This window comes from Kaistia adipata DSM 17808 (genome assembly GCF_000423225.1).
Taxonomy (GTDB): Bacteria; Pseudomonadota; Alphaproteobacteria; order Rhizobiales; family Kaistiaceae; genus Kaistia; species Kaistia adipata.
In genome coordinates this window covers 221,120-450,793 of sequence record NZ_AUHO01000006.1, presented here as the reverse complement: position 1 = coordinate 450,793, position 229,674 = coordinate 221,120, and the positions used below count along the sequence as shown (strand labels likewise).

The following is a 229,674-nucleotide window of genomic DNA, read 5'->3' as shown; positions in this document are numbered from 1 at the left end:
ACGCAGTCGGCGACATGGACGAAGTCGCGCAGCTGGCCGCCATCCTCGTAGTTCGGGTCGTGCGAGCGGAAGAGCGTCACCGCCTCACCGGCGGCGGCGGTCGGGTAGATCTTGTGGATCACCGAGCGCATGTCGTCCTTGTGCGCTTCGAACGGCCCGTAGACGTTGAAGAACTTCAGTCCGGCCCATTGCGGCGGAGTCGGGCGCTCGGCGCGGACGTCGGCGATGATGCGGCGGTCGACGGCGAGCTTGCTCCAGCCATAGGCGTTGAGCGGGCGCAGGCTCGCGAGATGATCCGGATCCTCGCTGTCGACGAAGCCGTCCTTGCCGTCGCCATAGGTCGCGGCCGACGATGCGTAGATGAGGCGGATCTCCCGTGCCGTCGACAGTGCGAAGAGATCCAGCGTCGCGCGGATGTTTCGCTCGACGATCAGGTCGACGTCCTGCTCGGTCGTGGCCGAGATCGCGCCCATGTGGACGATCGCCTCGACGCGGCGGTGGTGCTGTTCGAGCCAACCGAGCGTCGCCTCGGGACGAATGACGTCGTCGAGCAACACATCGGCGAGGTTGAGCCATTTGCGGCCGGCGCCGAACCAGTCGGCGACGACGACCCGCCAGCCGTCGCTGGCGAGCGCCCGCGCCATGTTGGAGCCGATGAAGCCGGCGCCGCCGGTCACCAGGATCGTGTCGCGGCCGTCTCTGCCCAATACGCTCATCCGTGCTTCCTCGATGCCGCGTCGGCGCGGTCCTGAACAGCTCTGCGCGATCTCGCGCTTTGGTCGGTTGGATAGCCCAAGTCAGGAGATGATGAAACCGTCCGCGCGGAAGCGACGATCAGCCGGCCTCGGCTCGCGCCACGGCCATGACACGCTCGACGGCGCCGAAGACGCGCTGGGCGTCGATCCCCTCGAGGCAGGCGAGTGTGCCGAGCGGGCACTCGCGCTTGAAGCAAGGCCGGCAGGAGAGCTCGATCGAGACGATCTCGGCGTTCGGGGCCGTCGGCGGCGTCATCTTTTCCGAACTCGATCCGTAGATCACGACGAGCGGGCGGTCGAGCGCGCCAGCGACATGCATCAGGCCCGAATCGTTGGAGACGACGGCGGCACAGGCGGCGAGCAGCGCTGCAGCCTCGATCAGGCTCGTCCGGCCTGAGATATCCTCGACCGGCACGCCGGCCAGCCGGGCGATCTCGGCGGAGATTGCCTTGTCTTTGGGGCCGCCGAAAAGGCGGACGGCATAGCCGGCCTCGGACGCCAGGCGGGCGAGGGCCGCGAATTTGGCAGCGGGCCATTGCTTCGCGGGACCATACTCGGCGCCCGGGCAGAGGCCGAGGACTGGGCGGTCAGTCGCAAGCCCGAACTTCGCCGCCAGCGCGCCGAGATCGAGATCCGGCTTCTGCAGTAGCGGGCGCGGCGACGCGGGCGGCGATCCGGCGGAGCCGGCGAGCGCGACGAACCGATCGATGGTGCGCGCCGACTTGCGATTGGAATCGGGCCGCGCGTCCGTGAGCAGGATGCTCCGTCCCTCGGCCGCGTAGCCGATGCGCTCGGGAATGCGCGCCGCGAACGAAGGAATGGCGGCCTTGAAGGCGCGCGGGAGGATGACGGCCGAACCGTAGCCAGCGGATTTGAGCGAGCGTCCGACCTTCCAACGGCCGGAGAGGCCGAATTCGCCATGGCCGAAGCCGAGAGGGATGGTATTGCGGACGCCTTCGATCAGGCTGGCGATCGGCAGCGAGGCAGGCGGTGCCAGCACGTCGACCGGCCTGCCCGGCCAGCGCCGGCGCAGCGCCGCGACCAGGCTTGCGGCCATGACCATGTCGCCGACCCAGGAGGGGCCGACGAGGAGAATGGGCGAGGTTGGATCGGTGGTGCGCATGTGGTGGCTCGGGGCCTTCATGGCCCCGGGCAGGACGGCCGTCAAGCGACATCAGCCGCGAGGCTCGGTGACGGGGAACTCCTGCGGCGCGTTGCCTGGAAGTTCCTGCGGTACCGGCTGGATGTCGGGCCGCGGTTGCGGCGAATCTGGATCGGGGATGTCCGGGTTGTCCGGCAACTCCTGCGGCGGGACCGGAGGAATGTCCGGGGGCGTGGGCGGTGGATCGGGCCGTGGCTGCGGGTCGTGGACGGGCCGGGCCGGCCCGGGTGGCCTGGGGTGCGGCGGCTGGCCTGGATCGGGCACGTCGGGCCCGGGAGACGATGCTTCCGGTTGGGACATGGGAACTCCTTTCACCGATCCAACGGGATGCGGCGGAAAGGAGTTCCGGCTTCAGGTGCCGTGGGACGTATTCGGTTCGGCCGGGCCTTCCGGAGGATCGTCCGCGATGTGGCGTCCTCCGAAAAGCAGTCGTTGGTAGACGAGCCCGATGCCGATCAGCACGGCGCCGAGGCCCATGAAAGAGAGGGCCCGCCACACGCCCTCGAGGTTCGACATGTCGAACAGAAAGACCTTGAGGACGGTCACGACGATCAGCAGGGCGGACGCAAGCCGCGCGGCGCGCTGCCGGAAGACGATGCCGAAAGCGAGCAGCAGGATGCCGAGCACCAGCCAGGCCGCCGAATAGGCATAAGATTCGGCAGAACCCACGGGATCCCACGAGAGATCGGGGGAGGTGGCGAACAGGAAGCGGATTTCCAAAGTCACCGCGGCGAAAGCGAGCGCCAGCGCCACCGACCCTGTCACCAGTTGCAGCCAGCGCGGCCGGGCGATCGGCATCGTCCACGCGACCAGTCCGCCCAGCACCGCCGAGAGCCCATAGGCGAGGATGATCTCGTTGAAGATCGGACCACCGGCGACCGCGTCGCCCGTGAAGAGCGGGTTGGCGACGACGCCGAGGCCGATCACGGCGTTGGCGAGGCCGATGAGGCGAGCCAGCATTCCGCCGATGCGGAACACAGGACTCGGCCGGCTCCGCGCCAGCCGGGTGAGCCCGAGCGCGAAGGCGAAGGCGGCGGCCGTGGTCAGGCCCTGCTCGCTGAGCGCCGTCGCCGGCGTCAGCAGGTCGCCGCCAAAGACGATCGCGCGGATCTCGAAGACGACGAGGAGCGCGGACAGGATCACCGACAGCGCCTCCGCCGCGTAGACCGCCCGATCGACCCGGACGCGGCGAAGCAGCATCGACGCCAGCGCGAATGCGGCGGCCGGGATGCCGTAGCCGAGCAGGATGGAGAGATACACGCCGGAACCGGTCCGCACGCTGAAGATGTACGGATCCCAGGCGATCCGGCCGAGCACGAGCAGCGCCAGCGCGGCGACGGCGTAGCGCAGCACGGCGATGGGGCGCCGGATCTGCACCCAGGCTGCGCCGAGGCCGGCGAGCGCCAGCGCCGTCGTCAGCATGCCACCCTCGAGCGCCATGGTGAGGGCGCAGGCCACGGAGGCGACGGCTCCGGCGGCGAAGACGCCGGTCGGAATCGTGTCGAGCACGGAGCCCGGCCGTTCGCGCTTCGCGTAGCGCTCGGTGAGGAAGGCATAGAGTGCGGCCAGCGCCACGGCGATGGCCGCGAAGCCGAGATTCGAGACGAAGCCGGCAATCCGGAGATAGGCGACGATCATCGCCGCCACGGGGCCAGCGGATGCTGCCGCGGCGTGGGCGGCGATCGTGAAGGGACCGGGCTCCGAACGCGCTTCCAATCGGCCGAGTGCCGTCGCGATCAGCGCCGCCGCGCCGAGCAGGGCGGCACTGCCGAAGGTTCGCACGGCGTCGGGCGTCGGAAAATAGGTCGCGAACGCGGTCGTGACATAGGTCGTCGGTTCGAGCGCCGCCTGTTGGGCCGCCGGCCAGAAGAACAGCAGCACGACCAGTTCGATCGCGGCTATCGGGGCCGCGAGCGCCACGGCATCATAGCGCCGGGCGAGCAGAAGCAGGACCGCGCCACCGGCGAGCGCCGCCGCGATGCTGGTCGTCGCGTAGTTTTCTGCGAGCGTTCCGAGCACGAACAGAGCGGCAAGGCCGGCCAGGACGGCCACGGCGAAGCCATCGGGGCGATCGCTCTGGTCCCCACGCTGGACATCGACCACCAGGAACAGCGCGGCAAGGATCAGGATGACGATCGCGTAGAGGCCGTTCCCGATCGCGCCGGCGTCGGTCGGCAGCATGACGACGCCCCAGAGGATCGCCGCGACGCTGGCCGCGATCGCCAGCCAGCGCCAGAGGCGTAGCCGGGCGAGAGCATAGGAGAACCCGGTCACGATGACGAGGTAGAGCATCAGCGCCGGAATGTTGGGCGTGTTCGATTCGATCAGCAGCGGCGTCGCATAGGCGCCGACCATGCCGAGACCGGCGAGCCAGGCGCCATGCAGCCCCGCGGCCACCATCGTCGCCATGCCGATCAGCCCAAGCAGCACGAAGGCGGCTGTCGAACCAATCATGCCGAACAGGGCATAGGCAGCGTACACGGTCGCGAACAGGCCGACCGTGCCGGCCGCGGTGAGGACTCCGGGGATGTTGGCGGCCGGGATGCGCGAGAAGGCGGTGACGCGATCGGAGCGGCGCAGCCATTCGCCCGCGCCCAGCAGCGCTACCGAGAACAGGGCGCCGAGCGCAATCCGAACGCCAGGGCCGAGCAGGCCGGCTTCGATCGAGAAGCGGACGAGGAAGATCGCCCCGAGCGCGAGGGCCAGGCCGCCGACCCAGACGGCCCAGCGGGCGCCCAGTCGCTGCTCGAGAGATTCGCGCGGACGGGCCGGCTGCGTTGGCGGGACGACAATCGCCTCTGGTTCAGGGGGAACCGCGACCTCTTCCGGCTCTGCGGGGACGAAGACTTCCGGTGGCGCCACGGATTCCGGGACTTCCGGTTCGACGCCGATCTCGGGCTGCTCCGCCGCGAGCGCGGCCGAATCGACCGGCGGAGGCGCCACGGCGCGCAGGGAACGCAGCTCCAGCGCATGCAGGCGCGATTCGAGCCCCCGGATGCGCCGCCGCGCGCCGAGCCCCATGATGAAGGCCGAAATCGCCAGGATGGGCAGGGCGATGAGGGCGAGAATCCCGAATGCGATCAATCCGTCCATGCGACTCTGTTAACACGTGCATGAGTTGTGCGCTGTGATGGAATTCGCATCGGGGCCGCCGTCGACCAAGGCTCGTCCGGCCCTGGGACGTCTCGCGCAGTTGCCGCAGCCGCGACTTAGCTATATCCCGCAGCCCTTGAGCAGAACATCAACGGGACGGTGAGCGCGTGAGCAGAGCCGAAGCGACGGCAGGCGAGGCAGGAACGATCTGGACGCGCCTCGCGGCGACGATCGAAAACGCGGTCGACCGAATCTCGCGGTCTTCGGCCGCGAGCCTCGCGCTGATTGCCGTCGTCGCGCTTCTTTCCTTCGCGCCGGGTCTTTCGACCTTGCCGCCGGTCGATCGCGACGAGCCACGTTTCGCGCAGGCGACGCACCAGATGGTCGAGACGGGCAACTATCTCGACATCCGCCTGCAGGAAGAGACGCGCTACAAGAAGCCGATCGGCATCTACTGGCTGCAGTCGCTCGGCGTCTGGCTCACCGGGACCGGTCCGGATGCGCCGATCGGCGTCTATCGCCTGCCGTCGATCCTCGGCGCCATTCTGGCGGCCTGCCTGACCTGGTGGGTCGCGATCGCCTTCGGACGGCCGCGCGTCGCGCTGCTGTCGGGTCTGCTAATGGCGGCGGCGCTGCTGCTCGGAATCGAGGCGCGCCTCGCCAAGACAGATGCGATGCTGCTCGCCACGATCCTCGCCGCGCATGGCGCGCTGGCGCGGGCCTGGCTTTCGACATCCACCGGGCGCGAGACCTGGCTCGCCGTGATCTTCTGGACGGCGCTCGGCGCCTCGATCCTGATCAAGGGGCCGCTCGGCCTCGCGGTCATTGCCTGTCCGATGATCCTGCTCTCCATCATTGGCGGGTCCTTCGGCTGGATCCGGCGGCTGGCGCCGCTGCCGGGCGTGATCTGGATGCTCCTGATCGTCGCGCCCTGGTTCGTTGCGATCGGCATCGCCAGCAAGGGCGCGTTCTTCGCAGAGGCCGTCGGCAAGGACCTGATCGGCAAGGTAGTGAGCGTGCAGGAATCGCACGGAGCGCCGCCCGGCGCCTATTTCCTGCTGCTGTTCTTCACCTTCTGGCCGGCCGCCGCCTATCTCAGCACCGGCATCACCTGGATCATGGACCGGCTGAAGCAGCCGATGATCCTCTATGCCTTCGTTTCGGTCGTGCCGTTCTGGCTGGTCATCGAGGCGACGCCGACCAAATTGCCGCACTATGTTCTTCCGCTCTATCCGCTGCTCGCCATTGCGACGGCCGCGGCGCTCGATGGCGGCGGCATCCGCCGGGATGGCTGGTTCGCGCGCTTCGCCGCCTCCGGCGCGGCGCTGATGCCGGCGGCGCTGGCGGTCGCGGCTATCGTCATCGCGATCCTGCTCGGCGAAAGCCCGTCTGTCGCCGGCATACTCATCCTGGTCGTCGCGGCCGGGATCGGCGTCGTCTCGGGCCGGCTCTTCGCGCATTCGCCGATCGCCAGCGCCGTCGTGGCGATCCTGGCGGCGATGATCACCTATCTCGGCATCTTCGGTTTCGTGCTGTCCAGCCTCCAACACGTCAGGATCAGTGAGAACCTCGCCTTGACCGGTCGCGCGGCGCTCGATTGTCCCGATCCGCGCTTCGCCAGCGCCGGCTATGGCGAGCCGAGCCTGGTGCTGCTTGCCGGCACCGACACGGTCCTTACGGATGGGGCAGGGGCCGCCGACTTTCTCGCGACGGGCTCCTGCCGCGCCGCCTTCGTCGAGAAGCGTCAATTGCAGCGATTCGCCGAACGCGCCGAGGACCTGGGCCTGAGCGCAAGAAGCGCCGGAACCGTGCGCGGCTACGCCATCAATGGCGGCCGCCTCGTCGAATTCCAGGTTCTGGTACCGCGCGGTGAGGCACCATGAGCGTCCGGATGTTTCGCCTGAAGCGCCGCCTGTCCTGGCCGCGCGAGAACTGCGCGGCGATCGCCGAGCGGGCGCGGCGCGTGCGGCAGCGTCCGACCACGCATGCGCCCGTCTTCCAGGTCTCGGATCTGGTCGCGCTGCTGGTCATCAGCGTCGCGCTGATCCTCATTGTCGGCTTCGCCTTCGACGCGGTCTCCGTCGAGAAGGCCCGCGCGCTGCCGCGCTTCATCCATGTCATCGGCGACTGGCTGTCCTATTTCGGCAAGTCGCAGTTCGAGCTGGTTCCAGCAGGCGTGGTCGTGCTCCTGCTGATCTGTGGCCGTTGGTCGATCGTGCCGGCGCGAGTGCGCACCGCGTGGGCGGAAGTCGGAGCGCTCGCCTTCTACATCTTCTGGGCGATCGCCGGCTCGGGCATCCTGGTCAACATCGTGAAGCAGATCATCGGCCGCGGCCGGCCGCCGACCTTTGACGAGTATGGCGCGTTCGTGCTGCATCCCTTCGAGTTCGTCCATCGCTTCCAGAGTTTTCCATCCGGCCACGCGACGACGGCCGGCGCTGTGATCGCGATCGGCTTCCTCGTGTTTCCGCGCTGGCGCCTCGTCTTTTTGCTGTTCGGCCTGTTCATGGCCGGCAGCCGTGTCGTCGTCGCCGCCCACTATCCGAGCGACGTTCTGGCCGGGCTGATCTTCGGCTATGCCTTCAGCCTCTGGTTGGCCGGACGATTTGCCGCCTCCGGCTGGGCCTTTGCACGCGGCTCGACCGGCTCTATAAGGGCACGCACTGCGGCGATCGAGGCGGCCACCGAGACGCCCGCCCGCATCGCGATCCTCTTCGCCGGACTGCTGGATGCACTGGCGGGACGGCGCATCTGGATCGCAGCGCTAAAATCCATCGGAGACGGTTCAGATGACGATGCCCGCTTCCAGCGAGACCGTCGTGGCAGTTCCTGACGCGGGCCCTCGCGTGCCTGCCCGGCGCGACGTGTCCGTCGTCATCCCGTGCAAGAACGAGGCCGAGAACCTGCCCGAACTGATCGCTGAGATCGCGGCCGCGCTCGACGGGCGCGACTTCGAGATCATCGTGGTCGATGACGGTTCGACCGATACGACGCCCTCCGTCGTGCAGAAGCTGATGCAGACCCGTCCGTGGCTTCGGCTGCTGCGGGACACGCGATCGAGCGGGCAGAGCGCCGCCGTTCGCACCGGCCTGCTGGCGGCGCGTGGCGACGTCGTGCTGACGATCGACGGCGACGGCCAGAACAATCCCGAGTTCATGCCGGCGATGCTGGACGCGCTCCAGAAGAGTGGTCCCGATACGGCCCTCGTGGCCGGCCAGCGCCTGAAACGCACGGATTCCGGCGCCAAGCGCCTGGCCTCACGTTTCGCCAATCGCCTGCGCGGCTCGATCCTGAAGGACGGCACGCGGGATTCCGGCTGCGGCCTCAAGGCCGTGCGGCGGCACGTCTTTCTGCTCTTTCCCTATTTCGACGGCTGGCACCGCTATCTGCCGGCGCTCGCGATCCGCGAGGGCTACAAGGTCGCGCATGTCGACGTGGTCGACCGCAACCGCCGTCACGGAACTTCGAAATACGGCATCATGGATCGCGCGCTCGTCGGTGCGTTGGATCTGTTCGGTGTCTGGTGGCTTATCAGGCGGCGGAAGAACATCCCGGCGCCGACGGAGGTGAATATCGATGGCCGGTAATCTCTTGGGCGCCATCGGCGACTGGCTGCACCACGTCTTCGTGGAGCAGTTCGACGTCTGGATCCTGCTTGGCTTCGTGGCGCAGGCCATGTTCACCATGCGCTTCGTCGTGCAGTGGATCGCCAGCGAGCGCGCCAAGCGCAGCGTCGTGCCCGCCGCGTTCTGGACCTTCTCGATCCTCGGCGGCGGACTGCTGCTGGTCTATGCGATCTACCGCAAGGACCCGGTCTTCATCGCCGGGCAGGCGGCAGGCCTGTTCATCTATTTCCGCAATGCGTGGTTCATCCTGCGCGAGCGGAAAGAGGCCCGGGAGAACGGCGCCGTCAGCTGAGATTGCTGACGCGCGCGAAGCTCGCTTCGAGGTCCGCGATCAGGTCGGCGGAATCCTCCAGGCCGATCTGCAGGCGGATGATGTGATCCTCTGCCGGCCAGGGGGCTGCCGTGCGGCGCGGGCGGCCGATGATGGCGAGGCTCTCGAAGCCGCCCCATGAATAGCCAAGGCCAAACAGGCGCAGGCCGTCGAGGAATGCCTTGACCTTGTCGAGGCTCCAGCCGTCCGGAATGACGCCGAAGAGACCGCTCGATCCGGTCATGTCGCGCTTCCAGATCGCATGGCTCGGATCGGAAGCAAGCCCCGGGTGCATGACGCGCTTCACCTCGGCCCGCGCCTCCAGCCAGCTTGCGATCTCAAGGCCGGACTGCATTTGCTTGTCGAGGCGCACGCCCATGGTGCGGATGCCGCGAAGCGTCAGGTAGATGTCGTCGGGGCCAACGCAGATGCCGAGCGTGCCGTGCGTCTCAATCAGCATCGGCCAGGCGCGCGCATTGGCAGCGATGGTCCCAATCATGACGTCGGAATGGCCGCAGAGATATTTGGTGCCGGCGATGATGGCGAGGTCGACGCCGTGTTCAAGCGGCTTGAAGAAGTAGGGCGTGGCCCAGGTGTTGTCGGCGAGCACCAAGGCGTCGCGCGCGTGGGCGACCTTGGCGATCGCCGGAATGTCGGACACCTCGAAGGTCAGCGAGCCCGGGCTTTCGAGATAGACCGCGCGGGTGTTCGGCTGGAACAGCTTGGCAATGTCGGCGCCGATATCCGGGGCGAAGAACGTCGTCTCGATACCCATGCGCTTCAGAACGGTGTTCGCCACCTGGCGGGCCGGGTCGTAGACGTTGTCGGCCATCAGCAGGTGGTCACCGGACCGCAGGACCGACAGGAGCGCGGTCGAGACGGCCGAGAGGCCCGATGGGCAGAGGACGCTGCCTTCGGCACCCTCCATCTCCGACATCGTCGCCTCGAGCGCCTCGATGGTCGGCGTTCCGCGCCGGCCATAGGTGTAGCGCTGCTGGCCGCTCAGGAGGTCGTCCGAGGTTTCAAACAGCACGGTCGACGCATGCACGACGGGCGGATTGACGAACGGGCCGGTGATGGCGTGGTCGCGGCCGCTGCGCACCAGGCGCGTCAGGGGCTTTTCACCGGCGTGGGCATTGTCATTCCGAGACATGGGAACTCCGAAGCGGGCAAAGTTGACGGGGGCCCGGAACAGCGTTCCGTGCAGGCGCACCAAGCCGAAACCTTTGCCGGAACAAGGGTCTGTCACTGGAACAGCGCCCCCTTGACCCGCTTGGCATAATGCCATGTGATGCATGGGTCAATTCAGGCTGGGACCAGCGAAGCGCCAGCACGGCCATGATGGCCGGCGGCCGACCCAAGACGAGAGGACAGTGAACGCGCTATCCAACTCGGTCGAGTGGAGTTCGCGAAGATCTCGAAAAGAGACGATGCTGCCACAGGCTGATACGACGGACATTCCAGGGGAAAAAAGGCTGCACGATGTACAGGACGATCGCATCTATACTGGCCGGCGCTGCCATGGCCGTGACGAGCTTTGCAAGCGCCGGGGCCGGGACGCTCGAAGACGTCAAAGCCAAGGGCTTTGTTCAGTGCGGCGCCAATGGCGGCAATCTGATCGGATTTGGCGCCACTGACGAGAATGGCGCATGGACGGGCATCGACGTCGACTTCTGTCGTGCCATCGCCGCAGCCATCTTCAATGACCCGACCAAGGTCAAGTTCACGCCGCTCAACGCCAAGGAGCGCTTCACGGCGCTGCAATCCGGCGAAGTCGACGTGCTCTCGCGCAACACCACCTGGACCATGTCGCGCGACAGCTCGCTCGGACTCCAGTTCGTCGGCGTCACCTATTATGACGGCCAGGGCTTCATGGTCCGCAAGTCGCTCGGCGTGTCGTCGGCGCTCGAACTCTCGGGCGCCAAGGTCTGCACCCAGACCGGCACCACCACCGAGCTGAACCTCGCCGACTTCTTCCGCTCCCACAACATGCCTTACGAGGTCGTGGCCTACGAGAAGAACGAGGAAGTGCTGCAGGCCTACGAGGCCGGCCGCTGCGACGCCTACACGACCGATGCTTCCGGCCTCTATGCCGAGCGCCTGAAGCTGACCGCGCCGGACGATCATATGATCCTGCCGGAGATCATCTCGAAGGAGCCGCTTGGCCCGGCCGTGCGCCAGGGCGACGACAAGTGGTTCACGCTGGTGAAGTGGACGCTGTTCGCGCTGCTGAACGCCGAGGAGCTCGGCCTGACCAAGGCGAACATCGACGAGAAGAAGACCTCGGACAATCCCGAGATCAAGCGCTTCCTCGGCATCGAGGGCGACTTCGGCCAGGCGATCGGCCTGTCGAGCGACTGGGCCTACAACGTGATCAAGCAGATGGGCAATTATGGCGAGATCTTCGACGCCAATATCGGCCCCTCGACCCAGCTCGGCATCGCCCGCGGCCTGAACAATCTCTGGTCGAAGGGCGGCATCCAGTACGCGCCGCCGATCCGCTGATTTCATGGCATCCAACCACGGGCGGCCCGGCCGCCCGTGGCATCGCCGCGTTTGACGGACGCCAAGATCCGGAACGCAGGCGGTGAGGGGAAGCTGGCCGGCAATGCCAAGGCCCGGCCGATCAAGGGGAAAATCGTTTGACCGACAGAGGCGCGGCGTCCGCAGGGGGACGCATGGCATCCCTCCTCAACAATCCGACGGTCCGGGGCATCGCATTTCAGATTGTCTTTGTTCTCGTCCTCGGATGGCTGGTCTGGGACATTATCGACAACACCGCCCGCAATCTTCAGAAGGCCAACATCGCGGCGGGCTACGGATTTCTCGATCGCACGGCCGGATTCGGCATCATCCAGCGGATGATCGACTACACCGAGGCCTCGTCCTATGGACGCGCGCTTCTGGTCGGCCTGCTGAACACGCTGGTCGTGGCCGGGCTCGGCATCGTCTTCGCCACAATTCTGGGCTTCATCGTCGGCGTCGCGCGGCTTTCCTCCAACTGGCTCATCTCGCGGACGGCGACGGCCTTCGTCGAGATCCTGCGCAACATCCCGCTGCTGCTGCAGCTGTTCTTCTGGTACTTCGTCGTCCTGCGCAATCTACCCGGCATGCGCGAGCGGATGACGCTGATCCACGGCATCGACCTCAACATCGGCGGGTTGCACGTGCCGAGGCTTGTGCCCGGCGAAGGGCTCTGGCTCGTCGCGGCCGCCATACCGGCGGCGATCGCAGCCACTGCTTTCGTGACGAACTGGGGCCACGAACGCCAGGACCGGACGGGAGATCGTCCTCCCATCGGCACGATCAACCTCGCGCTGATCATCGGCCTGCCGGTCGTCGCGTTCTTCATCGCAGGCCGGCCGCTCGGCGTCGACTTCCCCGTCTTCAACGAGACGGGGCCGCTGCTGCGGCGCGGCTTCCAGGCCGGAACCGGCCTGACGATCATCCCCGAGTTCATCGGCCTGCTGCTGGCGCTTTCGCTCTATACCGCGACCTACATCGCGGAGGTGGTCCGCTCCGGCATCCAAGCCGTCAGCAAGGGCCAGACCGAGGCGGCGCATTCGCTCGGGCTGCGTGCCGGTCCGACCCTGCGCCTGGTCGTGCTGCCGCAGGCGATGCGCATCATCATTCCCCCGCTGACCAACCAGTATCTGAACCTCACCAAGAACTCGTCGCTCGCCGTCGCGATCGCCTATCCGGATCTCGTGGCGGTCGGCGGGACGGTGCTGAACCAGACCGGTCAGGCGGTGGAGATCGTCAGCATCTGGATGCTGTTCTACCTGGGCCTCAGCGTCCTGACGTCTGCCGTCATGGGCTATTTCAACAAGCGCGCTGCGCTGATCGAGCGGTGAGGAGGGGCCATGAACGCACCAGCCAACAGCTTCGTCCGCAACGCCTTGATCGAACCGCAGGCGGCGCCCCGCAACACGGTCGGCATCACCGGATGGATGCGGCAAAACCTGTTCTCGTCGCCGCTCAACGGCGTCATGACGGTCCTGATCCTGGCGTTCATCGTCTGGATGGTGACGCCGTTCATCCGCTTCACGCTCGTCAACGCCGTCTGGGAGGGAGCCGATCGCAGCGCCTGCGCCACCGCGACGGGGGCATGCTGGGCCTATGTGAAGGCCTATCTGCCGCAGTTCGTCTACGGCCGGTATCCGGCCGCCGAGCGCTGGCGGGTGGACATCGTGTTCCTGCTGCTGGTCGTCGGGCTCGTCCCGATGCTGATCCCGCGCGTGCCGTACAAGCGGCTGAACGCGCTGTTCCTGATCGGCGTCTTTCCCATCGTCGCGTTCATCCTGCTGACGGGCGGCCATGTCCGGCTGGCGGGAAACCTGATCCCCTCCAGCCTGATGGCGCCGTCGCCGCTGCGCTTCGCCGTGCAGTACGCCATCATCGCCGCGCTGATCATCGGCGGGCTCGCGCTGTTCGCGAAGCTGGCCGAACGGCCGGTGAAGGGCTCCGGCACGACCGCGTCGATCATCCTTGGATATATCGCGGTGGTCCTGTTCCTGGTCAGTCTCGATTTCGGGCTCGTGCCGGTCGAGACCGCCAATTGGGGCGGCCTCCTCGTGACCCTCGTCGTCGCGATTACGGGCATGGTCGCGGCGCTGCCGCTCGGCATCCTGCTCGCCCTCGGGCGCCGCTCCAACATGCCGGTCGTCAAACTCGCTTCGACGATCTTCATCGAGGTCTGGCGCGGCGTGCCGCTGATCACCGTGCTGTTCATGGCTTCGGTGATGCTGCCGCTCTTCCTGCCGGACGGTGTCACGTTCGACAAGTTGTTGCGGGCCCTCATCGGCGTCGCGCTGTTCCAGGCCGCCTACATGGCGGAGACGATCCGCGGCGGCCTGCAGGCGATCCCCCGCGGCCAGTATGAAGGGGCGATGGCGCTCGGTCTCGGCTACTGGCAGATGATGCGCCAGATCGTCCTGCCGCAGGCCCTGCGGATCTCGATCCCCGGCATCGTCGGATCCTTCATCTCGCTGTTCAAGGACACGACGCTGGTGATCATCATCGGCCTCTATGACTTCCTCGGCCAGATCCAGGCATCCGCCAACGATGCGAAATGGGCATCGCCCGTCACCGGACTGACGGGCTATATTTTCGCAGCTATGGTGTTTTGGGCATTCTGCTTCGCGATGTCGCGCTATGCTGCCTTCACCGAACGACGGCTCGACAGGGGCCGCAGATAGAATTCAAGGGGAAAACACATGTCGGATCCCTCCGTCGCGACCATCGAGGCGCCGCACGTCCCGCCAACAAGCCTCACCGTGTCGTCGACCGATGTCGCCGTGCAGATGGTCGACGTCAACAAGTGGTACGGCGAGTTTCACGTCCTCCGCGACATCAACCTGACCGTCATGCGCGGCGAGCGGATCGTCATCTGCGGCCCGTCTGGTTCCGGGAAGTCGACCCTGATCCGCTGCATCAATCGGCTGGAGGAGCACCAGAAGGGCAAGATCGTCGTCGACGGCAAGGAACTCACCAACGATCTGCGCAAGATCGATGAAGTACGCCGCGAGGTCGGCATGGTGTTCCAGCACTTCAATCTGTTCCCGCACCTGACGATCCTCGAGAACTGCACGCTGGCGCCGATCAACGTCCGCAAGATGCCGAAGCGCGAGGCCGAGGAAATCGCGATGCACTATCTGAGCCGGGTGAAGATCCCGGAGCAGGCGAACAAATATCCGGGCCAGCTTTCCGGCGGCCAGCAGCAGCGCGTGGCGATCGCCCGCTCGCTCTGCATGAACCCGCGCGTGATGCTCTTCGACGAACCGACCTCGGCGCTCGATCCGGAGATGATCAAGGAAGTGCTCGACGTCATGGTCGGCCTGGCCATGGAGGGTATGACCATGATCTGCGTGACGCACGAAATGGGCTTCGCGCGCCAGGTCGCCAACCGGGTGATCTTCATGGATGGCGGCCAGATCATCGAGCAGAACGACCCGGTCAGCTTCTTCACCAATCCGCAGCATGAGCGGACGAAGCTCTTCCTGAGCCAGATCCTGCACTGAGCGGCTTTCATCCCGGCATAAGAAGAGCCCGGCAGGTGACTGCCGGGCTTTGTCGTTTCTATCAGCGACCCTGCAGGAGCGGGCCGATGTTGCGGATCGTCACGCGGCGGTTCTGCCGTTCCGGCGCTTCGGTCGGGATCTTCAGGTAGCGCTCGCCATAGCCCTGGCTGACGAGCGCGTCGCGCGGAATGTCGAAATAGTCCGCGAGGATGCCCGCGACCGCGGCGGCGCGCCGGTCGGAGAGTTCCAGATTGGCGAGGTCGGTTCCGACCGCGTCCGTATGGCCCTCGATCAGGAACACGGCATAGGGATCCCTGTCGACGACGCGACCGATCGCCCGGCCGATGGCCCGGAGCTTACGAACCTGGTCGTCGGGGACGCGGGCCGAGCCGAACTCGAAAGTGATGGTGTCGATGTCGACACGACGCACCATGTCGCGAACCCGCGGATCGCGGCGGATCTCGTTCATCGAGTACCCACGGTCGATCCGCTGCACCGGCGCCGCGCGGAACGTATCCTCGATCTGCCGCTCGGTCGCGCGGCCGCCGTCGATGAAGCGGCCGTTTGGCCGGTATGGACGGCCATCGCGATAGCCCGGCGGCGGCGGAACTTCACGATCGCCGAAGCCCGGGCCCTCGATGTAGATGTCGCGCTGCGGGGGAGCGTCGCGGTAGTCACGGTAGCGGCCATCGGGATTGTCGGGGCGCGGCGGACGGGCATCGGGACGCGGCCGCGATCCGTCCGGCCGGGCCTGCTCGCCACGCGGCGGGCGTGCCCCCGTTTCGGCTGGGCGGCGCTCCGGAGCCGGCTGTGCCTTGGGAGGCTGCGGCTTGGCGGGTTCCGTCTTCGGAGCCTCAGACTTGGGCGGCTGGGGCTTCGCCGGCTGCGCCTTCGGAGCCTCGCTCGGGCTGGGCTTGCGCTCCGGCGTGGGCTTCGCGTCGTCCGGCTTCTTGGCGCCGGCGGGCGGCTGATACGGCTTCGGTTGAACACCATCCTCGGCCGGCGACCGGGCAGGGCGGCTGTCGGTCGGGCCGGCCTTCGGCGCGGTAGGCGCAGCAGGCTTGGCGGACTGGGCTGGCGGAGCACCGGAATTGTCCTCCGCCGCGCGAAGGTTCTGCATGGCCTCCGAGACACCACGGCGAGCCGCGCGGACGTCGCCGCCGGTTTCCTCGGCCTGTTGCAGCGACTGCTGCGCCTGTTCGAGCAGTTCACGGGCCCGCTGGACACGGTCCTCCGCTGCCTGCGCCACGACGATCCGAGCCTCGGGCTGTCGCGCCTCGGCGAGCGCCACGTGGGCGCTTCCGAACAGGGTCGGGATGGCAACCGATGAAAGCAGAAGGAGCTGGGTGAGCTTCATGGTCTTCCTGCAGCTGGGCCTCAGCAGGCCATTGTCCGTGACGGATCCGGTAGGCGTCCGAATGCGCCTGTTGCATGCCGATCAAATGCGGCATCCGTGAGGGACATATGCCTTGAAGGCCGCTGAACGGCGGCTGAATGCGCTGTTCAGGCTCCAGCCCACAAGGCGTACTCTGTCGACGGACGGTGCCGCCGGCCGAGCGAGACATCTACTTGGGATCGGCTCGGGAGTACCAGCACGGCGGCCCGCTGGCGCGGCGGCTCCGGCTACTCCGCTGGTCCCGTCGCGACCGGTGCATCCTGCGCGCCACCCCATTCGGCCCAGGAGCCGTCATAGAGCGCGACATTGCGTGCGCCGATGGTCTCCAGGCCCAATGCCAGAATCGCGGCGGTCACGCCGGAGCCGCAACTGGTGACGATGGGCTTGTTCGGATCCACGCCAGCGGCCGCGAACGCTGCCTCTATCTCGGCATCGCTCCGAAGTCGGCCATCGGCGACGAGCGTACCCGACGGGACGTTGCGACTGCCGGGCATATGGCCCGAGCGCAGGCCCGGCCGTGGCTCCGGCGCCTCGCCACGGAAACGCTCGCCGGACCGGGCATCGACGACGGTCGCGCTGCCGGTGGCGACGATGTTCCTGACCTCGGCGATCGATCGCACGGCGGCGGCATTGAGCTTCGCCGCAAACATCTTCGGCGCGGGCTTCGGCTCACCGGATTCGACCGGCCGACCGTCGGCGATCCATTGCGGGAAACCGCCCTCCAGGATGCGGACGTCGGGTGCGCCCATGGTGCGGAACGTCCAGCGGACGCGCGGCGCGGAGAACAGGCCGGCGCCGTCATAGACGACAATCGTTTGCTTGTCCGAGATGCCGAGGGCGCCGACCGCGCGGGCGAACTCTTCCGGTGCCGGCAGCATGTGCGGCAGGCCGGAGCTGGTATCGGCGACCTTGTCGAGATTGAAGAAGACCGCGCCGGGGATGTGCGCCTTGCGGTATTCCGCCTCGGCGTCGCGGTTCTCCGTCGGCAGGTACCACGACCCGTCGATGATGGCGACGGCCGGATCATCCAGATGGACGGCGAGCCAATCGGTCGAAACGAAGGTGGTGGAACGGTCGGTCATGTCCGTCTCCGGTATGCGTATGCTGAATGCGGGATTTGGTTTCAGGCGAAGCGGATGCGCACGCGGCGATTCTGCTTGCCCTTGTTCTCGATCTTGGCGACGACCAGCGGCCCGATCTCGGCCGTCGACTGCACATGCGTGCCGCCGCAGGGCTGCAAATCGATGTTGCCGATGCGGACGAGACGGACGCGGCCGCTGCCCATCGGCGGCATGACGCTCATCGTCTTGACGAGACCGGGATTGGCCAGGAGCTCCTCATCGGAGATCCACTCCGTCGAAACGGCATGGTCCGCGACGGCAAGCGCATTCAGCCTCTCCTCGATCGCCTCCTTGGCGGGCACGGTGCCGTCGATGTCAAAGTCGAGATGGCCCTCCTCGGCGCCGATGCGACCGCCGGAGACGGGGAAGGGCAGGGCCACTGTCAGCAGATGAAGCCCGGTATGGATGCGCATGTGGCGATGGCGCGTCGCCCAGTCGAGATGCTGGATGACCGTTTCGCCGGGAACCGGCAGCGCCGATCCTTCGGCCGGCACATGCACGATCTCGCTCTTGCGGTCGCCATAGACGGTAGTCGCGATCTTGATCATCGAGCCGTCCGAGCGCTCGATCGTACCGATGTCGCCGGGCTGGCCGCCGCCCGTCGCATAAAACACGGTGCGGTCGAGGAGGATGCCGCCCCGCTCGTTGATGCCGACGACCTTGGCTTCAGCGGTCGAAAGATAGGGATCGTCGCGGAAGAGCAAGGTCGTCTCGGCCATGGTCACGCCTTTTCGTAAGGGATCTCGATCTCGGTCCGGCGTTCCAGCCAGCCAGGCACCGGAAGTCCTTTGTCGCGCAGGAACGCCGGATTGAACAGCTTCGATTGATAGCGCGTGCCGTAATCGCAAAGGATCGTCACGATCGTATGGCCGGGGCCCAGCTCCCTGGCGAGATGGATCGCTCCGGCGATGTTGATGCCCGACGAGCCACCGAGGCAGAGCCCCTCGTGTTCGGCGAGTTCGAAGACGACCTCGAGCGCCTCGGCATCGGTGATCTGATAGGCCCGATCGACGGGCGCGCCCTCGAGATTGGCCGTGATCCGGCCCTGGCCGATGCCCTCGGTGATGGAGGAGCCCTCCGCCTTGAGCACGCCGGTCGTGTAGTAGCTGAAGAGCGCGGCGCCGAGCGGATCGGCGAGCGCTATCTGGATATCGGGATTGCGCTCCTTCAGCGCGATCCCCACGCCGGCGAGCGTGCCGCCAGAGCCGACGGCGGAGACGAAACCGTCGACCTTGCCGTCCGTCTGTGACCAGATCTCCGGGCCCGTCGTGTCGATATGGGCCTGGCGATTGGCGACATTGTCGAACTGGTTGGCCCAGATCGCGCCGTTCGGTTCGGTCTTCGCCAGCTGCGCGGCGAGGCGACCGGAGAGCTTCACGTAGTTGTTCGGATCCCGATACGGGACGGCCGGAACCTCGATCAGCGTCGCGCCGGCAAGGCGCAAAGCATCCTTCTTCTCCTGCGACTGCGTCTCGGGAATGACGATGACCGTCTTGAAGCCTAGCGCGCTGGCGACAAGCGCGAGGCCGATGCCGGTGTTGCCCGCGGTGCCCTCGACGATCGTGCCGCCGGGTCGCAGCTGCCCCTTGGCGATCGCGTCCTGGATGATGAACAGGGCGGCGCGATCCTTGACCGACTGGCCCGGATTCATGAATTCGGCCTTGCCCAGAATCTCGCAGCCCGTTTCCTCGGAGGCGCGGCGCAGGCGGATCAGCGGCGTATTGCCGATGGCTTCGACGACGGAGGGAAAGACGGCCATGATTGCTTTCTGGGATGTGTGAAGAGGAGGCTAGCTGGCCCAGAGACTGGCTTCAAGGCACTCGCTTCGCAAAGCACCGTTCCACGTCGCTCCCATGTGGAGCGGAATAGAATTTCCTCGAAGTCACGTTCCCTGCAAAATCAGTCCAGATCGTCTGCCCGCATGTGCCCGAAGGCTGCGAGCGCGCGTTCGCGCGTGGCGGCGAGGTCGACGACCGGGGCGGGGTAGCCCGGCGCGCCTCCGGCCTTCCAGGGCGCATGGATCAGCTTGTCCGGAAGCGAGGCCAGCTCGGGCACATGGCGACGGACATAGCGACCGTCCGGATCGAACTTCTCTCCCTGCAGCACCGGATTGAAGATGCGGAAATAGGGCGCGGCGTCGGCGCCGGAACCCGCGACCCACTGCCAGCTGGCCGGATTGTTCGCTGGGTCGGCATCGACCAGCGTATCCCAGAACCAAGCTTCCCCAATCCGCCAGTCGACCAGCAGGTTCTTGACGAGGAACGACGCCACGATCATCCGGACGCGGTTGTGCATCCATCCGGTCTGCCAGAGTTCGCGCATGCCGGCGTCGATGATCGGAATGCCGGTACGGCCCTGCTGCCACGCCGAAAGCGCCACGTCGTCGACCGGCGGCCAGGGAAAAGCGTCGAAGCGCGGCTGGAAATTGCGGGTCGCAAGGTCGGGCTGGTGGAACAGCAGGTGCCACGAGAATTCGCGCCAGCCGATCTCCGAGCGGAACTTGTCGATGTCGGCGAGGTCGATCCCCGGGAGCTCGGGCGCGACGCGCTGCCAGAGCTGGAACGGGCTCACTTCGCCGAAGCGCAGATGCGGCGACAGGCGCGACGAGGCTTCCGCGGCGGGCTGGTCGCGCTCGGCGGCATAGCGCTGGAGACGGGAAGTGACGAACGTCGCGAGCCTTTCGTGAGCGCTGGCTTCGCCGGGGTGCCAGGTGTCACGCAGTCCCGCCGCCCAGTCCGGCTTGGTCGGCAGCAGCGACCAGTCGTCGAGCGCGTCCGAGGCGAGGCCGTCTATCGGCGGCGGCATGTCCGACGGCGCATTGAGCGGCGCACGCGGCGGGCCGAGCTCTCGGCAGGCCTTCCAGAACGGCGTGTAGACGCGGAACGGATCGCCGGCCTTGGTCCGCACGATCCAGGGTTCGAACAGCAGGTTGGCCTGGAAGCTTTCGACGCGAACGTCAGCCGCCTTGAGGCGGGCCTTGAGCGCGGCGTCGACGGCGCGCTCGCCGCCGCCGTAGCGCCGGTTCCAGAAGAGGCTTTCCGCGCCGGTTTCCGCGACAAGCGCGGGGATCACGTCCTCGGCCGGGCCATGGCGTAGGATCAGAACCTGTCCCTTGTCGGCAAGCGATTGCGACAGGGCCGCGAGCGAATGGTGCAGCCACCATCTTGCCGCGCCGCCGAGCGGCCGGATGCCCTCGCTGATCTGGTCGAGCGTATAGACGATGACGAGCGGAGCCCTGCGCTCGGCCGCGTCGCGGCAACCTGCGACAAGGGCAGGATTGTCGGCGAGGCGCAGGTCGTCGCGAAGCCAGACGAGGGCCGGTTTCGGCGCCATGAGCGCTTATTCGGCCGGGGCGAGGCGTGCCCGCGCCGGCACGATGCGCGCCCAGGCCGGGCGCTCGAACAGGAATCGGAAGCGTGTCCCACGCACGAGCCATTCCAGCACCAGCGGCGCGATGACGCCGGCGGCGGTGACGATCAGCGCGATCGTACCGAGATCCGAAATCAGGCCGGTCTTCAGCAATACTGCGCGGGTCGCCGCCATGGGCAGGAAGAAGGCGAGGTAGATGGCGATCGAGTGCTCGCCGCAATAGCGCAGCGGCGCCATCAGGTCCGCCTTGGAGAGCAGGGCCGAGAAGGCGATGACGGCGCAGGCGCCGAGAATGCCGAGGCCAAGCCCGATGAAGGGCAGTTCGGAATAGCCGTGGAAGACGGCGAGCCCGTTGACGAGGGCCCAGGCGAGCAGCCCGAGCGCGGCCGGGAGCGGACGGGCGATCACGGCGGCCGCCAGACGGAAGATCTGCGGCGCGAGTGCATAGCCCGCATAGAAATAGACGAAGCGCGCGGCGAACTCGTCCGGGATCACCCAACCCGTGTGGATCGGCGCGATCTCCAGCGCCGCCCCGACGAGCAGGACGATCCAGGCGGGGACGCGACGCAGCAGCTTGGCCACGGCGAAGAAGATCGGCAGCAGATAGATGAACCAGAGCGTTCCGAACGGTTCGACGAAGGCGAGCAGGAACTGGCCGAGCGCGCCGCCGACGCCCATTTCCGCCGCCATGCCGGGCGCCTTGAAGACGAACTGGATGACGAGCCAGAGCACGTAGAAATAGGCGAAGTGGACGATCTTCTTGTCGGCATAGCTGCGCCAGTCGCGATCGATGACGCGCGACAGGAACAGGCCGGAAATGAGGAAGAAGTCGGGCATCCGGAACGGCTTGGCGAAGGCGACGAGATAACCCATCCAGCTCTCCGCGCCGGCCGCCTTTTCGACGCCCAAGGTCGAATGCATCATCACCACCATGATGATGCAGAAGCCCTTGGCGTAGTCGACCCAGTCGATGCGCGCGCTCCCGGCCATCGTCTCCCGTTCCAGTCCCGTCGTGTCCGATCCTGCGCCGGCGGGCGCAGCAGTCTCATTCTCGGGGCGCGCGAGAGATTCCCGCGCGCCGTGCTCATGCCGGATTAGTTGAGGCCGCGCTGCGCCGCGCAGTTCTTCGCGACGGCGACTTCGATCAGCGCGATGCGCTCGCCGCGAACGCGGGCCATGAAATCGTCGTAGGAGGGATTGGGCGTCCGGATGCCGAGCAGGATGAACTGCAGCGTCGGGTTGCGACGCAGTTCGTCCCAGCTGTTGTTGCTGCTGGAGATCGGGACGTTGAGCGCCTGGATGCGCGAGGCGATCTCGTCGCAGGAGAGCTTGCGGAACTGGCCGGAATCGACGGGATCGATGCGCTCCGACTGGGCGACGGCGATGGACGCACTGGCCATGAGGCCAAGTCCGGCCAGAACGATCATCAGACTGCGCTTCATCATGCTCTCCTGTCGTCAATGCCGCGCTGCGGTTGCAGCGACTATAGACCGTCGCCGTCCGCATTGCATCGCGGCGATGCCGGCCAGACGGCGCTTCCCTGTCGCAGGGCCGGCAAACCCGTGAACATGGTTACTCAACCGCCCAGCGTGGCGGCCTCCGCTTCGGCGAGCGGCGCGGGACGCACGTTGCGCTCGAGGAGATCGACAGCGACACCCGAGACCGAGGATTCGAGCATGCCCTCGAGGACTTCGAGCACATGCAGCGCGAGGGCTCCCGAGGCCCGCGCCGGCCGGCCCTCCGCCAGCGCCCGGGCCAGTTCCGCGACGCCCAGCATGCGGTAGTTGGCTCGATCCGGCGCGTCGTAGGGCCAGTTAAGCCGGCCATGCAAGTCGGCAGCCGTCGACTGCTCCTGCCACGGCGCGCCACTGCGACTGAGTGAGACCGAGCCGCCAAACGTGTCGGGGTCGGGCAGGCGCAGCGATCCCTCCGTGCCGTGCAACTCGATCGGATGGTTGCCATGCCGGAAAACATCCCAGCTCATGACGGCGACGACGGTCGCGCCGGAGGCGAATTCGAGGAGCGCCGTGACGGTGGTCGGCGTGCCGACGGAAAACCGCGTGCCACAAGACGGTCCCGGCGCGGTGATCAGGCGTTCCGGCTCACCGGTGACGTTCATCGCCATGACGCGCCGGGCGGGGCCGAGCAGGTTGACCAGCATGGTGATGTAGTAGGGGCCCATGTCCAGCACCGGGCCGCCGCCGGGCTGGTAGTAGAATTGCGGGCTCGGGTGCCAGTGCTCCATGCCGCGCGTCATCATGAAGGCGGTGCCGGTGACGACCTTGCCGATCGCGCCTTCGTCCATCAGCCGCCGAGCCAGGCGGCCCGCCGCGCCGAGAAAGGTGTCGGGCGCCGAGCCGATTGATAGGCCGCGCCGGTCTGCTTCCTCGACCAGCTGCCGGCCGAGCGCCGCGGTTGCCGCCAGCGGCTTCTCGGTGAAGACATGCTTGCCGGCCGAAAGCGCCGCCATCGAGACGTCGAAATGCGCGTTGGGGACCGTGAGGTTCAGGACGAGATCTATGTCGTCGGCAGCGAGCAGCGCATTGATGGAGGTCGCTCGGATCCCGAACTCCTCGGCGCGCCGTTCGGCTGCCTCGATGGAAATGTCGGCACAGGCGCGGATCTCGACGCCGGGAAACAGTTCGGCGTTACGCAGATAGGTGCCCGCGATGTTGCCGCAGCCGATGACGCCGATTCCGAGCTTCGCCATTCCAATCCCCTCGTTGCGCGCATTTGTGCATATTTATGCATCGACATGCTTGACGATCCCCGGCAAAGCGGCAAGGCTCTTTGAGGAATTTCGCGTCGACGAGTGTTTCGCCTCGGACCAATCGCTTCGGAACAGCGCATCATGCCGCAGATCGGCTGCCAGACCTACACCTGGGAAATGCTCGGCGATGACTGGTTCGGCACTCCCGACGATCTGGTCGCGGCAATCGCGGCGGCCGGCTATGCCGGTATCGAGATCACCGATCACATGATCGGCGGCTATGCGGGACGGCCTGCGGAATTCGGGACGCTCCTCGCATCGCATGGCCTGGAGCTGGTGGCGTTCGCCTGCGCCAGCGACAGCGGCTACACCGAGCCCGGCCGCAGGGCGTCCGATCTCGCCATGATCGACCGCACGCTTGATTTCGTCGCGGCCTTTCCCGGCGCCACGCTGTCGCTCGGCAGCGCGACTGTCATGTCGCCCGGACCGCGTGAAGTGAAATTCGACGCGGCCGCGGATCTCTACAACGCCGCCGGCGAGCTCGGCCGCAGGGCCGGTGTTCCTGTCGCCGTGCATCCGAGCTCGCATCACGGCACGCTGCTCTTCGATCGCGCCGACTATGACGCGCTGTTTTCCCGGCTCGATCCCGACCTCGTCCGTTGGGTGCCCGATACGGGGCACATCCTGCGCGGCGGCATGGACATCCTCGATACGATCCGGACCTATCGCGACCGCATCCGCTACCTGCATCTGAAGGATGTCGACGCGAATGGCCGCTGGCGCATGCTGGACGAGGGCGTGTGTGACGTCCGCGCCGTGGTGGACGTCGTCGCGGCGAGCCCGAATTTCAACGGCTGGCTGGTGCTCGAGGAGGAGTCCGAGGAGGCCGCCGCCGACCCGGCCGCCGCCGTCCGGGCCAACCGGGAAACGCTCCGGGCGCTCGTCGCCTGAAACCACAAGAGGACATCCGATGATCAAGAAGGACGCACGCAGGCTGCGGGTCGGGGTTCTGGGCGCCGGCCCGATTGCCCAGTTTGCGCATCTCGAATCCTGCGTGAAGGCGCGCAACGCCGATCTCTATGCGATCTGCGACGCCGCGCCGGACCTGCTCGCCCGCATGGCGGCGACTTACGAGCCGAGCAAGGCCTACAGCGATTACCAGGCGATGCTGGACGACCCCGAGGTCGAGGCGGTGATCGTCGCGATCTCCGACAGCTTCCATGTCTCGATGGCGATCCGCGCGCTGGAGGCGGGCAAGCACGTGCTCTGCGAGAAGCCGCTCGGCACCTCGGTCGAGGAGGTCGAGGCGCTGAAGCAGGTGGTCGAACTGACCGGGCTGACGCTTCAGGTCGGCCACATGAAGCGCTTCGATCCCGGCATCGAGGCGGCGCGCGACTTCGTCCGCGACGAGATCGGCGAGTTGCTGGCGCTCAAGGCCTGGTATTGCGACAGCACCCACCGCTACACCATGACCGACGCCGTGCAGCCGCTGCCGATCACGAGCAAGCTGGCCATGAAGCCGAGCGGCGATCCGAAGGCGGATCTCCGGCGCTATTTCATGCTCGCCCACGGCAGCCATCTCGTCGATACCGCGCGCTTCCTCTGCGGCGAGATCACCGCGGTGCGGGCGCGCCTTTCCGAGCGCTTCGGCGCCTATAGCTGGTTCGTCGAGACGAGCTTCGCCAACGGCACGCTCGGCCATCTGGACCTCACCGTCGCGGTGCGCATGGACTGGTTCGAGGGATTCCAGCTCTATGGCGAGAACGGCAGCGTGATCGCGAAAACCTATAACCCCTGGTACTTCAAATCGAGCGACGTCGAGATCTTCTCCGAGAAGGATGCGAGCTATCGTCGGCCGCTCGGTGCCGACGGTCACTTCTTCCGTCGTCAGTTGGAAGGCTTCGCCGACACGATCCTCACCGGCGCGCCGCAGCGGGGCGCCGACATTCATGACGGCCTCGCCTCGGTGCGAGCCATGGCGGCGATCGCCGAGTCGGCGCGGACCGGCGAGACGATCAGCGTGCCCGACATGACGGGAGCGGTCTGATGCAGCTCGGCATCTTCGCCAAGACGTTTCCTGGTAGCGTTCCGTTAACCGTTTTGAGCGCGGTGAAGGCCGCCGGCTATGGCGTGGCGCAGTTCAACATGGCCTGCGCCGGATTGCCGGCCATGCCGGATGAAATCCCGGCCGACACCCTCGCGGCGATCCGCGCGGCGGTCGCCGAAACCGACGTCGCGATCACGGCGCTGTCGGGCACCTACAACATGATCCATCCCGACAAGGCCGTCCGGGAGACGGGCCTCAGGCGGCTCGGCGTCATGCTTGAGGCGGCGCGGGCGCTCGACGTGCCGCTGGTCACGCTCTGCACGGGTACGCGCGATCCCGTCGACCAGTGGGCGCACCATCCCGACAATGCGACGCCGGAGGCCTGGGCGGACCTCCTCACCGAGATGGAGAAGGCCGTCGCGCTGGCGGATAAGGCCGGCGTCGATCTCGGCATCGAGCCCGAGCAGGCGAATGTCGTCACCTCGGCCGAGGATGGCAGGCGGCTGGTGGCGGCGATCGGCTCGGAGCGGATCCGCTTCGTGCTCGATCCCGCCAACCTGTTCGAGATCACCGACCGCGACACGGCGCGCAGGGTCGTCGCCGATGCGGTCGAACGGCTCGCTGGCCGCATCGCCATGGCGCATGCCAAGGACCGCAAGGCCGATGGCAGCTTCGCCACCGCCGGCACCGGCGTCGTCGATTTCCCGGATTTCTTCGAGCGCCTGCGCCAGGCGGGCTTCGACGGCCCGGTGGTGACGCACGGCCTCTCCGCCGAGGAGGCGCCCGGCGTCGCCCGCTATCTCGCCGGATTGCTCGCGCCATGACGGAGTTGACCCTCCGCCGGGATGATGCCGAACTCCATGTTTTCGATAGTGGCACCGGTTTTCCGGTCGTGTTCCAGCACGGCCTCGGCGGCGATGGCGGGCAGGTCGCGGAGAACTTTCCGGATGATCCGGCGTTTCGCCGCCTCACCGTCGAGTGCCGCGCCCAGGGACGTTCGACGCCGGGCAGCATCCGACCGTTCTCGATCGCGATGTTCGCCGACGACGTCCTCGCCGCCTGCGACGCGCGCGGCATCGACCGCTTTATCGTCGGCGGCATCTCGATGGGCGCGGCGATCGCGCTGCGCATCGCCGCGCGCCATCCCGAACGGGTCGCCGGGCTGGTGCTGGCGCGGCCAGCCTGGCTGTTCGACGCGGGCCCGGGCAACATGCGGCCCTATGGCGAAGTAGCCACCCTGATGCGCGAGCTGCCGCGCGAAGAGGCCCGCGAAGCCTTTTCCCAATCCCCGACGGCTGAAACGCTCCGTCGCGACGCGCCCGACAATCTCGCCTCGCTGCTGAAATTCTTCGACCGGCCGGATCTTGCCGTCACCGCCGACCTGCTCGGCGCCATCGCCGCAGACGGGCCGGGCGTCACCGAGGCGGAGGCGGCGGCGCTGTCTGTGCCGACCCTCGTCATCGGCCACGGCGTCGACCACGCCCATCCGCTTGGCTTTGCACAGCGCCTCGCCGCGACCCTTCCGGGCGCGCGCCTCGTCGAGATCGCGCCGAAGGCGACCGACAAGCCGCGCCACATCACCGAATTCCGCTCCGCGCTGGAGAGCTTCCTGCGCGCTATCCTTCCGACCCGGGAGACCAACCCATGACTACCCCGAACCGGCCCGCCCGCGATTGGCTCGCAGCCTTGCCCCGCGATCGCATGCTCGGCGAATTCTCGCTCTGGTCCGCCGATCTCTGCAACATGGAGCGCGACATCGCGCGCACGGCGCCGCATGTCGATCTCTACCATATCGACGTCGCCGACGGCCGCTTCGCGCCGAGCTTCCTGTTCTTCCCGGATCAGGTCGCCCGCATCCGCGCCATCACCGATCGTCCGCTGCATGTGCACCTGATGGTCGAGGGTGACATCGTGCTGTCGCAGATCCGCCAGTTCGCGGAAGCCGGCGCCGACCTGATCTCGATCCATCCGGAGAACGGTCCGGTCGTCAAGGAGGCGCTGGCTCTGATTCGTGGGCTCGGCGTCGCCGCCGGCCTCGTGCTGCGGCTCGAGACGCCAGTCGAGATCCTGCGCCCGTGGCTCGGCCAGGTCGATTTCGTCACCCTGCTCGGCACGGCGATCGGCGTGAAGGGGCAGGGCCTCTCCGACGACGCCTGCCCGCGCCTGCTGGCCGTCCGCGCCCTGCTGCGCGAGGCCGGCCGCGAGGACGCCGTGCGGCTCGCCGCCGATGGCGGCATCCGCGACAACACGGTGCCGCGCCTTCGCGCCGCCGGCGCCGAGACGGTCGTGCTCGGCTCGCTCGCTTTCGGCGATCCCGACCTCGCCGCCCGCATGGAATGGCTGCACAACCTCCCGGCGCCGGACCTCGCGGCATGACGAAGACCGCGCTCGCGATCGACCTCGGCGGCACCGAGCTGCGCGCGGCGCTCGTGACCGAAAGGGGCGAGGTCGCCGGCTTCGCCGCCACCCCGACCGATGCGCGTGGCGGCCCGGAGGCGGTCATCGCGCAGATGATCGGGCTGGTGGAAAAGGTACGCAGCGCCGTGCCCGAGGCGCGGCCGCGCGGCCTCGGCGTCGGTGCGCCGGGCCCGCTCGATCCGGAAGCGGGCATCGTCGTCGATGCGCCGACGCTATCCGGCTGGCGGAACGTGCCGCTGGTCGCGCTCCTCCAGCAACGCCTGGGCCTCACGGTGAAGCTGGAGAACGACGCCAACGCGGCGGCGCTCGGCGAATGGCGGTTTGGAGCGGGGAGGGGCACCGCGTCGATGGTGTTCGTCACCGTCTCCACCGGCATTGGCGGCGGCGTCATCGTCGACGGCCGTCTGCTGCATGGCCGGCGCGGCCTCGCCGGCGAGATCGGCCACATGGCGATTTCGGATCGCCCCGTGCGCTGCGCCTGCGGCAGCACGGGCTGCTTCGAGGCGCTCGCCTCCGGCACGGCGCTGGCGCGCGAGGCGGCGGAGCGGGTGCGGTCGGGGACGGCTCCAGCCCTCGCGGCGCTCGCCGGCGATGCCCCGGTGACGGCGCGCCATGTCGGCGAGGCGGCGCGCGCCGGCGACGCCGATGCGCTCGCCCTGCTCGATGACGAGGCGCGTTGGCTCGGGGTCGGGCTCACCAATCTGCTTCATGTCTATTCGCCGGAGCGGCTGATCCTCGGCGGCGGCGTCGGCAGCCTGCTGCCGCTGATGCAGGGCACGATCGCCCAGACGATCCGCGAGCGCGCCATGCCGCCATTCCGCGACGTGCCCGTCGTCGCCGCCACCCTCGGCAGCCATGCCGGGCTCGTCGGCGCGGCGAGCCTCGTGCTCTAGGACCCGCCATGAGCATCGACGACTTTCCCCCTGAAGCCGACGCCGCCAGCGCCCTGCCGGCGCTCCGGCACAATCGCCTGCTGCAGTTCCTGCAGGAGCGCGGCCAGGCGACGGTTGCCGAGCTGGTGACACTGCTCGAGGTGTCTCGCGACACCATCCGGCGCGATCTCGTGCTGCTGGAGGCGCGCGGATTGCTGGTCCGCACCCATGGCGGAGCGGTGACGAAGGATCGGTTGGTACGCGTCGACACCACCATGGGTCTGCGCATGGACGAGCACGTCGATGCCAAGCGCCGGATCGGGCAGGCGGCGGCGGAGCTGATCCGTGACGACGAAACGCTGATCCTGAACGGTGGCTCGACCATAGCCTTCTTCGCGGCGGCCCTCGGGGCCCGTCGCAGCCTGACCATCGTCACCAACAACCTGCGTGTCCCGGCCGTACTCCCCGAGACGAGCGTGCAGTCGATCCACATCCTCGGCGGCGCCTACTGGCCGAACTTCCAGGTGACGATTGGCCCGGTCGGCTTCGCGGCGGTGGCCGGCATCCATGCCGACACGGCCGTGATCGGCTGCACCGGCGTCTCGGCCTCCGGCATCTCGATGACCAAGATGGACGAGGCGGCGCACACCGCCGGCATGATCGAGGTCGCAGCGCGAACGATCGTCGTCGCCGACCGGTCCAAGTTCGGCGTCACCGCCTTCGCCGGCGTCGCGCGTCTCGACGCCATCCAGTGCCTCGTCACCGACGCCCCGCCGCCGCCCGATCTCGCCGAGGCGCTGGAGAACGCCGGCGTGCAGGTGGTCGTCTGCGGGTGAGGGGAGCGTTCGTCGAGGCGTGGCAATTGGTGTTTGCCGCTCGACAATGGTTTTCCGCCCGCTGTCCCACACTCGCCGTCGTGTCACCCTCGCCGTCATCCCGGACGCAGCGAAGCGGAGATCCGGGATCCATCTATCCGTGCGCTCAGGCATGAGCGGTTCGCACCTGAAGTCGAGGGACCGCCGATTGCCGGGCCTCCCGACAACCTGCGGAAACGGATCCCGGCTCGGAGGCCGGGATGACGGCGAGGGTGGGAAGAGGCGGTGCGGAACGCGGCGCGGTGCCTCGACGGGGCGGTATCCGCCGTACCTGCGTCGACCTGGATTCCTGCTTTCGCAGGAATGACGGCGGAGGGCGTGAAAAGGGCATCCGCCTGCCCGTCATCAGGGCCTCACCCTCGCCGTCATTCCGGACGCAGCGAAGCGGAGATCCGGGATCCATCCAGCCACCGGTGCGCGCGTGGACGGTCGGGTATTGATATCCGACAGAATTTCCCGCCCGCTGCCAAGCACGCAGCACGATGCGGGGAGCGATCCCATCCATCGGTTGATTGCGCGTCGGATAAGCGGCACCTTGCGACGATTCTAATTTTTGAGTGATCGCAGCAGTGACGTCCTATGAGCCATGGAGCGCGACGCGCGCTTCCGAGATCATCGCCGCCCATGCCGGCCGCGAAGGCCCTACCTTGCCGATCCTGCATGCGATCCAGGAGGCGTTCGGCTTCGTGCCGGAGGCTGCCGTGCCCATGATCGCCGACGCGCTGAACCTTTCGCGCGCCGAGGTCCACGGTGTCGTGACCTTCTACCATGATTTCCGCCGCAAGCCGGGCGGCTGCCATGTGCTGAAGCTCTGCCGGGCCGAGGCCTGCCAGTCGATGGGCGGCGACGCGCTCGCGGCCCGCGCCGAGGCGGCGCTCGGCATCGCGATGGGCGAGACCACGGCCGATGGGCGCGTGACGCTGGAGCCGACCTATTGCCTCGGCCTCTGCGCCACGGCGCCGTCGGCGATGCTCGACGGCAAGCTGGCCGGACGCCTGAACGCGGCCCGCCTCGACCAGCTGCTGGCGGAGACGCAGCGATGAGCACGCGCCTCTACATTCCCGGCGACGCCGCGGCCATCGCGGTTGGCGCGGACGACGTCGCAGCCGACTTCGAGAAGGTGGCGCGGTCGAAGGGCCTGAAGTTCGACATCGTGCGCAACGGTTCGCGCGGCCTGTTCTGGCTGGAACCAATGGTGGAGGTCGAAACGGCTGAGGGGCGCGTGGCCTATGGCCCCGTCGCGGAAGGCGACGTGCCGGCTCTGCTCGACGCGATGCTCGCGGGCGATGCGCACGCCCTGTCGCTCGGTCCAACGGAAGAGATCCCGTGGCTGAAGCGGCAGACGCGGCTGACCTTCGCGCGCTGCGGCATCGTCGATCCACGTTCGCTCGACGACTATCGCGCCCACGGCGGCTTCAAGGGGCTGGAACGGGCGCTGGCGATCGGGCCGGAGGCTGTGATCGAGGAAGTGGTGCAGTCGGGCCTGCGCGGGCGCGGCGGCGCCGGCTTCCCGACCGGCATCAAGTGGCGCACCGTCGCCGCGACGGGGGCGGAGCAGAAATACATCGTCTGCAACGCCGACGAGGGTGACAGCGGAACCTTCGCGGATCGGATGATCCTGGAGGGCGACCCCTTCGCCATGATCGAGGGCATGGCGATCGCAGGCATCGCCGTCGGCGCGACGCGCGGCTATCTCTATATCCGCTCCGAATATCCGCATGCCGTCGCCATGATGGAAGAGGCGATCCGGACCGCCCGCCTGCGCGGCTATCTCGGCGAGGCCATCGCTGGGTCCGGCTACGGCTTCGACCTCGAGGTCCGGGTCGGCGCCGGCGCCTATGTCTGCGGCGAGGAAACGGCGCTGCTCGAAAGCCTGGAAGGCCGTCGCGGCATCGTGCGCGCGAAACCGCCGTTGCCGGCGCACAAGGGCCTGTTCGGCAAGCCGACCGTCGTCAACAACGCGATCTCGCTCGCCACCGTGCCATGGATCCTGGCCGAGGGCGCGGCGGCCTATCGCGATTTCGGCATGGGCCGGTCGCGCGGCACGATGCCGATCCAGATCGCCGGCAATGTGAAGCATGGCGGCCTCTACGAGACGGCGTTCGGCATCACGCTCGGCGAACTGGTGGATGACATCGGCGGCGGCACGGCGAGCGGCCGGCCGGTGCGCGCGGTGCAGGTCGGCGGACCGCTCGGGGCCTATTTCCCGCGCGCGCTGTTCGATACGCCGTTCGACTACGAGGCCTTCGCCGCGAAGGATGGCCTGATCGGCCATGGCGGCCTCGTCGTCTTCGACGACACGGTCGACATGGCGAAGCAGGCGCGTTTCGCCATGGAGTTCTGCGCGCTCGAATCCTGCGGCAAGTGCACGCCCTGCCGCATCGGGTCCACGCGAGGCGTCGAGACGGTCGACAAGATCATCCAGAACGAGGACCGCGCGAAGAACCTCGTCGTGCTGGAAGACCTCTGCCACACGATGAAATTCGGATCGCTCTGTGCACTCGGTGGCTTTACGCCCTATCCTGTCTTGAGTGCGCTCAACCATTTCCCCGAGGACTTTGGCGCTGCCGCGCCGGTCCGCGAAGACGCACGCTAGGAGACGGCCATGTCGCTCATCCACGAGATCGACTACGGCACGCCGCGCTCGACATCGGAAACGATGGTGACCCTCACCATCGACGGCGAGACGCTGACCGTGCCCGAGGGCACCTCGGTCATGCGCGCCGCGATGGAGATGGGGACCGAGATCCCGAAGCTCTGCGCCACCGACATGGTCGACGCCTATGGCTCGTGCCGGCTCTGCCTGGTCGAGATCGAGGGCAGGGCGGGAACGCCCGCCTCCTGCACGACGCCGGTGATGCCGGGCATGGTGGTGAAGACGCAGACCGAGCGGCTGAAGCGCCTGCGCAAGGGCGTGATGGAGCTTTATATCTCCGACCATCCGCTCGACTGCCTGACCTGCGCGGCGAATGGCGATTGCGAGCTGCAGGACATGGCCGGCGCGGTCGGCCTGCGCGACGTTCGCTACGGCCATGAGGGGCAGAACCACCCGAACCCCGGCCTCGACGAGTCGAACCCCTATTTCACCTACGACCCGTCGAAATGCATCGTCTGCTCGCGCTGCGTGCGCGCCTGCGAGGAAGTGCAGGGCACGTTCGCGCTGACGATCGCCGGCCGCGGCTTCGACAGTGTCGTCTCGCCCGGCATGGAAGAGAGCTTCCTCGGCTCCGAATGCGTCTCCTGCGGCGCCTGCGTACAGGCCTGCCCGACGGCGACGCTGACCGAGAAGTCCGTGATCTCTATCGGCCAGCCGGAGCATTCCGTCGTCACCACCTGCGCCTATTGCGGCGTCGGCTGCACGTTCAAGGCCGAGATGCGCGGCAACGAGCTGGTGCGCATGGTGCCGTGGAAGGATGGCAAGGCGAACCGCGGCCATTCCTGCGTCAAGGGCCGCTTCGCCTGGGGCTATGCCAGCCACAAGGAGCGCATCCTCAACCCGATGATCCGCGCCAGCATTTCCGAGCCGTGGCGCGAGGTGACGTGGGAAGAGGCGATCGCCCACACGGCGTCCGAGTTCAAGCGGATCCAGGCGAAATACGGCCGCCTCGCGGTCGGCGGCATCACGTCGTCGCGCTGCACCAACGAGGAGACCTTCCTCGTCCAGAAGCTGATCCGCGGCGGCTTCGGCAACAACAATGTCGATACCTGCGCCCGCGTCTGCCATTCGCCGACCGGCTATGGCCTGAGCCAGACCTACGGCACCTCGGCCGGCACGCAGGATTTTGATTCCGTCGAGCATTCCGACGTAATCCTGCTGATCGGCGCCAACCCGACCGACGCGCATCCGGTCTTCGGCTCGCGCATGAAGAAGCGGCTGCGCGAGGGCGCGAAGCTGATCGTCGTCGACCCGCGCCGCATCGACCTCGTGCGCACCCCGCATGTCGAGGCGGCGCATCACCTGCCGCTTCGCCCCGGCACCAATGTCGCCGTGCTGACCGCGATGGCGCATGTCGTCGTCACCGAGGGGCTCGCCGACGAGGCCTTCGTGCGCGAGCGCTGCGACTGGGACGAGTTCCAGGACTGGGCGACGTTCGTCGCCGATCCGCGCCACAGCCCGGAGGCGATCGAGGCGGTCACCGGCGTGCCGGCGGCCGAGCTCCGCGCCGCCGCGCGCCTCTACGCCACGGGCGGCAACGGCGCGATCTATTACGGCCTCGGAGTCACCGAGCACAGCCAGGGCTCGACCACTGTGATGGCGATCGCCAACCTCGCCATGGCGACGGGCAATATCGGCCGCCCCGGCGTCGGCGTGAACCCGCTCCGCGGCCAGAACAACGTGCAGGGCTCCTGCGACATGGGCTCGTTCCCGCACGAGTTCTCGGGCTATCGCCACGTCTCGGGCGACGAGACGCGGGCGCTGTTCGAGGCGCTCTGGGGCGTGCCGCTGGACAGCGAGCCGGGCCTGCGCATCCCCAACATGCTCGACGCCGCCGTCGATGGCCAGTTCAAGGGCCTCTACGTGCAGGGCGAGGACATATTGCAGTCCGACCCCGACACCCGCCACGTCGCGGCCGGCCTTGCCGCGATGGAATGCGTCGTCGTGCAGGACCTGTTCCTGAACGAGACGGCGAACTACGCGCATGTCTTTCTGCCGGGCTCGACCTTCCTGGAGAAGGACGGCACCTTCACCAATGCCGAGCGCCGCATCCAGCGCGTGCGCAAGGTGATGCCGTCGCGCTCGGGCAAGGCGGACTGGGAGATCACCATCGACCTCGCCAACGCGCTCGGGTTTCCGATGAACTACGCGCACCCGTCCGAGATCATGGACGAGATCGCGCAACTGACGCCGACCTTCACCGGCGTCTCCTATGCCAAGCTCGAGGCCGAGGGCTCGGTGCAGTGGCCCTGCAACGAGAAGGCGCCGCATGGCACGCCCGTCATGCATGTCGACGGCTTCGTGCGCGGCAAGGGCCGCTTCATGGTGACGGAATATGTGGCGACCGACGAGCGCACCGGCCCGCGCTTCCCGCTCCTCCTCACCACCGGCCGCATCCTGTCGCAGTACAATGTCGGCGCGCAGACGCGGCGCACCGAGAACGTCGTCTGGCACGAGGAAGACCGGCTCGAGATGCATCCGCACGATGCCGAGCAGCGCGGCATCCATGACGGCCAGTGGGTGAAGCTCGCCAGCCGCTCCGGCGAAACGAGCCTGCGCGCGCTGATCACCGAGCGCCTCGCGCCCGGCGTTGTCTACACGACCTTCCACCATCCCGGCACCCAGGCCAACGTCGTCACGACGGACTATTCCGACTGGGCCACCAACTGCCCGGAATACAAGGTGACGGCCGTGCAGGTCTCGGCGTCGAACGGCCCAACGGCCTGGCAGAAGGACTATGACGAACAGGCGCGCCACAGCCGGCGGATCGCGCCACATGTCGAGGCGGCGGAGTAGGGCGATGCAACCGCCCTTCCTTCGCGTGCCGAGGACGCTCTGGCGCGCGGACGGCGTCTCCGGGGGCGAGCGCGCCATTCCCGAGGAGGTCGCGGTCGCGCTGACCTATGACGGCGGCACCCAGGCCGTGATGATGGCGACGCCGGCCGACCTCGAGGACTTTGCCATCGGCTTCAGCCTGTCGGAGGGCATCGTCGCGGATCCGTCCGAGATCGAGCGGCTGGAGATCGTCGAGGCCGAGATCGGCGTCGAGCTGCGCATGTGGCTGGCGACGTCGCGCGCCGACGCGCTGGCAAGCCGCCGCCGCCATCTCGCCGGCCCTACCGGCTGCGGCCTCTGCGGCATCGAGAGCCTGACGGAAGCCATGCGCGGTGTTCCGATGGTTGCCGGGGGTGTCACCTTCTCAGAGGCGGACATCCGTGCTGCGCTCGACGGCTTGCCGCCCCTGCAGACGATGAACCGCGAGACGCGGGCCATACACGCCGCCGCCTTCGCCGTGCCGGGCGCGGGCGTCGTCGCGCTGCGCGAGGATGTCGGTCGCCACAATGCGCTCGACAAGCTCCGCGGAGCGCTGGCGCGAGCCGGCGCCGAGGCTTCCACCGGCATGGTGCTTTTGACCAGCCGCGTCTCCGTCGAGATGGTGCAGAAGACGGCGCAGCTCGGCGCGCCGCTGATCGTCGCCGTCTCGGCGCCGACCGCGCTCGCCGTCCGCACCGCCGAGGCGGCCGGAATCACGCTCGTCGCGATTGCGCGCGGCGACAGCTTCGAGATCTTCACCCATCCCCATCGCGTCACGCAGGATACGGTCGCCCATGTCGTCTGAGGGATCCGCCACTTCCGAAAAGCTCGTCTACATGGCGAACCAGATCGGCAAGTTCTTCGCCAGCCAGGGCGCCGACCAGGCGCCGGCCGCGATCGCCGAGCACCTCCGCAAGTTCTGGGATCCGAGGATGCGCGCCGGCATCCTCGCCCATCTCGAATCCGGCGGCGCCGACCTCGACCCGCTCGTCCGCCAGGCCGTCGAAAGCCTTCGCGCGACGACGGCGGCGCGATAGGCCGACCGAGCCGTCCGCTGCGCTCGTGCCTGTGTCGACATGGACTCCTGCTTTCGCAGGAATGACGGCGGAGGGGCGCGGGCGCATGAGCCAGCTCGTCATCGAGGTCGCAGTCGCCATTCTCCGAGCCAGACTCGCCGTCCTCCCGGACGCAGCGGAGCGGAGATCCGGGATCCAGTTCCGCAGCGTCGGCAGTCGCCCTGTCTCGCCTTCCGCCTGCCCATGCTTGGCTGGCGTGGACACCCCGAGGAATCCGGCTGAATGGACCCCGGATCAAGCCCGGGACGACGGCGAGGATGAGATGGCGAACACCCGTGTTTCAGGAACATGAACGACTATCCGCCACCGCGTGGGCCGGTGCCCGAAGCCCGCATCCGCCGTTTTCCCGGCTGAGCATCCGGCGCGAGTTATCCCCACGCCAAACCGGCAGGAACGCTGCATTTTGGGGGCTGCGGGCGCATCGGGGCGGAAAACTCGCGTTTTAGGACTTTGCAAGCCGACACAGGCTTTGCTATAGCCTCGCTCACAGCAGCGGCGACGCTGTTCCGCGATAGCTCAGTTGGTAGAGCAGGTGACTGTTAATCACCGGGTCGTTGGTTCGAGTCCAACTCGCGGAGCCAAATTCGATCAAGGGGTTAGATGGATAGCCGTCTGGCCCCTTGATTGTTTCCGAGCCTCGAGGGTGGGGTGACGGAAGGAACCGCGCACGCTGTTCCGCGATAGCTCAGTTGGTAGAGCAGGTGACTGTTAATCACCGGGTCGTTGGTTCGAGTCCAACTCGCGGAGCCAGATTTTGATCAAGGGGTCGGATGTCGCATCCGGCCCCTTGATTGCTTTCAGGCCTCGAATCCCGGCGAAGCCGCCAAGACACCCCGCCTTCCATTTTCGCGTCCTGCGAGCGATCCGTCGCCAATGATCAGCCTGCCTTATCGGAGGTTCGGCCCGCACGACGCGAACATAATATGAATTACAGCAGTGCGATGTCCTCTCGCCAAGCATCAGGGGGAAATGCGGGAGCCTTACGCGTAGTCATATGATGTTTGCGTTGACATACATTCTAGTGGCCGAAATAGTTGAGGTAATCCCTCATCGGGATCGAATGAGCCGGCGGCTCGGACGGGGAGGTCCGGCCCGCTGGCGGGCACATCAGCTTTCTGGGAGGATCCATGCTGAGACGCACGCTTCTTTGTTCCGCACTGTCGCTGGCCGCCGTCGCGGTCGCCACGCCTGTCCTGGCGCAGTCGGACTATCCCAACCGCCCGATCCAGATGATCGTGCCGTGGGGCGCCGGCGGCGGCACGGATGCGGTCGCCCGCATCATCGGCACGCTGTTGCAGCAGGAACTCGGCGTTCCGGTGAACGTCGTCAACCGCACCGGTGGCTCCGGCGTCGTCGGCCACAGCGCGATCGCGACGGCCAAGCCGGACGGCTACACGATCGGCGTCGTGACGATCGAGATCGACATGATGCACTGGCAGGGCCTGACGGACCTGACCTACAAGGACTTCGACTTCCTCGCCATGGTCAACGCCGATCCGGGCGGCGTGATGGTTTCGGTGGATTCGCCGTTCAAGACGCTGCCCGAGCTGCTGACCGCCATCAAGGAGAAGCCCGCCGGCAGCCTCAAGGCGTCGGGCACCGGGCAGGGCGGCATCTGGCATCTCGGCCTCGCCGGATGGATGATGTCGCACGGCCTGAAGCCGGACCAGGTGACCTGGGTGCCGAGCCAGGGCGCGGCGCCCGGCATCACCGACATGGTCGCCGGCGGCGTCGACCTCGTGCCGACCTCGCTGGCCGAGGGCCGCTCGATGATCGACGCCAAGCGGGTCCTGCCGCTCGGCTCGATGTCGCCGGAGCGGCAGGAGCTGTTCCCGGACGTTCCGACGCTCAAGGAAGCCGTCGAATCGGACTGGACGCTGGCGGTCTGGCGCACGGTCGCGGCGCCGAAGGGCATTCCCGAGGACGTCGCCACCAAGCTCGGCGCGGCGCTCGAGAAGGCCTACAACAGCGAAGAGTACAAGAAGTTCATGAATGAGCGCGGCTACGGCATGCGCTGGGCGGACGCCGTGGAGACGACCCGGATCGTTTCCGAGGACGACGCCACGCTCGGCAAGATCATGAAGGAAGCCGGCCTCGCCAAGTAGGCGGTCGACCAGCCTCCGATCTCATGCTAGCGGCGCGGCCCTCGGGCTTGTCCCCAGGGCCGCGCCTCCCGGTCTTGCACGGAACGGCCATGATCAAGCTCAGTGAACTTCATCTCGGGGTCCTGACCGCCCTTGGCGGCATTGCCCTCCTTCTCGCCTCGGCGCATTTCGTGCCGATGCCCGGCCAGGCCTATGGGGCCGGCACCATGCCCCGGCTGATCGGCTGGAGCGCCATCCTCCTCGGCGCCTTCATGGTCGCGACCAGCCTCCGGCACCTGCCTGACATGCTGAAGCCGCATCTGTCCGACTGGGTCTACAAGCCGCGGCTGGCGCTGGCGGCGCTCGCCGTCATCGCGACGATCGTCTCCTACATCGTCTTCGCCGACTGGCTCGGCTTCATCCCGGTCAGCTTCGTCAGCCTGTTCGTTCTGATGCTCGTGCTGCGCACCCGGCCGCTGACCGCGCTGTTCGCCAGCGCCGTGAGCACGCTCGTCGTCTACTACGGCTTTTCCCGCCTGCTCATGGTGCCGCTGCCGCGCAGCGAGTTCCTCTCATTCCTGGGGTGACGCATGCTGATCCTTGAACAGGCTGCGGCCCTCGTCTTTCAACCCTATGTCCTCGGCGTCATCCTGGCGTCAGCCGCGTTCGGCATGCTGGTCGGCGCCATTCCCGGCCTGACCGCGACCATGGCGACGGCGCTGCTGGTGCCGATGACCTTCTTCATGGATCCGGTGCCGGCGATCGCCTCCATCGTCACGGCCACGGCCATGGCGATCTTCGCCGGCGACATTCCGGCCGCGCTGCTGCGCATGCCAGGAACGCCGGCCAACGCCGCCTATGTCGAGGACGCCTACCGGATGACGCAGTCCGGCCGCAGCGACGAGGCGCTGGGCGCGGCCCTCGTCTTCTCGGCGATCGGCGGCCTCTTCGGCTCCTTCGTCCTGATGACGCTGGCCCCGGCGCTCGCCGAGGTCGCGCTCAAGTTCAGCTCGGAGGAGTATTTCTGGCTGGTCGTGCTCGGGCTCTCCTGCGCCGTGTTCGTCACGCCGGGTTCGCCGACGCGCGGGCTCATCTCGCTCCTGATCGGCCTGTTCGTGGCGACCATCGGCATCGAGAACCCGGCCGGCGAGGCGCGCTTCTCCTTCGGCAATCTGGAGCTCTTGGCGGGCGTGCAGTTCATCCCGGCGATGATCGGCCTGTTCGCGGTCTCCGAGGTGCTGCGCACCGTCACGGCCACGATCCCGCGCCAGAAGATCCCGCGTTCCGACGGGCACGGCATCTTCAAGACGCAGTGGCAGAACCTGAAGAAATACCCCGTCCAGACCGCGCGAGGCAGCATCACCGGAACCGCACTCGGCATCCTGCCCGGCGCCGGCGCCGACATCGCGGCGTGGATCTCCTACGCCATCTCCAAGCGCTTCTCCAAGCAGAAGGACAAGTTCGGCAAGGGCCATGTCGAGGGACTGGTCGAGGCCGGCGCGTCGAACAATTCGGCCGTCAGCGGGGCCTGGATCCCGGCGCTCGTGTTCGGCATTCCCGGCGATTCGATCACCGCGATCGTCATCGGCGTGCTCTACATCAAGGGCATCAACCCCGGTCCGACGATCTTCATCAACGACCCGCAGTCGATCTACGCCATCTTCATGGTGTTCATCCTCGCCAACCTGATCATGCTGCCGCTTGGCTGGCTCGCTATCCGCGGCGCGCGGCCACTGCTGTCGATCCCGCCCTCGACGCTGATGCCGATGATCCTGATCTTCTGCATCGTCGGCGCCTTCGCCATCAACAACTCGATGGCCGGCATCGTCATGATGCTGATCTTCGGCATCATCGGCTTCTTCATGGAGGAGAACGACATCCCGATCGCGCCCGCCATTCTCGGCATGGTGCTGGGGCCGATGCTGGAGCAGAATTTCATCACCTCGATGATCAAGGGCGACGGCAACTTCCTCCACTTCTTCGAGCGGCCGATCGCAGGCGGGCTGGGTGCCCTGACCATCCTGATCTGGCTCCTGCCGGTACTGATGCTGGTGCTGCGCCGGGGCAGGAAGACCCAGGCCATCGCCTGAACGGCTCCGGCCCGACCAGATCCGATCCCCGGCGGTCCCTCCGCCGGGGATTTTTCTTTGTGGCCTGTCGCCCGGCTGCCAGCCCCGCCCGTGGTTGCAATCGCCGGCGATCCGTCCAAATAAGGGGGAGGGGCCACCGGCCCGGACCATGGGAGACGACTGAGCGCATGCCATCCATCCGCTTCGGCAAGAAATCGATCTCGCTGCCGCGGAACCGCGCCGCGCGGGTCGCCGTCGGCGGTGGATTCCTGCTCGGCGGCACGCTCGGCTTCCTGCCCGTGCTCGGTTTCTGGATGGTGCCGATCGGCCTGATCGTCCTTTCCCACGATTTCCCCCGCGTGCGGCGCCTGCGCCGGCAGTCGGAAGTGGCGGTTCTGCGCCGCTGGGCCCGGTTCCGCGGCAAGGCGGCCGCCCCGGCCGAGTGAGCCGTGCTTGCGCTTCCGACCCATTCACTCTAGCGTGTGCCCGCGTCGGTTCCCCCGCTTTGGGCCCAAGGTCCAGGGGGATGAAATGGGAATTCGGTACGGAATGACCCTTCACGGGATTCCAAGTCCGAAGCTGCCCCCGCAACTGTAAGCGGCGAGCGACCTCGCGAAGGCCACTGGGAAACCGGGAAGGCGACGAGGAAGCAGCGACCCGCGAGCCAGGAGACCAGCCAGCGCCTCATACCAGTCAGCCGTCGGTGGGACGGCCAAGGAGACGCTATGACTCGCTCTGCCACGACATCCATTTCAGCCGGCAACACCCAGGCCAGCGCCCAGGCGCGCCTCGTTCCGGCGCTGTTCGCCATCGGCTTCGGACTGTTCCTGTTCATCGGCACCGGCTTCGCCGCGCCGAGCCTGATCCACAACGCGACGCACGACACCCGGCATTCGCTCGGTCTGCCCTGTCACTGACGCCGTAGGATCCAACATGTTCAAGACCATCATCGTCAGCGCCTTCGGCGCGGGCCTGGTCGTGGCTGCGACGCTCTCCGTCGTGCAGTCCGTCACCACCGAGCCGCTGCTCTTCCACGCCGAGACCTTCGAGGGCGCAGAGGCCCCGGCCCCTGCCGCCGCGCCGCACGAGCACGCTAATGGCGAGGCGCATGCGCACGACGCCGCGCCGGCCGAGGCCGCCGCTGCACCCGCCCATGAGCACGATCCGGACGAGTGGAGCCCGGCCGACGGTTTCGAGCGCACGGCCTACACCTTCCTCGCCAATCTTCTGATGGGCGTCGCCGTCTCGGCGATCCTGCTCGGCATGATGACCCTGCGCGGTGGCGCCATCAACGGGCGCACCGGCGTGCTCTGGGGCGTCGCCGGCTTCTTCGCCGCGGCCCTGCTGCCCTCCCTCGGACTGACGCCGGAGCTTCCCGGCACGCCGGCGGCCGAACTGGAGGCGCGGCAGCTCTGGTGGCTCGCGACGGCGGCGGCTTCGGCCATCGGCATCGCGCTGATCGTCTTCAGCCAGTCCTGGCTGCTCAAGGTCGCCGGCCTCGTCATCGGCGTCCTGCCGCATCTAGTTGGCGCGCCGGTGCCGCCATCCCTGGAAGCGGCCTATCCGGCCGTGCTGGCGGCCGAGTTCGCCACCGCCTCGCTCGTCGTCAGCGCGCTGCTCTGGGCCGGATCGGGCGTCGCCGCCGGCTGGCTCTATCAGCGCCTGTCGCGGGCGGCCTGAGACCGTGACCGCGCCCGCGCCCCGCACGGCGCTGATCCTCGGCGGCGCCCGCTCGGGCAAGAGCCGCTTCGCCGAGGCCATCGTCGCCAGGACGGGACTGCCGGCGGTCTACATCGCCACGGCCGAGATCCGTGATGACGAGATGGCGGAGCGCATCGCCCGCCATCGCGATCGGCGTGGACCGGACTGGACGACGGTGGAGGAGCCGCTGGCACTGCCGGACCGGCTGCTGACGCTCGCCGAGCCCGGCCAGGTCGTCCTCGTCGACTGCCTGACGCTCTGGCTCTCCAACCTGATGGAGGCGGAGCGTGACGTCGGGCTGGAGGCGGCGCGCCTCGCCGCCGTCCTCGCCGAAGCGCGCGGGCCGGTCGTCCTGGTCTCCAACGAGGTCGGCTCCGGCATCGTGCCGATGAACGCGCTCGCCCGCCGTTTCGCCGACGAACAGGGCCGCCTCAACCAGACGATCGCCGCCGCGGTCGAAACCGTCTTTCTCGTCGCCGCCGGCCTGCCGCTGCGGCTGAAACCCAATCCCGACACGGAGTTCGCCCTGTGAGCGCTCGCATTCCCGCCACCATCGTCACCGGCTTCCTCGGCGCCGGCAAGACGACGCTGATCCGCAACCTGATCGCCGGCGCCGAAGGCCGCCGCATCGCGCTGATCGTCAACGAGTTCGGCGACATGGGCTTCGACGGCTCGCTGCTGTCCGATTGCGGCATCGACGACTGCCAGCCCGACAGCATCGTCGAGCTCACCAATGGCTGCATCTGCTGCACGGTCGCCGACGACTTCCTGCCGACCATCGAGGCGCTGCTGGCGCGCGACAACCCGCCGGACCACATCGTCATCGAGACCTCGGGCTTGGCACTGCCGCAGCCGCTGCTGCGCGCCTTCACCTGGCCCTCGGTCCGCCACCGCGTCACCATCGACGGCGTCGTCACCGTGGTCGACGCCGAGGCGGTCGCCGCCGGCCGTTTCGCGCATGACGAAGACGCCGTCGCCGCCCAGCGCGCCGCAGACGACTCGCTCGATCACGAAGACCCGATCGAGGAACTGTTCGAGGACCAGCTTTCCTGCGCCGATCTCATCGTCTTCTCCAAGACGGATCTCGTCGATGCCGCCCAGCTCGAGCAGGTAGCCGAGATCGTCGCCCGCGACGCCCGCAAGGAAGCCCGGATCGTCCATGCGACGGTCGCCGGCCTGCCGGCCGGCATCCTGCTCGGCGTCGGCGCTGCGGCCGAGGAAGATGCCTTCGAGCGCAAGAGCCATCACGACCTCGAGGGCGAGGAGCACGACCACGACGATTTCGACTCGTTCGTCGTCGAGGCGTCCGAGCAGGCGTCGATCGACGCGCTGGCGAAGCGCGTGCGCGCCGCGATGGCGGAAGCCGGCGTGCTGCGCATCAAGGGCAGGGCGGCGGTCGCCGGCAAGGCGGCCCCGGCCGTCGTGCAGGCTGTCGGCCCGCGCGTCGACACCTATTTCGCGCCCGGCGGCAGCGCCGGTCGTCTCGTCGTGATCGGCGAGCGCGGGCTCGACCGCGCCGCCATCGCCGCGCACTTCGCGGACTGACGCCATGCATCTCGTCGCCGGCGAAATGGAGCGGATCGACGACGGCGGCAGCGCCGTCGATCTCGACCAGTCGCCCGGCGACGTCATCATCCTCTCGGCCGCCGACACGGAGCTCGCCGCCTTCGCGGCGGCGTATGCTTCCGCGCCGGAGGGACCGTCGCTGCGCCTCGCCAATCTGATGCAGCTGACGCACCCCTATTCGGTCGATCTCTATCTCGAGAAGACGGTCGGGCAGGCGAAGCTCGTCTTCATCCGCATGATGGGCGGCGTCGGCTACTGGCCGTACGGGCTGGAGGCGATCCGCGCGCTTTCTCGCGCCGGCGGACCCGAGATCGTCGTGGTGCCCGGCGAGGATCGCTGGGATCCGGCGCTCGAGGCCTACACGACCGTCGCCCCCGAGATCGCCCAAAAACTCTGGCGCTATTGCGCCGAGGGCGGCGCGATCAATGTCGGTCGGGCGCTGGCCTATCTCCGGCATGTCATCGGCGCCGGCGACGCGCCGCCGGAGCCGCAGGTGCTGCCCGAGGTCGGCTTCTACCGGCCGGGCGAGGGCGTCGTCACGGAGGCGCTGCGGCCCGAGGACGCCGATCGGCCCGTCGCGTTGCTCACCTTCTACCGTTCAGTCATTCCCGGCGGCTCGACCGAGCCGATCGACGCCATGGTCGAGGCGCTCGACCGGGAGGGGATTTCGACCGTCGCGATCTTCGCCTCCAGCCTCAAGAACGAGGCAGCGGCATCGTTCATCGAGCAGGCTTTCGAAGACCTTCGGCCCGCCATCGTCCTCAACGCCACCGCCTTCGCCATCTCGCGTCCCGGCCGTCCGCACGAGCCGACCGTGCTCGACCGCGCCGGCAGGCCGGTTCTGCAACTCGTCTTCGCCGGCACCAGCCGCGAGGCGTGGCTGGAATCGAGCCGGGGCCTCGGGCCGCGCGACCTGATCATGAACGTCGTCCTCCCCGAGGTGGACGGCCGAATTCTCACGCGCGCCGTTTCCTTCAAGGAAGAGCTCGCAGGCGGCGGCCCCGCCGACAGCCGCATCCTCGTCTATCGCGCCGACTGTGAACGCGTCGCTTTCGTCGCGGCGCAGGCGGCGAACTGGGTGCGGCTCGCGGCGAAGGAGCCCGCCGACCGCAACATCGCGCTCGTCCTTTCCAATTATCCCGACCGCGACGGCCGTCTCGCCAATGGCGTCGGCCTCGACACGCCGGAAAGCGCGGCGCGGATCGCGGCCGCCATGAAGTCGGCCGGCTATAGTCTCTCCGGCTTCCCGGAGACGGGCAGGGCGCTGATGGAACTTCTGCTCGCCGGCCCGACCAACGCGCTGGCGAAGCGGGCGGAGCTGAAGCAAGAACCCTCACCCAACCCTCTCCCGCAAGCGGGCGAGGGCTTTCTTCCTTCACCTCTCCCTGAGGGAGAGGTCGGCCCGAAGGGCCGGGTGAGGGTTTACGAACTATCCGAAGAGGGCTCGAACGCGACATCGGGTGTGGCGACCGGCGAGGGGATGTGGCCCTCTCCGGATCCTTCCCTAAACCCTCACCCGCCGGCTGCGCCGTCGACCTCTCCCTCAGGGAGAGGTGAAGGGGCGGCTGGCTCCCCAGCGGGGAGCCAGAGCATCGAAGGCGCCTCCCTTTCCCTCGCCGATTACCGCGCTTTTCACGATGGGCTGCCGTCATCCGTGCGCGACGGGCTCGCCGAACGCTGGGGCGCGCCGGAGGCCGATCCGTTCTTCGCCGAGGGCGCCTTCCGGCTCGCCATTCATCGCTTCGGCAACGTCGTCGTCGGCATCCAGCCGGCGCGCGGCTACGGCATCGATCCCAAGGCGACCTATCACGATCCCGACCTCGTGCCGCCGCACCACTATCTCGCGTTTCATGCGTGGCTCAGGACGCAATTCTACGTCGATGCCATCGTGCATGTCGGCAAGCACGGCAATCTCGAATGGCTTCCCGGCAAGGCGCTCGGCCTGTCGGATTCCTGTTGGCCGGAAGTCGTGCTCGGGCCGACGCCGCTGATCTATCCCTTCATCGTCAACGATCCCGGCGAGGGCGCGCAGGCGAAGCGCCGCGCCTCGGCAGTCGTCGTCGACCATCTCATGCCGGCGCTGTCACGCGCCGAGGCGCATGGCGCCTTCGCCGAGATCGAGACGCTGATCGACGAATACCATCTGGCGCTCGGCGCCGATCCGCGCCGGCGCGACCATCTCGAACGCGAGATCTTCGACCAGGCGGTGCGCCACGGCATCGACCGCGACCTTGGTATCGGCCGCGACGCCGATTCTGGCAGCGCGCTGCGCGCCATCGACGCGCATCTCTGCGAGATCAAGGAACTGCAGATCCGCGACGGGCTGCACATCTTCGGCAGCAGCCCGGTGGACGGGCACCGCCTCGACACGCTCGTCGCTATCGCCCGCGTGCCGCGCTCCGGCGGCCGCGCCGAAGATGCGTCGCTGCATCGCGCGCTCGCTGCCGATCTCGGTCTCGACAGCTTTGACCCGCTCGCCTGCGATCTCTCCGCCGACTGGGAGGGCGTTCGCCCCGGCGCGCTCGCCAGCCTGACCGACGCGCCCTGGCGCACGAATGGCGACACGGTCGAGCGGATCGAAATGCTGGCGAAGCGTTCGGTCGGGATTGTCCTTCTCCCTCCCCCTTGTGGGGAGGGCTGGGGAGGGGGAGCGCCGGGCCTGGGACTTCCGCTCGACAAGGCGCTCCATTCGGATGGGCTCCCCCCACTCCAACTCTCCCCCACAAGGGGGGAGAGAGCTCCGCTTGAGCCCGGCCCTGCCGCCGCGCCCGTCCTCGACTGGATCGCCCGCGAACTCGCGCCGGCGCTCGACCGCTGCGGGACGGAAGAGATCGCCGCCGTGCTGACGGCGCTCGATGGCCGATTTGTCGCGCCCGGCCCCTCCGGCGCGCCGTCGCGCGGCCGGCCGGACGTGCTGCCGACGGGCCGGAACTTCTATTCGGTCGACACCCGCGCCGTGCCGACCGCCTCCGCCTGGCGGATCGGCAAGGTGGCCGCCGAGGCGCTCGTGCTGCGCTACATGCAGGACGAGGGAGAGTGGCCGCGCTCCGTGGCGATATCCGCCTGGGGCACGGCCAACATGCGCACCGGCGGCGACGACATCGCGCAGGTGCTGGCGCTGATCGGCGCCGAACCGGTCTGGGAGGCCGGCACCGGCCGCGTCACCGGCTTTCGCATCCTGACCCTCTCCGAGCTGAAGCGGCCGCGCGTCGACGTCACTTTGCGCATCTCCGGCATGTTCCGCGACGCCTTCCCGGAACAGATCGACCTGATCGATTCCGCCATCCGCGCCGTCGCCGCACGCGAAGAGCCGGCCGATGCCAACCCGATCGCGGCCGCCCATGGCGCGGGCCAGGACCTCGCCCGCATCTTCGGCTCGAAGCCCGGTTCCTATGGCGCCGGCCTGCAGGCGATGATCGACGAGAGAGTCTGGGACACGCGCGGCGATCTTGCAGAGTCCTTCCTCGCCTGGTCGAGCTTCGCCTATGGCGGCGGCGCCGAGGGCGAGGCGGCGGGCGATCGCCTACGCGAACGGCTCGCTTCTGCCGACGCCGTCCTGCACAACCAGGACAATCGCGAGCACGACATCCTCGACAGCGACGACTACTACCAGTTCCAGGGCGGCTTGGCGGCGACGATCGAGACGCTGAAGGGCACGGCGCCCCGCCTCTATCACGGCGATCATTCCCGACCCGAGACGCCCGTCGTGCGGCCGCTGGCGGAGGAGATCGGCCGCGTCGTGCGCGGACGCGCCATCAACCCGAAATGGATCGCCGGCTGCATGCGGCACGGCTACAAGGGCGCCTTCGAGATGGCGGCGACGCTCGACTATCTCTTTGCCTTCGCCGCGACGACCCACGCCGTCGGCGACCACCATTTCGACGCCCTCTACGACGCCTATATGGTCGATGACGAGGTTCGCGACTTCATCGCCGACGTGAACGCCCCGGCGCTTGCCGAGATGGCGGACCGTTTTCTCGAAGCCATGGAGCGCGGCCTCTGGTCGCCGCGTGCCAACAGCGCCTATGAACGGCTGGCAGCGCTCGCCGCCCGCCGCGACGCCCGAAAGGAATTCGCATGACCGCCGAGATGACCGAAGACGAACTGAACGCCCGTCACGCGGAGAAGATGCGCAAGAAGAAGGTCGTGCGCGACAAGATCCTCGCCTCGAAGAACGTCGAGAAGGGGCTCGTCATCGTCCATACGGGCAAGGGCAAGGGCAAGTCGACCGCCGCCTTCGGCATGGCGTTTCGCTCGCTCGGCCACGGCCTGCCGGTCGGCGTCGTCCAGTTCGTCAAGGGGGCGATCGACACGGGCGAGCGCATGGCGCTGGAGCGCTTCGGCGACCTCGTCTCGATCAACCGGCTCGGCGAGGGCTTCACCTGGGAGACGCAGGACCGCCAGCGCGACATCGCCGCCGCCCGCCATGCCTGGGATACGGCGAAGGAGCTGATCAAGAGCGGCGCCTATCACCTGGTGCTGCTCGACGAGCTCAACATCGTGCTGCGCTACGACTATCTGCCGGTCGACGAGGTGGTCCAGTTCCTGACGACGGAGAAGCCGGCCGACGTGCATGTGGTCATCACCGGCCGCAACGCGCCCGAGGCGTTGATCGAGATCGCCGATCTCGTCACCGAGATGGAGCTGATCAAGCACCCGTTCCGCTCCGGCGTGAAGGCGCAGCAGGGCATCGAGTTCTGAGGCTTGCGAGCCGCGCAGCGGGATAAGGCGCCATGACCGCCGCCATCATGTTCCAGGGCACCGGCTCGAATGTCGGCAAGTCGGTGCTCGTCGCCGGACTGGCGCGACTCTACGCCCGGCGCGGCATCCGCGTCGCGCCGTTCAAGCCGCAGAACATGTCGAACAACGCCGCCGTCACGGTGGATGGCGGCGAGATCGGCCGCGCCCAGGCGCTGCAGGCGCGCGCCGCCGGCCTCGCGCCGAGCGTGCACATGAACCCGGTGCTGTTGAAGCCCGAGAGCGACACCGGTGCGCAGATCATCCTGCAGGGCCGCCGTTTCGGCACCATGCGGGCGCGCGAATATGGCAAGCGCAAGGGCGAGCTGCTGCCGAGCATCCTCGACAGTTTCGAGCGGCTGAAGCGCGAAGCTGACCTGATCCTCGTCGAAGGGGCCGGCAGCCCGGCCGAGATCAACCTGCGCGCTGGCGACATCGCCAATATGGGCTTCGCCGAGGCCGCCGATTTGCCGGTGATCCTGATCGGCGACATCGACCGCGGCGGCGTCATCGCCAGCCTCGTCGGAACGCGCGCCGTGCTGCCGCAGGCCGACCGGGAGCGGATCAAGGCCTTCCTCGTCAACAAGATGCGCGGCGATGCGAGCCTGTTCGACGCCGGCGTCGCCGCGATCCGCGCCGCGACCGGCTGGCCGTCGCTGGGCGTCGTGCCGTGGTTCGCTGAGGCGCACCGCCTGCCGGCAGAGGACATCCTCGATCTCGCCGGCGACGCGGCAAAGCCCGGCACGCTGACCATCGCCGTGCCGGTGCTGCCGCGCATGGCCAATTTCGACGACCTCGACCCGCTGACGCAGGAGCCCGGCGTCTCGGTCGTCCTCGTCCGCCCGGGCGAGCCTATCCCCGTCTCGGACGTGGTGCTGATCCCGGGCTCGAAATCGACCATCGCCGACCTCGCCTTCGTGCGCGAGCAGGGCTGGGACATAGACATTCTGGCGCACCGGCGGCGCGGAGGCAGGGTCATCGGCCTCTGCGGCGGCTACCAGATGCTGGGGCGGATCATCGCGGATCCCGAGGGGCTCGAAGGCCCGCCGGGCAGCGTGCCGGGCCTCGGCCTGCTCGATGTCGAGACGTTGCTCGCCCCCGACAAGACGACCGCGCCTTTCTCCGGCCGCGACGTGGAGACGGGCCTCGCCGTCTCGGGCTACGAAATCCATCTCGGCCGTACCGACGGGCCGGATCGCGCGCGTCCCTGGCTGGAGCGCGACGGCGCCGGCGAGGGCGCCATTTCAACGGATGGCCGCGTGCGCGGCAGCTATGTGCACGGCCTCTTCTCGGACGACGGATTCCGCCGCTCATTCCTGACGAAGATCGGCGCGCAACCCTCTGACCTGCAATACGAATCGGAAGTCGACCGTACGCTCGACCGGCTCGCCGATCACCTCGAGGCGCATGTCGAGACCGAGGCGATCCTCAGGTATGCAGGTATAGCCAGACGATAAGCGTCAGGATGGCGCCGCCTGCCGTCGCGACCTTGAGGATCTTGAGGGCGCGCCCGATGTCGCCCGGGCCTGCCTCGTGCCGTCCGGCGTCGTTCAGATAGGGATCGTCGACGACGCGCTCGCCATAGCGGCGCGGCCCGGCGAGCGCGATGCCGAGCGCGCCTGCCATGGCGGCTTCCGGCCAACCGGCATTAGGCGAGCGATGCTTTCGCGCGTCGTCCAGCATCACCATGAAGGATTGCTTGATCGTGCCGTCGACGAAGGGCGCCGCCATGGCGACGAGGAACCCGGCGAGCCGGCTGGCCGGCAGATTGACGAGATCGTCGAGCCGCGCCGCCGCCCAGCCGAACGCCTCGTGCCGGGCCGAGCGGTGGCCGATCATCGAATCCGCCGTGTTGAGCATCTTGTAGGCGAAGAGGCCAGGCAGGCCGAGCACGGCGAACCAGAACGCCGGCGCCACGACGCCGTCCGAAAAATTCTCGGCCGTCGATTCGATCGCGGCGCGGGTGATCCCAGCACGATCGAGGCTCTCCGGATCGCGGCCGACGATCATCGAAACCGCTTGGCGCGGGGCCGTCAGGTCCTCGCCGTGGAAGGCGTCTCGCACGCGCGCCACATGCTGGTAGAGGCTGCGGCTGGCGAGGAACACCGACGCAATGACGGGGATCAGCACGATCCCGTAGGGGATCCGGGCGAGCAGCCGTTCGATCAGCACGCCCGCGAACCAGGCGATGGCAACGATGGCGACCACCACGCCGACGCCGGCCAGCCGACGCAGGGCGGCGCCGGCCGTGTCTCGATTGAGCGTGCGATCCAGAAACCCGATCAGCGCGCCGAACCACGTCACCGGATGCGGCAGGCGGCGCCAAATCCAGTCGGGGTCGCCGACGAGTGCGTCGATGCCGATCGCGGCGATGAGCAGGAGCAGGCGGATGTCGAAGGGAAATTCGGTCATGCGGCGATGGCGGTCATGATTGCCCGAGGCGGGCGCGCTCGGCCGCCAGCGTGTCGATCGCCTCGGGAAGCGACGGCCCGGCGCAGATCGTCAGGCGTCCGGGTAGCGTGATGCGGCGGTCGGCGGGATAGAGCGCGTTGAGCGCTGGGTGGGCGAGCAGGGCGCTGCCCTGGTCGGCCGCGACGACCTGCGGGTCCGCCATGACCAGATAGTCCGGACGGCCGGTGACGAGTTTTTCCAGCGGCACGAACCCGCCAGTCTTGCCGGCGAGCCGGCCACCCATGTCGTCGAAGCCGACGAGGCGCATCAGTTCGGCGGTCAGCGTGTTCTGGCCGGTGACATAGCCGCGCCGCTGATAGACGGCGGCCGTCGGCCGGTCGGCAGGGGCCGCACTGGCAGCACGGCCGCGGGCCGCCTCGATCTGCGCGATCAGGTCCGCGCCGCGTTCGGGATGGCCGAGCAGGGCGGCGACGTCGCGAATCTGGGCGATCGAATCGTCGATCGTCTTCACCGTGTCTAGCTCGACCACCTTGTAGCCGAGCCGTTTCAGCAGCGAGCGCGTCTCGCGCTTGGTGAAACGGCCGGCGAAGACGAGGTCGGGCTGTCGGCGGAGGACGGTCTCGGCCGGGCCGGCGTCATGCGGATAGGCCTTCGCCCGCTCGGCCAGGTAGGAATAGGCGGGATCGGTGGCGTAGACCGAGAGCGCCGCGATCTGGCCGGGATCGGCGAGCGCGAGCAGCAGCTGATCCGCGCAGGCGTTGATCGAGACGATCCGCTGCGGCGGAGCCGAATCCTCGGCGGAAAGCGGGGCAAAGGTCGCCAGCATCATGGGCCCGGCCAGCGTCGCCGCCGCCAGAAAAGCTCCCAACCTGTTGACCCATGTGCGCATTCCCGCGCTCCCGCTTGCGGAGACCAGAGGTCTCGTCTACCGCTTCTGAAGCGAACGGCAAAGCCGCCTCGCGGGACCCGGTACACAAAGGTGACGGGTGCGATGACCAGATCGATCCAAACGAGGTCTGCCTGATGAAGTTTTCCGGACGGCGCCGGGGGCGCGCCGCTCTTTCCCTCCTCGCGTCCTTTCCCGTCATTTTGAGCGCAACCGCGCCGCGCGCGGAGCAGCTCGACGACATCGTCGTCACGGCCTATCGCGGCGCGACCGACATCGAGAAATCCGGCAGCGCGATCACGGTCATCCCGGGTGACAAGATCAACAACGCCTCGCCGGGGTCGCTGGCCGATGTGCTGCGCCAGGTGCCGGGCCTGACGGTGGTCCAGTCCGGCGGACCCGGCGGCACCACCGAGGTCAGCATTCGCGGCGCCGAAGCCGGTCACACGCTGGTGCTGATCGACGGCGTCCGGGTCAACGATCCCGCCAGCTCCCGCAACATCTTCGATTTCGCCGTCTTCTCGCCGACTGATATCGAGCGCATCGAGGTGCTGCGCGGCCCGCAGAGCGCGCTCTACGGTTCCGACGCGATGGGCGGCGTTGTCAACATCATCACCCGCAAGCGGACCGGAACCTTTTCCGCGACCGTCGGCGCCGAGGCCGGCAGCTACGGCACGGTGGCCGGCAACGCCGCGGCAGGTGGCAGCGTCGGCCCCGTCAGCCTCTCGGTCAGCGGCACGGCCTTCCATTCCGACGGCTTTTCGCGCGTCGGCGACCGCGACCATGGCGAGGCCGATTCGACGCGGAAATTCGCCGGCACCGCGCGCGGCAGCTATGAATCCGGCGAAGGGCAGGGCTTCAGCTTCGGCGTCACCGCCTATCGCCAGGAATCGGAGGTCGACAAGGGCTCCAAGCCGACCGACGACCTGCCCGGCTACGAGCGGGACCGCGACGTCGTCTCCGGCTTCGGCCGCTTCGACTTCGAGGCGTTCGACGGCAAGCTCGCCAACCAGATCAACTTCTTCGGCGCGGAGACGACGAGCGCCTATATGGAGGCGCTGCCGCGCACGACGGATTCCCGTGGCACGAACTACGGCGTCGAGTATCAGAGCACGCTCGACATGGACCAGGCGGGCACGCTGATCTGGGGTGCGCGCGCCGAGAAGGAGGCGGGTGTCCAGAGCGTCCACACCGCCACCACCGACAAGACGAGCTTCGACGACGAGCGCACGCTGCTGGCCCTGTTCGCGCTGCAGCAGTTCACCCTGTTCGACCGGCTGAACCTCTCCTTCGGCGGCCGCTATGACGAGGACGTCGACGGGCAGGGCTTCCTGACCGGGCGGGCGACGGCCGCCTACCTGATCGACCAGACCGGCACCAAGCTGCGCGGCAGCTTCGGCAACGCCGCCAAGCGGCCGACCATGTTCCAGCTCTTCGACGCGCAATACGGCAATCCGGATCTCGTCGACGAAGAGAGCTGGGGCGGCGATATCGGCATCGATCAGGAACTGTTGGACGGCCGGCTGATCTTCTCGGCCACCGGTTTCTACAACCGCTTCACCAATCTGATCGATTATTCGCTGGCGTTCTCGAAATACTTCAACGTCTCCAGCGCCGAGACGAGCGGCCTGGAATTCTCCGCCGAGGCGGTGCTCGTGCCCTCGGTGCTGAGGGCGACGGTCACCTACACCTATCTCGACGCGACCAATCTCGAAACCGACCTTCCGCTCGCGCGGCGGCCGGAGAACAGCGGCTCGGCCACGCTGACCTATACGGGCATCGAGAACTTCGAGTTCGGCGTAACGGCGCTCTTTGTCGGCGAGCGTTTCAACGACGCCAAGACGGCCGCGGCCGGCACGCCGCTCGAGGGCTACACCAAGATCGACCTGAACGCGTCCTACCGGCTCAATCCGCAGACGACGCTCTACGGCCGGATCGAAAACCTGACCGACGTCGTCTATGAGGACGCCTTCGGCTACAACAATGCGGGCCTTTCCGCCTATGCCGGATTGAGATGGACGCATTGACCGCAGCACGGCCGGACTTGTTGAAGCGAGGGGCGGCGAGCCGCCTCCTCGTGCCCGGCCTCGCTGCGCTCGTCGTCGTCCTGTTCCTGCTGTCGCTCGGCGTCGGCCCCGTCGTGCTGCCGCTCCGAGCCGTCATCGATGGCTTGTTCGGCACCGGCGACGAGGCGGCGCGGCTCATCGTTCGCGAGATCCGGCTGCCGCGCGCCATCCTGGCGGTGGCAATCGGCTTCTCGCTCGGGCTCGCCGGCGCGTCGCTGCAGGGGCTGCTGCGCAATCCGCTCGCGTCGCCCTCGCTGTTCGGCGCGCCGTCGGCCGCCGCCTTCGGCGCCGTGCTCGTCATCGCCTTCGGCGTGTTCGATGCGCTGTCCTATTTCCTGCCGATCGCCGCCATGCTCGGGGCGCTGCTCTCAGTAGGGTTGCTACTGCTCATCGCCGGGCCGCGCGCCAGCTTGCTGGTGATCATTCTTGCCGGCCTCGCCATTTCGAGCCTTGCTGGCGCCGCAACCTCTCTGGCCCTCAACCTCGCGCCAAATCCCTTCGCAGCGCTGGAGATCGCCTTCTGGCTGCTCGGCTCGCTGGAAGACCGCAGCATGCAGCACGTGATGATCGCGCTGCCGTTCATCGTCGCCGGCTCGGTGCTACTCTTCGTCGACGGCGCCGCCTTCCGGGCGCTGACGCTCGGCGAGGACGCCGCCGCGAGCCTCGGCATCCGCCTGAACCGAGTGCGCCTGCGCGTCGTCCTCGGCGTGGCGCTCGCGGTCGGCGGCGGCGTCGCGGTCGCTGGCACGATCGGCTTCGTCGGCCTGGTGGCGCCGCATCTGGTGCGGCCCTTCGTGCGGCACGATCCGGCCCGGCTGATGTGGCCTGCGGCGCTGGCTGGCGCGGCGCTGCTCACGGCGGCAGATATCCTCGTCCGCATCATCCCGGCGCAGAACGAGATCAAGGTCGGCGTCGTCACGGCGCTGATCGGTGCGCCGCTCTTCATCGTGCTGGTGTTCCGCCACCGCCGCGGCCTGACCGGGGAGGTGGGCTGATGGCGCCGCTCCTTCGCGCGGAAAAGGTCGGCGCGACGCTCGGCCGTCGCACCATCCTGGAGGGCGTCGATCTCGCCGTCGCGGCTGGCGAGCTGGTCGTGGTGATCGGTCCGAATGGCGCCGGCAAGACGACGCTGGTGCGGCGCCTCGCTGGCCTGCTGGACGGCGCCGGCGCGATCTATCTCGACGAACACCGAGTCGAGACGATTGCACCGCGTCTCCGCGCCAAGCGCGTCGGCTACCTGCCGCAGGGCCATGTCTTTCACTGGCCGCTCGCCGTCGCCGACGTCGTGGCGCTCGGCCGCATCCCGCATGCGAGCGGCGCCTCGGAGCTCGGCGAGAGCGACCGCGAGGCGGTGCTGCAAGCCTTGGAAGCGACCGGAACCCTGCCGCTCGCCGAACGCACCGTCACGACGCTTTCTGGCGGCGAGCGGGCCCGCGTCGCGCTGGCGCGCGTTCTGGCCGGTGCGCCGGACCTGATCCTGGCCGACGAGCCGGTCGCGGCGCTCGACGTCCGTTACCAGTTCGTCGTCCTCGACCTTTTGCGCGAGCGGGCGAGGGCGGGCGCCGCCGTCATCGCCGTGCTGCACGATCTTTCGCTCGCGGCGCGCTATGCCGACCGCGTCCTGCTGGTCGATGACGGCCGCATCGTGGCCGAAGGCGCGCCGACCGCCGTCATCACGCACGAGAACCTCGCCGCGACCTTCGGCATCCACGCCGAGATCGAGGCACGCGACGGTCATCTGGTGGTCACGCCGCTGGGCGCGAACTAGCGCGCTTCCGGGAGCGCGGCCGCGAGGCGATCGAACTGGTCGTCCGCCGGTAGGCCGAAGCGGATGCGGCCCGGCTGGTCGTCGAAGATTCGGGTCCAGACGCCCTGCCGCGCCAGGGATTCATGCAGGCTGACGGCATCGGGGGCGACGGCGAGCTGGAACAGATCGGTGCCGCCCGCGATCCCGAGCCCCGCCGCCGTGAGAATCCCGACCAGCCGCTCGCGCCCGCTGCGGAGCCGCGCGCGAGCGGTTGCCTGCCAGTCGGTGTCCGCCAGGGCCCGGCGACCGAGACGGATCGCCGTTCCCGAGACAGGCCAGTCGCCAACCAGTCGCCCAAGCCGCGCGATGACGTCCGCGTCGCCGAGGGCAAACCCGAGGCGGAGCCCGGCCAGTCCGTAGAACTTGCCGAACGAGCGCAGCACGACGATCGGCTCGCCCGCGAGATGGGGAAGGACGCTCCCCTCGGGCTCGAGATCGGCGAAGGCCTCGTCGACGACGAGCAGGCCGCCCACGGTCGCGAGCCGCGCGGCCATCGCGAGCAGCGCGCCCGGCGTAAGGCGCCGGCCGTCCGGATTGTTCGGATTGACGACGACGACGACCCGGCTATCGGCCGAAATGGCGTCCAGCGCTTTCGCGACGCGGACATCGCGGCCGCCGTCGCGCCACGCCTCGGCATGACCCGAATAGGTGGGGCCGAGGATGGTGACGGGGCCTGGTGGAGCCAGCAGGGGAAGCAGGCGGAGCGCCAGATCGGTGCCCGGCACCGCCGTGACGGCCACGTTCCGCTGCGCGCCATAGGCGTCGCGCGCCACCTCGGTCAGGGTCGCCAGCTCGGCGGGGTCCGGCAGGCGGTGAAGCTCGGTCTCCAGACCGTCGAGGACGGGATAGGGATGCGAGTTGATGCCGGTGGAGAGATCGAGCCAGCCGCCGACCGCCACTCCATGGCGCTCCGACGCTGCCGCAAGCGCGCCACCGTGACGGGGAAAGAGGATCGGATCATCCAACATGTCTGTCTTATCGGGCCACCCGCCCCGGGATGCAATCAACAGCCATCAGCGCCCGCGGCCGAAGGCCCGGGACGTTCCGCATTGTGCTGGGGGGAGGTGTTGAAGAACACCATTCAAGTCCTTGATTCCGATCGATCAATCCTGATTTGTGACCAGGAGGCGCCATGCGCCGGACTAAGAAGAGTGGAGGCCTCGCCCGGAATCGAACCGGGATGCAAGGATTTGCAGTCCTCTGCGTAACCATTCCGCCACGAGGCCCTCGGGTTGGGGATGTAGCGGTAAGGGCGGGGGTTAGGCAAGCGCTATTCCTCCGCATCCACGACTTAAGCACAGCCGCTGCCAAGATGCCGCGCCGCCCCTGGCCTCCTGCGGCGCCGCGCCCCGCCGGGACGGCTTGTCACCTCAACGAACCCCCGGTATTGGATGGCTCATTGCCACATGATGATGAAGGGTCCCGGATCATGGTCGATTACGCCAAGGCGCGAACCACGATGGTGGACTGCCAGATTCGCACCATCGACGTGACCGAGTACGACGTGCTCGACGCGTTCGGCGCGGTGCCGCGCGAGGCCTTCGTGCCCGAGCATCTGAAGCCGCTCGCCTATATCGATGAAGACATCCTGGTTTCCGCCGATGGCGCCGCGGCGCGCTACGTGATGGAAGCGGGCCCGCTGGCCAAGCTGATCCAGCTCGCCGAAGTGACCGCGACCGACCGCGTTCTCGATATCGGCGCCGCCACGGGCTATTCGTCGGCGCTGCTCGCCCGCCTCGCCGGATCGGTTGTCGCGCTCGAATCGGACGAGGCGCTGGCCGCGGCCGCCAAGGCCAACCTCGCCGGGCTCGGCATCGACAATGTCGAGGTCGTCGTCGGCCCGCTGACCGAAGGATGCCCCGCCAAGGCGCCCTTCGACGTCATTCTCATCCAGGGCGCCGTCGAGGTGATTCCGGAGGCGCTGCTGGCGCAGATCGGCGAGGGCGGTCGAATCATTGCCGTCATGGGCGCTCACGGCCTGTCCGATCGGGCGACCGTCTACACGCGTTCCGGCGGTTCCGTCAGCGGCCGGCCGGCCTTCAACACCCATGTCCGTCCGCTGCCCGGCTTCAGCCGGCCCAAGACCTTCGTTTTCTGATTTTCCTTTGATTTCAAGGAATTAGAGGAAACGCTCGTCAATCCGCCCGCAACGTCCCCTGTGACTTTCCGGTCGCACGGGACGCCTTAATGACCTCGATTGGCGGCGGCGCCATTTGACGGTCACCCCGCCTGGCGTAGATTGACGATGAATTGTCCGACGGTGGACGTCCGGTAGGGGGGCGTCGCCTCGCAACGCCGAGGTCTTGAACGTGGTGTTTTCCCGGGTCTATCTGGCAACCGTAGCTCTGGCTGCGGTTATCGTAGCTGCCCCCTCAGTCCAGGCTGATACCCTGACGTCTGCGCTGTCGCAGACCTACAACAACAATCCGACGCTGAACGCGATGCGCGCCCAGCTGCGCGCTACCGACGAAAACGTGCCGCAGGCCCTGTCGGGCTACCGTCCGGTGCTGACGGCGAACGCGTTCATCGGGCCGTCCTATACCCGTGGACGCACATCGCCCCTGTCGCCGGTCGCATCGTCGACGACATGGGGACGCGGCGTCGGCCTCACCATCGAACAGCCGCTGTTCCGCGGCTTTCGCACGCAGAACGCGGTGAAGCAGGCGGAATCGTCGGTTCTGGCCGGCCGCGAGCTCCTGCGCTCGACGGAACAGGACGTGCTGCTCGACGCGGTCGCGGCCTATACCAACGTCATCGAGCAGATGGGCATCGTCAGTCTGCGCCAGCAGAACATCGCCTTCCTGCAGGAACAACAGCGCGCGGCGGCCGACCGGCTGAAGGTCGGCGAGGGCACGCGCACCGACCTCGCCCAGACCGAGGCGGCGCTGAGCCAGGGCCAGACGGCCTATGACGTCGCGGTCGCGGACCTGAACTCCGCCAAGGCGACCTATCTCCAGATCATCGGCGTCGCGCCGAAGAACCTGTCGTCGCCGCCGGTCAATGTGCGCCTGCTGCCGAAGTCGCCGCAGGCGGCCGTTTCGGCCGGCCAGTCGCGCCATCCCGCGATCCGCGCGGCGAGCTACAATGTCGATACCGCCGCCTTCAACGTGAAGGTGATCGAGGGCCAGCTGCTGCCGACCGTGTCGCTGCAGGGCAACCTTGCGCATCAAGACGATTCGTCGGTGACCGGATCCTGGGGCAACTCCGCCTCGATCGTCGCCAATCTGAGCGTCCCGATCTACGAGGGTGGCGTCGTCTACTCGCAGACCCGCCAGGCCAAGGAAACGCTCGGCCAGCGCCGCATCGAACTCGATTCGGCCCGTGACCAGGTGCGCGCCGCCGCGGTGTCCGCCTATGGCCAGCTCGAGGCGGCGCGCGCGTCGATTACCTCGGCCCAGGAGCAGATCCGCGCCTCGCAGCTCGCGCTCGAAGGCGTCATCGAGGAGCAGAAGGTCGGCCAGCGCACGACGCTCGACGTGCTGAACCAGCAGCAGTCGCTGCTGCAGGCGCGCGAGACGCTGCTGCTCGCCCAGCGCGCGCAGGTGTTCGCCTCCTTCACGCTGCTGGCGACGGCCGGCGGCCTCTCGGCCGAGAATCTTGGCCTGGCCGTCCAGCGCTACGAGCCGAAGCAGCACTACCAGGCGGTCCGCGACAAGTGGATCGGCCTGCGCACGCCGGACGGTCGGTAAGCGAGCACCCGCCGGGGGAAAAGCGACCGACCTTGTTCCGGCCGGTCGCCGATTTCGCTAGCCTGACCGCCGAAATCGCATGCGTATCAAGGCGATTCGGTAATGTCTGCGGGGTGTGGGGTGGCGATGGCCAAGGTCAGTGCGGCGCAAGAGCCTTCGATGGAAGAGATTCTCGCCTCGATTCGCCGAATCATCTCCGAGGATGAGGCCGGCATCACGCCGATCAAGCCCGTGGAGCCCGAAGCGCCGGCCGCCAAGCTGCCGAGCGTTTCCGTTTCCGCCGCCGACATCGACGCGCTGTTCAGCGCCCGCGTCCAGGAAATTTCCGCCCTGGAGCCGAAGGTGCAGGCGCCCCCGCCGGTGATCGAGCCGGTGCGGCCCGAGCCGGTACGCAGCGAACAGCCCCGCATCGAGCCTGCGCGTTCGGAGGTAGCGCCGCCGCCAGCCGCTCCGGCCCTGGCGGAGCCGCGCATGCTGCGGGCTTCGCTGCCGCCGATCCCCGAACCGCGCCGCGCGACGTCCCCGGTCGAGAAGCCTGCGCCGCAGCGCAGCGTTGAAGATGCTGCGCCTGCCGCACCGCTGGTTTCGGCCGCGACGGACGCCGTGGTGAGCGCGGCCTTCGGCGATCTCGCCAACACGGTTCTCTCCAACAACGCGCGCACCATCGACGATCTCGTCCGCGAGATGTTGCGGCCGATGCTGAAGACTTGGCTCGACACCAACCTGCCGCCGCTGGTGGAGCGTCTGGTGCGCGAGGAAATCGAACGGCTCTCGCGCCGCCGCTGATCGCTCGGCTGGCAATCGCCGCCGCGCGACGCCATATCTCGGCCGACAATCGCGACGATGCCGCGCCGACCTGGGCCACTGTGTCAGGTGGCGCGGTTGACTCATTCCCGGCCATCCGATTTACAGCAGTTCACATTCCTCATCCGGAAACGGTCATGCTCGACAAGAATTACGACGCGGCCGCGGTCGAGCCGCGCATCTATGAAACTTGGGAAGGCAAGGGTGCCTTCAAGGCCGGCGCTGGCGCGAAGCCCGGCGCGGCGCCATTCTCGATCGTGATTCCGCCGCCGAACGTGACCGGCTCGCTGCATATGGGCCACGCGCTCAACAACACGCTGCAGGACGTTCTCGTCCGCTTCGAGCGCATGCGCGGCAAGGACGTTCTCTGGCAGGTCGGTCTCGACCATGCCGGCATCGCGACGCAGATGGTGGTCGAGCGGCAGATGGCCGAGCGCCAGGAGCCGAACCGCCGCGATATCGGCCGCGACGCCTTCGTCGAGAAGGTCTGGAAGTGGAAGGGCGAATCCGGTGGCACGATCATCGGTCAGCTGAAGCGCCTCGGCGCCTCGGCCGACTGGTCGCGCGAGCGCTTCACCATGGACGAGGGCCTGTCGAAGGCCGTCCTCAAGGTGTTCGTCGAGCTCTATCGCGGCGGCCTGATCTACAAGGACAAGCGCCTCGTCAACTGGGACCCGAAGCTCGAGACCGCGATCTCGGACCTCGAGGTTCTGCAGGTCGAGACCAAGGGCAAGCTGTATCACTTCCGCTATCCGATCGAGGGCAAGACCTTCGATCCGGACGACGCGACGACCTACATCACCGTCGCGACGACGCGACCGGAGACGATGCTGGGCGACACGGCCGTCGCGGTCCATCCGGAAGATGAGCGCTACCAGGCCTTCGTCGCCGCGGGGGCGCATGCGATCCTGCCGCTCGTCGGCCGGCGCATCCCGATCGTCGCCGACGAATACTCCGATCCCGAGAAGGGTTCCGGCGCGGTCAAGATCACGCCGGCGCACGACTTCAACGATTTCGAGGTCGGCAAGCGGCACACGTTGCCGATGATCTCGGTGCTCGACCGCCAGGCCAACATCACCATCGCCGGCAATGCCGAGTTCCTCGAGGGGCTGGCGACGACCGCCGCGCTCTCCGACACCATCACCGCGCTCGACGGCCTCGATCGCTTCGCCGCCCGCAACGCCGTCGTCGCGATGCTGGAGGAGCAGGGCTATCTCGCCGAGATCGAGGATCACGGCCACACCGTGCCGCATGGCGATCGCGGCGGCGTGCCGATCGAGCCGTTCCTGACCGAACAGTGGTATGTCGACGCGCATACGCTGGCGCAGCCGGCGATCGCCTCGGTGCGCGAAGGTCGGACCGACTTCGTCCCGAAGAACTGGGAAAAGACCTATTTCGAGTGGATGGAGAACATCCAGCCCTGGTGCATCTCGCGCCAGCTGTGGTGGGGTCATCAGATCCCGGCCTGGTACGGCCCGGACGGCAAGGTGTTCGTCGCCTATGACGAGGACGAGGCCGAGCAGCTCGCGGCGGAGCATTATGGCGCGGCGACGAAGCTGACGCGCGACGAGGACGTGCTCGACACGTGGTTCTCGTCGGCGCTGTGGCCGTTCTCGACGCTCGGCTGGCCCGACCGCACCAACGAGCTCGCGCGCTACTATCCGACCAGCGTGCTGATCACCGGTTTCGACATCATCTTCTTCTGGGTCGCCCGGATGATGATGATGGGCCTCTATTTCATGAAGGACGAGAACGGCACGCCGGTCGAGCCCTTCAAGGACGTCTACATCCACGCCCTCGTCCGTGACGAGAAGGGCGCCAAGATGTCGAAGTCGAAGGGCAACGTCATCGATCCGCTCAGCCTCATCGACGAGTACGGCGCCGACGCGCTGCGTTTCACGCTGACGGCCATGGCCGCGCAGGGCCGCGACATCAAGCTGGCGACGAGCCGCGTCGAGGGCTATCGCAACTTCGCGACCAAGCTCTGGAACGCCTCGCGCTTCGCCGAGATGAACGGCGCCACGCGCAACGGGGATTTCGACCCGACGACGGCCAAGGAGCGGCTCAACCGCTGGATCGTCACCGAGACGACGCGCACGGCGCGCGCCGTGACGGAGGCGCTGGAGGCCTATCGCTTCAACGATGCCGCCAACGCGCTCTACAGGTTCGTCTGGAACTCGTTCTGCGACTGGTATCTCGAGCTCGTGAAGCCGGTTCTGAACGGCGAGGACGAGGCCGCCAAGGCCGAGACCCGCGCCACGATCGGCTGGACGCTCGACCGCATCGTCACGCTGCTGCACCCCTTCATGCCCTTCATCACCGAAGAGCTGTGGGACCGCACCGCCGACGAGGGATCGAGCCGCGACAGCCTGCTGGTCCTGACCGACTGGCCGGTGCTCGATTTCGAGGACGAGGCCGCGGCCGCCGAGATCAACTGGCTCGTCGACCTGATCTCGTCAGTTCGGTCGGTGCGCTCGGAGATCAACGTGCCGCCCGGCGCCATGGTGCCGCTCGTCATCGTCGGCGCCTCGGCCGAGACCTCGGCGCGGCTCGCGACGCATGACACGCTGATCAAGCGCCTCGCGCGTGCTTCCGAGATCACGAGCGCCGACGCGCCGCCGAAGGGCGCCGTGCAGACGGTGCTCGGCGAGGCGACGATTGCCCTGCCGCTCGCCGGCGTCATCGACCTCGATGCCGAGCGCGCCCGCCTTGGCAAGGAGCTCGACAAGGCGGCGAAGGAAATCGGCAAGATCGAGGCCAAGCTCGGCAACGAGAACTTCGTCTCTCGCGCGCCGGAAGAGGTCATCGAGGAGCAGCGCGAGCGTCTTGCCGAGGCGCAGGAGCTGACGAGCAAGATCAAGGCCGCGCTCGAGCGCCTGAAGGACTGAGGCACGTCTTTTCCGACGGCTGGATTGAGGAGGGCCCGCGACATCGTCGCGGGCCCTTTTGTTTATTGGGCCACGTCATCAAGCGTAAGAGGAAGAGGGTGTCTCCTACACCTCTCCCCGAGGAGACCCTTGCAAAGTGCCAATCCCACGATGTTCAGATGCTGCGAGGATATGCTGATCAGGCCGTGCCGGCCTCCGCCGTCATCCCGGCGAAGGCCGGAAACCAGACGCACAGGCCCTCGGTCGATTGGGTGGACTAAGCTTTCTTGGCCTATGTTTATGGGCCCCGGCCTTCGCCGGGGCGACGGCCTTATTCTGAGAGGTCCCTAAGCTCTCCGGAGGTCTGACCGCGCCCGAGAGGTGAAGAAGGCCTGGGATCGAAGGCAAACGAAAAAGGCCCGCGACAGTGTCGCGGGCCTTTTGATTCTCGCTGATTGGGAAAGGCTCAGCCTTCCGAGCGGTCGCGCTTCTTGAAGCCGGGCTTGCCGCCCTTGAAACCGGGCTTGCCGCCTGGCTTGAAGCCGGGGCGGAACGGCTTCTTGCCGGCGCCTTCCGGACGCGGACCACGCTTGCCGCCGCCACCGGCCGGCGCGCCATCGGCCGGCTCGATGCGGATCTCTTCCTCGCCGCCGCGGCGCAGCGCCACCGTGAATCGCTCTGCCGCGTCGGCGGCGATCTCGAAGCGGGTGTCGCGCTCGAAGATCTTGATCGCGCCGATCTCGTTCTTGGTGACATGGCCGCGCCGGCAGATCAGCGGCAGCAGCCATTTCGGGTCGGCATTCTTCGAGTGCCCGACGCTCATGCGGAACCAGACCATGTCCTGCTGCGGCCGCTCGGGACGGTCGCCCGGACCGCCCTCCGGCCACTGGCCGTCGCGATCGCGCGGGGCGCGGGGGCCGCGCTCCCGCGGCGCGTCGCCGTAACGATCATTGCGCTCGCCGCGCTCATGGCGGCTGGGCTTGCCGTCACGCGGCGCGCGGCGGTCCTGCTGCGGGCCGGGATCGAACAGATCCTCGGGCGAGGGCAGGCGGGCGCGATGCATCCGGATCAGCGCCGCCGCGATCTCCTCGGCGGAGCGCTGGCCAACCAGCTCGCGGACCAGCACAGCATCTTCCTCGGATGCGGGCTCGACGCGCAGCAGCGCCTCGAGGAGCCGCTCCTGGTCCTTGGCGCGAACCTCGTCGGCGGACGGGGCTGCGGTCCAATAGGCGTCGACGCCGGCGGCGTTGATCAGGCGAAGCGCCTTGGCGCGATTCGTGTAGGGCACGAGCATGGCCGAGACGCCCTTGCGGCCGGCGCGGCCCGTACGGCCGGAACGGTGCAGCAGCACGGCGGGGCCGGTCGGCAGCTCGGCGTGGATGACGAGGCCGAGGTCGGGCAGGTCGAGGCCGCGGGCGGCGACGTCGGTGGCGACGCAGACGCGGGCACGGCCGTCACGCAGCGCCTGCAGCGCATGCATGCGCTCGGTCTGGCTGAGTTCGCCGGAAAGCGCCACCACCTGGAAGCCACGCTCCTGCAGGCCGGCATGGACGCGCTTCACCGATTCGCGCGTCGAGCAGAAGACGAGCGCCGCCGGCTGGTCATAGAAGCGCAGCACGTTGACGACGGCGAGGTCGATCTCGTTCGGCGCGACGCGGAACGCACGGTACTCGATGTCGCCATGCGGCTGGCTCTGGTCGATCGTGTCGATGCGCATGGCATCGCGCTGATACTGCTTGGCCAGGCGGACGATCTCGCGCGGCAGCGTTGCCGAGAACAGCAGCGTGCGGCGCTCCTGCGGGGCGGCGTCGAGGATGAGCTCGAGATCCTCGCGGAAACCGAGGTCGAGCATCTCGTCGGCCTCGTCGAGCACGACGACCTTGAGCTTGGAGATGTCGAGGCGGCCACGCTCGAGGTGATCGCGCAGGCGGCCGGGCGTGCCGACAACGATATGGGCGCCCATGTCGAGCGCGCGCGCCTCGCGGCGCACGTCCATGCCGCCGACGCAGGACGCGATCTTCACGCCGGTCGGACCGTAGAGCCAGGTGAGCTCGCGCTGGACCTGGAGAGCCAGTTCGCGGGTCGGCGCGATGACGAGCGCCAGCGGCTCGGTCGCCGGGCCGAACTGCTCTTCCATGCCGAGAAGCGTGGTCGAGAAGGCGAGGCCGTAAGCGACGGTCTTGCCGGAGCCGGTCTGGGCCGAGACGAGCAGGTCACGCTCGCCGACCTCGGGAGCGACGACGGCGGCCTGGACGGGGGTGAGCGAGTCATAGCCCTTGTCCGCGATGGCGCGGGCGAGGGCGGGATTCTGGACGAGTGATGCCATGGAGGGGCGAAGCCTGAAACTGGAGAAGCACTCCGGGTCGCGAACGGGTAGATCGCGAGCGGTGAATGGTTCATGCGGAATGCGAGTTGTGTCTCCCATACCCCGGACGCGAGCGATAGCCAAGGATTCTCTATGGTCCATGCCGTCGCACAGAGGTGATATGGCCAAAACGGCCTCCGGCGGCACCGTCGTCAGGCGATCGGCCTGGCCACAAAGCTGTGATCAACACGGCGCGGGGTCTTGGAGGGCGGTCTGGAAACCCCGCGTTAATCGTCTTGGGCGATGATTTGTTCATCATGTTGCACCGCGTTCAAAGTCCCTCATGACCACACGTCAGCGCAAGCATTCCAAACTTCGGTGGCTTATCCTCCCGCTCGGCTCGCTCGCCGTGATGGGGTACTTCGCCTATCATTCCTTCAATGGCGATTACGGTATCTGGTCGCGCGAGCGGATGGAGCGCGAGGCGATCACGCTCGAGAAGGAACTGGCGAGATTGAAGGGCGAGCGACAGGCCTTGGCGGCCCGCGCCCAGCTGCTACGGCCCGAAAGTCTCGATCCGGACATGATCGACGAGCGGGCGCGCGACAAGCTCAACCTCGCGCTCTCGGATGAATTGGTCATCTCCGTTGCTGCGGTGCAACAGACCCTCCAGCATTGAGAGCCGAAGAAAATCGCGATGAACCGGATTCTGGTTCATCGTGGTTTTTGGTAGTCAAGTCATGTAGTTGGCGCATGGCTCCGATGCTCCCCGCGCATCTTGGAATGCCTCTCGGCTTCGGATAACGTCCCGCGCATCAGTTTGGGAAACGCCCCGGAGAACAAGGCATGGCTGTAGCCAAAGCGAAAGTCGGCAGCAAATCCGCGCCGGCCGCCGGACGAAAGACTGCAGCGGTGAAATCGGCCAAGCCGACCGCCGCGGAGAATTTCTCCAAGGAACAGGAACTCTACGGCTATCGCGAGATGCTCCTGATCCGCCGCTTCGAGGAAAAGGCCGGCCAGATGTATGGCATGGGCCTGATCGGCGGCTTCTGCCACCTCTATATCGGACAGGAAGCGGTCGTCGTCGGCATGCAGATGGCGATCCGCACCGGTGAAGACCAGACCATCACCGGCTATCGCGATCACGGCCACATGCTCGTCGCGGGCATGGATGCAAATGGCGTGATGGCGGAACTCACGGGTCGTCGCGGCGGGTATTCCCGCGGCAAGGGCGGCTCGATGCACATGTTCTCCCGCGAGAAGCAGTTCTTCGGCGGCCACGGCATCGTCGGCGGCCAGGTCTCGCTCGGCACCGGCCTCGCCTTCGCCAACCGCTACCGCAAGAACGACAATGTCTGCCTGACCTATTTCGGCGACGGCGCGGCCAACCAGGGCCAGGTCTACGAGAGCTTCAACATGGCGCAGCTCTGGAAGCTGCCCGTGGTCTACATCATCGAGAACAACCGCTACGCCATGGGCACGTCCGTGTCGCGCTCCTCCGCGCAGACCGACTTCTCGCGTCGCGGCCTGTCCTTCGGCATTCCCGGTGAGAAGGTCGACGGCATGGATATCCGCGCCGTGAAGGCCGCCGGCGACAAGGCTGTCGCCTGGTGCCGCGCCGGCAAGGGTCCCTACATCCTCGAGATGGAAACCTACCGCTATCGCGGCCACTCCATGTCCGACCCGGCCAAGTACCGGTCGAAGGACGAAGTCCAGAAGATGCGCACCGAGCACGATCCGATCGAGCAGGTCCGCGCCCGTCTGATGGAGAAGGGCTGGGCCACCGAGGACGATCTCAAGAAGATCGACGCCGAGGTGCGCGAAGTCGTGAACAATGCGGCGGAATTCGCCCAGAACGATCCCGAGCCGGATGTGTCCGAGCTCTGGACGGACATTGTGAAGTAAGGCGGGAGACCACGATGCCGATCGATATTCTGATGCCGGCCCTCTCGCCGACCATGGAGGAGGGCACGCTCTCCAAATGGCTCAAGAAAGAAGGCGACCAGGTCAAGTCCGGTGACGTGATCGCCGAGATCGAGACCGACAAGGCGACGATGGAAGTCGAAGCCGTCGACGAGGGCACGATCGCCAAGCTTCTCGTGCCGGAAGGCACCGAGAACGTGAAGGTGAACACCAAGATCGCCGTGCTCGCTGCCGAAGGCGAGGACGCGTCGGCCGTGTCGAGCGCCCCGGCCGAGGCCCCGAAGGCGGAGGCTCCCAAGGCTGACGCGCCGGCCGCTGCCGAGAAGCCCGCGGAGGCCGCGCCCGCTCCGGTCGCCGCCGCGCCGATCGCCGTCCAGGTCGCCGCCGATCCCGACATTCCGGCCGGCACGACCTTCGTGTCAACCACGGTCCGCGAAGCACTGCGCGACGCAATGGCCGAGGAAATGCGCCGCGACGGCGACGTCTTCGTCATGGGCGAGGAAGTTGCCGAGTACCAGGGCGCCTACAAGGTCACGCAGGGTCTGCTGCAGGAGTTCGGCGCCGATCGCGTGATCGACACCCCGATCACCGAGCACGGCTTTGCCGGCCTCGCCACGGGCGCCGCGCTCGCCGGCCTGAAGCCGATTGTCGAGTTCATGACGTTCAACTTCGCCATGCAGGCGATCGACCAGATCATCAACTCCGCCGCCAAGACGCTCTACATGTCCGGTGGCCAGCTCGGCGCTCCGATGGTGTTCCGTGGCCCGAACGGCGCGGCAGCCCGCGTCGCGGCCCAGCACAGCCAGGACTTCTCGTCCTGGTACAGCCACATCCCGGGCCTCAAGGTCGTCGTTCCCTACACGGCGGCCGACGCCAAGGGCCTGCTCAAGGCCGCGATCCGCGATCCGAACCCGGTGATCTTCCTCGAGAACGAGATCCTCTACGGCCAGCATTTCGATGTGCCGCAGCTCGATGATTTCGTGCTCCCGATCGGCAAGGCCCGCATCCACAAGCCGGGCAAGGACGTGACGATCGTCTCGTTCGGCATCGGCATGACCTATGCGACCAAGGCCGTCGCGGAGCTGGCCGAGCAGGGCATCGACGCCGAGCTGATCGACCTGCGCACGCTGCGTCCGCTCGACATCGACACGGTCATCGAGTCGGTCAAGAAGACCGGCCGCTGCGTCACCGTCGAAGAGGGCTGGCCGCAGAACTCGATCGGTTCGCACATCGCGTCCGAGCTGATGGAAAAGGCGTTCGACTATCTCGACGCGCCGGTTCTCAAGGTGACGGGCAAGGACGTGCCGATGCCGTACGCCGCGAACCTCGAGAAGCTCGCTCTGCCGAACGTCGGCGAAGTGGTCGCGGCCGTCAAAGCCGTAACGTATCGGTGACGCCATGGCCGGACACAAACGCGAGCTTGAAATTCCGCCGGGCGCTCTCGCCTCGGATGATGCCGCGGAGGTGTTCCGCGCCTGGATCGTAGACCGGGGGCTGGACGTCAGCTTCCGGACGGCGTTCGATGATCCTGCGACCTGGGGTATCCTGCTCGCCGACATCGCACGTCAGGTTGCGCGTGGATTCGAAACGGACGGCGTCTGCTCGGAAGAGCAGGCGCTGGACGCGATCAAGTCCATGTTCGACGCCGAATGGGACCGTCCGAACGATCCGGGCACGCCAGAATCACGCCAATAGGTGCTTTATGCCGATCAATATCCTGATGCCCGCACTTTCGCCGACCATGGAAGAGGGCAACCTCGCCAAGTGGAACGTGAAAGAGGGCGACAAGGTCAAGGCTGGCGACGTGATCGCCGAGATCGAGACCGACAAGGCGACGATGGAAGTCGAATCCATCGATGAGGGCACGGTCGGCAAGATCGTGGTTCCCGAGGGATCGCAGGGCGTCAAGGTCAACGCGCTGATCGCCGTGCTGCTCGCCGAGGGCGAGGACAAGAGCGCGATCGGTTCGACCGAGGCCGCCGCACCGGCTCCCGCGGCGGCTGCCGCGCCCGAGGCGAAGCCGGCTCCGGCCGCTGCCGCTGCGGCCCCCGCGCCGGCAGCGCCCGCCCAGGCTCCCGCAGCCCAGGCTCCGGCGGCTGCACCGGCCGCCGCCGCCTCCGGCGACCGCGTCTTCGCGTCGCCGCTCGCGCGTCGTCTCGCCAAGGACGCCGGCATCGACATCGCCAAGGTGGCCGGTTCCGGCCCGCATGGCCGCATCGTGCAGGCCGACATCGAGGCTGCCAAGAAGGGCGGCGTCGCCAAGGCTGCTCCGGCAGCAGCACCCGCGGCCGCGCCGTCCGCTCCGGTTCATGCCGGCCCGACCGACGCGCAGACGCTCAAGCTGTTCGCCGAAGGCTCCTACGATCTCGTGCCGCATGACAACATGCGCAAGACGATCGCGCGCCGCCTGACGGAATCGAAGCAGAACGTCCCGCACTTCTACGTCACCGTCGATTGCGAGCTCGACGCGCTGCTGGCGCTGCGTGAGCAGATCAACGGCGCCGCGCCGAAGGATGCCGAGGGCAAGCCGGGCTACAAGGTCTCGGTCAACGACATGGTCATCAAGGCGATGGCCCTGGCGCTGAAGAAGGTGCCGGGCGCCAATGCGTCCTGGACCGATGGCGGCATGCTCGTCCACAAGGTGGTCGATGTCGGCGTCGCCGTCTCGATCCCGGGTGGCCTGATCACGCCGGTCGTCCGCAACGCCGAGACCAAGTCGCTCTCGGCCATCTCGAACGAGATGAAGGACCTCGCCAAGCGGGCGCGCGAGCGCAAGCTGAAGCCGGAGGAATACCAGGGCGGCACGACCTCCGTGTCGAACCTCGGCATGTTCGGCGTCAAGGACTTCGCGGCGATCATCAACCCGCCGCATGCGACGATCCTGGCCGTCGGCGCCGGCATCCAGCAGCCGGTCGTCCGCAACGGCGAGATCAAGATCGCGACCATCATGTCGGTCACGCTCTCGACCGACCACCGCGTCGTCGACGGCGCGCTCGGGGCCGAGCTCCTGCAGGCCTTCAAGGGCTACATCGAGAAGCCCATGGCGATGCTGGTCTAGCCAACACCGTCGTTCCGGCTCCCGTCTCTTCGCGAGGCGGGGGCCGCAAGACCATCAAAGCGCAGCGAGACGAACATGGCCGCACCCTACGACGTCATCATCATCGGCTCCGGCCCGGGCGGCTATGTCGCCGCCATCCGCGCCGCCCAGCTCGGCCTCAAGACCGCCGTGGTCGAGAAGAGTCATCTCGGCGGCATCTGCCTGAACTGGGGCTGCATCCCGACCAAGGCGCTGCTGCGCTCGGCCGAGGTCTACCACTATTTCGAGCACGCCAAGGACTACGGCCTGTCCGCCGAGAAGATCGGCTTCGACATGGCGGCCATCACCAAGCGTTCGCGCGGCGTTTCTGCCCAGCTGAACCAGGGTGTCGGCGGCCTCTTGAAGAAGAACAAGGTCGATGTGATCTGGGGTTCAGCCGAGATCACGGCCCCCGGCAAGCTCACCGTCAAGGCTTCCGAGAACCCGCCCAAGGGCGCGCTCGGCGGCGGCGACTACGAAGCCAAGAACATTATCGTCGCGACCGGCGCCCGGCCGCGCGCGCTGCCCGGCATCGAGCCGGACAAGAAGCAGATCTGGACCTATTTCGAGGCCATGGTGCCCGACAGCCTGCCGAAGTCGCTGCTCGTCATGGGCTCCGGCGCCATCGGAATCGAATTCGCCTCCTTCTACCGCACCATGGGTTCCGAGGTGACGGTGGTCGAGGTTCTGCCGCAGATCCTGCCCGTCGAGGACGAGGAAATCGCGGCGCATGCCCGCAAGCGCTTCGAGAAGCAGGGCATCAAGATCCTGACCGGCGCCAAGGTGACCAAGGTCGTCAAGGCGGCCAATTCGGTCACGGCGACGATCGAGACGGCCGACGGCAAGACGCAGGAGATCACCACCGAGAAGCTGATCTCGGCGGTCGGCGTCGTCGGCAACATCGAGGGCCTCGGCCTCGAGAAGCTCGGCGTCAAGACGGATCGCGGCTGCGTCGTCATCGACGGCATCGGCAAGACCAATGTTCCCGGCATCTGGGCGATCGGCGACGTCGCCGGCCCGCCGATGCTGGCGCACAAGGCAGAGCACGAGGGCGTCATCGCCGTCGAGGCGATCGCCGGCCAGCATCCGCACCTGATGGACAAGGCCAAGATCCCGGGCTGCACCTACTGCAACCCGCAGATCGCCTCGGTCGGTTTGACCGAGAAGAAGGCGAAGGAAGCCGGCTACGACGTGCGCGTCGGCAAGTTCCCCTTCATCGGCAACGGCAAGGCGATCGCGCTTGGCGAGCCGGAGGGTCTGGTCAAGACCGTGTTCGACAAGAAGACCGGCCAGCTGCTCGGCGCCCATCTCGTCGGCGCGGAAGTCACCGAGCTGATCCAGGGCTTCGTCATCGCCATGAACCTCGAGACGACAGAAGAAGAGCTGATCAACGCCGTGTTCCCGCATCCGACCCTGTCGGAGACGATGCACGAGAGCGTGCTCTCGGCCTACGGCCGCGCCATCCATATCTGAGGCTCGATGCCGCGAAGCTTGCGACCATGTGTCTACATCGTCGCAAGCCGCAGGCACGGTACGCTCTATATTGGCGTGACCAGCAACATCGCGGCGAGGGCGCAGCAGCATCGGGATGGATTGGTCGAGGGTTTCTCGAAGCGCTACGGCACCAAGACCCTGGTGTTCTTCGAGACGCACGACACGATGGAAGCCGCCATTCTTCGAGAGAAGCAGCTCAAGGAATGGAGGCGGGACTGGAAGATCCGCCTCATCGAGGAAAGTAACCCCGACTGGTCCGATCTCTATAGTTTGACGATGGAATGACGACATGCGCCGCCGTCATCCCGGCGAAGGCCGGGATCCATAAACACCGGCGGAGATGTCCTGCCATGGACCCCGGCCTTCGCCGGGGTGACGGGCGAGCTGGTTGATAGAATGCAGCGTTGGGCATGAGCCGAGCGCGCCACAGAGAGATCAGGACTCGGAAGACAAGTGCTCGGCATGGAAACGCAAGCGATCCTCATCTGGGTCGCCATCGGCCTGGTCGCCGGTTGGCTCGCCAGCATCGTCGTCGGTGGTGGCGGGCTGATCCGCAACATCATCACCGGCCTCGTTGGCGCCGTCGTCGGCGGCTTCCTGGTCAGCTACTTCAATATTCCGGTCGATCTCGGCTACGATTTCCTGAACCAGGTGGTCATCGCCGCCGCAGGCGCGGTCATCGTCGTCTGCCTGGCCCGCGTGATCGCATGACGGCCATGCGCGACACAAAGCTGGTGTTGCGCGCGGTCTTCGCCCATATGTTGCTTCAACAAGGCTGATCGGGGCTCATCATGAACGGTGTCGGCATTCTCGCGACGATCATCATCGGCATTCTGGCGGGCTGGATCGCCTCCCGCGTCATGGAACGACGGCACGGATTGATCATCAACCTGATTGTCGGCCTGGTCGGCGCCTGGGTCGGCGCGGCGCTCGCCGCCGCCTTCAACATTCACTTTGCAGGCTTCGTCGGCAGCCTGGTCGTCTCCACCGTCGGTGCGATCGTCCTGCTGTTCCTGCTCAGTCTCCTGCGCCGTTCGTAGGATAGATCGGAGTCATCATGGTCGTCGTTCTCGACACGCGTCCCGGCAAGGATCTCCGCCCGCGTCACCCTGAAAAGGCGAACCGCCCGGAGACGCCGCTGCTGCGCAAGCCGGAGTGGATCCGCGTTCGCGCGCCGGGCTCGCCGGTCTATCGCGAGACCCAGGACATCGTGAAGAAGAACGGCCTCGTCACCGTGTGCGAGGAGGCCGGTTGCCCGAACATCGGCGAGTGCTGGTCGAAGAAGCACGCGACGTTCATGATCATGGGCGACACCTGCACGCGCGCCTGTGCCTTCTGCAACGTCCGCACCGGCATGCCGGAGGCGCTCGATCGCGCCGAGCCGGAGAAGGTCGCGGAGGCCGTCGCCAAGCTCGGCCTCGAGCATGTCGTGATCACCTCGGTCGATCGTGACGATCTCGCCGATGGCGGCGCGCAGCACTTCGCCGACGTGATCTATGCGATCCGCCGCGCCGCGCCCGGCACGACGATCGAGATCCTGACGCCCGATTTCCTGCGCAAGCCCGGCGCGCTCGAGGTGGTCGTCGAGGCGCGCCCCGACGTGTTCAACCACAATCTCGAGACGGTGCCGTCCAAGTACCTGAAGGTCCGTCCCGGCGCCCGCTACTTCCATTCGCTCCGCCTGCTGCAGCGGGTGAAGGAGCTCGATCCCAACATGTTCACCAAGTCCGGCATCATGGTCGGCCTCGGCGAGGAGCGGAACGAGATCCTGCAGCTGATGGACGACCTGCGCGTCGCCGAGGTCGATTTCATGACCATCGGCCAGTACCTGCAGCCGAGCCGCAAGCACCATCCGGTGATCCGCTTCGTCACCCCGGACGAGTTCAAGTCGTTCGAGACGATCGCCTATGCCAAGGGCTTCCTGATGGTCTCGTCGAGCCCGCTGACGCGCTCGTCGCACCATGCTGGCGAGGACTTTGCACGGTTGCGCGCGGCGCGCCAGGCGCAGCACCAGGTCTGATCGCGATGCCGAGTTTCTCGACCGAGCACGAGGTCGGTCATTCGGCCGCGGAGATGTTCGATCTCGTCGCCGACGTGGAGAAGTATCCGCAGTTCGTGCCGCTGTGCGAACGGCTGGTGATCCGCGGCCGCAAGCCGGACGGCGGCCGCGAGATCCTAATCGCCGACATGACGGTCGCCTACAAGATCGTGCGCGAGACCTTCACCACCAAGGTCGTGCTCGACCGGGCGGCGGGCACCATCCGGGCGGAATATCTCGACGGCCCGTTCAAGCACCTCGACAATCTCTGGACCTTCAAGCCGATTGACGCAAAGCACAGCCTCATCGGCTTCTCGATCGACTACGAGTTCCGCTCGCGCACGCTGTCGGCCCTGATGGGCACCGTATTCGACAAGGCGTTCCGCAAGTTCTCCGACGCCTTCGAAAAGCGCGCCGACGCGATCTACGGCACGGTGGTGCTGCCGCCCGCCTAGGGATGGCGCGAAACGGGCTCGTCGCGGGCGTCTTTTTTTTGCGCACGGATCTAGCGCGGCTGGCGACCATGGGCCATGGCGGCGCTGCTGTAGCGCCGGCTTACCGTCACCACCGGCTGGTCGGCTTCCTCGCCGGCTGACTCGGCTCAGGTCAGCAGATAGGCCTTCGCCTCGGGCTGCTCGGGCAGGTCGGTCTCGCCCAGCATTTCCCGGAGCGTCGTCTCGATCGTCGTCGCCATGGCATCGAGCGCGAGATCGTTCGCCTCGGTGCCGAACGGCTCCTCGAGCTGGTCGCTGAGCGCCTCCAGCGCGTAGAAGGTGTAGGCGAGGAAGGCGACGATCAGCGGCGTCAGCACGCCGATCGAATCGACCAGCCCGAACGGCAACAGGAAGCAGTAGAGATAGATGGTCCTGTGCAGGATCACCGAATAGGTGAAGGGCAGCGGCGTGCCCGCCAGCCGCTCGCAGGCGCCGAGAACGTCCGAGAGGGCGTCGAGGTGCCGCTCCATCGCCGTGACCAGGATCGGGTCGATCCTTCCCGAGCGACGAAGCTCCGCGATCTGCTCGCCGATATGCAGCAGGATGAGAGCCGGCCGGAACCGTGCGGCGGCAAGCGTGCCGTCGACGAAATCGGCCGGCAGGGTTTTCCGCAGGTCGGGCAGGGCATCGGTGTCGCGCAGCTGATGGCGTAGCGCATGGGCGAAGGCGATCGTCGCATGGATGATCTCGCGCGCCGCAACGGAATCGTCCTGCAGCGTCAACGCCTGGCGGGCGAGCGAGCGCGCATGGATCAGCAGCGCGCCCCATTGCTTGCGAGCTTCCCAGAAGCGGTCGTAGCTGGCGCTGTTGCGGAAGCCGAGGAAGATCGCGATCGCAATGCCGATCAGCGAGAAGGGCACGAAGGTCAGCGTGACCTTGAAGGAGAAGAGTTCTCCGTGCAGCAGGGTCACGAGCGTCGCGAAGGCGGCGGTCAGCACAAGCTGCGGCAGGATGACCGGCAGCACGGATCCGCGCCACACCAGCATCATACCGAACCAGTTCGGCCGCTCGCGAACGATCATCGGCCTAGCCTTCCGTCGCCGCTTCCGTGAGCATGCGCAGCGCTTCGGCCACGGTGGCGAAACGGACTCCGGCGCGATCCCGATCGGCGAAGACATGGGCGGCATGGCGGGCAGGGGAGCCGCGCCGCATCAGGCCGAAGTGAACGAGCCCGACCGGCTTTTCCGCGCTGCCGCCGCCCGGGCCGGCGATGCCCGTGACCGCGATCGCGAGATCCGCGCCCGACTTCGCCAGGGCTCCGGCGGCCATGGCGAGCGCGACTTCCTGGCTGACCGCGCCGACACGCTTGATGAGATCCGCCGGCACGCCGATCATCTCGGTCTTGGCTTCGTTCGAATAGGTGACGAAGCCGCGATCGACGACGGCCGAGGAGCCGGCGATTTCGGTCAGCGTCCCGGCGATCAGGCCGCCTGTGCAGGATTCAGCCGTGGCGATCGTCAGCCTCTTCTCGATGCAGAGCGCGATCAGCGCGCGCGCCTGGCCTTCGAGCGGTCCGAGATCGGTCATGCTTCCTCCTCGAATGGCAGGCGCACCGTAGCGGACGCGATGGCCGCGATGCCTTCGCCACGGCCGACGAAGCCCATCTTCTCGTTCGTCGTCGCCTTGACGCCGACCCGGTCGGCGCCGATGCCGGCGATCTCGGCGATGCGCGCGCGCATGGCATCGCGATGCGGCCCGATCTTCGGCGCCTCGGCGATGATCGCGAGGTCGAGATTGACGATTACGCCGCCCCGCGCCTTGACCCGCTCGACCGCGAAGGCGAGGAAGCGGTCCGACGAGGCGCCGCGCCATTGCGGGTCGGAGGGCGGGAAGTGATCGCCGATATCTCCATCCGCAATGGCGCCGAGGACGGCGTCGGTCAGCGCATGCAGTCCGACGTCGGCGTCGGAATGGCCGGACAGCTTGCGGTCGTGCGGGATCGCGACGCCGCCCAGCCAGACATGGTCGCCGTCCGTGAAGGAGTGCACGTCATAGCCGGTGCCGACGCGGGTCTCTCCGGCGCGGAGAAGGGCTTCCTGGCGCAGCCGTCGATCGGCCATCTCGATATCCTCCGGCATGGTCAGCTTGATGTTGGCGCGCTCGCCGAGAACGATATGGACGGGAATGTCGGCCCACTCGGCGATGCCGGCGTCGTCGGTGAACGCCGTGCCCTTGTCGGCAGCGCTGCGATGCGCGGCCAGAATCGTGGAAAGGCGGAACGCCTGCGGCGTCTCGGCGGCGAAGAGGTTTTCGCGAGAAACCGTGTCGTCGACGCGGCCCGACGCATCCGCGCGCTTCAGTGTGTCGGTGACCGGCGAGGCGGCCAGCACCGCGTCGTTCTCGCCAAGCGCGTCGATGACCCGGTCGAGTAGCGCCGCCGACGCGAAGGGGCGCACGGCATCGTGGATCAACACATGTGTCACGCCGCGCTCCGCCAGCGCCTCCAATCCGTTGCGCACCGAAACCTGTCGCGTCGCGCCGCCCGCGACGACATCGAGCCGGGGCGCGAGATCGCCGACCGCCGATCGATAGAGTTCGGCATCGTCCGGATGGATCACCACCAGCACCCGATCGATCCCGGCATGATCGAGGAACAGCGCCGCCGTGCGCCGGAGAATGGCCTGACCTCCCACCTCGCGATACTGCTTCGGCACCTCGCCGCCGGCGCGCACCCCGCGGCCGGCTGCCACGATGAGGGCGGCGACATGGTTGGACTGCACACTGGTATTCATGGGTGAGGAAATCCGGCTGGTACGGCCTGAGCGTGCCGTCGTCATACGGTCGCATGGATCGGAGATTTCACACTGCAACGCAACAAGTCTCTTGCCGCACGCCCATTCGTGACTAATATGTGGGCATCAAAATCAATGCCTATTCGGTAGTCATATTGTCTGAAGCTCCAAATCCCGTTGCCCGCCTCGCTGCCCCTCTCGACATCGGCGGCGTGACGATTGCCAACCGGGTTCTGCTCGCGCCGATGTCCGGAGTGTCCGATCGGCCGTTCCGCCGTGTCGCGGCTTCGTTCGGCGCCGGGCTCGTCATTTCGGAGATGGTTGCGAGCGAGGAACTGGCCGGCGGTAACGCCGAGACCGCAATGCGCGCCGAAGCAACCGGCAACGGTCTGCATGTCGTGCAGTTGGCCGGCCGCGAGGCGCATTGGATGTCGGAAGGCGCCAAGGCCGCCGCCGATTCCGGCGCCGACATCATCGACATCAACATGGGTTGCCCCGCCAAGCGCGTGACGACGGGCTATTCCGGCTCGGCGCTGATGCGCGACCTCGACCACGCGCTGACGCTCGTCGACGCGACCGTCGCGGCGAGCCCGGTTCCGGTGACATTGAAGATGCGGCTCGGCTGGGACGACAAGACGATCAATGCGCCCGAGCTGGCGCGCCGCGCCGAAGCGGCCGGCGTTTCGATGATCACCGTGCATGGCCGCACGCGCTGCCAGTTCTACAAGGGCACGGCCGACTGGGCCGCCATCGCCGCCGTCAAGCAGGCGATCTCGATCCCGCTCATTGCCAACGGCGACTGCGTCAGCGTCGACAGCCTCGCGCCGATGCTTGCGGCCTCGGGCGCCGACGGCGTCATGGTCGGGCGGGGCGCCTATGGCCAACCCTGGCTGCCCGGCCATCTCGCCAGCTTCGCCGCGACCGGGACGATGCCCGAGGCACCGCGCGGCGACGCCCTGATCGATCTGGTCGTCGGGCATTTCGAGGAAATGATCGAGCTCTACGGGCCGATCCTCGGCGTGCGCAACGCGCGAAAACATCTGAGCTGGACGATCGAGGCGCTCGGCCCCGACGCCATGCCGGCCGAGGACCGCCTCGCCATCATGACCGAACAAGATCCCGCTCGGGTGATCCTGCTTCTGCGGCAGCACCTTGGAGAGGCTGAAATGAGGAGAGCCGCGTGAACCGGACGCTCGTCCAGAACGAAGCCATCGCGGCGGGGAGCGGCGGGTCGGCTTCGATTCTGCTCGACGCGCTGCCGCATCCGATCATCATGATCGACGGGGCGGGGCATGTCAGCGACGCCAACAGCGCCGCGCAGGATTTCTTCCAGGCCTCGATTGCCGTGCTGCGACGCCAGCCGATCGCTCATTTCGTTCCGTTCGGCAGCCCGCTTCTGGCGCTGATCGAGCAGGTCCGCAGCCGCGGCGCGGCCGTCAACGAATATCGCGTCGATGTCGGCACGCCGCGCAACGGCGCCGACCGCATCGTCGACATCTATGCCTCGCCCGTGCCGGAACGGCCCGATTCCGTCGTCGTCCTGCTCCAGGAAAAGACGATGGCCGAGAAGATCGACCGCCAGCTGACGCATCGCGGCGCGGCGCGCTCGGTGACGGGCCTCGCCGCCATGCTGGCGCACGAGATCAAGAACCCGCTCTCCGGCATCCGTGGCGCGGCGCAACTGCTCGAATCCTCCGTCGAAGACGATGACCGGGCGCTGACCCGCCTGATCTGCGACGAGACGGACCGGATCGTGAAGCTGGTCGACCGGATGGAAGTGTTCTCGGACGAGCGCCCCGTCGAGCGCGCGCCGGTCAACATCCATGTCGTTCTGGAGCATGTGAAGCGGCTGGCGCAGTCGGGTTTCGCCCGCAACATCCGCATCATCGAGGAGTATGACCCGTCGCTGCCGCCGGTCTATGCCAACCGCGACCAGCTGGTGCAGGTGTTCCTGAACCTCGTCAAGAACGCCGCCGAGGCGATCGGCAATGACGACAATGGCGAGATCCTGCTCTCGACGGCCTTCAAGCCCGGCATTCGCCTGTCGGTGCCCGGCTCCAACAACCGGGTGACCCTGCCGCTCGAATTCACTGTCCGCGACAACGGCGCCGGCGTGCCGGCGGACATGTTGCCCCACCTCTTCGACCCCTTCGTCACCACCAAGATCAATGGCTCGGGCCTCGGTCTGGCGCTCGTGGCCAAGATCATTGGGGATCATGGGGGTGTCATCGAGTGCGATTCCCAGCACAATCGCACGACCTTCCGCGTGTTGATGCCGGCATTCCCGGGTGACGCACCTGCAGACAAGGAGCACTGACATGGCGACCGGCACCATTCTCGTAGCGGACGACGACGCGGCCATCCGGACTGTCCTGAACCAGGCCCTTTCGCGTTCCGGCTACGAGGTGCGCCTGACCTCGAACGCCGCGACGCTCTGGCGCTGGGTGAGCCAGGGCGAGGGGGATCTCGTCATCACCGACGTCGTGATGCCGGACGAGAACGCCTTCGACCTGCTGCCGCGGATCAAGCGGTTGCGGCCCGAGCTGCCGGTCATCGTGATGAGCGCGCAGAACACGTTCATGACGGCGATCCGCGCTTCCGAGCGGGGCGCCTACGAATATCTGCCGAAGCCTTTCGACCTGAAGGAGCTGATCTCGATCGTCGGCCGGGCGCTGGCCGAACCGAAGCAGCGCGCCAAGGACGATCCGCTCGATGATGGCGGCGAGAACATTCCGCTCGTCGGCCGCTCGCCCGCCATGCAGGACATTTATCGCGTGCTGGCGCGGTTGATGCAGACCGACCTGACGGTGATGATCGCCGGCGAATCCGGCACCGGCAAGGAACTCGTCGCCCGCGCGCTGCATGACTATGGCAAGCGCCGCACCGGGCCTTTCGTCGCCATCAACATGGCCGCGATCCCGCGCGACCTGATCGAGAGCGAGTTGTTCGGCCACGAGAAGGGGGCGTTCACCGGCGCGCAGGCGCGCTCGGCAGGCCGGTTCGAGCAGGCCGAGGGCGGCACGCTGTTCCTCGACGAGATCGGCGACATGCCGATGGAGGCGCAGACCCGGCTGCTGCGCGTGCTGCAACAGGGCGAGTACACCACCGTTGGCGGCCGCACGCCGATCAAGACGGATGTCCGCATCGTCGCGGCCACCAACAAGGATCTCCGCATCCTGATCAACCAGGGCCTGTTCCGCGAGGACCTGTTCTTCCGCCTGAACGTCGTGCCGATCCGCCTGCCGGCGCTGCGCGAGCGCTCCGAGGATATTCCGGACCTCGTCCGCCATTTCTTCGCGCTCGGCGAGCGCGACGGCCTGCCGGTGAAGCAGATCGAGGTGGCGGCGCTCGAGCGGCTGAAGCGCTATCGCTGGCCGGGCAATGTGCGCGAACTCGAAAACCTGATCCGGCGGCTGGCGGCGCTCTATCCGCAGGACACGATCACCGAGAACATCATCGAGGCCGAACTCGAACAGCCGGCGGCGCCGCTCGCTTCCGAGGGGGGCGAGATGGAGGACACGCTGATGAGCTCGGTCGAGCGGCATCTCTCGACCTATTTCCACGGTTTCGGCGAGGGCCTGCCGCCGCCCGGCCTCTACCATCGCATCCTGCGCGACGTCGAATATCCGCTGATCAGCACGGCGCTCGCCGCGACGCGCGGCAACCAGATCAAGGCGGCCGAGCTGCTCGGCGTGAACCGCAACACGCTGCGGAAAAAGATCCGTGACCTTGACGTTCAGGTCATGCGCAACCCGCGCTGACGCGACGTAGGACGAACCGGCGCCTGTTGCCGGTTCGCCACATTGCTGTTGCAATTCGGTCCCAGGGTCCGCGCATGAGGGCTACTGAAGACCACCCGCGATTCTGGCGTGAAGCCGATTCCGAGGGGCTGGCGACATGATCGCTGCCACGGAAACCATCTCCGACGCGTCGCGTTCCGACGGCGACAGCCGCCGGCTACGCTTCACCGTGCGTACGGCCGGCTACATCACCGTCATCCTCGCGCTGACCTGCGCCTGCTTCAGCTTCTTCCTGCTGATGGGGCTGACGCCAATCCAGCCGACGGAGCAGGTCGTCTTCTGGGCGCTGGCCGTGAACGGCCTCCTGACCGGACTGCTGGTGCTGGAGCTGGCGCTCGAAGTCGCCATGCTGATCCGCGCCCGTCGGCGCGGACGCGCCGCCGCCCGGCTGCATATCCGCATCGTCGGCCTGTTCAGCATCGTCGCCGTCGTTCCCGCCATCCTGATCGCCGTGGTGGCCAGCATCACGCTGAACCGCGGCCTCGACCACTGGTTCTCCGAGCGCACGCGGGCGATCGTCGACACCTCGCTTTCGATCGCGCAGGCCTATGCCGAGGAGCATGCCAAGACGCTGAAGGTCGACATTCTCGGCCTGAAGTCGGATTTCGAGCGCGCGCAGACGCTGCTCGAGCAGAATCCAGACCGCTTCCAGGCCTTCATGAACTCGATCGCCGCGCTGCGCGGCATTCCCGGCGTCTTTCTCGTGAAGCCGGATGGCGGACTGATCGCGCAGGCGAACTTCCAGTTCTCGACCAATTACCTGCCGCCGCCGCCCGACGCCCTGTCGCGCGCGGCCAAGCCCGGATCCGAGCCGATCCTGATCGCCCCCGGCGCGACCAATGTCGTCGGCGCCCTGGCGCGGCTGGAGAACTATTCCGACGTCTATCTCTACATCACGCGCGAGATCGACCCCAAGGTCATCCGCTACATCGCCGAGACCACGGCGAGCGTGAACGAGTACAAGAGCCTGGAGGCCACCCGCCTTGGCGTGCAGATCGCCTTCGGCCTGCTGTATCTCGGCCTCGCGCTCGTCGTGCTGCTCTCCGCCATCTGGCTCGGCATCGGCTTCGCCAACCGCCTGGTCTCGCCAATCCGTCGCCTGATCGATGCCGCCGATGAGATCGGCCGCGGCAATCTCGAAGTGCGCGTGCCGTTCCGGAGCTCGGACGGCGATCTCGGCGCGCTCGGCGCCACCTTCAACACCATGGCCTCCGAGCTGCGCAGCCAGCGCCACGAGCTGGTGGCCGCGAGCGAGCAGATCGACAGCCGCCGCCGCTTCACCGAGGCGGTGCTCGCCGGCGTCAGCGCCGGCGTGGTCGGCACGGACGCGAATGGCGTCGTGACCATCGCCAATCGCGGCGCGCTCCGGCTTCTCGGCCTCGACCAGGAAGACACGCTGGGCCGTCCGGTGGTCGAGATCGTGCCGGAGCTGGAAAACGTCGTCACCGCCGCGCTCGGCGAGACCAACCGGACCGAGCATCGCGACCAGGTCTCGGTGGTCCGCGCCGGCCGCGAACGGACGATCAATGTCCGCGTCACGACCGAGGAATCCGATACCGCGGCGCATGGCTACGTCATCACGCTCGACGACATCACCGACCTCGTCACCGCGCAGCGCAGCGCCGCCTGGGCCGACATCGCGCGCCGCATCGCGCACGAGATCAAGAACCCGCTGACGCCGATCCAGCTTTCGGCCGAGCGGCTGAAGCGCCGCTTCGGCAAGGGCATCGTCGAGGGGCGCGAGGTCTTCGACCAGTGCACCGACACGATCATCCGCCAGGTCGGCGACATCGGCCGCATGGTCGATGAGTTCTCCTCCTTCGCGCGCATGCCGAAGCCGACCTTCGAGGAGCGGGACCTTGGCGAGGCGGTGCGCGAGGCGGTCTTCCTGATGGAGGTGGCCAATCCCGAGATCACCTTCGAGACCGAGCTGCCGCAGGAGCCGCTCGTCGGTCGCTATGACCCGCGCCTGATTTCGCAGGCCTTCACCAATCTGGTGAAGAACGCGACCGAGGCAATCGCGGCCGTGCCACCGGGAGATCCGATCGTTCCGAAGATCACGGTGCAGGCGAGGATCGAAGGCGACCGCAACATCGTCGAGATCATCGACACGGGCATCGGCCTGCCGCAGGAGAACCGGCATCGCCTGCTCGAGCCCTACATGACGACGCGCGAGAAGGGCACCGGGCTCGGCCTCGCGATCGTCTCCAAGATTATCGAAGAACATGGCGGACAGCTCGACCTGCTCGACTCGCCCGCCGTGGCCGCTGGGGGGCGGGGCGCCATGGTCCGAATCATCCTGCCGCGTCCGACGCCGCATGGTGGGGCAGGATCCGGCAGCGACCATCAAACCAATCCCGTAGACGCCTGACGAAGATAGAGATCATGCCGTCCGATATTTTGATCATCGATGATGAAGCTGACATCCGCGGGCTCGTCGCCGGAATTCTCGAGGACGAGGGCCACGGCACCCGTACCGCCGGCGATACCGACACCGCCCTCGCCGAGATCGAGAAGCGTCGACCGACGCTCATCTTCCTCGACATCTGGCTGACCGGCAGTCGCATCGACGGCCTGGCGCTGCTCGACATCATCAAGGCACAGCATCCCGACCTGCCGGTGGTGATGATCTCCGGCCACGGCAACATCGAGACGGCGGTCTCCGCCATCCGGCGCGGCGCCTATGACTATATCGAGAAGCCGTTCAAGGCGGACCGCCTGCTGCTGATCGCCGAGCGCGCGCTGGAGGCGTCGAAGCTGCGCCGTGAAGTGCGCGACCTGCGCGAGCGCGCCGGTGATGCCGGCCGCCTCGTCGGCTCGTCGATCGCCATCAGTCATCTGAAGCAGACCATCGAGCGCGTCGCGCCGACCAACAGCCGCATCATGATTTCCGGCCCGTCCGGCTCCGGCAAGGAACTGGTCGCCCGCGCGATCCACGAATCCTCGCTGCGGATGGACGGCCCGTTCGTCGTCCTCAACGCCGCCGCGATCACGCCCGACCGGATGGAGCAGGAGCTCTTCGGCGTCGAGAACGGCACCGGATCGGCTCGCGTCGTCGGCGCGCTCGAGGAGGCGCATGGCGGCACGCTCTATCTCGACGAGGTCGCGGACATGCCGAAGGAGACGCAGGGCAAGATCCTGCGCGTCCTGATCGAGCAGAGCTTCCAGCGCGTCAACGGCACCACCAAGGTCAAGGTCGACGTACGCATCATCTCGTCGACGGCGCGCGACCTGGAGCACGAGATCCAGGATGGCGGCTTCCGCGAGGACCTGTTCCATCGCCTGTCGGTCGTGCCGCTGCGCGTTCCGGCGCTCGCCGAGCGCCGCGACGACGTGCCGGAGCTGGTCAACCACTTCATCGAGCAGATCTCGCGCACCACGGGCCTGCCGGTCCGGACCGTGGGGTCGGACGCCATGGCCGTGCTGCAGGCGCATGACTGGCCGGGCAACATCCGCCAGCTGCGCAACAACATCGAGCGCCTGCTGATCCTGGCGCGCGGCGACGAGAGCCAGGCGATCTCGGCCGACATGCTGCCGCCGGAAATCGGCGAGATGCTGCCGACGACGCCGAACCGCGGCGGCGAGCACCTGATGTCACTGCCGCTGCGCGACGCGCGCGAGATCTTCGAGCGCGAATATCTGACGGCGCAGGTCAACCGCTTCGGCGGCAACATCTCGCGCACGGCGGAATTCGTCGGCATGGAGCGCTCGGCCCTGCATCGCAAGCTGAAATCACTCGGCGTCGGTTGACGGCCGGCCTCGCGGCATTGTCCGATGCGGGACGCCGCGATACGCGGCGCCCGCCTGATTCCCATCGCCCCGCAGGAACACCATGTCGCGCTTTGCCTATGTGAACGGCCTCTATCTTCGCCATGCCGAGGCGGTCGTCCATGTCGAGGATCGCGGCTATCAGTTCGCCGACGGCGTCTACGAGGTCTGCGAGATCCGCAACGGCCGGATGATCGACGAGAAGCTGCACATGGCGCGGCTGGAGCGATCGCTGAAGGAATTGCGCATCGCGCAGCCGATGAGCCTCACCGCCCTCGGCATCGTCATGCGGGAAGTCATCCGTCGCAACCGCGTGCGCGAGGGGCTGGTCTATCTCCAGATCACGCGCGGCGTCGCCCCGCGCAACCACCTGTTCCCAGCCGAAGGCACGCCGCCCTCGATCGTCGTCACCGCCAAGTCGGCGCCGAGCAGCGCCGGCGACCGCAAGGCCGAGAAGGGTGTTTCGGTGATCAGCGTTCCCGACAATCGCTGGGAGCGCGTCGACATCAAGACCGTCTCGCTGCTGCCGAACGTGCTCGCCAAGCAGGCGGCCCGGGATGCCGGCGCCTACGAGGCCTGGTTCGTCGATGCCAACGGCATGGTGACGGAGGGCTCGTCGACCAATGCCTGGATCGTCACCGCCGACGGCGTGCTCGTCACGCGGCCGGCGGAACACGGAATCCTGCGTGGCATCACGCGCACCGTCCTCTTCGAGGTCGCCAAGGCCGCCGGATACCGGATCGAGGAACGCGCTTTCAGCCTCGACGAGGTACACGCTGCGCGCGAGGCCTTCTTCACGGCCGCGACGGCCGTCGTCATGCCGGTCGTAGAGATCGACGGCAAGCCAATCGCCAATGGCGCGCCGGGAACGATCGCCGCCGAACTCCGGCGCCGCTTCCACGAATTTGCGTCGGAAGCGCCGCTCCGCGTGCGTGGATGATGGGCCGCCGATCATCAAGTCGTTGCATGGCGACGTATTTGTTGATGACGCGCGGCGATTCTGCGGGCAATGTAGGGGTGAGGTCGGCAGGTCAGTCGGCCCTCGGGACCCACGTCCCCAACAAGGTCAAGCGTGAGAGACAAGAATGGCAGAACGCGCCCAAAACCTCCAAGACACGTTTCTCAACCACGTTCGCAAGAGCAAGATCCCGCTGACGATCTTCCTGGTAAACGGCGTCAAGCTCCAGGGCATCGTCACCTGGTTCGACAATTTCTGCGTGTTGTTGCGGCGGGACGGCCATTCGCAGCTCGTCTACAAGCACGCCATCTCCACCATCATGCCGGGCGCTCCCGTTCAGCTCTTCGAGCCGGGCGAAGAGGGCGATCGGCCAGGAGCCTGATTGTCCGAGTTTCCTGATCTGCCGGAAGGGCCCGAGGGGTCCGAGGCATCCGATAGCTATATCGAAACCAAGCGTGCGCCCGTTCGGGCGCTCGTGCTCGTTCCCATTCGCCCGGCGCGGACCCGCCGCGCCGAAGGCGATCCGCGCGGCGCCGACCGGAGTTCGACGGCGCGGGTCGAGGAGGCGATCGGGCTGGCGCGCGCCATCGAACTCGACGTCGTCGAGGGCATTCCCGTTCCCTTGCCGATGTACAAGCCGGCGACCCTGTTCGGCAGCGGCAAGGTTCAGGAGCTGGCGGCGCGCATCAAGGCCGACGAGATCGAGCTCGCCATCGTCGACCACGCGCTAACGCCGGTCCAGCAGCAGAACCTCGAGAAGGAATGGGGCACCAAGGTCATCGACCGGACGGGCCTGATCCTCGAGATCTTCGGCGAGCGGGCGCAGACCCGCGAAGGCACGCTGCAGGTCGAGCTGGCGCATCTCAACTACCAGAAGAGCCGGCTGGTGCGCAGCTGGACCCATCTGGAGCGTCAGCGCGGCGGCTTCGGCTTCCTCGGCGGCCCCGGCGAGACGCAGATCGAGGCGGACCGGCGCGCCCTGCAGGAGCGGATCACCCGCATCGAGCACGAGCTCGAGACCGTCGTCCGAACCCGCCGGCTGCAGCGCGAGAGCCGGCGCAAGGTGCCGCACCCAATCGTGGCGCTTGTCGGCTACACCAATGCCGGCAAGTCGACGCTGTTCAACACGCTGACCAGCTCGGACATCTTCGCCAAGGACCTCCTGTTCGCGACGCTCGACCCGACGCTGCGCCGGCTCAAGCTGCCGCATGGAACCGAGGTCATCCTGTCGGATACGGTGGGCTTCATCTCCGACCTGCCGACCCACCTCGTCGCCGCCTTCCGCGCCACGCTGGAAGAGGTGATCGAGGCGACGCTGATCCTGCATGTCCGCGATATCGCGCATGAGGATAGCGAGGCGCAGGCCCGCGACGTCATGAACGTGCTCGAGCAGCTCGGCGTCGAGACGACCAAGACCGACCGGCTGATCGAGGTCTGGAACAAGATCGACCTGATGCCGGAAGACGCCCGCCCCGCGATGCGGCCGAGCCCCGACAAGGGCAAGCCGGCGATCGTGCCGATTTCGGCGCTGACGGGCGAGGGGATTCCGGCCCTGCTCGACCTCGTCGAGCAGCGGCTGAGCGAGGGGCGCCCGGTCTACACCGTCTCGCTCGCCGGCGATGCCCTGGCTCGGCTGCACCGCCTCTACGAGCTCGGCGAGGTACTCTCCCGCGTCGACGCGGAGGACGGCACGACGATCGCCAACATCCGCGTGCCCGACAAGCACGAGAGCGCCTTCCACCGCGAGTTTCCGCGGGCGAAGCTGTTGCCATCGGGCCAGAAGGCGGCGGCGACGGAGAGCAAGAAGGCCTGGGATCCGATGGACAAGGACTGACGGCGCGCCGTCGGTCCTTCCTCCGAGGTGGATCCGTCGTCCTACGTCGACTTGCCGGGCACCGTCTTGGCTTCAACCCAGAGTGCTTCCATCTCGTCGAGGCTCGCATCAGCCGGCGAACGGCCAGCCTCGGCGAGACGCGTCTCGATATGGCGGAAGCGCCGGATGACCTTCTCGTTCGTCCCGCGCAGCGCGGCGTCCGGATCGATGTCGACGTGCCGCGCCAGATTGGCGACCGCGAAAAGGAGATCACCGATCTCGTCGCGAACCCGGGCCGGCGAGACGTCATCGGCGTCGAGTTCCTGCTCAATCTCGCCGATCTCTTCCTTGATCTTGGCGAGGACGGCGCGCGGATCGTTCCAGTCGAATCCGACCGTGCTCGCCTTCTGCTGCAGCTTGACGGCCCGCGCCAGCGCGGTCATCCCGGCCGGCACGTCGTCGAGCAGCCCGGCAGGGCGGTCGCCCGCCTGACCGGCGGCGCGGCGCTTCTCGGCGCGGATGCGCTTCTCCTCGGCCTTGATCTTTTCCCAAAAACCCTTGGCGGCGCCGGCGCTGCGGGCCTCCTCGCTGCCGAAGACATGCGGATGCCGGCGGATCATCTTTGCCGTGATCGCCATGACGACGTCGCCGAACGCAAAGGCGCCGATCTCCTCCGCCATGCGGGCGTGATAGACGACCTGCAGCAGCAGATCGCCCAGCTCCTCCTCGAGATCGACCAGATCGCCGCGCTCGATGGCGTCGGCGACTTCGAAGGCTTCCTCGATCGTGTAGGGCGCGATGGACTGGAAGTCCTGGACCTTGTCCCAGGAGCAACCGGTCTCCGGATCGCGGAGCGCGGCCATGATCTCGATCAGGCGCTCAATGTCTCGGGACGGCTGCATGCCTCGGTCCTCGTCTCGTTGCCGCCGACCGATGCGGCGGCGCGGGCCCTTCATCGCAGGCGATGCCGCGCCGGGCAAGGGCAGGGCATCCAGCGATGCTGGCGTGCGGCATTCGAGCGCGAGGATCCGTCGCGCGGGCCGCCCGCCTGCCCAATCGCGGCATCGCCGCTACACTGGCTGGCATGATTCGACCCCGCTCCCGGCGCCGCAAGCCGTCCTCACTGATCTTCCTGCTGCTGCTCGTCGCGGGCCTGTTGCTGATCGGCTACCTGGACCAGCAGCTTCGTGAAATCCGGACCTCGGAAGGGTCCCGCATCGTGGTCCGCGATGGAGATTCGCTTGCCATCGACGGCGTCGACTTCCGTCTGGCGGGGATCGACGCTCCGGAGCTGCGCCAGGACTGCGAGGCAGCCGACGGTGCCAAATGGCCATGCGGCGAGGCGGCGCGGCGGGCGCTGCACTCGCTCGTGGCGCAGGGCGATCTGCGCTGCTCGCCCCATACGAACGATCGTTTCGGCCGCGTCGTCGCCACCTGCCGGATCGACGGAGTCGGCGATCTGGGGGCGGCCATGGTCCGCGACGGGCTCGCGGTCAACTATGGCGGACGTGGCCCAGGCGACTACGCAGCCGAGGAAGACGCGGCGCGGCGCAACAAGGAAGGGATATGGCGCGGCCGCTTCACGCCGCCTTCCGAATGGCGCGCCGCCCATCCGCGATAGGCGAGCGGCGGCCGCGGGCTCGTCGCGGCGACAAGGCATGTCCGCCAATGACGCGACAACCGCTCGAAAGGCGGAAGAGATCCAACAAAAGAAGTAGAAGTGTAAAATACAACCTACAGTTGTAGACAATAACCGCATCGGTTGTGTAGCCATATTATACACGCATGAGCATGCCAATCCAAGGATCATCTGGTCACCGATGGGAGCCGGACATGTGGAATGCCGATGCAAAGACCTTTGAAACTCAACCGGTCTCCGGACGCTCCGAGCGCCTGTCGGTCGCGCTGATCGACCGCCGCGTCCTGGATCGCGAGTGCCTGGCGCGCGGCCTGCAGGCCTGCAGGGCCGATCTCGACATCCTGCCCTTCAGCAGCGCCGAGGCCTGGCGCGCCGCCAAGGCGTTTCACGATGACGTGTCGATCATCCTGCTCAGCATCGGCGGGCAGCGCCCGGACGAGGCCTCCGTCGAGGCGGCGCTGCACGTCCTGACGCGTGACTTTCCCTCGATCCCGACCGTGATTCTCGCCGACAGCGATCAAGCCCTGAACGTGGTCCTGGCCCTCGATCGTGGCGCGCGCGGCTATATCCCGACGAGCGTGGGGCTGCAGGTCGCGGCAGAGGCCGTCAACCTGGCCCGGGCGGGCGGCCTCTTCATCCCGGCCAGCAGCCTGATGGCCTCGCGCGAGGACATCCTGGCGCTCGAAGCCGCCGGGCCTCCGGCCGACCCGCTGGCGGAACTGCTGTCGCCCCGTCAGGCCGCCGTCGCCGAGGCCATCCTCCGGGGCAAGGCCAACAAGATCATCGCCTATGAGCTCGACCTGCGCGAAAGCACGATCAAGGTGCATATCCGCTGCATCATGCAGAAGCTCGGCGCCCACAACCGCACCGAGGTCGCCTACAAGCTCAACCAGTTGATCCAGGCCGCATCGAGGCCGGGTCGATGGCGGGATGCCGCGCCCGAGCCGGCGATGCCGCTGGAGCCCGAGGACGCCGACGCTTCGCTTGCCACGGCTCATCCGCAGCCCGCCGCGCAGGGTCGCGTCGCCACGATGCCGTTGATCGCCTGCACCTGATCCGTCGCGTTTCGGAGCCTGTCCGTGATCCAATCTGCGTCGCCTGCCGGGCGACAGCAGGACGCCGGCCTGCACGGGCTCGCAGCCCTGCGGGTGCGCGCCCGGCTGATCGTCCTCGCTTCAGCCATCGGGCTTGCGATCGGCATCGTCGCCTATGCCACGCAGCCGCCGCGCTTCGTCGCCGAGGCCGTGGTCGCGCTCGACGTGCGGCGCATCCAGGCCATGCCGATCGATCAGGTCGTTGCGCCGCTGCCGCAGGAGAACCCGGTGGTGCGGACGGAGCTCGACATGATCACGTCGCGCGACATGGCGCAGCGGGTCATCGCCATGCTCTCCGACAAGACGGCCGCGGCCGTTGGCGAGCCTCCCTTCGACCTGCAGCGTCTCATCCCGCGGGCAACCCTTGTCCAGACGCTGCGGGGAGGCGTCAGCGCCCAGATCGGCCGGCTGCTCGGCCGCCCGCCGGCAACGCCTGTCGACCCCCACTCCCTGATCGAGGGCGCGCTGCGCAACAATCTGGCCGTGCTCAACGACGGTCGGTCCTACACGATCTACATCGCCTATGGCGCCTCGGATCCGGAGGTCGCCGCGCGGGTCGCCAATGCCTATGCGCTAGCCTATCTCGACTATCAGGACGATCTCCAGATCGAGGCGACGCGCCGCGTCAGCGATTGGCTGGAGGAAAGGCTGGCCACCCTCGGAGCCAAGCTGCAGCAGGCGGAGCAGAGCGTCGAGAAGTTCCGCTCGGCGTCCGGCCTGTTCGAGATCGAGGGAGGCACCATCGCCGCGCAACGCGTCAATGCGCTCAGCACCGAGCTGATGGCGGCCCGGGCGGCCTATGCGACCGCCGAGGCGCGGGAGCGGACGGCGACTCGGCTGGCATCGAAGCCGGACGGCCTCGACGGCTTCAGCGACGTGCTGGGGTCGCCGATCGTCCAGCAACTTCTGGTCAGCCAGTCCGAGCTCGAGCGCAAGCTGCAGGTCCTGACCGACACCGGCGCGTCGCGAAGCGCCGAGGTCCCGGTCCTCACTTCCGAGCTCAACACGGTTCGCCAGCAGATCGCTCGCGAGGTCGACAAGATTCTCGTCAGCCTGCGCAACGAGATCGATACCGCGCACCGTCGCGTGACCACGCTCGAGGTCCAGCTGGCCGCCGCCGAAGCCGACTATGGCGGATCCGACACCGCGCGGGTGAAGCTGGAGGGGCTCGTCCGCGAGGCCAACGCCGACCGCGCGGTCTTCGAAAGCCTGCTTGGACGCGCGAAGCAGATCGGCGACCGCAAGGAGCTGACCGATCCGGGAGTACGCCTGATCTCGAAGGCGGCGGTGCCGTTGCACGCTGCCAGCCCGCGCCTGCTTCCGGCGCTGCTGCTGGGTCTGATGGGCGGCGCGACCGGCGGCGTCGGCCTGGCCCTGATGCTGGGCCACTTCGATCAGCGCGTGCGTTCGAGCCAGGACCTGGAGATCGCGACGAACCTTCACGTCCTGGGCTCGATCCCGGTCCAGCGCGGCAGGCACCGGCGACGTCCGGCCGACGCGATCGTGCAAGCGCCCGACTCCCCCTTCCGAGAGGCCATCTCGACGCTGCAATGGATGCTGCAGCTGTCGCCATCGTTCCGTCGCGCGTCAGTTCTGATGCTGACATCGGCGGAATCGGGCGATGGCAAGACGACGCTGGCCCTCTCTCTGGCGCGATCCATCGCGACAACGGGCCGGTCGGTCGTATTGGTCACATTCGAGGCGGGACCAGACGTCGCCCCCCGACGAGCCCGCGCGGCGCGGGCCGACGAGGACGACGACGGGGGCGCGGCGGATGGCCGGAGCCGGTGGCCGTCCGGCGTCCGTCCGGTCGCCGACAGCCTCTCGCCGGCCCGGATCATCGGGCCACCGCTTGCCGGGCCGTGCCCAGCCGCGCTGACGGACCCATTGCAGTTCAGCGCGCTCGTGGCCGCCCTTCGGGAGCGCTTCAGCTTCGTGATCCTGGATGCGCCAACGCTTGCCGCCGGGTCGAGAACCCTGCAGATCGCCACAGAAGCCGACGCCATCCTCTTCGTCGCGCGCTGGGGCCACACCACCCGCCATGTCGCGTCCGCTTCCGTCCAGCGCCTCGCCTTCTGTGGCCTGCCGGTCGGGGCTGCCCTGCTCAACCAGGTCCCGCCGCAGGCGCATCGCCGCTTCGAGCCGCCATCGGCATCGCCTGCCGCGTCCGGCGGCTTCGGCGCTGGCCGGCCGAGGGGAGGGACAGACGCCGCGCCAGCGCGAAGATGGGAGGCGGCGATATGACGATGGCGCGCGCCGTCGCCATCCTGGTCCGGACGGGCCTGTGGCTCCGCACCGCCGCCATCCTCATCGCCGTCCTGCCGATGGCCGGCGCCGCCGCGCCCGTGGCCTATCGGCTTGGCGCTGGCGACACCTTGCAGGTCTCCGTCTTCGGCGAACCCGATCTCGGCGGCAAGTTCACGATCGGAGCTGACGGGGCCATCGGCTATCCACGCCTCGGCCGGGTAACGCTCCAGGGCATGTCGGCCGAGGAGGCGGCGGGGCGGCTCATGGCCGGGCTCGCCGGCCGGATCCCGGCCGGTCACACCGTCAGCGTCGATGTCATCGGCCACGCCCCGGTCTTCGTCACCGGGGACGTCCAGTCGCCCGGCCGCTACGAGTTCCGGCCGGACATGATCGTGCTCGAGCTGGTCGCTCTGGGCGGTGGCGTCCGCCGGCCGCCAACGCTCAACAGCAACGCGGCGCTTCAGCTTCTCACGCTGCGACAGGAACTGGCCGACCAGAAGCTGTTCCGCTGGGCGCAACGCGTCGAGCTCGCGCGCCTTCAGGCCGAGATGGCGGATCGCGCCTTCGATGCCGACGGCCTGATACAGTCCGGCGCGCCGGTCTCCCTCGTTGCCGCCGAGGGCGCTGTCCTCGGACGGCGCCGGGAAGGTCTCGCCGGCCAGATCGCGGCGCTGGTAGCGCAGGGGAAGGCGCTCGACGAGGAGATAACCAGCCTCGAGGCCAGCCTCCGCCTGCATGACGAGGAACTCGCGCTGATCGCACAGGACGTGGCGGCGACGCGACAGCTCGCGGACCAGGGGCTGACGGCGCAATCCCGCCTGCGCGAAAGCCAGAGGCAGCAGTCTGGACTGAAGCGGGACAAGCTCGAGGTGCAGAGCTTTCTGGCGCGGGCGCGCCACAACCGCATCGACATCGACCAGCGGATGTCGGCCCTGCGCGCCGTCCGGGCGGCGGAGGACGCGCTCGCCCTCCGGGCGCTCGAGCTCGCCATCGTCCGGACGGATCAGAAACTGGCCTCGCTCGCGGCCAGCATCGGCGCCGCCAGCGAGGAACTGGAGGCCAGCGACCTACGCCAGCTGCCCGCGACGAGCTTCACCATCGTCCGCCGGACGCCCTCGGGCACGCAGCAATTCCCGGTCCATGAACATGCCCGACTGCAGCCCGGCGACATTCTCGAGGTCGATCGCAAGCTCGACGCCATTCCCCCGCCGCAAGCTCGCTGAAAGGCCCTCTCAGAGGGAGGTCACGCCGATGAACCCGATTTCCAACGAAGACGAGATCCGCGAACCGCCCATCCGGGCGGGCGCGGACAGGGGCCTCGACATCGCCATGGTCATGGGCCGCATTTCGCGATCCTCCGGCGGCATCTTCGAGGCGGTGTCCGGGCTTGCCCCCGCCGTGGCTGCCCGACCGGGGCAGCGGGTCGGCGTCTACGGCCTCGACGATCCGCTCGCTTCGGCGGGCGTCCTGCAGGCACGCGGTGTCCCCGTCCACGCCTATCCAAGCCACGGCCCGCGTTCGTTCGGCTATGCGCCAGCCCTGGCTCGCGCGCTCCGATCGAGCCCGGCCGACCTTCTGCATGTGCATGGGCTCTGGATGTATCCATCGGTCGTCGCGCCGCGCTGGGCGGTTGCCCGACATCGCCCCTACATCGTGAGCCCGCACGGCCAGCTCGACCGCTGGGCGCTGGCCCATCGGGGCTGGAAGAAGCGCCTGGCCAGCCTCGCCTATGAGCGTCGCCACCTGCAGCATGCGGCCTGCCTGCACGCGCTCTGCCCGGCGGAGCTTGCGTCGATCCGCGCCGCCGGGCTCACCAATCCGGTCTGCGTCGTTCCGAACGGAGTGGATCTGCAGGAACATGACCGGGGCCAGCCGCCGCTCTGGCGTCCGCAGGTCGCGGCGGAGGCGACGATCCTGCTGTTTCTGGGTCGCCTCGCCCCGCAAAAGGGCATCCCGAACCTGTTGCACGGTCTGGCGCGAGCGCGGCAGGCCATCTCGCTCGCCCCCTGGCACCTGGTCGTCGCCGGCTGGGGCGAGGCCACCTATCGCTCCCAGCTGGAGCGCCTCGGCGCATCGCTCGGGCTCGGCGACATCGTTCATTTCGTCGGGCCGCAGTTCGGAGAACAGAAGCTGCGGACCCTGGCCGCCGCCGACGCGTTCGTCCTGCCGTCCCTGAGCGAGGGACTGCCGATCGCCGTGCTCGAGGCCTGGGCTGCGGGCCTGCCCGTGCTGATGACGCCGCAATGCAACCTGCAGGAGGGGTTCGCCGAGGCGGGCGCGATCCGCATCGAGGCGGACGCCGATGGCGTCGAGGCGGGGCTGAGGCGCCTGTTCGCCATGCCGCCGCAGGGCCGCCGCCAGGTCGGCGAACTCGCGCGCCGGTTCGTGGCGGACCGCTACAGCTGGGCCGGCGCGGCCGACGAGATGGAGGCCGTCTATCGCTGGGTACTCGGCGTCGGGGAACGCCCCCGCACGGTCCATCTCGCATGAGCACGGAAGCCGCGACGATGCGGGGTAGTGCCCCATGCCGGCGGAAGGAGCCGGCGCCACCTCGGATCGTCGTGATTCAGGACGGGTCGCGCCTGCGCTATGCCCTGCCGCTGGCCCTGCAGTCCGCCGGCATCCTGGCCAGGATGCACACCGACTTCTACGTGCGTCGCGGCTCTCCGCAGGCGGCGCTCGCCGCAATCCTGGCCAGCCTTCCGCGGGGGGCGGGTCAGCGCCTGGCCGGGCGTCGATGCCCGGAACTCGACGACGACAAGGTTTCGGCTCCCTCCTGGACCACCCTGGTGGAACGGCTCTGCGAGAGCCGCGCCACGCGCAGCGAGGAACGATATGTCGGACGATCCCGATCCCTGGCGCGCCACGTGCTGCGGCATGGCCTGGAGAATGTCGACGGCCTCGCCGGCTTCGTCCGCAACATCGATCCGCTGCTGTGCGAATGGGCCCGCTCGCGCAAGATCACGGTCATTCTCGACCAGATGATCGCCCCGATCGAGGTGGAGACGCGCGCCTCCAATCGACAGGCTGCGCTGTGGCCGGGATGGGAGAAAGCGATCGATCCCGTCGGTCCACTTCTGATGCGCGAAATCGAGCGGCGGAGCTGGGCCGCCGCCGATCACATCACCTGCGCATCCGACTATGTTCGCGACGGCCTGATCCTGGAGGGATCGGATCCCGAGCGCGTCTCGGTCCTGCCTTATCCGATCGACACCCGCCTGTTCACACATCGTGACCGCAGCCGCCGCGCCGGACCCGTTCGTATCGGTTTCGTCGGCACCGTATCGCTGCGCAAGGGCGCGCCCGCCTTCCTGAAGATCGCCCACGCCTTCGACCCGAAGGTCGCGGAGTTCATCATGGTCGGTCCCAGCCTGCTCGAACCAGGAACCCTGGAGCGTGAAAAGGGGGACGTCAGGCTCGCAGGCGCCGTGCCGGCGGCGGCCATTCCCGCTTGGCTGGAACGGTTCGACGTGTTCTTCTTTCCCTCGACCTGCGAGGGCTCGGCAGGGGCCGTCCTGGAAGCGATGGCAATGGGATTGCCGATCGTCACGACGCCCGAGAGCGGAACGCACGCCCGCAATGGAATCGAAGGCTTCGTGCATGGTTGCGAGGATCTCGACGGTATGGCGCGCTCGCTCGCGCGCCTGGTGGGCGATGGCGATCTCCGGGCCCGAATGGGATGGGCCGGGCGCCAGCGGGCCGAAACCATGACCATTTCGCAATATGGCGCCGCTTGGCGCGCCCTTCTTGAGCGCCAGCTCTGACCGGCGGGGCATAATCGATCAGTCGTCCGGCGGCTCTCGCCGTAACATCAGGAGCCCCGTCATCGCGAGCGCCAGCAGTCCGGGACGCCGCCGCGCCGCCATCGCATGCTCGACCGCGGCATGGAGATTGGCCGCGAAACGGCCGGGGCCCCACTCCGCGATGAGGCGTTGTCCGGCAGAGGCCATCGCCCCGGCCAGGACAGGATCCCCGGCGACGATCTGCATGAAGCGGGCGAGCTGCGCCGGGTCGCCCGGCTCGAAGGCAAAACCATTCCCCCCCGACTGAACCAGATCCTCCCGGCATCCGCACCGGTTCGACACGATCACCGGCAGGCCCGCGGCCATCGCCTCGTTGACGACGAGCCCCCATTGCTCGACGGCGCTCGCCAGAATGAACGCTCCCGCAAGGCCGTAGAAGTCCGGCAGCTCCGCATATTGACGAAAGCCTGGCAGGTGAACCTGTCCAGTCAAGCCGGCGCGACAGACCGCTTCCCGAAGCGCCGGCATCAGGCGACCATCGCCCAAGATGAGCAGATCCCAGGCCTCCGGTCCCGCCTTGGCCCGATAGACCCGATAGGCGTCGAGCACCACGAACAGGTTCTTCTTGGCGATCATCCGGCTCGACATCAGGAAGAAGGGCCGGCGGGGTAGGGCATGGCGCGCCCGCGTGGCGCCGGCATCCGCGCGCGCCCGTTCCGCACCGGCGGCAAAGTGATCGTTGGCGACAACGTCGTAGCCGTCGAACACCGCATCCTGCGACATCCCCAGTCTTGAGAGGTAGCGGCGGTGCGGCTTGCCCCCGACCAGCGCGGAGGCGAACAACGAGACGACCCGGCGCTTAATGCGCTCGCGCCACCCCCGCCGGACCGCGTCGGCCTCGGCGCTGTCGCACATCAGAATTGCCGGGATCCCGCGCAAGCCACACCAGAACAGCGCCGCGAGTGCCGCAGGATGCGACCAGCCGGCGATGGCCACGGCGTCGGGATGGGCGCGGTCCAGCGCCTGCGCGACCTTGGAAAACAGGCGCGGCATGGGTTCGGCGTCGATATCGGGGGAGACGACCAGCCGAGCAAGGTCCTCGCAGGGCTCGGCCGCCCAGGCATAGGTGCGATCGGTCGCGCTCATTTCGATGCCGATGACGGGCATCTTCTGCGCGGCCGCGCGCAAGCGCGCGACATGATAGGGGCCGAAACGCTGGAAGAGGATGGCAACCCGCGGATGGCTCGCCGCCGCGACGCCGTCCTGGCGGGGCAGGGTCTCCGTCATGGCGGCGCCCCGCGAGCCGCTTCGAGCGCGCCGTCAACGCCCCGGTCGCGAATCCGGGCCAGCGCCAAAGCCGGAACCAGGAACATCGCCATGTGAATCCACGCGGAGACAGGCCATTGCGTGTGGTGCGTCACGGCATGCATCGCTGGCGCGAGCGACAGTGCATACAAGATCTGACAGAGCGTGCTACCGGCCATGGCCGCGTCATAGAGCCCCCGCATGAGATAGGCGAGCAGGAAGAATTTGAGCGCGCCGAGGTAGGAGAACGAAGCGAAGGCATCGCTGAGCCCGGTCTCGGTCGTGCCGGGATGCGGGGCGTAGTCACGTGGGGTCTGTCCGTCCAGCGGCACGGTCAGCCCCTCCTTGAAGGCGGCCCCAAGCAGCTGAGCTGGGACATAGTTGAAGACCGTCATGTTCCAGTGGCTGAGACCGAAATCGAAGGCCTCCGAGCGCTGGACCGCCTCCATGCGGACAACCGCATTGCGGACCTCGTTGCCGCCTTCCGCGATCAGAACGTCGAAATTGGCGGCGACGTCAATCTTGAGCAGGGCGGACCACGGCGATGGATCCCGCGCCGTGGTGACGGAGCGGTAGTCGCCGATGCTGGTCAGAGCGAAGGCCGCGCCGAGGATGAAGACAAGGGAAAGCAGGCGAGGCGCGGCGCGGCGGCGCTGAAACCAGACCGCCAGCCCGATCAGGAGGACGAAATCGGCCGCCTCCGCGCGCCGGCCATGCACCAGGATCCGATCCGCGTAGAAGAAGAGGTCGAAGGCAAGGATGGCGATCGCCGGAAGACTGACCCGGCGCGCGCAGCAGAGCAGCGCAATGGCGAAACCATAGGGCACCAGGCGCGCGAAGAAGACATAGACCACGGGAAGGCCCGTATAGACTGAGTACTTGATCTCGTAGGGCAGGGCGGAGATCTTCATCCAGAAGAAGCCGCCGATCAGGGAGAGGCCGGCCGCCACGGCGAGCAGCTTCCCCTCGTCGAAGCGCCAGGGCTTCCTCTCCCGCACGCTGCCGCGCGGCATGTGCCATCCGAGCGCGCATGCGGCGACGCAGAGACTGGCGAATGCCGCCGTTCGCGCGACGGCGCCGGCGGGAAAAAAGGGGTCCTCCGCGAAGGCCGGAAGCTGCGGGACGATGAAGCCGAGGAAAGTCGCTCCCGCCAGGAACGGATAGTGATAGGCCCCCTCCGGGCGGCGAAGGCCGACGAGGACGACGCCGGCGGAGGCGAGGCCCAGGATCCAGATCAGCGCCGCCGTCATGATGTCGTTCTCGCCCGGGGCGGCAGTGGTTTCACGCGACGCGCTCCCGGATGGTCCGGAGAAAATTCTTCACCGAGGTCGGCAGATAGGTGCGAAGCCCCGCCCGCAAGCCGGACGGCAAACGCCAGTGCTCGAGATCAAGCGGCCGAGCGACCTCGGGCGGAGCGCGACGCAGACGGGCGATCAGGTTGCCATAATCCCTGCCGAGGCGATCGACGCCGAACCGCCTGCGCACCTGCTCCTGCCCGCCCTGCGACAGGCGCAGCCACAGCCGCCTGTCCGCGTCGAGCTGGCGGAGGGCGCGGGCGGCGGATTCGAGATCGCCGACTGGAAAGAGCAGGCCGCTGCCGCCCGCGTCGACCACCGTGTCCGTTACCCCGCGGATGCGCGAGACCACCGGCACGCAACCGGCCGCCATGGCCTCGACCGCCGTGATCATGAACCCTTCGAAGCGGGAGGGCGCAAGCAGCACGTCATGGTCCGCCAGCCGCTCCGCCACATGGTCAGGCGAGACGGCGCCAAGGAAACGGATGCGCTCCCCGAGATCGGATGACCGCTGCCGGAGCCGCGCGAGATCGGGCCCGTCCCCGGCGATGGCCAGGGTGAAGCTTCGCGGCAGGCGGCGCAGGATCTCGGGCAGCCACAACACGCCCTTGGCCTGGTCCTCGATCCGCCCGAGCGACACGATCCGCAGCGGCGCTTCCCGGTCCGGCAGGCATCGCGCGGGCGCCACGGGCACGTCCGTCGCGTTCGGAATCGTGTAGATCCGCGAGGGGGCAAATCCGTGCCGGGCTACCAGATCCTGCTCGATCCGCGGCGACACGCAGACGACGGCATGCACATGGTCGCGTATCGCGACGGCGGCGGCATAGGTGCCGGGCGTGATGTTGTGGACGATCAGGATGCGCAACAGCGAGCGGGGCAGGTAGCGCGCCAGATTGGTCTGCACCGGATCGGCGTGCGCGTTGAGAAAGACCCCCTCGAAACCGCCGGTCGCGAGAGCCTCCAGAAGGGAGCGCGCCTGGGCTCTCGCATCATCGTCGCGCGAACCGCAGGCGGCCCCGCTGGCGCGCTCGGCGTGCCAGTCCGGATCCGCGATGGCGTCGTGCGCCAGGGGACCTATGCCGAGCCAGCGGACCTCGATGCCTTGCGCCGCGAGGCCCGCGCGCAAATGCCGGAAGACGGAGTAGGTGCCGCCGCGATGCGGATAGGCAAAGAACGCGAACCTCACGACGGCTCCTCCGCTTCTTCGTCCGCGGGACATATCCAGGGCTAGGCTATGGCGAAGGGCTCCGCGGCGACAGCCAGCCATTCTGAGCTTTCCATCAGCCATCCGGCGGCCCCGCCTGGGCGCGCCCGCCGTCTCGGCAGTCAGGCAAGGACCGCCTTGCGAAGGACGAATGCCTCCGCGTAGCGGCCGGGCGACCTGCACTCCATGCCGCGCAGTCGCGCCAAGCCACGAAACGTCTCGGCATCGAACCAGTCCTTCGACCGCTGCGAAGCGAAATGTTCGGTCAGCAACGCGATTTTCCGATCCATCGCCGCATCGCCATAGGGGACATAGAGGTTCGGCCGACCGAGATCGCCGTCCCATTTCGGGATCTCGTATTCGAGGATCAACGGATCGCGAAAAGTGTTCCAGGTCAGGCGGGAAACCAGGCGGTGATCCTGGTGCGCGTCGTCGCGGCGATGGGTCAGGATGAGATCCGGCGATTGACTACGCTTCAACGCCTCCATCCAAGCCTTGATCGCCGCGCCCTGCTCGGGAAACAGGCCGTCCTGGAAATCCGCGGTGCCGATGTCGGCCGTGGCGGCGCCGGCGAGATAGCCGGCCGCGGATCGGCGCGCCTCCTGAGCGCGCTCCCCCGGCGCACTCAGGACCCGCCAGCAGATATCGAGGATGGCACCGCTCGCCAGCCAGCTGAGCAGGGCCCCGCCGGCGCCGATCTCGATATCGTCCGAATGGGCGCCAAGGCACAGCAGCGACAACCGTTCGCCGGGCCGAATGAGCGAGAACGGCTTCACGGGACAGATAGCGAGAGCGAGGGGGCCGGCCTGGCATCGCCGAGGCGCCAGGGCATCCGCCCCTGCTCGACCATGTCCTCCAGCATCTGGCGATCCTTCAGCGTGTCCATGGCGCGCCAGAACCCCTCGTGCCGATAGGCCATCAGGGCGCCGGCGGCGATCAGGCGCGAGAACGGCTGGAGGACCAGCTCCTCGCCCGCCTGGATGAAATCGAAGATCTCCGGCCGGAACAGAAAGAAGCCGCCATTGATCCAGAGATCGGGACGGTCGGAGGTGTGGATGCCCCGCACCACGCCGTTCTCGGCGATCTCCGCGAAGTGGAAACTGAGGGGCGGCCGCACCGCCAGGAAGCAGCCGAGCCGATCGCTGGCCCGGAACCGCGCGATCATGTCGCCGAGATCGACGTCGCTCAGTCCATCGCTATAGTTGGCAAGGAACATCTCTTCGTCGCGCACATGCTCCCGGACCGCCAGAAGACGCTCGCCGATATTGCGCCAGATGCCCGTGTCGATCAGGGCGACCCGCCAATCCTGCTCCGGCGCGCCGAGGATCTCGACCTTCGTCCCGAAGTCGGAGACGATGCAGTCGGCATAGGTCTGGGGCCGATAGTTCAGGAAGAACTCCTTGATCACATTGGCCTTGTAGCCCGTGCAAAGCACGAAGTCCGTGTGCCCGTACTGGCTATAGTAGTTCATCAGGTGCCAGAGGATCGGCTGGTGCCCGATCGGGATCATCGGCTTGGGCACGCTTTCCGGATATTCGCGTATTCGGGTTCCGAGCCCGCCGCAGAACAACACCACCTTCATGACGCCACCTCCCGCGGCCGCGCGAAGTCGCTCGGATCCACGATTTGCGGCCGGGGGATCGGGACGATGAAGCGGCCCCCCCAGTCCGCGATGTGGCCCATTTGCTCCATGATTTCGTCCTTGAGGTTCCACGGCAGGATCAGGACATAGTCCGGCCGCGCCTGATCGAGCGCCTCCGGCGGCAGGATCGGGATGTGCATTCCCGGCGTGTAGCGGCCGTGCTTGCGCGGGTTACGGTCGACCGTGAAATCGAGGAAGTCCCTGCCGATACCGCAATAGTTGAGCAGCGTGTTGCCCTTGCCCGGGGCCCCGTAGCCGCAGAGGCTGCTTCGCTGGTCCTTGAGCGCGATCAGCAGCGACAACAGCGCCCGCTTCGTCGCCCGGACCTGTTCACCGAAGCTGGCGAAGGTCTCGACCCGATCCAGCCCGATCGAGCGCTCGGCCGCCAGAAGAGCCGCAACCGCCGGTTGCCGCGACCGTGGCGACGCCGCATGCACCAGATGCACCCGGAGGGATCCGCCATGGGTCGCAAGCTCTTCAACGTCGACGAGACGCAGACAATGCCGCGCCGCGATCTGCTCGATCGCGAGCAGCGAGAAATAGGAGAAGTGCTCGTGATAGATCGTGTCGAACTGACCTTCGCCGATCAGCCGCGCGAGATGGGGAAACTCGAGCGTGATCTCGCCATTCGGCTTGAGCAGGATGACCAGGCCGGCGACGAAATCGTTGAGATCGGGGACCTGCGCCAGGACGTTGTTGCCGATGATCAGGTCGGCTCGCCTGCCTTCCGCCACCAGTCGTCGCGCCAGGCCGACGCCGAAGAACTCGACGCGGGTCTCGATGCCCCTGTCGATCGCCACCTCAGCCACATTCGCCGCGGGCTCGACCCCGAGCACCGGCACGCCGAACGGCAGGAAATGCTGCAGCAGATATCCGTCGTTGCTGGCAATCTCGACGACCTGGCTCTCGGGTCCGAGTTCGAGACGCGCCACGGTCGCCTCGCAATAGCGCTGCGCATGGGCAACCCAGCTCGACGAATAGGAGGAGAAATAGGCGTATTCGCGGAAGATCTCGTCCGGGGCGACATAGGCCTTGAGCTGGACCAGGAAGCAAAACTCGCAGGCCATGACGCGCAGGGGATAGTGAACCTCACCCTGATCGAGGCCCTCCGGCTCCACGAAGCTTTCGCACAGGGGCGACATGCCGAGATCGACGAAGACGTGGTCGAGCGCCGCCCCGCACAGCCGGCATCGATCGATCGAGGCTAGCTTGCCGCGACTACCTGTTCCGCCATGATAGGTCATCCCCGAGGCTCCCGTCCGTTTGCCAAGGGCGATCCTATGCAACCCGCACTCGGAACATAGAGAGAACAAGGTTGTACCCCGCCATACTTTGGACTGGGCCTCCAACCCAGCCTCCCTCTTTCGAAGGAGTTGCCGACCCGAACTCGGCTTTCCGGGAGCGATCGGGCTAGTTGCGGATCGCCGCAGGGTGGCGCTGACTTTTCCGACCATCGGCAGAAACACGGCGCGAGCCCGAAATGACCAGCATCGACGTCGCCATTCCGAACTACAATTATGGTCGATACCTGCGGGCATGCATCGAGAGCGTGCTGCGCCAGGACGTCCGGGCGTTGCGGGTCCTCATCATCGACAACGCGTCCACCGACGACAGCTGCGAGGTTGCCCAGCAGCTAGTGGCGGAAGACTCTCGCGTCGCCCTGATCCGCCATCCCAGCAACCTGGGGCACCACGCCTCGTTCAACGAGGCGATCGATTGGGCCGCTTCCGACGCGTTCATGATCCTGTGCGCCGATGATCTGCTGACGGAAGGTTCGTTGGCGCGGGCCCTGTCCGTGCTGCAGCACGAGCCCGCCGTCACATTCGCCTTCGGCGAACTGGCGCCGGGCCAGCCCGCGCCAGGAACGGGCAGATCCGGTACCGCCGAAGCGAACTGGCAGTTCATGCCGGCGACTGAACTTCTGGAGCATTGCTGCCGCAGCGGGTTGTTTCTCGTCCGCAGCTGTTCCGCGGTCGTGCGTACCGAAGCCCAAAAGCGCGCCGGCCACTACTGCACGGCCCTCGATCAGTCGGACGATTTCGAGCTGATCATGCGGCTAACGCTGCAGGGCGGCCTCGTTGCCCGAACCCGTCTGCCGCAACTGTTCATGCGCGACCACGAGGGGGAGCGTTCGGCCGTGGTGCGCCGCGAGCGGCGACTACAGATCCTCGCCTACGAGGCCGCCTTCGAGTGGTTCTTCAGCCATGAGGGCGCAGCTCACCCTCAAGCCCAGCGACTTGCCAGCCTGGCCGCTCGCGGCCTGCTCGGGCGAGCCTACTGGTCCGGCCTGAGCCACCTCTGTCGCGGCGACCTCCGCAACGCCGCCGGCCTGTTCGGCTATGTCGCCGCGCGCTCCTGGTCGGCGACCATGCTGCCGCCCTTCGACTATCTCCCGAACAGGCGGATCGCGACCGGACAGGACGACATTGTCAGCGGCGCGATACGGCGGCTCCTTCCGGCGCGTTGGGTCTAGGATCGGGAGGCCTCGGCATCGGGCAAGTCGCGCTCCGTGGCGACAGGAGCCAGCAGCCCATGATCCCGCAGGCTGCGCGCCGCCGAGGCAATGGCCGCAAACGAAAGATCGGCCCGCTCCGCGATATCGAGCAGCGAGTGGGTGCCATCGGCCAGGTTGAGTGTCCAGAGCAGGGTCAGATTGCTGGGCGCGCCGGCGCCTCCCTGCGTGGCGCGCGCAAACAATCCGTGCCGGGAAAGCATCGGCTCGCCATGCCGGACGAGACTGACGGGACGATGGTCCTGCTCGAGCACGTCGAGGATGCCGCAGATCATCCGGTAGGAGCTGGCGAGATGCTCCGGCCTTACGAAATCGAGGTCGTCGGCCGAGGTGTGGTATTCGGGAAACGTTCCGAACAGGCTGCGCTGGAAGAGCCCGACCGGCAGATTGAAGCCGGGCGAGCCATATTGCCGCTCGTCATAACCGACCGGCGAGAACGGAAGCACGGATGACGTGGCCGCCGCATGGCGCAGCACATGCGCCGCAGCCCGATCGACCAACGCATCGCCCCTCCGGCTTCGTTTGTAGGTCGGCCCGCCGCCGTCGCCGACGCAGGCGACCACGAGACCGTGCCGGATGCGGTCAACCCGCGCCTGGTTGCGCGCCAGCCAGGCGATCGCGCCGAGCGTCCCCGGCGCCCACAGGAAGCGGTAGCTGTACCGCGTGCGCCGCTGCGCCAGCTGGGCGGCCAGAATCGCCAGCAGCGCCGGTCCCGAGCAATTGTCGTTGGCGAGGGAGGGGTGGCAGATATGGCTGGAGAGGAGCACCTCGGACTCGGAGTCGCCGCGATGCAGATATTCGCCATAGCTCAGGCTACCATCGTCGTGGCTTGAATCGATCACCACGTCGTAGCGCCCGTCGGGCAGTGCCATCAGCGCGCGATGCGCCATGCAGAAGCCCCATCCTTCCTCGAAATAGCTCTTCCTGTAGGGAATGACGTCCGGCTGGTCGGGCAGGGTGAAGATGTGCCCACGAAGCGCCGCCAGATCCATGTTGGCGCGGACCGGCACGCTGTAGTTCATCACATGCAGATTGTTCACCCGAAAGTCGACCACCCGCTCGCCGGCCGCGTTGCGGATATAGGCGTCGCGGATCTTCCATTCTTTCGGGATCACCCAGTCGAACACCTGCGTGCCTGTCGGCACCTCGTGCACCGTCAGATCGATCCTTCGGCGCAGCACCTGCAAGCTTTCCCTCAGCCCGTCGCCGGCGAGGCTACGGCAGATCGGAAACAGGTCGCGCACCAGCGCGTGGATGTCATCGCCGATCGCCGCCGGCACCGCCTCGACCAAAGCCGTCGACTCGGTCGACCCGAAGCTGGCGACAACCGTATCCATCAGGATGCCGCCACGACCGAGGCCGGCGAGACCGGCGCCCGGCGGCGCAGGTCCCCGCCCACGACGCCCGCCGCCAGCAGCAGGCGGATCTGGGCGATGCGCTGGTAGCGCGGGCCGTCCACCGCCATCGGATCGTGTCCGGACGAACGATAGGCTGCCTGGAGCTCCGCCGCGCCGCGCCGCGCGTCCCATTGCGGCACGAATTCGGGCAGAATCTGCCGGATCTTCTCGAACGAGACGCGGTAGGACCGCTTGTCGGGCCCCGCGCCGTCCACGAGCTCGAGGCGGCATCCGGGCACGACCGCGGTCACGATCTCCGCCAGGTCCCGGACGCGGTAGTTCTCCATGGTTTGACCGACATTGAAGGCCTGGCCGCGAAGTCGCGCCTCGTCGGCAACGAGCCCGGCCAGGAACGCTCGGGCAATATCCTGCACATGCACCAGCGGCCGCCAGGGCGATCCGTCGGACTGAAGCCGGCACACCCCGCGAGTGACCGCGCCGGCGACGAGGTTGTTGAGCACGACATCGGTACGCAGGCGAGGGGAGACGCCATAGGCCGTCGCCGGCCGAAAGAAGACCGGACAGAAGCGGAGGTCCGCGAGCCGGCCGATGTCGCGCTCCGCCCTCGCCTTGGAGCGGCCATAGGCGGTCAAGGGGTTGAGCACCTCCGCCTCGGAGACAAGGTCGTCGCCGGAACGACCATAATTGCTGCAAGAGGAGGCGAACAGAAAGCGACGCACGCCCGCCATCTTGGCCAGCGTCGCGAGACGGACGCTGGCGAGATGGTTGATCTCGTAGGTCAAGTCCTCGCTCAGATCGCCCAGCGGATCATTCGAAAGGGCCGCGAGATGGATCACCGCGTCGAAGCCGCGCAGATCGTCCACGCCAAGGTCCCGGACGTCCCTCCGGATTTCCGGAACCGGGGCGATCGTCCCGCCGGGCGCGAAGGAGCAGTCGCTGTAGAAATCGGTGTCGCAGCCGGTCACAGCATGACCCGCCGCCAGCAGCATCGGCACCATCACCGTGCCGATATAGCCGCGATGCCCCGTAACAAGCACCTTCATGGCGATCCTCGTCGCGCCCGACCCGCGCGTCCGGCGCCGACCCAGAGGCGCGGCGGACTTCACGAGGGCAGGGCGAGTGCGACTGAGGCTAGGATCGTCGCCTTGCCAAGGCAGCCTGACTATTTGGCGAATCGGCTCATGCTTATTGCGCAGACGCGAAGCGAACCAGCTCGATCTCGGCGGACCGCGATCCATTAGGCGTAGTCACTCAGCCGCATGACGGAACCAACCAGGAACCACACCGAGGATACACTCCCAGGTTGCGTAAACTCATTTGTCAGCCCAACGGAGAAAGTCACCATGGACGACCTGCGGCGGAGGACACTCCGCGGCGGCCTTGCCAAGCTCCTCGGCCAGGGGCTGAGCGTCATCGCTCGGCTCGCCTTCATGGCGGTCCTCGCACGACTGCTCGATCCGAGCGAGTTCGGCCTCGTCGCCATGGCCACGGCCGTCACGGGCATGATGGCGATGCTCGCGTCCGCGGGGCTGTCGACCGCGGTGGTCCAGGCGCGGAGCATCTCCGACACGCAATTGTCGACGTTGTTCTGGATCAACATTCTGATCGGCGCATGGCTCGCGGCAGCCTGCGGCGTCCTGGCTCCCATCCTCGTTTCCTTCTACGGCGAGCCGCGCCTGTTCTGGCTGACCATCCTGCTCGCGCCCGGCTTCCTGCTGAGTGCCGCGAGCGTGCAGCAGCTGGCCATCCTGCAACGCTCCATGCGCTATGGCGCGTTGACGATCATCGAGTTCGTCGGGCAGCTGCTCGGCCTTCTCGCCGGCGTGGTCCTGGCCCTGGCCGGCTATCGCTACTGGGCCCTGGTGGGGGCAAACCTCTTCCTCCAGCTCGGGACCGCCATCGGCCTCTGGATGGCAACCGGCTGGCTGCCCCGATGGCGCTTCGCCTGGCGCGAGGTGATCCCGTTCCTGCGCGTCGGTGGCACCAACACGCTCAACACCATCGTCACCTATCTCGGATTCAACCTCGAGAAGATCCTGATCGGCCGCGTCTGGGGCGCCGAGGCGCTCGGCCACTATGGCCGCGCCTATCAGCTGATCTCGGTGCCGATCGACAATCTCAGCAACGCCGTCGGCAGCGTGGCGTTCTCTGCCCTTTCGCGGTTACAGGATGACCCCGAGCGACTGCGCGCCTATTTCCTCAAGGGCTATGCGCTTCTGGTCTCCCTGTCGCTGCCATTGACGCTGTTTCTCGGCCTCTTCGCCGAGCCGATCTTCCTCGTCCTGTTCGGACCGAAATGGCGGGAGGCAGCGGTCATCTTCCAAATCCTGACGCCCACCTTGCTCGTCTTCAGCCTGACCAATCCGTTCGGCTGGCTGTTGCTCGCGACCGGACGTCAGAACCGATCCTTCAGGATCGCGCTCGTCATGGCCGGTCTGGTCGTCGGCGCCTGCATCGCCGGTCTGCCCCATGGTCCGCGTGGCGTCGCCGCCGCCTATTCGGCCGCCATGATGCTGTGGTTCCTGCCCCATATCGTCTGGAGCGCCCATGGCGGTCCCGTCACGCCGCGCGACATCGTGCCGGCCATCCTCCGGCCGCTCGCCGCGTCCGGCGCCGCGCTTGCCGCAACGCTGCTGGTGGAGCGCCTGGCGGGCGCCCGTCCGGGCCCCATCGGGGAGCTGGTCCAAGGCGGCGGCGTCATGCTTCTGGTCTATGGGGGGATGATGTTCCTGGTGCTGGGGCAGGGGCGTTTCTATCTTGGGCTGATCCGGGGACTGCGGCAGGCCACGCCGATGACCTGACCGCCTCGCCAGCCGGCCTCTGGCCTCAATGCGCCCAAGGCCGCCCCAATGCCGGGGTCCGGTCAGGCGTTGCCCCGGCCCGCGCCAGCCAGTCGCGATAGGTAGCAGCGATACCCTCCCGCAGGCCGATCCGCGGTCGCCAACCCATGGTGAGGATCCGACTGATGTCCATCACCTTTCGCGGCGTGCCGTCCGGCCGCGAAGGATCCAGATCAATGGCGCCGCGATACCCCGTCAACTCCGCGACAAGCTCGGCCAGAGCGCGGATCGAGATCTCCCTGCCGCTGCCGACATTGATGAAGGGCGCCGCCTCATAGCGGCGGAGCAGCAGCACGCAGGCATCGGCGAGATCGTCGACATGCAGGAACTCCCGCGTCGGGGTGCCGGAGCCCCAGATGGCCACGCGGTCGAGCCTGTCCTCCTTCGCCAGGTGAAACCGGCGGACCAGCGCCGCCAGCACATGGGCGGATTCCGGGTCGTAATTGTCGCCGGGCCCGTAGAGATTGGGGGGAACGGCCGAGATGAACCGGCAGCCATGCTCGCGATGATAGCTCTCGGCCAGCTTCAGCCCGGCGATCTTGGCGACCGCATAGGGCTCGTTCGTCGGCTCGAGCGGCCCCGCCAATAGGGCTGCTTCGGCAATCGGCTGCGCCGCCGCGCGGGGATACATGCAGCTTGATCCCAGGAAGAGCAACTTCGCCACGCCGGCGCGGCGGGCGCCCTCGATGATGTTCGTCGCAATCGCCAGATTGTCGTAGAGAAAGCCGGCCGGATGCGAGGCATTCGCCTGGATGCCGCCGACCCGCGCCGCCGCGACGACGATGGCGTCCGGTTCCATCGCATCGATCCACGCCTCGGTCGGCGCCTGTCTCCGGAGGTCGAGTTCGTCGCGCGTGACGGTCAGCACGTCGCAGGGCTCGCGCTGCAGCCGCCGCACGATCGCGGATCCCACCATGCCGCGATGCCCGGCCACCCAGATCCGCTTGCCGGCCAGTGGAAACGTATCGTCCTCAGGCGCTGCGGTCATTTCGGCCAACCTCACGCAAGACGGTCCGAAGGTCCGACTGGACCATCTCGGCGACCAGCTCCGCAAAGGTGACGCGATGGCGCCATCCGAGCTGGGCCCTGGCCTTCGTCGGATCGCCATGCAGGCGTTCGACATCGGTCGGGCGGTAGTAGCGCGGATCGATGGCGATCAGCCGCGCGCCCGATCGCGCGTCCCATCCCACTTCCTCCGCCCCCCGGCCGGACCATTCGATCCCCCGCCCGACTTCTCCGAAGGCCCGCTCGACGAACTCCCGGACCGTGTGCGTCTCGCCCGTCGCGAGCACGAAGTCATCGGCTTCCGCATGCTGCACGATGCGCCACATGCCCTCGACGTAGTCGCGCGCATGGCCCCAGTCCCGTCGCGCCTCGAGATTGCCGAGATGGATCGTCTGCTGCAGGCCGAGCTCGATCGCCGCCACGCCCCGCGTGATCTTGCGGGTGACGAAGGTCTCGCCGCGCAGTGGGCTCTCGTGGTTGAAGAGAATGCCATTCGAGGCGTGCATCCCATACGCCTGCCGATAGTTCACCGTGATCCAGTAGGCGTAGAGCTTGGCCGCCGCGTAGGGGCTGCGCGGCGAAAAGGGCGTCCGCTCGCTCTGCAACCGATCGCCGCTGCCGCCGAAGAGTTCCGAGGTCGAGGCCTGGTAGAACCGGCAACGCTCCTCCAGCCCGGCGATGCGAACGGCCTCGAGCAGGCGCAGCGCGCCCAGCGCGTCGGCGTTCGCCGTGTATTCGGGGGTCTCGAAGCTGACCTGGACATGGCTCTGCGCCCCGAGATTGTAGATCTCGTCCGGCCGCACCTGATGAATGATGCGGCAGAGATTGGTGGCGTCGGTCAGTTCGCCGAAATGGAGATGCAGCCGCGGCTCGGCGCCGTGCGGATCCTCGTAGAGGTGGTCGATCCGCTGGGTATTGAAGGAGGAGGACCGCCGCTTCACGCCATGGACCTCATAGTCCTTGTCCAGCAGGAGTTCGGCGAGATAGGCCCCGTCCTGGCCGGTGACGCCGACAATCAGCGCTCGCTTCCTCGCCATGCTTCACCCATCGCTCTGATCAGCCTGCCGTCTGTTCTAGCGCGAGCAGGGTGAGGCGCCGTCCTGGCAAAAGGATCGATGATGCGGTCGAAGACTAGTTCATCCGAGGGGGCCGCCTGCTTCTCCCCCTCGCGCGATCGACCATTTGAGGCACTGGACTCCCGCTTTTCTCCGCCAGCACAGGCCCCCCCCTCGATCAGGGGAAGGGGCTGGCCGCTTTTGCGCCTTGCCGCGCATGGACAGCCACGGAAGGCTCGCCTGGCTCGCACGGAGGGAATTCATGCGCATCATCCTCGTAAACCGCTACTTCCATCCGGATGAGTCCGCGACCAGCCGCATGGTGTCGAGCCTGGCCTTCGGGCTGGCCGAGCGGGGCATGGCAGTGGAAATCCTCGCCAGCCAGCGGAAGCACGACGCCCCCGCGCCAGGGCTGCGTCGGGACGAGCGTCTCCACGGCGTTCGCATCCGCCGCCTGCCAGCGACCAGGTTTGGTCGCACCAGCCTCGCGGGGAGGGCGGCGGACTATGCCAGCTTCCAGGCCGCCGCCATGCTCTGGTGTCTCGCCCATCTCCGCCGCGACGACATCGTCGTCGCCTGCACCGATCCGCCGCTCCTGTCCGTCAGCATGGCCGCGGCCATCGCGATCCGGGGCGGCCGGCTCGTCAACTGGCTGCACGATGTCTTTCCCGAGGTCGCGGTCGAGCTGGGCGTGCTGCCGCGCGATGGCTACGCCGCCCGCATCACGCGGGCGCTTCGGAACTGGTCGCTGCGCCGCGCCGAGATCAACATCGCGCCCACAGCGGGCATGGCGGCGGGGCTCTCCCAGTCCGGACTGCAGTCCCACGCCGCGCTGACGATCCCCTATTGGTCGGAAGATGGGATCGAGCCTGTTTCGTCCGCCGACAATCCATTGCGGACGGAGTGGGGCCTGCGGGACGCCTTCGTCGTCGGCTATTCCGGCAATTTCGGTCGCGCGCACGAATTCAACACGCTGATCGATGCCGCGACGCACCTGCGCGCCGCCAGCGATATCCGATTCCTGCTGGTCGGCAACGGTTTCGGACGGGCCCGCCTTGAGGCGGAAGTCACGAGACGGGGACTGCAAAACGTCACCTTCCGGCCGCTGCAACCGCGAGAGAGACTGGCCGAAAGCCTGTCCGTGCCCGACCTGCATCTGATTTCGCTGTTGCCTCAGCTCGAGCCCTATGTCGTCCCGAGCAAGCTCTACGGCATCATGGCGGCGGGGCGGCCGGCGATCTTCATCGGAGCCGCGAAAGGCGAAGTGGCGACGGCACTGCGCGAGCATGGTTGCGGCGAGACCGTCCCCATCGGCGCCGGCGTGGAACTGGCGGCGCGCATCCTCGTCCTGCGCGATGACGCCTCCCGACGGAGGGAGATGGGCACCAAGGCGCGTCGCGCCTTCGAGATACGACACCGGCGCGCGCCGGCCATCGACAGGTGGGTCGAGCTCCTGGGGACGCTGGCGAGCCGGGCAGGGGCCCCTTCACAACAGAACGACAGGGTGCCCTATTCGGCGACTTCCGGCGATGCGTCGAACGACTGAGGTTCTTTTCGCGCTCGGCGTGCGAAGCCGGCCCGGACGAAGGTGGCATGCGCCCCGATTGGACCGAGCAGTCCCGCGATCATGATCCCGGCCGGCATATCGGCCAGCGCGCCGACAAGGCCGATGCCACCAAGCAGCGCCGCCAATGCGACCAGCAGGAGCACGGCGCCCATCGGCGAATAGCCCCGATCGATCAGGAGGTGATGCAGATGGCTGCGATCCGCCGCCATCGGGCTGCGACCCGCCAGCGGCCGACGCACCATGAGGCTCAGCGTATCGACGATCGGAATCGCCACGAGCCAGAGCAGGGCGGCAAAGAGCTCCGCCGACGGCGGGGCGACCTCCCCCGCGCTGGCCGACGACAGGCTGAGGATGAGGCCCGCGATCACGCAACCCAGCATCATGCTGCCGGCATCGCCCATGAACACCGACGCGCGCCGCCGCCACGGACTGCGCATGTTGAAGACGAGAAACCCGAACACGACAGCGAGCAGCAAGAGGCTCGCCTGCAGCACGAAGTGATGCTCGAGCAGCATCGCGACGATGGCGATGCCGGCGAGCGCCACGGCCGCCATGCCGCCGGCCAACCCGTCGAGCCCATCCGCCATGTTGAACGCATTGATGCAGCCCATCACGAACAGGAGCGTGAGCGGCAGGACGAACCAGTCGGGCATGGCGAAGACGGCACCGAATGTGGCCAGCATCGGCCCCCCATCTTCCTCCGCCCAGCCATAGCAGAGGGCGAGCGCCACCAGCGCCTGCGCCAGCAGCTTCGTCCAGGGGCGCAGGTCATAGCGATCGTCGAGAACGCCGACGCCAACCAGCAGGCAGAGCGCCGCGATCAGCCACCCTGCCTCGGCGATCGCCCAGGACGCATGGCTGGCCCAGCCGGCGAGCATGGTCGAATAGACCAGAAACATGGCCAGGCCACCGCTGACCGGCACCAGGCCCCTGTGCACCTTGCGCGCCGTCGGCTGGTCGACGAGGCCGAGAGCCGGGGCGAGGCGCCGAAGTGCCTCCACCATGGCCACGGAAAGCAGAAAGGCGACGGCAAGTGCCGGCATGTCGATCGGCATGGTTCGGTCCCCGCTTCTCGGGTCGCTGGGTGACCGCGAGGGGCATGGGATCGGGCGGGTTTCGCGGTTGCCGAACGATAGAGCGCGAGTGCGAGGTGGTATGATTCAGTAAAACTGGCGGGTCTCAAGCCGAGCCTAAGCCGATCGTGTCGTCGTCGTCGCCTTTTGGCGGAAGCGAGAAATCCGTCGAGCCGCGAAGCACCCGACTGGCGCCCTTGTGCAAAGACTTGCAGAGTTGACGCAAGGGGAAGTGCGGCGCCGAGTGGGCGCGTGTTGATATCCGCCGACAGGGGAGAAGCCACCATGCCGTTCGTCAACATCCGCATCGTCAAGGAAGTCATCGCAAGCGACCCGGAAGGCAAGAAGGCCGGGATCGCCGCCAAGGTCACCGACGCGATCAAGGAGGCGACAGGACTAAGCGACGAAGACGTCTGGGTGGTGTTCGAGGAGGTCAACGCGCGCGACTGGTATCTCGGCCCGACCAACGTCGAAACGCGGCGCAGGGAATAGAGGACGACCAGGGCGTGACGACGCGCCGCGAAGGCGCGCCGCCCCGGATTGGAGGCGTCAGACGCCGGTCGCCCGCGCCGCGTCGATCACGCGCTCGAACGCCGGCACTTCCTCGGGCGAAAGCGCACCGAACACCAGATGGCAGCGGAAGGTCTCGCCCGTCGCCAGGCGCAGGACATTGCCCTTCGCCTTTTCCGCGAGATAGCCATCCGCTTCGGCCGTCGCCGGCAGGACGAGGCCGAAGGCCTCCTGGTCGGCGTTCCGGACCATCCAGCGGATGGCGTGGCCGAGTTCGTCGGGCCGGTAGCTGATGAAATCCGCCGATCCGTCCTGCAGAACCTGCAGGGCGTGCGACCAGCCGGCGGGATCCGCGGCGACGTCCATGGCCATGACGAGCTCGGGCTCGACCTGCTGGGCGCCATCGAGGCGCTTGTGCAGGCCGGGATCGGCGAGCGCCGCCTTGCGCAGCCGCTTGTACTCCTCCGTGAGCGTCTCCTCGGGCGGCAGCAGCGAACGGATCCGATATCCGTTTGCCTCGTCGGCGACGGTATCGACGATCCGGCCATCCGGCACGTAGCGGAAGTTCACATGGGCGAGGTACATGAGATCCATCGGCGCCCCCATGAGGTTCCGGATCTCCATCTCCAGGTGGATGCGCGTGCTGCCGTCATGCAGACGGACGGTCGGGGTGGCCACGTAGTTGTGGGTGAAGGCGACTGCGTGCCGATAGCGGCCGGACAGCCCCATGAACGGGCCGTTCTCGTCCTCACCGATCAGCAGTTCGGCGCTGTGATAGGTGGCATTGGGCAGCTCGCCATGCGGCGGGTGGGTGTCGGCAGGGCTCGGATTGCCCATCGCCGTCGCGCCACAATGCAGAAAGAAGCCGCCATAGGTGCCGAGATAGGACTGCGTCGGCTCCGGCTCGTCGAACATGGAGCGCATCGTCAGCCGCCGGCCATGGAAGGTGGCGTCCCAGATCTGCTGTCCTTGGAACGGCAGGAGCTCCACGCTTCCCACGCCGTTGTCGATGCGCAGGCCGGCCACGCCGGTGCTGTAGCGAAACGTCGATGCCGTCAGGCCGGCATAGGACGCAAGCACCGTCTCAGCCCGCGTGAAATGCTCCGGCAGCAGCGTGATTTTCGCAATCTCAGATATCATGTCGAAATCCCCCGGCGCGATGATCGCGCCCTCCGGCCGAGGAGATTAGCGCCCCGCGCCGCGCTGTGAACCGTCTTCCGATGCCCTGCGGAGAAAACGCTGTGGGTCGCGCCGGCGCGCTGACGCACCGCATTCTTCTGGCAGGACCGATCCTCTACGATTTCGCCGCAACAGAGGGAACCGCCGGGCCGTGGCCGAAATCGTCAAGCGCACGTTCATCGAATTCAAGGATCAGATCGTCGAGAAGACCGAATGGGATGCCCGCGAGAACCCGCCAGAGGCGCGCGGCTGGACATCCTATTGCTTCTTCCTCGAGGGGCAGCACCGCGAGGATGTCGAAAGAGCGATCCGCGCCAAGATCAACCGCACCTTCGTGCAGGTCGTGCAATCGACCCAGCCAGCCGGCGTCTGGGTCCGCGGCGCCCGCTACGAGCTCGAGGCGGTGCTGGAAGCGATCGGTTCCGGCGCGCCCACGGCGACACGGTGATCGACGGGAACGCCCCACAGGTTCACGCAGAATTCGACGTTGCCCTATACAGATTTGACGCGACTTGATCGATACTCGACCAAAGCGGAGGAGTTGTCTTGTCAGAATCGAACATCCCACCTGAGGGGCCGGTGCCCGCAAGGGAGCCTCGGTTGCTCGGAATTTCGGGATCGTCGCGCTCGGGGATAATCGCCCCGCTTTCGGCGGCGCGCTGGCTTCTGATCCTGATCGCGGTCGCGGGCGTCTACTTCTTTCACAGCTTCCTGGTGCCGGTTCTCGCGGCGCTGGTGATCGCCTTCGCCGGCTGGCCGATCTACCGGCGAATCGTCGATTTCGTCGGCGGCAACCGCACGGCCGCGGCGACGCTGGCGCTGGTGCTGTTCACCCTCTTCCTGATCGCGCCGATCGCCATCGCCGCGACCTATGCCTTCGATGAGATTCGGCAGCTGCTCGGGTGGGCGATCCAGACCAATCGCTTCGGCGCGGACGTGCCTGCCTGGATGGCAGCCCTGCCGGGCATCGGCGAATGGGTGTCGAGCCGCTGGGCCGAATATGTCGGTCGTCCCGGGGCGATCGGCGAGATGATCTATGCCGTCTCCGGCGCCAATATCGGCAACATCTATCGCGCCGTGCTCGCCGCCGGCGGCGGCCTGTTCGGGCTGCTGCTGACGCTGGTCTTCATGCTGATCACGCTGTTCTTCGTCTTCCGCGACGGCGAGAATTTCGTCGCCAAGGTCGACCTGATCGGCGAGCGCATCGTGCCGATGCGCTGGGAACGCATTTCGCGCGTGGTGCCCGCCACCATCAGTTCCACCGTCACGGGCATGACGCTGATCGCGATCGGCGAGGGCATCGTCCTCGGCGTGGCCTACTGGATCGCCGGCGCACCGTCTCCGGTGACGCTCGGCGTGCTCACCGGCATGATGGCGCTCATTCCCGGCGGCGCGCCTCTGTCGATGACGCTCGTCTCGCTCTATCTCGTTGCCAGCGGCTCGATCTTCGCCGGTGTCGCGCTCTTCATCTGGGGCACGGTCGAGCTGTTCATCGTCGACAAGACGCTGCGGCCGAAGCTTGTCGGCGGCCCGATCAAGCTACCCTTCCTGCCGACCATCTTCGGCCTCGTCGGCGGCGTGAAGACGCTCGGCTTCCTCGGCCTGTTCATCGGCCCGGTGCTGATGGCACTGATCGTGGCCATCTGGCGCGAATGGATCCGCGACATCGAGGGCGAAGAACCGCCGCGCGCGGAGGCGCCCACGGCGATCGCCGCGCCGCCGGCGGCAACGCCCCGCATCGCGGAACCGTCGCCGCCGGGTGCTGCGACCTATCCGGCTGGCGAGGAGACAGCGCTCCGCGACCAGCCGAAGCGGGCCGTCTAGAGCTTGACCATCCGCAGCCGCAGCGCATTGACGATGACGCTGAACGACGACAGCGCCATCGCGGCGGCGGCGATCACCGGCGAGAGCAGCAGGCCCGTCGCCGGGTAGAGCACGCCGGCGGCGACCGGTATGCCGGCGGCGTTATAGACGAAGGCGAAGAACAGGTTCTGGCGGATGTTGCCCATGGTGGCGTGGCTGAGGGCGCGCGCCTGGGCGATTCCGGTCAGGTCTCCGCGCAGCAGCGTCACGCCGGCGCTCTCCATGGCGACATCGGTTCCGGTTCCCATGGCGATGCCGACATCGGCGGCGGCCAGGGCCGGCGCGTCGTTGACGCCGTCGCCAGCCATGCCGACGACCTTTCCATCGGCGCGGAAGGCGGCGACGATCTTGCCCTTGTCCTCCGGCAGCACGTCGGCCTTGACCTCGTCAATGCCAAGCTTGCGCGCCACGGCCTCGGCGGTGGTGCGATTGTCGCCCGTCAGCATGACGATGCGGATGCCCGCCTCGTGCAGGGCGCGGATCGCGTCCGGCGTCGTCGCCTTGATCGGGTCGGCGATCGCCAGAATGCCTGCCGCCCGCCGATCGATGGCCACCAGAATGGCCGTCGCGCCATCGCCGCGCAGGCGGTCCGCCTCGGCCTCGATCGCCGCCATGTCGATGCCGAGCTCCGAAAGGTAGCGCGCATTGCCCAGCGCGACGTCACGCCCGTCGATCCGGCCGATGACGCCCTTGCCGGTCGGCGAATCGAAGTCCTCGACGGTGGCGAGCTTCAGTCCGCGCTCGGCGGCCGCGTCGACGATGGCATCGGCCAGCGGATGCTCGCTCGCCTGTTCCAGGCTGGCGGAAAGACGCAGCAACTCGTCCGCGCCGAATCCGTTGACCGGCTGGATCGCCGTGACGCGCGGCTTGCCCTCTGTGAGGGTGCCGGTCTTGTCGACGACGAGCACGTCCATCTTCTCCATGCGCTCGAGCGCCTCGGCATTCTTGATCAGGATGCCGGTGCGCGCGGCGCGGCCGACGCCCACCATGATCGACATCGGCGTCGCAAGGCCGAGCGCACAGGGACAGGCGATGATCAGCACGCTCACCGCCGCGATCAGGCCATAGGCCATGGCGGGTGAGGGGCCCCATACCGCCCAGGCGATGAAGGCCGCGACCGCGACGAGCACGACCAGCGGCACGAACCAGGCCGACACCTGGTCGACGAGGCGCTGGATCGGCGCCCGCGAGCGCTGCGCCTCGGCCACCATCGCGACGATCTGGGCCAGCATCGAATCGGCGCCGATCTTCTCGGCCCGCATGATGAAGGAACCCTGGCCGTTCAGCGTGCCGCCGATCACCTTGGCGCCGGCAACCTTGGCGACGGCCAGCGGTTCGCCGGTCACCATCGATTCATCGACATTCGAGCGGCCTTCCAGAACCTCACCGTCGAGCGGAACCTTGTCGCCAGGGCGAACGCGCAGTTTGTCGCCAACCTTGACCGCGTCGAGTTCGACATCGGCCTCCTGGCCGTCCTCCTCGATCCGCCGCGCGGTGGCGGGCGCGAGTTCGAGCAGCGCCCGGATCGCGCCGGAGGTCTGCTCGCGGGCCCTGAGCTCCAGCACCTGGCCGAGCAGGACCAGCACTGTGATGACCGCGGCGGCCTCGAAATAGACGGCGACCGAGCCGTCATGGCCCCGGAAATCGGCTGGAAATACGCTCGGCATCAGGGTCGCGACGATGCTGTAGAGCCAAGCGATCCCGGTGCCCATCGCGATCAGCGTGAACATGTTCAGCGAACGATTGACGAGCGACTGCCATCCGCGAACGAAGAAGGGCCAGCCCGCCCAGAGCACGACCGGTGTCGCAAGCAGCAGTTGGATCCAGTTCGAGGCCTGGCTGCCGATGAGATGGCCGATATTGAAGATGTGTCCGCCCATCTCGAGCAGGAAGACGGGAACGGCGAGCGCCAGGCCGACCCAGAACCGGCGCGTCATGTCGCGCAGCTCCTCGCTCGGCCCCTGGTCTGCCGTCGCCACCACCGGCTCCAGCGCCATGCCGCAGATGGGGCAGCTTCCCGGCCCGACCTGGCGGATCTGCGGATGCATCGGGCAGGTGTAGATCGTGCCTTCCGGCTCGCTCGTGGCAAGCGGCTTGCCGCCATCGGCGACATAGCGTTCGGGATCGGCCTGGAACTTGGTGCGGCACCCCTCCGAGCAGAACACGTAATCGGCGCCGTGATAATGCACGCGCTGGCTGGCCGTGGTCGGATCGACCATCATGCCGCAGACGGGATCCTTCACCTTGCCCTGCTGGGGATGATCACCATGGCCGTGGACGTGGCCGGCGTGCTCGTGCTGATGGCCGCCATGGCCCGAGGCCGCGCCAGCGCCGCCCGGTTGCTCATGAACCCTAGAATCCGCGATCATGTTCCGCCTCCATTGCGAGTCGAGCGCCAACGGTAGGGGTTGCCATGATGGCAAGGTCAAGCCGCTTCCGCACGGCGAGACAACCGATGTCGCGACGGGAGGTTCCGGCCGCTTTACGGCGTATTTTCAGGCTTGTGCCAGGGGCTCGTCCATCAGCCGAGCAGGCCGAAGCCCGCGCAGGCTGTTGCCGACATACCAGCGCTCGGCGGCGCTCAGATCCGCGAGCGTCAGCTGCTGCTCGATCGCCGCGCCGCTGGCGATCAGGCTCTGCCGCAGGATGCCGGGGAGCAGGCCGTCGCTGATCGGCGGCGTCAGCAGAATGCCGTCGCGCTCGACGAACACGTTGCTGCGCGTCGCCTCGGTGACATGGCCGTCGCGGTTGAGCAGGATCGCCTCGTCGGCGCCGTGTCCCGTCGCCTCGGTGAAGGCGGTCTCGTACAGCGCCCGCCGCGTCGTCTTGTGGCGAAGGAACGGATCGCCGGCATCCGCCCGGAGGCTGGCCACGGTAACGACCACCGGCCGGTCCGGCTCGGCGGCAAGGCGCGGCGCGACGATCTCAAGGCTGCCGTCGCGGCGCAATTCCAGACGCACCCGGTGCGGAGCGCCGTCATCCAGTGTCGCCCCAAGGGCTTCGAGGCGCGCCGCCGCCGCGTCGCGGTCGAAAGCGAAACCGAGCGCCAGCGCGGAGCGGGCCAGGCGATCGAGATGCAGTTCCAGCCGCGCGAAACCCATCTCGGGCGACCAGAGCAGCGTCTCGATCAGTCCGTAGTCCTCAGCGAGATCCGTCAACACGCGCGCCTTCAGCAGACATTCGTCATATTCGGCGGCCGGCTTCGAATCCGCCACGATGCCGCCGCCGACACCGTAGCGGCCCGTTCCGTCCGGAAACAGCGTCGCGGTGCGGATCGCGACGTTGAAGCGGAGGTCGCCATTCGGGCGTATCGCGCCGATGGCGCCGGTGTAGACGTCGCGCGGCAGAGCCTCCAACTCGCGGATGATCTCCATGGCGCGAAGCTTCGGCGCGCCGGTGATCGATCCGCACGGAAACACCGCGCCGAGCAGCTGAGCGAGCGACGTGCCCGGAACAAGACGGGACGTGACCGTCGAGGTGAGGGTGTGCAGGGTCGGATAGGTCTCGACCTTGAAAAGCTCGGGAACCCGGACGGACCCGACCTCACTGATGCGAGAGAGATCATTGCGCAGGAGATCGACGATCATCAGGTTTTCGGCGCGCTGTTTCGGATCCGCCGTCAGCTCCGCCATGGCCGCACGATCGGCCTCGGCCGTCTCGCCACGCATCACCGTGCCCTTCATGGGGCGCGTTGTGACGACGCCGTCGGAGATCTCCAGGAAGAGCTCGGGCGAAACGGAAAGGATCGTCGCATCGCCGAAATCGACGACACCGCCATGCGCGACGGGCTGCCCCGCGCGCAGCGCCGCGTAGAGCGAAAGCGGGTCGCCGCGATACTGGAAATCTACCGGGAAGGTCAGGTTGATCTGGTAGGCGTCCCCGTCGCGCAGATAATCGAGGACGCGCTCGACATGCCTTCCATGCTCCGTAGCGTCGAGCGCCGGCCTGACGGCTTCGAGCGGTGCGGGCGGCGCCAGCGCGCCGAAATAGGCGTCGAGCGTCGCCGCGTCGATCCGTTCGGGCGCGGGGAACAGGCCGAACCACAGGAGGGGCAGGGCGCGCCCCGCGGGCAGCAGTCCAACCAGCCGTTCATTCAGAGCATAGCCGAGTTCATAGCTCGCGAATCCGGCCGCGTGCAGGCCACGCGCCAGCCCGGCCTCGATCCTCGCTAGAGCGGCCGCCACGTCCTCGGCACGCTCGCAACGCACGATCTCGACGGGATCGACATAAAGCAGCGCCTCACCCTGCGCGTCGAGGCGGTCCTCCAGAAGGACAAAGGGACGGACCGAAGCGAGGGGCAGGGCAGGAGGCATGAGGGCGACGGTCCGAGGTCTGGGATCACCGCCGCTCCGGCAACCAACGCGATGCCCACGGCGCCGACGGCGGACTAGGGGCCGACGATCTCTCCGATGTTTCCATGGGCATTTCAAGTCGTTGGCACGGTGCCGGTGCGAGCGACAGAGATGCGCGGCCGATCAGGAGGTGGGTGCGAAACCGGGCCAGTAGAAGGCGTCGCCGGTCGGCCGGGCGCCGAAGATGGCCTGGCCGACTCGGACGACGTTCGCGCCCTCCTCGATCGCGACCTCGAAATCGCCCGACATGCCCATCGACAACTGCGTCAGGCCGGGATGAACGGCGACCGCGCGATCCCGCAGGTCGCGCAGGAGCCGGAAGCAGGCACGCACGCGTTCCATGTCGCTGCTGAAGATCGCGAGCGTCATGAGACCGCGCGGCTTGAGCCGCGGGTATTCGGACAGCCGCTCGACGAACGGCAGGAGCTCGTCGGGCTGCAGGCCATATTTGCTCTCCTCGGCGGAGGTGTTCACCTGGACGAAGACGTCGAGATCGCGCCCCTCCGTCTCGAGCCGGCGGTTCAGCTCCTCGGCCAGCCGGAAGCTGTCCAAGGCGTGAAACTCACGGGCGAAGCGGACGAGATACTTCACCTTGTTCGTCTGCAGGTGACCGATGATGCACCAGTGGATCTCCAGGTCCTCCAGGACGGCCCGCTTGTCGCGCGCCTCCTGGAGCTTGTTCTCCCCGAAATCGGAGATACCGGCGGCATAGGCGAGCCGCAGGATATGGGCCGGAACCGTCTTGGTGACGGGCATCAGGCGGACGTCATCGAGCGTCCGCCCCGAGCGCCTGCAGGCCTCTGCGATACGCTCGTGAACACCCCTCAGGTTAGCGGCGAAGGCCGTCGCCGGATCTTCGCCAAACCGCGCGACATCCGCCGCCGAAAGCTCCGTCGTCAAGGATTGGCTCATGTCGAATCCGCCTCAGGCTTTGGTTCAATAGGGTAGCGGGAAGCGCGCCACCAACTGCCGCACCCGCGCATTGATCTGCGGCCGCTCCGCCTCGAGCGTGCCGCCACGGACGGAGCCCAATGTCTCCAGCATCAGCCGGGCGATCTCGCGATATTCGGCGGCCCCGAAGCCGCGCGATGTCCCGGCCGCGGACCCGACGCGAATTCCCGACGTCATCATGGGCGGCTCGGGGTCGTTCGGGATCGCGTTCTTGTTCAGCGTGATCCCCACCGTTTCCAGCGCCTTCTCCGCGACATTCCCCGTGATGCCGAAGGGGCGAAGATCCACCACCGCCAGATGGCAATCCGTGCCATCCGACGTGATCTTCAGGCCGCCCCCGGCGAGGGCCTGCGCGAGGACGCGGCAGTTCTCGACGACAGCCCGCGCATAGACCGCGAACGACGGCTGCAGCGCTTCGCCGAACGCGACCGCCTTCGCGGCGATGACATGCATGAGCGGACCGCCCTGAAGCCCGGGAAAGGTCGCCGAATTGATCTTCTTCGCCACGGCGGCGTCGTTGGTCAGCACGAAGCCGCCGCGCGGCCCGCGCAAGGTCTTGTGCGTCGTCGAGGTGACCACGTCGGCGAACGGCACGGGCGACGGGTAGACGCCGCCGGCGACGAGCCCGGCGAAATGGGCCATGTCGACCATCAGGATGGCGCCCACTTCATCGGCGATCTCCCGGAAACGGGCAAAATCGAGCGTGCGCGGATAGGCGGAGCCACCGGCGATCAGAAGCTTCGGCCGATGCCGCCGCGCCTGCTGCGCCACCTCGTCCATGTCGATCCGATGGGTATGCGGATCAACGCCGTAGCTGACGACGTTGAACCAGCGCCCGGAGAGATTGACGGGCGCGCCATGGGTCAGATGTCCGCCGGCCCGGAGGTCGAGGCCGAGAATCGTGTCGCCCGGCTGGAGCAGCGCCAGGAAGGCCGCCTGGTTGGCTTGGCTGCCGGAATGCGGCTGGACATTGGCATGGGCGCTGCCGAACAGCTGCTTCACGCGCTCGATCGCCAAATCCTCGACGACATCGACATAGGCGCATCCGCCATAGTAGCGGCGATGCGGATAGCCCTCGGCATATTTGTTGGTAAGCACCGAGCCCTGCGCATCGAGCACGGCCTGGCTGGCGAAATTCTCCGAGGCGATCAGTTCGATGGAGTCGCGCTGGCGGACCCGCTCGAGGCCGATCGCGCGGGCTACCGCCTCGTCGGCAATATCCAGGCCGGCGGCACTCACGCCCGCGCGACCCACCCTCTGCGACCCTAGCGGCGCGACCGACAAGTCCATCGCGGAACTCCTTGAAAGCACTGACACGTTGAAAATGGCCGCCCGGACAGGCGCGGCGATCGTTGTCAGCACCTAACATGGCTGTGGTCTGCCAACTCCTTCCACTTATCCGGTGATGACCAGACCATTTGCGTGGATCCCATCCATGGCGACAGCCCCGGACATGCCGCCTCAAGCCATCAGAGCGAACGCGTCCATCAGGATGAACGTACCCTCCTGCCTCTGGTGCGCATTGATGAGCGGCACCAGGCGTCGGAAGTGCTCCGTTGCGCAGTGGAAGTCGAGGGCGGCCCGGTCCGGCCACGTCTCCATGAAAATGAAGTGCCCGGGGTCGCTCTGATCGACGAACAGATCATAGGTCAGGCAGCGCGCCTCCTGGCGCGTCAGCGCCACAAGCTCGCGATAGAGCGGCGCCACGATGTCGACCGCCTCGGGGCGAATGAAGTCTTCGGCGATGACCTTCAGCATGGAATCTCCCATCGGGTTGGGTTGAGCTTGTTCATGATCCGTTCCAGATTGTCTAGCAGGGTGCTTCCAGCGTCGAGTCATGTCGCGGCAAGCAGCAGCAGACAGCCACCCCGATAGTGGACAGGGAAGCCGCTAGCTGCGCTTCAAGGTCCGAAAAGCCTGCGCCAGGCGGAGCACCGCCGCTTCGAGCTCGGTCGGCGTATAGGCCGCGAAGCCCATCAGGAAACCCGCCCTGCCATCGCCGCTCGCATGCAGCCCCGACAGGCCGAGGAGCTCGATGCCGACGCGCCGCGCCGCGTCGATGGCGGCCCGCTCCTGAAGCCCACCGGTCAGCAGACAGGGCATCTGCAATCCGCCGATGGGAACGCGCGGCTCGACGAAATCGTGCAGGTGCTTGCCGACGAGCTTCACCAGGACGTCGAGCCGGTCGGCATAGATTCCGCGCATCGTGCGGACATGCGCGCCGAAATGCCCGCCTTCCATGAATCGCGCCAGCGTCAGCTGCGCCATCGAGGCCGTATGGCCGTCGAGGAGCGTGCGGGCCACGGTCATCGGCTTGACCAGGTGCGGCGGCAGGATGACGTAACCGATCCGCAGGCCCGGGAAGAGCGACTTGGTGAAGGTGCCGATATAGATCGTCCGGTCATGCGGATCGAGCCCCTGCACGCAGGCCGTCGGCTTGCCGGCGTAGCGAAACTCGCTGTCATAGTCGTCCTCGATGATCCACGCCTGATGCCGCGCCGCCCAGTCGATCAAGGCCAGCCGGCGATCCAGCGTCAGGGTCACGCCGGTCGGGAACTGGTGCGACGGCGTCAGGAAGACAGCCTTGACCGGCCGCGGCTCGGCGACGATCCCCTCGACCTGGATGCCCTGCCGATCAACGGGGACGGGGACGCATTCGAGCCCCGCGGCATCGAACGCCTTGCGGGCGCCGTAATAGGCGGGATCCTCGATGAAGATCCGGTCACCCGGATCGAGAAGCATGTTGGCGCACAGCGTCATCGCCTGCTGCGAACTCGTCAGGACCAGCACACGATCGGCGGTAGCGCGGGCCCCGCGTTCGAGATTCACATAGTCGGCAATGGCCCGCCTGAGCGGCTCCGCCCCTTGCGGATCGCCATGCAGCAGTGCCGCCGTGCCGGCTTCCTTCAGCACCTGCCGTTCCAGGCGCTCCCAGAGCGGCAGCGGAAAGCTGCGGGTCTCGGGAACGCCATGCGCGAAGGGCCGTGGTGCCAGCATTTCCCGAACGCCGCCGCTCTCGAACATGGCTTGCCCGCGCTGGCTCAGGTTGGGGGCCTGATTGCGCAGGAGCGCGTCGCGCTGGTGCACCCGGCGCCCCGGCGCGAACTCCGTCACCTCAGCGACGAAGCTGCCGCTGCCGACGCGCCGCTCGATGAAGCCTTCGGCATGGAGCTGGCCATAGGCCGCCTCGATCGTGTCGCGCGACACGCCGATCGACTTGGCGAGCGCGCGCGAGGCGGGCAGGGGCTTCCCCGGGCCGAGCGCGCCGTCGAGGATCAGCTGGCGGATCGCCCGCTGGATGCGCGCGTGCAGGGGCAGCGCTGCATGCTCGGGACGGGCAAGCCAGGCCTTCACCGACTCCAGTTCGGAATGCTTGAACAAATGGTCTGGCTCCATCGGGGAGAGTGGCGGGGATAATCCGGCCATTGGACGGCTAGATGTCAAGGCCTTCCTCGGCCTTCGCCTTTCAGCTCCAAGAGTTTCGCCAGACATGCCGCCCGGTTCGACGCCTACCCCCTTCCGCCTGAGCGACGTACTCCACCCCGCCGTCGCGGGACTGATCTCCGTGATCGTCAACTATGGCGGCACCTTCATCCTGGTCTTTCAGGCGGCGAAGGTCGCCGGCCTGAGCCCGGCAGAGACGACGTCCTGGGTCTGGTCGGTATCGATCGGCGTCGGCGTGACGGGACTGTTTCTGAGCTGGCGCTATCGCGCCCCGATCATCACCGCCTGGTCGACGCCGGCGGCGGCCTTTCTCGTCACCGCGCTGGCGACGACGCCCTATGCCGAGGCCGTTGGAGCGTACATCGTCTCGGCATTGGCCTTCGTCATTCTCGGCCTGTCGGGCTGCTTCGACAGGCTGATCCGGCTGATCCCGCCTGGCATCGCCTCGGGTCTGCTCGCGGGCATCCTGCTCCAGTTCGGCATCGGCGCCTTCAGCGGCGCGAGCGTCGAGCCGCTGCTGGTCGGGCTGCTGAGCGTCGCCTATGTCGTGCTGAAGCGCTTCTCCGCCCGCTATGCCGTCGTCGGCATCCTCGTCCTCGGGCTCGCCTTCCTGTCCGCGCAGGGAGCCGTCGATTTCGCCGGGATCGAGCTGCGGCTGGCCGCACCGGTCTTCACCATGCCGGCATTTTCGTGGAATGCGCTGCTGAGCGTCGCGCTGCCGCTGTTCCTCGTCACGCTGACGGGCCAGTACATGCCCGGCATGATCGTGCTGCGCAATGACGGCTTCCGGACCAGCGCCAATCCGATCATCACCGTAACGGGCCTTGGCTCCCTACTGATGGCGCCGTTCGGCTCGCACGGCTTCAACCTCGCCGCCATCACGGCCGCCATCGCCACGGGTAAGGAAGCGCATGAGGATCCCTCGAAGCGCTGGGTCGCCGGTGTCGCAGCGGGTGTCTGCTATGTGCTGGTCGGCGTGTTCGGTGTGACCCTCGCCGGCGTCTTCATGACCTTGCCCGCGACCTTCATCACGACGCTGGCCGGCCTGGCACTGCTCAGCACGATCGGCGGAAGCCTGGCCGGGGCCATGGCCAATCCGAAATCGCGCGAGGCATCGCTGATCACCTTCCTGGCCGCGGCCGCCAACATCCAGATGCTCGGAATCGGCGGCGCGTTCTGGGGGCTGGTGATCGGCCTGATCGCCCACTTCGTCCTGAACGGCAGGTTGCCCGACCGACGGCGCGCGGCTGGCCCGGCAATCGACAGCAGTGCGGCGGAGTAACGGGAATGACGACCTCCATCATTTCGATCCAGAGCCAGGTCGTTCACGGCCATGTCGGCAACAGCGCCGCCGTCCTGGCCATGCAGGCGCGCGGGCTCAACGTCGCGGCGGTGCCGACCACCTTGCTCTCCAATCATCCCGGCTATGCCACCATGCGCGGGCGGGTGCTCGAATCCGAACTCGTCGGCGACCTGCTGCGCGGCGTCGAGGAGCGCGGCCTGATCGAGACCAGCCGCTACATCGTCTCCGGCTATCTCGGCTCCCGCGCCAATGGCGAAGTGGTGGCCACCTTCGTCAAGCGAGCCCGGCAGATCAACCCGGACATCCTCTATGTCTGCGATCCCGTCATGGGCGACACCGAGCTCGGCGTCTTTGTCGCCGATCCGGTGGTCGCGGTCCTGCTCGAGCAGCTGGTGCCGCTGGCCGACCTGCTGACGCCCAACCAGTTCGAGGTCGGGCTGATTACCCGGAGCCAGCCGCGAAGCTTGGAGGAGTTGGCAGCGGCCGCCGCCGCCATAAGGGAGCGACGCGGCCCCCGCATGGTCGTCACCGGATGCGTCCTGACCGATACGCCGGACGGCTCGCTTGAAAACATCGTCTTCGACGGGGCGGTACCGACCCGCCTCCGGTCGCCCCGGCTGCCCATCGTTCCGGTCGGCACGGGCGATCTCTTCACCGGCTTGCTCACCGCCAATCTGGCGCGGGGCAAGGCGCTGGTCGACGCGACGCGAGATGCCGCCGCCGTGGTGCTCGACGTTCTCGACCGCACCCTCGGCGACGGCCAGCAGGAGATGCAGCTTGGCGGCTGCATCGCCGCTCTGGTCGAAAGACACGCGGAAGATGAGGGGGGGCGGGCGGGGTGGACTCCCTCCGGCGTCGGTCGCATAACTTTCGCTGCGTCACCCGGAACGGAGATCTGGCGTCATGGCGAGGATCGTGTTCGGAATGAACCTGTCGCTGGACGGCTATGTCGACCATGACGCATTCGAACCGGATCCCGAGCTCTTTCGTCACTGGACCGAGCACGTCCATGGCCTGACCGGCAGCGTGTATGGCCGCCGCATGTACGAGATCATGCGCTATTGGGACGAGGACCATCCCGAATGGGAACCCGATCACCATGACTTCGCCGCGGCCTGGCGCAACCAGCCGAAATGGGTCGTGTCGCGGACTCTGAACTCCGTCGGCCCCAATGCCAGCCTGGTCGAAGGCGACCTCGCGACGGCGATCCGCGACCTGAAGACCCGGCTCGATGGAGAGATCGCCGTTTCAGGGCCGGACCTGGCGCGAAGCCTGACCGATGCCGGGCTCATCGACGAGTACCGCCTCTACTTCCACCCCAGCGTGCTGGGGCGCGGCACGCCCTTCTTCGCCGGCCCCCGACCGCCGCTCCACTTGGTCGCGAGCGACCGGGTCGGCCCGGAGGTGATCCGGCTGACCTATATCCCGCTCGCCTGAGCGATCCGCTCGGGGCCGTCTTCATCGCCGCCAACACCTGCGAGGGATGCGCACCCGTCCCGGCCGGGCGCTGTTTTGTTCGAGAACAACCTATGGTACTGAGTGACGAAATTCACTCGGAGGGTGCCTAATCGCTGCACCATCGCGGCTCGACAAAGACCGGGAGCCGGCAAGCTTGGTTGTTCGCGCATGAGCCATGAGAGCGTCGTCGCACTGCTGAACCCGGCAATGTCGGCCATATTCTGCGTGTCTTTGCTCACACTTTGGCTCCATCAGCGTCAGCGGACCTACATTGCGATCTTCGCGGCTTCCTACGCGATACGAACCCTGTGTTTTGTCATCCTGACCTTTGCCATCACCCAGGAATATTCGTCGCTCCGCATTCTGGCCAATGGCCTCGTCCTGCTGGCGACGGCCCTGTTGGCGATAGCCCTGTCCAGGCGGCTTGGGTCCAGGCCGCAATACGGCGTCATGCTGGCCATCGGCGTGGTGACGCTGACGGCCCTCCATTTCTACCAATATGTGGAGCCGAGCCTGCTGGCGCGGGCGGCCGTCATCAATCTGGCGCTCGCCGCCGTCTGCGCCTTGATGCTGGTCGACGTCGCAAGGCTCCCGCGCCGTTCCCCGGTCGAGCAGCTGTTCTTCGGGCTAGTGGCGCTGGCCTGTCTGGCATTCCTGGTTCGACCCGTGATCTTCCGGGTTCCCGGCATCCTGTCCGACCAGGTCGAAGCCGCCTATTGGCTGATCGTCGCGATCTCCGATGCCCTCATCTGCGCGACGCTGGCGGTCGCGATCTTCGCGATCATTGCCGCCGATGTCATGGAGAGCTTCAAGTCGGAAGCACAGACCGACCTGTTGTCGGGATTGTTCAATCGCCGCGGCTTTGAAGCGCGCGCGCAGGATGCGCTCGCGCGCCAGACGGCGAACGCCCAGGTCGCCGTCATCCTGAGCGACCTCGACGACTTCAAGTCGATCAACGATCGCTTTGGACACGGCCATGGCGACCGGATCATCCGAACCTTCTCCGAGGTCCTGCGGGACAAGGCCCCGCGCGACGCGATCATCGCCCGCCTTGGCGGCGAGGAGTTCGCCGTGCTTCTGCCGCCGGGGCAGGTGGCTGCCGCGCATCACTTCGCCGAGCTTGCCAGGACCGAGTTCAAGGAGGCGGCGTCCGGTGTCGTCTCGAACGAGTTCCGCCCGACGGCAAGCTTCGGGATCGCCGCTGCGCGCAAGGGCGAGGGTCTGCTGGCGCTGATCGATCGGGCCGATCGCGCGCTCTATCAGGCGAAGGCGGAAGGGCGCGACTGCATCCGACAGGCGGCGTGAGCCCCTTGAACCTCGCGGCCGATCACTTCCCAAATCTCAGGACGACGCTGCCAGGGCCCAGAATGCGGTGAATGGCGGATGGGGTGGGATTCGAACCCACGGTGGGCTTGCACCCACGGCGGTTTTCAAGACCGCTGCCTTAAACCACTCGGCCACCCATCCGGCTCGATGGGCGATCAATGCTGAAGCGGGGCGTCGAATGCAAGGGGAACGTTCGACCGGCATGTGGATGAGCCGGCCGCGAAGGGGCCCGCCGGTAACCATGTCTCCGAGGTTCCGTGGATTTGACGCATTTCGGCCACGTTTCATTAACGGCCCGGAAAGGCTCCAGGGGCTGAATGCAGCCTGATATCGGATGGGCGTGGCGCGCAGGCGTGCACCCTTCGGAAACGGAATGGACCGGACGCGCCAAAGCGGGGGCGATCGACAATCCGCGGAGCTGCTGGTATGAAGTCAGGCGAGATGGGGATGTCCAAGAAACAGATTCCGGGCGCGAAGCGTTCGGAAGCGCCGCAGGGCAGGATCTTGCTCAAGGCCGCGACCGTTGTCGCCGCCGCCGCTATCCTTGCTTCCTGCGCCAGCGCCCCCTCCAAACCTTCGAAGCGCAGCAAGGAATACTTTTCCGAGAAGGAATATGGCGTCAAAGCCAGCCCGCGCGTCGTGAAATACGGCCAGCCGGTGCCGCAGGGCGGCGGCCGCTACATGGTCGGCAAGCCCTATACGGTGAAGGGCAGGGTCTACACGCCGCGCGAGAACCCGCGCTACGCGGCCGTTGGCCTCGCTTCCTGGTACGGCTCCGCCTTCCATGGCCGCTACACCGCCAATGGCGAAGTCTACGACATGGACGGGCTTTCGGCCGCGCATCCGACGATGCCGCTGCCGAGCTATGCCCGCGTCACCAACACCAGGAACGGCCGCTCCGTCGTCGTCCGCGTCAATGATCGCGGTCCCTATGCGCATGACCGCGTCATCGACCTGTCGTCCAAGACGGCCGAGGTGCTGGACATGAAGCATCACGGCACGTCGAAGGTGAAGGTCGAGTATGTCGGCCCGGCCCGCATGGAAGGGCATGACCAGAAGATGCTGATGGCGACCTATCAGGGCCCCGGCAGCAGCGTTTCGGGCAGCACCATGCTGGCGCTCAAGGCCCCGGCGCTGCGCGCGCCGACGGCGAGCCCGACGGTCATGATGGCATCGCTCGCGCCGATTCCGCGCGCCCGTCCTGAAATTTACTATGGCGGCAACGCCTATGACCCGGCGCTCGCCACCTATGACGCGCAGCCGCAGCGCCATGTCGTCGCCGACGCCGGTCCGGCCCCGGTCCCGGCCGGCAGCAATTACGGCGAGCGCTCGCTCGGCACCATCACCTACGCCGAGCCGATCGGTTACTCCGACCAGGGCATGCCCCCGGAGGTCGCTCCGGCGGACGAGTATTACGCGCCTCTGCCGCGCTCCAACCGTTCCTCCTATGCCGCCGAGGCGTCGGCTTCGCCCGCGCAGCGCGCCGCCGCGGAGATGGCGTCGGGTCGCGGCGAGCTGCAGGGCGCGCTCGATGCGGCCGTGGCCCGTGCCGCCGCCGATCGCGGCGCCGACGCGGCGATCGTCCAGCTCGGCGTGTTCGCGAGCGCGGCCAATGCCGATGCGCTCGCAGCGAAATTCGCCGGCCTCGGCCGCGTCACGGCAACTCCGATCACCGTCGGCGGCAAGCCGATGCAGTCGGTGCGCCTCGTCGTCGCGGACCAGGTTGCCACCGGCAGCGACGCCGTGGCTGCCGTACGGGCGGCCGGACTTGCCGGCGCCTATCTCGTCACCCGCTGAGCGGGGCGGCATTGATCGCAGGGCGTCCGGCCTGTTAACCAGAACGGGGTGGCGATCGGCCATCCCCGAACTGGTTCTGGCGCCCGGCATGATGTCATGATCCCTCGCTGGCTTCCTCTGCGCTCGCTGATCGTGCCGGCCGTCGCCCTGACGCTGGCGGCGCCGGCGGCGCCGCGGGCCGCGCCCTATGACAGCAAGGCGAGCAGCGCCATCCTGGTCGACGTCGATTCCGGCACGATCCTCTACAGCAAGGCCGAGGACGCCGCGTTCCAGCCCGCCGCCATGGCCAAGATGATGACCATGGCCGTCGTGTTCGAGGCGATCGAGAGCGGCAAGATCAAGCTCACCGACAGCTTCCCCGTCAGCGAGCATGCCTGGCGTACCGGCGGCGCGCCATCGGGCAGCGCCACGATGTTCGCGGCGCTGAAATCGCACATTCCCGTCTCCGATCTCCTGCGCGGCGCCATCGTCCAGGCCGGCAACGACGCCTGCATCATCCTGGCCGAAGGCATCGCCGGCTCGGAAGGCGGTTTCGTCGACATCATGAACCGCAAGGCGCGCGAGCTGGGCCTCAAGGGCTCGCATTTCACCAATGTCTCGGGGCTGCCGGATCCCGAGCAGAAGGTGACGGCCGCCGACCTGCACACGCTCGCCGATCACCTGATCCGGACCTATCCCGAACTCTACAAGATCTACGCCGAGCCGGATTTCACCTGGAACAAGATCTACCAGCGCAACCGCAATCCGCTGCTCTCCGCCGGCATCGGCGCCGACGGCCTGTCGACAGGCTTCACGAAGGAATCGGGATTCGGCCTGACCGCCTCCGCCATGCGCGACGGGCACCGCATGATCCTCGTCGTCAGCGGCCTGACGACCGACAAGGACCGCGCCGACGAGGCGCGCAAGCTGTTCGAATGGGGGAACACCGCGTTCGAGCGGCTCCGTTTCTTCAACCGTGGAGAGGCCGTCGCGCAGGCCCGCGTCTACGGGGGGGCGGCGGGCTCGGTCGGCCTCGTGACCGAAGAACCGCTGGATATCCTGCTGCTTCGAGGAAATCGCGAGCGAATCCGTGCCCGCGTGACCTATGACGGGCCGCTGCTGGCGCCCGTCGCCGCCGGCCGCGAGGTCGGAACGGTGCGCGTCTGGGTGGGCGACACGCAGGTGCTCGAGAAGCCGGTCTACACGATGGCCGATGTTGGCCAGGGCACGATGAACCAGCGCGCGCTCGATGCCGTGCAGCAATTGCTGATCGGCTGGCTGCCCCAATGGAACTGACGACGGAATTGGCCGGACACTTCATCACATTCGAAGGCGGGGAGGGGGCGGGCAAGTCGACCCAGATCCGCCGGCTGGCCGATCGGCTCGCCACCGAGGGCCGCACGGTCGTCGTCACGCGCGAACCGGGCGGCACCGACCTCGCCGAGGCGATCCGCGAATTCATCCTCTCCGGCTCGGCCGAGACGCTGGGCCCGGAGGCGGAGACCATGCTGTTCGCGGCGGCCCGCGCCGATCACGTCGACCGCGTGATCCGTCCGGCGCTCGGCCGGGGCGACTGGGTGCTGTGCGACCGGTTCATCGACTCGACCCGCGCCTACCAGGGCTCGGATGGCGTCGGCTCGGAGCTGCTCGACAGCCTGGAAAAGATCGCCGTCGGCCCGGTCCGGCCCGAGCTTACGCTGATCCTCGACCTGCCCGTCGAGATCGGCCTGGAACGCGCCCATCGCCGGCGCGGCACTGCCGCCGGCGACGCCGACCGCTTCGAGCGCGAAACCGTCGAGCGCCACCAGCGACGACGCGACCTGTTCCTCGCCATCGCGGCGCGCGAGCCGGAGCGCTGCGTGGTAATCGACGCCAATCACGACCCCGACGCGGTCGCCGATGCGATCTGGCAGACCGTCCGCCAACGACTGACCGAGACTGTGAGCTGAGCATGGCAGGCCCCGACGTCACCCGCCCCGATGCGATCGAGGGCTGGCCCCTGCCGGAAGAGCAGACCGAATGGTATGGCGATCCGGCCGTCGAACGGCTGCTGGTCGAAGCCTATCGCGGCGGCCGCATGCATCATGGCTGGCTGATCGGCGGACCGCGCGGCATCGGCAAGGCGACGCTTGCCTATCGCTTCGCCCGCTTCGCGCTGACCTATCCCGATCCGGCCCGCGCCCCCGACGCGGCGACGCTCGACGTGCCCGCGACGTCGCCAGCCGCCGCCAAGATCGCGGCGCGCTCGCACCCCAACATCCTGACGTTGTCCCGTCCCTGGGACGAGCAGGGCAAGCGCTTCAAGGCGAGCCTGACCATCGACGAGATCCGCCGCACGATCCCGTTCTTCGGCTCGACGGCGGGCGAGGCTGGCTGGCGCATCGCCATCGTCGATTCCGCCGACGACATGAACGCCAATGCGGCCAACGCACTCCTGAAGATCCTCGAGGAGCCGCCGCGCCGCTCGATGTTCTTCGTCATCTCGCATGCGCCGGGGCGGCTGTTGCCGACGATCCGGTCGCGCTGCCGGCGCCTGGATCTCGCGCCGCTGACTCCGGCAGCCATTGAGGCGGCGCTGGAAACCCATACCGACAGCCCGACGGAGATCCGGCGCTTCGCGGCCGAGGCCGGGCAGGGGAGCCTGCGCCGCGCCATCGGCTTTCTCGACGAGGATGCGGCTGCGATCAGCCGTGCTTTCGGCCGCGTCGTCGCGCGTTTTCCCGAGTTCGACGGCCAGGCCGCGCACAGCCTCGGCGACCTCGTCGCCCAGCGCGGCGCCGACGAGGCCTTCGGCAATTTCGTCGATCTCGTCTTCGCCTGGCTGAGCCGCCGGGCGCGCGGCGAGGCCGAGCCGGACGGTGCGCCGATACCCCCAAGCGTGGCCGCCACGCCCCTTGCGACCTGGGCGGATGTATGGGAAAAGCTGCGTCAGTCTTCGGCCGAGGTCGAAGCGCTCAATCTCGACCGCAAACAGTTTGTGCTCACGACCATGAACCTCCTCGCTCGCGCGACCCGAATGTGAAGTTCTCAAGGAACCGGCGTTTGCTGGTTGTGGGACGGTTTGTACGGGTTCAACGAACAGCGAGGCAGCGGTGACAGCGCCCAAATTCTATATCACGACGGCGATTTCCTATCCGAACGGAGCGCCGCATATTGGTCATGCCTATGAGGTCCTGGCGACGGACGCCCTGGCGCGCTTCAAGCGGCTGGACGGCTATGACGTCTTCTTCCTGACCGGCACGGACGAGCACGGCATCAAGATGGTGCAGACCGCCGCGCGCGAGGGCATCACGCCGCGCGAGCTGGCCGACCGTAACGTGCAGCTGTTCCAGAAGGTCGCCGCGGCGCTCAACTGCTCGCATGACGACTTCATCCGCACGACGGAACCGCGCCACTACGAAGCCTCGCAGGAAATCTGGCGCCGCATGGAAGCCAATGGCGACGTCTACAAGGACGCCTATGCCGGTTGGTACTCCGTGCGCGACGAAGCCTATTACGCGGAATCAGAGACCGAAGTACGCCCCGATGGCGTCCGCTACGGCCCGCAGGGCACGCCGGTCGACTGGGTCGAGGAGGAGAGCTACTTCTTCCGCCTGTCGTCCTATCAGGATCGCCTGCTCGAGCTCTACGAGACCAATCGCGACTTCATCGGTCCGGACGAGCGCCGCAACGAGGTGATGAGCTTCGTCAAGGGCGGCCTCAAGGACCTTTCAATCTCGCGGACCACGTTCGACTGGGGCATTCCCGTTCCCGGCGATCCGAAGCACGTGATGTATGTCTGGGTCGACGCGCTGACCAACTACCTGACCGGCGTCGGCTTCCCGGATACCGAGAGCGAGAGCTACAAGCGCTACTGGCCGGCCGACGTGCATGTCATCGGCAAGGACATCGTCCGCTTCCATTCGGTCTACTGGCCGGCCTTCCTGCTCTCCGCCGGCCTGCCGCTGCCGAAGCGCGTCTTCGCGCACGGCTTCCTGTTCAACCGCGGCGAGAAGATGTCGAAGTCGCTCGGCAACGTCATCGACCCGCTGTCGCTGATCGAGCAGTACGGCGTCGACCCGGTCCGGTTCTTCTTCCTGCGCGAGGTGCCGTTCGGCCAGGACGGCAACTACAGCCACGACGCGATCGTCACCCGGATCAACGCCGATCTCGCCAACGACTTCGGCAATCTGGCGCAGCGCTCGCTGTCGATGATCGGCAAGAACCTCGGCGGAGTCGTGCCGGAGCCCGGCGCGTTCACGGAGGCCGACGAGGCGATCCTGAAGGCGGCCGACGGCCTGCTGCCGATCTGCCGCACGGCGATGGAGATGCAGCAGATCCACCAGGCGCTGAACGCGATCTGGGGCGTCGTGGCCGAGGCGAACCGCTACATCGCCGGCCAGGCACCGTGGGAGCTGAAGAAGACCGATCCGGCCCGCATGGCGACCGTGCTCTACGTCACGGCCGAGGTCGTGCGTCAGATCGCGATCCTGGCCCAGCCGGTCATGCCGGCTTCGGCCGCCAAGCTGCTCGACCTGCTGGCGATCCCGGAAGCCGACCGCGCCTTCGCGGCGCTCGGGGCCGCCGGCCGCCTGGCGCCCGGCTCGACGCTGCCGGCGCCGTCCGGCGTGTTCCCGCGCTATGTCGAGAAGGAAGAGGGCGCGAGCGCCTGAGAATAGCCTGGACCGGTATCCGCGATACCGGCCCAGATTTCTCATAGCCTGAACTAGCTTGATTGTTTGGCGCAGAGTGTGGACAGGGCACCAGCGACAGACTTTGCCTCCTTCGAGAGAAGGGTCTTAACTGGGACGCCGAAATCGACCTCCAACTGTTTGGCGACCGCAATTTTCGCGATAGGGCTAATGTCGTGCGAGTAAGCGGTCAGAACCCACCCACCGTTCAAACTGTCGGCCGCAGCTTCCAATGCAAATAGCTTGGTCTTTTCGCCGTCAATCGCGATATGTCCCTTTTCCTCTCGGGTGAACTCTAGGGCGCTTTCCATAAGTCCCGGCATGGACACGCGAAGCTGCTGACCATCGCACGCCAAACTGAACACTACGCATTCGATTGACTCTTCGATGCTGCATCTTGGGTCAAAGAAGTCGACCTGAGCCAGACCTTCGTCGAACAGCCTTCTCACCTTAAGGGGCGCAACTTGCTCCGCCCCGCTAGCAATCGTGCTCGCCAGCACCAATGCTGCCGCTATCCCGGTTGCCCTCATCAGATACCCCCTAGCCAAACTAGTTACGTCCCGCCCTCAGACTTGCACAACTGCTCGCCGAGGAAGCAGCAATCCGTCGCTAGCTCGGCGGCCGCGCGATGACTTGCCTCATGCTGCAGCGGCTGGCGGGCGGGGGAAGCGCGACACGCGTTGTCGCCATGGATAAACCCACATCCTTCGATCACCGAAAGTGCCTCGAAGATCCGCTCTAGCCCGGCCCCAGCATCTCGTTGATCCGCTGCACCACGGCGACGGTTTCGGATTCCCGCGTCCGGCGCAGCGCGAATTCTTGACCGGCCGCCGCAATCTCGCGGCAGGCCTGGTCGTGCGCCCGGCACCACTCGACCTTCTCGATGATGTCCGAGAGATCGGCGGCGACCGGCACATAGTGCGTCCAGGGCACGAACTCGTCGTAGAACCACTGGCGGAAGCCGACCGGCGAGGCGACCTTGAGCACGCAGCAGCCGAGCAGCAGGCGCGTGTAGAGATTGCCCCAGCTGGTGCTGGAACCGTCGATGTCGAGCGCGAATTTCACGTCGATCCAGCGCGCCGGCGGCAGGTGATGGCCAAGGATGCCATGCGCCTCCATCGCCTCGCGGGTCGCGTGTTGCTCGCGGTCGCGGTCCGGCACCAGCAGCTTGACGTCGACATCGTCCAGCCCGCGCAGCGCCAGGCACATCCGCACCCGCTGCTTCAGGTTCGGGTCGTCGATGTCCATCTGGTCGGCCGTGGTGTCGCCATGGCCCGAGATGTCGCCGCGCCAGAGCAGCGTGTCGTGCCGGGCCGACCACTGGCCGGGCCGGTTCTCGGCCAGCGTGCGATAGGGCTCGTAATATTTCGGGATCATGAAGCCGGGATCCGGCACCAGGATCGACTGGATCTCGTTGCTCGCATAGGCGAGCTCGTTCGGGATGTTGTCGCCGCCGTCCGAGACGTTCGCGATCGCCGACGTCACCCCGGCCGCGGTGCGGCTCATGATGCGGACGAAGGGCGGCAGGCGCCGCCACATGACCTCGAAATGATGCGGATCCTGGGCCATCAGGTCGCGGTCGAGATTGACGTGCAGCTGATTGCCGATTCGCTGGAAATCGATCTGGAAGCGGTGCCGGCCCGGCTCGCTGGCCTGGTTGAGCACGATGGAGGCCGGAGCGCCGGAAATGGCCGGAAGCTCAGCCGCCAGCTTCCGCACAAGGGCCTCTTCCTTGAAGCGCCGCGGGAGAAGTCGATAGAGGGTACGCTGGCTGAAATGCACCTACGAATCCCCGGCAGCGTGCTGTCACAGCCGGTAGTTTAGTGGTGCGATCTCTCGGCTGTCCATAACGGTCGACAGCGTGGCGCTTAGCCGCTAGTGACTGCGTCCGAACCACCCCATATTGCGCCCTATGCTAGCCCCCGAACGGTCGAAGAGAATGCTGGTCGACAGCCACTGCCATCTGGATTTCGCGGATTTCGACGCCGACCGCGCGGCCCTGATCGAACGCGCGCGCGCTGCGGGCGTCGGGCTGATGGTGACGATCTCGACGCGGGTCCGCCAGTTCGACCGCATCCGCGCGATCGCGGAGGCACACCCCGAGGTCTATTGCTCGATCGGCACGCATCCGAACAGCGCCCATGAGGAACCGGATATCACCACGGACGAGATCGTGGCGCTGTCGAAGCATCCGAAGGTGGTGGCGATCGGCGAGGCGGGTCTCGACTACTTCTACGGCGCCGAGCACAAGGTGCTGCAGGCTCAGGGCCTGCGCCGCCACATCGCGGCCGCCCGGATCACCCAGCTGCCGCTGGTGATCCATGCCCGCGACGCCGACGCCGACATGATCGAGATCCTGCGCGACGAGATGGGGAAGGGGGCCTTCCCGGCCATCCTGCACTGCTTCTCGTCCGGCCCTGAACTGGCGAAGGTCGGGCTGGAACTCGGCCTCTACGTCTCGTTCTCCGGCATCCTGACCTTCAAGAGCGCGGAGGCGCTGCGCGCCGTCGCCCGCGACGTGCCGCTGGACCGGCTTCTGGTCGAGACCGACGCCCCCTATCTGGCGCCGGTGCCGCATCGCGGCCAGCGCAACGAGCCCGCCTATGTACGCGACACCGCCGCCGTGCTGGCCGAAGTGAAGGGCGTGTCGCTCGACGCCATGGCCGAGGCGACGACCGCCAACTTCATGCGCCTCTTCACCAAGGTGCCGCGCGACGCGATCGCCGCCGCCGGAGCGCTGGCGCATCATGGCTGACGGCGCGGCGGGGATCCCGAGGGCCGACCGGCTTCGCATCACCGTGCTCGGCTGCGGCGCGTCGCCCGGCGTGCCGCGCATCGGCAATGACTGGGGCGCCTGCGACCCGTCCGAACCGAAGAACCGCCGCACGCGCTCCTCGATCCTGATCGACGGCTTCCGCGGCGATCACCCCTATCCGACGCGCATCCTCGTCGACGCCGGCCCCGACCTCCGCAACCAGATGCTCGACGCCCGCGTCGACCGGCTCGACGCCGTGCTGTTCACCCATCCGCATGCCGACCACACGCACGGCATCGACGATCTGCGCTCGTTCTGGCTCGACACGCACCAGCTGGTGCCGGTCTATTCGGACGACTTCACCCAGGAGCGGCTGGAGGAAGCCTTCGGCTATTGCTTCCGCACGCCCGCCGGCGGCAGCTATCCGCCGATCCTCGGCCGGACGCGGATCGTGGCGGGGCAGGGTTTCGCCGTCGACGGCCCCGGCGGCCGGGTCGACATCCTGCCGCTCAGACAGATCCACGGCGACATCGACAGCCTCGGCTTCCGGATTGGCGATTTCGTCTATTCGAGCGATATCAGCGCCATTCCGGACGAGACACTGCCGCATCTCGCCAATCTGTCGCTCTGGATGGTCGATGCGCTGCGCTGGCGGCCGCATCCGAGCCATTTCAGCGTCGACGACACGCTCGGCTGGCACGAGCGCCTGCGGCCGCGCCGGACGATCCTGACCCACATGCACGGCGATCTCGACTACGCCACGCTCGTCGCCCGCGTGCCCGGCGACGTCGAACCGGCCCATGACGGCATGGTCGTCAACCTCGGCCTCTGATCGCGATTAATCAAACGGAATTCGGATCTTTGTCTGGTGGCCGGGGCCAGGAGTGTGTCAATCTTGAATTCGGGATGCGGCGGTATCTCGTTCAACGCCATTGAATAAGGAGATGCTGCCTGATGAAGCTCCGAAACGCTGCCTGGTCCATCTTCGGGATCGGCGCGGTCGCTGTCTCCGTCTTCATTCTCTATCGCGAGTTCCGCCGGATCTCCTTCGCCGAAGTTGCCGATAGCCTGGCAGCGATCACGTTCGGCAACTGGGCCCTCGCCATCGTGGCCACCCTCTGCGCCTATGCCGCGCTCGCCTGGTACGACCGGATCGCCATCCTGCATCTGGGCAAGAAGGTCTCCTGGCTCTTCATCTCGCTCTGCTCCTTCACCACCTACGCGCTGTCGCACAATATTGGCGCCTCCGTGATCTCCGGCGCGGTGGTGCGCTACAGGGCCTATTCGACGCGCGGCCTGACGCCCCACGAAATCGGCCTGCTGATCGTCTTCTGCTCCTTCACCTTCGCGCTCGGCACCGTGCTGATGGGCGGCTTCGTGCTCACCATCGAGCCGTGGATCGTGCAGCGCATCGCCGACATCCCGGTCTGGATCGCCTTCTGCACCGGCCTTGCGCTACTGGGCCTCGTCGGCCTCTATGTCCTTGGCTCCTGGCTGCAGTTCCCCCCATGGCAGTTCAAGCGCATCAGCGTGCAGTATCCGCGCCTGCCAATCGTCATGCGCCAGGTCATCGCCGGCCCTCTGGAGCTCGCCGCCGCCGCCGCGATCATCTATTTCGCGCTGCCGGCCACCAATAATCCCGGCTATCTCGTCATCCTCGGCATCTTCCTGGCGTCATTCACGCTGGCGCTGCTGTCGCATGCTCCGGGCGGTCTCGGCGTGCTGGAAGTGACCTTCCTGGCGGCTCTGCACGAGATGGATCCGAACGACGTGCTGGCAGCGCTGATCGTCTTCCGGCTGCTGTATCTTCTCGTCCCGTTCGGCATCGCGCTGATCGTCGTCCTGGTCTTCGAGAAGACCCAGCTCGCGCGTGGCGACAACGAGTAGATCGATCTGGTATCAATCGCTTACGGCGACAATCTCATCCAAAAAAGAAAGCCGCGGCGTTTGCCGCGGCTTCGTTGTTTCGAGGAGCAGGGGACCCGCCGCCCCTATTTCTGACTGGCCAGCCAGCGGGCGTTGTAGCCGAGCGGATGCTCCGGCAGGCGCTCGACCGGCACGCCGAGATTGGCGGCGCGGATGCGGGCGAGGTCGGCCTTCGGCTTGCGCTCCATGGTGAGCACGCCGTTCTGTTCCTGATAGGTGTCGGTCAGTTGGGTGTAGCAATAGCCCGCCAGGATCACCGAGTTGGTGGCGCCACGGAGCACATCTGCGTAGCGCGTCAGGAAATCCTCGGCATCCTTGGCCTGGCTGTAGCCCCAGCCCTTTTCCTGGCCCATGAAATAAGCGATGCCGCCGAACTCCGTCAGCATCACAGGCTGGCCGTTCCACGCGTGACCGTCCAGCGCCAGCGCGCGGCCGGAGGAGCGGAAGGTCGCCGTGGCATCGCGGAAATCCGCCTCGGTGCGATAGCGCCCGTCGAGCACGTCGCCGCTATGGTGGTAGTCGTGCACGGCGAAGATATCGGTCTCGAGCTGTTCCCAGCCATCATTGCCGCTGACGGGGCGGGACGGGTCGAGCGCCTTGGTCAGGTGATAGAGCGCCTGGACGTAGCTGCGCTGGCGCGCGTCATGCGGCAGCTCGGGCACGCCCCAGGACTCGTTGAACGGCACCCAGGCGACAATGCAGGGATGCGAATAGTCACGCTCGATCGCCTCCTGCCACTCCGCCGTAACGCGGGTCATCGCCTCGACGGAATAGGCGTAGGCGCTCGGCATTTCCTCCCAGACCAGCAGGCCGAGCACGTCCGCCCAGTAGAGGAAGCGCGGGTTTTCGATCTTCTGGTGCTTGCGCACGCCGTTGAAGCCAAGCTGCTTGGTCAGCTCCACGTCGCGACGCAGTTCCTCGTCGCTCGCGGTCATGACGCCTTCGCGCCAATAGCCCTGGTCGAGCACCAGGCGCAGGAAATAGGAGCGTCCGTTCATGACGAAGCGGCCATTCGCGGTCGAGACCGCCCGCAGCGCCGTGTAGCTCTTCAGCGTGTCGACAGCCTCACCCTTGGCGTCGAGCAGCGTCACCTCGGCGTCGATCAGCTGCGGATGCTCCGGCGACCAAGCGAAGGCGGCGCGGGCATCATCGATGCCGGGGTCGGGGAGGGCGATCACCCTGCCCGTATCCTTGCCGGTCACGGCATACTCGTCCTCGACCAGCGTGCGCCCCTCGAGCGAGAGCTTGACCCGCAGGCGGCAACCCGCCGGCTGCGCCACGCGCGCATCGAGGCGGATCTCGAACCGGGCATAGTCCGGCGTCCAATGCAGACGGTCGACATGGCTGCGGCCGACGCGCTCGATCCAGACGCTCTGCCAGATGCCGGTCGTGCGCGGATACCAGATGCCGTGCGGCGCCGGCAGCCAGTCCTGCTTGCCGCGCGGCTTGTGCATGTCGGCCGGATCGTCCTCGGCCCGCACGACGACCTCGAATATGCGGCCCTTGACCAGGCCGGCGAGGGCGATGCGCACCGGCGTGTGGCCACCGGTGTGGGAAGCCGCATGCTGGCCGTCGATCCAGATGTCGCTCCGATAGTCGATGGCACCGAAATGCAGGATCAGGTCATGGCTATCGTCGATCGCCAGCTCCGCCGGCAGCTCGACGACCCGCCGATACCAGACGACCGGATGGAATCCCTCGTCGTGGAGGCCGCTGCGCGGGGCCTCCGGCACATAGGGAACGTTGATGGACAGCGCGAAATCCGGCAGATCCGGACGCTGCCACTGGGCCGTATCGTCATAGGCGAACTGCCACGCGCCATCGAGCGACTGCCAGAGGCTGCGCTCCATCTGCGGCCGCGGGTGGGAACTGTAGACCACGGGATTTCCTCCAAATCCTGCCAAGACCCCGGCCGCAACGAACCGTTCTCGGGACGCCGGAGCGACCCGATCTGCAAGCCCAAGGGCAGGGGACCCGCCCTCCTCCAACCTGCGCTGATCCGGGATCAATGGTATTATGATAAGATTGCGCTTTCGAGGTGTCAATTGAGGCGTGGCCAATGCGCCACGTGCCTCGAAGATCGCGCTTCCGTCGCCGCTTTGCCCGAAAGCGGCCCAATTGACGTCGGGAATTGCTGCCAGTCTTGCGTGCAACCGTACGAACAAGCAGAGGATTCGCGATGGACAAGATCCATGACGGCGCATCTCGGCAGCGCCTCAAGACCTTGCCGAAACTGGCCATTCACGGCTCGGCAGGGCTCGCGGCGATCGTCTGCGCGGGCCTCGTGGGCCATTTCATGATGGGTTCGGGCGAGCCGCGCGCCGCCAACACCACGCCGCCAGCCACCGCGCAGATCTACGAGGTGCCGGATCTCGACCCGGCCGAGGCCGCGCCTGTGGTTTCCTCGGCCACCGATGCGGCTGCCAGCACGCCGGCGGCCGCGCCGCAGCCCGTCGCCGCGGCGCCCATTCCGCCCAAGCCGGTGGCCAAGCCCGCCGTCAAGGCGGCGACGCGCAACTGCGACGGCGCCAAGTGCGAGTCGTGGGAATCGATCGTGGACAAGGCGCTGGCGAACGGACCGGCCGGCCAGGGACGCGCGGCGCCGATTCCGGCCTCGGCACCGGCCGGAGCCCAGCCGTTCGATCCGTATCCGACCGGCGGCGTCGCGCCCGTCGACGATGTCATGCCGCCGCCGGTCATGGGACGGAACATTCCGCCGCAAGACATCGCGCCGAGGGACCTGACGGCGCAGTACGAGCCGCGCGTGATCGAACGCGAGGGTCCGACATCGATCGGCGACATGGCCAAGTCGGCGACGACGTCGGCCGCCGCGACCGTCGTCACGCAGAGCAGCAAGCTGGTCGACAACATCATGCGCTGGAGCGAGAACGCCGTTTCGGGCGTCGGTCTGAAGCGGGACTGATCCTCGCCGATCCGCCCATACGGTTAAGTTCCATAATATATCTTATGCGAATTGAGGATGCAGGGAGCGACGGCGACCACAAGGCCCGCCGCTTCCTCCCCCAGCCCGCCTGGGAGAGATTTTTCCGGTCGTGATGAGACGCCTGCGCTGCCCACATCGAATGTGGCGGTTCAGGTATCCCTGAAGCCGATCGAGGCATGCGTGCCGTCGCAGAACGGTTTGTTGCGGGACTGGCCGCAACGACAGAGCGTCATCCGGTTGCGGATTTCGTATGGCGTGCCGTCGGCCGCCTCGACCACGATGCCGCCGCGCACCCAGATCGGGCCGCTCACGCCCTGCGACGGATCCTCGACGAGAACGATCGACGGCGGCAGTTCCGGCTCGACCGGCAACCGCGTCTCGAGGTCCCACGCCACGAGACGGCCGGACGGACATTGTCCGACCTGGCGCACGAAGGCCTCGCGACCCGGTTGCGAGTTCGTGTGCGCGACATTGTTCCAGACCTTGCCGTCGCGATCGCAGAAGCGCGCGAAGGCGCAGAGCGACTCGGCGTCGGTGAGCGCCATGGCCGGCCCGTCGATCTCCTGCGCCAGGGCTGCATAGCGTTGCCGGCTGGCCGTCTCGTCGCCGACGAACCCGACCCTGCGATGGCTGTCGTCGCAGAATGGCTTGTTCGCCGACTGGCCGCAGCGGCAGAGCTTGTAGGCGGCGGCGGTGGCGATCGTTTCCGTCGGCACCCAGTCGACCGACTCGCCGGCCGCATCGGCGCCAATGGCCTGTCGGCTCAGTGGTACCTGCCCGCGCACCAGATACGGACCGTCCTTCGTGACCGTGACACGCGTGCCCGGCACCGATGATTTGGCCACCATATGTTCCTTTCCGGATGCGACCCCGTTTGATGGCGGCCTGCGACGAACACCGCGCCACCATGACTTCAACTGGCGCGGGAGCGGGCGGTGTCAATGCGAGGAGGGCGCCCGTCCGCCCTGCCCGCGCCGCCGGACGGCCTTCCGGCGGCATTGTCACGCACGCTTCACGGTCGCGCGCTAGACGGCGGTCGCCGTGCCTGCGCCGGCTCCTGACGCCAACTGACGGTCTTTCCCGCATGACGACAACACGCCCCGCCGCCTCGCTCGGCCGCTTCTCCGCCAGCGCTAACGCGGCGCCGCCGCGCCATCTCGGCCGCCGCTACGATCGCGACGGCACCTTCCTCAACGAGCCCGGCAACACCATCGTCTGCCACCTGGTCGAGGGTTCGGCGTCGCAGGCCGCGATCGTCGAGGTGCGCCGCCGGATGCTGGCCATGCCGGACGCAGGCCGCCTCGCCTTCACGCCGGTCTCCAGCCTGCACATGACGCTGTTCCAGGGCATTCTCGAAGACCGGCGGGATCCGCCGTTCTGGCCGACCGACATGCCGCGCGACGCGTCGATCGACGCGATGACGACGCATTATCTGGACCGGCTGGCCGGCTTCGCCGCCCGGGAGCCGTTCGCGGTCGAGATCGTCGATGTCGTGCCGACCGGCCTGACGGTCGCCGGCGCGACGGCGGCGGATCGGCGGGCGATGAAGGCCTGGCGCGACGCGCTCGCCGAAACCTTCGGCTACCGCCATCCGGACCATGACGACTACGTCTTCCATGTGACGCTCGCCTATGTGATCGAATGGCTGCCCGAGGAACGCCTGGAGGCGTGGCAGGATCTGTTCGACGAGTGCCTCGCCCTGCTCCGCCGCGCGCCCCGCCTCGAGCTTCGGCCGCCCGCCTTCTGCAGCTTCGAGGACATGAAGCATTTCGAGATCTTGCGGGAGTTCCCTCAATAGGACGCGCCGCCGAGCCTGTCCGCGTTCGAACCGTTGTCCAGCCGGATGTCGACCGGCTTCATCGCCTTGAAGCGCGCGGCCACCTTGGTGGCCGCCGCGACCCGCGCCAGCGTCTGTTGGCGGCGCAGCCGCGCCTCGCGGTAGTCGACCGTCGAGACGTCGCGAAGAAACACGGCGCCCGGCGCGAGTCGCCGGACCGCCCGCTCCACGTCCTCCAGGCTGGCCCGAAAGAACTCCTTGCGGCAGTTCCGCGTGTTGACACGGACCCGATCAAAGGCGTTGTGCAGGGCCCGCTCCAACGCCGGCGCGTCGTCGCTGTAGATCACCGCATGCAGCTCGAAGGCGAACGGCACGCTGGCGTCGCCGAGTTCGCGGACGCGATCGGCCGGATCGAGGCGACGGGTGAGCCCGATCTTCACGACGTCGCGGCTGCCGAAGGAGCCGATATTCGAGACAACGTAGACATAGCCGGAGCGTGTGACTTCGGCGAGCGCGGGCGCCCGTGCGGATCGGCGGGCAGGGCCACGCCCCTCCCCGCCCCGCCCTTCGCGACGGAGCTTCGAGGCCACCGTCTCGACCTCGGCCAGGGCGAGGTTGAGCCGCGCCTCCAGGTCTCGACTCTCGGCGCAATGGCGCCGGAAACGGAGGGTGACCGCGATCCATGGAACCGGCGTCACCAGCAGGATCACCAGCGCGTCGAGGCAGATTGCCGAGATGGTGTCCATGCGCCCTCCCCGTCAATGCACGATCATCCGCGCACCGGCCGGGGGGAAGCCGAAGCGCACCGCCAACAACCATAAGGTTGTATCACGAATAATAATGCACGCAAGGATAGCGAGGAGGCGTCGCGGCCGGCGATCGCCTCACACGGAATGGCGGGGGCGCCGGACCTCCCCGCGAACCGTGCCGATGCCAAGCTCGAAGCTGTCGGCGATGCGATTGGCGCGGTCGATGAAGATGGCGGCGCCGTCGGCCGGCATGATTTCGGCGGCAGTAGCGCGGAACAGCGCCAGCCAGCGGTCGAAATGCTCGGCCTCGATCGGCAGGCGCAGATGCTTCTGCATCGGCCGGCCCTGGTAGCGGCCGGTCCTGAGCACGACGTTCGACCAGAAGGCACAGAGCCTGTCGAGATGGTCGGGCCAGTCGTCGACCTGGGCCTCGAAGACGGGCCCGATCAGCGGATCGCGACGGACACGGTCGTAGAAGGTGTGAACCAGGGTCTTGATCGACGCCTCGTCCACGCCGGGGATGCCGTGTCCGAATCCGCTGGTCTCGCCCGCCATGATCATCTCCGCTGCGCTGGGTCGCCTCACAGCTAGGCGTCCGCGCGCCGCCGAACAAGCCCGCGTGACGAGGCGCCGCAAGCGGGGCCAAGGTTTCAATTGACAGACAGAAGCCGCTCCGACATCTAGGCGACCAGAAATAGAACAATGAAAAGGTAGCCCGTCCCGTCGACCTGTCCGCGCCCGCTGGCGCGGCGCGCCTGACGCCCGTCGTACCGGACCAGCCACCGACCAACCCATACCGAGACTTGCCCGCATGAACAGCGAAGCGCCGCGCATTTCCTTTGTCAGCCTCGGCTGCCCCAAGGCCCTGGTCGATTCCGAGCGGATCCTCACCCATCTGCGCGCCGAGGGCTACGAGCTCTCGCGCCATCATGACGGCGCCGACGTCGTCATCGTCAACACCTGCGGCTTCCTCGACAGCGCCAAGGCGGAATCGCTGGAAGCCATCGGCACGGCGATGAAGGAGAACGGCAAGGTCATCGTCACCGGCTGCATGGGCGCCGAGCCCGAGCAGATCCGCGAGGCGTTCCCGAACGTGCTGGCGATCACCGGCCCGCAGCAATATGAGAGCGTGCTCGGGGCGGTGCACACCGCCGTGCCGCCGGCGCATGATCCGTTCGTCGACCTGGTGCCGCCGCAGGGCATCAAGCTCACCCCGCGCCACTACGCCTATCTGAAGATCTCGGAAGGCTGCAACAACCGCTGCTCCTTCTGCATCATCCCGAAACTGCGCGGCGACCTCGTCAGCCGCCCGGCCGGCGACGTGCTGCGCGAGGCGGAGCGTCTGGTGAAGGCCGGCGTCAAGGAGCTGCTCGTCATCTCGCAGGATACGAGCGCCTATGGCGTCGACCTGAAATACGAGGCCAGCAAGTGGCGCGACCGCGAGGTCCGCGCCAAGTTCCTCGACCTCTCGCAGGCGCTCGGCGAGCTCGGCGCCTGGGTGCGGATGCACTATGTCTACCCCTACCCGCATGTCGACCAGGTCGTCGAGCTGATGGCCGAGGGCAAGATCCTTCCCTATATCGACATCCCGTTCCAGCACGCGAGCCCCAGCGTCCTGAAGGCGATGCGCCGCCCTGGCAACCAGGTGAAGACGGCCGACCGCATCCACAAATGGCGCGAGATCTGCCCGGATCTCGCCGTGCGCTCGACCTTCATCGTCGGCTTCCCCGGCGAGACGGACGAGGATTTCGAATTCCTGCTCGAGTGGATCGACGAGGTGAAGCTCGATCGCGTCGGTTGCTTCAAGTTCGAGCCGGTCGAGGGCGCGCCGGCGAACGAGCTGGCCAATCCGGTTCCGGAAGAGGTCAAGGAAATCCGCTGGCACCGCTTCATGAAGCGTCAGCAGGAGATCAGCGCCAAGCGCCTCGCCAAGAAGGTCGGTCGCCGCATCCCTGTCATCATCGACGAGTCGAACGGCCTCACCGCCAAGGGCCGCACCGTCTGGGACGCGCCGGAGATCGACGGTTCGATCCACCTGACCTCGCGCCGGCCGATGCGCGTCGGCGAGATCTATACGGCGAAGGTCGAGGCCGCCGACGCCTACGACCTGCACGGCACGGTCGTCTGAGGATCGTTGGTCGGTAGCTGGCGGGCCCGTCGCCTCTCCCTCCTGGAGAGGTGAGAGGCCGCCCTGCCCGCCTCGCCGGCCTCAGCCAGCAACCTTCTCCGCCAGCGCCTCGAGCCGCCCGGCCGGCGCCCGGCCGATCAGCAGCCGCGCCTGGCCGCCCGATGACCAGTGCACGATGGTGAAGTCGTCGAGCGTCTCGGTCGTCCGGGCGATCTCCGCCTTCTGCGGATCATCGATCACGCAATAGGCGATCGGTCCGTGCTCCGGATCGAGGAACGCCATCTGCACCAGCGGCTTGCCGTGGAAATCGAACAATTGCGCGCCCCGGAAGGACAGTCCCGGCAACTGCCCGGGCACGCCAGCCAGATCGACGCCGAGCTTGCTCGAGGCGAGCCGCAGCTCCGCCGCGGCGCGCTCCGGCGTCGGCGCCAGCGCCAGCGTCTCCGGCGTCGTCAGCGACCAGTATTCGGCGACGGCCTGCCGCCAGTCCTCGCGCCGGGTGGTCTCCGCCTCCTCCGCTCGCTGCGGCTCCTGCCTCGGCGCCTGCTGCCCGCGCAGGAAGTCGTTGGCGATGCCGCCGAGCAGGAACAGCGCGACCGACGCGGCGATTAACTGGCGCGGGCTGAGGTTCGCGAAGGGCGAGCGCCGGAAGGGCACGACCGTGTCTCCCTCCGCCGCGTGCTGCGCGACAGCCTGGGCGAGGATGTCGTCCAGCCGAGGCTTCGGCGCGCGCGCCTTCAGTTCCGCCATCGCGTCGGCGATGCCGGCGCCGCCGCGGTCGAGCTCCTCAAGCCGCTGGAGCAAGTCCGGCTCGGCCTCCAGCCGCGCGACGAACGCCGCGCGCTCGGCCGGATCCAGCTCGCCGTCGAGATAGGCGACGATGGTGGGGTCGTCGGGATGAGATTGCTCAGACATCGTCGCCTCGCTTGCCGCGCGGCGCCGGCTGCCTGGACATGTCCGCCAGGGGACTGAGTTTTTCACGAATGGCGGCCAATCGGCTCATGATCGTTCCAATGGGTACTCCGAGAAGGTCGGCCGCCTCCCGATACGAGAAACCTTCGCCGTAGACCAGCAGGACGGTTTCCCGCTGAGCTTCGGCCATCCGTCCGATCTCGCTTAACACCTGAGCCGCGAGAATATTCGTCTCGATCGCCTCGCTTCCCTCGAAGACCAGCGCGACTTCGGCGTCGACGACCCCGCTGCCCTGCCGCACGCGCCGGGCGCGCAGCTCGTTGAGCCAGATCGAGCGCAGTATCGCGAACAGCCAGCGATCCAGCCGGGTGCCCGGGGCGAACTGCTCGGCGCGCTCCAGCGCCCGGACGCAGGTTGCCTGCACGAGATCCTCCGCCGTGTCGCGGTTGCGCGACAGCACAAGGCCATAGCGCCACAGCGCCTCGAGATGAAGCGCCAGGCCGTCCTTCACCGGATCGTGACCGCTGCTCGACATGGGCGAACGAATAGGGCTCCCGCCCCTGCTGTTCTTGCCGCGACTCTCGACTTCGCGGCGAGAGGAAACCAGTCGGAGGCTCCGATGACAACCATGTTCGAAAAGACGACGCGATCGATCATCACGATCGCATTCATTGGCCTGCTCGCCTCGACCGGCGCGGCGCTCGCCCATAGCGGTGGCAGCAGTGGCGGCGGTGGCAGCAGTGGCGGCGGCGGCGGAAGCAGCGGTGGCGGCGGGGGTGGCATGGGCGGCGGCGGCGGTGGCGCGAGCAGCGGCAGCAGTGGCAGCAGCCACTTCATGCCCGCCGACCAGGTCTGCCGTCTTGGCTTCGTCTTCAGCCAGAAGGTGCATCGCTGCGTGAAGGCGAAGTCGAGCGGCCTGACGGACCAGGAACTGTTCCAGCAAGGCCGGCAACTCGCCCTGGCCGGCTACCACGACAACGCGCTCGAGGTGTTGGATGCAGTCCAGAACAAGCAGGACGCCATGGTGCTGACCTATATCGGCTACAGCCACCGCAAGAAGGGCGATACCGACGTCGGCATCGACTTCTACAAGCAGGCGCTCGCGCTCGACCCGAACAACCTCAATACGCATGAGTATCTCGGCGAAGGCTATGCCAGCGCCGGGCGGATCGAGCTCGCCAAGGCCGAGCTCGCGATCGTGCAGAAGCTGTGCGGCAACACCGAATGCGAGCAATACGAGGATCTGGCCGCCGCGGTCGGCGGCAATCCGGCCGAATAGGGATCCAGGCGGCATGCCCGCCCTTCGGCGGGTTCTCGGGGGCAGCGGCCCGTGGCGCGGGCCGCCGCCCCCGTCGCGCGCGAACCCGGCACCTCACCATTTCGTGATCGGTAGCCGTCCTGCCGGCATCGAATAGGGCGCCACCTATGGATGTTTCAGCGTCTGCAACCGCAAGAGGGTGACGACGATGATGAAACCGCATTTCGACGACGTGACACGGGCGGCGCTCGCCGCGATCTTCGTGGGCATGATGGGCTTCGGCGGCGCGATGCCGGCCCTCGCCGCCAGTGGCGGCGGTGGTGGCGGCGGCGGTTCATCGGGTTCGGGCAGCGCGCCGCCGCAATGCCGCCAGGGGCTCGTCTGGGACAAGAAGCTGCAGCGCTGCGTCCGCGCCCAGTCGAGCAACCTGCCGGACAAGGAACTGCTCGAGCAGGGCCGGGCCCTGGCGCTGGCGGGCTATTATGACGACGCGCTGGTCGTGCTCGACGCCGTGCAGAACAAGCAGGACGCGATGGTGCTGACCTATATCGGCTACAGCCACCGCAAGAGGGGCGACACCGACGTCGGCATTGGCTTCTACAAGCAGGCGCTCGCCATCGATCCCAACAACCTCAACACGCGCGAATATCTCGGCGAAGGCTATGCCAGCGCCGGGAAGCTGGAACTCGCCAAGGCCGAGCTCGGCATCATCGAGAGACTGTGCGGCGGCAGGGAATGCGAGCAGTACGAGGATCTCGCCGCGGCGATCGCCGGCAAGCCAACTGAGTAACGGCAATTCCGAAACCAGCCGGCGACGTCCATTCGGGCGCGCCGCCGGCCCGGCCGTCACCACTTCGTGACCCCGGCGCCGGGATTTGGAGATCGAAACCTACGCCGGCAAGGGCTAGCCTTTCGGCAGTTGGCTGAGGGAGACATTTCGATGACCCCGGCAACAGTCCGCGTCCTGTTGGCGACAGCCCTGATCGGGTGGAGCAGCCTTGCCGCCGCGGCGCCCGGCTTTGGGGCCTGCGGCCATGGAAGGACCAGCCATGCGCGTTGGCCGCCCTGCGGCAACGAGCAGGTCTGGGACACCCAGTACCAACGCTGCCTGTCCTTCAGCGCGCATGGTCCGCCGGATCAACCCGCCTGGCCACGCGGGCCGAGCTGGGCAGCCAACACATTCGACTACGACCGGGCCTTGCCGGGCGGCCAATAGACCGGATCACGGGCTTTCGGCGGCGACCTTGAGCGCCGATGGACGGCCGGTCCCCGCCACGCTGGGACCGGCACCAGGCGCGGGACGGGACCGAGCGGCCCCGGGGAATAACACCTTCGAGCGGAGAGAGTGGGCATGAACCTGATCCAGCTCCCAGGCGCCGTCATGACGGCGGATGCCGGCAGTCCGGCGAAAACGGCGGCGCTGCGCTCGCTGGTGACCGCCGTGCCGCCCTATCGGATTTCCCAGACCGTCGCCAAGGAACGCGCACGCGAGGTGTTCGGCACCCGGATGCCGTTCTTCGACCAGCTGGAGCAGGTCTTCGACAATGCCGCGATCGACGGCCGCTACAGCTGTCGGCCGGTCGAATGGTTCCTCGGACCGGCGGATTTCGAGGAGAAGACGCGTCTCTACCAGCAACACGCGACCGCCCTCGCCTTCGAGGCCGCCAACAGCGCGCTCGCCAGGGCCGAACTCCGCCCGCAGGACATCGACGCCATCGTCTTCGTCTCGTCGACCGGCATATCGACGCCGAGCATCGACGCGCGGCTGATGAACCTCATTCCCTTTCGCAGCGACGTGATGCGGCTGCCGGTGTTCGGGCTCGGTTGCGCCGGCGGCGTCCTCGGGCTGACGCGCACGGCGCAGATGGCCCGTTCCGAGCCAGGCCTCCGCTGTCTGATGATCGTCGTCGAGCTCTCCAGCCTCGCCTTCCGCTTTGACCGGCTGACCAAGAGCAACCTGGTAGCCAGCGCGCTGTTCGGCGACGGCGCCGCAGCCGCGGTGGTCACCAGCGGTAACGACGAAGCGGCCATCGCCGCGCTCGGCCTCGGCGGCGAACATTGCTGGCCCGACACGCTCGACGTGATGGGCTGGAACATCGACGCGCAGGGCTTCGACGTCATCTTCCAGCAGAGCATCCCCCAGATCATCGCCGGCGACTACCCGGCCGCCCTGGCCGGGTTCCTCGACCGCCACGGCCTGTCCCGCGACGCGATCGACCGGCCGTGCTGCCATCCGGGCGGCGCCAAGGTGATGGACGAGCTGGAAATCGTCTTCGGCTATTCGAAGTTCGGCCTCGACGCCGAACGGCGCGTGCTGGCGGGCTATGGCAACATGTCGGCGCCGACGGTTCTGTTCGTGCTCGACGAGCTGATCCGCACGGGCGTGAAGGGCAACCTGCTGGCGTCGTCGCTCGGCCCGGGATTCACCGCGGCCTTCCAGATGGTGCGGGTGGAAGGCTGATGAGTATCGGCTGGGCCTACTGGCTTCTCCTCGCCGTGACGCTGCAACGCGTCGTCGAACTCGCCTATGCCCGTCGCAACACGCGCAACCTTCTGGCGCGCGGCGCAAGGGAGGTCGGCGCGGAGCACTATCCCGTCATCGTGCTGCTGCATGCCGCCTGGCTGGTCACGCTCGCGGCATGGACCGCGCCCAGCCCGCCGGTGAACTGGATCCTGATCGCGGCCTTCGCGCTGCTGCAGGGACTGCGACTCTGGGTGTTGGCGACCCTCGGTCCGTACTGGACCACCCGCATCATCACGCTAGACGGCGCGCCGTTGCGGGCGACCGGCCCGTACCGCTATCTGCGGCATCCGAACTACGTCGTCGTCGCGCTGGAGATCCCCCTCCTGGCGCTGGTGCTCAACCTGCCGGTGCCGGCGCTGGTGTTCGGCATCCTGAACCTCGCCATGCTGGCCTACCGGATCCAGATCGAGAACCGGGCGCTGAGGGCACGGAGAGGCCCGGTCGCAACTGCCATGAAAAACGCCGCCCCTTCACCTCTCCCTGAGGGAGAGGTCGACGGCCACAGGCCGGCGGGTGAGGGTTTACAGCCTAACCGGATAGTTCCCTAACCCCTCACCCGGCTCTTCGAGCCGACCTCTCCCGCAGGAAGAGGTGAGAAGACAGTTCCAGCAAGTGCGCTACGGCGGCTCACGCGGTGAGCAGATCCTCCAGCGCCAGCGCGACGATCTCGGTCGCGGCCCGCAGGTCCGACAACTGAACATGCTCATCGGCCGAATGGGCGTTGGCCTCGACGATGGAGCGCGGGCCGGCGCCGTAGAGGATGGTCGGGATGCCCGCCGCCGAATAGTGCCGTGCATCGGTGTAGAGCGGCGCCCCGGTCGGCTCGATCGGGAAGCCGAGCACGGCCTTGGCCGGTCCCTGCACGGCCTCCACGAGGCGCTCGACGCCCGGCAGCGGCCGGAGCGGCTCCGCCAGCATGATGCGCCGGCATTCCACCTCGACGCCGTCGGTACCGGGCGCCGCCGCCTCGATCAGGGCGATCAGCTCCGCCTCGACCGCCTCGCCCTGCTCTTCCGGGATCAGGCGCCGGTCGATCCGGAAGGCGATCCGGTCGGGAACGACATTGGTGTTGATGCCGCCCGAGATCAGCCCGACCGTGATCTGCGGCGAACCGATGCCCCGCTCCGTCGAGACGCGCTCGGCGAGCCGCCGCCGCTCGGCATAGATCGCGGTCAGGATCGGCGTCGCCGCCTCCAGCGCGTCGACGCCGGAGGACGGCATGGCGGCATGCGCCTGGCGGCCGCGCACGACCACTTCGAGATGCAGCGCGCCATTGTGCGCCGTCGTGATCGCATAGGAGAAGCCGGCCGAGATGGCGTAGTCGGCCTTCGACAGCTGGTGCGCCAGCAGCCATTGCGGGCCAACGAAGCCGCCCGTCTCCTCGTCATAGGTGAGATGCAGCTCGACGCCGCCCGAAAGACGCTTGGGCGACTGGCGGAGCGCCAGCAGCGCGAAGGCATAGGTGGCGAAATCGGACTTCGAAACGGCCGCGCCGCGCCCGTAGAGCGCGCCGTCGCGCTCCTCCGCGCCATAGGGATCGGTGGTCCAGCCGAGGCCCGGCGGCACCACGTCGCCATGCGCGTTCAAGGCGATCACCGGTCCCTCGCCGTCGCCGAAGGTCTGGCGCACGATCAGGTTGGTGACGCTCTTCATCCCATGCTGGCGGACATAGGGCTCGGGCACGGGATATTGCTCGACCGTGAAGCCGAGCGCCTCCAGCGCCACGGCCGTCGCTTCGGCATGGGGCGCGCAATGGCCGGGCGGATTGTCGCTTGGGATCCGGATCATCGCCTTGAGAAAGGCGACCTCGCGCTCCCAGTTGGCCGCGACGGCGTCGCGGATCATCGGGCCGCCTCCTGGCGTGCCAGCGCCAGGATTGCCTCGACCAGCCCCTCGACGGCCGCGCCCATGTCGTCGACCGTGACGAACTCGGCCGGGTTGTGGCTGATGCCGCCCCGGCAGCGCACGAACATCATGCCATACTCGGCGAGATGCGCCATCGACAGCCCGTCATGGCCGGCGCCGGAGAGGAGCTGCTGCGCCGGCTTGCCCATGACGCGGGACGCGCCTTCCTGGATCGCCGCCATCATGCGCGGGCCGCAGGTGGCGACCGGCTTCTCCAGCACCGTCTCGAAGGTGAGCGCGACCTGGCGCACGGCCTCGGTCTTGCGGGCGAAGGAGAGGATCGTCGCCACGGCGTCGCGCCGTGCTTCGTCGGTCGCCGCGCGCACGTCGAGCGACAGGCGCACTTCGGCCGGGATGACGTTCGAGGCGCCGGGCAGCGCCTCGATCTCGCCCACCGTCGCCACCAGCGAATTCTTGCGGTCCTTCCGCGCGATCGCCTCGATGCCGACGATCAGCTCCGACGCAGCCACGAGCGCGTCGCGACGCATCGGCATCGGCACGGTGCCGGCATGGCCCGCCTCGCCCTTGATACGGATCCGGTGCCGGCTCTGGCTGGCGATCGCCGTGACGACGCCGAGCGGTGCGCCGGTGCGTTCCAGCACGGGCCCCTGCTCGATATGGACCTCGAGATAGCCGAGCACGGAATCCGCCTGATACGCCTCTCCGGCCAGCGCCTCCGGCTTGCCGCCGAACGCCGTCAGCGCCTCGCGCATCGTGACGCCGGAGCGGTCGCTCTGGTCGAGCGCGGCCGGGTCGAACACGCCCGCCGCGACCGCCGACGAGGTCAGCGTGATCGGATAGCGCACGCCCTCCTCGTCGCCGAAGGCGAGAAGCTCGATGCCGAAGGGCAGCGCCTCGCCGCGCGCCTTCAGCGCCTCGATGGCGAGCAGGCCGACGACGACGCCGAGATTGCCGTCATAGCGGCCGCCATCGATCACCGTGTCGATATGCGAGCCGATCAGAAGGCTCTTGTTGCCGCTCGGTCCCGGCCGGCCGGGCGGCAGGGAGCCGCGCATCGTGCCGGCGGCGTCCATGCGGACGGAGAGCCCCGCCTGTTCCATCCACGTGCCGGCCAGCTCGGCGGCGCGCTTGTGCTCGGGCGTGAGATAAAGCCGTGTCAGCCGGTCGCTGTCGGCCGAGATCGCGGCGAGCGCGTCGATCATTTCCTGCGCGCGCGTGCCGGCTGCGCGGATTGCCGTGGCATCGCTCATGACGCGACCCGATCCTCGAGGCGGAAACGGATGATCCGTTCGACCTGCGAAAGCGCCGTGGCGAACTCCTCGGCCGGATCGTTGTCGACCCGCGCCTCAAAGGCATCGAGGATCTGCTGCTTGGTGGCGCCCTTGACCGCGAGGATGAAGGGAATGCCGTGGCGGGCGCGGTAACGCGCGTTCATGTCGGAGAACCGCGCATACTCGTCCGCCGTCATGCGGTCGAGGCCGGCGCTGGCCTGTTCGTTGCGGGATTCGGGCGCCAGTTCGTTGGCAATCGCGGCCCGGCCAGCGAGGTCGGGATGGGCGAGCAGCAGGGCGCGCTGCGCCTCGACGCCGGCTTGCCGGACGGCGGTGGCGAAGGCCGCCACCATCGCATCCCGGTCGGGATAGGGCCGTACCCTCCCCGCCAGCTCCGCCACCCATGGCGAATGTTCGGCGATATCGCCGAAACTCGTCACGAAGGCTTCCTCATCCATGCGGTTGACCGCGGCGAGCGTCAGCGGCTGCGTCGACATTTCATCCCGGTTGCAGACCCTAATCCGGTCTGTCTAATGGCTTTGCAGCCACGCGCCAAGCCTCTTGCGATCGTCCTCGGTCATGCCCTGCTCGTTGCCGAGCGGCATGGCCGTGCCGTTCACGGCCTGCGCCATGATCTGCTGCTTGTGCGCGGCGAGCTGATCCGTGGAGGTAAGAACGACACCCTTCGGCGGCGCATCGAAGCCGTCATGGGTCGGCTTGGTGGCGTGGCAGGCCGCGCAATGCTTGGCCGTCAGCGTCAGCACGTCCGCATCCGAGACGGCAAGACTGGGGTCGATCTCGATCGGACGGGGCGCCGTCATGACCAGCAACACGCCGAACGCCACCGCCGCCGCGGGAATGGTCCAGGCGAACTTGCGGAACGGGTCATGCGCGTCGTGCCGGTTGAGGAAATGCCGGATCGAGCCGCCGAGGAGCAGGATGAAGGCGACGATGAGCCAGCTCTGCGGGTGGCTGGTCAGCATCGGATAATGGTTCGAGACCATCATCAGCAGCACGGGCAGCGTCAGGTAGTTGTTGTGCACCGAGCGCTGCTTGCCGATCGCGCCGAGGCGCGGATCCGGCTTCTCGTGCTTCAGGAGCGAGGCGACGATCTTCTTCTGGTTCGGTATGATCACGCCGAACACGTTGACCGCCATGATCGTGCCGATGAAGGCGCCGACATGGATCAGCGCGCCACGCCCCGAATAGACATGGGTGAACATGTAGGCGGCGCCGACGATCAGCGCGAAGACGCAGATGGCGAGAAGCGGCGTGCTGCGGCCGATGACCGACTTGCAGAGCTGGTCGTAGATCACCCAGCCGCCAACGAGCGACAGCATCGAGATGACGATTGCCTGCGACGGCAGCATCGGCAGGATCGACTTGTCGATCAGATAGGTATTGGCGTTCCAGTAGTACTGGACGATCAGCAGCAGGAAGCCGGTGACCCAGGTGAGATAGGCTTCCCACTTGTACCAGATGAGGTCCGAGGGCAGCGCCGGCGGCGCGACCAGGTATTTCTCGACGTGATAGAAGCCGCCGCCATGCACTTCCCAGGCGGTGCCGTAGACGCCCTCCTTCATCTGCTCGCGCTTCTTCAGCGAGAGGTCGAGCGCGATGAAATAGAACGAGGTTCCGATCCAGCCTATGCCCACGATCATGTGGGCCCAGCGGATCAGCAGGTTCAACCAGTCGACGTAGAATGCGGACATCTGGTGGGCTTCGGTCTCGTTGTGGTGCCGGTTCCGAAAGATCGGTGAAGACCCCGCCTCCTCCGTCCCGGCGCATCACGTCGGGAACGGAGCGGCGCTAGGCCTTCTCCGTGGAGGATCGCCCGGAAACGCGGAGGCGGTTCCGGGCGATCGAGCCTGTCGCTTACTTCGGCAGCTGGTCGTCGATGCCCTTGACGTACCAGTTCATGCTGAGGAGCGTGCCGTCGTCGAGGTTCTTGCCCTCGCCGATCACCTCGGTGCCGTCCTGCTTGAAGATCGGGCCCTTGAACGGATGCAGCGTGCCGGCCTCGATGTCGGCCTGGGTCTTCTTGGCCGCGGCGACGACATCGTCCGGCAGGTTGTGGTACTCGGCCATCTCGAGGATGCCATCCTTCAGGCCGTCCCAGATCTGCTCGGCCTTCCAGGTGCCGTCGAGCACGGCGTTGACGCGCTTGACGTAGTAGGGGCCCCAGGTGTCGACGATGGCCGTGTACTGGGCCTTCGGCGCGAACTCATACATGTTGTGGGCTTGGCCGAAACCATGCAGGCCGCGCTCCTGCGCGATCTGCAGCGGCGCCGGCGAGTCGGTGTGCTGGGTGATGATGTCGGCGCCCTGGTCGAACAGCGCCTTGGCGGCGTCGGCCTCCTTGGCGGGATCGAACCAGGAATTGACCCAGACGACCTTGATCTTGAAGTCGGGGTTGATCGACTGCGCGCCGAGCATGAAGGAGTTGATGCCCATCACGACTTCGGGGATCGGGAAGGAGACGATGTAGCCGGCGACGCCGGACTTCGACTGCTTCGCGGCGATCTGGCCGGCGATGTAGCGGCCTTCATAGAAGCGCGCGTTGTAGGTGCCGACATTCGGCGCCGTCTTGAAGCCGGTGGCGTGCTCGAACTTCACGTCCGGGAACTTCGCGGCGACCTTGATGGTCGGGTCCATGAAGCCGAACGAGGTCGAGAAGATGATCTGGCAGCCGGAGCGGGCGAGGCGTTCCAGGGCGCGCTCGGCGTCCGGTCCCTCGGCGATGCTCTCGACATAGGAGGTCTCGACCTTGTCGCCGAGTTCCTTCTCGACCATCTGGCGGCCGACGTCGTGGCCTTCGCTGTAGCCGCCGTCATTGTGCGGACCGACATACATCCAGCATGCCTTCAGCTTGTCGGCCGCGTTGGCGGAACCGACGCCGATGGCCAGTGCAATCACCGCGGTTGCGGCGGTCAGAATGTGTTTCAAGGCCTGTTCCCCTCTATCCGTCTTCCAGTGCGATCCACTCGTTCAGGAGATCGCCGCGGATCGCTGCGGCACGTCCTGGCAAGAAGCTCCCGACTAGCGATCGGGAACGAAGGATTGGCCGAGCGCCGCCGGCGTATTGGCCCGGACGAGCGCGCGATTGCGCGAAATGATCACCAGCACGACGATGGTCGTCAGGTAGGGCAGCGCCGACAGGAACTGCGACGGCACGCCGACGCCGAGCGCCTGGGCGTGGAGCTGCAGGATGCTGACGCCGCCAAAGAGCAGCGCGCCCACCAGAACACGACGAGGCAGCCAGGTGGCGAAAACGACGAGCGCCAGCGCGATCCAGCCGCGACCGGCCGTCATCGCCTGCGTCCATTGCGGCGTGTAGACGAGCGAGAGATAGGCGCCCGCGAGGCCCGAGCAGGCGCCGCCGAACAGCACCGCCATGAAACGGACGCGGATGACGTTGTAGCCGAGCGCGTGGGCGGACGAATGGCTGTCGCCGACGGCGCGCAGGACCAGGCCGCCGCGCATGCGGAACATGAACCAGGAAACCGCGATGGTGATGGCAATGGCGAGATAGGTCAGCGGATCGAGCCGGAACAGCAGGCCGACCACCGGAAGGTCGCTGAGCACCGGGATGGAGATGCGGGCGAGGCCCGCCCCGGGCACGCCGACGAAGGCATCGCCGATCAGGCCCGAGAGCCCGAGGCCGAACAATGTCAGCGCGAGGCCGGACGCCACCTGGTTGGCGACGAAGATCAGCGTCACGACGCCGAACAGCGCCGCCATCGTCATCCCGGCGACGATGGCGCCGAGGATGCCGAGGCCGAAGCTGCCGGTGGTGTGCGCCACCGCGAAGCCGATCACGGCGCCCATCGCCATCATGCCCTCGACGCCGAGATTGAGAACGCCGGAGCGCTCGGTGACGAGTTCGCCGATCGCCGCGAACAGAAGCGGCGTCGCGGCGGTGATGATGGTGAGCAGGATGCCTTCGAGCATGAGCGCGGTCATGACGCCACCGCCTGGGTCTGGGTGACGGGACGGCGCACGATCTGCAGCCGGTAGAAGATGAAGCTGTCGCAGGCAAGCACGAAGAACAGCAACATGCCCTGGAACACGCGCGTCGTCTGGTCGGACATGCCGAGCGCGATCTGCGCGCCCTCGCCGCCGAGATAGGAGAGCGCCAGCAGGAAGCCCGCGAAGATGGCGCCGATCGGGTTCAGCCGGCCGAGAAAGGCGACGATGATCGCCGTGAAGCCATAGCCGGGCGACACCGTGGTGCGGAGCTGGCCGATCGGGCCGGCCACCTCGGAGATGCCGGCGAGGCCGGCGAGCGCGCCGGAGATCAGGAAGGTCAGGAGCACCATCTTGTTCTGGCTGAAGCCGGCGAAGGCCCCTGCCCGCGGCGCCTGGCCGAGCACGCGGATCTGGAAGCCGGTGCGGGTCCAGCGCATCAGGAACCAGGCCGCGAAGGCGGCGACCAGCACGAACAGGATGCTGATGCGGATGTTGGTGCCGAACAAAGTCGGCAGCAGCTGGTCGCCGTCGAAGGGGCGGCTGTCCGGGAAATTGTGGCCGGCCGGGTTGCGCCAGGGGCCGCGCGCCAGCCAGTCGAGGAAAAGCTGCGCCACATAGACCAGCATCAGGCTGGTCAGGATCTCGTTGGTGCCGAAGCGGATCTTCAGGAGCGCCGGGATCGCCGCATAGGCCATGCCGCCCAGCATGCCGAGGATCAGCATCGCCGGCAGGATGAAGGGGCCCTGCGCCTCGGGAAAGAAGATCGGCAGGAAGGAGCCGGCGATCGCGCCGACCGCGATCTGCCCCTCGGCGCCGATGTTCCAGGTATTGGAGAGGTAGCAGAGAGACAGGCCGATCGCGACGAGGATGATCGGCGTCGCCTTGGCGACGAGGTCCTCGAGCGACCACATCGCCGTCAGCGGCTCGATGAAGAACACGTAGAGGAACTTGCCGTAGTCGGAGCACCCCTTGCCGAGCGCCCCGGCCAGACCGCCGGAATCCGGCGAAGACAGATCGGCCGCAACGACACGCCAGACGACGACGATCAGAGCGCCGCCGATCAGCGTCAGCAGCAGCGCCAGAAGAGGCGACAGATAGGCCATGGCGGCGGATCGCTCGCCACGGCGGACCAGTTCAATGCGCATGGACAGCCCCCCGGCCGCTCGTCGTCGGCTCGCCGACACCGCCCATCAACAGCCCGATCTCCTCGCGCGTCAACCCGGCGGTCGGACGCGACGGCGAAAGATGGCCCTTCGAGATCACCGCGACGTGGTCGGCGATCTCCAGCACCTCGTCGAGATCCTGGCTGATCACGAGGATCGCCGAGCCCGACCGCGCGAGATCGATCAGCGCCTGGCGGATGATGGCCGCCGCGCCGGCATCGACGCCCCAGGTCGGCTGGCTGACGACGAGCACGCCCGGCTGGCGGTCGATCTCGCGGCCGACGACGAATTTCTGCAAATTGCCGCCGGAAAGCGAGCCGGCCTCGGGATCAGGCGTGCCCTTGCGCACGTCGAAGGCGCGGCTGATGCGCTCGGCAAGCTGCCGCGCTGCATCCGGATGGATGACGCCGCCGCTCTGCAGCCCGTCGCCGGTCGCATGGCGCGTCAGCAGCACATTGTCCGAGAGCTTCATCCGCGGCACCGCGCCATGGCCGAGGCGCTCCTCCGGCACGAAGGCGGCGCCGAGCCGCCGACGCGCCGTCACGCCGAGCGCGCCGCACGCCTTGCCGTCGATCGTCACCGCGCCGGCATCGGCGGCCGGCCGCTCGCCGGAGAGCGCGTCGAACAGCTCGCCCTGGCCGTTGCCGGCGATCCCGGCAATCGCCATCACCTCGCCCGCCTTCACCTCGAAGGAGATGGAATCGAGCGCGACGGCGAAGGGATGCGGCTGCGGCATCGACAAATCGCGCACGGCGAGCCGGGTCTTGCTGTTCTGCGGCGCGGGAATATCGGCGGAGAGGCTGCGCACCTCGGCGCCAACCATCATGGTGGCGAGCCGGGCGGCCGTCTCCTTCTGCGGATCGCACTCGGCGACCACCTTGCCATGGCGCAGGATGGTGGCGTGGTGGCAGATCCGCTTCACCTCCTCGAGCCGGTGGCTGATGTAGAGCACCGCGCAGCCGCGCTCGGTCAGCTTGTCGAGCGTGACGAAGAGGTCGTCGGCCTCCTGCGGCGTCAGCACCGAGGTCGGCTCGTCCATGATGATGAGTTCGGGGCTCTGCAGCAGGCAGCGCACGATCTCGACGCGCTGCCGCTCACCGACGGAGAGGTCGGCGATCACCGAGTTCGGATTGAGCGGCAGGCCGTATTCGGCCGAGATCTGCTCGATCTCGCGAGCGAGCGCGGCACGGCTCTTCCGGTCCGACAGCGCGAGCGCGATGTTCTCGACGACGGTCAGCGCCTCGAACAGTGAGAAATGCTGGAACACCATGCCGATGCCGAGCTTTCGCGCGGCCGAGGGGCTGGCGATGGTGACGGTCTGGCCCTTCCAGGCGATCGCCCCCTCCGTCGGCTGCAGCGAGCCGTAGAGGATCTTGACCAGGGTCGACTTGCCGGCGCCGTTCTCGCCGAGAAGCGCGTGGATCTCGCCGGGGCGGATCGCGAGGTCGATGCCGTCATTCGCCTTGAACGACCCGAACAGCTTCGTGACTCCGGTCGCCTGTAACAGCGGCGCGCTGTCGGGGCGCTGTCGCCCCTGCCCGCCCTGGCCTGCCCCGCCCCTGATCAGCTCCACGTCACCGTCCCCTCAAAGCCCGCGTCGCCTCGGCATCCCGCGCCCCGTCCGCGAGCGCCCCGCGCATCGCCTCGTCCCGCACCAGTAGATCGGCAGCCACCGACGCTGCAATAGCCGCGGGCAGTTTCGAGCGAATCCCGGCGACGCCGATCGGCGACACCAGGCGCTCGATTTCCGCCCTCGCAAGTCCCGCGCCAGTCAGCTGGCTCGAGAACCGGGCCCGCTTGGTTTCGCTGCCGATCAGCCCGACATAGGCGAAATCCTGCCCTTTCAGCGCCCGAGCCACGATGGCGAGGTCGAGCGCGTGGCTGTGCGACATCACCAGCACGAAGCTTCCCGACGGCGCGCCGTCGAGGGTCGAGGGTGTGTCGTCCGGCTGGACGCAGCGGACATTGGCGGGAACATGCTGTGGAAAGGCGTCGGGACGCGGATCGATCCAGACGACGCGGAACGGCAAGGGCGCGAGCGCCAGCACGAGCGCCCGTCCGACATGCCCCGCCCCGAACAGGTAGAGAACCCGCCGGTCGTCGCCAAATCCCTCTTCGACGATGCCGTGGTCGATCCGCGCCGCGCCGATCGCCACCATGCTCGCGGGATCGAGGGTCCGGTGCAGCTTGCCGTCCGACATCTGCTCGCCGCGCGTGCGGAACGGCGCGGCCTGCTCGGCGGCCGCCAGAATCTCGACCTCCTGCCGGCGCGAGCGGTCGAACACTTCGAGCGCCAGGTCGACCCGCCCGCCGCAGCACTGGCCGAGCTCCGGCCCGAGCGCGACGCGCCGGCTCTCGTAGTAATGCGGCTGCGGCCGCGCCAGCGCCGCCTGCATTTCGGCGATTGCCCGCCATTCGAGCGTGCCGCCGCCGATCGTGCCGAAAAAGGAGGCATCCGGGAGAACCACGATCCGGGCGCCCGCCTCGCGCGGAGCGGAGCCGCGCGTCTCCACCACCGTCGCCATGGCAGCCTTGCCATGACGATCGATCGCTTCGAGCAGACGCTGCCAGACCAGCATGATCCTATTCCGTCGTCGTCATCCCTCGAACCGCCCGCATGATCGCCTCCGGCGTCGCCGGCGCGTCGAGGGCGGGCATTACACCCGGTTTCAGGCTGGCGATCGCGTTGGCGATCGCGCAGAAGACCGAAATGCCGAGCATCAGCGGCGGCTCACCCACGGCCTTCGACTTAAAGATAGTGTCTTCGCGCGGCCCTTCCGACTGGAAAAGCTCGGTCTTGAAATGCGCCGGAATGTCGGATGCGGCCGGGATCTTGTAGGTCGACGGCGCATGGGTGCGCAGCCGGCCCTTGTCGTCCCAGACCAGCTCCTCCGTCGTCAGCCAGCCCATGCCCTGGACGAATCCGCCCTCGATCTGGCCGATGTCGAGCGCCGGGTTCAGCGACTTGCCGACGTCGTGCAGGATATCGACCCGGTCGACCTTCATCTCGCCGGTCATGGTGTCGATCGTGACCTCGGAGCAGGCCGCGCCATAGGCGAAGTAGAAGAAGGGACGGCCCTCGGCCTTGTCGCGGTTCCACGCGATCTTCGGCGTCTTGTAGAAGCCCGCGGCGGAGAGCTGCACGCGCTCGACATAGGCGGCGTTGGCGATCTCCGCGAGGCTCATCACGTGATTGCCGAAGATCACCTGGCCGCCCCGGAACGACACCTGGGTGCGGCGGACGTGCCACTTCTCCTCGATGAAGGCGAAGAGCCGGTCCTTGATGATGTTGCAGGCGTTGAGCGCCGCCATGGCGTTCAGATCGGTGCCGGACGACGCCGCTGTCGGCGAGGTGTTCGGCACCTTGTCGGTGCGCGTCGCGGTGATCGCCACCTTGCCGGGATCGACGCCGAATGCCTCGGCCACCACCTGCGCCACCTTCTGGAACAGGCCCTGCCCCATCTCGGTGCCGCCATGGTTCAGGTGGATCGAGCCGTCGCGGTAGAGATGCACGAGCGCGCCGGCCTGGTTCAGCATCATCAGCGTGAAGGAGATGCCGAACTTGACCGGCGTCAGCGCCAGGCCGCGCTTCAGGATGCGGCTCCTGGCGTTCCAGGCGGTAATCTCCTCGCGGCGGGCGCGGTAGTCGCTGGTCCGCTCCAGCTGGCCGACGAGATCGTGCAGCAGATTGTCGGTGACCTGCATGCCGTAGGGCGTGTGGTCGCGGCCACTCCGGTAGAAATTCTCCTTGCGGACGTCGAGCGGATCCTTCTTCAGCGTGTAGGCGACATGATCCATCATCCGCTCGGCGAACAGCATGCCCTGCGGGCCGCCGAAGCCGCGAAACGCCGTGTTGGAGACCGTGTTGGTGCGGTAGCGCCGGGTCAGGATGCGGCAGGTCGGATAGAAATAGGAATTGTCGGAATGGAACATCGTCCGGTCGACGACGCCCATCGACAGGTCCTCGGAATGGCCGCAGCGGGCATTGAGCGCGACGTCGACGCTGCGCAGGATGCCATCGGCTGTCGCGCCGACCCGGTAGGCGACCTCGAAATCATGCCGCTTGCCGGTCATGATCATGTCGTCGTCGCGGTCGAGGCGGAACTTGCAGGGCCGCCCGGTCTTCACCGCCGCGAGCGCCGCGAGCACCGCCCATTGCGACGCCTGGCTCTCCTTGCCGCCGAAGCCGCCGCCCATGCGGCGGATCTCGACCGTCACCGCGCTCGACGGCACATGCAGCGCATGGGCGACGAGGTGCTGCACCTCGCTCGGATGCTGGGTCGACGAGTAGACATGCATCTCGCCCGCCTCGCCCGGCACGGCCATGGCGATCTGGCCTTCGAGATAGAAATGCTCCTGCCCGCCGATCGTGAACTGGCCCTGGAGCTTCAGCGGCGCTGCCGCGAGCCCCATCTCGACGTCGCCGCGGCCGAACGAATATTCGGGCAGCACCGTCTCGGTCGCGTCGGCGACCGTGATCACCGGGGCTTCGGCCTCGGTGGTGAACTTGGCCAGCTTCGCCGCGCGGCGCGCCTGGTCGCGCGTCGTCGCGACGACGATGAACACGACCTGGCCGTAGAAACGGACGCGGTCCACGGCGAGCGCCGGGTCGTCGCCGATCAGCTTCGGGCTGACATCGTTGGCGCCGGGAATGTCGGCCGCCGTCAGGACGGCGACGACGCCGGGCGAAGAACGCACCGCGTCGAGATCGAGGCTCGTGATCGTCCCTGCGGCGATCGGCGCGTAGCCGGGCGCGATATGCAGCGTGCCCGCCGGCTCGCGAATGTCGTCGATATAGGCGGCGGTGCCCGTCACATGGCGCTCGGCGCTGTCATGCGGCAGCGGCTTGCGGACCACGGCCAGGTCGGCATCGGCGACGATGGGCGGCTTATTCAGCAGCATGGACGAAGCCCTCCCGCCGGCCGACCAGCCGCGTACGCTCGGTCGGCGTCCCCGCCGCCTCGAGCAACGCCTTGCCGAGCAGCGCATGCGCGGTTTCGGCGCGGTAGGCGGCGCTCGCCCGGTGATCGTCCATCGGCGCGAAGTCGTCGCGCAACGCGACGAACGCCTTCGACCACGCGGCGGCATCGCGGATGCCCGCCCCCTGCAGCGCCGCCTCGGCGCCCTTGGCGCGCTTCGGAATGCCCGCCATGCCGCCATAGGCGATGCGCGCCTCGCGGATCAGGCCCTGCTCGTCGAGCGTGAAGCGAAAGGCGCCCATGACCGAGGAAATGTCCTGGTCGAAGCGCTTCGTCACCTTGTAGCAGCGGAAGATCTGGTCCTCGCGCAACTTCGGAATGAGCAGCCCGGTGACGAACTCGCCGGCGGCGCGGTTCTGCTTGCCGTAGTCGATGTAGAAATCCTCGACCGCCATGACCCGGGCGCGATCGCCGCGCCGGAGCTCCATCGTCGCCCCGAGCACGATCAGCGCCGGCGGCGTGTCGCCGATCGGCGAGCCGTTGGCGACATTGCCGACGACCGTGCCGCGGGCGCGCACCTGCTTGGAGCCAATGCGGCGGAACAGCTCGCCAAGGTCGGGGTCGAGCGCCTGCGCATGGGGCTCGACGCTCGCATAGGTCGCCGCCGCGCCGATCAGGATCTCGCGGCCCGTATCCTCGATGCCGTCCAGGCCACGGACGCGGCCGAGATGGATGATCTTCGGGATGTCGCGCAGCTGCTTGGTGATCCAGAGGCCGACATCGGTGGCGCCGGCGACGAGCACGGCGTTCGGATGACGCTCGTAGAGCGCGGCGAGCCCGTCGATCGAGGCGGGCGCGGCGAAGAAATGGTCCTCGTCGCCGATGAAGATGTCGCGATGGTCGGCGATGAAATCGAGCACGCCGGCGGTGTCCTCGCCGGCCTTGCGGAAGCGGTCGTCACGCGGGCCGGCGCAGACCGCCATTCCGGCTTCGACGATGGGCCGGTAGCCGGTGCAGCGGCAGAGATTGCCGGCGATGGTGTCGTTGATCGTGTCGCGCCCGACCGCGCTCTCGGTGCCCTGATAGAGCGTGAACAGGCTCATGACGAAGCCCGGCGTGCAGAAGCCACATTGCGAGGCGTGTTTCTCGACCATGGCCTGCTGGATCGGATGCAGCGTCCCGCCCTCGGCCAGGTCCTCGACCGTGACGACCTCGCAGCCATCGACCATGCCGAGCAGCTGGATGCAGGCGTTGACGGGCTCATAGACCACACGCCCCCCGCGCGAGCGCCCGATCGCCACCGTGCAGGCGCCGCAGTCGCCCTCGCCGCAGCCTTCCTTGGTGCCGGTCGTGCCCTCGGTCAGGCGGAGATAGTCGAGCAGGGTCGTCATCGGCTCGACGGCGCCCGTCTCGACGATCTGGCCCCGGCGCACGAAGCGGATGGTCTCGCGCATCTCAGCTGCCCCGATAGGTGGAATAGCCGTAGGGCGAGATCAAAAGCGGCACGTGATAGTGCTCGCCCGGCGCGGCGATGCCGAAGCGGATCGGGATGGTGTCGAGGAAGAGCGTGTCCGGCAGGCTGGCGCCCGACCGGCGGAGATAGTCGCCGGCATGAAACACCAGCTCATATCGACCGGCCGTCAGCGCCTCGCCTTCGAGGAGAGGTCCGTCGACCCGGCCGTCGGCGTTGGTCGTGACCGTTTTCACCAACTCGGGCGAGCTCCCGAGACGGTAGAGCTCGATCTTCAGTCCGGCCGCCGGTCGGCCCGCGGCGGTGTCGAGAACATGCGTGGTGAGGCGGCCCATTTCCGTTCCATTCCAGTGCGTACCGGCGTCCGACCTTGGACGAACCATAGGGAACTGCCCAAGGCGTGATCAACGGATTCTTCGATCGATCCCTGCACCTTATCGCGGCAAGTCCGCGTCGCAACGCAAACCTGACGCCATCCCCTGCCATCATGCTAGGCCGGCAGCGGTGTCCATGATAGTGCATGTTGAAGCGCGGACTGCTGCCGAAAAGGCATCAATCGTCGCGACATCCGACAATGGGGAGGAACGCCCATGCAGATGAAGCCGGCCCTGTCCCCCGCCAGCCTGGCGCGGCTGTTCCAGACGCCGTCGCTGATCTATTTCGTCATGGTCGCGGAAACGCTCTCGATGCGCGAGACGGCGCGCCGGCTGAACATCGCGTCGTCGGCCGTCGCGCGGCAGATCGGCCATCTCGAGCAGACGCTGGGCATGCCGCTGTTCACGCGCGAGGCGCGCCGGCTGCGGCTGACGCCGGCCGGCGAAATCCTGCTCCGCCACGCCCGCCAGATGACCGGCCCGCTCGAGGCGGCCATCTCCGAGCTCAGCCTGCTCGCCGGGATGAAGACGGGAACGGTCAGGATCGCCACGGTGGAAAGCGTCGGCCTGACCATCCTGCCGGGCCTGGTCGCGGAATTCGGCGCCCGCCATCCGGGCCTGCATGTCGACATCCGCATGGCATCGGCTTCGGACGTGATCGACATGGTGATCGCGGCGGAGGTCGATATCGGCTTCGGCTTCATCGCCCGGCCGCGCCGCGAGATCGAGATCGCCATCCGCCGCGACCTGCCGGTCGGCGCCGTCATGCGCGCCGACCATCCGCTCGCCGGCGAGACGCGGCTCACCTTCGCCACCTGCTTCGGCCATCCCTTCGCCGTGCCCAGGCGCGGCCTGTCGATCCGCGAGGTGATTGATCCGTTCCTCGATCAGGGCGCGCGCGGCCAGCGCTCTTTCGTCGAGGTCAACTCGATCCGCCTGCTGTTCGAACTGGCGCGGACGGGCCGCTATCTCGCCTTCATGACGCCGCTCGGCATCGAGGAGGCGCTCGCCTCGGGCGAGGTCGTGTTCCGGCCGATCGCCGACAAGGGACTGGCGCTCAACCGCTTCGGCATGATCATCCGCGCGGGCGGCGACCTGCGCTATGCGCCGGCCGCCTTCTTCAACCTGGCGAGTCGCCATTTCGACGGCTCGGACGAGCTGCGCTAGCCCCAGGACCCCACCTCTCCCATCGGACAGCTTGGCACAACGCCGTCCTCGACATGCTGAGGAGCCCCGGAGGGGCGTCTCGAAGCACGCAGTGTGGTCCCTGCAATCGATGAACGGCCCCTCGACAGGGCGTCCTTCGAGACGGCTCGCTTCGCAAGCCTCCTCAGGATGTTGCAGACAGCACGCTGCATGACGGCTGTTTGAAGTTACGCGAAGGTCTCCTCAGGGAGAGGTAGGGCAAGCCCAGCCAAGCATCCTCGACCCGTTGGGCGTGGCCCCGCCTACGGGATCAGGACCACCGATCCCGACGTCTTCCGGCCTTCCAGCGCCCGGTGCGCCTCTGTCGCGTCGGCGAGGCGGAAGGTCTGCGGCTCGGCCACGATCACTTTGCCCGACGCCAGCACGTCGAAGAGGTCCTTGGCCGTCTCGGCCAGTTCGGACGGGTCGCTGATATAGCCCGCGAGCGACGGGCGCGTCGCGAACAGCGAGCCCTTCTGGTTCAGGATGCCGATGTTGAAGGGCGGCACCGGGCCGGAAGACTGGCCGAACGAGACCCAGAGCCCGCGCCGCTTGAGGCAGTCGAGCGAGGCCGGGAACGTGTCCTTGCCGACGGAATCATAGACGACGTCGAGCTTGGCGCCGCCGGTGATCTCCAGCACGCGGTCGACGAAGTTCTCGCTGCGATAATCGATGACATGGTCGCAGCCGAGCCGGCGCGCGATCGCGGCCTTCTCGGGCGAGCCGACCGTGCCGATCACCGTGGCGCCGAGCGCCTTGGCCCATTGGGTCGCGATCTGGCCGACGCCGCCGGCCGCCGCGTGGAACAGGATCGTGTGGCCGGGCCCGACCTTGAAGGTCTCGCGCAGCAGGTAGCGAGCGGTCATGCCCTTCAGCAGCACCGAGGCGGCGATCGTGTCGCTGATCCCCTCCGGGATCGGGATCATCCGCGCGGCCGGCGCCAGGCGGATATCGGCATAGGAACCCATGGCGTCGCCATAGCCGACCCGGTCGCCGACCCGAACGTTGCTGACGCCCTCGCCCACCGCCTCGACGATGCCGACGCCCTCGCTGCCCGGGATGAACGGGAACGAGCCCGGCGCGGGATAGAGGCCGGTCCGGAAATAGGTGTCGACGAAGTTGAGCCCGATGGCCGTCTGCCGCAGGCGCACCTGCCCGGCGGCCGGGGCCGCGACCTCGACCGTATCGAAGGAGAGCACCTCGGCTCCGCCATGCGCCTGGACCCGGACCGCGTGCGCGCTGACCGCCTCTGCCATTCCTGCCTCCCACCTTCCGCGCCCGCCGGCGCCTTGCTCCGACCGAACGGGACAGAACGGGCTTCGTTCCGTCCCGGTCACGATTCCAAAGATACTAGGCCGCCCCGCGCACCGCGTCCTTGGCCGGCACCACCGTGCTCGCCGGCTTGCGCGGACGCACCTCGCCGGACAGCACCAGGCTCATCACGGCGGCCAGCAGCAGCGTCGCCATGCCCATGCGATATCCTCCGAACTGGGCGACGAAGCCGACCATCGGCGGTCCGAGCAGGAAGCCCGAGAAGGAGAGCAGCGACAGCGCCGCGACGTTGACGGCGGGCGGGCCCTCGCGCGAGGCGGCCGCGGTGACGGCGAGCGGGAAGACGATCGAGACGCCGAAGCCAGTGGCGGCCGCGCCGACGATCACCATGAACGGATCGACCGCGAGCACCATGACCAGCAGGCCGGCGAGCGCCACCGTGCAGCAGACCCTCGCCATCTTCACCGCGCCATAGCGCATCGACAACCAATCACCGACCAGGCGGCCAAACGCCATGACGAGGCTGAACGCGGTCAGCGCATAGCCGGTCGTCGGCGGCTGGGCACCGAACACGTCGCGCAGGTAGATGGCGCTCCAGTCGATGATGCCGCCCTCGACCAGCAGCATTCCGAAGGCGAACAGGCAGAGCAGCACGATCTTGGGCGACGGCAGGACGAAATGCGGCGTCTTTTCCTTGGGCGCCTCGTCCGCGACCGTCTGGGTCGGCGGCAGGCGCGAGGCCAGGATTTCACCGATCACCAGCACGACGATCACGACGATGATCATGTGCACGCCGGTCGAAAGGCCGTAGGTGGCGGCGAGCGATCCGGTGACGCTGCCGCCCATCAGGCCGAAGCTCCAGAACGCATGACAGCGCGACATCACGGTGCGGCCGATGGCGCGACCGATGCGGTCGGCGGTCACGTTCAAGGCAACCTCGAGCGGCCCCATGCCGAGGCCGACGAGCACGAGCGCGAGGAAGAGCAGCGTCGGCGTGGTGGCGAAACCCGGCAGCAGCAACGGCGCGAGCAACAGCGGAAAGCCGATCTTGATTGCGCGGCGCGGCCCGAGCCACTCGACCACGGCGCCGGAAAACGCCATCGAGGTGACGAGGCCGAGCGGCACGCCGAGCAGGCAGAGCGCCAGCGTCGCCGGCTCCATCCCAAGCTTGTGCTGGACGTCCGGAATGCGGATCAGCCAGTTCGACATCGAGGTGGAATAAAAGAAGAACAACGCCATGATGAGGCGTGCGGACGCGAAGGAAAGGCCCATCTCGACTCGGACGGTTGGGGTGGTGGGCGCGGCCTCGGCCGCAAGAAAACGCCCCCCGTTCATCGGAGGGCGTTCGGATCATCCCATCATTAGTAGAGGCGGCTCCGGGGGCTTGCAACCGGTTCTAGAACCGATTCAAGCCGCCCGCTCGCGCCCCGGCGGCCGCCAGGGCGTCAATGCGCCTTGGCGTTGCGCTTCGCCGCCACGTTGAGCATCTCGACGAGCGCCGAGAACGCCATCGCGGCATAGAGATAGCTGCGCGGGATATGGAAGCCGACGCCGTCGGCGATCAGCGCCGCGCCGATCATCAGCAGGAAGGCCAGCGCCAGCATCTTGGTGGTCGGATGCTTCTCGATGAAGGCCGAGATCGGGCCCGAGGCGACATACATGACGATCATCGCGACGACGACGGCGGCGACCATGATCTCGATATGCTCGGCCATGCCGATCGCGGTGACGATCGAATCGACCGAGAACACGATGTCGATGACGATGATCTGCGCGACGATCGCCGAGAAGCCGGCCATCACCGCGCCCTTGGCGCCCTCGTCATGGCCCTCGACGCCCTTGTGGATCTCGTGCGTCGCCTTGAACACCAGGAACAGGCCGCCGGCGAGCAGGATGATGTCGCGCCAGGAGAAGGGATGCTCGAACAGGGTGAAGACCGGCGCCGTCAGGCCGATCAGGAACGACAGCACCATCAGGAGCAGGATGCGGAAGATCAGCGCCAGCGACAGGCCGATCTGGCGGGCGCGCTTCGCCTGCTCCGCCGGCAGGCGGGAGACGAGCACCGAGATGAACACGACGTTGTCGATGCCGAGCACGATCTCCATGGCGGAGAGCGTGAGGAAGCTGACCCAGGCGGCCGGCTCAAGAAATAGTTCGAAGTTCATGAGCCGCTATGCCTCGCCTCTGCGTTAATGTTTCAGCCGAAGCCGCGTGGCCTGCAGGGCCGCGCCGACAAACGTCAGATAGATCGTGGTCAGTCCCAGTCCTGCGAGAACGAGCTGATTCGGCCGAAGTTCCGCAATCACCGCGAGCAGCGAGAAGATCGCCCAGCCGAGCGTCATCAGCAAGGTCAGCGGCCGCAGGCGCTGGACGCGGACGGGATGCACGAACTCCACCGGCGCGAAGGTCAGGAGGGCGAGCGCGACGATGACGACGACCGACACGGCCGGCGGCGGCGCGAACACCATCAGAACGAAGACGACCATGTTCCAAACGGCCGGAAAGCCGCGGAAGCCGTATTCGCGCGTCTTCATCCGCGTGTCGGCGAAATAGAGCGCGCCGATGACGGCGACGAGAATGGCGGCCGGAGTCGCCAGCGCCTGCGGCATCAACCCCGCATGGGCGAGGATCATCGCCGGGATGAAGACATAGGTCGTATAGTCGATCACCATGTCGAGGATGGCGCCGTCGAACCACGGCACGCGCTCGCCGACGCGCACGTTGCGCGCCAGCGGACCGTCGACGCCGTCGACGAACAGGGCGGCGCCGAGCCAGACGAAGGTCTCGACCCAGGCGCTGCGCATGACGGCCAGCGCCGCCAGGAGCGCGAAGCCGGCGCCGCTCGCCGTAAGGAGATGAACGGCCCAGGTCTTCGTCTTCGGCATGAGGCTCCCCTGCTGCATCGGCCAGGCACGCGTCGTGCGGCCGCATCCAGCGCCCTTGGCTGGGTGAACTACAGTCGATACGTGCTCGCAGGCGGGCATGCAATAGGCTCTGCGGCGTCCTGTCCTGCGACATCTGACAGGATTGCCCGCCTGGCGGGGCGACCCCACCATGAACGGGTCGCAGGAGTAACCCATGCTAGGCTTCTCACCCCTATCCGCCACGATCGGCGGCGCCCTGATCGGCGCGGCCGCCGGTCTGCTGTGGATTGTGAATGGCCGCGTCGCCGGCGTGTCGTCGATCTTCGGCATGACGCTGTTCGGGCGGCTGCGCGCCGAACCGTGGCGGCTGCTGTTCCTGATCGGCCTGCCGGTCGGCGCGGCGGTCGGCTTCCTGCTCTCGCCCGGCTGGATCCAGGACGCGCCGCACAACCTTCCCGATCTCGAGCTGGGGCCGCTCGGCCTCGGCGCGGCGGGCCTGCTGGTCGGCGCGGGGACCGGGCTGGCGCGCGGCTGCACCTCGGGCCATGGCGTCTGCGGCCTGGCGCGGATCTCCGGCCGCTCGATCGTCGCGGTGCTGGCTTTCATGGCCGCGGCCATCCTGACCGTCTACATCATGAGGCACGGCCCGTGACGGATCGCCCCGCGCTTGCCAATTGCGCCGCTCTCGCCTCGGGCCTGCTGTTCGGCCTGGGTCTGGCGATCTCCGGCATGATCGATCCGGCGAAGGTCAAGGCGTTCCTCGATATCGGCGCCATTCCGAGCGGCGGCTGGGACCCGAGCCTCGCCTTCGTCTTCGCCGCCGCCGTCATGGTCAGCATGGCGGCGCTGCGCATCGCCCATCGCCACCGCCATCCCGTCGCCGCGCCCACCTTCGCCAATCCCGAGGCTGGCCCGATCGATTCGCAGCTCGTCATCGGCTCGCTGCTGTTCGGCGTCGGCTGGGGTCTCGCCGGCCTCTGCCCCGGCCCGGCGATCGCCAATATCGCTTTCGCGCTGCCCGAAATTCTGATCTTTCTCGTCGCCATGGCGGCAGGCTGGGGCGGCGTACGAATGGTGCGCCGCGCCGGCGCCCGCAATGACGACAAGACGCAGGCCCAATCATGACTGAAGAGATTCGCGACGTTGCCGTCGTAGGCGCCGGACCGGCGGGCCTCGTCGCCGCGCTGCTGGCGCGCCAGCACGGCGCCTCCGTCGTGCTGGTCGCGCCGAAGGCGCCGCCGCGCGACGAGCGCACGGTGGCGATGCTGGGCCAGTCGGTCGAGATCCTCGAACAGGCCGGCGTCTGGCCCGCCCTCGCCGACAAGTCGGCGCCGCTGCGCACCATGCGAATCGTCGACGGCACGCGCCGGCTGATCCGGGCGCCGCTGGTCGAGTTCCACGCCCACGAGATCGGCCGCGAGGCGTTCGGCTACAACATCCCGAACGTCCATCTCGTCGCCGCGCTCGACGCCGCCGTCGACGCGGCCGGCATCGAGCGGGTTTCCGGCTTCGCCGAATCCGTCGAACCGGCCGACGACGCCGTGACGGTCACGACCGCCGACGCCGGATCGGTCCGCGCCCGGCTGATCGGCGCCGCAGACGGACGCCGCTCGCGCGCCCGCGATGCCGCCGGCCTCGCCGTGCGCAGCTGGTCCTATCCGCAGGCGGCGCTGGTCGTGAACATCAGCCACAGCCTACCGCATGACGACGTCTCGACCGAGTTCCACACCGAGACCGGCCCCTTCACCATCGTGCCGATGCCGGGGCTCAACTCCGCCATCGTCTGCGTCGTCGGCCCGGCCGAGGCCGAGCGTCTCTCGAAGCTCGACGACGACGCCCTCGCGGCCGAGTTCGAGACGCGCAGCCGCTCGATCATCGGCAAGATCCGCCTGAACGGTCAGCGGCAGGTGTTCCCGCTCTCCGGCCAGACGGCCCGGCATTTCGCGGCGCGGCGCATCGCGCTGATCGGCGAGGCGGCGCATGTCTTCCCGCCGATCGGCGCGCAGGGCCTCAATCTCGGCCTGCGCGACGCCGCCGCTTTCGGAGCGGTCGTGCGCGACCACCGCGCCGATCCCGGCAGCGCCGCCGCGCTCGAAGCCTATGACCGCGCACGCGTCGGCGACATCCTCTCGCGCACCACCGCCGTCGACGCGCTCAACCGGACCCTGCTGACGGATTTCCTGCCGATCCAGGCGCTCCGCGGCATCGGCCTCTATGCCATCGATCGCGTGCCGATACTGAAGCGCGCCATCATGCACCAGGGGCTGGCGCCACGGCTTTGACAGAAAGCCGGCTCAAGGTTCCGCTGCGCAATGGGTTGACGCGGACGGGTCAGCATGGCTTTAGACCGTCCCGTAAAGAGGGGCACAGAAAATGGTTCAGCCGCGCATCGCCAAGTTCCAGATCGGGCAGATCGTCCGCCACCGGACGCATCCGTTCCGCGGCGTGATCTTCGACGTCGATCCGGTCTTCGACAACACCGACGAATGGTGGGACGCGATCCCGGCCGATGCCCGGCCGTCGAAGGACCAGCCCTTCTACCACCTGCTCGCCGAGAACGCGGAGACCGAATACGTCGCCTATGTCTCGGAGCAGAACCTGCTCGCCGACGACAGCGAGGAGCCGCTGCGTCATCCGAAGCTGCACGAGCACTTCAAGGAGCGGCGCGGCCAGCTCTATGTCGCGAAGGGCGGGCACCTGAACTGAGCCCGTCCGGGCCGCCGCCCGCGCGTCGGCTCAGGCGGACACCGTCGCCGCGCGCCGCCGGGCCCGTCGCGCGCTCTTCTCGTCGGCACGCAGCGTCAGCACCGACACGCCGGACGACGTGACCGCGACCGTGTGCTCGAACTGCGCGGAAAGCGATCCGTCCTTCGTCACCACGGTCCAGCCGTCGGCCTCGGTCCTCACGTTGCGCCGGCCCTGATTGAGCATCGGCTCTATGGTGAAGACCATGCCCTCGCGCAGGGCGAGGCCCGTTCCCGGCTTTCCATAGTGCAGGATCTGCGGATCCTCGTGCATCTTCCGGCCGATGCCGTGGCCGCAATATTCGTGCACGACCGAATAGCCGTTGCGCTTGGCGTGCCGCTCGATCGCCCAGCCGATATCGCCGAGCCGGGCGCCCGGCCGCACCGCGCGAATGCCCATCCACATTGCCTCGTAGGTCGTCTCCACCAGCCTCCTGGCGGCGAGATCGACCTCGCCCACCAGGTAGGTCTTGCTGGAATCGGCGATGTAGCCGTTCTTCTCGAGGGTGATGTCGAGGTTCACGATATCGCCGTCCCGAAGCACGACCTCCGGCGACGGCACGCCGTGGCAGACCACCTCGTTCACCGAGGAGTTCAGCACGAAGCCATAGCCATACTGGCCCTTGCTCGCGGGTCGGGACTGGAGATCGTGCACGATGAAACGCTCGACCCTGTCGTTGACCTCCAGCGTCGACAGGCCCGCGAGCGCGGTCCGGTCCAGCATCTCGAAGACGGATGCCAGCAACCGTCCGGATTCGGCCAGCAGAGCCAGCTCCTGCGGCGACTTGGTCATGCGTGGCCCGCCACCAGCGGCTGGGCCGAGACGCCGGCGGCGCTCAGTTCGCGTTCCATGATCTCGGTGAAGCTCATGGTCGGATTGGTCTCGCACAGCATGCCGACCTTGATCCAGAAAGCCGCCTGCGCGTTGATCGACCGGCACGAGACCTTGCTCGCCCGGCGCAGCTGCTCATGCAGGTCGTCGTCGATGTTCACGATGCCCATCGGGATTCCCTTCCTACGAAGAATATATGAAACGTATATACTTCGTATGAATGGCTGCCAAGGGCCCGATCGCGGCCTCCCGCCGGGCGCGGCCACTGGCCAAACAAAAAGGGCGCGTCCCTGCGGACGCGCCCTCCTTCATTCCGGATGTGGCCGGCCGATTACTCGGCGCCGCGCTCCTTGTTCTGCTGCTCGATGAGCTTCTTGCGGTTCTCTTCGGCGTTCTTCTGCAGCTGGTCCTGCAGCTGGTTGCGGCGCGCCTGGCCGGCGGCGCGGTCGAGGCCCTCACCGTCGATCACCTTGGTGAAGCCGGCGAGCGAGAACGGGAACACCATCGGCTTGCCCTGCGGGTTCAGCGAGATGGCGGTGACCTTGTTGCCCTTCTTCATCGAAGCGATGAAGGCGGCGTCGACCTCGGCCTGGGCGTAGCAGACGCTCGGCTCGCAGACGACGTACTTGAGCTCGGCCGGCTTGTTCTGGTCGACCTGAACGCGCAGGCCCGGCTGGATCAGCTGGCCGGTCAGGACGATGGCGGTGAGCGCCATCTTCGACTCGCCTTCGAGCTGGCGGATCTGCAGCGACGAGATGAACTGGTTGGTCTCGGCGCGGAGCTCCTGCGAGGTGATGCAGAGCTTCTTCTTGGACTGCGGGTCCTGGCCGCATTCCTTGACCCAGGGCGAAACCGGCGGGGCAGCATTGGCGGCCGCTGCGGGGGCCTTCGCGGCGGGAGCGGCCGGAGCAGCATCCTGGGCGTGCGCCAGCGGCGCGGACAGCGCCATGACAAGCGCGGCAGCAGCCAGATGCGGCACCCGAACCAGACCAGAATTCCAACGATGCGACATCGAGCGTGTCCTTGCGTTTATCTCAAACCCTGCGCTTCGGAGACCGACATTCGCCTGCGGGTTGGCAGACTTGCCGCGCGCCGAGGCTGGATGACCAGCAATTGAGGCGACACGGTGACGGAGAAGCTCGGGCGCATCAATAGCCGGACGAAGCTGCGATTTCTAGCTGGCACAAGATTGCCCCAGTGGCCGTGCTACGTTTTTTTTGAACGATTCGTCGCCCGAGCCCCCCTTCGGCAGGAGTACACATGCCAATCGGCCCCCTCCGGTCATCGGCCGCCCTCATGGCGCTGGCCGTCTTCGCCACCCTTCCCTTCGCCGTCCCCGCCGGCGCCGAACCCCGCCACGGCCTCGCGATGCACGGCGAGCCGGCCCTGCCGGCCGGTTTCACCCACCTGCCCTACGCCGACCCCGACGCGCCCAAGGGCGGCAGAATCACCTACGCCTTCGTTGGCAGCTATGACAGCCTGAACCCGTTCATCGTGAAGGGCGCCGAGACGACGGCGCGCGGCATCTGGGACGTGTCGCTCGGCAACAACGTGTTCGAGGCCCTTCTGGCGCGCAATCGCGACGAGGCCTTCACCCTCTACGGACTGCTGGCGGAAAGCGTCGACGTCCCGGACGACCGCAGCTCGATCACCTTCAATCTCAACCCCAAGGCGCGTTTCTCGGACGGAAAGCCGGTGACCCCCGAGGACGTGATGTTCACGGTCGAGATCCTGCGCGAGAAGGGCCGCCCGAACTACCGCTCCTGGTACTCCAAGGTGAAGTCCATGGAGAAGGTCGGCGACAACGGCGTGCGCATGGTGTTCGCCGACGGCGCCGACCGCGAGCTGCCGCTCTTGCTCGGCCTGATGCCGATCCTGCCGAAGCATGCCACCGACATCGAGAATTTCGACCGCTCGACGCTGAAGCCACTGATCGGCAGCGGCCCCTATCTGATGGGCGAGGTAAAGCCCGGCGAGCGCTTCACGCTGAAGCGCGATCCGAACTACTGGGGCAAGGACCTGCCGATCAAGCGCGGCTTCGACAATTTCGACGAGATCCGCATCGACTACTACCGCAACCGCAGCTCGATGTTCGAGGCGTTCAAGAAGGGCCTCTACGACGTCAACGCCGAATCGGATCCCGCGACCTGGCGCAGCGGCTACGACTTCCCGGCGGTGAAGGACGGACGCGTCGTCAAGGAGAGCGTCGTGACCGGCCTGCCGAAGGGCATGCTCGGCTTCGCCATGAACACGCGCCGGCCGACCTTCGAGGACGTCCGCGTCCGCAAGGCGCTCGCCTCGCTGCTCGATTTCGAGTGGCTCGACAAGAACCTGTTCTTCGGCGTCTACGACCGCAATGCCAGCTATTTCGAGGGCTCGGAGCTCTCCTCGATCGGCATCCCGGCCTCCGACAAGGAGAAGGCGCTGCTGGCGGAATTCCCGGACGCGGTCGAGCCGGCCGTGCTCGACGGCAGCTATCGCCCCGCCGTGAGCGACGGCTCGGGCGGCGACCGCAAGCTTCTGCGCGCCGCCCTCGGCCTGCTCAACGAGGCCGGCTACGAGCTCAAGGGCAACGCGCTGGTCAACACCAAGACGGGCCAGCCGCTCACCTTCGAGCTGCTGCTGAAGGACCGCGAGCAGGAACGTGTCGGCCTCGCCTTCGCCCGCACGCTGGCGCGCGTCGGCATCAAGGCGACCGTCCGTACGGTCGATTCGGCCCAATACGAGCGGCGCGTGCAGGAATTCGACTTCGACATGATCATGACGTCGTGGGTCGCCTCGCTCTCGCCCGGCAACGAGCAGAACTATCGCTGGTCGAGCGCCCAGGCCGAGGTGCCCGGCTCCTACAACTATGTCGGCGCCAGGAACCCGGCGATCGATGCGCTGCTGAAGGACATCCTCGCGGCCGAGTCGCGCGAGGACTTCATCGAGACGGTGCGCGCGCTCGACCGCGTGCTGATCTCGCAGCACTATGTCGTGCCGCTCTATTTCCTGCCCGAGCAATGGGTCGCCCGCTGGACGCGCGTCGACCATCCGGAAAAGCAGTCGGTCAGCGGCTACACCTACCCGACCTGGTACGCGACACCGGCGAAGTAGCGGAACGGCGGGAGCGGCGGCAACGCCGCTCGCCGTCATCCCGGACGCGCGGAGGCATGGATCCCTGCTTGCGCAGGGATGACGGCGGAGGGTGTGTCGGTCTTTGCGCCTCTAGACTGCGCGAAGTTCCCGCCCAACCCTCCGGCAAGCGTGCGGAAGAGCCGCGTTGGCGCACGCTCCCGGTTCGCCACCCACTCGCCGTCATCCCGGACGCAGCGAAGCGGAGATCCGGGATCCATTCGGCCGCCGCCTGAGGCGGCTGGCAGCCAGGCGCGCCGGCATAGTGCAGCTGAAGCGAATTGGCGCCGAGCCATAGCAACGAGCGCGCGGAAACATGGATCCCGGGCTTCGCCGGGATGACGGCGGCGCGTGGAACGCACGCACCGCCCCGTCAAATCACGCCCCCTCAAGCCGCCTTCTTGTTGGCTTCCTCGGCCATGCGCGCCAGCTGGGTCAGGATCACCGCCGTGCCCTTCAGGCGCTGCTCGGGCTTCTCCCAGTCGCGGATCAGCACGATCTTCTGGTCGGGGCGCACCTTGGCCAGGCTGCCCTGCTCGCCGATGTAGCGGATCAGGCCGGCCGGATTGGCGAAGGTCGAGTTGCGGAAGCCGATGACGACGCCCTTCGGGCCGGCGTCGACCTTCTCGACATTCGCCTTGCGGCAGAGCGCCTTGATGTAGACGATCTTGAGCAGATGCTCGACCTCGTCCGGCAGCGGTCCGAAGCGGTCGATCAGCTCCGCGCCAAAGCCGTCGATCTGCTCCGGCTCCTCCAGGTCGCCGAGGCGGCGATAGAGCGAGAGGCGAAGCTGCAGATCCGGCACATAGGTCTCCGGCAGCATGACCGGCGTGCCGACCGTGATCTGCGGCGACCAGCGGCCATCCGCCTCGTGCTCGTCGGCGCCGCCGTCGCGCAGCTGCGCCACCGCCTCCTCCAGCATCTGCTGGTAGAGCTCGTAACCGACTTCCTTGATGTGACCCGACTGCTCCTCGCCGAGCAGATTGCCGGCGCCGCGGATGTCGAGATCGTGGCTCGCGAGCTGGAAACCCGCGCCGAGCGTGTCGAGCGACTGCAGCACCTTGAGGCGGCGATCCGCCATCGGCGTCAGCCGCTTCTCGGCCGGCACGGTGAAGAGCGCATAGGCGCGCGTCTTCGAGCGGCCGACGCGTCCGCGCAGCTGGTAGAGCTGCGCCAGGCCGAACATGTCGGCGCGGTGCACGATCAGCGTGTTGGCGGTCGGGATGTCGAGGCCGGATTCGACGATCGTCGTCGAGAGCAGCACGTCATAGGCGCCCTCGTAGAAGGCCGTCATGATGTCCTCGAGCTCGGTCGGCGGCATCTGGCCATGCGCGATCGCGACCTTCACTTCCGGGACGAATTTTTCGAGGAATTCCTTCCGGTCCGCGAGATCGGAAAGACGCGGACAGACATAGAAGCTCTGGCCGCCGCGATAGCGCTCGCGCAGCAGCGCCTCGCGCACGACGAGCGCATCGAAGGGCGAGATGAAGGTGCGGACGGCCATGCGGTCGACCGGCGGCGTGGTGATCAGCGACAGCTCGCGCACGCCCGTCAGGGCGAGTTGCAGCGTGCGCGGGATCGGCGTCGCCGAGAGGGTCAGCACATGCACGTCGGCGCGGAGCTCCTTGAGCCGCTCCTTGTGCTTGACGCCGAAATGCTGCTCCTCGTCGATGATCAGCAGGCCGAGATCCCGGAACTCGATGCCCTTGCCGAGCAGCGCGTGGGTACCGACGACGATGTCGACCTGGCCTTCCTTGATGCCCTTCTTGGTCTCGGCCAGATCCTTCGTCGAGACGAGCCGGGACGCCTGCTCGACGCGAACCGGGAAACCGGCGAAGCGGGTCAAGAAGGTCTTGAAATGCTGGCGCGACAGCAGCGTCGTCGGCACGACGACCGCCACCTGCTTGCCGCTCATCACGGCGACGAAGGCGGCGCGCAGCGCCACTTCCGTCTTGCCGAAGCCGACGTCGCCGCAGATCAGGCGGTCCATCGGCGTGCCGGCGCCGAGATCGGCGATGACCGCCTCGATCGCCGCGAGCTGGTCTTCCGTCTCCTCATAGGGGAAGCGGGCCGCGAACTCGTCATAAAGCCCGTCGGCGGGCGCCAGCGGCTCGGCATGGCGCATGGCGCGCGCCGCCGCGACCTTGATCAGCTGCCCCGCCATGTCGCGGATGCGCTGCTTCAGCTTGGCCTTGCGCGCCTGCCAGGCGACGCCGCCGAGCTTGTCGAGCACGGCCTCGGCATCCTCGGAGCCGTAGCGCGACAAAAGCTCGATGTTCTCGACCGGAAGATAGAGCCGGTCGCCGCCGTGATAGAGGATCTCCAGGCAATCATGCGGCGCACCGGCCGCCGTGATCGTCTTCAGCCCGCTGAAGCGGCCGATGCCGTGATCGACGTGGACGACGATGTCGCCCTCGGAAAGGCCCGTCACCTCGCTCAGGAAGTCGGAGGCGCGCTTGGCGCGCTTGCGCGGCCGGACGAGGCGGTCGCCGAGGATGTCCTGCTCGCCGACGATCACCATGTCGGGCGTCTCGAAGCCCGCCTCGAGGCCGAGCACGCCGAGGCCGACGACGCCCTTGTCGAGCTTCTCGGCGCCCGCCCAGTCGTCGATCCGCTCGACCCGCTTCAGCCCGTGGTCGTCCAACACCTGCGCCAGGCGATCGCGCGCGCCGTCGCTCCAGGAGGCGACGATGACGCGCTTCTTCTCGCGCAGGCCGGCGATGTGGTCGATGACGGCGTCGAAGACGTTGACGTCGCCGGCGGTGCGCTCGGCCGCGAAGGTGCGCCCATGCCGGCCGCCGAGATCGACCACCATGGTGTCGTCGGGTTCGGCGAAGGGCGTCATGCGCAGCAGCGGCGCCAGCTTCTCGCGGCCCTTCCACTCGTCCTGCGTCAGGTAGAGCTGATCCGGCGGCACCGGGCGATAGGGCACCCCGCCCTGCCCCTGCCCCATGGCGCTCTTGCGGGCGTCATAATGGTCGATGATGTCGTCGAAGCGCTCGGCGACGGCCTCCTCGGCCAGGTGGTCGAGCACCACCGGCGCGCCCGGCAGATAGTCGAACAGCGTGTCGAGGCCGTCGACGAAGAACGGTAGCCAGTGCTCGACGCCGTTGTAGCGGCGGCCCTCGCTGACCGACTGGTAGAGCAGGTCCTCGCGGTCGGTGGCGCCGAACGTCGCGACATAGCGTTCGCGGAAGCGCGCGATCGATTCCGGCGAGAGCACCAGCTCGCTCATCGGCACGAGGTCGAGCCGCTTCTTCTGCGCGATGGTGCGCTGGCTCTCGACGTCGAAGGAGCGGATCGAATCGATGGTGTCGCCGAAGAAGTCGACGCGGATCGGCTCCTCCTGTCCGGCGGCGAAGAGGTCGATGATGCCGCCGCGCACGGCGTATTCGCCCGCCTCGCGCACGGTCGAGGTGCGCAGGAATCCGTTGTCCTCGAGCCAGCCGATCAGCTTGTCCATCGAAAGCTGGTTGCCGCTGGCGATCGACAGGCTCTGGCGCGCCACCTGCTCGCGCCGCGGCACGCGCTGCACGGCGGCGTTCACGGTGGTCAGAACGACGAGCGCCCGGCCCTTCACCGGCTGGTAGTGGGCGAGATAGGAGAGCGCCGCCATGCGCCGCGCCACGACCGCCGTGTTCGGCGACACGCGGTCATAGGGCATGCAGTCCCAGGCCGGGACGGCGACCACCTCGGTGCCGGGCGAGAAGAAACGCATCGCCTGCTCGAGATCGGCCATGCGGTTGCCGTCGCGGGCGATGACCAGGACGTGGGGCAGTTCCTCGCGTGCGGCGAGCGCCGCGATGTCGGCAACGACCTTGCCGTCGAAGCCGTCCGGAACGCCGGAAAGGACCGTCGAGGGACGGCCGAGGATGTATTTGAACTGGACCATCGGGGCCTAACGAGGGCTGGCGCCGGTGAACGCGGCGAGCTTCTGGAAGAACTCTGTGTTGACGTCGTCCGGCGTCGGGGCCTCGCCCGTCAGCCAGATCAGGAGATCGCGGTCCTGCTCCTCCATCAGAGCCTCGAGAATGTCGAGCTCGTCGTCGGAGAGATCCGCGATATGGGCATCGGCGAAGCGGCCGAGGATCAGGTCCATCTCGCGCATGCCGCGATGCCAGCAGCGGAAATGGGTGCGCCGGCGGCGAACGTCCAGCCCCTCGCTCGACAAGGTCGTGCCGCTCATATCTCAACTCCGCCGCTCATGTCCGATGGGCCGTGATATAGCCCTCTCGTCCGGGCTTGTCAGCCTGAGAAGCGGCGACCGCGACGCCCTCGCCCAGTTCCCCGCCTTCCCCCGCCTCCCCACCTTCGCCGTCATCCCGAACGAAGCGAAGCGGAGATCCGGGATCCATTCCGCCGAAGCATTGAACAGTTGCGAACGATGCCCCCGATCGGCTCGCTCGACCATCATCGTGAGGTGTTTCGCGACAGCGAAGCCCCGAAGGAGGGCCAAGCATGGTGCCGTAAGCGGCGGATCAAGGGCATCCCGCGCGCGACGTCAGGCGTTCCCTGGAGGCCCGGCTTCGCCGGGCGCCTCAGGACGAGGCTCGCGTTCGGAAATGCATCCTGAGGAAATCAACGCGGCGAGCCGATCGCTCGCCCTGGACCGGCCAGACGCAACCCGGGCGTCCCGCAGCCAACATCGCGCGGGACGTCCGGATCGCTGCCAGACGTCAGAGATCGACGCCGTAGATGGCCTTGGCGCGCTCGGCGCTGAGATAGCCGTTCTTGATGTCGTCGAGCACGGCGGCGCGGGAGCGCTTCTTCGGATCGCCGTAGCCGCCGCCATTGCCGGTGACGACGCGGACGATGTCGCCCTTGTTGAGCTCGACGCCGGTGGCGAAGGAGTAGCGCTTGCGGCTGCCATCCGTCTTGATCACGTCGACATGGTTGCCAGTGCCGTCATGGCCGCCTTCCATGCCCCAGGGCATGACCTTCGAACGGGTGTATCCGCAGGTCAGGAAGTTGCCGTCGGCGCGGACGCGGTAATCCATGCGGATGCCCTTGCCGCCGCGCCACTGGCCCTCGCCGCCTTCCTCCGGGTTCAACGCCAGCTGGTCGACATAGAGGCCGTAGCGCGCCTCGGCGATCTCGGCCGGGCAGTTGAACGTCTCGCCGTGGAAGCCGGAGAAGATCGCGTTGTTGCCGTCGCGGCCGGGCATCGCGCCCCATCCGCCGAGCTCCGGCTCGACGATGGTGAAGTGCCGGCCGGTATCCGGATGCGGACCGCCGAGCACGGTGCCGCAGATCGAGGCGAAGCTGCCGGCCGAGAGCTTCTCCGGCAGGTGCTGCGCCAGGCAGCGCAGGATCAGGTCGAACACGCGGATCTCGACCTCGTAGTAGAAGCCGTGCGCCGCCGGCTCCTGCGCGTCGAAGATCGAGCCGGGTCGCGTCTTGACGACGAGCGGGCGGAACGAGCCGCCATTCGCCGGCGCGCTGACGTCGGTGATCGCCTTGATCGCCATCTGGCACGAGACGACGACGCCGTCGCGGCTGGCGTTGCTCGGGGTCAGCGTCTGGTCGGGATTGTCGGTCAGGTCGACGATGAATTCATCGTCGGTGATCTCGACCGTCACCTTGTAGGTCTGGCCGTTGTCCTGCTCTTCGGCGAAGGAGAACTTGCCTTTGGGCAGCTCCTTGAGCGCCTTCAGCGTGACCTGCTCGCCATAGTCCATGAAGTGCTTCATGGCGGCGATGAAGGTCGACTTGCCGTACTTGTTGACGAGGTCGAGGATGCGCTTCTCGCCGATGCGGACCGCCGCGATGGCCGCCCACATGTCGCCCTTCAGGAACTCGGGCAGGCGCGAATTGACCGTCATCAGGTCCATGACGGACTGGTTCGACACGCCCTTCTCGATGATCTTGATCGCCGGGATGCGGAGACCTTCCTGGTAGATCTCCTTGGCGTCGGTCGACATCGAGCCCGGCACCATGCCGCCGACGTCGTTCCAGTGCGCGATGTTGGCCGTCCAGGCGACGATCTCGCCCTCGGCGAACACCGGCATGACCAGCACGACATCGTTCAGATGGGTGACGCCGCCATAGAACGGATCGTTGGTGACGAAGACGTCGCCGGCGTGGATCGTGGCGAGCGGATGCTTGCGCAGGATCGCCTTCGCCGCCTTGTCGAGCACGCCGATGAAGGACGGGATGCCGGCGCCCGACGACGCGATCTCGCCGTCGGCGGCGCAGATGCCGGTGCCCATGTCGAGCACCTCGTAGATGATGGCGCTCATCGCCGTCTTGCGCATCGCCGCGAACATTTCATCCGAAATCGCCTGCAGCGAGTTCTGGATGATGTCGAAGGTGACGGGATCGTGCGACGGGCTCTGTGTTGCTGCACTGCTCATAGGTCAGGCCCCCAGTTCGATGTGGGTGTTGCCATAGGCGTCGATGGACACGCGGTTGCCCGGGTGGATCACCACGGTGGTGCCGGAATCCTCCAGGATGGCAGGGCCATCGAAGCGCATGCCGGGCTCCAGCTTGGCGAGGTCGTAGATCGTCGCCTCGTGCACGCCTTCGAGCGCGTAGTCGACGTCGCGGCGGCTCTTCACCGCCTGGTCGAGCGTCGCGCCCGTCGTCGGGAGCGCGTTCATCTCGAGCTTGCCGACCTCGGCCGAAGCGACGAGATGCAGGCCGACGATCTCCACCGGCGCGTCGAGGCGATAGGTGTATTCGCGCTCATAGGCCGTGTGGAACGTGTCGATCATCGCAGCGATCGACGCCGCGTCGACGCGACCGCCCTGGAACTCGACCTCGACCGCGTGCTCCTGGTTCTGGTAGCGGCACTTGACGAAGGCCACCAGCTTCACCTTGCCGGCATCGACGCCCTCGGCGACGAACTGCGAGACGGCGCGTTCCTTCGTCTCGTGCAGCAGCGCTTCCAGCGCCGCGGCACGGCCGGCCCCCGCCTCGATCAGGCGCGACACGAAGAAGTCGCGGCGGAGATCGGACATCATCATGCCCCAGGCGGAGAACACCGAGGCGCCGCGCGGGATGACCACCTTCTTCATGCCGAGCTCGGTGGCGAGCGCCACCGCATGCATGGCGCCGCCGCCGCCGAAGGCGACCAGCGTGAAGTCGCGTGGATCGTGGCCGCGGTTGAGCGACACCAGCTTCAGCGCGTTGATCATGTTGTTGTTGGCGATGCGCAGGATGCCGCGCGCCGCCTCGATCGGCGAAAGCCCGAGCTTTTCCGCGAGCGCATTCAGCGCGCCTTCGACCGCGGCCATGTCGGCCGTGATCGTGCCGCCGCAGAAATAGTCCTTGTCGATGCGGCCGAGCGCCAGGTTCGCGTCGGTCGTCGTCGCCTGCGTGCCGCCGCGCGCATAGGCCGCCGGACCCGGCAGAGCGCCGGCCGATTGCGGGCCGACATGCAGCTTGCCGAAATCATCGACCCAGGCGATCGAGCCGCCGCCATTGCCGATCTCGACCAGGTCGACCACCGGCACCATGATCGGATAGCCTGACGCGGTGCGGTCGCGCTCGATCCAGTAGTCGGTCATGATCTTCACATGGCCGTTCTCGATCAGCGAGCACTTCGCCGTGGTGCCGCCGATGTCGAGCGCCAGCACGTTCTTCTCGCCGATGATACGGCCGAGCTCGGCTGCGCCCCAGAAGCCGGAGGCCGGGCCGCTCTCGACCATGGTGATCGGGATCTCGCGCGTCGCCGACAGCGTGTCGACGCCGCAGTTCGACTGCATGACGTAGAGCTGGCCGCCGAAATCCTTCGAGGCGAGCCCGTCCTCGAGCCGGCCGAGATAGCGGCTGGCGACCGGCTGCACATAGGCCGACAACACCGTCGTCGAGGCGCGCTCATATTCGCGCCATTCGCGGGTGATCTGGTGCGAGGCGACGACCGAGACCTCCGGCCAGAGCTTGCGGATCTCGGCGGCGACCGCCTGCTCGTGCCGGGGATCGGCATAGGCGTGCAGCAGGCAGATCGCGATCGCGTCGACGCCCTCGGCGCGGAAATCCTCCAGGATCGCCGGCAGGCCGGAAAGGTCGAGCGGCGTCCGCTCCTCGCCCGTATAGGCGATGCGGCCGGGCACCTCGCGGCAGAGATAGCGCGGCACGAAGGACTGCGGCTTCACATATTGCAGGTTGAAGAAATCGGGCCGGTTGCCGCGCGCGATCTCCAGCACGTCACGAAAGCCTTCGGTCGTGATCAGCGCCGTCTTGGCGCCCTTGCGCTCGGTCAGCGCGTTGATGACGACGGTGGTGCCATGCGCGAAGAAGGCAATGTCGGCGGGATCGACATCGGCCTTGGCGAGCACGTTGAGAACGCCCTGTTCGAAATTCGGCGGCGTCGTGTCGGATTTCGCCGTGCGGACGGTCTGCTGGCCGGTCGCGTTGTCGGTCTCGAAATAGACGAGGTCGGTGAAGGTGCCGCCGACGTCGGTGGCGACGCGGATCGTCTTGTCGCTCATCTCAGTTCTTTCCCTCGCGCATCTGCGATGCCTGCTCGGTGACGGTGGCGGCCAGGATGCCGATCGCCGCGAACGGGCGCAGCGCCATGGCGCGCTCGACCTTGTCGGGCGTGTAGGCGCCGGTCTTGTCGAGGATGTTGATGGTGCCGATCACCTCGCCGCCGAACACGACGGGCACGTTGATGCAGGAGCCGCAGCCGAGCTGCTCGATCAGCTCATAGTCATGGAAGACCGTCGCGATCTCCTCGATCGTGTTGGCGACATAGGGCTTCTTCTCGCCGATCACGAGGTCGTTCCACTTGCCGGCGGCCGACTGCTTGTAGCCGGAGGTCGGATATTCCACCGGATGGTTCGAGTAGAGGCGGCGCGACATGCCCGAGGCGATATCGGCGTTCATCACGGTGAAGATGATCGCGCCGACTTCGCGCTGGTAGAGCTCCTCGACCTTGGCGAGCGTCGCGGTCGGCTGGTCGCCGGCGCCGAGGGCCGCGATGAGTTCGTCCCAGGCCTGGCGATCCGCCACGGGATCGGGCTGCTGTGCGAGAGTCATGGTAGTTCCTTCCTATTCGGCCCCGGCGGGAACATCCGTTCCGGCTCGGATTTCGGCGCGCAGTGCGGCCTCGGCCTCCGTGACGACGGGAATGGCTCCGATCAGTTCGCGCGTATAGGCGCTCTTCGGATCGGAGAAGATGGCCTCGACCGGGCCCGTCTCGACGAGGCGTCCCTTCTGGAACACGCTCACCCGGTCGGCGATGGCGCGCACGACCGCGAGGTCATGCGTGATGAAGAGGTAAGTCAGTCCGCGCTCTTCGCGCAGGCGCTGCAGCAGCTGGAGCACCCGCGCCTGCACCAGCACGTCGAGCGCAGAGGTCGGCTCGTCGAGCACCAGCAGCTCCGGCTCGCAGGCGAGCGCGCGGGCGATCGCGATCCGCTGGCGCTGGCCGCCGGAAAGGCCGCGCGGCGAGCGGCGGGCATGCGCCGCCTCGAGCCCGACTTCCTCCAGCAGCGAGGCGACCCGCCCGTTGCGCTCGGAGGCGCGGCCGAGGCCATGCACGTCGAGCGGCAGGCGGATCGAGGCGCCGACGCTGCGGCGCGGGTTCAACGCCGAGAGCGGGTTCTGCTGCACCAGCTGGATCGCGCGCTTCTGGTCGCGCGTGCGGCTGCGGCCGAGCGGCTTGCCGTTGAAGCGGATCTCGCCCGACGTCGCGCCGAGGAGGCCCAGCACCATATTGGCGAGCGTCGTCTTGCCCGAGCCGCTCTCGCCGACGATGGCGTGGCATTCGCCGCGCTCGAAGGCGATCGAGACATCATCGAGCGCCGTGACGCTGTGGCCATCGGCGGCGAACACCTTGCCGAGATGGTCGAGTTCGAGGATCGGCGCGCTCATGTCGCGGGTCATGCGAAGGCCTCCGTCGGCTCGCCGCAACCCTCGTGCACGATGAGCGGATTCTCGAAATCGGGACTGCGCTCCGGCAGGTCCGGCAGGCCGCCGCCCGAGATCTTCGGGATCGCGGCGAGCAGCGCCCGCGTATAGGGATGGCGCGGATCGTGGAACAGCTGCGCCGTCGTGCCGTGCTCGACGATGCGGCCGCGATAGATGACATAGACGCGGTCGGCGAATTCACGCACCACGCCGAGATTGTGCGAGATCAGCAGCACCGACGTGCCCGTCCGCTCGGTCATCTCGTGCATCAGCTTCAGCGTCTGCGCCTGCACAGTCACGTCGAGCGCCGTGCCCGGCTCGTCGGCGATCAGGAGCTGCGGCCGGTTGGCCAGCGCCATGGCGATCATGACGCGCTGGTTCATGCCGCCGGAAAGCTGGAACGCGTAGGAATCGAGCGCCCGCTTCGGATCGGGGATCGACACCTCGGCGAGCGCCGCCTCCGCGCGCCGGTCGGCATCCGCCTTAGAGATCGAGCGGTCGCCGGAGCGGAGCACGTCGCGGAACTGGCCGCGGATCTTGAAGGTCGGGTTGAGCGCCGAGGTCGGGTCCTGGAAGATCATGGCGACGCGATTGCCCCGCCGCCTGGCGACTTCAGGACCGCCCTTCGCCGCGTCGATGCCGTCGAACCAGATATGCCCCGCGACATGGGTGCGCTTCTGGTCCTGCAGCAGACCCATGGCGAGGCGCACGGTCACCGACTTGCCGGAGCCGCTCTCGCCGACGAGCGCTACCTTCTCGCCGGCGCGGATATGCATGGAGATGCCGTGCAGCACCTCCGTCGCATGCCGGCGGTCGCCGAAGGCGACGCGGAGGTCGCGGATGGCGAGGACGGGCTTCTGCGTGTTGTCCGGCATCTCAGCCCTCCGCCTCGAAGGCTTCGCGCAGGCCGTCGCCGACCAGGTTGAAGCCGAGCACGACGAGCAGGATCGCGATCGCCGGGAAAACCGTCAGCCACCAAGCGTCGGGCATGTACTTGGCGCCATCGGCGACCATCGAACCGAGGTCCGGGGTCGGCGGCTGCACGCCGAGGCCGAGGAAGGAGAGCGACGAGGCCATTAGGATGACAAAGCCGACATCGAGCGTCATCTTGGTCAGGATCGACGGCCAGCAGTTCGGCAGGATCTCGCGGAACAGGATGTGCGCGGTCGAGGCGCCCACCGTCTCGGCGGCCAGCACATAGCCCTCCTGCGCCTCGGCGCGGGTGACGTTGTAGATCAGCCGCGCATACCAGGGCCACCACATGGCGGTGATGGCGAGCATGCCGTTCAGCAGCGTCGGCTCCAGGAAACCCATGATCGCCATGGCGAGCACGAGTGGCGGGATCGCCAGGAACACGTCGGTGATCCGCATCAGGATGTAGTCGGTCCAGCCGCCCTTGTAGCCGGCGACGAGCCCGACGATGACGCCGATCGGCACCGCGATGGCGAGCACGACGATCGCCATGATCAGCGACAGGCGGTAGCCGAAGATGATGCGGGTGAAGAGGTCGCGGCCGATCATGTCGGTGCCGAACCAGAACGCGCCGCTCGGCGCCGCCGTCATCGCCGTGAAGTCGCCGGTCGGGCCGACATGGTCGGGATAGGGCGTGACGAAGGGCGCGAAGATCGCGAGCAGGACGATCGCGGCGACGAGGACCAGGCCCGCCAGCGAGAGCGGGTCGGCGCTGAACGCGGCCCAGGCCTTGGAGCGGGTGCGCGTCCGCGACGCGATGACGGGGCTATCGGGTTCCGACATGACTCAGGCCCTCCCCGCCGCGAGACGGATGCGCGGGTTGATGATGTTGACCAGGATGTCGACGATGATGTTGACGATCAGGAAGGCGGCGGCGATCACCAGCACGGTGCCGACGATGGCATCCAGGTCCTTGCGCAGGATCACCTCGACGCCATAGCGCGACAGGCCGGGCCAGCCGAACACCTTCTCGACCAGGAAGGCATTGCCGAGCATGGCCGCGAATTCGAGCCCGAGGATGGTCAGCGTCGGGATCAGGGCCGGGCGGAAGCCGTAGCGCATGGCGATGCGGCGGCCGGGAAAGCCGTAGGCACGCGCCATCTCGACATAGGGCCGCTCATAGACCTCGTTCATGTTCGAGCGCGTCAGCCGCGCCGTCTGGCCGAGGCCCGACATGGCCAGCGCCAGCGCCGGCAGGATCAGGTGATGCAGCGCGTCGAGGAAGCCCGCGCCGTTGCCGGCGAGCGCCATGTCGATCAGCATGAAACCGGTGACGGCCGGCGGCGCCGTGACCGACTGGCTGAGCTGGCCCTCGATCGGGAACCAGCCCCAGAAATAGCCGAGCACCAGCTGCAGGATCACGCCCCAGACGAAGGCCGGCGTGCAGACGCCGAGCAGCGAGATCAGCCGCCCGACGTGATCGGGAAAGCGACCACGATAATGCGCCGAGAGAATACCGATCGGCAGGCCGATCAGGATCATCAGGATGCCGGAGACGAAGACCAGCTCCAGCGTCGCCGGCAGGAACTGCGCGATGTCGGTCGTCACCGGGCGGTTGGTATAGAGCGACTTGCCGAGGTCGCCCGTCGCCACCGACTTGACGAACTCCCAGTACTGCACCGGCAAGGGCGCATCGAGATGGCGTTCGAGCCGCAGCGCCGCGACCTGTTCGGCGGTGGCGTTGGGGCCGAGCGCGATGCGCGCCGGATCGCCCGGCATGACGCGCGCGATCGCGAAGATCAGCATCGAGATGCCGATCATCACGATCAGGGCGGCGCCGAGCCGGTACAGGAAGGATCTGAGGATGTTCGACATTGCTAGCCGCTCGCTGGAGTCCTGCGCTTCACCTCTCCCTGAGGGAGAGGTCGGAGCGAAGCTCCGGGTGAGGGTTTAGGGAACCATCCGGTGAGGCCGTAAACCCTCACCCGCCGGCCTACGGCCGTCGACCTCTCCCTCAGGGAGAGGTGAAAGAAGAAGTTCAGCCGTGGGCGCGTTCCATAAAAACGCGCCCACGGAAAGTCTGGATCAAGCCTGCGACTACTGCGCCATTTCCATGTTGCGGAAATTGAAGCTGAAGCCAGACAGCGCGTAGCGGTGGGCGTCGTCCGACAGAGCCGGAACGGTGACCGCCTTGCGCGCCGGGAACACCGCGACCTGGTCATAGGCATAGATCGTCGGAGCGAGGTCGCGCAGGCGCTGGCTCAGCTGCTCGTAGATCGCCTGGCGCTTCGCCTGGTCCGTCTCGGCGCGGCCGGCCTCGAGCAGCTTGTCGACCTCGGCGTCCTCGAGATACTCCGGCGACTGCCAGGTGCCCTTGGCCGACGAGTGGTAGGTGTTGAACAGCAGCGAGTCCGGATCCGGCGTCGTGGCGCTGTTGGAGATCTGCGAGATGTTCGGCGTCGTCTCGGGCTTGGTCACCATCTCGGTGAACAGCGCCCACGGCACGCGCTTGACCTCGGGCTTGAAGCCGAGCTGCGAGAAGTTCGCCTGCATCAGCAGCGCGAAGCGCTCTTCGAGCGGCACTTCGGCGATCCAGGAGATCTCCAGGGGCGTCTCGGCCGGCTTGTACTTGCACTGCGCCAGCTCGGCCTTGGCCTTCTCCATGTCCTGCGCAAAGTCAGGCACGGTGGTGGAGGAGCCGAGCATGCCCTTCGGGATCGGGCCGTTGGCCGGATTGCCGAGCGAGACCTTGTCGGTCACGGCGATCATCTTGTGCGCGGTCGCGTAGTCGAAGGCATAGGTCAGCGCGCGACGGCAGTGCACGTCGTCGAGCGGCGCCTTCGCCGTGTTCAGCTTGATGTAGAACACGTTGGTGCCGGTCTCGGTCAGGAGCTGCATGGTCTCTTCGGCGGCGAGCGCCTTGGCGACCTCGGGCGGCAGCCACTGCGAGGCGATGTCATGCTCGCCCTTGGACAGCAAGGCGCGGACGGTCGAGGCCTCGAGGCCGTAGCGGAACTTGACCTTGTCGGGCGACTTCGGCGTCGCGCCCTGGAAATAGCCGGGGAACTTGGCGAGTGCCGTCTCGGCCTGCGGGTTCTGGCTCTCGACGACATAGGCGCCCGAGCCGGCGTCGTTGGCCGACAGCCAAGCTTCCGAATAATCGCCGAACGCGCCGTACTTGCCCTCGGCCTGATGCGACCGGGCGAGCTTGGAATCGATGACCGGCAGGCGGACGAGCGAGGCCAGGAAGGGCGAGAACGGCCCCTTCAGCGTGAACTTGACCGTCTTCGGGTCCGTTGCCTCGACCTTGTCGACGCTCTCGGCGAACAGATGCGAGAATCCCTGCCCCAGCGCGATCATGCGGTCGTAGGAATAGACCACGTCCTCGGCGGTGAGCGGGTTGCCGGAGTGGAACTTGACGTCGTCGCGCAGCGTGAAGGTGTAGACGTTGCCGTCGACCGTCCAGCTCGCGGCCAGCATCGGCTCCATGCCGGGCTTGCCAGCGGAAGGCTGCACCAGCGTGTCGTAGACGTTGAACATCAGAATCGAGTCGGCATAGTCCGACGCCTTGGCCGGGTCGAGTTCGCCGACCGGCACCTCGTCAAGGCGCAGCACCGTCTCGGCATAGGCCGGGGCCGTCGCCAGCACGGTCGTGGAAAGCGCCGCCATCAGCAGCGTCGTGCGGAAGCTCTTCATCAGATTACCTCTTCTTCACCCTCTGTCTTCGCGCGCGCGGCAGCCTTGCCTTTTCCCGGCTGGACTTTGTCGCCAGCCGTGGATGGGCCGCCCTGACGCGCGGAATCTGCGAATAATTGCTGTGTCCCGACCGAGAGGACCTCGGCGACCTGGTCGGTCGGGTTGTGCACGCGATGCGGTCGCTGCGCCGAGAAATGCAGGACGTCGCCCATCTGGAGGTCATGGTCGACACCGTCCACCACGTAGCGGATCGTGCCGCTCAGCACATAGACGATCTCCTCGCCCTCATGCGCCGCCGTCTCCGAGAGATAGCGCGGCGGCACGTTCATCTTGACCGCGCTCAGCGCCTGGCCGGGAAAAGTGGTCGACAGCCGCTCGTAGGAAATCCAGCCCGGATTGATGGCATAGGCGCCCCTGCCCTCGCGGCGCGAGACCGCGCTCGGGATCTCGGGCTGCTCCAGGAACGCGCTGACCGGCAGATCCAGAACCTTGGCGATCGTCACCAGCGACGACAAGGACGGCGCCGTGATGTCGCGCTCGACCTGGCTGAGGAACCCGATCGACAGGCCCGAGGTCTCGGCGACACGCTGCAGCGTCATCCGGCGCCGCTTGCGCGCCTCCCGGATCTTGTGCCCGACCTTGAGCGGATCGTTGTCCATGCGTCCTCCCGTCGCCGATTGCGACGATCCGAATATTTCACCATAGCTAAAATTGTAAGGCAAGTTCCTTTGCCGGCGCCGCCATCTTCCTGCCATGCTCGGGGAGATCGCGCCTTGATCCGACGCAATCGAGTCGTCCGCCTGGGACGGCAGGGACGCGGCCGAGGCTGGACTGACGGGGCGCTAACGCCCCGCTACCGGAGGGTTGACGCGTTAACCCGCCCGATCAGCGCAACGGCTGCGGCTGCGCCACGTCCAGGATGCGGAAGCTCGCCTGCTTGCGGCCCTGCCAATGGTCGATGCTGAGCGAACCGGCGACATGCAGCGGCCGGCCGCGCGAGCCGAGCAGGGTGCGGCCGAGGTCCGACTCGGCGGCGCGGAAGGCGATCGCCTTCAGGTTCTGGTCACCGCCGGAAAGCGTGACCCGGACATGACCGTTGCCGACGATGTCGGCGTAGTTGACGATATGCGCCGGCAGCGCGAAGACCGGCTCGGCATGGCCGGCCCCGAACGGCCCTGCCCGTTCCACCCGCTCGATGAAATCGGGAGTCGCGGCGCGCGCCGTCAGCGCGCCGTCGATCAGAAGCTGGTCCGCCTGCCGCGCCTGGCGCGACGCCTCGGCGGCGCGGGCCTCCAGGAAAGCGCGGAATTCCGCGAATTTCGCGGGCTCGATCGTCAGGCCGGCCGCCATGGCGTGGCCGCCGCCCTTGACGAGAAGTCCTCCCTCGACGGCGCCCCGGACGAGCGCGCCGAGGTCGACGCCCGATACGGAGCGGCCCGAGCCGGTACCGAGGCCGTTCGGCTGCAGGGCGATGGCGAAGGCCGGCCGGCGGAAGCGCTCCTTGAGCCGCGCGGCGATCAGGCCGACGATGCCAGGGTGCCAGCGATCGCTGGCCGTGACGATGACGGCAGGCCCCTCGCCCGCGCCGATCTCGGCCTCCGCCTCGGCCACCGCCTCCTCGAGCATCGAGGTTTCAATGGCTTGGCGCTGCTTGTTGAGATCGTCGAGCTCGACAGCGATGCGTTCGGCCTCGGCGGTATCGTCCAGCGACAGCAGCCGCGCCCCGAGCGCGGCATCGCCGATTCGGCCGCCGGCATTGATGCGCGGCCCGAGCAGGAAGCCGAGATGATAGGGCGCCACCGGCACGTCGATGCGGGCGGCCAGCGACAGCGCGGCCAGACCGGGATTGGCCCGCCGGCGCACCGCCAGCAGCCCCTTGGTCACGAAAGCACGGTTAAGCCCGATCAGCGGAACGACGTCGCAGACGGTGCCGAGCGCCACCAGGTCGAGCCATTGCAGCAGGTCCGGCTCCGGCCGCGTCGGCCCGTACCAGCCGCGCTTCCGAAGCTCCCGGTTCGTCGCGACGATCGCCAGGAATGTGACGCCCACTGCAGCAAGATGGCCGAGACCCGAGAGATCGTCCTGGCGGTTCGGATTGACGACGGCGAGCGCCGGCGGCAGCTCGGCGCCCATCTGGTGATGATCGAGCACCACAGCCAGCCGCCCGAGATCGCGCGCGACGCCGAGCGCCTCATGGCTGGTCGACCCGCAGTCGACGGTGACGATGAGGTCGGCGCCCTCCTCGACCAGCGTGCGGATGGCGTCCGGATTGGGGCCGTAGCCTTCGAAGATGCGATCGGGGATGTAGATCCGCGTCTCGACGCCCTGGTGGCGGAGAAAGCGGGCCAGCAGCGCCGACGAGGTCGCGCCGTCGACGTCGTAGTCGCCGAAGATCGCGACATGCTCGCCGGCGACAACCGCGTCAGCGATGCGTGCCGCGGCTGAGTCCATGTCGGTGAGAACGGAGGGATCCGGCATCAGCCGGCGCAGGCTCGGATCGAGGAAATCGGCCGCGTCGTCGATTGCGACACCCCGCCCCGCGAGCACGCGGGCGACCAACTCGGGGATCTCGTGGCGCTGCGCCATGGCCGTCGCAGCGAGGCTCGCGGCGGGGTCGGCGCGCTCCGTCCAGCGGCGCCCCGTCACGGATCCCTCTACGCCGAGAAAGGCGCGCCGTGCGTCGCTGGACATCGTCGTCATGGGGACTGGATCAGCCCTCGTTCTCGAACTTCTCGAGGTCGCGGTGCGTCGCCTTGATCCAGCGAACCGTGCCCGAGGAGGAACGCATCACGACCGTATCGGTGGTGATCTCGCCATTACGGGCGAAGCGCACGCCGGAGAGCAGGTTGCCGTCGGTGACGCCGGTGGCGGCGAACAGCACGTCGCCCTTGGCCATCTCGTCATGCGTGAACTTCTTGTCGAAGTCCTTCACGCCCATCTTGGCGGCCCGCTCACGCTGGCTGTCGGACTGGGTGACGAGGCGACCCTGCATCTGGCCGCCGATGCAGCGGAGCGCCGCCGCGGCCAGCACACCCTCGGGAGCGCCGCCGATGCCGAGATAGATGTCGATGCCGGTCTCGTCCGGATTGGTGGTGTGGATGACGCCGGCGACGTCGCCGTCACCGATCAGGCGAAGCGCGGCGCCGGTGGCGCGGACGTCCTCGATCAGCTTGGCGTGGCGCGGACGATCGAGAATGCAGGCAGTGATCTCGTTGACCGGCACGCCCTTGGCGGCGGCCAGCGCCTGGATGTTCTCCATCGGCGTCGCGTCGAGATCGACGATGCCCTTGGCGTAGCCCGGGCCGATCGCGATCTTCTGCATGTAGACATCCGGCGCGTAGAGCAGGCTGCCGCCTTCCGCGATCGCGATCACGGCCAGCGAATTCGGCTGGTTCTTGGCGCAGATCGTCGTGCCCTCGAGCGGATCGAGCGCAATGTCGACCAGCGGGCCGGAGCCCTTGCCGACCTTCTCGCCGATATAGAGCATCGGCGCCTCGTCGCGCTCACCCTCGCCGATCACGACGGTACCTTCGATCGGCAGACGATTGAGTTCCCGGCGCATCGCGTCGACGGCGGCCTGGTCGGCCGCCATCTCGTCGCCCCGGCCGCGCCAGCGGGCGGCCGCGACAGCGGCGCGCTCGGTCACGCGCACGAGCTCGAGCGTCAGGATGCGGTCGAGACCCGCTGCCTTCGCATTACCTGTCATCGCCATGGGGGGTGCTCCGCTTTCAGGCCAGTTGTTCGATTCGTATCATCTGCGGTCGCTCCGCGATATGACCGTCCGCCATGATCCGGTCGAGCGCTTCCTTCACCTGGGCCTCGGTCGTGTCATAGGTGATCAGCATGACCGGCTGGGGCTCCTGCGGCCGCGGATGCTCGGGCGCATCGGCCTTCGGCGCGCGGCGGCGCTGGACGATCGATTCCAGCGAAATGTCGTTCTCTGCCATGCGCTTGGCGATGGAGGCGAAGGCACCCGGACGATCGAAGACCGAAAGGCGGATGTAGTAGCCGCCGGCATGCGCCCGCATCGCCGCCCGCTGGTAGGGCTTCAGCGTATGGGCCGGCCGGCCGAACGTGCCGACCACGTCGCCGCGCGCCAGATCGGCGATGTCGCTCATGACGGCCGAGGCCGTCGCGTCTCCACCGGCGCCGGGTCCCGCCAGCACCAGGCGACCGACGAAGTCGGCCTCGACCGCGACCGCGTTGGTGACGCCGTCGACGCGGGCGATCGGCGAGGACTTCGGCACCATGGTCGGATGCACGCGCTGCTCGATTCCCGTATCCGTGCGGGTGGCGACGCCAAGCAGCTTGATCCGGTAGCCGAGCTCGTCGGCCGCCTCGATATCGGCGGTGGAGATCGAGCGGATGCCCTCGACATAGATGGCGTCGGCGCTGATCTCGGTGCCGAAGGCGATCGCCGTCAGCAGCGACAGCTTGTGCGCGGTATCGAATCCGTCGACGTCGAAGGTCGGATCCGCCTCGGCATAACCGAGCCGCTGCGCCTCGGCGAGGCAGGCGTCGAAGGCGAGGCCTTCGCGCTCCATCCGCGTCAGGATGTAGTTGCAGGTGCCGTTCAGGATGCCATAGACGCGCCCGACCGTGTTGCCAGCCAGCGCCTCGCGCAGCGTCTTGATGATCGGGATGCCGCCGGCAGCGGCGGCCTCGAAGTTGAGCGAAACGCCCTTCTCCTCGGCACGGCGCGCAAGCTCGGTGCCGTGCTTGGCCAGCAGCGCCTTGTTGGCGGTCACGACGTGCTTGCCGGCATTGATCGCGGCGCGGACCGAATCGGCGGCCACGCCATCGGCGCCGCCCATCAGCTCGACGAAGACGTCGATCTCGCCCGAGGTGGCGAGCGCCACCGGGTCCTTGAACCAGGTGACGCTGGAGAGGTCGACGCCGCGGTCGCGATTGCGGTCACGCGCCGACACGGCGGTGACAACGACCGGGCGGCCGCAACGCAGCGCCAGTTCATCGGCATGGCGCTGCGTGAGCCGCAGCAGGGACGCGCCGACCGTACCGAGGCCGGCCACGCCCAAGCGAAGAGCATTGTTCATAAATTCGCCCCAGAGGGGCCCAGCTTATCGCCGGGCGCTGCTGATCGGGACGACGTTGTGCAATGTTTTGTCGGCCGTTTCAAGGAAGCGACGGACATTCCGCGCGGCCTGGCGGATCCGCTGCTCGTTCTCCACCAGTGCGATGCGGACATATTCGTCGCCATGCTCGCCGAAGCCGACGCCCGGAGCGACCGCGACATCCGCCTTCTCGATCAGCAGCTTCGCGAATTCGAGGCTGCCCAGCGACTTGTAGGCGTCCGGAATCGGCACCCAGGCGAACATGCTGGCGCGCGGCGCCGGGATCTGCCAGCCGGCGCGGCCGAAGCTGTCGACCAGCACGTCGCGGCGATGCTTGTAGACTTGGCGCATCTCCTCGATGCAGTCCTGCGGGCCGTTCAGCGCCGCCGTGGCCGCGACCTGGATCGGCGTGTAGGCGCCGTAGTCCAGATAGGACTTCACCCGCGACAGCGCCGCGATCAGGCGCTCGTTGCCGACCGCGAAGCCCATGCGCCAGCCGGCCATGGAGTAGGTTTTCGACATCGAGGTGAACTCGACGGCGACGTCGAAGGCGCCCGGAACCTGCAGGATCGAAGGCGGCGGCACGTCGTCGAAATAGATCTCGGCATAGGCGAGGTCCGACAGCACGAAGAGATCGTGCTTGCGAGCGAAGGCGACGACGTCGCGATAGAAATCCAGATCCGCGACATGCGCCGTCGGGTTGGACGGATAGCACAGCACGACCGCGAGCGGCTTCGGGATGGAGTGCATCACGGCACGTTCCATCGCGTGGAAGAACTCGGGGCCCGGCTCGACCGGCACGGAACGGATCACGCCGCCGGCCATCAGGAAGCCGAAGGCATGAATCGGGTAGCTCGGATTCGGCACCAGAATCACGTCGCCCGGCGCCGTGATTGCCTGCGCCATGTTGGCGAAGCCTTCCTTCGAGCCGATCGTCGCGACGATCTGCGTGTTGGGGTCGAGCTTCACGCCGAAACGACGATCGTAATAGGCGGCCTGCGCCTTGCGCAGACCATTGATGCCGCGCGAAGCCGAATAGCCGTGCACGTCGGGACGACCCGCCGTCTCGGCCAGCTTCTGCACGATGTGCTGCGGCGTCGGCAGGTCGGGATTGCCCATCCCCAGGTCGATGATGTCGGCGCCTGCGGCTCGAGCGCTCGCCTTAAGCCGGTTGACCTGCTCAAAGACGTATTGCGGCAGACGCCGCACGCTGTGGAACTCGCTCATGGCTCCGGATCCATCTTTCCTGGATAGTAAAATTGCGCCTCACCTGGCGCAGGGTGGTTCTACACCGAACCGCGGACTATGAAAGCACCCTTATTGCGGGCATTTCGTGGCGTCCGCGCCCGGTTCGCCGCAACGGCTCTGAATATCCTTCAAAGTCTGCTTGGCATGGGTGGCGGCGGTCTTCTCGAGCGCAGCGTTCGACGCTTCGCTGGCCTTGCGGGCCGCGTCCGCCGTGCGCGGGTCGTTCTGGCCAGCGCGGGACTTCAGGCTGCCGGTGGCCTTTTCGAGCTCGGCCGGCGTCATCAGCTTGCCGGGCGGCTGGCTGCCGGCCACGTTGATGTTGGGAAACGCACCCGGCCGGTCGAGCTCCGGGTCCGGCGTGTTGTCGAACGTCTTGGACAGCTGCTGCGAGCAGCCGGCAAGCGCGGCCGCGAGCGCCAGCGCAAGGACGAACGACGCGGGGCGGTAGCGCGGGATTCCGGTCGGCTTCATCGTGAACTCATCTGGTAAGCGCGCTGACGGAGAGCGGAACGTTTCGCTCGGCGCGTGAAGTTATTACACTCTGCGCGTCCGGGGAAGCAGCGCAGCTTGTCGGACGACATACTGCGTTCGGGGAAGCGATGGCCAACGATAAATCCGGCAACGATCAAGGCAGCGTCAGCGGCAGTTCCATCAACCTCGTCGTCAAGGATCCCGAAAAGTTCGCACAGAATATCGCCCGCATGATCGAGGGGCTGACGCGCGCCGCAAACACCTATCTCAAGTCACGCGAGGACGGCCGCCTCTCCGCCGAAACGACGGACGACATCGCCGAGGTGATCCGAACCCTGGCCAAGGTGGTGGAGTACTGGACCGCCGAACCAGGCCGAAGCGTACAAGCGCAATCAAAGCTTTACGCGAATTACTTCGCGCTGTGGACGAGCATGATGCAGCGCATGTCGGGGATGCCGGCCGCGCCGGTCATCGAGCCTGGCCCGCGCGACAAGCGGTTCAAGGACCCGCAGTGGACCGAGAACCAGTTCTTCGACTTCGTGAAGCAGTTCTACCTGATCACGGCGCGCTGGGCCGAGGAGATGGTCGAGGGCGCCGCCGATCTCGACCCGCATATCCGCCTCAAGGCGGCCTTCTATGTCCGCCAGATCGCCAATGCGATCTCGCCGTCGAATTTCCTGTTCACCAACCCGGAGATCCTGCGCGACACGCTCGATTCGAGCGCCGAGAACCTGGCGCGCGGCATGGACATGCTGGCCGAGGACATCGCGGCAGGCGATGGCGAGCTGCGCATCCGCCAGACCGACACGGCGCATTTCGCCATCGGCAAGAACCTGGCGCTGACGCCCGGCAAGGTCATCCTGCAGAACGATGTCTGCCAGCTGATCCAGTACAAGGCGACGACGAAGGAGGCCCTGAAGCGTCCCCTTCTGATCGTCCCGCCCTGGATCAACAAGTTCTACATCCTCGACCTCAACCCCGAGAAATCCTTCGTCAAATGGGCGGTCGAGCAGGGTCACACCGTCTTCGTCATCTCCTGGATCAACCCCAATGAGGAGCAGGCGGCGAAGAGCTTCGAGCACTACATGCGCGAGGGCATCCTCGAATCGCTCGACACCATCCAGACCATCACCGGCGAGAAAGAGGTGAACGCGATCGGCTATTGCGTCGGCGGCACCCTGCTCTCCTACACCCTCGCCTACATGGCGGCTGTCGGCGACACCCGCGTCGCCTCGGCGACACTGTTCGCCACCCAGGTCGACTTCACCCATGCCGGCGACCTGAAGGTCTTCATCGACGAGGAGCAGATCGAGGCGGTCGAAAAGAAGATGGGCGTGCGCGGCTATCTGGAGGGGAAGAACATGACCGCCTCCTTCAACATGCTGCGCTCGAACGAACTGATCTGGTCCTATGTCGTGAACAATTATTTCCGCGGCAAGGAGCCCATTCCGTTCGATCTTCTCTACTGGAACGCCGACGCTACCCGCATGCCGGCGGCGAACCATTCGTTCTATCTGCGCAACTGCTATCTCGATAACAAACTGGCCGAAGGCGAACTCAGCGTCGACGGGCACGCCCTATCGCTCGGCGACATCACCATCCCGGTCTACAACCTCGCCACGCGCGAGGATCACATCGCTCCGGCGCGCTCGGTCTATTTCGGCTCGTCCTTCTTCGGCGGTCCGGTAACCTTCGTGCTCTCCGGATCAGGCCACATCGCCGGCGTCATCAACCCACCCGCACGCGGCAAGTACCAATACTGGACGGGCCCGGCGCCGCGTGGCGACGATTTCGACGCCTGGCTGGCGCAGGCCGAGGAACATCCGGGCTCCTGGTGGCCGCACTGGCAGGACTGGATCGCGGCGCAGGACGATCGTCGCGTCAAGGCGCGCGCGGTTGGCGGGCGCAATATCAAGCCGATCGAGGACGCGCCGGGCAGCTATGTGAAGGTGACGGCGTAGAAATGGTCACGCCCCGATGGCGCGCCCGCCCGCCGGATCGTATCGAACGATATCGTCAAACACCTCGCCGGCCTCAATGCGCTCGACAAGCCGTTTGATGACGCCAGCATCCTTGACAATGCGGCGCGCCGGTCCGAACGAGGCGCCCCCAACATGGATGCACCGGTCCACGGATGGGATATGAAGCCTCTCTCCGTCTTGAACCGCGTCCAAGGGAATATGCTCGGCATCGGCAAAGCCATACTGACCTTCCGCGAGATGCTGGTAAATACGCACCCAGTTGCGGCCACCCGTATCCAGATGTCGCGGAACGTCGTGATTGAAGTCGGGGCGGAAGCACTCGATCTTTCGGCCATCGAAAAAGCAGTAGCCGGCCCAAAGATTCCAGCCCCATGGCGACCTATTCTGCTGACCATAGACGGCCCTGCCGGCTAGCCGTTTCGCTGGGTCGAGCGCGTCGAGCGGAAACAGGTCATGGTCGATATAGCCGAAAATATCGGGCTTCCAGGCTGATAAGAGATTGGCATGGGCCCAGTTCATCGAAATGCCGTGCGATCTGCACGGGTGTCTCTCCGGGTTGCGCGGAAGCCCGATGTAGGGAATGTCTTCATCCCGACAGATCCGCTCAATAGCTCGACGGGCATCTGGTTTGTTTGAATTGTCAACAACGACCAGCGTCCCGCGCAAGTGCAATCGGGTGGTGCGAAGGAGCAGGTCGATCACCCACGGTGTGTTGAACGCGATCGCGACCGTGACGCGGTCCCGGGCACGATCGGCGTTGTCGGCAAGAAAGCGGTCGAGACCGGCAGGCCGGCTCCTTGCAAAGGCAGCGGACACCAGCTCATTGCGACAGAGCTTGAAGCCGTGCAGGAGTGGTTTGCCCCGCAACCATTCGGCCGCGGAGTAATCAGAACTCGGTCGCACGTTGCCCTCCCTGGGGAGCCTCGGGCGGGGAGCCCGAGGCAACTGTGGATCTGACCTAGGCGCCGGCCAGCGCCTGCTCGAGATCGGCGATGATGTCTTCCTTGTCCTCGATGCCGACCGACAGGCGGACGACGTCGGGGCCGGCCCCGGCCTTGGTCTTCTGGGCGTCGCTCAACTGGCGATGCGTGGTCGAGGCGGGATGGATGATCAGCGAGCGCGTATCGCCGATATTGGCGAGATGCGAGAACAGCTTGACCGACGACACCACCTCGACGCCCGCGTCATAGCCGCCCTTGAGGCCAAACGTCAGCACCGCGCCGGCGCCACGCGGGACGTAACGGCGGGCGAGGTTGTGATAGCGGTCGCCCGGCAGGCCTGCATAGCTGACCCAGCTGACGGCCGGATGATCGGCGAGATACTCCGCGACGGCCCGCGCATTGTCGGAATGGCGCTGCATGCGAAGCGGCAGCGTCTCGATGCCGGTCAGGATCAGGAACGAGTTCTGCGGCGAGATCGCCGGACCAAGGTCGCGCAGGCCGAGGACGCGCGTCGCGATGGCGAAGGCGAAGTTGCCGAAGGTCTCGGCGAGCACGAGCCCGTTATATTCCGGCAGCGGCTGCGACAGCTTCGGATAGCGCTCCTCGCGCGTCCAGTTGAAGCGGCCGCCATCGACGATGATGCCGCCCATCGAATTGCCGTGACCACCCAGGAACTTGGTGAGCGAATGGACGACGATGTCGGCGCCATGCTCGAACGGCCGGCACAGGTAGGGCGTGGCGAGCGTGTTGTCGACGATCAGCGGAACCCCTGCCCGCTTGGCGACGGCCGCGATCGCGGCGATGTCAACGACGATGCCGCCGGGATTGGCGATCGATTCGATGAAGATCGCCTTGGTCTTCGGCGTGATCGCCCGCTCGAATGAGCCGATATCGTCGGGGTCCGCCCAGACCACGTTCCAGCCGAAGCTCTTGAACGAATGGTTGAACTGGTTGATCGAGCCGCCATAGAGCTTGCTCGAGGCGACGAACTCGTCACCGGGCTGCAGCAGCGTGTGGAACACCAGCAGCTGCGCCGCGTGGCCCGAGGCCACCGCGACGGCGGCCGTGCCGCCCTCGAGCGCCGCGACCCGCTCCTCGAGCACGGCAGTGGTCGGATTGGTGATGCGCGTATAGATGTTGCCGAAGGCCTGCAGGCCGAACAGCGACGCAGCGTGGTCGACGTCGTTGAAGACGAACGAGCTGGTCTGGTAGATCGGCGTGATCCGAGCGCCGGTCGTCGGATCGGGCTGCGCGCCGGCATGCACGGCGAGCGTGGCGAACCCCGGCAGTCTGTCTTCGGCCATTCTGATCTCCTCCTCAGGGAATTCTGGTTGTGCGTGTCATCATCGATAGCCGGAGACGTCCCGGCTTGGCAGCAACTTCTTCGCCAAAAGACACGGTCGGGTAGAAACTGAATCCATGCCGCACGCGCTCGACGCGCGCGGCACCCCTCAGCCGACGAGACGCGGCCGCTCGATCGCCGGACAACGATCCATCACGACCTGGATGCCGCGCGCCTCCAGGCGCGCCGCCTCGGCATCGTTGCGGACGCCGAGCTGCATCCACACGACCTTGGGCAGCGCCGGCAGCGCGAGAACCTCGTCGACGACGACGCCGATCGCATCCGCGTTGCGGAACACGTCGACCATGTCGATCGCGGCCGGAACATCGGCCAGACGGGCATAGACGGTGCGGCCGAACAGCTGGCTGCCCGCGATGCCCGGATTGATCGGGTAGGTCTCGTAGCCCGAAGCCGTCAGGTAGCCGAGCACGCCATGGCTCGGCCGGATGGCCTTCGGGCTGGCGCCGATCAGCGCGATCGTCCGCGTCTCCGTCAGGATCGCGCGGAGATACGCGTCGTCATAGCGATCATGATTCATGCGCTCACAGCCCCGGAACGATCACCGCGGTCACCGCCCACTTGCCGTCGACCTTGCCGTAGCAGACGCTGGTCGCCTGGAAGCCGCGCGAGATGTCGTTGAGCGCGTAGCCGACCTTCGCGGACGGCAGAACGACCGAATACCAGTCGCCGTCGCCATCCTCGCCCTCGACCGAACCTTCCTGGAACGGGACGATCGTGCCGGCGGCGAGCTTCGTCAGGACCGGGGCATCGGTACTCGGCTTCTCGCGGAACTCGGTGTCCTCGGTCAGGATCCAGAGATTGCCGGAAGGCACGCCCGCCGCGTCGGCGATGGCGAGCGCCCTGTCGCGGTCGAAAATCGGTTCCGCCGGCGAACAGATCGCCCCCTTCGCCGTCTTCGAGTGACCGATCGTCTCCTCGTCCAGCGCATTGCCGAACAGGTCGACGACCAAGCCGTCGAGATCCTCGCGGCTATAGTCGACATCCCCGCTCGTCGTCAGCGCCGCGGCGTCGTCCAGACGCTGGTCGCCCGGCCGCTTTTCCGGGTCCGACAAGGGCTCCGGCGGTGTGGCCTCGGGGAACCCGATCATCACGGAATAGATCTTGACCTCCGGCGCCGCGCTCGCCTTGAGCGTGCCGACGTCGCCGGACATGATCGCCTTCCTGAGGGTCTCGACGAACGCCTTGAGCTCCGGATCGTCGGTGCCCGAGGTGTCGTATGTGACGACCATGGGCTCATACGGCTTCGGCTGCTCGTCGGCAGCGCGCGCGGACGGGCCGGAGAGCAGAAGGGCCGCACAGGCGGCGGAGGCGAGAACAAACGGCTTCATGGCTGCGATCCCGGAAGGACGGGGCGCCCCGCATCGTCGAGTGGCAGGAAGGGATTGTAGGCCACTTCCCAGAGATGGCCATCGAGATCGGCAAAATAGCCGGAATAGCCGCCCCAGAAGACCTTGGTCGCTTCCTTCACGAGGCGGGCGCCGCAATTGACGGCGTGGGCGAGCGCCGCGTCGACCTCCGCCTCGCTCGTCACGTTATGCGCGAGCGTCACGGCCCGGAAGCCGTCGCCAGCCGGCGCCACATTGGCGTCGTCGGCGAGCGCGTTGCGATCGAACAGCGCCAGCACGACGCCGGAAAGCTGGAAAAAGGTGATCGCCTCCTGGCTGGCCGAGGACGCCTGCCATCCGAGCGCCTCATAGAAGGCACGCGCCTTCGGGACGTTGGCAACGCCGAGCGTCACAATGCTGAGCCGCGGTGCGAGGCCTGTATTCGTCATGTGGTCTTCCCCGTCACGATTGGGCGGGCAGCATAACCGATCGCCCCGCCGGGTACAGCGCCCAGCAGGCTCGATCCACGAAAGCCCGCATTGGAGACGGATGGTGTGATAAAACGGCCCCGCCGAACGGGGAGCCCCAAGAGGCTACTCGGCACCGATCAGGAAGGCGAAAGCGAGCGCCGCGCCAAGCAGCACGACGAAAACCGCCAACCGAAACAACGGATGCTTCCACACAGCCCACATATGCCCTACCCCAAGATCCGATTGAAACCTGCAAACCCGAAAGCGCCACTAGGCGCAGCCTCGCCATGCTTGGCAGGCCGCGGGACAACCGGCAAGGGCCGCGCCCCCACTAATCCAGTTTGCCGACATCCTTGATCGACAAGCCGGCCCACCTTGTCGATCGCCCGAACGCCGGCAAAACGCATTTCGTCGACGGTAAAATAATACCGCACATATAAGTCTTTGAATTTACGTCGCTATTTTTAGCCGCCACTTCTGGCATGCGCTTGACGGAATCTGGCACGCAGGATACACACCCCCACGATCGACGGGACCCCGTGTCCTGTTGCCGCTAATCCTGCCCGCAAGGGCACGAGAAAACGAGTTCATCAATGAGCACCATTTCCACCAAGCCGGCGGATGTCGAGAAGAAGTGGATTCTGATCGACGCTGAAGGGCTGGTCGTTGGCCGCCTCGCCGTGATCGTCGCGAACCGCCTTCGCGGCAAGCACAAGGCCAGCTTCACGCCGCACGTCGACGATGGCGACAACGTCATCGTCATCAATGCCGACAAGGTCGTCTTCACCGGCGCCAAGTACACCGACAAGCGGTACTACTGGCACACCGGTTACGTCGGCGGCATCAAGGAGCGCAGCCCGCGCCAGATCATCGAGGGCAAGTTCCCGGAGCGCGTCCTGGAGAAGGCCGTCGAGCGCATGATCCCCGAGGGTCCGCTCGGCCGTCGCCAGCTCAAGAACCTCCGCGTCTATGGCGGCTCGTCGCATCCGCATGAGGCCCAGCAGCCGGAAGTGCTCGACGTCGGCGCCCTGAATGCCAAGAACAAGAGGATTGCCTGAACATGGCTGATCTCCAGTCCCTCCAGGACCTCGCCGTCATCTCGTCCGAGAATGCGGCTCCTGTCCATGTGCAGAAGCTCGACGCCCAGGGCCGCGCCTACGCGACCGGCAAGCGCAAGAACGCCATTGCCCGCGTCTGGATCAAGCCGGGCACCGGCAAGATCATCGTGAACGGCAAGGAGTTCAAGGGCTACTTCGCGCGCCCCGTCCTGCAGATGCTCGTTCAGCAGCCGATCGGCGTCGCCGCTCGCAGCGACCAGTACGACATCAACGCCACGGTTTCCGGCGGCGGTCTGTCGGGCCAGGCCGGCGCGCTGCGTCACGGCATCTCGAAGGCGCTGACCTACTACGAGCCCGAGCTGCGCAGCGTCCTCAAGAAGGGCGGCTTCCTGACCCGCGACAGCCGCGTCGTCGAGCGCAAGAAGTACGGCCACGCCAAGGCCCGCCGCAGCTTCCAGTTCTCGAAGCGCTAATCGGCGTCCACACGACGTTTTCGAAGGGGCGCTTCGGGCAACCGCAGCGCCCTTTTTCTATGCTTTGTGTCATCGCGACGTCACGTCGGCCGGCATGCTTGCAGGCGGCGCGCGCGTCACCATCTTCTGAGCCTGAACGGAGGCGAGCCATGGTATCCACGGTCTTCATCGACGGCGAAGCCGGCACGACGGGTCTGCAGATCCGCCAGCGGCTCGAGGGCCGCAGCGATATCCGCCTGCTGTCGATCGCGCCCGAACGGCGCAAGGAGACCGTCGCGCGGGCCGAGCTTCTGAACAGCGCCGACGCCGTCGTGCTCTGCCTGCCGGACGCCGCCTCCAAGGAAGCCGTCAGCCTGATCGACAATCCGAAGGTCAAGGTGGTCGACGCCTCGACGGCGCATCGGACCGCGGCCGACTGGACCTATGGCTTCGCCGAGCTGGACAAGTCGCAGCGGGCGGCGATCGCCGCCGCGACGCGGATTTCCAACCCCGGCTGCTACGCGACCGGCGCGATCGCCCTGCTCCGGCCGCTGGTTTCGGCCGGCCTGCTGCCCGCCTCCTGGCCGGTGACGATCAACGCCGTCTCCGGCTATTCCGGCGGCGGCAAGGCGATGATCGCCGAGTTCGAGGATCCGAATGCCGCGAACTACAGCCATGAGAATTACCGCATCTATGCGTTGCCCCTGCAGCACAAGCACGTGCCGGAGATCCAGAAGCACGGCAAGCTCGACCTGCGCCCGATCTTCGCGCCGGCCGTTGGCCGCTATGCGCAGGGCATGATCGTCGAAATCCCGCTGCATCTCGGCCAGATCCCGGGCGCGCCGAGCCTCGCCGCCGTCAACGCGGCGCTCGCCGCGCACTATGCCGGCGAGCGCTTCGTGACGGTCGCGGATCTCGCCGAGAGCGGCGCCATGACCGGCCTCGATCCCGAGGGCCTGAACGGCACCAACCGGATGAAGCTCTTCACCTTCGGCACCGAGGGCGCCGGCCAGGTCCGCCTCGTCGCCCTGCTCGACAATCTCGGCAAGGGCGCCTCCGGCGCCGCGGTCCAGAACCTCAATCTGGTTCTCGGACTCGACGAGGCCAGCGGCCTCAACTGAACATCCGCGCCGCGACGGGACCTCTCCGGAGAGCCGGATCCCGTCGCCGCTCCCGCGCATTTGTTCGACGGCCGGCCTCGCCGGCCGTTTCCTTGACGCAGCGTCGGCGCTACCCTGAGTTTAGCCGCCCCAATGAGGCGGCATGAACGGAGGGAGCACGACATGCCAGGCACCGTCCTTCTTCATCCCGTCATAGACAAGGGCATTCGCCCGGGCGCCGAGAATTTCGCCGGCGGGACGCTACTCTGCCATTGCCTCGATAATCCGGTGAAGGTGACCGTCAAGGGACAGGTCGCCCATAACCACGCCTGCGGCTGCACCCAGTGCTGGAAGCCGGAGGGCGCGATCGTCTCGATCGTCGCCGTCGTGCCGACCGAGAACGTCACGGTGAGCGCCAACGGCGACAAGCTGAAGCTGGTCAATCCGGACGCCACGATCCGGCGCCACGCCTGCAAGGTCTGCGGCGTGCACATGCATGGCCCGGTCGAGAAGGACCACGCCTTCAAGGGGCTCACCTTCGTGCATCCGGAACTGTCGCGCGAGGATGGCTGGCAGGCGCCGCAGTTCGGCGCCTTCGTCTCGTCGCTGATCGAGGGCGGCGTCAAGCCGGACAAGATGGCCGGCATCCGCGCCCGCTTCCACGAGCTCGGCCTCGAACCCTATGACTGCCTGTCGCCGACGCTGATGGACGCCTTGGCGATCTTCGCGGCGAAGAAATCCGGCGTGCTGAAGGAGTGAAGGTCGGCAGGCAGGTCCCTAGACCGCCTGCCCCGCCACCCAGCCGGACGACCAGGCCCACTGGAAATTATAGCCGCCGAGCCAGCCGGTCACGTCGACCACCTCGCCGATGAAATAGAGGCCGGGTACATCGCGCGCCTCCATCGTCTTCGAATCGAGGTCACTGGTGTCGACGCCGCCAAGCGTGACCTCGGCCGTCCGGTAGCCTTCCGAGCCCAGCGGCTTCACCCGCCAGGCGTTGATCGACGCCTCGACGCGTCGGAGCACTTTGTCGGACAGATCGGCGAGATTGCCCTTCCCCCCCGCCTCGTCGGCGATCAGCTGCGCCAACCGCTTCGGCAGCAGCGTCGCGAGCACCGTGCCGAGCGCCTGCTTGCCGCGATCGGCCTTGGCCGCCTTCAGCTCCGCGAACAGATCGGTTCCCGGCAGCATCGCGAGCGTGATCTCGTCGCCCTCGCGCCAATAGGAGGAGATTTGCAGGATCGCCGGACCCGAGAGGCCGCGATGCGTGAACAGCATCGCCTCGGTGAAGCTCGTCTTGCCGTGTTTCGCGATCGCATCGACAGCAACGCCGGCGAGCGGCGTCAGCCGTTCCAGCATCGCGCCATCGAAGGTCAGCGGTACGAGGCCCGGGCGGGTCTCGACGAGCTTCAGCCCGAACTGGCTGGCGATCTCGTAGCCGAACCCGGTCGCGCCCATCTTGGGGATCGACTTGCCGCCGCTCGCGATCACCAGCGACTTGCAGACGACGTCGCCAGACGCGGTCGCGACGCGAAACCCGCCATCGACGCGATGCTCGACCCGCTTCACCGCCGTGCCAAGCCGGAGCTCGACGCCGGCGCGCTGCATCTCCGCGACCAGCATCTCGATGATCTGCTTCGACGAGCCGTCGCAGAAGAGCTGGCCCAGGGTCTTCTCGTGATAGGTGATGCCATGCCGCTCGACGAGGCCGATGAAATCGCGCTGCGTGTAGCGCGAGAGCGCAGAGATGCAGAAGCGCGGGTTCTGCGAGATGAAGTTCTTCGGTGCGGCGTTCACATTGGTGAAGTTGCAGCGACCGCCGCCAGAAATGCGAATCTTGTCGCCGGCCGACGACGAATGATCGATGACCGCGACCCTGCGCCCACGCTTGCCCGCCTCGATCGCGCACATCATACCGGCTGCGCCGGCGCCGATCACGACGACGTCGAAGAAGTTCGAAGGAGATGCCGTCACGCCGACGCTCCGAACACCTGCTCGATGTCGGCGGCCGTCAGCAGCCGGTAGGCGCCGGGCTCGAGATCGGCGGGAAGGTCCAACAGGCCGATCCGGTCGCGATGCAGAGCCGTGACGTGGTTGCCGACCGCCGCGAACATCCGGCGCACCTGGTGATAGCGCCCCTCATGCAGCGTCAGCGTCGCCTGCTTCGGCCCGACGACTTCCATCTCGGCCGGCAAAAGCGGCTTTTCCTCGCCTTCGAGCATCAAGCCGCCCGCCGCGAAGATCGCCGCCTCGTCGCCGTTCAAGGGCCGGTCGAGCGTCACCTGGTAGCGCTTCGGCACGTGATGGCGGGGCGAGATGATGCGATGGAGCAGCGCTCCGTCATCGGTCATCAGCAGCAAACCGGACGTTTCCTTGTCGAGCCGGCCGACCGTCGAAATCACCGGATCGCGGCGGCGCCAACGCTCGGGCAGCAGCGAATAAATCAGCGCGCCGGTCTCCTTGTGCGAGCAGGTGACGCCGAGGGGCTTGTGGATCATCAGCGCCAGGCCCGGCGGCGGATCGAGCGGCTCGCCGGAGACGGTCATGCGGGTCGCGAGATCGGCCTTCACATAGACATGCTGGGCCGGATCGGTCTCGGCCTCGCCGTCGAGGATGACGCGGCCGGAATGGATCAGCCCCTGCACCTCGCGGCGGGTGCCATAGCCGAGATTGGCAAGCAGCCTGTCGAGCCGCGCCGAGGGAATGGATTTGCTCATTTGCGCGCCTCGTAGATCTTGAAGCCATCCGCCTCGGCAACCAGCGTCGACCGGGCGAACAGCGCCTTCAGGGGCTCTTCGTAGGGAAGATGACGATTGGCCGTCAGCCAGCAGCGACCGCCCTTGGCGAGCGATTCCGCGGCGCGACGGATGAAGGTCTGGCCGAGAGCCCGATCCTCGGCGCCGCCATCGTGGAAGGGCGGGTTCATGACGACGAAGTCGAGATCGGCAGGCAGGTCGCGCGCGCTACGCAGGTCCACCCAGCGGATGTCGGCACGCGGATCGACGACGTTGCGCGCCGCCGCTTCGGTGGCGCGGCGATCGATATCGAGCATCAGGAGCGACGTGACCGTATCCCCCGCGAGCACGGCGCGCGCCAGATAGCCTAGGCCGCAGCCGAAATCGGCGCCCCGGCCCGAAAGCACCGGCAGATGTTTCAGGAGCAGCGCGCTGCCGGGATCGATGCGGTTCCACGAGAACACGCCGGGCTGCGACCAGAGCCCGGTCTCCGGCACGAATTGCTGCGCGCCGGCCTCCAGAGCCTCGGCCAGGCCAACGAGTTCGTCGGGACGGGTGGCGACGCAGACGCGGTGGTGGCGGAGCGGCGTCTCGTGGATCTCGCAGCCGAAACCGCGCAGCTCCTTGGCGAGCCGCGAGCCGCCCTTGTCCTTCGGCGCCATCACGGTAAACGACGCGCCAGGCTTCAGCGCGCGCAGGGCCTGGGCGATCTCGAAGCGGCGCTCGATCGTGCCCGGAGGCGCCAGCATCACCATGGCGTCGAGCGAGGCATCGGGACGGCGCTCCAGCGCCGCGCTGCCCGGGACGAGCGGCGAGAACTGGATGGCGCCGCGCGGCACATCGGCCAGTTCCTGCGGCGGCGCGCCATAGACGCCTGTGGTCGATTCTTCGGTCATCGAACTCTCGTGCACATTTTGTGCTGTTCCTAGCCTGCCTGCCGCCATGGTGAAAGGTTGGCTCGCCGTTCTAATCTCGGCCCGAGGAGAATCATGCCCCCATGCGACCGGAAATCCTGAACCCGCTGTTCCGTCCCGTGACGAGCCTAACCGGCGTCGGCCCGAAGATCGGCGAGGCGATGGGCCGGCTGCTCGGCACGGGCGAGGCCGGCGACCCGCCGCGCGTCACGGATCTCCTGCTGCATATTCCGGTCGGGCTGATCGACCGCCGCAACCAGCCCGGCATCGCGCTTTCGCCCGAAGGCGCCATCGTCACGCTGGAAGTCCGGATCGACCGCCACATGCCGCCGCCGCGCGGCAACCGGCGCGTTCCCTATCGCGTCATGGCGCATGACGAGACGGGAGAGATCGGCCTGGTCTTCTTCCGCGGCGACCAGGCTTTTCTCGAACGTGCCATGCCCGTCGGCGAGACGCGCTTCATCAGCGGCAAGGTCGAGTGGTTCAACGGCCGGCCGCAGATGGTCCATCCCGACCACATCGTCGACCGCGAGGCCTTCGAGAGCCTGCCGATGGTCGAGCCCGTCTATCCGATGACGGCGGGCCTCGCTCGCAAGACGCTCGGCCGCGCCATCCGCTCCGCCCTCGACAGCCTGCCGGACCTGCCGGAATGGAATGATCCGCCGCTGATGGCCCGCCGGCGCTGGCCGAGCTTCAAGGATGCGCTGGAGACGGTGCACGCGCCGACGACGCCGGCCGACCTCGCGCCGGAGGGGCCGTCGATCAGCCGCCTCGCCTATGACGAGTTCCTTGCAAACCAGCTGGCGCTGATGCTGACGCGCGCCAATCTCCGCAAGGCAACCGGCCGCGCGCGGATCGGCGACGGGCGTATGCGCCGCGCCATCCTCGCCGCCCTTCCCTTCACGCTGACCGGCAGCCAGCAGGCGGCGATCGCCGAGATCGAGCAGGATCTCGCCTCGAACGAGCGGATGCTGCGCCTGCTGCAGGGCGATGTCGGCTCGGGCAAGACCATGGTCGGCCTGATGGCGGCGGCGACCGTGATCGAAGCCGGCAGCCAGGCGGCGCTGATGGCGCCGACCGAGCTGCTGGCGCGCCAGCACGCCAAGACGCTGCAGCCGCTCGCCGAAGCAGCCGGCATCCGCATGGCGATCCTGACCGGCCGCGAGAAGGGCCGCGAACGGGCCGAGATCCTCGCAGGCCTCGACGACGGGTCGATCGACCTCGTCGTCGGCACGCATGCCGTGTTCCAGGCGGGCGTGGAATTCCGCGATCTCGCACTCGCCATCGTCGACGAGCAACACCGTTTCGGCGTGCACCAGCGATTGGCGCTCTCGGCCAAGGGCGCGGCAACCGACATCCTCGTCATGACGGCGACGCCGATCCCGCGCACGCTGGTGCTGACCGCCTTCGGCGACATGGACGTCTCGAAACTCCCCGACAAGCCGGCAGGCCGCCAACCGGTCGAGACGCGAACCGTACCGCTCGAGCGGCTCGACCAGGTCGTGGCGCGCATCCGCGCCGCGATCGCCGAGGGCGCCAAGGCCTATTGGGTCTGCCCGCTGGTCGAGGAATCCGAAGAGGTCGACGCCGCCGCGGCGCAGGACCGCTTCGTCGATCTGGAGCGGGTGCTTGGACCGGTCGTCGGCCTCGTGCATGGCCGCATGAAGGCTGCCGAGAAGGACGAGGCGATGCGTCGCTTCCAGCGCGGTGAAACCCGCGTGCTGGTCGCCACCACCGTGATCGAGGTCGGCGTCGACGTGCCCGACGCGACGATCATGGTCATCGAGCATGCCGAGCGCTTCGGCCTTGCGCAGCTGCACCAGCTGCGCGGCCGCGTCGGGCGCGGCTCCAAGGCATCGACCTGCCTGCTGCTCTACAAGGGCCCGCTCGGCGAGGTGGCGCATGACCGGCTCGCCATCATGCGCGACACCGAGGACGGCTTCCGCATCGCCGAAGAGGACCTTCGCCTGCGCGGCGAGGGCGAGTTGCTCGGCACGCGGCAGTCCGGCACGCCGGGTTTCAAGGTCGCCCGCTTCGAGCATCACGGCGCGCTGCTGGACGTCGCTCGCGACGATGCCCGCCTGATCGTCGAGAAGGACCCCGCCCTCACCTCGCCGCGCGGCGAGGCCTTGCGCCTGCTGCTCTATCTGTTCGGCCGCGACGAGGCGATCAAGCTGCTCAGGGCAGGGTGATACATGATGACGTCGTGATTTCATGGTCCATCGAGGCTATTGAGGTGCCACTGACGTCGAAGCAGCATCCCTGACATGAGACTTGCCTCCCTCCTCGATCGAGCCTTGAGCCGGGGCCGCGTGCTCGTCCGCACCGGTGAACCCGCCCTGCTCGTCGTGGCGGCGGTGATCGGCTGTCTCGCCGGCGTGGCCGTCACGGTGATGAGCCGACTGGCGCAATGGCTGCACGTCGTCCTGTTCGCGATCGGCCGTGACGACTTCCTGAGCGCCACAACGACGATCACGCCGTCCTGGCGGGTTCTGGCGACCGCCGGAGGCGGGCTGCTGCTCGGGGCCGTCTATCTGCTCTTCCGGCGCTCCCAGCAGATCGTCGACCCGATCGAGGCCAACGCACTGCATGGCGGCCGCATGTCGCTGCGCGACAGCCTGCGCGTCGCGTTCGAAGCCGTCGTCTCGAACGGTTCCGGCGCCTCGGTCGGCCTCGAGGCCGGCTATACGCAGCTCGGCGGCGCCATGGCTTCGCGGATCGGCCAGCGCCTGCACCTGCGCCGCGCCGACCTGCGGACGGCCGTCGGCTGCGGCGCGGCCGGCGCCATCGCCGCCGCCTTCAGCGCCCCCCTGACGGGCGCCTTCTACAGCTTCGAGCTGATCATCGGCGTCTACAGCGTCGCCAACATCGCGCCGGTGATGACCGCGGCGATCTCCGGCTTTCTCGTCGCCCAGGGCCTCGGGGCGGCCGCCTACACCATCGAGGTGCCGGACTCGCTGACCCTGCAGGCCGTGGACTATCCGCCCTATCTGATCCTCGGCATCCTGGCAGGGCTGGCCGCGATCGCCATCATGCGGCTGGTCACGCTCGCCGACATCGCCTTCCAGAAGAGCCGCCTGCCCCGCGCCATCCGCCCCACGGTCGGCGGGCTCCTCATCGGCGCCATGGCGCTCTATACGCCGCAGGTGCTCGCGGCGGGGCATGGCGCCATGCACCTGAACCTCGTCCAGGCGGTTCCCGTCGGCCTGCTGTTGACGGTTCTGGTAATGAAGATCGCCAGCGTCGCGGTGTCGCTCGGCTCCGGCTTTCGTGGCGGCATGTTCTTCGCGTCGCTGTTCCTCGGCGCGCTGTTCGGCAAGCTGTTCGCGATGGGGGTCACGGCCATCGTCCCGACCAGCAGCATCGACCCCGCCGCCGCGGCCATCGTCGCCATGAGCGCGCTCGGCGTCGGCATTGTCGGCGGCCCGCTGACCATGACCTTCCTGGCCCTGGAGGCGACTGGCGACCTCGCCATCACCGGCATCGTGCTGGCGGCGTCGCTCCTGTCCGCGATCACCGTGCGCGAGCTCTTCGGCTATTCGTTCTCGACCTGGCGCCTGCATCTGCGCGGCGAGACGATCCGCAGCGCCATCGATGTCGGCTGGCTGCGCGGCCTGACGGTGGGACGGATGATGCGAACGGATGTGCGAACGGTGCTCGCCACCATGCCGGCCGACGCCTTCCGCAGCCTCTTCCCCCTCGGCTCGACGCAGCGCGTCGTCGTCACCGACGCGGACGGCCGCTACGCCGGCATTGTCCTGGTGGCGGAGATCCATTCCGCCCCGGCCTCGTCCGAGGACGAGACGATCCAGCCCTTCTGCCGGCATGCGGACAAGATGCTCTATCCCAGCATGAGCGCCCAGGCGGCCGCGAAGGTCTTCGAGATGGCCGAAAGCGAGGAACTCGTCGTGGTCGACGGCTCGTCGACGCGCCAGGTCGTCGGACTTCTCACCGAGGCGCACCTCTTCCGCCGCTATGCCGAGGAGCTCGACAAGGCCCGCCGCAACCTTGCCGGCGAGAGCTGAAAAACTTCGGCAAGAAGACCTTCGACTTCGACAACACGGCGACCAGCCGCGGCGACGTCAGCGCCAGCATCGTGCGCGCCGGTCTGAACCACCGCTTCTGATCGAGGCGAGACGACAGGAACAAGAAGCCCGGTCGCGAGACCGGGCTTTTCTCTTGGAGGCTCAGGAACCGGCGCGGCGTGTCAGAACCGGCGCGGCCGGCGACACGGCCGGCTTCTCGACGGCGTCGCTGTATTCGGGCGCCACCAGGCCGGCGGAAATCACCAGCTTCGCCGCCTCCTCGACGGTCATGTCGAGTTCGATCAGCTCGGAGCGGCGCACGAACATCATGAAGCCGGCGGTCGGCGCCGGCGTCGGCGGCAGGAAGACGGTCACCCACTCCTCGCCATCCTTGCCGATCTTCTGCCGGATCTCGCCCTTCGTCTCGGTGGCGATGAAGACGATCGACCAGACGCCCTTGCGCGGGAACTCGATCAGCGCTGCCTTCTGGAACGACTTGCCGCCCTTGCCGGACAGCACCGTCTCGAACAGCTGCTTCAGCGCGCTGTAGAGATTGCGCACGAGCGGCGTGTGGTTGAGCAGTTGCTCGCCGAAGCGGACCAGCGAGCGGCCGACGAAGTTCGCCGTCAGGAAGCCGAGCAGCGTCAGCGCGACGACGGCGACAAAGACGCCGAAGCCCGGCACCGAGAACGGCAGATAGGCGTCCGGGCTGTATTCGAGCGGAATGACCGGCTTCACCCAGCCATCGATCCATTTGATCAGCGACCAGGTCAGGTAGATCGTGATCGAGATCGGCGCGGCGATGACGAGGCCGGTCAGGAAATAGTTCCGCAACCGCGTGATCAGCCGGCTGCCGCCCGTTTCGACGATAGGGGGAAGCTCGGGGTCCTGAAAGCTCATGTGCCGCCCATGCGTCCGATTCAATGCATGCCAAGCGCCATTATGACGGCTGGCCGGTCGATAGCCAGATCCTACTGCGCCGCACAGCCCCGGCAGCCGAATCTCCGGCTGCCGGCTCGATCGAGCGCCCGCGCCGCTACTCGACGGTCACCGACTTGGCGAGGTTGCGCGGCTGGTCGACGTCCGTGCCCATGAAGACGGCCGTGTGATAGGCGAGCAACTGGACGGGGATCGTGTAGACCAGCGGCGTGACGCTCGCCGGCATCTCCGGCAGCACGATCGTCGCCATCGTATCCATCGCCGCCGCGTCGCGGCCCTTGGCGTCGGTGATCAGGATGATCCGCCCGCCGCGCGCCGCGACCTCCTGCATGTTGGAAACGGTCTTCTCGAAGATGTGGTCGTAGGGCGCGATCACGACGACCGGCATCTCCTCGTCGATCAGCGCGATCGGGCCATGCTTCAGCTCGCCGGCGGCATAGCCCTCGGCGTGAATATAGGAGATTTCCTTGAGCTTGAGCGCGCCCTCGAGGGCGATCGGATAGCTCGTGCCACGACCGAGATAGAGGCAGTGCTTGACCTTGGCGAGATCGCGCGCCAGCGCCTCGATCTGGTCCTCGAGCTTCAGCGCCTCGTGCATCAGGCGCGGCACCTCGCTGAGCGCGCGGACGAGCGCCTGCTCCTCTGCGGCGGAGAGAACGCCGCGCGCGCGGCCGGCCGCGACGGCGGTGGCCGCCAGCACGGAGAGCTGCGCGGTGAATGCCTTGGTCGAGGCGACGCCGATCTCCGGTCCCGCCAGCGTCGGCAGCACGACATCCGCCTCGCGGGCGATCGTCGATTCGCGGACATTGACCACGGCGCCGATCTTCTGGCCCTGGCTCTTGGCATAGCGCAGCGAGGCGAGCGTGTCGGCGGTCTCGCCGGACTGCGAAATCACGATCGACAGCCCGTCCTTCGAGAGCGGCGGCTCGCGATAGCGGAACTCCGAGGCGATATCGATGTCGACCGGCAGGCGCGCGAAGCGCTCGAACCAGTATTTCGCGACGAAGCCGGCATAGAAGGCCGTGCCGCAGGCGGTAATCGACAACCTGTCGACGGTGGCGAAATCGATGCCCTCGGGAACCCGGGCGCTGCCGCTGACGAGATCGAGATAGCGCGCCAGCGTATGGCCGACCACCTCCGGCTGCTCGTGCACTTCCTTGACCATGAAATGACGATGATTGCCCTTGTCGACGACATGCGTCGTGCCCTGCAGATGGATCAGCGGACGGCTCACCTCATTGCCGGCCTCGTCATAGATGGTCGCGCCGCCGCGGGTCAGCACCACCCAGTCGCCGTCATTCAGATAGGTCACCTCGTCGGTGAACGGACCGAGCGCGATGGCATCGGATCCCAGGAACATCTCGCCCGTTCCCCAGCCGACGGCGAGCGGGCTGCCGCGCCGCGCGCCGATCAGAAGGTCCTGCTCGCCCTCGAACAGGAAGGCGAGCGAGAAGGCGCCGGTGAGCCGGGCCAGCACCTGCCGGACGGCGTCCTTCGGCGTCATGCCGGCGGCGAGGTTGACCGTGACGAGATGGGCGATCACCTCCGTGTCGGTGTCCGACTCGAAGCGGCGCCCGGCCGCCTCCATCTCCAACCGCAGCTCGCGGAAATTCTCGATGATGCCATTGTGGACGACGGCGAGCCGTTCGGTCGCGTGCGGATGCGCGTTGCGCTCGGTCGGCGCGCCATGCGTCGCCCAGCGCGTGTGGCCGATGCCGGACAGGCCGGCGCGCGGCGCGGCGCCGAGCTTGGCGTCGAGATTGCGCAGCTTGCCCTCGGCGCGCAGGCGAACCAGATGCCCGTCCTCGAGCGTCGCGATGCCGGCGGAATCATAGCCGCGATATTCGAGCCGCTTCAGCGCGTCGACGAGCAGCGGAGCGACCGGAGTCCGCCCCAGAATACCGATAATTCCGCACATGCAGCAGTTCCTCGTTGGCCGATTCCCGATGGGGCCGGCACATCCATCAATTCATGAGGCCTCTTAGCGTCTTCGGCCAAGTGACCGAAATCAAATCCTGTTTCGGGCCTTTACCGAATCCGTCAAACCCGCACTCGCTTGGTCTTGGCCTTCATCTCGCGGAAGCGGGCCGCCCAGCCCGGCTTCTCGACCTGGCGGCCGCGCGCGATCGCCAGCGCGTCCGGCGCGACGTCCTCGGTGATCACGCTGCCCGAGGCAACGTAGCCGCCGTCGCCGATCGTCACCGGCGCGACCAGCACGCTGTTCGAACCGATGAATGCGCCCTCGCCGATCACCGTCAGCGCCTTGTCGTAGCCGTCATAATTGCCGGTGACCGTGCCCGCGCCGAGATTCGCCTCGGCGCCGACCTTGGCGTCGCCGACATAGGTCAGGTGGCTGATCTTGGCGCCGGCGCCGACTTCGGCGTTCTTCACCTCAACGAAATTGCCGACCTTGCTCTTCGGGCCGAGCCGCGTGCCGGGGCGCAACCGGGCGAACGGACCGATCTCCGCGCCCGGCTCCAGATGCGCGCCCGTCAGGTGCGAATAGGCGTGGATCGTCACGCCTTCATCCACCGTCACCCCGGGGCCGAAGAAGACATTGGGCTCGATCGTCACGTCACGGCCGAGAACCGTGTCATGCGAGAGGAAAACGGTCTCAGGCGCGATCATCGTGATGCCGGCGAGCAGCGCCGCCTGCCGGGCGCGGTCCTGCCAGATGCGCTCGACGCCGGCGAGCTCGGCGCGGGTGTTGACGCCGCCAACCTCGGCGACATCCGCCTCGATGGCCACGACCTTCAGGCCGCGCTGGTTCGCGACTTCGACCGCGTCGGTCAGATAGTATTCGTGCTTGGCATTGCGGTTGTCGATGGCGTCCAGCAGCGACAGCACCGTCTCGCCCCGGAACCCCATCAGCCCGGCATTGCAGAAACCGATGCCGCGCTCATCCTCGGTGGCGTCGCGCTCCTCGCGGATGGCGACCAGTTGGCCGTCGCGCTCGATCAATCGGCCATAGCCGGTCGGCGCGTCGGTCCGGAAGCCGAGCACGACGACGGCCGCTCCCTTGGCGAGTTCGGCACGCATCCGCGCCAGCGTCTCCGGCCGGACCAAAGGCGTATCGCCATAGAGCACGAGGACATCCTCGACCGGCCGGGACATCGCCTCACGCGCCGCCAGCACGGCGTGGGCGGTGCCGAGGCGCTCGACCTGCTCGAAAACGGCCGCCGACGGCGCCAGCTTGGCTGCAAAGGCGCCGACCGCCTCGGAGCCCTTGCCGACGACCACGGCGAAGTGCCCGATTCCGGCGCCGGTCGCGGTCTTGAGCACATGGCCGATCATCGGCAGGCCGGCGACGGCGTGCATCACCTTGGGCAGCGTCGATCGCATCCGCGTGCCCTCGCCGGCGGCGAGGATGATGGCGAGCGAAGAGCGATCCGGCATGGTTCCTCCGAAGGAGCGGCGGCTGTGGCACGATGGGCGCAAGCTTTGCGCGATCGCGCCCGCGCCGGTCAAGCGACGATCAGCCGATTTTGGACAGCGCCGGGAAGGTTTCGAGAAGCCAGAACGACATGGCCGTCATCTGCCCGGTCAGGAACAGGATGCCGGCGATGATCAGGAAGACGCCCATCACCTTCTCGACCATCGGCATGTAGCGGCGGAAGCGCCGGAGACCGCCAATGAAGTGCTCGGCGAAACCGGCCGCGATCATGAACGGAATGCCGAGACCGAGCGAATAGATGGCGAGCAGGCCCGCCCCACTTCCCACCGTCTCCGTCGATCCGGCCACGGCGAGGATCGCCGCCAGCACCGGCCCGATGCACGGCGTCCAGCCGAAGGCGAAGGCGAGGCCAAGCACATAGGCGCCGGCAAGGCCGGCAGGCTGGTTGGCGACCTGGACACGCGCCTCGCGTTGCAGGAAGCCCAGCCGGAACACGCCGAGGAAGTGCAGGCCCATGACGATGATGATCAGGCCCGCGGCGACAGACAGGATCTCCTGCTGCCGCGCCACCATGCGGCCGAGCACCGACGCCGTCGCGCCGAGCAGGACGAATACCGTCGTGAAGCCCAGTACGAACGCCAGGGAGGCCCGCAGCACCATGCCGTGAACGCGGCCGTCGGAGCGGCTCGTCGTCACCTCGTCGAGACTGAGCCCGGTCACATAGCAGAGATAGGGCGGCACCAGCGGCAGCACGCAGGGCGAAATGAAGGACAGCAGCCCGGCGAACAGGGCGCCCCAGAGTGTGACGTCTGACGACATGGCCTCTCGGTCGTTCTCGCAGAAATCGATCGACGAACGGCCTCGCGCCATTCACGTCGGGCCGTTATACGGCAAAGTCCGGGACGAGACACGCGCTGCCCGCTCGGCCCTTTCGACGCAGGCGCCTCTCGTTGCAATCCCGCCACGGCCGCGCTTGGCGGCACGCCGCGCTTCCGGTAATGGGCATAGGCGCCTGTGCCCCGCAGGCGGCCATGGAAGGAAGAGCCGAATGATCGTGAGTTGTGGCGAGGCCCTGATCGACTTTCTGCCGGTCAAGGATGTGAACGGTAATGATTCCTACCAGCCCAAGGTGGGAGGCTCGCCCTACAATGTGGCGCTCACGACCGGCCGCCTCGGCATCCCGACCGGCTTTCTCGGCGGCATTTCGACGGACTTCTTCGGCGAGATGCTGACGGAGGAACTGGAGCGCAGCCAGGTCAGCCTGACATATGCCGGCCGCTCGGCGCGCCCGACCACGCTCGCCTTCGTCAGCCTGGCGCATGACGAGCCGCAATACGCCTTCTTCGACGAGAACTCGGCCGGCCGTCTGCATGACCCAGCGGCGCACGAGCCGATCGGCGACGAGGTCGAGGCGCTGCATTTCGGCTCCATTTCGCTCATTCCCGAGCCGATCGTCGATCGCCTCGCCGCCGTCATGGACGCCAACCGCGGCAAGCGCGTGATCTGCTACGACCCGAACGTCCGCCCGACGCTGATCCACGACCGCGACGCCTTCACCGCCCGCGTCGAAGCCTTCGCGAAGGGCGCGGACATCGTGAAGATCTCCGGCGCGGACCTCGAATGGCTCTATCCGGGTATCGATGCGGAGAAGGTCGCCGCCGGCTGGCTCGCCGCCGGGACCGGCCTCGTTGTCGTCACACGCGGCGGCAATGGCGTCACCGCCTATACGCCGACCGGCACGGTGTTCAGCCCGATTGTCCCGGTCACAATCGCCGACACGGTCGGTGCCGGCGACAGCTTCACCGGCGGCCTGCTGGCGCGGCTCTCCGAAAAGGGCCTCCTCAGCATCTCCGGCGTGCGCAACATCGACCACGCAGCCCTCAAGGACGCACTCGATTTCGCCAATCGCGTCGCCTCGATCACCTGTTCAAGGGCCGGCGCCAATCCGCCCTGGCGCCACGAAATCGCCGCCTGAACCGACGACGATGGCTTCCGCTCCAGCATGCGAAGGGGAAGCCGTGCCGAGACGACCGGGCCAGATCGTCATCCTGAACGGCGCGCCGCGATCCGGGAAATCCAGCATCGCGACCGCCATCCAGAACCGGTTCGATGGCCCCTGGATGAACCTCGGCGTCGACGCCTATGTCGACCCCGTCACGCCGGAGCGCTATCGGCCCGGCATCGGGCTGAGGCCCGGCGGCGAGCGCCCCGACCTCGAAGGGCTGATCCCGCGCCTCTACGCAGCCCTCTACGAATCGGTCGCCGCGCATAGCCGGCTCGGCCTCGATCTGGTTGTCGATGTCGGCCATCACGACAGCTATTCGCAGCCGCTCGGCATCCTGCCGGACTGCGCGCGCCGCCTCACCGGCCTGCCGGTTCTGTTCGTCGGCGTCCGCTGCCCAATCGAGATCATCATGGAACGCCGCAATCACGGACAGGTTGGCCGCGCGGGGCTCTATGCGACCGGAACTCCCGACGAGCCGATCCCCGCGCCGGTGCGGCTCTGGCAGAGCGAGGTGCACAAGCCCGGAATCTACGACCTCGAGGTAGATACGTCGGTGCTCAGCCCCGAGGCATGTGCAGGGCGGATCCGGCGGACGCTCGACAAACGGCGTACCGAACCAACCGCCTTCGAGCGGCTGGCCGCCCTGGCTCCGGTCACGCAAAGCTGAAGCACCGGGCGAAGCCTTTTGCCGTGACGGCGCGTATGAGGGGATCATGAGCAATCGCACGAGGTCCCGATGAACAGCCCCGCCGCTCCGGCGCAGCGCCTCTATCCCTGGCAGGACCGCAAGGGGATCTTTTCGCCGCTGAAGGCGATCGTCTTCGCCGGCGTGTTCCTGCCCGGCCTCTGGCTGATCGCCCGCGCGGCGATGGGCACGCTCGGCCCGCGCCAGATGATCGAGATCAACCACCAGGCAGGCCTCTGGGCGATCCGTTTCCTGCTGCTGACGCTAGCCGTGACACCGCTCCGACATGTCTGGCGCTGGCCCGAGCTGGTCTTCGTGCGCCGGACGCTCGGCAACGCCGCTTTCGCCTATGTGCTGATCCACCTCGTCGCCTATGCCGGCGATCTCGGCTGGGACATTCCGAAGGTGATCTCGGAGCTCTTCGCCCGCGTCTACCTGACCATCGGCCTGATGGTGCTGATCCTGCTGGTGCCGCTCGCCGCGACCTCGACCAACGGCATGATGAAGCGCCTCGGCGGCATCAACTGGCGCCGCCTGCATCGGCTCGTCTATCCGATCATCGGGCTCGCCGCGCTGCACTTCTTCCTGCAGTCCAAGCTCGGCGTCACCGAACCGATCGTCGTCGCGGCCGTCGCGGTGTGGCTGCTTTCCTGGCGTCTGCTCGCCGCCTGGCTCGGCGAGGCGCGAATCGCGACGCTTCCCGCCACGCTCGGCCTCGGCATTGCCATCACCATCGCAACCGCCTTCGGCGAGGCTCTCTATTACTATTCGAAGATCGGCGTCGCATTCGGCCGCGTGCTGCCGACGAATTTCAATCCGGCCGCCGGCATCCGCCCGGCCTGGATCATCGGCGGTATCGTTGTCGCGGTCGTGGCGGTCGCGGTCCTCCGCCGCCTGTTGGCGGAGCGGGCGCCGAAACGGACCGCGCGCCAGCGTCGGGCCGTTGCTGCCGGCGCTGATGGCCAGACGAAACCGCAGGAGACGACCGCGTAGGTCACCAGCCCTCAGGCCGGCTCGTCGTGACCCGGAATGCGCTCCCGGACGAGCGCCGCCATGTCAGCCGCGTCCCCCCGGTCCCGCGTCAGCCCCTCGACGACGCCGTGCCGGTCGAGAAGAGTCCGGTTCTGGCTCACCTTCCACTTGCCCTCGATGCGGGCGATCGGAATCTCCAGCCCGACGATCCCCTTCAGCTGGCCGGCGACGAAGGGGGCGGGCGCATCATCGACGCGCCAGGGCACCTGCCGGTCGCGCTCGCTCGCATCCGTGAGGTCGCCGACCTGCCGGCGCAGCCAATCCGGATCGTCGATCACGCGCGGCGTGCCCCAGGCATGCACGGTCGCATAGTTCCAGGTCGGCACCACCTTGTGATTCTCGGCCTTCGAGGCGTACCAGCTCGGCGTCACATAGGCGTTCGGGCCCTGAAATAGCACCATGGCCTCGGATCCGGCGCGCAAGGCCGCCAGCTGGTCATTCGCTTTGGCGAGATGGGCGCGCAACATGCCCCTCTCTCCCGAGCCGGGATCGACCAAAAACGGCACCAGATTGGCCATCAGCCCGCCCTCGCCGCTCGTCACCAGCATCGCGAGCGGATGGGCGCGCATCAGCGCGTGCATCACATCGATCCGGTCTTCCCGGAAATGGGGCGGCTGGTACAAGGCGGATCCTCGCGGTATCAGCCAGCGATCCTGCCACCCGCGCCCCGCCGTCGGCAAGGACCACTCAGACCGCGTCGTTGAAACGATACTCGTGCGCGCCGTCGTTCGGGTCGATCACCGTGCCGTCCTCGTTCACATAGCTCGGGCCGACCGGCACCTTGCCGTATCCGCCGGGGATGTCGAGCACATAGGTCGGCTGGGCTAGGCCGGACAGGCGGCCGCGCAGAGCGCGCATCAATGCCTGCCCCTCCGCGATCGAGGTGCGGAAATGGCTGGTGCCTGGCGCGAGGTCGCCGTGATGCAAGTAATAGGGCTTCACGCGGTTCTCGACGAAACCGCGCATGAGCGCCGCCATCGTCTCCGGATCGTCGTTGATGCCCTTGAGAAGGACCGTCTGGCTGACGAGCGCGATGCCAGCGTCGGCGAGGCGCGCCAGCGCCGCCCGCGCCTCCGCCGTCAGCTCGCGCGGGTGGTTGGCGTGGATCGCGACGTAGACGGTCTTGCCGGCATTGCGCAGCGCCGCCACGAGCTCCGGCGTGATGCGGGCGGGATCGACGACCGGCACGCGCGTGTGGAAGCGCAGGATCTTCACGTGATCGATGGCGCGGAAGCGCTCCAGCAGCTCGGCGAGCCGGCGCGGGGTGATCACCAGCGGGTCGCCGCCGGTGAAAACCACTTCCCAGATCTCCGGCCGCGCCTGAACATAGGCCAGCGCCTGCTCCAGCTCCGCCGCGCCGAGCATGGTCGGTCCGCCCGGGCCCACCGTCTCGCGGCGGAAGCAGAACCGACAATAGACCGCGCAGACATGCACCAGCTTCAGGAGCACGCGGTCGGGATAGCGGTGCACAAGCCCTGGTACCGGGCTGTGCGCGTCGTCGCCGATCGGGTCAGCCCGTTCCTCGGGCAGCGTCGTCAGTTCGGCCGTCGTCGGCACGAACTGCGCGGCGATCGGATCGGCCGGATCGGCCGGATCGATCAGCTCCGCGACCGCCGGCGTCACCGCGACGGCATAGCGCTCGGCGACCTGCTCCAGCCCAACGCGCGCGGAATCCGGTACGAGCCCGGCTTCGACCAGGGCTGCGGGCGAACGGAGCGTCAGCGATTTCTCGAACGGAACGACGGGTGAATGCGGCATGGCCGCACTCTTTCGATCATTCGGAGGCCGGTGTCCAGATCACCGAATCGATCCGGGGCGCCCCCGTGGCCAGCATGACAAGCCGATCGAAGCCGAGCGCGATGCCGGAGGCCGGCGGCATGATGGCGAGCGCGGCGAGGAAATCCTCGTCGAGCGGATAGCGCTCGCCGTAGAGCCGCTCCTTCTCGTCCATGTCCGCGTTGAATCGACGGCGCTGCTCGACGGGATCGGTGAGTTCGCCAAAGCCGTTCGCAAGCTCGACGCCACAGCAATAGAGCTCGAAACGCTCCGCGACGCGCGGATCGTCCGGCTTCGGCCGTGCCAGCGCCGCCTCGACAACGGGATATTCGCACAGGATCGTCGGCCGCCCCTGCCCCAGCTTCGGCTCCACTTTCTCCGAAATGATCCGGCTGAAAATGTCGCTCCAGCTGTCGTCGAAGACGATCCGGATTCCGGTCGCGCTCGCCTGCGCCGCCAGCGCGTCGCGATCGGCCGCCCCATCGGCGGCGATCGTCGCGAGCAGGTCGATGCCGGCAAACTCGAGGAAAGCCTCGGCGACCGTGACCCGCTCGGGTTCCGCGAATGGGTCCGACTCGGCGCCGCGATGCGCGAAGCGGTGGCTGCCTGCCGCCTCGGCGGCCCTGGCGAGCAACTCGGCGCAATCCGCCATCAGCGCCTCGTAGGGCGCCCGGGCGCGATACCATTCGAGCATCACGAATTCACAGGCGTGTCGCGGTCCCAGTTCGCGGTTCCGGAACACGGGACCGAGCGAATAGATCCGCTCCTCGCCCGCCGCCAGCAGCTTCTTGGCCGCGAATTCCGGAGAGGTGTGGAGATAGAGCGGTTGGCGGGTGCCATCCGGAAAGATCCGCTCGGTGGCGAAGGCGTGCAGATGCGCCTCGTTTCCGGGCGAAACCTGCAGGATGCCGCACTCGACCTCGAGGAAATCCTGCGATCGAAACCAGCCACGCATCGCCGCCTTTATCCGCCCGCGCTGCAGCAGCAGCGGGCGACGATCCGCATGCACATGCGGCGACCACCAGGGGGACGCGCTGGTCATTCTCACAGTTCTCCTGTCGTCCGGGCGGGGTCTGTCCGCCGGCGCCAATCAATTTCGACTGGCGCGAACGAGCGGAATCGCTATGGTGCGCGCCATTATCGCGCCTTTGTACGGCGCCGACGCCAATCTGAGGATTAATTCGTGAAGGTTATCGCCAGCCAGGTCCGCAAGGGCAACATCCTCGAAATCGAGGGCAAGCTCTATTCCGTGCTCATCGCCGAGAGCTTCCACCCCGGCAAGGGCACCCCGACGACGCAGATCGACATGCGCCGCCTGTCGGACGGCGTGAAGATCTCGAACCGCTACAAGACGACCGAGCAGGTCGAGCGCGCCTTCGTCGAAGACCGTGACTTCTCCTACCTGTACCAGGACGGCGAAGGCTTCACCTTCATGAACACCGAGAACTACGAGCAGCTCGTGGTCTCCCCGGACGTGGTCGGCGACGCCGCTCCCTACCTGCAGGAAGGCATGGTCGTCCGCCTGTCGATCTTCGAGGACCAGGCCGTCGGCATCGTCCTGCCGCAGCGCGTGACGCTCGAGGTCGTCGAGACCGAGCCGACCACCAAGGGCCAGACGGCCTCGTCGTCCTACAAGCCGGCAGTGCTGTCGAACGGCGTCCGCACCTCGGTTCCCCCGCATATCGGCCCCGGCACGCGAATCGTCGTGCTGACCGAGGACGGCTCCTACGTCGAGCGCGCCAAGGACTGATCCGGCCGCGACCATCCGCCAGAGCGGAAACAAGAACTAGTCAATGGCGCCGGAGCCTCTTCCGGCGCCATTTCTTTTTTGCGGACACGCCGTCCCGAAAAAATACCGGCAGGCACAAAGGTTCCGCCACGTCGGCCGGCGCCGCGGATCCGGCCGGAGTGCCAGCCCGTCTTCCGACATTGCCCTCGGCGGAACCCTCGAACTGGAACAGGCCAGAACATCCGGACTGAGATGTTAGATCGCGGCGGCGACGACTGGACTGCACAAGATATAGTTCAACTCTTCTATTGACTTCATTGCCCGTTATCCGTGAATTTGGTTGTGGGTCGGACTGGGGGGTCCTGCGCGCATCGTCGAGCCATTCGGCGCGCGTCGCGGGCGCCTTGGGGCGCGGTGGGCAATGACATGATGATCAGCATCTTCGTTCTGGGAGTGGGCGCGCTCTTCTTCGCTGTGGCCGGCATTCTGACGAGCGACCTGGTCCATAGCCTCGCGCCCTATTCGCTTTTCCTGCTCATCAGCCTGGCCCTGTCCCTCACCCTTGGCTTCGTGCTCTTCAGGGGGCAACTTCGCCTCAAGCGCGCGCTCGGGCGCTCCTATCGGAAGCAGCGCCAGCTCAACGCCAGCACGCGGACCG

General features: G+C 67.4%; 202 protein-coding genes, 4 tRNA genes and 1 riboswitch (2 of these 207 only partly in view). Of the genes, 108 read left to right on the top strand and 98 right to left on the bottom strand.

The genetic code is table 11. From position 1 onward, the window contains the following. From rfaD to G539_RS0102385, 3 genes are all read right to left on the bottom strand, one after another. Window positions 1-716, bottom strand: the 5' portion of a protein-coding gene (gene rfaD / locus G539_RS0102400) for an ADP-glyceromanno-heptose 6-epimerase (protein ID WP_029073783.1). 295 nt of this gene lie to the left of the window's left edge; only the first 716 of its 1,011 coding nucleotides appear in the window; it begins with the start codon at window positions 714-716; the stop codon falls past the left edge of the window. Window positions 717-834: 118 nt separating this feature from the next. Beyond that, on the bottom strand, window positions 835-1,878 hold the full coding sequence (gene waaF, locus G539_RS0102395; RefSeq protein ID WP_029073782.1) for a lipopolysaccharide heptosyltransferase II: 1,044 nt from the start codon (window positions 1,876-1,878) through the stop codon (window positions 835-837). Between the two features lie 390 nt (window positions 1,879-2,268). Beyond that, a complete protein-coding gene (locus G539_RS0102385; RefSeq protein WP_029073781.1) occupies window positions 2,269-5,010 on the bottom strand; it encodes a DUF2339 domain-containing protein in 2,742 nt (913 codons plus the stop codon). Window positions 5,011-5,177: 167 nt separating this feature from the next. Between G539_RS0102385 and G539_RS23420 the strand changes: the two genes are divergently transcribed. The 4 genes from G539_RS23420 to G539_RS0102365 are packed head-to-tail and all read left to right on the top strand — an operon-like array spanning window position 5,178 to window position 8,928. After that, window positions 5,178-6,893, top strand: coding sequence for an ArnT family glycosyltransferase (locus G539_RS23420; protein ID WP_051231028.1), 1,716 nt, complete (start codon window positions 5,178-5,180; stop codon window positions 6,891-6,893). Next, window positions 6,890-7,843, top strand: coding sequence for a phosphatase PAP2 family protein (locus G539_RS26005; RefSeq protein WP_051231027.1), 954 nt, complete (start codon window positions 6,890-6,892; stop codon window positions 7,841-7,843). Before G539_RS23420 ends, G539_RS26005 begins: the two co-directional genes overlap by 4 nt. Next, the gene (locus tag G539_RS0102370) at window positions 7,800-8,597 is read left to right on the top strand and encodes a glycosyltransferase family 2 protein (RefSeq protein WP_084639729.1); all 798 of its coding nucleotides are present in this window, start codon (window positions 7,800-7,802) and stop codon (window positions 8,595-8,597) included. The genes G539_RS26005 and G539_RS0102370 overlap by 44 nt, the downstream gene beginning before the upstream one ends. Continuing rightward, window positions 8,587-8,928, top strand: coding sequence for a lipid-A-disaccharide synthase N-terminal domain-containing protein (locus G539_RS0102365; RefSeq protein ID WP_035829863.1), 342 nt, complete (start codon window positions 8,587-8,589; stop codon window positions 8,926-8,928). The genes G539_RS0102370 and G539_RS0102365 overlap by 11 nt, the downstream gene beginning before the upstream one ends. On the opposite strand, the gene metC is transcribed toward G539_RS0102365, so the two are convergent. Beyond that, on the bottom strand, window positions 8,921-10,099 hold the full coding sequence (gene metC / locus G539_RS0102360) for a cystathionine beta-lyase (RefSeq protein ID WP_029073778.1): 1,179 nt from the start codon (window positions 10,097-10,099) through the stop codon (window positions 8,921-8,923). The two genes, G539_RS0102365 and metC, sit on opposite strands and share 8 nt — an antisense overlap. A gap of 329 nt (window positions 10,100-10,428) precedes the next feature. Here metC and G539_RS0102355 point away from each other — a divergent pair, with 329 nt between their 5' ends. From G539_RS0102355 to G539_RS0102340, 4 genes are all read left to right on the top strand, one after another. Next, the gene (locus G539_RS0102355; protein ID WP_084639727.1) at window positions 10,429-11,451 is read left to right on the top strand and encodes an amino acid ABC transporter substrate-binding protein; all 1,023 of its coding nucleotides are present in this window, start codon (window positions 10,429-10,431) and stop codon (window positions 11,449-11,451) included. 173 nt (window positions 11,452-11,624) lie between these two features. Further along, window positions 11,625-12,800 carry an amino acid ABC transporter permease gene (locus tag G539_RS0102350; RefSeq protein WP_051231026.1) on the top strand — a complete coding sequence of 392 codons (1,176 nt, stop codon included), beginning with the start codon at window positions 11,625-11,627 and terminating at the stop codon, window positions 12,798-12,800. 9 nt (window positions 12,801-12,809) lie between these two features. Next, window positions 12,810-14,144 (top strand): amino acid ABC transporter permease, encoded by a 1,335-nt coding sequence (locus G539_RS0102345; RefSeq protein ID WP_029073775.1) that lies wholly within the window; start codon window positions 12,810-12,812, stop codon window positions 14,142-14,144. A gap of 18 nt (window positions 14,145-14,162) precedes the next feature. Continuing rightward, window positions 14,163-14,966 carry an amino acid ABC transporter ATP-binding protein gene (locus tag G539_RS0102340; RefSeq protein WP_051231025.1) on the top strand — a complete coding sequence of 268 codons (804 nt, stop codon included), beginning with the start codon at window positions 14,163-14,165 and terminating at the stop codon, window positions 14,964-14,966. A gap of 61 nt (window positions 14,967-15,027) precedes the next feature. Here the strand turns inward: G539_RS0102340 and G539_RS26000 are convergent, their stop codons facing one another. From G539_RS26000 to G539_RS0102300, 8 genes are all read right to left on the bottom strand, one after another. Further along, complete coding sequence (locus G539_RS26000) at window positions 15,028-16,323, bottom strand: OmpA family protein (RefSeq protein WP_051231024.1); 1,296 nt, start codon at window positions 16,321-16,323, stop codon at window positions 15,028-15,030. A 266-nt stretch (window positions 16,324-16,589) separates the two neighbouring features. Further along, window positions 16,590-17,444: a 3-mercaptopyruvate sulfurtransferase gene (gene sseA, locus G539_RS0102330; protein WP_029073773.1), complete on the bottom strand. Its 855-nt coding sequence runs from the start codon at window positions 17,442-17,444 to the stop codon at window positions 16,590-16,592. A gap of 41 nt (window positions 17,445-17,485) precedes the next feature. Continuing rightward, window positions 17,486-18,202: an alanyl-tRNA editing protein gene (locus tag G539_RS0102325; protein ID WP_029073772.1), complete on the bottom strand. Its 717-nt coding sequence runs from the start codon at window positions 18,200-18,202 to the stop codon at window positions 17,486-17,488. A 2-nt stretch (window positions 18,203-18,204) separates the two neighbouring features. After that, entirely contained in the window at window positions 18,205-19,242 is a 1,038-nt protein-coding gene (locus tag G539_RS0102320) for a cysteine synthase A (protein WP_029073771.1), read from the bottom strand. Window positions 19,243-19,382: 140 nt separating this feature from the next. Further along, window positions 19,383-20,816 (bottom strand): cryptochrome/photolyase family protein, encoded by a 1,434-nt coding sequence (locus G539_RS0102315; RefSeq protein WP_029073770.1) that lies wholly within the window; start codon window positions 20,814-20,816, stop codon window positions 19,383-19,385. Between the two features lie 6 nt (window positions 20,817-20,822). After that, window positions 20,823-21,842 (bottom strand): acyltransferase family protein, encoded by a 1,020-nt coding sequence (locus G539_RS0102310; protein WP_029073769.1) that lies wholly within the window; start codon window positions 21,840-21,842, stop codon window positions 20,823-20,825. 104 nt (window positions 21,843-21,946) lie between these two features. Further along, window positions 21,947-22,294 carry a hypothetical protein gene (locus G539_RS0102305; protein WP_156911750.1) on the bottom strand — a complete coding sequence of 116 codons (348 nt, stop codon included), beginning with the start codon at window positions 22,292-22,294 and terminating at the stop codon, window positions 21,947-21,949. 134 nt (window positions 22,295-22,428) lie between these two features. Beyond that, window positions 22,429-23,562: a Gfo/Idh/MocA family protein gene (locus G539_RS0102300; protein ID WP_035829857.1), complete on the bottom strand. Its 1,134-nt coding sequence runs from the start codon at window positions 23,560-23,562 to the stop codon at window positions 22,429-22,431. A gap of 141 nt (window positions 23,563-23,703) precedes the next feature. Between G539_RS0102300 and G539_RS0102295 the strand changes: the two genes are divergently transcribed. The 25 genes from G539_RS0102295 to G539_RS0102170 all read left to right on the top strand — a co-directional run bounded on the left by G539_RS0102295 (window position 23,704) and on the right by G539_RS0102170 (window position 49,934). Beyond that, a complete protein-coding gene (locus G539_RS0102295; RefSeq protein ID WP_029073766.1) occupies window positions 23,704-24,513 on the top strand; it encodes a sugar phosphate isomerase/epimerase family protein in 810 nt (269 codons plus the stop codon). A 19-nt stretch (window positions 24,514-24,532) separates the two neighbouring features. Continuing rightward, window positions 24,533-25,609 carry a Gfo/Idh/MocA family protein gene (locus G539_RS0102290; RefSeq protein ID WP_029073765.1) on the top strand — a complete coding sequence of 359 codons (1,077 nt, stop codon included), beginning with the start codon at window positions 24,533-24,535 and terminating at the stop codon, window positions 25,607-25,609. Then, on the top strand, window positions 25,609-26,433 hold the full coding sequence (locus G539_RS0102285) for a sugar phosphate isomerase/epimerase family protein (protein ID WP_029073764.1): 825 nt from the start codon (window positions 25,609-25,611) through the stop codon (window positions 26,431-26,433). The genes G539_RS0102290 and G539_RS0102285 overlap by 1 nt, the downstream gene beginning before the upstream one ends. Further along, complete coding sequence (locus tag G539_RS0102280) at window positions 26,430-27,257, top strand: alpha/beta fold hydrolase (protein WP_029073763.1); 828 nt, start codon at window positions 26,430-26,432, stop codon at window positions 27,255-27,257. Before G539_RS0102285 ends, G539_RS0102280 begins: the two co-directional genes overlap by 4 nt. Then, on the top strand, window positions 27,254-27,985 hold the full coding sequence (locus G539_RS0102275; RefSeq protein ID WP_029073762.1) for a ribulose-phosphate 3-epimerase: 732 nt from the start codon (window positions 27,254-27,256) through the stop codon (window positions 27,983-27,985). Before G539_RS0102280 ends, G539_RS0102275 begins: the two co-directional genes overlap by 4 nt. Next, window positions 27,982-28,920, top strand: a complete 939-nt coding sequence (locus G539_RS0102270; protein ID WP_029073761.1) for an ROK family protein — start codon at window positions 27,982-27,984, stop codon at window positions 28,918-28,920. The genes G539_RS0102275 and G539_RS0102270 overlap by 4 nt, the downstream gene beginning before the upstream one ends. A gap of 8 nt (window positions 28,921-28,928) precedes the next feature. Continuing rightward, window positions 28,929-29,735: a DeoR/GlpR family DNA-binding transcription regulator gene (locus tag G539_RS0102265; protein WP_051231023.1), complete on the top strand. Its 807-nt coding sequence runs from the start codon at window positions 28,929-28,931 to the stop codon at window positions 29,733-29,735. Window positions 29,736-30,343: 608 nt separating this feature from the next. Continuing rightward, window positions 30,344-30,817: a formate dehydrogenase subunit gamma gene (locus G539_RS0102260; protein WP_029073759.1), complete on the top strand. Its 474-nt coding sequence runs from the start codon at window positions 30,344-30,346 to the stop codon at window positions 30,815-30,817. Continuing rightward, the gene (locus tag G539_RS0102255) at window positions 30,814-32,370 is read left to right on the top strand and encodes a formate dehydrogenase beta subunit (protein ID WP_029073758.1); all 1,557 of its coding nucleotides are present in this window, start codon (window positions 30,814-30,816) and stop codon (window positions 32,368-32,370) included. The genes G539_RS0102260 and G539_RS0102255 overlap by 4 nt, the downstream gene beginning before the upstream one ends. A gap of 9 nt (window positions 32,371-32,379) precedes the next feature. After that, window positions 32,380-35,226 carry a formate dehydrogenase subunit alpha gene (gene fdhF, locus G539_RS0102250; protein ID WP_029073757.1) on the top strand — a complete coding sequence of 949 codons (2,847 nt, stop codon included), beginning with the start codon at window positions 32,380-32,382 and terminating at the stop codon, window positions 35,224-35,226. Between the two features lie 4 nt (window positions 35,227-35,230). Then, entirely contained in the window at window positions 35,231-36,049 is an 819-nt protein-coding gene (fdhD, locus tag G539_RS0102245; RefSeq protein WP_029073756.1) for a formate dehydrogenase accessory sulfurtransferase FdhD, read from the top strand. Then, a complete protein-coding gene (locus G539_RS0102240; RefSeq protein ID WP_029073755.1) occupies window positions 36,039-36,281 on the top strand; it encodes a formate dehydrogenase subunit delta in 243 nt (80 codons plus the stop codon). The genes fdhD and G539_RS0102240 overlap by 11 nt, the downstream gene beginning before the upstream one ends. A gap of 544 nt (window positions 36,282-36,825) precedes the next feature. Further along, a tRNA-Asn gene (locus G539_RS0102230) sits at window positions 36,826-36,901 on the top strand. A gap of 93 nt (window positions 36,902-36,994) precedes the next feature. Beyond that, window positions 36,995-37,070: transfer RNA gene (locus G539_RS0102225), tRNA-Asn, on the top strand. Between the two features lie 377 nt (window positions 37,071-37,447). Next, complete coding sequence (locus G539_RS0102220) at window positions 37,448-38,425, top strand: tripartite tricarboxylate transporter substrate binding protein (protein ID WP_029073753.1); 978 nt, start codon at window positions 37,448-37,450, stop codon at window positions 38,423-38,425. A gap of 89 nt (window positions 38,426-38,514) precedes the next feature. Then, a complete protein-coding gene (locus tag G539_RS0102215) occupies window positions 38,515-38,991 on the top strand; it encodes a tripartite tricarboxylate transporter TctB family protein (protein ID WP_051231022.1) in 477 nt (158 codons plus the stop codon). Between the two features lie 3 nt (window positions 38,992-38,994). Then, entirely contained in the window at window positions 38,995-40,494 is a 1,500-nt protein-coding gene (locus tag G539_RS0102210) for a tripartite tricarboxylate transporter permease (RefSeq protein ID WP_029073751.1), read from the top strand. 167 nt (window positions 40,495-40,661) lie between these two features. Next, window positions 40,662-40,919, top strand: a complete 258-nt coding sequence (locus G539_RS0102205; RefSeq protein ID WP_029073750.1) for a hypothetical protein — start codon at window positions 40,662-40,664, stop codon at window positions 40,917-40,919. 29 nt (window positions 40,920-40,948) lie between these two features. Further along, a riboswitch (cobalamin riboswitch) is annotated at window positions 40,949-41,168 on the top strand. A gap of 30 nt (window positions 41,169-41,198) precedes the next feature. Continuing rightward, window positions 41,199-41,390, top strand: a complete 192-nt coding sequence (locus tag G539_RS0102200) for a CbtB domain-containing protein (protein ID WP_029073749.1) — start codon at window positions 41,199-41,201, stop codon at window positions 41,388-41,390. A 16-nt stretch (window positions 41,391-41,406) separates the two neighbouring features. Beyond that, the gene (locus G539_RS0102195) at window positions 41,407-42,153 is read left to right on the top strand and encodes a CbtA family protein (protein WP_029073748.1); all 747 of its coding nucleotides are present in this window, start codon (window positions 41,407-41,409) and stop codon (window positions 42,151-42,153) included. Between the two features lie 4 nt (window positions 42,154-42,157). Then, window positions 42,158-42,706 (top strand): bifunctional adenosylcobinamide kinase/adenosylcobinamide-phosphate guanylyltransferase, encoded by a 549-nt coding sequence (gene cobU, locus G539_RS0102190; protein ID WP_029073747.1) that lies wholly within the window; start codon window positions 42,158-42,160, stop codon window positions 42,704-42,706. Beyond that, entirely contained in the window at window positions 42,703-43,719 is a 1,017-nt protein-coding gene (cobW, locus tag G539_RS0102185; protein WP_029073746.1) for a cobalamin biosynthesis protein CobW, read from the top strand. The genes cobU and cobW overlap by 4 nt, the downstream gene beginning before the upstream one ends. A 4-nt stretch (window positions 43,720-43,723) precedes the next feature. Further along, window positions 43,724-47,821, top strand: a complete 4,098-nt coding sequence (cobN, locus tag G539_RS0102180) for a cobaltochelatase subunit CobN (protein WP_029073745.1) — start codon at window positions 43,724-43,726, stop codon at window positions 47,819-47,821. Next, window positions 47,818-48,441, top strand: a complete 624-nt coding sequence (gene cobO, locus G539_RS0102175; protein ID WP_035829852.1) for a cob(I)yrinic acid a,c-diamide adenosyltransferase — start codon at window positions 47,818-47,820, stop codon at window positions 48,439-48,441. The genes cobN and cobO overlap by 4 nt, the downstream gene beginning before the upstream one ends. A gap of 32 nt (window positions 48,442-48,473) precedes the next feature. After that, the gene (locus G539_RS0102170) at window positions 48,474-49,934 is read left to right on the top strand and encodes a cobyric acid synthase (protein WP_029073743.1); all 1,461 of its coding nucleotides are present in this window, start codon (window positions 48,474-48,476) and stop codon (window positions 49,932-49,934) included. Here the strand turns inward: G539_RS0102170 and cbiB are convergent. Both cbiB and G539_RS0102160 read right to left on the bottom strand, forming a co-directional pair. Continuing rightward, a complete protein-coding gene (gene cbiB / locus G539_RS0102165) occupies window positions 49,906-50,889 on the bottom strand; it encodes an adenosylcobinamide-phosphate synthase CbiB (RefSeq protein WP_029073742.1) in 984 nt (327 codons plus the stop codon). The genes G539_RS0102170 and cbiB overlap by 29 nt on opposite strands. A gap of 13 nt (window positions 50,890-50,902) precedes the next feature. Then, a complete protein-coding gene (locus G539_RS0102160; RefSeq protein ID WP_084639829.1) occupies window positions 50,903-51,778 on the bottom strand; it encodes an ABC transporter substrate-binding protein in 876 nt (291 codons plus the stop codon). Window positions 51,779-51,912: 134 nt separating this feature from the next. Here G539_RS0102160 and G539_RS0102155 point away from each other — a divergent pair, with 134 nt between their 5' ends. From G539_RS0102155 to G539_RS0102145, 3 genes are read left to right on the top strand one after another with little or no spacing between them, the layout of a single operon-like run. Beyond that, the gene (locus G539_RS0102155) at window positions 51,913-53,802 is read left to right on the top strand and encodes a TonB-dependent receptor plug domain-containing protein (protein ID WP_169516604.1); all 1,890 of its coding nucleotides are present in this window, start codon (window positions 51,913-51,915) and stop codon (window positions 53,800-53,802) included. Then, window positions 53,790-54,836 carry a FecCD family ABC transporter permease gene (locus tag G539_RS0102150; protein ID WP_210162776.1) on the top strand — a complete coding sequence of 349 codons (1,047 nt, stop codon included), beginning with the start codon at window positions 53,790-53,792 and terminating at the stop codon, window positions 54,834-54,836. The genes G539_RS0102155 and G539_RS0102150 overlap by 13 nt, the downstream gene beginning before the upstream one ends. Beyond that, window positions 54,836-55,609 carry an ABC transporter ATP-binding protein gene (locus tag G539_RS0102145; protein ID WP_029073738.1) on the top strand — a complete coding sequence of 258 codons (774 nt, stop codon included), beginning with the start codon at window positions 54,836-54,838 and terminating at the stop codon, window positions 55,607-55,609. Before G539_RS0102150 ends, G539_RS0102145 begins: the two co-directional genes overlap by 1 nt. Here G539_RS0102145 and cobD read toward each other — a convergent pair. Continuing rightward, window positions 55,606-56,616 carry a threonine-phosphate decarboxylase CobD gene (cobD, locus tag G539_RS0102140; RefSeq protein WP_035829846.1) on the bottom strand — a complete coding sequence of 337 codons (1,011 nt, stop codon included), beginning with the start codon at window positions 56,614-56,616 and terminating at the stop codon, window positions 55,606-55,608. The genes G539_RS0102145 and cobD overlap by 4 nt on opposite strands. A gap of 184 nt (window positions 56,617-56,800) precedes the next feature. After that, window positions 56,801-56,874: transfer RNA gene (locus G539_RS0102135), tRNA-Cys, on the bottom strand. Between the two features lie 203 nt (window positions 56,875-57,077). On the opposite strand from G539_RS0102135, the gene G539_RS0102130 reads away from it, so the two are divergent. From G539_RS0102130 to G539_RS0102115, 4 genes are all read left to right on the top strand, one after another. Beyond that, window positions 57,078-57,746, top strand: coding sequence for a protein-L-isoaspartate O-methyltransferase family protein (locus tag G539_RS0102130; protein ID WP_029073736.1), 669 nt, complete (start codon window positions 57,078-57,080; stop codon window positions 57,744-57,746). 211 nt (window positions 57,747-57,957) lie between these two features. Then, the gene (locus G539_RS0102125) at window positions 57,958-59,337 is read left to right on the top strand and encodes a TolC family outer membrane protein (protein WP_245576780.1); all 1,380 of its coding nucleotides are present in this window, start codon (window positions 57,958-57,960) and stop codon (window positions 59,335-59,337) included. Between the two features lie 159 nt (window positions 59,338-59,496). After that, the gene (locus G539_RS0102120) at window positions 59,497-60,123 is read left to right on the top strand and encodes a DUF2497 domain-containing protein (protein ID WP_029073734.1); all 627 of its coding nucleotides are present in this window, start codon (window positions 59,497-59,499) and stop codon (window positions 60,121-60,123) included. Between the two features lie 155 nt (window positions 60,124-60,278). Next, window positions 60,279-63,029, top strand: a complete 2,751-nt coding sequence (locus G539_RS0102115) for a valine--tRNA ligase (protein ID WP_029073733.1) — start codon at window positions 60,279-60,281, stop codon at window positions 63,027-63,029. A 445-nt stretch (window positions 63,030-63,474) separates the two neighbouring features. Here the strand turns inward: G539_RS0102115 and G539_RS0102110 are convergent, their stop codons facing one another. Beyond that, complete coding sequence (locus tag G539_RS0102110) at window positions 63,475-65,334, bottom strand: DEAD/DEAH box helicase (protein WP_029073732.1); 1,860 nt, start codon at window positions 65,332-65,334, stop codon at window positions 63,475-63,477. 322 nt (window positions 65,335-65,656) lie between these two features. Here G539_RS0102110 and G539_RS0102105 point away from each other — a divergent pair, with 322 nt between their 5' ends. From G539_RS0102105 to G539_RS0102055, 11 genes are all read left to right on the top strand, one after another. Next, the gene (locus G539_RS0102105; RefSeq protein ID WP_029073731.1) at window positions 65,657-65,992 is read left to right on the top strand and encodes an FtsB family cell division protein; all 336 of its coding nucleotides are present in this window, start codon (window positions 65,657-65,659) and stop codon (window positions 65,990-65,992) included. A gap of 167 nt (window positions 65,993-66,159) precedes the next feature. Further along, window positions 66,160-67,218 carry a pyruvate dehydrogenase (acetyl-transferring) E1 component subunit alpha gene (gene pdhA, locus G539_RS0102100; protein WP_029073730.1) on the top strand — a complete coding sequence of 353 codons (1,059 nt, stop codon included), beginning with the start codon at window positions 66,160-66,162 and terminating at the stop codon, window positions 67,216-67,218. Window positions 67,219-67,232: 14 nt separating this feature from the next. Continuing rightward, the gene (locus G539_RS0102095) at window positions 67,233-68,630 is read left to right on the top strand and encodes a pyruvate dehydrogenase complex E1 component subunit beta (RefSeq protein WP_029073729.1); all 1,398 of its coding nucleotides are present in this window, start codon (window positions 67,233-67,235) and stop codon (window positions 68,628-68,630) included. A 4-nt stretch (window positions 68,631-68,634) separates the two neighbouring features. Further along, on the top strand, window positions 68,635-68,931 hold the full coding sequence (locus G539_RS0102090) for a DUF5076 domain-containing protein (protein ID WP_029073728.1): 297 nt from the start codon (window positions 68,635-68,637) through the stop codon (window positions 68,929-68,931). Window positions 68,932-68,938: 7 nt separating this feature from the next. After that, window positions 68,939-70,294, top strand: a complete 1,356-nt coding sequence (locus tag G539_RS0102085; protein WP_029073727.1) for a pyruvate dehydrogenase complex dihydrolipoamide acetyltransferase — start codon at window positions 68,939-68,941, stop codon at window positions 70,292-70,294. Between the two features lie 75 nt (window positions 70,295-70,369). Continuing rightward, a complete protein-coding gene (gene lpdA, locus G539_RS0102080) occupies window positions 70,370-71,785 on the top strand; it encodes a dihydrolipoyl dehydrogenase (protein ID WP_029073726.1) in 1,416 nt (471 codons plus the stop codon). Window positions 71,786-71,791: 6 nt separating this feature from the next. Beyond that, the gene (locus tag G539_RS0102075; RefSeq protein ID WP_029073725.1) at window positions 71,792-72,091 is read left to right on the top strand and encodes a GIY-YIG nuclease family protein; all 300 of its coding nucleotides are present in this window, start codon (window positions 71,792-71,794) and stop codon (window positions 72,089-72,091) included. A 177-nt stretch (window positions 72,092-72,268) separates the two neighbouring features. Then, window positions 72,269-72,517, top strand: a complete 249-nt coding sequence (locus G539_RS0102070) for a GlsB/YeaQ/YmgE family stress response membrane protein (RefSeq protein ID WP_029073724.1) — start codon at window positions 72,269-72,271, stop codon at window positions 72,515-72,517. An 80-nt stretch (window positions 72,518-72,597) separates the two neighbouring features. Beyond that, on the top strand, window positions 72,598-72,846 hold the full coding sequence (locus G539_RS0102065; protein ID WP_029073723.1) for a GlsB/YeaQ/YmgE family stress response membrane protein: 249 nt from the start codon (window positions 72,598-72,600) through the stop codon (window positions 72,844-72,846). A 17-nt stretch (window positions 72,847-72,863) separates the two neighbouring features. After that, complete coding sequence (gene lipA / locus G539_RS0102060; protein ID WP_029073722.1) at window positions 72,864-73,826, top strand: lipoyl synthase; 963 nt, start codon at window positions 72,864-72,866, stop codon at window positions 73,824-73,826. Between the two features lie 5 nt (window positions 73,827-73,831). Further along, window positions 73,832-74,299: a type II toxin-antitoxin system RatA family toxin gene (locus G539_RS0102055; RefSeq protein ID WP_029073721.1), complete on the top strand. Its 468-nt coding sequence runs from the start codon at window positions 73,832-73,834 to the stop codon at window positions 74,297-74,299. 146 nt (window positions 74,300-74,445) lie between these two features. Here G539_RS0102055 and G539_RS0102045 read toward each other — a convergent pair whose 3' ends face one another. Genes G539_RS0102045 through G539_RS0102035 form a run of 3 tightly spaced genes read right to left on the bottom strand, consistent with a single transcriptional unit; the run spans window position 74,446 to window position 77,070 of the window. Continuing rightward, window positions 74,446-75,360 (bottom strand): bestrophin family protein, encoded by a 915-nt coding sequence (locus G539_RS0102045; protein WP_029073720.1) that lies wholly within the window; start codon window positions 75,358-75,360, stop codon window positions 74,446-74,448. Window positions 75,361-75,364: 4 nt separating this feature from the next. After that, the gene (locus G539_RS0102040) at window positions 75,365-75,865 is read right to left on the bottom strand and encodes a CinA family protein (RefSeq protein ID WP_029073719.1); all 501 of its coding nucleotides are present in this window, start codon (window positions 75,863-75,865) and stop codon (window positions 75,365-75,367) included. Beyond that, entirely contained in the window at window positions 75,862-77,070 is a 1,209-nt protein-coding gene (locus tag G539_RS0102035; protein WP_029073718.1) for a bifunctional 2-C-methyl-D-erythritol 4-phosphate cytidylyltransferase/2-C-methyl-D-erythritol 2,4-cyclodiphosphate synthase, read from the bottom strand. The genes G539_RS0102040 and G539_RS0102035 overlap by 4 nt, the downstream gene beginning before the upstream one ends. A gap of 155 nt (window positions 77,071-77,225) precedes the next feature. Between G539_RS0102035 and dusB the strand changes: the two genes are divergently transcribed. From dusB to hflX, 8 genes are all read left to right on the top strand, one after another. After that, window positions 77,226-78,254 (top strand): tRNA dihydrouridine synthase DusB, encoded by a 1,029-nt coding sequence (gene dusB, locus G539_RS0102030; RefSeq protein WP_281173878.1) that lies wholly within the window; start codon window positions 77,226-77,228, stop codon window positions 78,252-78,254. Between the two features lie 26 nt (window positions 78,255-78,280). Next, complete coding sequence (locus G539_RS0102025; RefSeq protein ID WP_029073716.1) at window positions 78,281-79,387, top strand: two-component system sensor histidine kinase NtrB; 1,107 nt, start codon at window positions 78,281-78,283, stop codon at window positions 79,385-79,387. A gap of 1 nt (window position 79,388) precedes the next feature. Next, entirely contained in the window at window positions 79,389-80,831 is a 1,443-nt protein-coding gene (gene ntrC / locus G539_RS0102020; protein WP_029073715.1) for a nitrogen regulation protein NR(I), read from the top strand. Between the two features lie 136 nt (window positions 80,832-80,967). After that, window positions 80,968-83,241, top strand: coding sequence for a sensor histidine kinase NtrY-like (locus tag G539_RS0102015; RefSeq protein ID WP_029073714.1), 2,274 nt, complete (start codon window positions 80,968-80,970; stop codon window positions 83,239-83,241). A gap of 14 nt (window positions 83,242-83,255) precedes the next feature. Next, complete coding sequence (ntrX, locus tag G539_RS0102010; protein WP_029073713.1) at window positions 83,256-84,620, top strand: nitrogen assimilation response regulator NtrX; 1,365 nt, start codon at window positions 83,256-83,258, stop codon at window positions 84,618-84,620. An 82-nt stretch (window positions 84,621-84,702) separates the two neighbouring features. Next, window positions 84,703-85,578: a D-amino-acid transaminase gene (locus tag G539_RS0102005; protein WP_029073712.1), complete on the top strand. Its 876-nt coding sequence runs from the start codon at window positions 84,703-84,705 to the stop codon at window positions 85,576-85,578. A 145-nt stretch (window positions 85,579-85,723) separates the two neighbouring features. Further along, window positions 85,724-85,978 (top strand): RNA chaperone Hfq, encoded by a 255-nt coding sequence (gene hfq / locus G539_RS0102000; protein WP_029073711.1) that lies wholly within the window; start codon window positions 85,724-85,726, stop codon window positions 85,976-85,978. Between the two features lie 60 nt (window positions 85,979-86,038). Next, window positions 86,039-87,430, top strand: a complete 1,392-nt coding sequence (gene hflX, locus G539_RS0101995) for a GTPase HflX (protein WP_035830179.1) — start codon at window positions 86,039-86,041, stop codon at window positions 87,428-87,430. 41 nt (window positions 87,431-87,471) lie between these two features. Here hflX and mazG read toward each other — a convergent pair whose 3' ends face one another. Next, the gene (mazG, locus tag G539_RS0101990) at window positions 87,472-88,311 is read right to left on the bottom strand and encodes a nucleoside triphosphate pyrophosphohydrolase (protein ID WP_029073709.1); all 840 of its coding nucleotides are present in this window, start codon (window positions 88,309-88,311) and stop codon (window positions 87,472-87,474) included. Window positions 88,312-88,406: 95 nt separating this feature from the next. On the opposite strand from mazG, the gene G539_RS0101985 reads away from it, so the two are divergent. The 6 genes from G539_RS0101985 (at window position 88,407) to G539_RS0101960 (ending at window position 96,153) form a co-directional block, all read left to right on the top strand. Continuing rightward, window positions 88,407-89,030 (top strand): thermonuclease family protein, encoded by a 624-nt coding sequence (locus tag G539_RS0101985; RefSeq protein WP_169516603.1) that lies wholly within the window; start codon window positions 88,407-88,409, stop codon window positions 89,028-89,030. 212 nt (window positions 89,031-89,242) lie between these two features. Next, a complete protein-coding gene (locus G539_RS23405; protein ID WP_051231020.1) occupies window positions 89,243-90,103 on the top strand; it encodes a response regulator transcription factor in 861 nt (286 codons plus the stop codon). Window positions 90,104-90,127: 24 nt separating this feature from the next. Continuing rightward, window positions 90,128-92,386: a GumC family protein gene (locus G539_RS0101975; RefSeq protein WP_029073707.1), complete on the top strand. Its 2,259-nt coding sequence runs from the start codon at window positions 90,128-90,130 to the stop codon at window positions 92,384-92,386. Beyond that, window positions 92,383-93,612 (top strand): polysaccharide biosynthesis/export family protein, encoded by a 1,230-nt coding sequence (locus G539_RS0101970; protein WP_029073706.1) that lies wholly within the window; start codon window positions 92,383-92,385, stop codon window positions 93,610-93,612. Before G539_RS0101975 ends, G539_RS0101970 begins: the two co-directional genes overlap by 4 nt. Window positions 93,613-93,640: 28 nt before the next feature. After that, window positions 93,641-94,879 carry a glycosyltransferase gene (locus G539_RS0101965; protein WP_051231019.1) on the top strand — a complete coding sequence of 413 codons (1,239 nt, stop codon included), beginning with the start codon at window positions 93,641-93,643 and terminating at the stop codon, window positions 94,877-94,879. A gap of 71 nt (window positions 94,880-94,950) precedes the next feature. After that, window positions 94,951-96,153, top strand: coding sequence for a glycosyltransferase family 4 protein (locus tag G539_RS0101960; protein WP_029073704.1), 1,203 nt, complete (start codon window positions 94,951-94,953; stop codon window positions 96,151-96,153). An 18-nt stretch (window positions 96,154-96,171) separates the two neighbouring features. On the opposite strand, the gene G539_RS23400 is transcribed toward G539_RS0101960, so the two are convergent. The 6 genes from G539_RS23400 to G539_RS0101930 all read right to left on the bottom strand — a co-directional run bounded on the left by G539_RS23400 (window position 96,172) and on the right by G539_RS0101930 (window position 102,822). Next, a complete protein-coding gene (locus G539_RS23400) occupies window positions 96,172-97,419 on the bottom strand; it encodes a glycosyltransferase family 4 protein (RefSeq protein ID WP_051231018.1) in 1,248 nt (415 codons plus the stop codon). After that, the gene (locus G539_RS23395; RefSeq protein WP_051231017.1) at window positions 97,416-98,687 is read right to left on the bottom strand and encodes a hypothetical protein; all 1,272 of its coding nucleotides are present in this window, start codon (window positions 98,685-98,687) and stop codon (window positions 97,416-97,418) included. The genes G539_RS23400 and G539_RS23395 overlap by 4 nt, the downstream gene beginning before the upstream one ends. A gap of 31 nt (window positions 98,688-98,718) precedes the next feature. Further along, window positions 98,719-99,918, bottom strand: coding sequence for a glycosyltransferase family 4 protein (locus tag G539_RS0101945; RefSeq protein WP_029073703.1), 1,200 nt, complete (start codon window positions 99,916-99,918; stop codon window positions 98,719-98,721). A gap of 140 nt (window positions 99,919-100,058) precedes the next feature. Further along, window positions 100,059-100,712 (bottom strand): PIG-L deacetylase family protein, encoded by a 654-nt coding sequence (locus tag G539_RS0101940; protein WP_029073702.1) that lies wholly within the window; start codon window positions 100,710-100,712, stop codon window positions 100,059-100,061. After that, window positions 100,709-101,518 (bottom strand): glucose-1-phosphate cytidylyltransferase, encoded by an 810-nt coding sequence (locus G539_RS0101935; RefSeq protein WP_029073701.1) that lies wholly within the window; start codon window positions 101,516-101,518, stop codon window positions 100,709-100,711. The genes G539_RS0101940 and G539_RS0101935 overlap by 4 nt, the downstream gene beginning before the upstream one ends. Beyond that, a complete protein-coding gene (locus G539_RS0101930) occupies window positions 101,515-102,822 on the bottom strand; it encodes a class I SAM-dependent methyltransferase (protein ID WP_035829840.1) in 1,308 nt (435 codons plus the stop codon). Before G539_RS0101930 ends, G539_RS0101935 begins: the two co-directional genes overlap by 4 nt. 236 nt (window positions 102,823-103,058) lie before the next feature. Between G539_RS0101930 and G539_RS23390 the strand changes: the two genes are divergently transcribed. Further along, entirely contained in the window at window positions 103,059-104,051 is a 993-nt protein-coding gene (locus tag G539_RS23390) for a glycosyltransferase family 2 protein (protein WP_051231016.1), read from the top strand. On the opposite strand, the gene G539_RS23385 is transcribed toward G539_RS23390, so the two are convergent. Continuing rightward, window positions 104,048-105,427, bottom strand: a complete 1,380-nt coding sequence (locus G539_RS23385) for a DUF4910 domain-containing protein (RefSeq protein WP_035829839.1) — start codon at window positions 105,425-105,427, stop codon at window positions 104,048-104,050. The two genes, G539_RS23390 and G539_RS23385, sit on opposite strands and share 4 nt — an antisense overlap. After that, window positions 105,427-106,491, bottom strand: a complete 1,065-nt coding sequence (locus G539_RS0101915; protein WP_029073699.1) for an NAD-dependent epimerase/dehydratase family protein — start codon at window positions 106,489-106,491, stop codon at window positions 105,427-105,429. Before G539_RS0101915 ends, G539_RS23385 begins: the two co-directional genes overlap by 1 nt. 300 nt (window positions 106,492-106,791) lie before the next feature. Between G539_RS0101915 and G539_RS0101910 the strand changes: the two genes are divergently transcribed. Beyond that, window positions 106,792-108,249: a lipopolysaccharide biosynthesis protein gene (locus tag G539_RS0101910; RefSeq protein ID WP_029073698.1), complete on the top strand. Its 1,458-nt coding sequence runs from the start codon at window positions 106,792-106,794 to the stop codon at window positions 108,247-108,249. Between the two features lie 25 nt (window positions 108,250-108,274). Here G539_RS0101910 and G539_RS23380 read toward each other — a convergent pair whose 3' ends face one another. After that, window positions 108,275-109,276 (bottom strand): GDP-L-fucose synthase family protein, encoded by a 1,002-nt coding sequence (locus G539_RS23380; RefSeq protein WP_051231015.1) that lies wholly within the window; start codon window positions 109,274-109,276, stop codon window positions 108,275-108,277. Further along, window positions 109,260-110,330 carry a GDP-mannose 4,6-dehydratase gene (gene gmd / locus G539_RS0101900; RefSeq protein ID WP_029073697.1) on the bottom strand — a complete coding sequence of 357 codons (1,071 nt, stop codon included), beginning with the start codon at window positions 110,328-110,330 and terminating at the stop codon, window positions 109,260-109,262. The genes G539_RS23380 and gmd overlap by 17 nt, the downstream gene beginning before the upstream one ends. Before the next feature lie 280 nt (window positions 110,331-110,610). On the opposite strand from gmd, the gene G539_RS23375 reads away from it, so the two are divergent. Then, window positions 110,611-111,894: a glycosyltransferase family 4 protein gene (locus G539_RS23375; protein ID WP_051231014.1), complete on the top strand. Its 1,284-nt coding sequence runs from the start codon at window positions 110,611-110,613 to the stop codon at window positions 111,892-111,894. On the opposite strand, the gene G539_RS23370 is transcribed toward G539_RS23375, so the two are convergent. Continuing rightward, window positions 111,858-112,970 carry an MraY family glycosyltransferase gene (locus G539_RS23370; RefSeq protein WP_051231013.1) on the bottom strand — a complete coding sequence of 371 codons (1,113 nt, stop codon included), beginning with the start codon at window positions 112,968-112,970 and terminating at the stop codon, window positions 111,858-111,860. The two genes, G539_RS23375 and G539_RS23370, sit on opposite strands and share 37 nt — an antisense overlap. 303 nt (window positions 112,971-113,273) lie before the next feature. Here G539_RS23370 and G539_RS0101885 point away from each other — a divergent pair, with 303 nt between their 5' ends. Next, complete coding sequence (locus G539_RS0101885) at window positions 113,274-113,480, top strand: tautomerase family protein (protein ID WP_029073696.1); 207 nt, start codon at window positions 113,274-113,276, stop codon at window positions 113,478-113,480. 57 nt (window positions 113,481-113,537) lie between these two features. Here G539_RS0101885 and G539_RS23365 read toward each other — a convergent pair whose 3' ends face one another. Beyond that, window positions 113,538-114,638, bottom strand: a complete 1,101-nt coding sequence (locus G539_RS23365) for a DUF4432 family protein (protein ID WP_051231012.1) — start codon at window positions 114,636-114,638, stop codon at window positions 113,538-113,540. A 190-nt stretch (window positions 114,639-114,828) separates the two neighbouring features. On the opposite strand from G539_RS23365, the gene G539_RS0101875 reads away from it, so the two are divergent. Further along, window positions 114,829-115,125: a hypothetical protein gene (locus G539_RS0101875; protein ID WP_029073695.1), complete on the top strand. Its 297-nt coding sequence runs from the start codon at window positions 114,829-114,831 to the stop codon at window positions 115,123-115,125. 152 nt (window positions 115,126-115,277) lie between these two features. Further along, entirely contained in the window at window positions 115,278-116,501 is a 1,224-nt protein-coding gene (locus tag G539_RS23360) for an AI-2E family transporter (RefSeq protein WP_245576778.1), read from the top strand. Here G539_RS23360 and G539_RS0101865 read toward each other — a convergent pair. The 6 genes from G539_RS0101865 to pdxR all read right to left on the bottom strand — a co-directional run bounded on the left by G539_RS0101865 (window position 116,498) and on the right by pdxR (window position 125,224). Then, entirely contained in the window at window positions 116,498-118,909 is a 2,412-nt protein-coding gene (locus G539_RS0101865; RefSeq protein WP_029073694.1) for a heavy metal translocating P-type ATPase, read from the bottom strand. The two genes, G539_RS23360 and G539_RS0101865, sit on opposite strands and share 4 nt — an antisense overlap. 126 nt (window positions 118,910-119,035) lie before the next feature. After that, on the bottom strand, window positions 119,036-120,853 hold the full coding sequence (locus tag G539_RS0101860; RefSeq protein WP_029073693.1) for an aminodeoxychorismate synthase component I: 1,818 nt from the start codon (window positions 120,851-120,853) through the stop codon (window positions 119,036-119,038). Between the two features lie 162 nt (window positions 120,854-121,015). Beyond that, entirely contained in the window at window positions 121,016-121,804 is a 789-nt protein-coding gene (locus tag G539_RS0101855) for a YggS family pyridoxal phosphate-dependent enzyme (RefSeq protein ID WP_029073692.1), read from the bottom strand. Window positions 121,805-121,828: 24 nt separating this feature from the next. After that, the gene (gene glyA, locus G539_RS0101850; protein ID WP_029073691.1) at window positions 121,829-123,133 is read right to left on the bottom strand and encodes a serine hydroxymethyltransferase; all 1,305 of its coding nucleotides are present in this window, start codon (window positions 123,131-123,133) and stop codon (window positions 121,829-121,831) included. 171 nt (window positions 123,134-123,304) lie between these two features. Further along, the gene (locus tag G539_RS0101845) at window positions 123,305-123,601 is read right to left on the bottom strand and encodes a putative quinol monooxygenase (protein WP_029073690.1); all 297 of its coding nucleotides are present in this window, start codon (window positions 123,599-123,601) and stop codon (window positions 123,305-123,307) included. Between the two features lie 132 nt (window positions 123,602-123,733). Further along, on the bottom strand, window positions 123,734-125,224 hold the full coding sequence (pdxR, locus tag G539_RS0101840) for a MocR-like pyridoxine biosynthesis transcription factor PdxR (RefSeq protein WP_029073689.1): 1,491 nt from the start codon (window positions 125,222-125,224) through the stop codon (window positions 123,734-123,736). Between the two features lie 109 nt (window positions 125,225-125,333). Between pdxR and G539_RS0101835 the strand changes: the two genes are divergently transcribed. From G539_RS0101835 to G539_RS0101820, 4 genes are all read left to right on the top strand, one after another. Then, on the top strand, window positions 125,334-126,569 hold the full coding sequence (locus tag G539_RS0101835; RefSeq protein WP_029073688.1) for a benzoate/H(+) symporter BenE family transporter: 1,236 nt from the start codon (window positions 125,334-125,336) through the stop codon (window positions 126,567-126,569). 5 nt (window positions 126,570-126,574) lie between these two features. Continuing rightward, window positions 126,575-127,549 (top strand): pyridoxal kinase, encoded by a 975-nt coding sequence (gene pdxY, locus G539_RS23350; protein WP_084639707.1) that lies wholly within the window; start codon window positions 126,575-126,577, stop codon window positions 127,547-127,549. Continuing rightward, window positions 127,494-128,027, top strand: coding sequence for a dihydrofolate reductase family protein (locus G539_RS0101825; protein ID WP_029073687.1), 534 nt, complete (start codon window positions 127,494-127,496; stop codon window positions 128,025-128,027). Before pdxY ends, G539_RS0101825 begins: the two co-directional genes overlap by 56 nt. 189 nt (window positions 128,028-128,216) lie before the next feature. After that, window positions 128,217-129,353, top strand: a complete 1,137-nt coding sequence (locus G539_RS0101820; RefSeq protein ID WP_029073686.1) for a GGDEF domain-containing protein — start codon at window positions 128,217-128,219, stop codon at window positions 129,351-129,353. Between the two features lie 72 nt (window positions 129,354-129,425). Here the strand turns inward: G539_RS0101820 and G539_RS0101815 are convergent. Next, window positions 129,426-129,515 (bottom strand) — tRNA-Ser (locus tag G539_RS0101815). Between the two features lie 306 nt (window positions 129,516-129,821). Here G539_RS0101815 and G539_RS0101810 point away from each other — a divergent pair. From G539_RS0101810 to metG, 5 genes are all read left to right on the top strand, one after another. Beyond that, window positions 129,822-131,171 (top strand): septal ring lytic transglycosylase RlpA family protein, encoded by a 1,350-nt coding sequence (locus tag G539_RS0101810; protein ID WP_029073685.1) that lies wholly within the window; start codon window positions 129,822-129,824, stop codon window positions 131,169-131,171. A gap of 96 nt (window positions 131,172-131,267) precedes the next feature. Continuing rightward, the gene (locus G539_RS0101805) at window positions 131,268-132,446 is read left to right on the top strand and encodes a D-alanyl-D-alanine carboxypeptidase family protein (RefSeq protein WP_084639705.1); all 1,179 of its coding nucleotides are present in this window, start codon (window positions 131,268-131,270) and stop codon (window positions 132,444-132,446) included. Next, window positions 132,437-133,099, top strand: coding sequence for a dTMP kinase (tmk, locus tag G539_RS0101800; RefSeq protein ID WP_035829829.1), 663 nt, complete (start codon window positions 132,437-132,439; stop codon window positions 133,097-133,099). The genes G539_RS0101805 and tmk overlap by 10 nt, the downstream gene beginning before the upstream one ends. A gap of 2 nt (window positions 133,100-133,101) precedes the next feature. Continuing rightward, window positions 133,102-134,172: a DNA polymerase III subunit delta' gene (locus G539_RS23345; RefSeq protein WP_051231010.1), complete on the top strand. Its 1,071-nt coding sequence runs from the start codon at window positions 133,102-133,104 to the stop codon at window positions 134,170-134,172. 70 nt (window positions 134,173-134,242) lie between these two features. Next, window positions 134,243-135,802: a methionine--tRNA ligase gene (gene metG / locus G539_RS0101790; protein WP_029073682.1), complete on the top strand. Its 1,560-nt coding sequence runs from the start codon at window positions 134,243-134,245 to the stop codon at window positions 135,800-135,802. Between the two features lie 53 nt (window positions 135,803-135,855). On the opposite strand, the gene G539_RS0101785 is transcribed toward metG, so the two are convergent. Then, a complete protein-coding gene (locus G539_RS0101785) occupies window positions 135,856-136,323 on the bottom strand; it encodes a hypothetical protein (RefSeq protein ID WP_156911746.1) in 468 nt (155 codons plus the stop codon). A 235-nt stretch (window positions 136,324-136,558) separates the two neighbouring features. After that, window positions 136,559-137,602 carry a glycosyl transferase family 90 gene (locus G539_RS25995; protein ID WP_051231009.1) on the bottom strand — a complete coding sequence of 348 codons (1,044 nt, stop codon included), beginning with the start codon at window positions 137,600-137,602 and terminating at the stop codon, window positions 136,559-136,561. A 157-nt stretch (window positions 137,603-137,759) separates the two neighbouring features. Here G539_RS25995 and G539_RS0101775 point away from each other — a divergent pair, with 157 nt between their 5' ends. The 3 genes from G539_RS0101775 (at window position 137,760) to G539_RS0101765 (ending at window position 140,462) form a co-directional block, all read left to right on the top strand. Beyond that, complete coding sequence (locus G539_RS0101775) at window positions 137,760-138,575, top strand: TatD family hydrolase (protein WP_029073680.1); 816 nt, start codon at window positions 137,760-137,762, stop codon at window positions 138,573-138,575. Then, on the top strand, window positions 138,568-139,407 hold the full coding sequence (locus G539_RS0101770) for an MBL fold metallo-hydrolase (RefSeq protein ID WP_051231008.1): 840 nt from the start codon (window positions 138,568-138,570) through the stop codon (window positions 139,405-139,407). The genes G539_RS0101775 and G539_RS0101770 overlap by 8 nt, the downstream gene beginning before the upstream one ends. Window positions 139,408-139,529: 122 nt before the next feature. Continuing rightward, window positions 139,530-140,462, top strand: a complete 933-nt coding sequence (locus tag G539_RS0101765; RefSeq protein ID WP_035829825.1) for a lysylphosphatidylglycerol synthase transmembrane domain-containing protein — start codon at window positions 139,530-139,532, stop codon at window positions 140,460-140,462. 104 nt (window positions 140,463-140,566) lie between these two features. On the opposite strand, the gene G539_RS0101760 is transcribed toward G539_RS0101765, so the two are convergent. Beyond that, window positions 140,567-142,381, bottom strand: a complete 1,815-nt coding sequence (locus G539_RS0101760; RefSeq protein ID WP_029073677.1) for a glycoside hydrolase family 2 protein — start codon at window positions 142,379-142,381, stop codon at window positions 140,567-140,569. A 299-nt stretch (window positions 142,382-142,680) separates the two neighbouring features. Between G539_RS0101760 and G539_RS0101755 the strand changes: the two genes are divergently transcribed. Next, the gene (locus tag G539_RS0101755) at window positions 142,681-143,424 is read left to right on the top strand and encodes a hypothetical protein (protein ID WP_029073676.1); all 744 of its coding nucleotides are present in this window, start codon (window positions 142,681-142,683) and stop codon (window positions 143,422-143,424) included. 170 nt (window positions 143,425-143,594) lie between these two features. Here the strand turns inward: G539_RS0101755 and G539_RS0101750 are convergent, their stop codons facing one another. Then, window positions 143,595-144,290 (bottom strand): CDGSH iron-sulfur domain-containing protein, encoded by a 696-nt coding sequence (locus tag G539_RS0101750; RefSeq protein WP_210162774.1) that lies wholly within the window; start codon window positions 144,288-144,290, stop codon window positions 143,595-143,597. Between the two features lie 239 nt (window positions 144,291-144,529). On the opposite strand from G539_RS0101750, the gene G539_RS0101745 reads away from it, so the two are divergent. Then, a complete protein-coding gene (locus G539_RS0101745; RefSeq protein WP_029073674.1) occupies window positions 144,530-145,243 on the top strand; it encodes a DUF1868 domain-containing protein in 714 nt (237 codons plus the stop codon). On the opposite strand, the gene G539_RS26485 is transcribed toward G539_RS0101745, so the two are convergent. Further along, window positions 145,237-145,968, bottom strand: coding sequence for a GIY-YIG nuclease family protein (locus G539_RS26485; RefSeq protein WP_084639703.1), 732 nt, complete (start codon window positions 145,966-145,968; stop codon window positions 145,237-145,239). The two genes, G539_RS0101745 and G539_RS26485, sit on opposite strands and share 7 nt — an antisense overlap. A gap of 138 nt (window positions 145,969-146,106) precedes the next feature. Further along, window positions 146,107-146,526 (bottom strand): group III truncated hemoglobin, encoded by a 420-nt coding sequence (locus G539_RS0101735; protein ID WP_051231007.1) that lies wholly within the window; start codon window positions 146,524-146,526, stop codon window positions 146,107-146,109. A 256-nt stretch (window positions 146,527-146,782) separates the two neighbouring features. Between G539_RS0101735 and rimO the strand changes: the two genes are divergently transcribed. Then, entirely contained in the window at window positions 146,783-148,099 is a 1,317-nt protein-coding gene (gene rimO / locus G539_RS0101730; RefSeq protein WP_029073672.1) for a 30S ribosomal protein S12 methylthiotransferase RimO, read from the top strand. Between the two features lie 81 nt (window positions 148,100-148,180). Here the strand turns inward: rimO and G539_RS0101725 are convergent, their stop codons facing one another. Both G539_RS0101725 and G539_RS23330 read right to left on the bottom strand, forming a co-directional pair. Continuing rightward, window positions 148,181-149,014: an anti-sigma factor gene (locus G539_RS0101725; protein ID WP_029073671.1), complete on the bottom strand. Its 834-nt coding sequence runs from the start codon at window positions 149,012-149,014 to the stop codon at window positions 148,181-148,183. Further along, window positions 149,007-149,546 carry an RNA polymerase sigma factor gene (locus G539_RS23330; protein ID WP_084639701.1) on the bottom strand — a complete coding sequence of 180 codons (540 nt, stop codon included), beginning with the start codon at window positions 149,544-149,546 and terminating at the stop codon, window positions 149,007-149,009. The genes G539_RS0101725 and G539_RS23330 overlap by 8 nt, the downstream gene beginning before the upstream one ends. Window positions 149,547-149,630: 84 nt before the next feature. Between G539_RS23330 and G539_RS27375 the strand changes: the two genes are divergently transcribed. From G539_RS27375 to G539_RS23325, 4 genes are all read left to right on the top strand, one after another. Beyond that, window positions 149,631-150,290: a tetratricopeptide repeat protein gene (locus G539_RS27375; protein ID WP_051231006.1), complete on the top strand. Its 660-nt coding sequence runs from the start codon at window positions 149,631-149,633 to the stop codon at window positions 150,288-150,290. 187 nt (window positions 150,291-150,477) lie between these two features. Then, window positions 150,478-151,059: a tetratricopeptide repeat protein gene (locus G539_RS0101710; protein ID WP_051231005.1), complete on the top strand. Its 582-nt coding sequence runs from the start codon at window positions 150,478-150,480 to the stop codon at window positions 151,057-151,059. 561 nt (window positions 151,060-151,620) lie between these two features. Continuing rightward, window positions 151,621-152,730 carry a type III polyketide synthase gene (locus G539_RS0101705; RefSeq protein ID WP_051231004.1) on the top strand — a complete coding sequence of 370 codons (1,110 nt, stop codon included), beginning with the start codon at window positions 151,621-151,623 and terminating at the stop codon, window positions 152,728-152,730. Then, window positions 152,730-153,341, top strand: a complete 612-nt coding sequence (locus G539_RS23325) for an isoprenylcysteine carboxyl methyltransferase family protein (RefSeq protein ID WP_084639695.1) — start codon at window positions 152,730-152,732, stop codon at window positions 153,339-153,341. The genes G539_RS0101705 and G539_RS23325 overlap by 1 nt, the downstream gene beginning before the upstream one ends. Before the next feature lie 79 nt (window positions 153,342-153,420). Here the strand turns inward: G539_RS23325 and G539_RS0101695 are convergent, their stop codons facing one another. The 12 genes from G539_RS0101695 to uraH form a co-directional block, all read right to left on the bottom strand. Beyond that, entirely contained in the window at window positions 153,421-154,638 is a 1,218-nt protein-coding gene (locus G539_RS0101695; protein WP_035829823.1) for an ArgE/DapE family deacylase, read from the bottom strand. Further along, a complete protein-coding gene (locus tag G539_RS0101690) occupies window positions 154,635-155,909 on the bottom strand; it encodes an allantoate amidohydrolase (protein WP_029073666.1) in 1,275 nt (424 codons plus the stop codon). The genes G539_RS0101695 and G539_RS0101690 overlap by 4 nt, the downstream gene beginning before the upstream one ends. Then, entirely contained in the window at window positions 155,906-156,427 is a 522-nt protein-coding gene (gene uraD, locus G539_RS0101685; protein ID WP_029073665.1) for a 2-oxo-4-hydroxy-4-carboxy-5-ureidoimidazoline decarboxylase, read from the bottom strand. Before uraD ends, G539_RS0101690 begins: the two co-directional genes overlap by 4 nt. Window positions 156,428-156,460: 33 nt before the next feature. Continuing rightward, window positions 156,461-157,642: a urate hydroxylase PuuD gene (locus G539_RS0101680; RefSeq protein WP_029073664.1), complete on the bottom strand. Its 1,182-nt coding sequence runs from the start codon at window positions 157,640-157,642 to the stop codon at window positions 156,461-156,463. 163 nt (window positions 157,643-157,805) lie between these two features. Continuing rightward, a complete protein-coding gene (locus G539_RS0101675) occupies window positions 157,806-158,876 on the bottom strand; it encodes a BMP family ABC transporter substrate-binding protein (protein WP_029073663.1) in 1,071 nt (356 codons plus the stop codon). 93 nt (window positions 158,877-158,969) lie between these two features. Next, on the bottom strand, window positions 158,970-159,881 hold the full coding sequence (locus tag G539_RS0101670) for an ABC transporter permease (RefSeq protein WP_029073662.1): 912 nt from the start codon (window positions 159,879-159,881) through the stop codon (window positions 158,970-158,972). A gap of 8 nt (window positions 159,882-159,889) precedes the next feature. Then, entirely contained in the window at window positions 159,890-161,044 is a 1,155-nt protein-coding gene (locus G539_RS0101665; RefSeq protein ID WP_029073661.1) for an ABC transporter permease, read from the bottom strand. Then, window positions 161,034-162,626 (bottom strand): ABC transporter ATP-binding protein, encoded by a 1,593-nt coding sequence (locus G539_RS0101660; RefSeq protein WP_210162782.1) that lies wholly within the window; start codon window positions 162,624-162,626, stop codon window positions 161,034-161,036. Before G539_RS0101660 ends, G539_RS0101665 begins: the two co-directional genes overlap by 11 nt. A 10-nt stretch (window positions 162,627-162,636) precedes the next feature. Further along, a complete protein-coding gene (gene xdhC, locus G539_RS0101655; protein ID WP_029073659.1) occupies window positions 162,637-163,641 on the bottom strand; it encodes a xanthine dehydrogenase accessory protein XdhC in 1,005 nt (334 codons plus the stop codon). A 4-nt stretch (window positions 163,642-163,645) separates the two neighbouring features. Beyond that, entirely contained in the window at window positions 163,646-165,964 is a 2,319-nt protein-coding gene (gene xdhB, locus G539_RS0101650) for a xanthine dehydrogenase molybdopterin binding subunit (RefSeq protein WP_029073658.1), read from the bottom strand. Continuing rightward, window positions 165,951-167,435, bottom strand: a complete 1,485-nt coding sequence (xdhA, locus tag G539_RS0101645; RefSeq protein WP_029073657.1) for a xanthine dehydrogenase small subunit — start codon at window positions 167,433-167,435, stop codon at window positions 165,951-165,953. The genes xdhB and xdhA overlap by 14 nt, the downstream gene beginning before the upstream one ends. 1 nt (window position 167,436) lies before the next feature. Further along, window positions 167,437-167,787 (bottom strand): hydroxyisourate hydrolase, encoded by a 351-nt coding sequence (gene uraH, locus G539_RS0101640; RefSeq protein WP_029073656.1) that lies wholly within the window; start codon window positions 167,785-167,787, stop codon window positions 167,437-167,439. 255 nt (window positions 167,788-168,042) lie between these two features. On the opposite strand from uraH, the gene G539_RS0101635 reads away from it, so the two are divergent. Then, on the top strand, window positions 168,043-168,993 hold the full coding sequence (locus G539_RS0101635) for a LysR family transcriptional regulator (RefSeq protein WP_051231003.1): 951 nt from the start codon (window positions 168,043-168,045) through the stop codon (window positions 168,991-168,993). Window positions 168,994-169,274: 281 nt separating this feature from the next. On the opposite strand, the gene G539_RS0101630 is transcribed toward G539_RS0101635, so the two are convergent. From G539_RS0101630 to G539_RS0101615, 4 genes are all read right to left on the bottom strand, one after another. Beyond that, window positions 169,275-170,267 (bottom strand): quinone oxidoreductase family protein, encoded by a 993-nt coding sequence (locus tag G539_RS0101630; protein ID WP_029073654.1) that lies wholly within the window; start codon window positions 170,265-170,267, stop codon window positions 169,275-169,277. A 94-nt stretch (window positions 170,268-170,361) separates the two neighbouring features. Further along, window positions 170,362-171,555 (bottom strand): MFS transporter, encoded by a 1,194-nt coding sequence (locus G539_RS0101625; RefSeq protein ID WP_035829820.1) that lies wholly within the window; start codon window positions 171,553-171,555, stop codon window positions 170,362-170,364. Window positions 171,556-171,728: 173 nt separating this feature from the next. After that, entirely contained in the window at window positions 171,729-172,448 is a 720-nt protein-coding gene (locus G539_RS0101620) for a TerC family protein (protein ID WP_029073652.1), read from the bottom strand. A 24-nt stretch (window positions 172,449-172,472) separates the two neighbouring features. Continuing rightward, window positions 172,473-173,168 (bottom strand): CDP-alcohol phosphatidyltransferase family protein, encoded by a 696-nt coding sequence (locus G539_RS0101615; RefSeq protein WP_051231002.1) that lies wholly within the window; start codon window positions 173,166-173,168, stop codon window positions 172,473-172,475. 193 nt (window positions 173,169-173,361) lie between these two features. Between G539_RS0101615 and G539_RS0101610 the strand changes: the two genes are divergently transcribed. The 4 genes from G539_RS0101610 to hspQ all read left to right on the top strand — a co-directional run bounded on the left by G539_RS0101610 (window position 173,362) and on the right by hspQ (window position 175,853). Beyond that, on the top strand, window positions 173,362-173,799 hold the full coding sequence (locus tag G539_RS0101610; RefSeq protein WP_029073650.1) for a YeeE/YedE family protein: 438 nt from the start codon (window positions 173,362-173,364) through the stop codon (window positions 173,797-173,799). Continuing rightward, window positions 173,796-174,272, top strand: coding sequence for a DUF6691 family protein (locus G539_RS0101605; RefSeq protein WP_029073649.1), 477 nt, complete (start codon window positions 173,796-173,798; stop codon window positions 174,270-174,272). The genes G539_RS0101610 and G539_RS0101605 overlap by 4 nt, the downstream gene beginning before the upstream one ends. Further along, entirely contained in the window at window positions 174,269-175,429 is a 1,161-nt protein-coding gene (locus G539_RS0101600) for a UbiH/UbiF family hydroxylase (RefSeq protein ID WP_029073648.1), read from the top strand. The genes G539_RS0101605 and G539_RS0101600 overlap by 4 nt, the downstream gene beginning before the upstream one ends. A 91-nt stretch (window positions 175,430-175,520) precedes the next feature. Further along, window positions 175,521-175,853 (top strand): heat shock protein HspQ, encoded by a 333-nt coding sequence (gene hspQ, locus G539_RS0101595; RefSeq protein WP_029073647.1) that lies wholly within the window; start codon window positions 175,521-175,523, stop codon window positions 175,851-175,853. A 30-nt stretch (window positions 175,854-175,883) separates the two neighbouring features. Here the strand turns inward: hspQ and map are convergent, their stop codons facing one another. From map to G539_RS23320, 3 genes are all read right to left on the bottom strand, one after another. Next, complete coding sequence (gene map / locus G539_RS0101590; protein ID WP_029073646.1) at window positions 175,884-176,684, bottom strand: type I methionyl aminopeptidase; 801 nt, start codon at window positions 176,682-176,684, stop codon at window positions 175,884-175,886. Continuing rightward, a complete protein-coding gene (locus G539_RS0101585; protein ID WP_029073645.1) occupies window positions 176,681-176,893 on the bottom strand; it encodes a ParD-like family protein in 213 nt (70 codons plus the stop codon). Before G539_RS0101585 ends, map begins: the two co-directional genes overlap by 4 nt. Window positions 176,894-177,054: 161 nt before the next feature. After that, entirely contained in the window at window positions 177,055-177,735 is a 681-nt protein-coding gene (locus G539_RS23320; RefSeq protein WP_084639691.1) for an invasion associated locus B family protein, read from the bottom strand. A gap of 248 nt (window positions 177,736-177,983) precedes the next feature. Between G539_RS23320 and G539_RS0101575 the strand changes: the two genes are divergently transcribed. After that, complete coding sequence (locus G539_RS0101575; protein WP_029073644.1) at window positions 177,984-179,819, top strand: extracellular solute-binding protein; 1,836 nt, start codon at window positions 177,984-177,986, stop codon at window positions 179,817-179,819. Window positions 179,820-180,225: 406 nt separating this feature from the next. On the opposite strand, the gene mfd is transcribed toward G539_RS0101575, so the two are convergent. The 16 genes from mfd to G539_RS0101495 all read right to left on the bottom strand — a co-directional run bounded on the left by mfd (window position 180,226) and on the right by G539_RS0101495 (window position 201,091). Next, complete coding sequence (gene mfd / locus G539_RS0101570) at window positions 180,226-183,729, bottom strand: transcription-repair coupling factor (RefSeq protein WP_035829817.1); 3,504 nt, start codon at window positions 183,727-183,729, stop codon at window positions 180,226-180,228. 6 nt (window positions 183,730-183,735) lie between these two features. Further along, window positions 183,736-184,023: an FAD assembly factor SdhE gene (locus G539_RS0101565; RefSeq protein WP_029073642.1), complete on the bottom strand. Its 288-nt coding sequence runs from the start codon at window positions 184,021-184,023 to the stop codon at window positions 183,736-183,738. A 490-nt stretch (window positions 184,024-184,513) separates the two neighbouring features. Beyond that, window positions 184,514-186,190 carry a hydantoinase B/oxoprolinase family protein gene (locus tag G539_RS0101560; RefSeq protein ID WP_029073641.1) on the bottom strand — a complete coding sequence of 559 codons (1,677 nt, stop codon included), beginning with the start codon at window positions 186,188-186,190 and terminating at the stop codon, window positions 184,514-184,516. A gap of 3 nt (window positions 186,191-186,193) precedes the next feature. Further along, window positions 186,194-188,269, bottom strand: a complete 2,076-nt coding sequence (locus tag G539_RS0101555) for a hydantoinase/oxoprolinase family protein (protein WP_029073640.1) — start codon at window positions 188,267-188,269, stop codon at window positions 186,194-186,196. 1 nt (window position 188,270) lies between these two features. Beyond that, the gene (locus G539_RS27370) at window positions 188,271-188,819 is read right to left on the bottom strand and encodes a GAF domain-containing protein (protein ID WP_156911742.1); all 549 of its coding nucleotides are present in this window, start codon (window positions 188,817-188,819) and stop codon (window positions 188,271-188,273) included. Window positions 188,820-188,831: 12 nt separating this feature from the next. Beyond that, window positions 188,832-189,668: an ABC transporter ATP-binding protein gene (locus G539_RS0101545; protein ID WP_029073639.1), complete on the bottom strand. Its 837-nt coding sequence runs from the start codon at window positions 189,666-189,668 to the stop codon at window positions 188,832-188,834. Beyond that, window positions 189,665-190,567 carry an ABC transporter ATP-binding protein gene (locus G539_RS0101540; protein ID WP_029073638.1) on the bottom strand — a complete coding sequence of 301 codons (903 nt, stop codon included), beginning with the start codon at window positions 190,565-190,567 and terminating at the stop codon, window positions 189,665-189,667. The genes G539_RS0101545 and G539_RS0101540 overlap by 4 nt, the downstream gene beginning before the upstream one ends. 1 nt (window position 190,568) lies before the next feature. Continuing rightward, window positions 190,569-191,447 carry an ABC transporter permease gene (locus G539_RS0101535; RefSeq protein WP_051231000.1) on the bottom strand — a complete coding sequence of 293 codons (879 nt, stop codon included), beginning with the start codon at window positions 191,445-191,447 and terminating at the stop codon, window positions 190,569-190,571. A gap of 3 nt (window positions 191,448-191,450) precedes the next feature. Beyond that, window positions 191,451-192,479 carry an ABC transporter permease gene (locus G539_RS0101530; RefSeq protein WP_029073636.1) on the bottom strand — a complete coding sequence of 343 codons (1,029 nt, stop codon included), beginning with the start codon at window positions 192,477-192,479 and terminating at the stop codon, window positions 191,451-191,453. A 222-nt stretch (window positions 192,480-192,701) separates the two neighbouring features. Beyond that, complete coding sequence (locus G539_RS0101525) at window positions 192,702-194,300, bottom strand: ABC transporter substrate-binding protein (protein WP_029073635.1); 1,599 nt, start codon at window positions 194,298-194,300, stop codon at window positions 192,702-192,704. Next, on the bottom strand, window positions 194,300-194,959 hold the full coding sequence (locus G539_RS23310; protein WP_051230999.1) for a cupin domain-containing protein: 660 nt from the start codon (window positions 194,957-194,959) through the stop codon (window positions 194,300-194,302). The genes G539_RS0101525 and G539_RS23310 overlap by 1 nt, the downstream gene beginning before the upstream one ends. 226 nt (window positions 194,960-195,185) lie before the next feature. Beyond that, window positions 195,186-197,000, bottom strand: a complete 1,815-nt coding sequence (recJ, locus tag G539_RS0101515; protein ID WP_029073634.1) for a single-stranded-DNA-specific exonuclease RecJ — start codon at window positions 196,998-197,000, stop codon at window positions 195,186-195,188. Between the two features lie 10 nt (window positions 197,001-197,010). Then, on the bottom strand, window positions 197,011-198,012 hold the full coding sequence (gene glpX / locus G539_RS0101510) for a class II fructose-bisphosphatase (RefSeq protein ID WP_029073633.1): 1,002 nt from the start codon (window positions 198,010-198,012) through the stop codon (window positions 197,011-197,013). A gap of 16 nt (window positions 198,013-198,028) precedes the next feature. Further along, the gene (locus G539_RS0101505) at window positions 198,029-199,354 is read right to left on the bottom strand and encodes a homoserine dehydrogenase (RefSeq protein ID WP_029073632.1); all 1,326 of its coding nucleotides are present in this window, start codon (window positions 199,352-199,354) and stop codon (window positions 198,029-198,031) included. A 24-nt stretch (window positions 199,355-199,378) separates the two neighbouring features. Then, entirely contained in the window at window positions 199,379-200,599 is a 1,221-nt protein-coding gene (locus tag G539_RS0101500) for an LL-diaminopimelate aminotransferase (RefSeq protein WP_029073631.1), read from the bottom strand. Window positions 200,600-200,689: 90 nt separating this feature from the next. Beyond that, window positions 200,690-201,091, bottom strand: coding sequence for a hypothetical protein (locus tag G539_RS0101495; RefSeq protein ID WP_029073630.1), 402 nt, complete (start codon window positions 201,089-201,091; stop codon window positions 200,690-200,692). 128 nt (window positions 201,092-201,219) lie between these two features. Here G539_RS0101495 and G539_RS0101490 point away from each other — a divergent pair, with 128 nt between their 5' ends. Beyond that, entirely contained in the window at window positions 201,220-203,052 is a 1,833-nt protein-coding gene (locus tag G539_RS0101490; RefSeq protein ID WP_051230998.1) for a PHA/PHB synthase family protein, read from the top strand. A 6-nt stretch (window positions 203,053-203,058) separates the two neighbouring features. Here the strand turns inward: G539_RS0101490 and G539_RS26905 are convergent, their stop codons facing one another. From G539_RS26905 to G539_RS0101465, 5 genes are all read right to left on the bottom strand, one after another. Beyond that, the gene (locus G539_RS26905) at window positions 203,059-203,976 is read right to left on the bottom strand and encodes a hypothetical protein (protein WP_156911740.1); all 918 of its coding nucleotides are present in this window, start codon (window positions 203,974-203,976) and stop codon (window positions 203,059-203,061) included. 55 nt (window positions 203,977-204,031) lie between these two features. Beyond that, window positions 204,032-205,318 (bottom strand): O-acetylhomoserine aminocarboxypropyltransferase, encoded by a 1,287-nt coding sequence (locus tag G539_RS0101480; RefSeq protein ID WP_029073628.1) that lies wholly within the window; start codon window positions 205,316-205,318, stop codon window positions 204,032-204,034. A 147-nt stretch (window positions 205,319-205,465) separates the two neighbouring features. Further along, window positions 205,466-205,894 (bottom strand): CoA-binding protein, encoded by a 429-nt coding sequence (locus G539_RS0101475; protein ID WP_029073627.1) that lies wholly within the window; start codon window positions 205,892-205,894, stop codon window positions 205,466-205,468. A gap of 4 nt (window positions 205,895-205,898) precedes the next feature. Further along, window positions 205,899-206,705, bottom strand: coding sequence for an SH3 domain-containing protein (locus G539_RS0101470; protein WP_029073626.1), 807 nt, complete (start codon window positions 206,703-206,705; stop codon window positions 205,899-205,901). Next, a complete protein-coding gene (locus tag G539_RS0101465) occupies window positions 206,702-207,151 on the bottom strand; it encodes a VOC family protein (RefSeq protein ID WP_029073625.1) in 450 nt (149 codons plus the stop codon). The genes G539_RS0101470 and G539_RS0101465 overlap by 4 nt, the downstream gene beginning before the upstream one ends. A 614-nt stretch (window positions 207,152-207,765) precedes the next feature. Here G539_RS0101465 and rplM point away from each other — a divergent pair. From rplM to gfa, 4 genes are all read left to right on the top strand, one after another. After that, complete coding sequence (rplM, locus tag G539_RS0101455) at window positions 207,766-208,230, top strand: 50S ribosomal protein L13 (protein ID WP_029073624.1); 465 nt, start codon at window positions 207,766-207,768, stop codon at window positions 208,228-208,230. Between the two features lie 2 nt (window positions 208,231-208,232). Then, window positions 208,233-208,703 (top strand): 30S ribosomal protein S9, encoded by a 471-nt coding sequence (gene rpsI / locus G539_RS0101450; protein WP_035829813.1) that lies wholly within the window; start codon window positions 208,233-208,235, stop codon window positions 208,701-208,703. A gap of 149 nt (window positions 208,704-208,852) precedes the next feature. Continuing rightward, window positions 208,853-209,803 carry an N-acetyl-gamma-glutamyl-phosphate reductase gene (argC, locus tag G539_RS0101445; protein WP_029073622.1) on the top strand — a complete coding sequence of 317 codons (951 nt, stop codon included), beginning with the start codon at window positions 208,853-208,855 and terminating at the stop codon, window positions 209,801-209,803. A gap of 162 nt (window positions 209,804-209,965) precedes the next feature. Beyond that, a complete protein-coding gene (gene gfa, locus G539_RS0101440) occupies window positions 209,966-210,541 on the top strand; it encodes an S-(hydroxymethyl)glutathione synthase (RefSeq protein ID WP_029073621.1) in 576 nt (191 codons plus the stop codon). 18 nt (window positions 210,542-210,559) lie between these two features. Here the strand turns inward: gfa and G539_RS0101435 are convergent, their stop codons facing one another. The 3 genes from G539_RS0101435 to G539_RS0101425 are packed head-to-tail and all read right to left on the bottom strand — an operon-like array spanning window position 210,560 to window position 213,413. After that, a complete protein-coding gene (locus G539_RS0101435) occupies window positions 210,560-211,756 on the bottom strand; it encodes a BaiN/RdsA family NAD(P)/FAD-dependent oxidoreductase (RefSeq protein ID WP_035829811.1) in 1,197 nt (398 codons plus the stop codon). Continuing rightward, window positions 211,753-212,499, bottom strand: a complete 747-nt coding sequence (locus tag G539_RS0101430; protein WP_210162773.1) for a pseudouridine synthase — start codon at window positions 212,497-212,499, stop codon at window positions 211,753-211,755. The genes G539_RS0101435 and G539_RS0101430 overlap by 4 nt, the downstream gene beginning before the upstream one ends. After that, a complete protein-coding gene (locus G539_RS0101425) occupies window positions 212,496-213,413 on the bottom strand; it encodes a class I SAM-dependent methyltransferase (protein ID WP_029073618.1) in 918 nt (305 codons plus the stop codon). The genes G539_RS0101430 and G539_RS0101425 overlap by 4 nt, the downstream gene beginning before the upstream one ends. Window positions 213,414-213,514: 101 nt before the next feature. Here G539_RS0101425 and recG point away from each other — a divergent pair, with 101 nt between their 5' ends. Then, the gene (gene recG / locus G539_RS0101420) at window positions 213,515-215,623 is read left to right on the top strand and encodes an ATP-dependent DNA helicase RecG (protein ID WP_029073617.1); all 2,109 of its coding nucleotides are present in this window, start codon (window positions 213,515-213,517) and stop codon (window positions 215,621-215,623) included. Window positions 215,624-215,698: 75 nt separating this feature from the next. After that, a complete protein-coding gene (locus G539_RS0101415) occupies window positions 215,699-217,456 on the top strand; it encodes a chloride channel protein (protein WP_035829808.1) in 1,758 nt (585 codons plus the stop codon). A gap of 162 nt (window positions 217,457-217,618) precedes the next feature. Here G539_RS0101415 and G539_RS0101410 read toward each other — a convergent pair whose 3' ends face one another. The 4 genes from G539_RS0101410 to G539_RS0101395 form a co-directional block, all read right to left on the bottom strand. Then, complete coding sequence (locus G539_RS0101410) at window positions 217,619-218,356, bottom strand: DUF502 domain-containing protein (RefSeq protein WP_051230996.1); 738 nt, start codon at window positions 218,354-218,356, stop codon at window positions 217,619-217,621. A gap of 136 nt (window positions 218,357-218,492) precedes the next feature. Beyond that, window positions 218,493-220,313: a glutamine--fructose-6-phosphate transaminase (isomerizing) gene (gene glmS, locus G539_RS0101405; protein ID WP_029073614.1), complete on the bottom strand. Its 1,821-nt coding sequence runs from the start codon at window positions 220,311-220,313 to the stop codon at window positions 218,493-218,495. Between the two features lie 122 nt (window positions 220,314-220,435). Further along, window positions 220,436-221,791, bottom strand: coding sequence for a bifunctional UDP-N-acetylglucosamine diphosphorylase/glucosamine-1-phosphate N-acetyltransferase GlmU (gene glmU, locus G539_RS0101400; RefSeq protein ID WP_029073613.1), 1,356 nt, complete (start codon window positions 221,789-221,791; stop codon window positions 220,436-220,438). 79 nt (window positions 221,792-221,870) lie between these two features. Next, window positions 221,871-222,608, bottom strand: a complete 738-nt coding sequence (locus G539_RS0101395; protein WP_029073612.1) for a cytochrome c biogenesis CcdA family protein — start codon at window positions 222,606-222,608, stop codon at window positions 221,871-221,873. Between the two features lie 229 nt (window positions 222,609-222,837). Here G539_RS0101395 and G539_RS0101390 point away from each other — a divergent pair, with 229 nt between their 5' ends. The 3 genes from G539_RS0101390 to G539_RS23300 all read left to right on the top strand — a co-directional run bounded on the left by G539_RS0101390 (window position 222,838) and on the right by G539_RS23300 (window position 225,472). Continuing rightward, entirely contained in the window at window positions 222,838-223,764 is a 927-nt protein-coding gene (locus tag G539_RS0101390) for a carbohydrate kinase family protein (RefSeq protein ID WP_029073611.1), read from the top strand. A 43-nt stretch (window positions 223,765-223,807) separates the two neighbouring features. Continuing rightward, window positions 223,808-224,461 carry a chloramphenicol phosphotransferase CPT family protein gene (locus G539_RS0101385; RefSeq protein WP_029073610.1) on the top strand — a complete coding sequence of 218 codons (654 nt, stop codon included), beginning with the start codon at window positions 223,808-223,810 and terminating at the stop codon, window positions 224,459-224,461. Window positions 224,462-224,530: 69 nt separating this feature from the next. Then, complete coding sequence (locus tag G539_RS23300; protein ID WP_051230994.1) at window positions 224,531-225,472, top strand: protein-methionine-sulfoxide reductase heme-binding subunit MsrQ; 942 nt, start codon at window positions 224,531-224,533, stop codon at window positions 225,470-225,472. 11 nt (window positions 225,473-225,483) lie between these two features. On the opposite strand, the gene G539_RS0101375 is transcribed toward G539_RS23300, so the two are convergent. From G539_RS0101375 to epmA, 3 genes are all read right to left on the bottom strand, one after another. Continuing rightward, window positions 225,484-226,134 (bottom strand): FMN-binding negative transcriptional regulator, encoded by a 651-nt coding sequence (locus tag G539_RS0101375; protein WP_029073609.1) that lies wholly within the window; start codon window positions 226,132-226,134, stop codon window positions 225,484-225,486. Between the two features lie 64 nt (window positions 226,135-226,198). Further along, entirely contained in the window at window positions 226,199-227,269 is a 1,071-nt protein-coding gene (locus tag G539_RS0101370) for a lysine-2,3-aminomutase-like protein (RefSeq protein WP_029073608.1), read from the bottom strand. Between the two features lie 16 nt (window positions 227,270-227,285). Beyond that, on the bottom strand, window positions 227,286-228,329 hold the full coding sequence (gene epmA, locus G539_RS0101365) for an EF-P lysine aminoacylase EpmA (protein ID WP_029073607.1): 1,044 nt from the start codon (window positions 228,327-228,329) through the stop codon (window positions 227,286-227,288). 141 nt (window positions 228,330-228,470) lie between these two features. Between epmA and efp the strand changes: the two genes are divergently transcribed. After that, entirely contained in the window at window positions 228,471-229,037 is a 567-nt protein-coding gene (gene efp / locus G539_RS0101360) for an elongation factor P (RefSeq protein WP_029073606.1), read from the top strand. Window positions 229,038-229,442: 405 nt separating this feature from the next. Beyond that, window positions 229,443-229,674 carry the 5' portion of a putative bifunctional diguanylate cyclase/phosphodiesterase gene (locus tag G539_RS23295; RefSeq protein WP_156911738.1) on the top strand. 1,280 nt of this gene lie beyond the right edge of the window, so only the first 232 of its 1,512 coding nucleotides appear in the window; its start codon is at window positions 229,443-229,445; its stop codon lies off the right edge, out of view.

Coding starts and splice junctions, on each gene's coding strand:
- waaF (WP_029073782.1), bottom strand. CDS start 1,878: ATGCGCACCACCGATCCAACCTCGCCCATTCTCCTCGTCGGCCCCTCC.
- G539_RS0102385 (WP_029073781.1), bottom strand. CDS start 5,010: ATGGACGGATTGATCGCATTCGGGATTCTCGCCCTCATCGCCCTGCCC.
- G539_RS26005 (WP_051231027.1), top strand. CDS start 6,890: ATGAGCGTCCGGATGTTTCGCCTGAAGCGCCGCCTGTCCTGGCCGCGC.
- G539_RS0102370 (WP_084639729.1), top strand. CDS start 7,800: ATGACGATGCCCGCTTCCAGCGAGACCGTCGTGGCAGTTCCTGACGCG.
- G539_RS0102365 (WP_035829863.1), top strand. CDS start 8,587: ATGGCCGGTAATCTCTTGGGCGCCATCGGCGACTGGCTGCACCACGTC.
- metC (WP_029073778.1), bottom strand. CDS start 10,099: ATGTCTCGGAATGACAATGCCCACGCCGGTGAAAAGCCCCTGACGCGC.
- G539_RS0102355 (WP_084639727.1), top strand. CDS start 10,429: ATGTACAGGACGATCGCATCTATACTGGCCGGCGCTGCCATGGCCGTG.
- G539_RS0102350 (WP_051231026.1), top strand. CDS start 11,625: ATGGCATCCCTCCTCAACAATCCGACGGTCCGGGGCATCGCATTTCAG.
- G539_RS0102345 (WP_029073775.1), top strand. CDS start 12,810: ATGAACGCACCAGCCAACAGCTTCGTCCGCAACGCCTTGATCGAACCG.
- G539_RS0102340 (WP_051231025.1), top strand. CDS start 14,163: ATGTCGGATCCCTCCGTCGCGACCATCGAGGCGCCGCACGTCCCGCCA.
- G539_RS26000 (WP_051231024.1), bottom strand. CDS start 16,323: ATGAAGCTCACCCAGCTCCTTCTGCTTTCATCGGTTGCCATCCCGACC.
- sseA (WP_029073773.1), bottom strand. CDS start 17,444: ATGACCGACCGTTCCACCACCTTCGTTTCGACCGATTGGCTCGCCGTC.
- G539_RS0102325 (WP_029073772.1), bottom strand. CDS start 18,202: ATGGCCGAGACGACCTTGCTCTTCCGCGACGATCCCTATCTTTCGACC.
- G539_RS0102320 (WP_029073771.1), bottom strand. CDS start 19,242: ATGGCCGTCTTTCCCTCCGTCGTCGAAGCCATCGGCAATACGCCGCTG.
- G539_RS0102315 (WP_029073770.1), bottom strand. CDS start 20,816: ATGGCGCCGAAACCGGCCCTCGTCTGGCTTCGCGACGACCTGCGCCTC.
- G539_RS0102310 (WP_029073769.1), bottom strand. CDS start 21,842: ATGGCCGGGAGCGCGCGCATCGACTGGGTCGACTACGCCAAGGGCTTC.
- G539_RS0102305 (WP_156911750.1), bottom strand. CDS start 22,294: ATGAAGCGCAGTCTGATGATCGTTCTGGCCGGACTTGGCCTCATGGCC.
- G539_RS0102300 (WP_035829857.1), bottom strand. CDS start 23,562: ATGGCGAAGCTCGGAATCGGCGTCATCGGCTGCGGCAACATCGCGGGC.
- G539_RS0102295 (WP_029073766.1), top strand. CDS start 23,704: ATGCCGCAGATCGGCTGCCAGACCTACACCTGGGAAATGCTCGGCGAT.
- G539_RS0102290 (WP_029073765.1), top strand. CDS start 24,533: ATGATCAAGAAGGACGCACGCAGGCTGCGGGTCGGGGTTCTGGGCGCC.
- G539_RS0102285 (WP_029073764.1), top strand. CDS start 25,609: ATGCAGCTCGGCATCTTCGCCAAGACGTTTCCTGGTAGCGTTCCGTTA.
- G539_RS0102280 (WP_029073763.1), top strand. CDS start 26,430: ATGACGGAGTTGACCCTCCGCCGGGATGATGCCGAACTCCATGTTTTC.
- G539_RS0102275 (WP_029073762.1), top strand. CDS start 27,254: ATGACTACCCCGAACCGGCCCGCCCGCGATTGGCTCGCAGCCTTGCCC.
- G539_RS0102270 (WP_029073761.1), top strand. CDS start 27,982: ATGACGAAGACCGCGCTCGCGATCGACCTCGGCGGCACCGAGCTGCGC.
- G539_RS0102265 (WP_051231023.1), top strand. CDS start 28,929: ATGAGCATCGACGACTTTCCCCCTGAAGCCGACGCCGCCAGCGCCCTG.
- G539_RS0102255 (WP_029073758.1), top strand. CDS start 30,814: ATGAGCACGCGCCTCTACATTCCCGGCGACGCCGCGGCCATCGCGGTT.
- fdhF (WP_029073757.1), top strand. CDS start 32,380: ATGTCGCTCATCCACGAGATCGACTACGGCACGCCGCGCTCGACATCG.
- fdhD (WP_029073756.1), top strand. CDS start 35,231: ATGCAACCGCCCTTCCTTCGCGTGCCGAGGACGCTCTGGCGCGCGGAC.
- G539_RS0102240 (WP_029073755.1), top strand. CDS start 36,039: ATGTCGTCTGAGGGATCCGCCACTTCCGAAAAGCTCGTCTACATGGCG.
- G539_RS0102220 (WP_029073753.1), top strand. CDS start 37,448: ATGCTGAGACGCACGCTTCTTTGTTCCGCACTGTCGCTGGCCGCCGTC.
- G539_RS0102215 (WP_051231022.1), top strand. CDS start 38,515: ATGATCAAGCTCAGTGAACTTCATCTCGGGGTCCTGACCGCCCTTGGC.
- G539_RS0102210 (WP_029073751.1), top strand. CDS start 38,995: ATGCTGATCCTTGAACAGGCTGCGGCCCTCGTCTTTCAACCCTATGTC.
- G539_RS0102205 (WP_029073750.1), top strand. CDS start 40,662: ATGCCATCCATCCGCTTCGGCAAGAAATCGATCTCGCTGCCGCGGAAC.
- G539_RS0102200 (WP_029073749.1), top strand. CDS start 41,199: ATGACTCGCTCTGCCACGACATCCATTTCAGCCGGCAACACCCAGGCC.
- G539_RS0102195 (WP_029073748.1), top strand. CDS start 41,407: ATGTTCAAGACCATCATCGTCAGCGCCTTCGGCGCGGGCCTGGTCGTG.
- cobN (WP_029073745.1), top strand. CDS start 43,724: ATGCATCTCGTCGCCGGCGAAATGGAGCGGATCGACGACGGCGGCAGC.
- cobO (WP_035829852.1), top strand. CDS start 47,818: ATGACCGCCGAGATGACCGAAGACGAACTGAACGCCCGTCACGCGGAG.
- G539_RS0102170 (WP_029073743.1), top strand. CDS start 48,474: ATGACCGCCGCCATCATGTTCCAGGGCACCGGCTCGAATGTCGGCAAG.
- cbiB (WP_029073742.1), bottom strand. CDS start 50,889: ATGACCGAATTTCCCTTCGACATCCGCCTGCTCCTGCTCATCGCCGCG.
- G539_RS0102160 (WP_084639829.1), bottom strand. CDS start 51,778: ATGCGCACATGGGTCAACAGGTTGGGAGCTTTTCTGGCGGCGGCGACG.
- G539_RS0102155 (WP_169516604.1), top strand. CDS start 51,913: ATGAAGTTTTCCGGACGGCGCCGGGGGCGCGCCGCTCTTTCCCTCCTC.
- G539_RS0102150 (WP_210162776.1), top strand. CDS start 53,790: ATGGACGCATTGACCGCAGCACGGCCGGACTTGTTGAAGCGAGGGGCG.
- G539_RS0102145 (WP_029073738.1), top strand. CDS start 54,836: ATGGCGCCGCTCCTTCGCGCGGAAAAGGTCGGCGCGACGCTCGGCCGT.
- cobD (WP_035829846.1), bottom strand. CDS start 56,616: ATGTTGGATGATCCGATCCTCTTTCCCCGTCACGGTGGCGCGCTTGCG.
- G539_RS0102130 (WP_029073736.1), top strand. CDS start 57,078: ATGGTCGATTACGCCAAGGCGCGAACCACGATGGTGGACTGCCAGATT.
- G539_RS0102120 (WP_029073734.1), top strand. CDS start 59,497: ATGGAAGAGATTCTCGCCTCGATTCGCCGAATCATCTCCGAGGATGAG.
- G539_RS0102115 (WP_029073733.1), top strand. CDS start 60,279: ATGCTCGACAAGAATTACGACGCGGCCGCGGTCGAGCCGCGCATCTAT.
- G539_RS0102110 (WP_029073732.1), bottom strand. CDS start 65,334: ATGGCATCACTCGTCCAGAATCCCGCCCTCGCCCGCGCCATCGCGGAC.
- G539_RS0102105 (WP_029073731.1), top strand. CDS start 65,657: ATGACCACACGTCAGCGCAAGCATTCCAAACTTCGGTGGCTTATCCTC.
- pdhA (WP_029073730.1), top strand. CDS start 66,160: ATGGCTGTAGCCAAAGCGAAAGTCGGCAGCAAATCCGCGCCGGCCGCC.
- G539_RS0102095 (WP_029073729.1), top strand. CDS start 67,233: ATGCCGATCGATATTCTGATGCCGGCCCTCTCGCCGACCATGGAGGAG.
- G539_RS0102090 (WP_029073728.1), top strand. CDS start 68,635: ATGGCCGGACACAAACGCGAGCTTGAAATTCCGCCGGGCGCTCTCGCC.
- G539_RS0102085 (WP_029073727.1), top strand. CDS start 68,939: ATGCCGATCAATATCCTGATGCCCGCACTTTCGCCGACCATGGAAGAG.
- lpdA (WP_029073726.1), top strand. CDS start 70,370: ATGGCCGCACCCTACGACGTCATCATCATCGGCTCCGGCCCGGGCGGC.
- G539_RS0102075 (WP_029073725.1), top strand. CDS start 71,792: ATGCCGCGAAGCTTGCGACCATGTGTCTACATCGTCGCAAGCCGCAGG.
- G539_RS0102070 (WP_029073724.1), top strand. CDS start 72,269: ATGGAAACGCAAGCGATCCTCATCTGGGTCGCCATCGGCCTGGTCGCC.
- G539_RS0102065 (WP_029073723.1), top strand. CDS start 72,598: ATGAACGGTGTCGGCATTCTCGCGACGATCATCATCGGCATTCTGGCG.
- lipA (WP_029073722.1), top strand. CDS start 72,864: ATGGTCGTCGTTCTCGACACGCGTCCCGGCAAGGATCTCCGCCCGCGT.
- G539_RS0102055 (WP_029073721.1), top strand. CDS start 73,832: ATGCCGAGTTTCTCGACCGAGCACGAGGTCGGTCATTCGGCCGCGGAG.
- G539_RS0102045 (WP_029073720.1), bottom strand. CDS start 75,360: ATGATCGTTCGCGAGCGGCCGAACTGGTTCGGTATGATGCTGGTGTGG.
- G539_RS0102040 (WP_029073719.1), bottom strand. CDS start 75,865: ATGACCGATCTCGGACCGCTCGAAGGCCAGGCGCGCGCGCTGATCGCG.
- G539_RS0102035 (WP_029073718.1), bottom strand. CDS start 77,070: ATGAATACCAGTGTGCAGTCCAACCATGTCGCCGCCCTCATCGTGGCA.
- ntrC (WP_029073715.1), top strand. CDS start 79,389: ATGGCGACCGGCACCATTCTCGTAGCGGACGACGACGCGGCCATCCGG.
- G539_RS0102015 (WP_029073714.1), top strand. CDS start 80,968: ATGATCGCTGCCACGGAAACCATCTCCGACGCGTCGCGTTCCGACGGC.
- ntrX (WP_029073713.1), top strand. CDS start 83,256: ATGCCGTCCGATATTTTGATCATCGATGATGAAGCTGACATCCGCGGG.
- G539_RS0102005 (WP_029073712.1), top strand. CDS start 84,703: ATGTCGCGCTTTGCCTATGTGAACGGCCTCTATCTTCGCCATGCCGAG.
- hfq (WP_029073711.1), top strand. CDS start 85,724: ATGGCAGAACGCGCCCAAAACCTCCAAGACACGTTTCTCAACCACGTT.
- mazG (WP_029073709.1), bottom strand. CDS start 88,311: ATGCAGCCGTCCCGAGACATTGAGCGCCTGATCGAGATCATGGCCGCG.
- G539_RS0101985 (WP_169516603.1), top strand. CDS start 88,407: ATGCTGGCGTGCGGCATTCGAGCGCGAGGATCCGTCGCGCGGGCCGCC.
- G539_RS23405 (WP_051231020.1), top strand. CDS start 89,243: ATGTGGAATGCCGATGCAAAGACCTTTGAAACTCAACCGGTCTCCGGA.
- G539_RS0101970 (WP_029073706.1), top strand. CDS start 92,383: ATGACGATGGCGCGCGCCGTCGCCATCCTGGTCCGGACGGGCCTGTGG.
- G539_RS0101965 (WP_051231019.1), top strand. CDS start 93,641: ATGAACCCGATTTCCAACGAAGACGAGATCCGCGAACCGCCCATCCGG.
- G539_RS23400 (WP_051231018.1), bottom strand. CDS start 97,419: ATGACGGAGACCCTGCCCCGCCAGGACGGCGTCGCGGCGGCGAGCCAT.
- G539_RS23395 (WP_051231017.1), bottom strand. CDS start 98,687: ATGACGGCGGCGCTGATCTGGATCCTGGGCCTCGCCTCCGCCGGCGTC.
- G539_RS0101935 (WP_029073701.1), bottom strand. CDS start 101,518: ATGAAGGTGGTGTTGTTCTGCGGCGGGCTCGGAACCCGAATACGCGAA.
- G539_RS0101930 (WP_035829840.1), bottom strand. CDS start 102,822: ATGACCTATCATGGCGGAACAGGTAGTCGCGGCAAGCTAGCCTCGATC.
- G539_RS23390 (WP_051231016.1), top strand. CDS start 103,059: ATGACCAGCATCGACGTCGCCATTCCGAACTACAATTATGGTCGATAC.
- G539_RS23385 (WP_035829839.1), bottom strand. CDS start 105,427: ATGGATACGGTTGTCGCCAGCTTCGGGTCGACCGAGTCGACGGCTTTG.
- G539_RS0101915 (WP_029073699.1), bottom strand. CDS start 106,491: ATGAAGGTGCTTGTTACGGGGCATCGCGGCTATATCGGCACGGTGATG.
- G539_RS0101910 (WP_029073698.1), top strand. CDS start 106,792: ATGGACGACCTGCGGCGGAGGACACTCCGCGGCGGCCTTGCCAAGCTC.
- G539_RS23380 (WP_051231015.1), bottom strand. CDS start 109,276: ATGACCGCAGCGCCTGAGGACGATACGTTTCCACTGGCCGGCAAGCGG.
- gmd (WP_029073697.1), bottom strand. CDS start 110,330: ATGGCGAGGAAGCGAGCGCTGATTGTCGGCGTCACCGGCCAGGACGGG.
- G539_RS23375 (WP_051231014.1), top strand. CDS start 110,611: ATGCGCATCATCCTCGTAAACCGCTACTTCCATCCGGATGAGTCCGCG.
- G539_RS23370 (WP_051231013.1), bottom strand. CDS start 112,970: ATGCCGATCGACATGCCGGCACTTGCCGTCGCCTTTCTGCTTTCCGTG.
- G539_RS0101885 (WP_029073696.1), top strand. CDS start 113,274: ATGCCGTTCGTCAACATCCGCATCGTCAAGGAAGTCATCGCAAGCGAC.
- G539_RS23365 (WP_051231012.1), bottom strand. CDS start 114,638: ATGATATCTGAGATTGCGAAAATCACGCTGCTGCCGGAGCATTTCACG.
- G539_RS0101865 (WP_029073694.1), bottom strand. CDS start 118,909: ATGATCGCGGATTCTAGGGTTCATGAGCAACCGGGCGGCGCTGGCGCG.
- G539_RS0101860 (WP_029073693.1), bottom strand. CDS start 120,853: ATGCCTCCTGCCCTGCCCCTCGCTTCGGTCCGTCCCTTTGTCCTTCTG.
- G539_RS0101855 (WP_029073692.1), bottom strand. CDS start 121,804: ATGAGCCAATCCTTGACGACGGAGCTTTCGGCGGCGGATGTCGCGCGG.
- glyA (WP_029073691.1), bottom strand. CDS start 123,133: ATGGACTTGTCGGTCGCGCCGCTAGGGTCGCAGAGGGTGGGTCGCGCG.
- G539_RS0101845 (WP_029073690.1), bottom strand. CDS start 123,601: ATGCTGAAGGTCATCGCCGAAGACTTCATTCGCCCCGAGGCGGTCGAC.
- G539_RS0101835 (WP_029073688.1), top strand. CDS start 125,334: ATGCCGCCCGGTTCGACGCCTACCCCCTTCCGCCTGAGCGACGTACTC.
- pdxY (WP_084639707.1), top strand. CDS start 126,575: ATGACGACCTCCATCATTTCGATCCAGAGCCAGGTCGTTCACGGCCAT.
- G539_RS0101825 (WP_029073687.1), top strand. CDS start 127,494: ATGGCGAGGATCGTGTTCGGAATGAACCTGTCGCTGGACGGCTATGTC.
- G539_RS0101820 (WP_029073686.1), top strand. CDS start 128,217: ATGAGCCATGAGAGCGTCGTCGCACTGCTGAACCCGGCAATGTCGGCC.
- G539_RS0101810 (WP_029073685.1), top strand. CDS start 129,822: ATGTCCAAGAAACAGATTCCGGGCGCGAAGCGTTCGGAAGCGCCGCAG.
- G539_RS0101805 (WP_084639705.1), top strand. CDS start 131,268: ATGATCCCTCGCTGGCTTCCTCTGCGCTCGCTGATCGTGCCGGCCGTC.
- tmk (WP_035829829.1), top strand. CDS start 132,437: ATGGAACTGACGACGGAATTGGCCGGACACTTCATCACATTCGAAGGC.
- G539_RS23345 (WP_051231010.1), top strand. CDS start 133,102: ATGGCAGGCCCCGACGTCACCCGCCCCGATGCGATCGAGGGCTGGCCC.
- G539_RS0101775 (WP_029073680.1), top strand. CDS start 137,760: ATGCTGGTCGACAGCCACTGCCATCTGGATTTCGCGGATTTCGACGCC.
- G539_RS0101770 (WP_051231008.1), top strand. CDS start 138,568: ATGGCTGACGGCGCGGCGGGGATCCCGAGGGCCGACCGGCTTCGCATC.
- G539_RS0101765 (WP_035829825.1), top strand. CDS start 139,530: ATGAAGCTCCGAAACGCTGCCTGGTCCATCTTCGGGATCGGCGCGGTC.
- G539_RS0101755 (WP_029073676.1), top strand. CDS start 142,681: ATGGACAAGATCCATGACGGCGCATCTCGGCAGCGCCTCAAGACCTTG.
- G539_RS0101745 (WP_029073674.1), top strand. CDS start 144,530: ATGACGACAACACGCCCCGCCGCCTCGCTCGGCCGCTTCTCCGCCAGC.
- G539_RS26485 (WP_084639703.1), bottom strand. CDS start 145,968: ATGGACACCATCTCGGCAATCTGCCTCGACGCGCTGGTGATCCTGCTG.
- G539_RS0101735 (WP_051231007.1), bottom strand. CDS start 146,526: ATGGCGGGCGAGACCAGCGGATTCGGACACGGCATCCCCGGCGTGGAC.
- rimO (WP_029073672.1), top strand. CDS start 146,783: ATGAACAGCGAAGCGCCGCGCATTTCCTTTGTCAGCCTCGGCTGCCCC.
- G539_RS0101725 (WP_029073671.1), bottom strand. CDS start 149,014: ATGTCTGAGCAATCTCATCCCGACGACCCCACCATCGTCGCCTATCTC.
- G539_RS23330 (WP_084639701.1), bottom strand. CDS start 149,546: ATGTCGAGCAGCGGTCACGATCCGGTGAAGGACGGCCTGGCGCTTCAT.
- G539_RS27375 (WP_051231006.1), top strand. CDS start 149,631: ATGACAACCATGTTCGAAAAGACGACGCGATCGATCATCACGATCGCA.
- G539_RS0101710 (WP_051231005.1), top strand. CDS start 150,478: ATGATGAAACCGCATTTCGACGACGTGACACGGGCGGCGCTCGCCGCG.
- G539_RS0101705 (WP_051231004.1), top strand. CDS start 151,621: ATGAACCTGATCCAGCTCCCAGGCGCCGTCATGACGGCGGATGCCGGC.
- G539_RS23325 (WP_084639695.1), top strand. CDS start 152,730: ATGAGTATCGGCTGGGCCTACTGGCTTCTCCTCGCCGTGACGCTGCAA.
- G539_RS0101695 (WP_035829823.1), bottom strand. CDS start 154,638: ATGATCCGCGACGCCGTCGCGGCCAACTGGGAGCGCGAGGTCGCCTTT.
- G539_RS0101690 (WP_029073666.1), bottom strand. CDS start 155,909: ATGAGCGATGCCACGGCAATCCGCGCAGCCGGCACGCGCGCGCAGGAA.
- uraD (WP_029073665.1), bottom strand. CDS start 156,427: ATGTCGACGCAGCCGCTGACGCTCGCCGCGGTCAACCGCATGGATGAG.
- G539_RS0101680 (WP_029073664.1), bottom strand. CDS start 157,642: ATGTCCGCATTCTACGTCGACTGGTTGAACCTGCTGATCCGCTGGGCC.
- G539_RS0101670 (WP_029073662.1), bottom strand. CDS start 159,881: ATGCTCGAAGGCATCCTGCTCACCATCATCACCGCCGCGACGCCGCTT.
- G539_RS0101665 (WP_029073661.1), bottom strand. CDS start 161,044: ATGCGCATTGAACTGGTCCGCCGTGGCGAGCGATCCGCCGCCATGGCC.
- xdhC (WP_029073659.1), bottom strand. CDS start 163,641: ATGCTGGTCTGGCAGCGTCTGCTCGAAGCGATCGATCGTCATGGCAAG.
- xdhB (WP_029073658.1), bottom strand. CDS start 165,964: ATGCTGCTGAATAAGCCGCCCATCGTCGCCGATGCCGACCTGGCCGTG.
- xdhA (WP_029073657.1), bottom strand. CDS start 167,435: ATGCGCGAGACCATCCGCTTCGTGCGCCGGGGCCAGATCGTCGAGACG.
- uraH (WP_029073656.1), bottom strand. CDS start 167,787: ATGGGCCGCCTCACCACGCATGTTCTCGACACCGCCGCGGGCCGACCG.
- G539_RS0101635 (WP_051231003.1), top strand. CDS start 168,043: ATGCAGATGAAGCCGGCCCTGTCCCCCGCCAGCCTGGCGCGGCTGTTC.
- G539_RS0101630 (WP_029073654.1), bottom strand. CDS start 170,267: ATGGCAGAGGCGGTCAGCGCGCACGCGGTCCGGGTCCAGGCGCATGGC.
- G539_RS0101625 (WP_035829820.1), bottom strand. CDS start 171,555: ATGGGCCTTTCCTTCGCGTCCGCACGCCTCATCATGGCGTTGTTCTTC.
- G539_RS0101620 (WP_029073652.1), bottom strand. CDS start 172,448: ATGAACTTCGAACTATTTCTTGAGCCGGCCGCCTGGGTCAGCTTCCTC.
- G539_RS0101615 (WP_051231002.1), bottom strand. CDS start 173,168: ATGCCGAAGACGAAGACCTGGGCCGTTCATCTCCTTACGGCGAGCGGC.
- G539_RS0101610 (WP_029073650.1), top strand. CDS start 173,362: ATGCTAGGCTTCTCACCCCTATCCGCCACGATCGGCGGCGCCCTGATC.
- G539_RS0101600 (WP_029073648.1), top strand. CDS start 174,269: ATGACTGAAGAGATTCGCGACGTTGCCGTCGTAGGCGCCGGACCGGCG.
- hspQ (WP_029073647.1), top strand. CDS start 175,521: ATGGTTCAGCCGCGCATCGCCAAGTTCCAGATCGGGCAGATCGTCCGC.
- map (WP_029073646.1), bottom strand. CDS start 176,684: ATGACCAAGTCGCCGCAGGAGCTGGCTCTGCTGGCCGAATCCGGACGG.
- G539_RS0101585 (WP_029073645.1), bottom strand. CDS start 176,893: ATGGGCATCGTGAACATCGACGACGACCTGCATGAGCAGCTGCGCCGG.
- G539_RS23320 (WP_084639691.1), bottom strand. CDS start 177,735: ATGTCGCATCGTTGGAATTCTGGTCTGGTTCGGGTGCCGCATCTGGCT.
- G539_RS0101575 (WP_029073644.1), top strand. CDS start 177,984: ATGCCAATCGGCCCCCTCCGGTCATCGGCCGCCCTCATGGCGCTGGCC.
- mfd (WP_035829817.1), bottom strand. CDS start 183,729: ATGGTCCAGTTCAAATACATCCTCGGCCGTCCCTCGACGGTCCTTTCC.
- G539_RS0101565 (WP_029073642.1), bottom strand. CDS start 184,023: ATGAGCGGCACGACCTTGTCGAGCGAGGGGCTGGACGTTCGCCGCCGG.
- G539_RS0101560 (WP_029073641.1), bottom strand. CDS start 186,190: ATGAGCAGTGCAGCAACACAGAGCCCGTCGCACGATCCCGTCACCTTC.
- G539_RS0101555 (WP_029073640.1), bottom strand. CDS start 188,269: ATGAGCGACAAGACGATCCGCGTCGCCACCGACGTCGGCGGCACCTTC.
- G539_RS27370 (WP_156911742.1), bottom strand. CDS start 188,819: ATGACTCTCGCACAGCAGCCCGATCCCGTGGCGGATCGCCAGGCCTGG.
- G539_RS0101545 (WP_029073639.1), bottom strand. CDS start 189,668: ATGACCCGCGACATGAGCGCGCCGATCCTCGAACTCGACCATCTCGGC.
- G539_RS0101540 (WP_029073638.1), bottom strand. CDS start 190,567: ATGCCGGACAACACGCAGAAGCCCGTCCTCGCCATCCGCGACCTCCGC.
- G539_RS0101535 (WP_051231000.1), bottom strand. CDS start 191,447: ATGTCGGAACCCGATAGCCCCGTCATCGCGTCGCGGACGCGCACCCGC.
- G539_RS0101530 (WP_029073636.1), bottom strand. CDS start 192,479: ATGTCGAACATCCTCAGATCCTTCCTGTACCGGCTCGGCGCCGCCCTG.
- G539_RS0101525 (WP_029073635.1), bottom strand. CDS start 194,300: ATGAAGAGCTTCCGCACGACGCTGCTGATGGCGGCGCTTTCCACGACC.
- G539_RS23310 (WP_051230999.1), bottom strand. CDS start 194,959: ATGGACAACGATCCGCTCAAGGTCGGGCACAAGATCCGGGAGGCGCGC.
- recJ (WP_029073634.1), bottom strand. CDS start 197,000: ATGACGACGATGTCCAGCGACGCACGGCGCGCCTTTCTCGGCGTAGAG.
- glpX (WP_029073633.1), bottom strand. CDS start 198,012: ATGGCGATGACAGGTAATGCGAAGGCAGCGGGTCTCGACCGCATCCTG.
- G539_RS0101505 (WP_029073632.1), bottom strand. CDS start 199,354: ATGAACAATGCTCTTCGCTTGGGCGTGGCCGGCCTCGGTACGGTCGGC.
- G539_RS0101500 (WP_029073631.1), bottom strand. CDS start 200,599: ATGAGCGAGTTCCACAGCGTGCGGCGTCTGCCGCAATACGTCTTTGAG.
- G539_RS0101495 (WP_029073630.1), bottom strand. CDS start 201,091: ATGAAGCCGACCGGAATCCCGCGCTACCGCCCCGCGTCGTTCGTCCTT.
- G539_RS0101490 (WP_051230998.1), top strand. CDS start 201,220: ATGGCCAACGATAAATCCGGCAACGATCAAGGCAGCGTCAGCGGCAGT.
- G539_RS0101480 (WP_029073628.1), bottom strand. CDS start 205,318: ATGGCCGAAGACAGACTGCCGGGGTTCGCCACGCTCGCCGTGCATGCC.
- G539_RS0101475 (WP_029073627.1), bottom strand. CDS start 205,894: ATGAATCATGATCGCTATGACGACGCGTATCTCCGCGCGATCCTGACG.
- G539_RS0101470 (WP_029073626.1), bottom strand. CDS start 206,705: ATGAAGCCGTTTGTTCTCGCCTCCGCCGCCTGTGCGGCCCTTCTGCTC.
- G539_RS0101465 (WP_029073625.1), bottom strand. CDS start 207,151: ATGACGAATACAGGCCTCGCACCGCGGCTCAGCATTGTGACGCTCGGC.
- rplM (WP_029073624.1), top strand. CDS start 207,766: ATGAGCACCATTTCCACCAAGCCGGCGGATGTCGAGAAGAAGTGGATT.
- rpsI (WP_035829813.1), top strand. CDS start 208,233: ATGGCTGATCTCCAGTCCCTCCAGGACCTCGCCGTCATCTCGTCCGAG.
- argC (WP_029073622.1), top strand. CDS start 208,853: ATGGTATCCACGGTCTTCATCGACGGCGAAGCCGGCACGACGGGTCTG.
- gfa (WP_029073621.1), top strand. CDS start 209,966: ATGCCAGGCACCGTCCTTCTTCATCCCGTCATAGACAAGGGCATTCGC.
- G539_RS0101430 (WP_210162773.1), bottom strand. CDS start 212,499: ATGAGCAAATCCATTCCCTCGGCGCGGCTCGACAGGCTGCTTGCCAAT.
- G539_RS0101425 (WP_029073618.1), bottom strand. CDS start 213,413: ATGACCGAAGAATCGACCACAGGCGTCTATGGCGCGCCGCCGCAGGAA.
- recG (WP_029073617.1), top strand. CDS start 213,515: ATGCGACCGGAAATCCTGAACCCGCTGTTCCGTCCCGTGACGAGCCTA.
- G539_RS0101415 (WP_035829808.1), top strand. CDS start 215,699: ATGAGACTTGCCTCCCTCCTCGATCGAGCCTTGAGCCGGGGCCGCGTG.
- G539_RS0101410 (WP_051230996.1), bottom strand. CDS start 218,356: ATGAGCTTTCAGGACCCCGAGCTTCCCCCTATCGTCGAAACGGGCGGC.
- glmS (WP_029073614.1), bottom strand. CDS start 220,313: ATGTGCGGAATTATCGGTATTCTGGGGCGGACTCCGGTCGCTCCGCTG.
- glmU (WP_029073613.1), bottom strand. CDS start 221,791: ATGCCGGATCGCTCTTCGCTCGCCATCATCCTCGCCGCCGGCGAGGGC.
- G539_RS0101395 (WP_029073612.1), bottom strand. CDS start 222,608: ATGTCGTCAGACGTCACACTCTGGGGCGCCCTGTTCGCCGGGCTGCTG.
- G539_RS0101390 (WP_029073611.1), top strand. CDS start 222,838: ATGATCGTGAGTTGTGGCGAGGCCCTGATCGACTTTCTGCCGGTCAAG.
- G539_RS23300 (WP_051230994.1), top strand. CDS start 224,531: ATGAACAGCCCCGCCGCTCCGGCGCAGCGCCTCTATCCCTGGCAGGAC.
- G539_RS0101370 (WP_029073608.1), bottom strand. CDS start 227,269: ATGCCGCATTCACCCGTCGTTCCGTTCGAGAAATCGCTGACGCTCCGT.
- epmA (WP_029073607.1), bottom strand. CDS start 228,329: ATGACCAGCGCGTCCCCCTGGTGGTCGCCGCATGTGCATGCGGATCGT.